General features: G+C 40.8%; 213 protein-coding genes, 3 tRNA genes and 1 riboswitch (1 of these 217 cut by a window edge). Of the genes, 74 read left to right on the forward strand and 142 right to left on the reverse strand.

Annotated features, from left to right (window positions below):
- Positions 1-330, forward strand: the end of a protein-coding gene (locus tag VR862_RS00775; RefSeq protein ID WP_324719026.1) for a YihY/virulence factor BrkB family protein. 699 nt of this gene lie to the left of the window's left edge; only the last 330 of its 1,029 coding nucleotides appear in the window; its start codon lies off the left edge, out of view; its stop codon occupies positions 328-330.
- 105 nt (positions 331-435) lie between these two features.
- The gene (locus tag VR862_RS00780) at positions 436-984 is read left to right on the forward strand and encodes a type 1 glutamine amidotransferase domain-containing protein (protein WP_324719027.1); all 549 of its coding nucleotides are present in this window, start codon (positions 436-438) and stop codon (positions 982-984) included.
- 72 nt (positions 985-1,056) lie between these two features.
- On the opposite strand, the gene VR862_RS00785 is transcribed toward VR862_RS00780, so the two are convergent.
- Positions 1,057-1,395, reverse strand: a complete 339-nt coding sequence (locus tag VR862_RS00785) for a hypothetical protein (RefSeq protein WP_324719028.1) — start codon at positions 1,393-1,395, stop codon at positions 1,057-1,059.
- An 89-nt stretch (positions 1,396-1,484) separates the two neighbouring features.
- Positions 1,485-2,573 carry a 3-dehydroquinate synthase gene (gene aroB, locus VR862_RS00790; RefSeq protein ID WP_324719029.1) on the reverse strand — a complete coding sequence of 363 codons (1,089 nt, stop codon included), beginning with the start codon at positions 2,571-2,573 and terminating at the stop codon, positions 1,485-1,487.
- Positions 2,574-2,674: 101 nt separating this feature from the next.
- Here aroB and VR862_RS00795 point away from each other — a divergent pair, with 101 nt between their 5' ends.
- Both VR862_RS00795 and VR862_RS00800 read left to right on the forward strand, forming a co-directional pair.
- Complete coding sequence (locus VR862_RS00795) at positions 2,675-3,886, forward strand: proline dehydrogenase family protein (protein ID WP_324719030.1); 1,212 nt, start codon at positions 2,675-2,677, stop codon at positions 3,884-3,886.
- The gene (locus tag VR862_RS00800; RefSeq protein WP_324719031.1) at positions 3,870-4,409 is read left to right on the forward strand and encodes a 1-acyl-sn-glycerol-3-phosphate acyltransferase; all 540 of its coding nucleotides are present in this window, start codon (positions 3,870-3,872) and stop codon (positions 4,407-4,409) included. The genes VR862_RS00795 and VR862_RS00800 overlap by 17 nt, the downstream gene beginning before the upstream one ends.
- Before the next feature lie 46 nt (positions 4,410-4,455).
- On the opposite strand, the gene VR862_RS00805 is transcribed toward VR862_RS00800, so the two are convergent.
- The 3 genes from VR862_RS00805 to VR862_RS00815 all read right to left on the reverse strand — a co-directional run bounded on the left by VR862_RS00805 (position 4,456) and on the right by VR862_RS00815 (position 7,676).
- Positions 4,456-5,610: a baeRF3 domain-containing protein gene (locus VR862_RS00805; RefSeq protein ID WP_324719032.1), complete on the reverse strand. Its 1,155-nt coding sequence runs from the start codon at positions 5,608-5,610 to the stop codon at positions 4,456-4,458.
- 164 nt (positions 5,611-5,774) lie between these two features.
- Positions 5,775-6,599 carry a DUF1853 family protein gene (locus tag VR862_RS00810; RefSeq protein WP_324719033.1) on the reverse strand — a complete coding sequence of 275 codons (825 nt, stop codon included), beginning with the start codon at positions 6,597-6,599 and terminating at the stop codon, positions 5,775-5,777.
- Complete coding sequence (locus tag VR862_RS00815; protein WP_324719034.1) at positions 6,600-7,676, reverse strand: AI-2E family transporter; 1,077 nt, start codon at positions 7,674-7,676, stop codon at positions 6,600-6,602.
- Between the two features lie 115 nt (positions 7,677-7,791).
- On the opposite strand from VR862_RS00815, the gene VR862_RS00820 reads away from it, so the two are divergent.
- Both VR862_RS00820 and VR862_RS00825 read left to right on the forward strand, forming a co-directional pair.
- Positions 7,792-8,574 (forward strand): tRNA pseudouridine synthase A, encoded by a 783-nt coding sequence (locus tag VR862_RS00820; RefSeq protein ID WP_324719035.1) that lies wholly within the window; start codon positions 7,792-7,794, stop codon positions 8,572-8,574.
- The gene (locus VR862_RS00825; protein WP_324719037.1) at positions 8,575-8,799 is read left to right on the forward strand and encodes a hypothetical protein; all 225 of its coding nucleotides are present in this window, start codon (positions 8,575-8,577) and stop codon (positions 8,797-8,799) included.
- Positions 8,800-8,937: 138 nt separating this feature from the next.
- On the opposite strand, the gene recQ is transcribed toward VR862_RS00825, so the two are convergent.
- Positions 8,938-11,040 carry a DNA helicase RecQ gene (recQ, locus tag VR862_RS00830; protein WP_324719038.1) on the reverse strand — a complete coding sequence of 701 codons (2,103 nt, stop codon included), beginning with the start codon at positions 11,038-11,040 and terminating at the stop codon, positions 8,938-8,940.
- 115 nt (positions 11,041-11,155) lie between these two features.
- On the opposite strand from recQ, the gene corA reads away from it, so the two are divergent.
- Complete coding sequence (corA, locus tag VR862_RS00835) at positions 11,156-12,238, forward strand: magnesium/cobalt transporter CorA (RefSeq protein ID WP_324719039.1); 1,083 nt, start codon at positions 11,156-11,158, stop codon at positions 12,236-12,238.
- On the opposite strand, the gene VR862_RS00840 is transcribed toward corA, so the two are convergent.
- Positions 12,235-12,702: a hemerythrin domain-containing protein gene (locus tag VR862_RS00840; RefSeq protein ID WP_324719040.1), complete on the reverse strand. Its 468-nt coding sequence runs from the start codon at positions 12,700-12,702 to the stop codon at positions 12,235-12,237. The two genes, corA and VR862_RS00840, sit on opposite strands and share 4 nt — an antisense overlap.
- Positions 12,703-12,891: 189 nt before the next feature.
- On the opposite strand from VR862_RS00840, the gene VR862_RS00845 reads away from it, so the two are divergent.
- The 9 genes from VR862_RS00845 to VR862_RS00885 all read left to right on the forward strand — a co-directional run bounded on the left by VR862_RS00845 (position 12,892) and on the right by VR862_RS00885 (position 21,546).
- On the forward strand, positions 12,892-13,857 hold the full coding sequence (locus VR862_RS00845) for a TIGR03885 family FMN-dependent LLM class oxidoreductase (RefSeq protein ID WP_324719041.1): 966 nt from the start codon (positions 12,892-12,894) through the stop codon (positions 13,855-13,857).
- A gap of 9 nt (positions 13,858-13,866) precedes the next feature.
- A complete protein-coding gene (locus tag VR862_RS00850; protein ID WP_324719042.1) occupies positions 13,867-15,507 on the forward strand; it encodes an alpha-amylase family protein in 1,641 nt (546 codons plus the stop codon).
- A complete protein-coding gene (locus tag VR862_RS00855; RefSeq protein ID WP_324719043.1) occupies positions 15,504-17,099 on the forward strand; it encodes an alpha-amylase family glycosyl hydrolase in 1,596 nt (531 codons plus the stop codon). The genes VR862_RS00850 and VR862_RS00855 overlap by 4 nt, the downstream gene beginning before the upstream one ends.
- 1 nt (position 17,100) lies before the next feature.
- Positions 17,101-17,472 (forward strand): sensory rhodopsin transducer, encoded by a 372-nt coding sequence (locus tag VR862_RS00860; protein WP_324719044.1) that lies wholly within the window; start codon positions 17,101-17,103, stop codon positions 17,470-17,472.
- Positions 17,473-18,654, forward strand: coding sequence for a D-arabinono-1,4-lactone oxidase (locus VR862_RS00865; RefSeq protein WP_324719045.1), 1,182 nt, complete (start codon positions 17,473-17,475; stop codon positions 18,652-18,654). It begins immediately after the preceding gene.
- Positions 18,655-18,656: 2 nt separating this feature from the next.
- Positions 18,657-19,031: a sensory rhodopsin transducer gene (locus VR862_RS00870; RefSeq protein ID WP_324719046.1), complete on the forward strand. Its 375-nt coding sequence runs from the start codon at positions 18,657-18,659 to the stop codon at positions 19,029-19,031.
- Between the two features lie 12 nt (positions 19,032-19,043).
- Positions 19,044-19,910 carry an EamA family transporter gene (locus tag VR862_RS00875; protein WP_324719048.1) on the forward strand — a complete coding sequence of 289 codons (867 nt, stop codon included), beginning with the start codon at positions 19,044-19,046 and terminating at the stop codon, positions 19,908-19,910.
- A gap of 157 nt (positions 19,911-20,067) precedes the next feature.
- Entirely contained in the window at positions 20,068-21,114 is a 1,047-nt protein-coding gene (locus tag VR862_RS00880; protein ID WP_324719049.1) for a lactonase family protein, read from the forward strand.
- Between the two features lie 93 nt (positions 21,115-21,207).
- Positions 21,208-21,546 carry a hypothetical protein gene (locus tag VR862_RS00885; protein ID WP_324719050.1) on the forward strand — a complete coding sequence of 113 codons (339 nt, stop codon included), beginning with the start codon at positions 21,208-21,210 and terminating at the stop codon, positions 21,544-21,546.
- 23 nt (positions 21,547-21,569) lie between these two features.
- Here VR862_RS00885 and VR862_RS00890 read toward each other — a convergent pair whose 3' ends face one another.
- The 4 genes from VR862_RS00890 to VR862_RS00905 are packed head-to-tail and all read right to left on the reverse strand — an operon-like array spanning position 21,570 to position 26,523.
- On the reverse strand, positions 21,570-22,469 hold the full coding sequence (locus VR862_RS00890; protein WP_324719051.1) for a succinylglutamate desuccinylase/aspartoacylase domain-containing protein: 900 nt from the start codon (positions 22,467-22,469) through the stop codon (positions 21,570-21,572).
- 14 nt (positions 22,470-22,483) lie between these two features.
- Complete coding sequence (locus VR862_RS00895) at positions 22,484-23,533, reverse strand: glutathione synthetase (RefSeq protein ID WP_324719052.1); 1,050 nt, start codon at positions 23,531-23,533, stop codon at positions 22,484-22,486.
- A 57-nt stretch (positions 23,534-23,590) separates the two neighbouring features.
- On the reverse strand, positions 23,591-24,640 hold the full coding sequence (locus VR862_RS00900) for a glutathione synthetase (RefSeq protein WP_324719053.1): 1,050 nt from the start codon (positions 24,638-24,640) through the stop codon (positions 23,591-23,593).
- Complete coding sequence (locus tag VR862_RS00905) at positions 24,637-26,523, reverse strand: peptidase MATCAP family protein (RefSeq protein WP_324719054.1); 1,887 nt, start codon at positions 26,521-26,523, stop codon at positions 24,637-24,639. The genes VR862_RS00900 and VR862_RS00905 overlap by 4 nt, the downstream gene beginning before the upstream one ends.
- 347 nt (positions 26,524-26,870) lie before the next feature.
- On the opposite strand from VR862_RS00905, the gene VR862_RS00910 reads away from it, so the two are divergent.
- Positions 26,871-26,944 (forward strand) — tRNA-Arg (locus tag VR862_RS00910).
- A 493-nt stretch (positions 26,945-27,437) separates the two neighbouring features.
- Here the strand turns inward: VR862_RS00910 and VR862_RS00915 are convergent.
- Together VR862_RS00915 and VR862_RS00920 are read right to left on the reverse strand one after the other, a co-directional pair.
- The gene (locus VR862_RS00915) at positions 27,438-28,382 is read right to left on the reverse strand and encodes a P63C domain-containing protein (protein WP_324719055.1); all 945 of its coding nucleotides are present in this window, start codon (positions 28,380-28,382) and stop codon (positions 27,438-27,440) included.
- Between the two features lie 100 nt (positions 28,383-28,482).
- Entirely contained in the window at positions 28,483-28,905 is a 423-nt protein-coding gene (locus VR862_RS00920) for a hypothetical protein (RefSeq protein WP_324719056.1), read from the reverse strand.
- 709 nt (positions 28,906-29,614) lie between these two features.
- Here VR862_RS00920 and VR862_RS00925 point away from each other — a divergent pair.
- Entirely contained in the window at positions 29,615-30,220 is a 606-nt protein-coding gene (locus tag VR862_RS00925; RefSeq protein ID WP_324719057.1) for a hypothetical protein, read from the forward strand.
- Positions 30,221-30,275: 55 nt separating this feature from the next.
- On the opposite strand, the gene VR862_RS00930 is transcribed toward VR862_RS00925, so the two are convergent.
- From VR862_RS00930 to VR862_RS00950, 5 genes are all read right to left on the reverse strand, one after another.
- Positions 30,276-31,049: a DsbA family protein gene (locus tag VR862_RS00930; RefSeq protein WP_324719058.1), complete on the reverse strand. Its 774-nt coding sequence runs from the start codon at positions 31,047-31,049 to the stop codon at positions 30,276-30,278.
- Entirely contained in the window at positions 31,034-31,966 is a 933-nt protein-coding gene (locus VR862_RS00935; protein ID WP_324719059.1) for a manganese catalase family protein, read from the reverse strand. The genes VR862_RS00930 and VR862_RS00935 overlap by 16 nt, the downstream gene beginning before the upstream one ends.
- A 234-nt stretch (positions 31,967-32,200) precedes the next feature.
- Positions 32,201-33,016: a universal stress protein gene (locus VR862_RS00940; protein WP_324719060.1), complete on the reverse strand. Its 816-nt coding sequence runs from the start codon at positions 33,014-33,016 to the stop codon at positions 32,201-32,203.
- Positions 33,017-33,142: 126 nt separating this feature from the next.
- Complete coding sequence (locus VR862_RS00945; RefSeq protein ID WP_324719061.1) at positions 33,143-34,162, reverse strand: LLM class flavin-dependent oxidoreductase; 1,020 nt, start codon at positions 34,160-34,162, stop codon at positions 33,143-33,145.
- Positions 34,159-35,148, reverse strand: a complete 990-nt coding sequence (locus VR862_RS00950; protein ID WP_324719062.1) for an ATP-grasp domain-containing protein — start codon at positions 35,146-35,148, stop codon at positions 34,159-34,161. Before VR862_RS00950 ends, VR862_RS00945 begins: the two co-directional genes overlap by 4 nt.
- 398 nt (positions 35,149-35,546) lie before the next feature.
- A riboswitch (SAM riboswitch) is annotated at positions 35,547-35,645 on the reverse strand.
- A gap of 247 nt (positions 35,646-35,892) precedes the next feature.
- On the opposite strand from VR862_RS00950, the gene VR862_RS00955 reads away from it, so the two are divergent.
- On the forward strand, positions 35,893-36,711 hold the full coding sequence (locus VR862_RS00955; RefSeq protein ID WP_324719063.1) for an HAD family hydrolase: 819 nt from the start codon (positions 35,893-35,895) through the stop codon (positions 36,709-36,711).
- A gap of 59 nt (positions 36,712-36,770) precedes the next feature.
- Here VR862_RS00955 and VR862_RS00960 read toward each other — a convergent pair whose 3' ends face one another.
- Both VR862_RS00960 and VR862_RS00965 read right to left on the reverse strand, forming a co-directional pair.
- The gene (locus VR862_RS00960; protein ID WP_324719064.1) at positions 36,771-38,267 is read right to left on the reverse strand and encodes a S10 family peptidase; all 1,497 of its coding nucleotides are present in this window, start codon (positions 38,265-38,267) and stop codon (positions 36,771-36,773) included.
- Positions 38,268-38,326: 59 nt separating this feature from the next.
- Complete coding sequence (locus VR862_RS00965) at positions 38,327-39,169, reverse strand: phosphatase PAP2 family protein (RefSeq protein ID WP_324719065.1); 843 nt, start codon at positions 39,167-39,169, stop codon at positions 38,327-38,329.
- Positions 39,170-39,368: 199 nt separating this feature from the next.
- Between VR862_RS00965 and VR862_RS00970 the strand changes: the two genes are divergently transcribed.
- The gene (locus tag VR862_RS00970) at positions 39,369-39,845 is read left to right on the forward strand and encodes an SRPBCC family protein (protein WP_324719066.1); all 477 of its coding nucleotides are present in this window, start codon (positions 39,369-39,371) and stop codon (positions 39,843-39,845) included.
- A 66-nt stretch (positions 39,846-39,911) separates the two neighbouring features.
- On the opposite strand, the gene VR862_RS00975 is transcribed toward VR862_RS00970, so the two are convergent.
- Positions 39,912-41,366: a TonB-dependent receptor gene (locus tag VR862_RS00975; protein ID WP_324719067.1), complete on the reverse strand. Its 1,455-nt coding sequence runs from the start codon at positions 41,364-41,366 to the stop codon at positions 39,912-39,914.
- Between the two features lie 122 nt (positions 41,367-41,488).
- Here VR862_RS00975 and VR862_RS00980 point away from each other — a divergent pair, with 122 nt between their 5' ends.
- Entirely contained in the window at positions 41,489-42,250 is a 762-nt protein-coding gene (locus VR862_RS00980; RefSeq protein ID WP_324719068.1) for an MBL fold metallo-hydrolase, read from the forward strand.
- On the forward strand, positions 42,250-42,747 hold the full coding sequence (locus VR862_RS00985; RefSeq protein WP_324719069.1) for a hypothetical protein: 498 nt from the start codon (positions 42,250-42,252) through the stop codon (positions 42,745-42,747). Before VR862_RS00980 ends, VR862_RS00985 begins: the two co-directional genes overlap by 1 nt.
- Here the strand turns inward: VR862_RS00985 and VR862_RS00990 are convergent.
- From VR862_RS00990 to VR862_RS01025, 8 genes are all read right to left on the reverse strand, one after another.
- A complete protein-coding gene (locus tag VR862_RS00990; protein ID WP_324719070.1) occupies positions 42,744-43,406 on the reverse strand; it encodes an alpha/beta hydrolase in 663 nt (220 codons plus the stop codon). The two genes, VR862_RS00985 and VR862_RS00990, sit on opposite strands and share 4 nt — an antisense overlap.
- Positions 43,406-43,732: a DUF4870 domain-containing protein gene (locus VR862_RS00995; RefSeq protein ID WP_324719071.1), complete on the reverse strand. Its 327-nt coding sequence runs from the start codon at positions 43,730-43,732 to the stop codon at positions 43,406-43,408. The genes VR862_RS00990 and VR862_RS00995 overlap by 1 nt, the downstream gene beginning before the upstream one ends.
- Positions 43,733-43,767: 35 nt before the next feature.
- Entirely contained in the window at positions 43,768-45,039 is a 1,272-nt protein-coding gene (locus tag VR862_RS01000) for a dihydroorotase (RefSeq protein WP_324719072.1), read from the reverse strand.
- On the reverse strand, positions 45,036-46,961 hold the full coding sequence (locus VR862_RS01005) for a BatA domain-containing protein (protein WP_324719073.1): 1,926 nt from the start codon (positions 46,959-46,961) through the stop codon (positions 45,036-45,038). The genes VR862_RS01000 and VR862_RS01005 overlap by 4 nt, the downstream gene beginning before the upstream one ends.
- Before the next feature lie 36 nt (positions 46,962-46,997).
- Positions 46,998-48,176, reverse strand: coding sequence for a sensor histidine kinase (locus VR862_RS01010; RefSeq protein WP_324719074.1), 1,179 nt, complete (start codon positions 48,174-48,176; stop codon positions 46,998-47,000).
- Positions 48,177-48,268: 92 nt separating this feature from the next.
- Positions 48,269-49,033, reverse strand: coding sequence for a TIGR02757 family protein (locus tag VR862_RS01015; RefSeq protein WP_324719075.1), 765 nt, complete (start codon positions 49,031-49,033; stop codon positions 48,269-48,271).
- A 35-nt stretch (positions 49,034-49,068) separates the two neighbouring features.
- Complete coding sequence (locus VR862_RS01020) at positions 49,069-49,728, reverse strand: ABC transporter ATP-binding protein (RefSeq protein ID WP_324719076.1); 660 nt, start codon at positions 49,726-49,728, stop codon at positions 49,069-49,071.
- Positions 49,729-49,743: 15 nt separating this feature from the next.
- On the reverse strand, positions 49,744-52,179 hold the full coding sequence (locus tag VR862_RS01025) for a DUF5916 domain-containing protein (protein WP_324719077.1): 2,436 nt from the start codon (positions 52,177-52,179) through the stop codon (positions 49,744-49,746).
- 110 nt (positions 52,180-52,289) lie between these two features.
- On the opposite strand from VR862_RS01025, the gene msrA reads away from it, so the two are divergent.
- Positions 52,290-52,841, forward strand: coding sequence for a peptide-methionine (S)-S-oxide reductase MsrA (msrA, locus tag VR862_RS01030; RefSeq protein WP_324719078.1), 552 nt, complete (start codon positions 52,290-52,292; stop codon positions 52,839-52,841).
- Between the two features lie 46 nt (positions 52,842-52,887).
- The gene (locus VR862_RS01035) at positions 52,888-53,196 is read left to right on the forward strand and encodes a hypothetical protein (RefSeq protein WP_324719079.1); all 309 of its coding nucleotides are present in this window, start codon (positions 52,888-52,890) and stop codon (positions 53,194-53,196) included.
- A gap of 66 nt (positions 53,197-53,262) precedes the next feature.
- Here the strand turns inward: VR862_RS01035 and VR862_RS01040 are convergent, their stop codons facing one another.
- The 8 genes from VR862_RS01040 to VR862_RS01075 form a co-directional block, all read right to left on the reverse strand.
- Positions 53,263-55,536: a TonB-dependent receptor gene (locus VR862_RS01040; protein WP_324719080.1), complete on the reverse strand. Its 2,274-nt coding sequence runs from the start codon at positions 55,534-55,536 to the stop codon at positions 53,263-53,265.
- Positions 55,537-55,583: 47 nt separating this feature from the next.
- Entirely contained in the window at positions 55,584-55,901 is a 318-nt protein-coding gene (locus tag VR862_RS01045) for a hypothetical protein (RefSeq protein WP_324719081.1), read from the reverse strand.
- A gap of 2 nt (positions 55,902-55,903) precedes the next feature.
- Positions 55,904-56,221: a DUF6787 family protein gene (locus tag VR862_RS01050; RefSeq protein ID WP_324719082.1), complete on the reverse strand. Its 318-nt coding sequence runs from the start codon at positions 56,219-56,221 to the stop codon at positions 55,904-55,906.
- A gap of 64 nt (positions 56,222-56,285) precedes the next feature.
- Positions 56,286-56,711 (reverse strand): DUF6146 family protein, encoded by a 426-nt coding sequence (locus VR862_RS01055; RefSeq protein WP_324719084.1) that lies wholly within the window; start codon positions 56,709-56,711, stop codon positions 56,286-56,288.
- A gap of 4 nt (positions 56,712-56,715) precedes the next feature.
- A complete protein-coding gene (locus VR862_RS01060; protein WP_324719085.1) occupies positions 56,716-57,333 on the reverse strand; it encodes a DUF937 domain-containing protein in 618 nt (205 codons plus the stop codon).
- A gap of 119 nt (positions 57,334-57,452) precedes the next feature.
- Positions 57,453-58,403 (reverse strand): D-2-hydroxyacid dehydrogenase, encoded by a 951-nt coding sequence (locus tag VR862_RS01065; protein ID WP_324719086.1) that lies wholly within the window; start codon positions 58,401-58,403, stop codon positions 57,453-57,455.
- Positions 58,404-58,418: 15 nt separating this feature from the next.
- The gene (gene serC, locus VR862_RS01070) at positions 58,419-59,483 is read right to left on the reverse strand and encodes a 3-phosphoserine/phosphohydroxythreonine transaminase (protein WP_324719087.1); all 1,065 of its coding nucleotides are present in this window, start codon (positions 59,481-59,483) and stop codon (positions 58,419-58,421) included.
- 98 nt (positions 59,484-59,581) lie between these two features.
- Positions 59,582-60,661 carry an acyl-CoA reductase gene (locus VR862_RS01075; RefSeq protein WP_324719088.1) on the reverse strand — a complete coding sequence of 360 codons (1,080 nt, stop codon included), beginning with the start codon at positions 60,659-60,661 and terminating at the stop codon, positions 59,582-59,584.
- A 63-nt stretch (positions 60,662-60,724) separates the two neighbouring features.
- Here VR862_RS01075 and VR862_RS01080 point away from each other — a divergent pair, with 63 nt between their 5' ends.
- Positions 60,725-61,075, forward strand: coding sequence for a 4Fe-4S dicluster domain-containing protein (locus VR862_RS01080; RefSeq protein WP_324719089.1), 351 nt, complete (start codon positions 60,725-60,727; stop codon positions 61,073-61,075).
- A 90-nt stretch (positions 61,076-61,165) separates the two neighbouring features.
- On the opposite strand, the gene VR862_RS01085 is transcribed toward VR862_RS01080, so the two are convergent.
- Complete coding sequence (locus tag VR862_RS01085; RefSeq protein ID WP_324719090.1) at positions 61,166-61,594, reverse strand: FKBP-type peptidyl-prolyl cis-trans isomerase; 429 nt, start codon at positions 61,592-61,594, stop codon at positions 61,166-61,168.
- A 286-nt stretch (positions 61,595-61,880) separates the two neighbouring features.
- Between VR862_RS01085 and VR862_RS01090 the strand changes: the two genes are divergently transcribed.
- The 3 genes from VR862_RS01090 (at position 61,881) to VR862_RS01100 (ending at position 63,811) form a co-directional block, all read left to right on the forward strand.
- The gene (locus VR862_RS01090; RefSeq protein WP_324719091.1) at positions 61,881-62,330 is read left to right on the forward strand and encodes a 3D domain-containing protein; all 450 of its coding nucleotides are present in this window, start codon (positions 61,881-61,883) and stop codon (positions 62,328-62,330) included.
- Positions 62,331-62,340: 10 nt separating this feature from the next.
- Positions 62,341-63,108, forward strand: coding sequence for a phosphatase PAP2 family protein (locus tag VR862_RS01095; RefSeq protein ID WP_324719092.1), 768 nt, complete (start codon positions 62,341-62,343; stop codon positions 63,106-63,108).
- A gap of 70 nt (positions 63,109-63,178) precedes the next feature.
- Complete coding sequence (locus VR862_RS01100; protein ID WP_324719093.1) at positions 63,179-63,811, forward strand: CPBP family glutamic-type intramembrane protease; 633 nt, start codon at positions 63,179-63,181, stop codon at positions 63,809-63,811.
- A 7-nt stretch (positions 63,812-63,818) separates the two neighbouring features.
- Here VR862_RS01100 and VR862_RS01105 read toward each other — a convergent pair whose 3' ends face one another.
- Positions 63,819-63,953 (reverse strand): hypothetical protein, encoded by a 135-nt coding sequence (locus VR862_RS01105; RefSeq protein WP_324719094.1) that lies wholly within the window; start codon positions 63,951-63,953, stop codon positions 63,819-63,821.
- Positions 63,954-64,077: 124 nt separating this feature from the next.
- On the opposite strand from VR862_RS01105, the gene VR862_RS01110 reads away from it, so the two are divergent.
- Positions 64,078-64,908, forward strand: a complete 831-nt coding sequence (locus tag VR862_RS01110; protein WP_324719095.1) for an SMP-30/gluconolactonase/LRE family protein — start codon at positions 64,078-64,080, stop codon at positions 64,906-64,908.
- Here the strand turns inward: VR862_RS01110 and VR862_RS01115 are convergent, their stop codons facing one another.
- Positions 64,909-65,556, reverse strand: a complete 648-nt coding sequence (locus tag VR862_RS01115; RefSeq protein ID WP_324719096.1) for a hypothetical protein — start codon at positions 65,554-65,556, stop codon at positions 64,909-64,911.
- A 98-nt stretch (positions 65,557-65,654) separates the two neighbouring features.
- On the opposite strand from VR862_RS01115, the gene VR862_RS01120 reads away from it, so the two are divergent.
- Complete coding sequence (locus VR862_RS01120) at positions 65,655-66,983, forward strand: aspartate kinase (RefSeq protein WP_324719097.1); 1,329 nt, start codon at positions 65,655-65,657, stop codon at positions 66,981-66,983.
- A 51-nt stretch (positions 66,984-67,034) separates the two neighbouring features.
- Here VR862_RS01120 and VR862_RS01125 read toward each other — a convergent pair whose 3' ends face one another.
- Positions 67,035-68,270: a glycosyltransferase family 4 protein gene (locus VR862_RS01125; protein WP_324719098.1), complete on the reverse strand. Its 1,236-nt coding sequence runs from the start codon at positions 68,268-68,270 to the stop codon at positions 67,035-67,037.
- 75 nt (positions 68,271-68,345) lie between these two features.
- On the opposite strand from VR862_RS01125, the gene VR862_RS01130 reads away from it, so the two are divergent.
- The gene (locus VR862_RS01130; RefSeq protein WP_324719099.1) at positions 68,346-68,858 is read left to right on the forward strand and encodes a GreA/GreB family elongation factor; all 513 of its coding nucleotides are present in this window, start codon (positions 68,346-68,348) and stop codon (positions 68,856-68,858) included.
- Here the strand turns inward: VR862_RS01130 and VR862_RS01135 are convergent.
- From VR862_RS01135 to VR862_RS01165, 7 genes are all read right to left on the reverse strand, one after another.
- Positions 68,849-71,434 (reverse strand): fimbria/pilus outer membrane usher protein, encoded by a 2,586-nt coding sequence (locus VR862_RS01135; RefSeq protein WP_324719100.1) that lies wholly within the window; start codon positions 71,432-71,434, stop codon positions 68,849-68,851. The two genes, VR862_RS01130 and VR862_RS01135, sit on opposite strands and share 10 nt — an antisense overlap.
- A gap of 11 nt (positions 71,435-71,445) precedes the next feature.
- Complete coding sequence (locus tag VR862_RS01140; RefSeq protein ID WP_324719101.1) at positions 71,446-71,928, reverse strand: DUF4402 domain-containing protein; 483 nt, start codon at positions 71,926-71,928, stop codon at positions 71,446-71,448.
- A 20-nt stretch (positions 71,929-71,948) separates the two neighbouring features.
- Positions 71,949-74,630 (reverse strand): T9SS type A sorting domain-containing protein, encoded by a 2,682-nt coding sequence (locus VR862_RS01145; protein WP_324719102.1) that lies wholly within the window; start codon positions 74,628-74,630, stop codon positions 71,949-71,951.
- Positions 74,631-74,708: 78 nt separating this feature from the next.
- A complete protein-coding gene (locus VR862_RS01150; RefSeq protein WP_324719103.1) occupies positions 74,709-75,521 on the reverse strand; it encodes a fimbrial biogenesis chaperone in 813 nt (270 codons plus the stop codon).
- A gap of 68 nt (positions 75,522-75,589) precedes the next feature.
- Positions 75,590-76,084: a DUF4402 domain-containing protein gene (locus tag VR862_RS01155; RefSeq protein WP_324719104.1), complete on the reverse strand. Its 495-nt coding sequence runs from the start codon at positions 76,082-76,084 to the stop codon at positions 75,590-75,592.
- An 83-nt stretch (positions 76,085-76,167) separates the two neighbouring features.
- A complete protein-coding gene (locus tag VR862_RS01160) occupies positions 76,168-76,662 on the reverse strand; it encodes a DUF4402 domain-containing protein (RefSeq protein WP_324719105.1) in 495 nt (164 codons plus the stop codon).
- A gap of 158 nt (positions 76,663-76,820) precedes the next feature.
- Positions 76,821-77,309, reverse strand: coding sequence for a DUF4402 domain-containing protein (locus tag VR862_RS01165; RefSeq protein WP_324719106.1), 489 nt, complete (start codon positions 77,307-77,309; stop codon positions 76,821-76,823).
- A 141-nt stretch (positions 77,310-77,450) separates the two neighbouring features.
- Here VR862_RS01165 and VR862_RS01170 point away from each other — a divergent pair, with 141 nt between their 5' ends.
- Positions 77,451-77,867, forward strand: coding sequence for a DoxX family protein (locus tag VR862_RS01170; RefSeq protein ID WP_324719107.1), 417 nt, complete (start codon positions 77,451-77,453; stop codon positions 77,865-77,867).
- Between the two features lie 54 nt (positions 77,868-77,921).
- Here VR862_RS01170 and VR862_RS01175 read toward each other — a convergent pair whose 3' ends face one another.
- Positions 77,922-78,782, reverse strand: a complete 861-nt coding sequence (locus tag VR862_RS01175) for an OmpA family protein (protein WP_324719108.1) — start codon at positions 78,780-78,782, stop codon at positions 77,922-77,924.
- 325 nt (positions 78,783-79,107) lie between these two features.
- Here VR862_RS01175 and VR862_RS01180 point away from each other — a divergent pair, with 325 nt between their 5' ends.
- Entirely contained in the window at positions 79,108-84,120 is a 5,013-nt protein-coding gene (locus VR862_RS01180; protein ID WP_324719109.1) for a translocation/assembly module TamB domain-containing protein, read from the forward strand.
- A 2-nt stretch (positions 84,121-84,122) separates the two neighbouring features.
- On the forward strand, positions 84,123-86,435 hold the full coding sequence (gene tamL / locus VR862_RS01185; protein ID WP_324719110.1) for a translocation and assembly module lipoprotein TamL: 2,313 nt from the start codon (positions 84,123-84,125) through the stop codon (positions 86,433-86,435).
- On the opposite strand, the gene upp is transcribed toward tamL, so the two are convergent.
- Positions 86,432-87,091, reverse strand: a complete 660-nt coding sequence (upp, locus tag VR862_RS01190) for a uracil phosphoribosyltransferase (protein ID WP_324719111.1) — start codon at positions 87,089-87,091, stop codon at positions 86,432-86,434. The genes tamL and upp overlap by 4 nt on opposite strands.
- A gap of 181 nt (positions 87,092-87,272) precedes the next feature.
- Here upp and VR862_RS01195 point away from each other — a divergent pair, with 181 nt between their 5' ends.
- A complete protein-coding gene (locus VR862_RS01195; RefSeq protein WP_324719112.1) occupies positions 87,273-87,683 on the forward strand; it encodes a nuclear transport factor 2 family protein in 411 nt (136 codons plus the stop codon).
- Between the two features lie 33 nt (positions 87,684-87,716).
- Here VR862_RS01195 and VR862_RS01200 read toward each other — a convergent pair whose 3' ends face one another.
- On the reverse strand, positions 87,717-88,103 hold the full coding sequence (locus VR862_RS01200) for a hypothetical protein (protein ID WP_324719113.1): 387 nt from the start codon (positions 88,101-88,103) through the stop codon (positions 87,717-87,719).
- 160 nt (positions 88,104-88,263) lie between these two features.
- On the opposite strand from VR862_RS01200, the gene VR862_RS01205 reads away from it, so the two are divergent.
- Complete coding sequence (locus VR862_RS01205) at positions 88,264-88,929, forward strand: hypothetical protein (RefSeq protein WP_324719114.1); 666 nt, start codon at positions 88,264-88,266, stop codon at positions 88,927-88,929.
- Positions 88,930-88,936: 7 nt separating this feature from the next.
- Here the strand turns inward: VR862_RS01205 and VR862_RS01210 are convergent, their stop codons facing one another.
- Together VR862_RS01210 and VR862_RS01215 are read right to left on the reverse strand one after the other, a co-directional pair.
- A complete protein-coding gene (locus tag VR862_RS01210; RefSeq protein WP_324719115.1) occupies positions 88,937-90,178 on the reverse strand; it encodes an APC family permease in 1,242 nt (413 codons plus the stop codon).
- A 159-nt stretch (positions 90,179-90,337) separates the two neighbouring features.
- Entirely contained in the window at positions 90,338-90,811 is a 474-nt protein-coding gene (locus VR862_RS01215) for a ferritin-like domain-containing protein (RefSeq protein WP_324719116.1), read from the reverse strand.
- Between the two features lie 163 nt (positions 90,812-90,974).
- Between VR862_RS01215 and VR862_RS01220 the strand changes: the two genes are divergently transcribed.
- The 3 genes from VR862_RS01220 (at position 90,975) to VR862_RS01230 (ending at position 92,682) form a co-directional block, all read left to right on the forward strand.
- A complete protein-coding gene (locus VR862_RS01220) occupies positions 90,975-91,433 on the forward strand; it encodes a universal stress protein (protein WP_324719117.1) in 459 nt (152 codons plus the stop codon).
- A 129-nt stretch (positions 91,434-91,562) separates the two neighbouring features.
- Positions 91,563-92,030 (forward strand): cupin domain-containing protein, encoded by a 468-nt coding sequence (locus tag VR862_RS01225; protein ID WP_324719118.1) that lies wholly within the window; start codon positions 91,563-91,565, stop codon positions 92,028-92,030.
- Positions 92,031-92,238: 208 nt separating this feature from the next.
- The gene (locus VR862_RS01230; protein WP_324719119.1) at positions 92,239-92,682 is read left to right on the forward strand and encodes a cold-shock protein; all 444 of its coding nucleotides are present in this window, start codon (positions 92,239-92,241) and stop codon (positions 92,680-92,682) included.
- Between the two features lie 72 nt (positions 92,683-92,754).
- Here VR862_RS01230 and VR862_RS01235 read toward each other — a convergent pair whose 3' ends face one another.
- Positions 92,755-94,623, reverse strand: a complete 1,869-nt coding sequence (locus tag VR862_RS01235; protein ID WP_324719120.1) for a M61 family metallopeptidase — start codon at positions 94,621-94,623, stop codon at positions 92,755-92,757.
- 293 nt (positions 94,624-94,916) lie between these two features.
- Here VR862_RS01235 and VR862_RS01240 point away from each other — a divergent pair, with 293 nt between their 5' ends.
- The 3 genes from VR862_RS01240 to VR862_RS01250 all read left to right on the forward strand — a co-directional run bounded on the left by VR862_RS01240 (position 94,917) and on the right by VR862_RS01250 (position 98,006).
- Positions 94,917-97,034 carry an elongation factor G gene (locus VR862_RS01240; RefSeq protein ID WP_324719121.1) on the forward strand — a complete coding sequence of 706 codons (2,118 nt, stop codon included), beginning with the start codon at positions 94,917-94,919 and terminating at the stop codon, positions 97,032-97,034.
- A 10-nt stretch (positions 97,035-97,044) separates the two neighbouring features.
- Entirely contained in the window at positions 97,045-97,446 is a 402-nt protein-coding gene (locus VR862_RS01245) for a hypothetical protein (protein WP_324719122.1), read from the forward strand.
- Between the two features lie 92 nt (positions 97,447-97,538).
- Positions 97,539-98,006 carry a DUF1569 domain-containing protein gene (locus VR862_RS01250; protein WP_324719123.1) on the forward strand — a complete coding sequence of 156 codons (468 nt, stop codon included), beginning with the start codon at positions 97,539-97,541 and terminating at the stop codon, positions 98,004-98,006.
- Between the two features lie 95 nt (positions 98,007-98,101).
- On the opposite strand, the gene VR862_RS01255 is transcribed toward VR862_RS01250, so the two are convergent.
- From VR862_RS01255 to VR862_RS01335, 17 genes are all read right to left on the reverse strand, one after another.
- Positions 98,102-100,417, reverse strand: a complete 2,316-nt coding sequence (locus VR862_RS01255) for a S9 family peptidase (protein WP_324719124.1) — start codon at positions 100,415-100,417, stop codon at positions 98,102-98,104.
- A gap of 356 nt (positions 100,418-100,773) precedes the next feature.
- A complete protein-coding gene (locus VR862_RS01260; protein WP_324719125.1) occupies positions 100,774-101,190 on the reverse strand; it encodes a DUF1801 domain-containing protein in 417 nt (138 codons plus the stop codon).
- A gap of 3 nt (positions 101,191-101,193) precedes the next feature.
- Positions 101,194-101,706: a DUF4251 domain-containing protein gene (locus tag VR862_RS01265; protein ID WP_324719126.1), complete on the reverse strand. Its 513-nt coding sequence runs from the start codon at positions 101,704-101,706 to the stop codon at positions 101,194-101,196.
- 228 nt (positions 101,707-101,934) lie between these two features.
- A complete protein-coding gene (locus VR862_RS01270) occupies positions 101,935-103,965 on the reverse strand; it encodes an aconitate hydratase (RefSeq protein ID WP_324719127.1) in 2,031 nt (676 codons plus the stop codon).
- Positions 103,966-104,238: 273 nt separating this feature from the next.
- Positions 104,239-104,970 (reverse strand): hypothetical protein, encoded by a 732-nt coding sequence (locus tag VR862_RS01275; protein ID WP_324719128.1) that lies wholly within the window; start codon positions 104,968-104,970, stop codon positions 104,239-104,241.
- A 58-nt stretch (positions 104,971-105,028) separates the two neighbouring features.
- Entirely contained in the window at positions 105,029-105,631 is a 603-nt protein-coding gene (locus tag VR862_RS01280) for a 4'-phosphopantetheinyl transferase family protein (RefSeq protein ID WP_324719129.1), read from the reverse strand.
- A complete protein-coding gene (locus VR862_RS01285; protein WP_324719130.1) occupies positions 105,628-105,882 on the reverse strand; it encodes an acyl carrier protein in 255 nt (84 codons plus the stop codon). The genes VR862_RS01280 and VR862_RS01285 overlap by 4 nt, the downstream gene beginning before the upstream one ends.
- A gap of 52 nt (positions 105,883-105,934) precedes the next feature.
- Entirely contained in the window at positions 105,935-107,209 is a 1,275-nt protein-coding gene (locus VR862_RS01290) for a beta-ketoacyl-[acyl-carrier-protein] synthase family protein (protein WP_324719131.1), read from the reverse strand.
- Complete coding sequence (locus VR862_RS01295) at positions 107,202-107,669, reverse strand: 3-hydroxyacyl-ACP dehydratase FabZ family protein (RefSeq protein WP_324719132.1); 468 nt, start codon at positions 107,667-107,669, stop codon at positions 107,202-107,204. The genes VR862_RS01290 and VR862_RS01295 overlap by 8 nt, the downstream gene beginning before the upstream one ends.
- Positions 107,670-107,691: 22 nt before the next feature.
- A complete protein-coding gene (locus VR862_RS01300; protein WP_324719133.1) occupies positions 107,692-108,486 on the reverse strand; it encodes an enoyl-ACP reductase FabI in 795 nt (264 codons plus the stop codon).
- Positions 108,480-109,532 (reverse strand): type III polyketide synthase, encoded by a 1,053-nt coding sequence (locus VR862_RS01305; RefSeq protein WP_324719134.1) that lies wholly within the window; start codon positions 109,530-109,532, stop codon positions 108,480-108,482. Before VR862_RS01305 ends, VR862_RS01300 begins: the two co-directional genes overlap by 7 nt.
- Before the next feature lie 11 nt (positions 109,533-109,543).
- A complete protein-coding gene (locus VR862_RS01310; protein ID WP_324719135.1) occupies positions 109,544-110,251 on the reverse strand; it encodes a methyltransferase domain-containing protein in 708 nt (235 codons plus the stop codon).
- Entirely contained in the window at positions 110,251-111,369 is a 1,119-nt protein-coding gene (locus VR862_RS01315; RefSeq protein WP_324719136.1) for an NAD(P)/FAD-dependent oxidoreductase, read from the reverse strand. Before VR862_RS01315 ends, VR862_RS01310 begins: the two co-directional genes overlap by 1 nt.
- Positions 111,370-111,430: 61 nt before the next feature.
- Entirely contained in the window at positions 111,431-112,123 is a 693-nt protein-coding gene (locus VR862_RS01320) for a YiaD family glycine zipper/OmpA-like lipoprotein (protein WP_324719137.1), read from the reverse strand.
- Positions 112,124-112,133: 10 nt separating this feature from the next.
- Positions 112,134-112,604, reverse strand: coding sequence for a lipocalin family protein (locus VR862_RS01325; RefSeq protein ID WP_324719138.1), 471 nt, complete (start codon positions 112,602-112,604; stop codon positions 112,134-112,136).
- An 82-nt stretch (positions 112,605-112,686) separates the two neighbouring features.
- Complete coding sequence (locus VR862_RS01330) at positions 112,687-112,848, reverse strand: DUF1328 family protein (RefSeq protein WP_029033028.1); 162 nt, start codon at positions 112,846-112,848, stop codon at positions 112,687-112,689.
- A gap of 129 nt (positions 112,849-112,977) precedes the next feature.
- A complete protein-coding gene (locus VR862_RS01335; protein ID WP_324719139.1) occupies positions 112,978-114,987 on the reverse strand; it encodes an alpha-ketoacid dehydrogenase subunit alpha/beta in 2,010 nt (669 codons plus the stop codon).
- A gap of 127 nt (positions 114,988-115,114) precedes the next feature.
- On the opposite strand from VR862_RS01335, the gene VR862_RS01340 reads away from it, so the two are divergent.
- The 7 genes from VR862_RS01340 (at position 115,115) to VR862_RS01370 (ending at position 121,877) form a co-directional block, all read left to right on the forward strand.
- On the forward strand, positions 115,115-116,062 hold the full coding sequence (locus VR862_RS01340; RefSeq protein WP_324719631.1) for an isopenicillin N synthase family dioxygenase: 948 nt from the start codon (positions 115,115-115,117) through the stop codon (positions 116,060-116,062).
- A gap of 5 nt (positions 116,063-116,067) precedes the next feature.
- On the forward strand, positions 116,068-116,424 hold the full coding sequence (locus VR862_RS01345; RefSeq protein WP_324719140.1) for a translation initiation factor: 357 nt from the start codon (positions 116,068-116,070) through the stop codon (positions 116,422-116,424).
- 15 nt (positions 116,425-116,439) lie between these two features.
- Positions 116,440-117,375, forward strand: coding sequence for a DUF1835 domain-containing protein (locus VR862_RS01350; protein ID WP_324719141.1), 936 nt, complete (start codon positions 116,440-116,442; stop codon positions 117,373-117,375).
- A gap of 1 nt (position 117,376) precedes the next feature.
- Positions 117,377-118,252, forward strand: a complete 876-nt coding sequence (locus VR862_RS01355) for a nucleoside phosphorylase (RefSeq protein ID WP_324719142.1) — start codon at positions 117,377-117,379, stop codon at positions 118,250-118,252.
- Positions 118,253-118,319: 67 nt separating this feature from the next.
- On the forward strand, positions 118,320-120,371 hold the full coding sequence (ppk1, locus tag VR862_RS01360; RefSeq protein ID WP_324719143.1) for a polyphosphate kinase 1: 2,052 nt from the start codon (positions 118,320-118,322) through the stop codon (positions 120,369-120,371).
- Complete coding sequence (locus VR862_RS01365; RefSeq protein WP_324719144.1) at positions 120,368-121,216, forward strand: substrate-binding domain-containing protein; 849 nt, start codon at positions 120,368-120,370, stop codon at positions 121,214-121,216. Before ppk1 ends, VR862_RS01365 begins: the two co-directional genes overlap by 4 nt.
- Positions 121,217-121,223: 7 nt before the next feature.
- Positions 121,224-121,877 (forward strand): hypothetical protein, encoded by a 654-nt coding sequence (locus VR862_RS01370; RefSeq protein ID WP_324719145.1) that lies wholly within the window; start codon positions 121,224-121,226, stop codon positions 121,875-121,877.
- Here VR862_RS01370 and ung read toward each other — a convergent pair whose 3' ends face one another.
- Positions 121,878-122,543: a uracil-DNA glycosylase gene (gene ung / locus VR862_RS01375; RefSeq protein WP_324719146.1), complete on the reverse strand. Its 666-nt coding sequence runs from the start codon at positions 122,541-122,543 to the stop codon at positions 121,878-121,880.
- A gap of 44 nt (positions 122,544-122,587) precedes the next feature.
- Here ung and VR862_RS01380 point away from each other — a divergent pair, with 44 nt between their 5' ends.
- Both VR862_RS01380 and VR862_RS01385 read left to right on the forward strand, forming a co-directional pair.
- Complete coding sequence (locus tag VR862_RS01380; protein ID WP_324719147.1) at positions 122,588-124,759, forward strand: endonuclease MutS2; 2,172 nt, start codon at positions 122,588-122,590, stop codon at positions 124,757-124,759.
- 14 nt (positions 124,760-124,773) lie between these two features.
- Complete coding sequence (locus VR862_RS01385) at positions 124,774-125,187, forward strand: thiol-disulfide oxidoreductase DCC family protein (protein ID WP_324719148.1); 414 nt, start codon at positions 124,774-124,776, stop codon at positions 125,185-125,187.
- Positions 125,188-125,228: 41 nt separating this feature from the next.
- Here the strand turns inward: VR862_RS01385 and VR862_RS01390 are convergent, their stop codons facing one another.
- Positions 125,229-126,383, reverse strand: a complete 1,155-nt coding sequence (locus VR862_RS01390) for a peptidase MATCAP family protein (protein ID WP_324719149.1) — start codon at positions 126,381-126,383, stop codon at positions 125,229-125,231.
- A gap of 270 nt (positions 126,384-126,653) precedes the next feature.
- Positions 126,654-127,106 (reverse strand): IS200/IS605 family transposase, encoded by a 453-nt coding sequence (gene tnpA / locus VR862_RS01395; RefSeq protein ID WP_324719150.1) that lies wholly within the window; start codon positions 127,104-127,106, stop codon positions 126,654-126,656.
- 88 nt (positions 127,107-127,194) lie between these two features.
- Between tnpA (VR862_RS01395) and tnpA (VR862_RS01400) the strand changes: the two genes are divergently transcribed.
- Positions 127,195-127,590, forward strand: coding sequence for an IS200/IS605 family transposase (gene tnpA / locus VR862_RS01400; protein ID WP_324719151.1), 396 nt, complete (start codon positions 127,195-127,197; stop codon positions 127,588-127,590).
- Positions 127,591-128,151: 561 nt separating this feature from the next.
- Here the strand turns inward: tnpA (VR862_RS01400) and VR862_RS01405 are convergent.
- The 3 genes from VR862_RS01405 to VR862_RS01415 are packed head-to-tail and all read right to left on the reverse strand — an operon-like array spanning position 128,152 to position 133,515.
- Positions 128,152-129,474 (reverse strand): dicarboxylate/amino acid:cation symporter, encoded by a 1,323-nt coding sequence (locus VR862_RS01405; RefSeq protein ID WP_324719152.1) that lies wholly within the window; start codon positions 129,472-129,474, stop codon positions 128,152-128,154.
- A gap of 16 nt (positions 129,475-129,490) precedes the next feature.
- Positions 129,491-130,555 (reverse strand): chorismate synthase, encoded by a 1,065-nt coding sequence (gene aroC / locus VR862_RS01410; RefSeq protein WP_324719153.1) that lies wholly within the window; start codon positions 130,553-130,555, stop codon positions 129,491-129,493.
- Between the two features lie 50 nt (positions 130,556-130,605).
- Positions 130,606-133,515, reverse strand: a complete 2,910-nt coding sequence (locus VR862_RS01415) for an FAD-binding and (Fe-S)-binding domain-containing protein (protein WP_324719154.1) — start codon at positions 133,513-133,515, stop codon at positions 130,606-130,608.
- 134 nt (positions 133,516-133,649) lie between these two features.
- Here VR862_RS01415 and VR862_RS01420 point away from each other — a divergent pair, with 134 nt between their 5' ends.
- Positions 133,650-134,141 (forward strand): hypothetical protein, encoded by a 492-nt coding sequence (locus VR862_RS01420; RefSeq protein WP_324719155.1) that lies wholly within the window; start codon positions 133,650-133,652, stop codon positions 134,139-134,141.
- An 86-nt stretch (positions 134,142-134,227) separates the two neighbouring features.
- Here the strand turns inward: VR862_RS01420 and bshA are convergent, their stop codons facing one another.
- The 3 genes from bshA to VR862_RS01435 are packed head-to-tail and all read right to left on the reverse strand — an operon-like array spanning position 134,228 to position 138,795.
- Positions 134,228-135,379, reverse strand: coding sequence for an N-acetyl-alpha-D-glucosaminyl L-malate synthase BshA (gene bshA / locus VR862_RS01425; protein ID WP_324719156.1), 1,152 nt, complete (start codon positions 135,377-135,379; stop codon positions 134,228-134,230).
- Positions 135,380-135,382: 3 nt separating this feature from the next.
- The gene (locus tag VR862_RS01430; RefSeq protein ID WP_324719157.1) at positions 135,383-138,310 is read right to left on the reverse strand and encodes a serine hydrolase domain-containing protein; all 2,928 of its coding nucleotides are present in this window, start codon (positions 138,308-138,310) and stop codon (positions 135,383-135,385) included.
- Complete coding sequence (locus tag VR862_RS01435; RefSeq protein ID WP_324719159.1) at positions 138,310-138,795, reverse strand: ABC transporter ATPase; 486 nt, start codon at positions 138,793-138,795, stop codon at positions 138,310-138,312. Before VR862_RS01435 ends, VR862_RS01430 begins: the two co-directional genes overlap by 1 nt.
- A 179-nt stretch (positions 138,796-138,974) precedes the next feature.
- Here VR862_RS01435 and VR862_RS01440 point away from each other — a divergent pair, with 179 nt between their 5' ends.
- Positions 138,975-139,508, forward strand: coding sequence for a hypothetical protein (locus VR862_RS01440; RefSeq protein WP_324719160.1), 534 nt, complete (start codon positions 138,975-138,977; stop codon positions 139,506-139,508).
- A 57-nt stretch (positions 139,509-139,565) separates the two neighbouring features.
- Here the strand turns inward: VR862_RS01440 and VR862_RS01445 are convergent, their stop codons facing one another.
- Genes VR862_RS01445 through VR862_RS01460 form a run of 4 tightly spaced genes read right to left on the reverse strand, consistent with a single transcriptional unit; the run spans position 139,566 to position 143,882 of the window.
- Positions 139,566-140,357: a (Fe-S)-binding protein gene (locus VR862_RS01445; protein ID WP_324719161.1), complete on the reverse strand. Its 792-nt coding sequence runs from the start codon at positions 140,355-140,357 to the stop codon at positions 139,566-139,568.
- A 40-nt stretch (positions 140,358-140,397) separates the two neighbouring features.
- Positions 140,398-141,747 carry a 4Fe-4S dicluster domain-containing protein gene (locus VR862_RS01450; RefSeq protein ID WP_324719162.1) on the reverse strand — a complete coding sequence of 450 codons (1,350 nt, stop codon included), beginning with the start codon at positions 141,745-141,747 and terminating at the stop codon, positions 140,398-140,400.
- 10 nt (positions 141,748-141,757) lie between these two features.
- A complete protein-coding gene (locus VR862_RS01455) occupies positions 141,758-142,708 on the reverse strand; it encodes an MlaD family protein (protein ID WP_324719163.1) in 951 nt (316 codons plus the stop codon).
- A gap of 55 nt (positions 142,709-142,763) precedes the next feature.
- A complete protein-coding gene (locus tag VR862_RS01460) occupies positions 142,764-143,882 on the reverse strand; it encodes an N-acetylmuramoyl-L-alanine amidase family protein (RefSeq protein WP_324719164.1) in 1,119 nt (372 codons plus the stop codon).
- Positions 143,883-144,049: 167 nt separating this feature from the next.
- Here VR862_RS01460 and VR862_RS01465 point away from each other — a divergent pair, with 167 nt between their 5' ends.
- Both VR862_RS01465 and VR862_RS01470 read left to right on the forward strand, forming a co-directional pair.
- Complete coding sequence (locus VR862_RS01465; protein ID WP_324719165.1) at positions 144,050-146,707, forward strand: putative LPS assembly protein LptD; 2,658 nt, start codon at positions 144,050-144,052, stop codon at positions 146,705-146,707.
- Positions 146,708-146,723: 16 nt separating this feature from the next.
- On the forward strand, positions 146,724-147,104 hold the full coding sequence (locus tag VR862_RS01470) for a Rid family detoxifying hydrolase (RefSeq protein WP_324719632.1): 381 nt from the start codon (positions 146,724-146,726) through the stop codon (positions 147,102-147,104).
- A gap of 45 nt (positions 147,105-147,149) precedes the next feature.
- Here the strand turns inward: VR862_RS01470 and VR862_RS01475 are convergent, their stop codons facing one another.
- Positions 147,150-151,532, reverse strand: a complete 4,383-nt coding sequence (locus VR862_RS01475; protein WP_324719166.1) for a translocation/assembly module TamB domain-containing protein — start codon at positions 151,530-151,532, stop codon at positions 147,150-147,152.
- A 126-nt stretch (positions 151,533-151,658) separates the two neighbouring features.
- Between VR862_RS01475 and tsaD the strand changes: the two genes are divergently transcribed.
- From tsaD to VR862_RS01505, 6 genes are all read left to right on the forward strand, one after another.
- Positions 151,659-152,681: a tRNA (adenosine(37)-N6)-threonylcarbamoyltransferase complex transferase subunit TsaD gene (tsaD, locus tag VR862_RS01480; protein ID WP_324719167.1), complete on the forward strand. Its 1,023-nt coding sequence runs from the start codon at positions 151,659-151,661 to the stop codon at positions 152,679-152,681.
- Between the two features lie 4 nt (positions 152,682-152,685).
- Positions 152,686-153,396 carry a 16S rRNA (uracil(1498)-N(3))-methyltransferase gene (locus tag VR862_RS01485; RefSeq protein ID WP_324719168.1) on the forward strand — a complete coding sequence of 237 codons (711 nt, stop codon included), beginning with the start codon at positions 152,686-152,688 and terminating at the stop codon, positions 153,394-153,396.
- 28 nt (positions 153,397-153,424) lie between these two features.
- Positions 153,425-154,072: a DUF4159 domain-containing protein gene (locus tag VR862_RS01490; protein ID WP_324719169.1), complete on the forward strand. Its 648-nt coding sequence runs from the start codon at positions 153,425-153,427 to the stop codon at positions 154,070-154,072.
- Positions 154,072-154,584 carry a TrmH family RNA methyltransferase gene (locus tag VR862_RS01495; protein ID WP_324719170.1) on the forward strand — a complete coding sequence of 171 codons (513 nt, stop codon included), beginning with the start codon at positions 154,072-154,074 and terminating at the stop codon, positions 154,582-154,584. The genes VR862_RS01490 and VR862_RS01495 overlap by 1 nt, the downstream gene beginning before the upstream one ends.
- Before the next feature lie 19 nt (positions 154,585-154,603).
- Positions 154,604-155,692, forward strand: coding sequence for an AI-2E family transporter (locus tag VR862_RS01500; protein WP_324719171.1), 1,089 nt, complete (start codon positions 154,604-154,606; stop codon positions 155,690-155,692).
- A gap of 72 nt (positions 155,693-155,764) precedes the next feature.
- Entirely contained in the window at positions 155,765-156,877 is a 1,113-nt protein-coding gene (locus tag VR862_RS01505; protein WP_324719172.1) for a THUMP-like domain-containing protein, read from the forward strand.
- 3 nt (positions 156,878-156,880) lie between these two features.
- On the opposite strand, the gene VR862_RS01510 is transcribed toward VR862_RS01505, so the two are convergent.
- Positions 156,881-157,705, reverse strand: coding sequence for a glycosyltransferase family 2 protein (locus tag VR862_RS01510; RefSeq protein WP_324719173.1), 825 nt, complete (start codon positions 157,703-157,705; stop codon positions 156,881-156,883).
- 100 nt (positions 157,706-157,805) lie between these two features.
- Between VR862_RS01510 and VR862_RS01515 the strand changes: the two genes are divergently transcribed.
- Positions 157,806-158,042, forward strand: a complete 237-nt coding sequence (locus VR862_RS01515; RefSeq protein ID WP_324719174.1) for a hypothetical protein — start codon at positions 157,806-157,808, stop codon at positions 158,040-158,042.
- Positions 158,043-158,161: 119 nt separating this feature from the next.
- On the opposite strand, the gene VR862_RS01520 is transcribed toward VR862_RS01515, so the two are convergent.
- Both VR862_RS01520 and VR862_RS01525 read right to left on the reverse strand, forming a co-directional pair.
- Positions 158,162-158,236: transfer RNA gene (locus VR862_RS01520), tRNA-Pro, on the reverse strand.
- 81 nt (positions 158,237-158,317) lie between these two features.
- Positions 158,318-158,402: transfer RNA gene (locus VR862_RS01525), tRNA-Ser, on the reverse strand.
- A gap of 279 nt (positions 158,403-158,681) precedes the next feature.
- Here VR862_RS01525 and VR862_RS01530 point away from each other — a divergent pair.
- Positions 158,682-160,328, forward strand: a complete 1,647-nt coding sequence (locus VR862_RS01530; protein WP_324719175.1) for an ABC1 kinase family protein — start codon at positions 158,682-158,684, stop codon at positions 160,326-160,328.
- 81 nt (positions 160,329-160,409) lie between these two features.
- On the opposite strand, the gene VR862_RS01535 is transcribed toward VR862_RS01530, so the two are convergent.
- A complete protein-coding gene (locus tag VR862_RS01535) occupies positions 160,410-161,759 on the reverse strand; it encodes a capsule assembly Wzi family protein (RefSeq protein ID WP_324719176.1) in 1,350 nt (449 codons plus the stop codon).
- Positions 161,760-161,852: 93 nt separating this feature from the next.
- Here VR862_RS01535 and VR862_RS01540 point away from each other — a divergent pair, with 93 nt between their 5' ends.
- A complete protein-coding gene (locus tag VR862_RS01540) occupies positions 161,853-162,599 on the forward strand; it encodes a tyrosine-protein phosphatase (RefSeq protein WP_324719177.1) in 747 nt (248 codons plus the stop codon).
- Here VR862_RS01540 and VR862_RS01545 read toward each other — a convergent pair.
- From VR862_RS01545 to VR862_RS01575, 7 genes are all read right to left on the reverse strand, one after another.
- Entirely contained in the window at positions 162,596-164,989 is a 2,394-nt protein-coding gene (locus VR862_RS01545; RefSeq protein ID WP_324719178.1) for a GumC family protein, read from the reverse strand. The two genes, VR862_RS01540 and VR862_RS01545, sit on opposite strands and share 4 nt — an antisense overlap.
- Before the next feature lie 3 nt (positions 164,990-164,992).
- Positions 164,993-165,649: a polysaccharide biosynthesis/export family protein gene (locus VR862_RS01550; protein ID WP_324719179.1), complete on the reverse strand. Its 657-nt coding sequence runs from the start codon at positions 165,647-165,649 to the stop codon at positions 164,993-164,995.
- 147 nt (positions 165,650-165,796) lie between these two features.
- Positions 165,797-167,782 carry an SDR family NAD(P)-dependent oxidoreductase gene (locus VR862_RS01555; protein ID WP_324719180.1) on the reverse strand — a complete coding sequence of 662 codons (1,986 nt, stop codon included), beginning with the start codon at positions 167,780-167,782 and terminating at the stop codon, positions 165,797-165,799.
- Between the two features lie 21 nt (positions 167,783-167,803).
- The gene (locus VR862_RS01560) at positions 167,804-168,937 is read right to left on the reverse strand and encodes a DegT/DnrJ/EryC1/StrS family aminotransferase (RefSeq protein ID WP_324719181.1); all 1,134 of its coding nucleotides are present in this window, start codon (positions 168,935-168,937) and stop codon (positions 167,804-167,806) included.
- Positions 168,930-169,541: an acetyltransferase gene (locus VR862_RS01565; protein ID WP_324719182.1), complete on the reverse strand. Its 612-nt coding sequence runs from the start codon at positions 169,539-169,541 to the stop codon at positions 168,930-168,932. The genes VR862_RS01560 and VR862_RS01565 overlap by 8 nt, the downstream gene beginning before the upstream one ends.
- 1 nt (position 169,542) lies before the next feature.
- Positions 169,543-170,148: a sugar transferase gene (locus VR862_RS01570; protein WP_324719183.1), complete on the reverse strand. Its 606-nt coding sequence runs from the start codon at positions 170,146-170,148 to the stop codon at positions 169,543-169,545.
- Positions 170,149-170,180: 32 nt separating this feature from the next.
- Positions 170,181-171,272: a glycosyltransferase family 4 protein gene (locus VR862_RS01575; protein WP_324719184.1), complete on the reverse strand. Its 1,092-nt coding sequence runs from the start codon at positions 171,270-171,272 to the stop codon at positions 170,181-170,183.
- 289 nt (positions 171,273-171,561) lie between these two features.
- Between VR862_RS01575 and VR862_RS01580 the strand changes: the two genes are divergently transcribed.
- Complete coding sequence (locus tag VR862_RS01580) at positions 171,562-172,440, forward strand: glycosyltransferase family 2 protein (protein ID WP_324719633.1); 879 nt, start codon at positions 171,562-171,564, stop codon at positions 172,438-172,440.
- Here VR862_RS01580 and asnB read toward each other — a convergent pair.
- From asnB to VR862_RS01785, 41 genes are all read right to left on the reverse strand, one after another.
- Positions 172,437-174,341 carry an asparagine synthase (glutamine-hydrolyzing) gene (gene asnB, locus VR862_RS01585; RefSeq protein ID WP_324719185.1) on the reverse strand — a complete coding sequence of 635 codons (1,905 nt, stop codon included), beginning with the start codon at positions 174,339-174,341 and terminating at the stop codon, positions 172,437-172,439. The genes VR862_RS01580 and asnB overlap by 4 nt on opposite strands.
- Positions 174,342-174,434: 93 nt before the next feature.
- Positions 174,435-175,649: a hypothetical protein gene (locus tag VR862_RS01590; protein WP_324719186.1), complete on the reverse strand. Its 1,215-nt coding sequence runs from the start codon at positions 175,647-175,649 to the stop codon at positions 174,435-174,437.
- A 22-nt stretch (positions 175,650-175,671) separates the two neighbouring features.
- Positions 175,672-176,805, reverse strand: coding sequence for a glycosyltransferase (locus VR862_RS01595; protein WP_324719187.1), 1,134 nt, complete (start codon positions 176,803-176,805; stop codon positions 175,672-175,674).
- A 12-nt stretch (positions 176,806-176,817) separates the two neighbouring features.
- A complete protein-coding gene (locus tag VR862_RS01600) occupies positions 176,818-177,939 on the reverse strand; it encodes a glycosyltransferase family 4 protein (protein WP_324719188.1) in 1,122 nt (373 codons plus the stop codon).
- A 1-nt stretch (position 177,940) separates the two neighbouring features.
- Positions 177,941-179,167, reverse strand: a complete 1,227-nt coding sequence (locus tag VR862_RS01605; protein WP_324719189.1) for a glycosyltransferase family 4 protein — start codon at positions 179,165-179,167, stop codon at positions 177,941-177,943.
- Complete coding sequence (locus tag VR862_RS01610) at positions 179,157-179,912, reverse strand: glycosyltransferase family 29 protein (protein ID WP_324719190.1); 756 nt, start codon at positions 179,910-179,912, stop codon at positions 179,157-179,159. Before VR862_RS01610 ends, VR862_RS01605 begins: the two co-directional genes overlap by 11 nt.
- Positions 179,909-180,538 carry an HAD family hydrolase gene (locus tag VR862_RS01615; protein ID WP_324719191.1) on the reverse strand — a complete coding sequence of 210 codons (630 nt, stop codon included), beginning with the start codon at positions 180,536-180,538 and terminating at the stop codon, positions 179,909-179,911. The genes VR862_RS01610 and VR862_RS01615 overlap by 4 nt, the downstream gene beginning before the upstream one ends.
- A gap of 10 nt (positions 180,539-180,548) precedes the next feature.
- A complete protein-coding gene (locus tag VR862_RS01620; protein WP_324719192.1) occupies positions 180,549-181,208 on the reverse strand; it encodes an acylneuraminate cytidylyltransferase family protein in 660 nt (219 codons plus the stop codon).
- Entirely contained in the window at positions 181,208-181,930 is a 723-nt protein-coding gene (locus tag VR862_RS01625) for an HpcH/HpaI aldolase family protein (RefSeq protein ID WP_324719193.1), read from the reverse strand. Before VR862_RS01625 ends, VR862_RS01620 begins: the two co-directional genes overlap by 1 nt.
- Positions 181,927-183,504 carry an aldolase catalytic domain-containing protein gene (locus VR862_RS01630; protein WP_324719194.1) on the reverse strand — a complete coding sequence of 526 codons (1,578 nt, stop codon included), beginning with the start codon at positions 183,502-183,504 and terminating at the stop codon, positions 181,927-181,929. The genes VR862_RS01625 and VR862_RS01630 overlap by 4 nt, the downstream gene beginning before the upstream one ends.
- Positions 183,480-184,565: a glycosyltransferase gene (locus tag VR862_RS01635; RefSeq protein ID WP_324719195.1), complete on the reverse strand. Its 1,086-nt coding sequence runs from the start codon at positions 184,563-184,565 to the stop codon at positions 183,480-183,482. Before VR862_RS01635 ends, VR862_RS01630 begins: the two co-directional genes overlap by 25 nt.
- On the reverse strand, positions 184,565-186,373 hold the full coding sequence (locus VR862_RS01640; protein WP_324719196.1) for an ABC transporter ATP-binding protein: 1,809 nt from the start codon (positions 186,371-186,373) through the stop codon (positions 184,565-184,567). Before VR862_RS01640 ends, VR862_RS01635 begins: the two co-directional genes overlap by 1 nt.
- A gap of 215 nt (positions 186,374-186,588) precedes the next feature.
- Positions 186,589-188,055, reverse strand: a complete 1,467-nt coding sequence (locus VR862_RS01645; protein WP_324719197.1) for a capsular polysaccharide export protein, LipB/KpsS family — start codon at positions 188,053-188,055, stop codon at positions 186,589-186,591.
- Positions 188,056-188,099: 44 nt separating this feature from the next.
- Complete coding sequence (locus VR862_RS01650) at positions 188,100-188,810, reverse strand: acylneuraminate cytidylyltransferase family protein (protein WP_324719198.1); 711 nt, start codon at positions 188,808-188,810, stop codon at positions 188,100-188,102.
- 178 nt (positions 188,811-188,988) lie between these two features.
- On the reverse strand, positions 188,989-189,735 hold the full coding sequence (locus VR862_RS01655; protein WP_324719199.1) for an SDR family oxidoreductase: 747 nt from the start codon (positions 189,733-189,735) through the stop codon (positions 188,989-188,991).
- Positions 189,720-190,634, reverse strand: a complete 915-nt coding sequence (locus tag VR862_RS01660; protein WP_324719200.1) for a Gfo/Idh/MocA family protein — start codon at positions 190,632-190,634, stop codon at positions 189,720-189,722. The genes VR862_RS01655 and VR862_RS01660 overlap by 16 nt, the downstream gene beginning before the upstream one ends.
- On the reverse strand, positions 190,631-191,365 hold the full coding sequence (locus VR862_RS01665; RefSeq protein ID WP_324719201.1) for an acylneuraminate cytidylyltransferase family protein: 735 nt from the start codon (positions 191,363-191,365) through the stop codon (positions 190,631-190,633). The genes VR862_RS01660 and VR862_RS01665 overlap by 4 nt, the downstream gene beginning before the upstream one ends.
- Before the next feature lie 17 nt (positions 191,366-191,382).
- The gene (locus tag VR862_RS01670) at positions 191,383-192,426 is read right to left on the reverse strand and encodes a nucleotidyltransferase family protein (protein WP_416384488.1); all 1,044 of its coding nucleotides are present in this window, start codon (positions 192,424-192,426) and stop codon (positions 191,383-191,385) included.
- 25 nt (positions 192,427-192,451) lie between these two features.
- The gene (neuC, locus tag VR862_RS01675; RefSeq protein WP_324719203.1) at positions 192,452-193,594 is read right to left on the reverse strand and encodes a UDP-N-acetylglucosamine 2-epimerase; all 1,143 of its coding nucleotides are present in this window, start codon (positions 193,592-193,594) and stop codon (positions 192,452-192,454) included.
- A gap of 69 nt (positions 193,595-193,663) precedes the next feature.
- On the reverse strand, positions 193,664-194,338 hold the full coding sequence (locus tag VR862_RS01680) for a PIG-L deacetylase family protein (RefSeq protein WP_324719204.1): 675 nt from the start codon (positions 194,336-194,338) through the stop codon (positions 193,664-193,666).
- The gene (locus tag VR862_RS01685) at positions 194,335-195,222 is read right to left on the reverse strand and encodes a formyltransferase family protein (protein WP_324719205.1); all 888 of its coding nucleotides are present in this window, start codon (positions 195,220-195,222) and stop codon (positions 194,335-194,337) included. Before VR862_RS01685 ends, VR862_RS01680 begins: the two co-directional genes overlap by 4 nt.
- Before the next feature lie 2 nt (positions 195,223-195,224).
- Positions 195,225-196,388, reverse strand: coding sequence for a UDP-N-acetylglucosamine 2-epimerase (gene neuC, locus VR862_RS01690; protein ID WP_324719206.1), 1,164 nt, complete (start codon positions 196,386-196,388; stop codon positions 195,225-195,227).
- Positions 196,385-197,389: an N-acetylneuraminate synthase gene (gene neuB, locus VR862_RS01695; RefSeq protein WP_324719207.1), complete on the reverse strand. Its 1,005-nt coding sequence runs from the start codon at positions 197,387-197,389 to the stop codon at positions 196,385-196,387. The genes neuC (VR862_RS01690) and neuB overlap by 4 nt, the downstream gene beginning before the upstream one ends.
- Positions 197,390-198,472 (reverse strand): GNAT family N-acetyltransferase, encoded by a 1,083-nt coding sequence (locus tag VR862_RS01700; protein WP_324719209.1) that lies wholly within the window; start codon positions 198,470-198,472, stop codon positions 197,390-197,392.
- The gene (locus VR862_RS01705) at positions 198,465-198,980 is read right to left on the reverse strand and encodes a GNAT family N-acetyltransferase (RefSeq protein WP_324719210.1); all 516 of its coding nucleotides are present in this window, start codon (positions 198,978-198,980) and stop codon (positions 198,465-198,467) included. Before VR862_RS01705 ends, VR862_RS01700 begins: the two co-directional genes overlap by 8 nt.
- Before the next feature lie 10 nt (positions 198,981-198,990).
- On the reverse strand, positions 198,991-200,142 hold the full coding sequence (locus VR862_RS01710) for a LegC family aminotransferase (RefSeq protein ID WP_324719211.1): 1,152 nt from the start codon (positions 200,140-200,142) through the stop codon (positions 198,991-198,993).
- Entirely contained in the window at positions 200,142-201,329 is a 1,188-nt protein-coding gene (locus VR862_RS01715; protein WP_324719212.1) for a UDP-N-acetylglucosamine 4,6-dehydratase, read from the reverse strand. Before VR862_RS01715 ends, VR862_RS01710 begins: the two co-directional genes overlap by 1 nt.
- Before the next feature lie 234 nt (positions 201,330-201,563).
- A complete protein-coding gene (gene rffA, locus VR862_RS01720; RefSeq protein WP_324719213.1) occupies positions 201,564-202,706 on the reverse strand; it encodes a dTDP-4-amino-4,6-dideoxygalactose transaminase in 1,143 nt (380 codons plus the stop codon).
- Positions 202,707-202,746: 40 nt separating this feature from the next.
- On the reverse strand, positions 202,747-203,688 hold the full coding sequence (locus tag VR862_RS01725; RefSeq protein ID WP_324719214.1) for an NAD-dependent epimerase/dehydratase family protein: 942 nt from the start codon (positions 203,686-203,688) through the stop codon (positions 202,747-202,749).
- Positions 203,689-203,742: 54 nt separating this feature from the next.
- Positions 203,743-204,627: a glucose-1-phosphate thymidylyltransferase RfbA gene (gene rfbA, locus VR862_RS01730; RefSeq protein ID WP_324719215.1), complete on the reverse strand. Its 885-nt coding sequence runs from the start codon at positions 204,625-204,627 to the stop codon at positions 203,743-203,745.
- 239 nt (positions 204,628-204,866) lie between these two features.
- The gene (locus VR862_RS01735) at positions 204,867-206,126 is read right to left on the reverse strand and encodes a sulfate adenylyltransferase subunit 1 (protein WP_324719216.1); all 1,260 of its coding nucleotides are present in this window, start codon (positions 206,124-206,126) and stop codon (positions 204,867-204,869) included.
- A 1-nt stretch (position 206,127) separates the two neighbouring features.
- Positions 206,128-207,033 (reverse strand): sulfate adenylyltransferase subunit CysD, encoded by a 906-nt coding sequence (gene cysD, locus VR862_RS01740; RefSeq protein ID WP_324719217.1) that lies wholly within the window; start codon positions 207,031-207,033, stop codon positions 206,128-206,130.
- Positions 207,026-207,622, reverse strand: coding sequence for an adenylyl-sulfate kinase (gene cysC, locus VR862_RS01745; protein ID WP_324719218.1), 597 nt, complete (start codon positions 207,620-207,622; stop codon positions 207,026-207,028). Before cysC ends, cysD begins: the two co-directional genes overlap by 8 nt.
- 124 nt (positions 207,623-207,746) lie before the next feature.
- Positions 207,747-208,217 (reverse strand): DUF2061 domain-containing protein, encoded by a 471-nt coding sequence (locus VR862_RS01750; RefSeq protein ID WP_324719219.1) that lies wholly within the window; start codon positions 208,215-208,217, stop codon positions 207,747-207,749.
- Entirely contained in the window at positions 208,207-209,007 is an 801-nt protein-coding gene (gene cysQ / locus VR862_RS01755) for a 3'(2'),5'-bisphosphate nucleotidase CysQ (RefSeq protein WP_324719220.1), read from the reverse strand. The genes VR862_RS01750 and cysQ overlap by 11 nt, the downstream gene beginning before the upstream one ends.
- Positions 209,008-209,146: 139 nt before the next feature.
- Positions 209,147-210,541: a UDP-glucose 6-dehydrogenase gene (locus VR862_RS01760; RefSeq protein WP_324719221.1), complete on the reverse strand. Its 1,395-nt coding sequence runs from the start codon at positions 210,539-210,541 to the stop codon at positions 209,147-209,149.
- 202 nt (positions 210,542-210,743) lie between these two features.
- Positions 210,744-210,974 carry a four helix bundle protein gene (locus VR862_RS01765; RefSeq protein WP_324719222.1) on the reverse strand — a complete coding sequence of 77 codons (231 nt, stop codon included), beginning with the start codon at positions 210,972-210,974 and terminating at the stop codon, positions 210,744-210,746.
- A 147-nt stretch (positions 210,975-211,121) separates the two neighbouring features.
- Positions 211,122-212,408: a nucleotide sugar dehydrogenase gene (locus VR862_RS01770; RefSeq protein ID WP_324719223.1), complete on the reverse strand. Its 1,287-nt coding sequence runs from the start codon at positions 212,406-212,408 to the stop codon at positions 211,122-211,124.
- Between the two features lie 51 nt (positions 212,409-212,459).
- The gene (locus VR862_RS01775) at positions 212,460-213,173 is read right to left on the reverse strand and encodes a GNAT family N-acetyltransferase (protein WP_324719224.1); all 714 of its coding nucleotides are present in this window, start codon (positions 213,171-213,173) and stop codon (positions 212,460-212,462) included.
- A gap of 41 nt (positions 213,174-213,214) precedes the next feature.
- Positions 213,215-214,213, reverse strand: a complete 999-nt coding sequence (locus tag VR862_RS01780) for an SDR family oxidoreductase (RefSeq protein WP_324719225.1) — start codon at positions 214,211-214,213, stop codon at positions 213,215-213,217.
- Positions 214,214-214,298: 85 nt separating this feature from the next.
- Positions 214,299-215,312 (reverse strand): LacI family DNA-binding transcriptional regulator, encoded by a 1,014-nt coding sequence (locus VR862_RS01785; RefSeq protein ID WP_324719226.1) that lies wholly within the window; start codon positions 215,310-215,312, stop codon positions 214,299-214,301.
- A gap of 114 nt (positions 215,313-215,426) precedes the next feature.
- On the opposite strand from VR862_RS01785, the gene VR862_RS01790 reads away from it, so the two are divergent.
- The 4 genes from VR862_RS01790 (at position 215,427) to VR862_RS01805 (ending at position 217,443) form a co-directional block, all read left to right on the forward strand.
- A complete protein-coding gene (locus VR862_RS01790; protein ID WP_324719227.1) occupies positions 215,427-215,576 on the forward strand; it encodes a hypothetical protein in 150 nt (49 codons plus the stop codon).
- A gap of 78 nt (positions 215,577-215,654) precedes the next feature.
- The gene (locus tag VR862_RS01795; protein WP_324719228.1) at positions 215,655-215,978 is read left to right on the forward strand and encodes a phosphoribosylpyrophosphate synthetase; all 324 of its coding nucleotides are present in this window, start codon (positions 215,655-215,657) and stop codon (positions 215,976-215,978) included.
- Between the two features lie 74 nt (positions 215,979-216,052).
- A complete protein-coding gene (locus tag VR862_RS01800) occupies positions 216,053-216,544 on the forward strand; it encodes a Dps family protein (RefSeq protein ID WP_324719229.1) in 492 nt (163 codons plus the stop codon).
- Positions 216,545-216,549: 5 nt separating this feature from the next.
- The gene (locus tag VR862_RS01805) at positions 216,550-217,443 is read left to right on the forward strand and encodes a mechanosensitive ion channel family protein (RefSeq protein WP_324719230.1); all 894 of its coding nucleotides are present in this window, start codon (positions 216,550-216,552) and stop codon (positions 217,441-217,443) included.
- Between the two features lie 77 nt (positions 217,444-217,520).
- On the opposite strand, the gene VR862_RS01810 is transcribed toward VR862_RS01805, so the two are convergent.
- Complete coding sequence (locus VR862_RS01810; protein ID WP_324719231.1) at positions 217,521-221,243, reverse strand: metallophosphoesterase; 3,723 nt, start codon at positions 221,241-221,243, stop codon at positions 217,521-217,523.
- A 56-nt stretch (positions 221,244-221,299) separates the two neighbouring features.
- Here VR862_RS01810 and VR862_RS01815 point away from each other — a divergent pair, with 56 nt between their 5' ends.
- The gene (locus tag VR862_RS01815; protein WP_324719232.1) at positions 221,300-222,490 is read left to right on the forward strand and encodes a Pycsar system effector family protein; all 1,191 of its coding nucleotides are present in this window, start codon (positions 221,300-221,302) and stop codon (positions 222,488-222,490) included.
- On the opposite strand, the gene VR862_RS01820 is transcribed toward VR862_RS01815, so the two are convergent.
- On the reverse strand, positions 222,410-224,857 hold the full coding sequence (locus VR862_RS01820) for a GAF domain-containing protein (RefSeq protein ID WP_324719233.1): 2,448 nt from the start codon (positions 224,855-224,857) through the stop codon (positions 222,410-222,412). The genes VR862_RS01815 and VR862_RS01820 overlap by 81 nt on opposite strands.
- 120 nt (positions 224,858-224,977) lie before the next feature.
- On the opposite strand from VR862_RS01820, the gene VR862_RS01825 reads away from it, so the two are divergent.
- Positions 224,978-226,117, forward strand: a complete 1,140-nt coding sequence (locus VR862_RS01825) for a redoxin domain-containing protein (RefSeq protein WP_324719234.1) — start codon at positions 224,978-224,980, stop codon at positions 226,115-226,117.
- A gap of 64 nt (positions 226,118-226,181) precedes the next feature.
- Here the strand turns inward: VR862_RS01825 and VR862_RS01830 are convergent, their stop codons facing one another.
- Positions 226,182-226,856, reverse strand: a complete 675-nt coding sequence (locus tag VR862_RS01830; protein WP_324719235.1) for an SIMPL domain-containing protein — start codon at positions 226,854-226,856, stop codon at positions 226,182-226,184.
- A gap of 44 nt (positions 226,857-226,900) precedes the next feature.
- Entirely contained in the window at positions 226,901-227,551 is a 651-nt protein-coding gene (locus tag VR862_RS01835; protein ID WP_324719236.1) for a rhomboid family intramembrane serine protease, read from the reverse strand.
- 55 nt (positions 227,552-227,606) lie between these two features.
- Between VR862_RS01835 and VR862_RS01840 the strand changes: the two genes are divergently transcribed.
- Complete coding sequence (locus VR862_RS01840; protein WP_324719237.1) at positions 227,607-228,515, forward strand: lysophospholipid acyltransferase family protein; 909 nt, start codon at positions 227,607-227,609, stop codon at positions 228,513-228,515.
- On the opposite strand, the gene glmM is transcribed toward VR862_RS01840, so the two are convergent.
- Positions 228,505-229,893 (reverse strand): phosphoglucosamine mutase, encoded by a 1,389-nt coding sequence (glmM, locus tag VR862_RS01845; protein WP_324719238.1) that lies wholly within the window; start codon positions 229,891-229,893, stop codon positions 228,505-228,507. The two genes, VR862_RS01840 and glmM, sit on opposite strands and share 11 nt — an antisense overlap.
- A gap of 161 nt (positions 229,894-230,054) precedes the next feature.
- Here glmM and VR862_RS01850 point away from each other — a divergent pair, with 161 nt between their 5' ends.
- The gene (locus tag VR862_RS01850) at positions 230,055-230,645 is read left to right on the forward strand and encodes an acyl carrier protein phosphodiesterase (protein WP_324719239.1); all 591 of its coding nucleotides are present in this window, start codon (positions 230,055-230,057) and stop codon (positions 230,643-230,645) included.
- Positions 230,646-230,686 lie beyond the last annotated feature (41 nt).

Genomic DNA, 230,686 nt, shown 5'->3' on the forward strand with positions numbered 1-230,686 from the left:
CTCATCGGGTTTTACTTTGGGCAGAGCAATCCGGGTTCCATTTATGGAGGAGCTTCTTCGGTGGTGCTTATTCTGCTATGGGTTTACTATACCTGTCTTATTGTATTCTTTGGGGCAGAATTCACGGTGCAGTATGCTCTTCACAAAAAGGAAAAAGTAGAACCTAACGAATATGCCGAACCTGCTATTTACCAGGAACTGGAGCGCCTGGAAGAGAAAAGAGGACAGTTAATTGATGAAAAGAGGATCCTGGATACCCTGCAATCCCACAAGGATGAGGAGCAAGAGGCGCGCAGGAAAAAGGAAAAATCTGAAAAGAATTCTTCTTAATAAAGTTTAACCTTCCCCACGCTATTTTTATAGGCTTCTTAATAGAGAAAGAGCTATGTGGTGGTTATCTTCAACTGAACTATTGTCGAACAAAAAATTGATGAAATGAGTAAGAAGGTAGCCATTTTGGCAACAAATGGATTTGAAGAAATAGAACTAACCTCTCCCAAAGAGGCAATGGAAGACGAGGGATTTGAAGTCCATATCATAAGTCCGGAGAAAGATAAAATAAAGGCCTGGGACAAAACCGACTGGTCCAAAGAGTACAAGGTGGACAAAACGGTGAGTGAGGTAAGTGCAGGTGAATATGACGCGCTAATGCTACCAGGAGGAGTAATGAATCCAGATCATCTTAGAACCAGCGAGGAAGCCCTTAAGTTTGTGCGGGATTTCTTTGAGCAAAAGAAACCTGTGGCGGCAATTTGCCATGCACCCTGGACGCTGATTAGTGCAGGGGTTGTAAAAGGCAGAACCATGACCTCCTATAATTCCATGAAAGATGATGTGAAAAATGCAGGAGCAAACTGGGTGGACGAAGAAGTAGTGGTAGATGAAGGGTTTGTCACCAGTAGGAATCCCGATGACCTCCCTGCTTTTAACGCCAAATTGATCGAGGAGATCAAAGAAGGAAAGCACCGGGAACAACATGCATAATGTGCAGGTATAAGTTCAAAGAAAAAGCCGCTTAATCGATTTTAAGCGGCTTTTTCATATTTAAGTCTTTACTTAATCTTCGTCTTCTTCTATCTCGTCTGAAGTTTCTGCTTCATCTATGTCTTCTTCTACCTCCTCGTTCTTTTCCGGAAGATCTACAATAGGTTCGTTAAAATCTGCATCATCATAATCCTCTTCATCGTAGTTGGCCATGGAATTTTCAAGTCTTGTACTCACTTTGACCAGGTAGATACTGTCTTCTGTTCTTACCTCAACAGCCTCAACAGTCTCATTTTTTGCATTTTTGAAAGAAATGATCTGATCATCATCATAACCGTCGGGATATTTCTCAACCAATAGCCCCAGGATCTCGGGCGTAAGCTTTTTGTAATCAACAATAACTCTTTTCATAAGTAATTTTTTGGTCCTCCATCTAAGCGAAAATAACGATTCATTCTTCCGCCGCCGTTAAAATAAATAAAAAATTTAATCTCAATTAGTTAGTTCAAATTTTCGCTCTCCGGTTGATCAAGATAATATTCGAATGCATCCAGGATGAGCCTGTTCGATACCTCCCGATCAATGACCGGTTCTCCAATTTTCCGCAAAAGAACAAAATTTATCTTTCCTCCCTCATTTTTTTTATCAAATTTCAACAGGTCGATTATTTTTTCCTGATCTTCCCTGGAAAACCCTGTGTTGCCATACATGGAATGTATAGTTTCCTTTATTTCATCGCTCTTTTCCTTTGGAAATCCTTCCAGTTCAGAAGACAGATATGCTGCCAGTACCATCCCCACAGCTACTGCTTCTCCATGTAGCAGCTTTTTACTGCCTTTGGTTTCCAGAAAATAAGATTCTATGGCATGTCCAAGGGTGTGGCCAAAATTGAGGCTTTTACGCAGCCCTTTTTCATATGGATCCTGCTCAACAATATTTTCTTTAATATTCATAGATTCCTTTATCAAACCTTCGAGATCCGTCAGGTTCAGGTCCTTTAAGGAGTTGAGTCGCCTCCAGTAATCTTCATCAGCGATAAGGCCGTGTTTAAGCATTTCGGCGAGCCCGCTGCGCATTTCGGCGGCAGGCAGGGTGTTGAGAAAGCCAAGGTCGGCCACCACCATTTCGGGTTTTTTTATGACTCCAATCTGGTTTTTAAGAGCTCCAAGGTTAACTCCGTTCTTGCCCCCAAGTGCGGCATCGACCATAGCCAGAAGGGTAGTAGGGAAGTGAACGCAGCTAATTCCTCTTTTAAAAGCTGCTGCGACAAAACCTCCCAGGTCTGTAACCACACCACCTCCAAGATTGACAAGAAGGCTTCTTCTATCTCCTCCCATTTCAGACAAAACCTCCCACAGGGAATTGCAGGTTTCCAGGGTTTTATATTCTTCTCCTGCGTCTATTTCAAGTACCTCAATTTCGGTTGTTGTTTCCAGCTTTGGAAGAAAAGACGAAAGGCAGTGAAGATGGGTATTGCTGTCTACCAGCACGAAAATTTTAGTGAACCTTTCCCGGTTCAAAAACTGGTTGAATTCTTGATATCCCGGATCGTTGAAATAAACAGGGGATTCAGTAGAAGCTTTGCTCATGAGATGATGAAAAAAAGTGCATGTTAAGTGCCCGAAAATAAGGAGAAAATTCCTAACAATCCCCGCCCATTAATTATCTTTGTGTACCCTAATTTTTTGAAATGATTACAGAAAAAATTTTCAATGATACTGAAACAGCTTTTAGGCTAAAATCTGATTCAGAGTTAAACCGGGCCATCTTTCTTTTCGAGATGATAGACCGTCCGCTTCTGGTCAAGGCGGGAACAACTATGACCAATCTTGCCCTCAAGGTAAATCTCCCTGTAGAGGGACTCATCAAAAAGACCATATTTAACCAGTTCTGTGGTGGAGTGACCGAAAAAGATTGTCTTCCTACTATAGAAAAGATGTATTCCAAGAACCTGCACAGCATTCTTGATTATTCTGTTGAGGGAAAAGAGAAGGAGAGCGAATTTGAAAAGGCTATTGAGCGTAAAACAAATATTGTAAAGTTCATTTCAAAAAGAAAGGAATTGCCGTTTGCCGTTTTCAAACCTACGGGAATAGGGCGCTTTGAGCTTTGGCAAAAGGTTTCTGCCAACGCCAGCCTTTCCCTTGAAGAAGAAGAAGAGTGGCAAAGGGTGAAGAACAGGGTCAACAGGATCTGCGAGGAGGCGTATAAGCAGGGGGTCAGGTTGCTGGCCGATGCCGAAGAAAGCTGGATGCAGGATGCCGCCGATATTCTTATGGAAGAAATGATGTTCAAATACAACCGGGAACGGGCGGTGATCTTTAATACCTTACAATGTTACCGGTGGGACAGGATGCAGTATTTAAAAGACCTCCACAGCCGGGCTAAGGATCAGGGATTCATAGTGGGAGCAAAGATTGTGCGTGGAGCCTACCTGGAGAAGGAAAATGAAAGAGCTGCAAAAATGGGTTATTTATCTCCCATCTGTGAGAACAAAGAAGCTACAGACGTTAATTACAACGGAGTGCTTACGTACTGTCTTGCTCATATAGAGGATATTTCCGTTTTCGTGGGAACTCATAATGAAATGAGTAATTACCTGGCTTTACAGGTGATGGAAGATAAGGGAATTGCTATAGATGATGACAGGGTGTGGTTTTCCCAGCTTTTTGGAATGAGTGAGCATATTAGCTATAATCTTGCTGAAGCAGGTTATAATGTGGCTAAGCTTGTTCCATTTGGACCTGTAAAGGAAGTAGTTCCTTACCTCATTAGAAGGGCAGAAGAAAATACTTCAGTAAAAGGACAAACCGGAAGAGAATTGGCTTTGCTATATGAAGAGCGAAAGAGACGTGCAGGAGAAATAACCAAGAGCAACCGGGAGAGTGAACTGGTTAGCTAGATTCATTTATTTCAGGATAATGGGCTGGAAGTTCTACGGGAGCTGGCCCGCCGGATTGAAAAAAGCAATGGTGATCGTTGTGCCTCATACCAGCTGGCACGACTTTTATCTCGGGCTCCTGGTGAGGAGGATCCTGGGAGTAGACATAAAATTTGTTGCCAAAAAAGAACTTTTTAAGCCTCCTTTTGGCTGGTACTTCAAGTGGATGGGAGGAACGGCCTTAGATCGAACTCCGGGTCAAAATAAGGTAGAGGCGATAGCTTCTATTTTTGATCAAAAAGATGAATTCCGGTTAGCCATTGCACCCGAAGGTACAAGAAAGAAAGTATCCGAATGGAAAACCGGCTTCTATTACATAGCAAGATCGGCTAATGTTCCTATAGTCATGATCGCATTCGATTTTGGAAGAAAGCGGGTTAAGATCTCTAAGCCTCTCTGGACGACAGACGACAAGGAGCAGGATTTTCTTAAGATCAGGGAATTCTATAAAGAGGTAACAGGAAAGGTTGCCCATTACACATAAAAAAAGCTGCCTTTACCGGCAGCTTTTTTACTTTTTAATAAAAAGATCAATATCTATATACAGCATTTACCATGGTCTCCTTGTTAGGCATAAATTCCTTCTCTACCAGGTAAACCTTTCCATTTTGTTCGATCACCTTTATTGCTGCCAAATTCATTAAGGAGACACTTCCATTTCTTCTTTCCTCATGAACATCTACAGAAGCCATGTTCTCATTGTAATCTCCCCAAATATCCTCCCGGTTCTGAAGGAATAAGGTGTCGACTTTTCCCTCGTGTATGGCCGGAATTATTTCTGAAATACTTGAAGAGGTACGGGAAGGATTTAGATCATTGAATTGCTGCATTTTCTCTTCCTTTTCCTTCTTAAAATACGGCTCCAGGGTTTTTAGGGCCGAGTCATGCAGGCTGAACATATCTTCATATGCTTCGGGATTGCCGGGAACAGATTGCGAATAAAGGTTCTTATATCGGCTGGCCTCCTGGTAAATTGGGAAGAAAGAATCTTCACAGGCCACAATTAACGGCACTTTCTCATTGTGAAGTACTTCATATACCGCTTTATCCACAGCCCTGAAATAGCGTAAGATCTCATTGTTCCTGTCTCTGGTGGCAGGTTCATATCCGTGTACTGTAGAAGTACCGGTAGTAGTGTTTTGCGTCTTTGCTTTTCGACCTCTTTCTTCATAATCGTAACCTACACGATCTTCTATCTGGGAAGGAGCGATATCATCTATTTTTACCTCTCCAATTGAAAACTGAGTGGCTTCAAACAGTTTTACCTTGTCCAGCTGAAGGGATAGTAAAAAGAATCTGCCATCACCATTGAACATGGGCACCAGTGGCTTTAGATAAAAATGGTCGGCTACATAGGTAAAAGCTTCGAAGTACACGGGAAGGGTGTACTGCCTGTAAAATCCGTCAGCAAGAAAAAGGGCAAGGCCGTCACTTTGATGTCGCCAAAAATCCCGGTCATCCAGGAGATCACTTACCGGTTTTCCTATTTTCTCTATTTTTTCCTGGGGAAATCCTAATTTCTTGAGCTCTTCACCGGCTTTCTTCCATTGACTCTTGAGATTGATCTTATCTTTTTCCTCAAGAACGTCCTTTCCGGCCCTTTGGGTAGGGATAAAGATTGAAACGCAGGGATTACTGTCAAATTTTGCTAAGTCCTGAAATTGTTCTTTTGTCAAAATTGGCATGATCTGTCTGTTTTAATGGAAAGAACTTCTCTGACTAGAAAAGTTTTTTTTCCTGATTTATACTTCCTAGTTAAGATACTAAGATGACAAAAAAGCCACAGGGCTGCCGGTCATAATTTTTCCTTAATTACTGCGGAAAATGCCGTTAATATTCTGCTAAGAAATCACCACCATACGACAAAGAAGCGCTCGTGGTTTCCTGCCGGAGTCTTCATCCAGATGAGCGGAGCAAACCTTTTCTTTAAAAGGAGCTGAAGTTCTTCTTCAATGATCTGAAAAGGTTTCCAGACTTCATTCACCCGGGGATCTACAGGCCAGTAGAACTTGCCGGGAATGAAAAACAGGTTTTCACCATAAGCTTCAGGAGTAATTTCCTGTGCTTTGATCCAGTAACCGGTAAGAGTTTCGGGATTGATCTGTTTTGGCACATGTTCCTTCATGAACAGAGGAGGAAAAACCGCGGCTTTGAAACAGATTTTTTGAACTACATCTTCAGCATGGAGCTCCAGCGAATTCAAGAGTTCCTTTGTGGCGGGATGAAATAACAACGGAAATTGCCTTTTTTGAAGCCGCTCCAGTTTTCGGTTTAAGCTATCCCTTTTATTAGGACCAATAAAATGATCTAGTTCTGAAGTGCCTGATTCGGGATCAAAAAGATAGAATTTGAAGATCATTTCTACATGGGAAACGATTTCTGAAGCAGGATCCCGGAGCAGAAAATCAATTTCCCCCACGGTATTTTTACCCTCGATGATCTGCTCGTTCCGGACCAGGATCTCATCCGGCGTAAAGTTGATGACATACTGGGCAAAGAAATCCTCCATTCTTTTTCCCAGGACTTTAGCAGGAGGATCTATAGGTTCAAAGTCAAAAGCCTTTGAGCAGTATTCAAATGTGTTAAATGAAGGGTATCCAAAAATGCCATCTTGAGCAAAGATTTGTGACGTACTTAAAAATCCTTTGAACTGATCTTTTACTGAAATTGTCATTTACTTGTCATCCTCTTTGCTGATAAGGAAAGCAAAGGGCTTTAAAGGAGCAACATGAGCAAAGACTATTTTAAACATTGCCAGGATAGGAATAGCAAGGATCATTCCCATGATCCCCCAAATCGTACTGCCAAGGATCACGACCAGGATCACGAAAAATGGATGCAGGTCTACCTGGTCTCCCACCACATAGGGTTCCAGGACATAGCTTTCCACAAACTGGGCAACAGTGAAGGTAAGGACAATACCCACCAGGACTGTTGCATCCCCTGTGGTGAGGTAGCCAAAGATCATGGCCAGTCCAAAGCCAATGATATTTCCTATGTACGGAACCAAACTTAAAACCGCTGAAATTATACTCACTAGGATAAAATTGTCAACCCCCGAAATTCCGAGGCCAATTGCGTAAAGAATAGCCAGAAGTCCTATCAGGATGAGTTTTCCTATCAGGTATTTTTGAGTGACTTTAGCCGAATCGACAATGACCTCCTTTACCTCATTTCGCTTTGAATCGGGGAATAGCCGGAGAATGAATTCTTTAAATCTGTTCCTATAGTTGAGGATAAAGAAGATATAGATAAAGGTGAGGAGATAATCTCCAAAAAAGCCAAAAGCACGGTTAAGGAAAGTAGCTGCCTTCTGGCCGGGATTGGAACTTGAACCCATAAAAGGAATAGAAGAACCTTGATTGGACTGTTCAAGATCTGCAGGATCCAAGGGAGTGTGTTCAAGTAAAAACACCTTTACGTTCTCTATCTTTGGCTGCATGGTTTTTTTAATATCCTGCCAATCGTCCACAACCCGCTTCACCTGCATAGACACCAGCGCTAAAAATCCAATGGAAACCAGGAGGATGATGATGGTGTTGATAAGCGATGATGCAGTGCGATTGAGAAATGATTTTTCCATTATTCGGGCCAGGGGCATCATGAGCAAAGCCAGAATAAAAGCAGTAACCAGGGGGATTAGAAATCCACTGGCGTGTAGCAATCCATCAAATAAAAAGTACACAGCGAGTATACTTAGGGTGCTAAAAATGAGAATTTGCTTTCCTTTGGTGGTAAGAGATCTTTCCATATTAGTGAAGATACAAAAGTGGAAGCCAAAATTTTCTAAGTAAAAGTTAAAGAGCAGGAGGTGTATGTGCTTGCCTACTCCTAATAATCAAGTAAATTTGATATAAAATATTCCTGTGCGCCAAAGATTTTATTATCTCATCAAGATACAGTACCTGGGTTATCGTCTTCACGGCTGGCAAAGACAACCGGGGCTTAAGACTGTTGAAGGCCTGGTAAAGAAGACCTTGAGATTTGTTCTTCCCGAGGTCAAATTCAAAATTCTGGGAGCAAGCAGGACCGATGCAATGGTCTCGGCTCATGAAGCTGCTTTCGAACTTTTTATCGATCATCAACCTCTGGAAAATATGGCCGATTTCCTGGTGTTATTCAATAGGAACCTTCCGCCGGATATCAGAGCGCTCAGCATTAAAGAAACAGATGCCTCCTTTAATATTATTCAGCATCCAAAACTCAAGGAATATCTGTACCTCTTTGCCTTCGGAAAGAAAACTCATCCTTTTGCCGCTCCCTTAATGGCTACTTTTCATGAAAAGCTGGACATAGATCTAATGAAAGAGGGAGCAAAGCTGTTTGAAGGAAAGCACTCTTTTCACAACTACTGCACCAAGCCTACAGAACACACTGTCCTGGATAGAGAGATAGAGAAATGCGAGATTATCCTGAATAAAGAGATCACCGCGAGCTTCTTTCCCGAAAGATCTTATATCCTCCGGGTCGTGGGAGCTGGTTTTTTAAGGAACCAGATAAGATTAATGATGGGCAGCCTTGTGCTTTTAGGAAATGGAGAGAAAACTTTGGAAGAGTTGAAGGCGAGTCTTGACAAAAAGGTTACTTCCCCTGCTACCTTCATCGCTCCCGGCAGCGGATTGATCCTGAACAAAGTGGATTTTAAATAAATGAAAAGAACATTAGGTGGGAAATTTGAAGCACCAAATTTTAAATTCCAAATTCCAGATTTTAAGTACCAAGCACCAAGCACCAAAATCTACAAACCAAATTCCAAGCGCCAAATTCCAAGTAATAAGCACCAAGCACCAAAAACCAAAAACCAAAAACCAAGCACCAAATTCCAATTCCAAATCTTAGGCAACAAATTTCAAGCTCCAAATTGCAGGCTTTAGATAAAATTTAATTCTAACTATGGAATTCTCTGTCCACTGACCACCGACCACCAACCACTGACCACCAACCACTGACCACTGACCACTGACCACTGACCACTGATCACTGATCACTGATCACTGCTCACTACCGACACCTTATCCTTCTTTTTCGAGAATCGTCAATCCTACACGAATGGTAGGGTAATCCATGGCTTCCTGGAAATGTTCAAAATAAGGTTTTAAAGTATCGGGGTAGTCCAGTACCTTCCTGGCTTTTTTGAGTGCAGCCAAATCCTCTGGAGTTATGAATTTTTTCAAGTCGACATCTTCACCCGAATCATAAAGCTTTGCCAGGTGTGAAAAGATAGTAGTAGCAGCGAGTTGTCTTTCTGTGGCTATTTCCTCAATGCTCATACCTTCTTTATACAACCTGAAAGTTTCTTTATAGGTGTTTCCTTTTTTTCTGGATTTCTTCTCCCGTTTTTCCTTACTGTGTGCAATGATTTCCTTTATAAAACGGTAACCGTATTTTTGCATTTTTTGACGCCCCACACCATTGACCATCATAAACTCCTCATCGGTCATGGGACGTTCTTTTTCCATTTCCTTTAGGGTGGCATCATTAAAAATGAGGTATGCAGGTATGTCTTCGTCCCTCGAAAGCTCAAGCCTTAGTTTTCTTAACCTCTCAAAAAGGGTGTTTTCTGAAGCTTTTTCAGAAGCGCCGGTTTCCTTTTTAAGATCGCTCTGGGTAACATGGGCCAGTGAGACCTTTTCTTTTTCAAAAAGCACATTTTTGGCAAGGCTGGTAAGCAACAGCTTGTTTTGATCGTGAAAGGCAATCTCAATGTATCCCTGATTGATCAACTGGATCAAATACTGCTGCCAGTCCCTCCAGGATACATCCTGAGCAATTCCATAGGTAGACAGCCTTTGATATCCTTTTTCCAGTACCTGTGCGTTTTGGGCTCCTCTCAACACATCAATGACCATGGAAATTGGCTCTTGCTCTTTGAGACGGTAAATTGTAGAAAGAGCTTTTTGTGCCAGGATAGTGCCGTCAAAGAACTCAGGTGGATTTTTGCATACATCGCAATTTCCGCAGTCCTGCAGGACCAGTTCCCCAAAGTAGCTTAGCAGGATCCTTCGGCGGCAACTAAGGGCTTCAGCATATTGTTTCATGCGTTCCAGCTTCGCCAATTGCACATCGGCATTTCCGGAGCCTTCAGCAAACTTCTGGAGCTGCACTACATCGGCATAACTGTGAAACAAAAGGGTGGAAGAGGGAAGCCCGTCACGACCCGCCCGTCCTATCTCCTGATAGTATCCTTCCAGGTTCTTGGGCATATTGTAATGGATGACCCAGCGCACGTTGGATTTATCGATCCCCATTCCAAATGCAATGGTGGCACAGATGATCTCGTTGCGATCATTGATGAACTGTTCCTGGATCTCAATGCGATCGCTATGGGAGAGTCCGGCGTGATAGGCTTCAGCATTAAATCCCTTTGCTTTAAGCTTGGCAGCCAGTTCCTCGGTATTTTTACGGCTAAGGCAGTAGATAATTCCGCTTTCACCTTTTCTTCCTTTTAAAAATGCCAGAATCTGCTCAAATTTTTTATTTCCTGGGCGCACATCCAGGCTCAGATTCTTGCGGTCAAAAGAGGAGATATGCCTTTGCGCAGCGGGAATATTGAGCTGGTCACAGATGTCCTTCTGGGTCGCCTTATCGGCAGTGGCGGTAAGTGCGATCATCGGAGTTTCCGGATGCCGGTTCTTAAGGTAGCCCAGCTGCGTATAGGCAGGCCTGAAGTCATGGCCCCAACTGGAAATACAGTGAGCTTCATCAATAGCAATGAGACTGATATTGCCTGCGAAAAAAACAGCATCTATATACTGAAGGCTTTCGGGAGCAACATACAGCAATTTGATCTCATTGTTTTTGATCTTTCCGAAGATCTCCTGCTGTTCCTTTTCCTGCTGACTACTATTCAGGAAAGCGGCCGAAATACCATTGGCCCTTAAACCATCGACCTGGTCTTTCATCAAGGCGATAAGCGGAGAGATCACGATGGTGATACCCGGAAGCAGGAGGGCAGGCAGCTGAAAACACAATGATTTCCCACCGCCCGTGGGCATGATCACCAGATTGTCATTCCCTTCAAAAACAGAGGAAATGATCTGCCTTTGCAGCGGTCTAAAGCTGTCATACCCAAAATATTCTTTTAACGTCCCCAGTAATTGCTCCTCCTGTACCATGTTACAAAGAAAACTAATCGTACCCAAAGCTCAATAAGAATAACCTGTTAAAAACCCATTTTAGAGAGGCGACTTCAGCTAAAGGAAAATTCTTACTTTTAGAAAAACTTTTTCCATGGTCAAGAGAACCCGTTACCTTTTAAAAAGGCCAAAATCGACAAAGGCATTACACCAGGCCCCCGGGACTGTGACCTATGTGGGACGCAAGGAACAAGTGGAAACTGTCCTTGAAGTTATTGATTATAACGCCGAAGCTTTTGAAAGGTTCGTCTCCAAGACTCCTGAAGACGCTTTTAAATTCGAGGAAGAAGATCGCACCACCTGGATCAATATTGACGGGTTGAGCAATACAGCCGAGATTGAGAAGATTGGAAAATATTACGATCTGCACCCGCTTATCATTGAAGATATAGTAAACACAAATCAGCGACCCAAGATCGATGAATACAGCGATTACTTTTTTATAGTAGCAAAAATGCTTTATTACCGGGAGGATGGCAGGCTTGAAAATGAGCATATAAGTATGGTGCTGGGAAAGAATTACGTAATAACATTCCAGGAAGCGGGGGGTGATGTCTTTGACGGCGTAAGGGAGCGGCTTTCCAAAGCAAAGGGTCGTATAAGAAGCAGGGGAGCAGACTACCTTGTTTTTGCCCTTTTGGACGCCATAGTAGACAATTATTTCGTGGTGGTTGAGGAGATGAGCGACAAGATAGAAGCCATGGAAGAACGGGTTTTTGACCCTCAACCCAATGATGATATCACCCTGGAGATCCAGGAGCTGAAGCGAACAATGTTAAGAATTAGAAGAGCGGTGAATCCTTTGCGGGAAGTAGTGAGCAGGCTTGAAAAGATGGACCACGAGCTCATACAGGAGCAAACCATCAATTACCTGAAAGACCTGTACGATCACATGCTTCAGGTTTCAGAAAATATCGAGATCTACAGGGAGATGACCTGGGGGCTCATGGATATGTACATGACCAGTATTAGCAATAAGATGAATGAGGTCATGAAAGTACTAACCATTATGGCTTCCATTTTTATTCCGCTGACTTTCCTTGCCGGGATCTACGGGATGAACTTCGAGTACATGCCCGAGCTTCATTTTAAATTCAGCTATCCTATACTTCTGGTAATTATGTCGGTCCTTATTGTTGGAATGCTGATCTACTTTAGGCGAAAGCGCTGGCTTTAATTCCTGAGCCAGAATTTATCATCCCAATCATCGGGGTTAGGGGTGATGACTTCTTCTTCCTTGTGGGAGATCTGTTGAAGCTTTTCTTCTGAAGTTGTCTCCTGAAGTTCAGAAAACAGTTCTCTTTCCTCAAATCTTATATGGCGGTTAAGCTCTTTTTCGATTGAGCTGAAATTTTCTTCACTAGCTTCCCCTTGAAAAAGAGATTCCAGTCGGTGATGCTCTTTTAATGCTCTTAAGGTTAACGGATGCTCATTTCCTAAAAGCGGAAATATTTCTTTCTCCTCAAAATTGAAGTGGGGCCTTAGCTGGGAAGAAAAAAAGAAATCGGTATAAGATTTTATCCTTTCGTGTTCAACGCCTTTTTTAAGCCCCTCCCTTATCTTCCAGCAAAGAAGAAGGCCTTGGTGATGCTCCCTGCTTAAAGGTTGAAGTGCTTTATGTCTTTTTAGAGGTTTTGTCATGATCTTTGGCTTGGCGGCAAAGCTAAAAATACCTTTCGGTTAAACCTATGATACCGGTCATGTTTCTTTAGATGATGTTAATGTAAATCAACAATTTATCTTTTTTTTAATAACAAATATCCTGATTATCCTGCGAAGCTTTATAATTTTAGAAGAAAGCATTAATTCTTCAAATTTAAATCGGCATCTATGAAAATAGGCTTTCACGCTTCCCATGAACAATTTACTCCGCGACACCTTTTAGAGCTGGTACAAAGAGCTGAAGATGCAGGATTTGAGGCCGTCTTATCGTCAGATCATTTTCATCCCTGGAGTGATAAACAGGGAGAGAGCGGCTTTGCCTGGAGCTGGCTTGGTGCTGCTATGCAGGCCACGAGCCTGGAATACGGGATTGTCAACGCTCCCGGTCAAAGATATCATCCGGCTATCATCGCGCAGGCTGTAGCTACCCTGGATCAAATGTTCCCAAAAAGATTTTTTCTGTGTTCGGGTAGTGGACAGTTGTTGAATGAGAACATTACCGGTGAAAAATGGCCCGCAAAAAGGGACAGGAATACCAGGCTGCAGGAATCTGTAGAAGTGATGCGGCGACTATGGCAGGAAGAAGATTATCTCAACCACAAAGGCACGTTCACCGTAGAACGGGCTAAATTGTTTACCAAGCCCACTCATATTCCCACTGTCTTTGGTGCTGCCATTACTCCAAAAACTGCGGCCTGGCTGTCTTCCTGGGCCGATGGAATGATCACTATCTCAAAGCCTTTAGATGACCTTAAAAAAATGGTGGAAGCCTTTAGAGGAGCAGATGGGGCAAACAAACCTATGGCCCTTAAGGTTCAGGTATCCTATGCCAGAACCCCCGAAGCAGCTTTGGAACAAGCCTGGGAACAATGGAAGAACAACATATTCCCAAGTAAGTTGATCGCCGACATAGACAGTCCCGAAAAGTTTGATGCCCTGGGAATGAATACAAGAAAAGAAGACCTTCAAAAACATGTGATCATTGGAAGTGACGCAGATACCTTTATCAAAAAGATCAGGGAATTTGAAGCCCTGGGATTTGAAAAGATCATCATACATAACGTGAACAAGCAACAGGAAAGTTTTATAGACTTTTTTGGAAAAGAAGTACTTCCAAATCTTAAGCAGAGCTAATTAACACTTATGAACAAGTACTGGTATAAAAACGCGATCATCTATTCTCTCGACGTGGAGACTTTCAGGGATTCGAACGGGGACGGCACAGGTGATTTTAAAGGATTGAAGAATGCACTTCCATATCTTTCAAGTTTGGGCGTAACCTGCCTCTGGCTCCTGCCTATTTTCGAAACCCCCAACCGGGACAATGGTTATGACGTCAAAGATTACTACAAGATCGACCCTCGACTGGGAGACCTTGGTCATTTTGCACAATTGATAGATGCTGCTCAGGAAGAGGGAATCCGGGTAATTATTGACCTGGCCGTGAACCATACTTCCACAGAACATTTCTGGTTTCAGGAATCAAGAAAAAGTAAGGACTCTAAATACAGGGATTACTACATCTGGGTAGATGAAAAACCTAAAGATGCCGAAAAGAATATGATGGCAGAGGATGGAGAAGACAGCTCCAGCTGGAAATATGATCGTACTGCCAAAGCTTACTATTTCCATTCTTTTTACGCGCATCAACCCGATCTCAATATTTCTAATCCTCAGGTGCAGGAAGAAATTTTCAGGATCATGCATTTCTGGTTAAAACTGGGGGTTTCAGGATTCAGAATTGATGCGGCGCCCCATATGTTCAAGGAAAGAGGGAGAATGGATTTTGATGGCGATCCTCACCAGATCTTCCGGAACTTCAGGGAATTTGTAGAGACACAAAAACCGGATGCCATTCTTCTTGCTGAAGTTGATCTCGATCCCAATCAATACAACAAGTTCCTTGGAAATGAAGACCAGATGCATATGCTCTTCAATTTCTATGTCAATAATTTCATGTACCTGGCTTTTGCGAGAGAGGAGGCGACTCCTTTAGCCCGGGCACTCCAAAGAATGCCCGAAGAAATTACCGAAAAGGAACAACTGGCTACTTTTCTCCGCAATCACGACGAGCTCAACCTGGACAAATTGAGCAGAAATGAAAGGGAAGAGGTATTCAAAGCTTTTGCGCCTGAAGAGAACATGCGCATTTTTGGCCGCGGAATTAGAAGGAGGCTTGCTTCCATTCTAGGGAACGATCGCAGAAAAATGGAACTGGCCCACAGCCTTCTGTTTACTTTGCCGGGGACTCCCGTGCTAAGATACGGAGAAGAAATAGGCATGGGAGAAGACCTTAGCATGGAAGGCCGCTCTAGCGTTCGCACCGTAATGCAATGGGCGAACGACAAGAATGGCGGATTTTCAACTGCGCCGCAGGATAAGCTTATCAGAAATGTAATTTCCGGAGGGGATTATGGTTACGAAAAAGTCAACGTAAGCGATCAACTTAGAGATCCCGATTCATTTCTTACCTGGATCTCTAAAGCTATAGACTATCGCAAGGAATTCCCTGAATATGGTTGGGGCCGAAATCAGATCATTGACACCGGAAATCCTCATGTGCTGGGTCACTTCACAAAATCTGCAAAAGGAATGGGCGTGGCTTTTCACAACTTTTCCGGCAAGGAGATCACCGTCGAACTTGAAATGAAAGAAGAAGATCTAAAAGACCTCGTAGACGTATTCGGAAATATTAGGTACGAAAAATTTGATCCTGAAAAGCCTAAAGTAAGGTTAACTCCTTACGGGTATAGATGGATGCACAAAAAACATAATTTCCTATGATGTACAAAGATTACCTGTGGTGGCACAAAGGAGTAGTATACCAGATCTATCCACGGTCTTACAAGGATAGCGATGGAGACGGCATAGGGGATCTTCGTGGGGTAATTGAAAAACTGGATTATATAAAAGACCTGGGCATAGATGCGGTGTGGATCTCACCGATCTATCCTTCCCCCATGGCCGACTTTGGTTATGATGTTAGTGATTATACCGGCATTCACCCAATGTTTGGAGATATGAAGGACTTTGATGAGTTGCTTAAAGAAGTTCATCAAAGGGGAATGAAACTTATTCTTGATCTGGTGCCTAATCACTCTTCAGATCAACATCCCTGGTTCCTGGAATCCAAAAGCTCAAAAGACAATCCGAAAAGGGACTGGTACATATGGAAAGATCCGGGTCCCAATGGTGCCCCACCAAATAACTGGCTGAGTGTTTTTGGAGGTTCGGGTTGGGAGTTCGATGAGAAAACCGGACAGTATTATTATCACGCCTTCTTAAAAGAACAGCCGGATCTCAACTGGAGAAATCCGGAGGTACAGGATGCAATGTTTGAGGTGATGAGGTTCTGGCTTGAAAAAGGAGTAGATGGGTTTAGAGTTGATGTGATGTGGCACATGATCAAAGATGAACAGCTAAGGAACGATCCGCCAAACCCCGATTATCATGAAGAAATGAACTCCTACAGTAAATTGATCCCGGCTTATTCCACAGATCAGGATGAGGTACATGATATCGTACAAAAGATGCGCAGGGTCATTGATGATTATGATGAGAGATTGCTTATAGGAGAGATCTACCTGCCTATAAGTAAGCTCGTTCGTTATTACGGCGAAGATAACAGAGGGGCTCATTTACCTTTTAATTTTCAGCTGTTACAATTGCCTTGGAATGCGCCGAGAATAAAAGCGGCTATAAGTGAATATGAAGGTGCTTTACCCGAGTTTGGATGGCCAAACTGGGTGCTTGGTAACCACGACAATTCCCGCATTGCCAGCAGGGTAGGAAAGGAGCAGGCAAGGAATGCAGCCATGCTGCTTTTGACCCTACGTGGTACTCCTACTGTTTATTACGGAGATGAGCTGGGAATGGAAGATGTAGATATTCCGCCAGATAAAATAAAGGATCCACAGGCTCTCAATGAGCCGGGAGTGGGCCGTAGCCGTGATCCCGAACGTACTCCTATGCAGTGGAATGCCAACAAAAATGCGGGTTTCACTGAAGGAGAGCCCTGGCTTCCACTCATGGATAACTATAGAGATCTCAATGTAGAGCAGCAATGGAATGAAAAAGGATCAATGCTCGACCTTCACCGAAGATTATTGTCTATACGAGCTAAAGAACCGGCTTTACATGTCGGCAACTACACCCCGGTATCGTCGGAAGGAGATCTCCTGGCATACCTCAGAACATTTGAGGAAACCAGCTTCCTTATCGTGCTAAATCTGGGCAATTCCGAAGAATACTTTGATCCGGAAATGGAGTGGGAAGGAACTGTTGAGCTATCCAGTAATGGGACAATGGATGGGCAGGAGCTAAAGAACAAAAGGACAGTAGCCGCAAATCAAGGGTTATTGATAAAACTGAAATAACATGAGAACATTAGGAAAGAAGACCTGGGTAATTGCCGAAGGTTACATTCCCGAGTACGGTACGGGAAAAGAACCCGAATTTACAAGCCACGAAACGGCATGCATCCTTAATACCTCAAATCAAAATGCAGAGGTGGAGCTAACTATCTTTTTTTCAGATAAAGATCCGGTTGGTCCATATAAAGTAACAGTAGAGGCTCAGCGCACCAAACACTTAAGGTTCAATGACCTTAAGGATCCCGAGCCCGTTCCTTTGGGAACAGATTATGCCTGTGTCATTGAATCTTCTGTACCTGTAGTAGTACAGCATACAAGACTGGATTCAAGGCAGGCCGAAAATGCTATTTTAACCACCATAGCTTATTCGGAATAAATGGAGATCTTCAGCAACTGGAGCGGGAGCATGACCTTTACTCCCGGAAAAATTTGCACCCCCGAGAGTGAGGAGCAGGTCTGTGAGCTGGTCAAAAAAGCAACTTTTGAAGGTAAAAAACTAAGAGTAGTGGGTGCGGGTCATTCCTCTTCTCCCTTAATAAGAACAGATGATTACCTACTTTCGATGAAGCACTTTCGCGGAGTTGAGGCTCCCGACCTTCAACATCATCGTGCCATTGTGCCTACAGGCATGACGGTAAAAGAGGCCGGAAAAGACCTTTTTCGCTATGGCCTTGCCATGCACAACACCGGAGATGTTGATGTGCAAACTCTCGCCGGAGCCATTGGCACGGGGACCCACGGAACAGGGGTGGAGCTGCCCAATCTTTCGGCTATGTTATATGGAGTGAGGATGGTGACAGGTACAGGTGAGATCGTGGAATTCGATCGCAGTACAGATGAAGACACTATGCAGGCCCTGCAGGTTTCTATGGGTAGCTGCGGAATTTTTCTCAAAATGAAGCTTCAGCTGGAACCGGTTTACCAGTTGTTTAGAAGGGAGTATTGTGTCTCTTTTAAAAACTGCATGGATCACCTGGAGGATCTAGAAAAGAACCGGAATTTCGATTTCTACTGGTATCCCCGTACCGACCTGTGCAAGATTAGGATCATGAACAAAGAAAAGGAAAAGATGCCCGAAATTGGCTATGGCTCCCTTGAACTGGAAAGGGAAGGGCCAAGTCATGAGATCCTTCCGCGGTCGCGGCATATCAAATTTGACGAAATGGAATATGTGTTGCCTCAGGAAAAAGCTATAGATTGCTTTCTTGAAGTGCGGCAGCAGGTAAAGGAAAATTTCAGGAGGGACGTGGCGTGGAGATTATTGATTCGTACGATCAGGAAAGATGATGCTTTAATAAGTCCTATGAGTGAAAGGGAATCGGTGACGATTTCCCTGCATCACAACGCCGGGCTCAGGTTCTGGAATTATTTCAAGGCGATCGAGCCCATTTTTCTGAAGTATGAAGGCAGGCCGCACTGGGGAAAGAAGCATACGCTAAAGGCGGCGCAACTAAAGGAGATGTATACGCATTGGAATAAATTTCAGCAGACCCGCCAAAAATTTGATCCCGAAGAGACATTTTTGACGTCCTACATGCACGAACTTTTTATAGCCTAATCATGAGAAAGATAGGAAAACTCGACTGGGCTTTTTCCGGCGGAAGGATTCCTTTTGAATCTACCGGCGAGGAGCCTAAATTTAACAGTCACGACAAAATTGCTGTCTTAAACACTTCCGGAGAGACCGCAGAAATTGAGATCTTTATTTTCTATGAAGGTCGAGAGCCTGTGGGCACTTTCGAAGTGGAGATCAAGGCTCAAAGACTCCGGAAGATAAGGATCAATGATCTTATCGATCCTGAAGCTGTTAGGCTGGACAGGAATTACGGCTGTTATATTCGCTCAAATGTGCCGGTAGTGATCCAGTTCAGCAGGATGCACACCGGGCAGAATGCCAACGCGATAATGGGAACAATGGCGTTTCCTGCGGACTAAATAGGGAAATAAATGTTAGGATTTTTACTGGCTTTTGGAACCGCAGTTTCTGAAGCTTTAAAAGACATTACCAGTAAACATAATCTTCACCATGTTGATGAATACACGGCTGCATTTGCGATGCACCTGGTGCAGAGTCTTTTGTTGATCCCCGTCGTTTACTTCACCGGTATGGAGGTGCTAAGCACTCGTTTTCTCTGGACTTTGCTTGCGAGTTCACTATTGCAGTTAACGGTTATCCTCCTCTATTTCAAAGCAATCAAGCGATCGGAGATCTCTGTCACTTTGCCGCTTATTACCTTAACGCCGCTGTTTATGCTCATCACATCTCCAATAATGGTGGGAGAATTTCCTAATGCGCTGGGGTTAACAGGAATTGTTCTCATTGTTATAGGTACTTATATTTCCAATATCAGTGAGGACCCAAAAAAGATATTTGAACCCTTTGTTTCCCTGGGTAAGAATCAGGGAGCACGGTATATGTTTGGAGTAGCATTTATTTGGAGTATAACGGCTAACCTGGACAAGATAGGAGTAGAGGAGACCTCCCCGGTCTTCTGGGCTTTTACAAAAGACTTCACTATTCTCCTTTATTTAATTCCAATTTTGATCTGGAAATCCAAAAAGCCTTTGCTACAGATAAGGAACCGCAAAGGGCCGCTATTTATGGTGGGATTTTTTAGAACTACCAGTGTACTGGCACATATGTTTGCCCTTCAACTTATCCTCGTGCCTTATGTAATCACCATAAAAAGGTCGAGTGCCGTTTTTATCATTCTGTATGCCTTTTTCTTCCTGAATGAAAAGAAGAATTTCCGGAACAGGATGATTGGCATAAGCATTAACCTTATTGGTCTATTTATTATTGCTATTTCCTGATATTTCCAAGGAAAGTTCCTAGTTTTATGAAAAACTACCAATGCGTCATTTGTCTTTTATAGTTATTGCTGTGTTTTGTGTGCTTAGTGCACAATCCTGTAGAAATTCAGAGATAACAGAAGATAAGAAATCAACAGCCCTTTCAAAAAGTGAGGAAATGAAGACGATGATCGTAGGTACTTATACTAAGAAAGAAGGCCATGTAGATGGCCAGGCCGATGGTATAATTGCCCTGAAGGTAGATCCTCAAACTGGTAAAATTCCTTCTCAGCACACCGTTGCACAGGTTGTTAATCCCTCTTTCGTGAAGGTTTCTAAAAATGGCAAATTTCTGTTTGCCGTGAGTGAATTAGGTAGTGGCGATGCACCAAGCGGATATTTCTATTCCTTTGAGATCCTGAAAAATGATTCATTAAAGAAGATCTCCCGTCTTAGTACCGAAGGTTTTGCGCCTGCCCATATAGCACTGGATCAAACCGGGAAATATGCCTTTGTCTCAAATTATATGGGTGGGGTGGTGATGGTTTATGCTATAAATGAAAATGGTTCTTTAAAGAAACAGCAACGGGTCGATCTTGAAGATCCTGAAAAATCCCATGCGCATTCGGTGACAATTTCCCCCGACAATTCGCAAGCGTATATAGCTGATCTTGGCAATGACAAAATCTGGATCTACAACTTTGATGCTGAAAAAGGAATTTTGTCACCCCATGATCAAGTCTTTGAAGCTCTCGAAAGTGGCTCCGGACCCAGACATTTTACTATTGCCGGAAATGGAAAAACAGCATATTCGGTCAATGAGCTCAACAGTACTGTCAGCGTTTTTGAAATCCTGGAAAATGGTGGATTAAAAGTTCAGCAGTATATTTCAACCCTTCCTGAAGTATTTTCAGGAAAGAATTCCACAGCAGATATACATCTGCATCCTTCCGGAGATTTCTTATATGTTTCCAACAGAGGTCACAATTCCATAACAGCTTTTAAAGTAGATAAAAACGGAATGCTGTCGGTGTTAGGGCATTTTTCGACGCAGGGAGAAACTCCGAGGAATTTTGTTCTCTCGCCATCGGGAGATTGGTTGTACGTTGCCAATCAGGATTCGAATAGTATTGTGCTTTTCAAGGTTGATGAGGCCACAGGAAATCTGGATCAAAAGGCTCCTCCTTACGAGGTCAAAACTCCGGTGTGCCTGGAGTTTCAATAACTTATCTTTTGCTAATAATTTTTTCGTACAACAGGAAATTTTAGATCCAGGTGTCGAAAAAAAGATTAATTTAATCTAACTAAACCCCTGGTAATGAGAAGTAAAATCATCTCTGCAATCGGAGCCGGAGCGCTTTTTTTGGTTTTAGGTTGTGGCACTACCTCTGGCACACGCACCATGACCTCCATTGAACGGGAAGCCGTAGATGTGCCTGCACGTTTTGAAGCTCCTGCAGGAGTGGATAGTAGCGGTAAGGCATGTAAAAGTCCCTTGACCGATCCCCGAAACGGAACAAAGATCATCCTGAAAACTTCTTTTTCGGAAGGGATGGGGGATTATGTTGTTCCTGCCGGGATGTATGGAGTAGGAGACAGGGAGTTGTTGAGAATTAATTGTGCTACAGGAGAGGTGGTAGGAGTCGTTAGAAGATAACTACCACCCCTGTAGCAGAATATCTATTGTTCTTCTATAATAAAGAAACCGTCATTTCCCTGGGATTGGTAGAGAGGCATAAAGATATATGCATCCCATTCACTCCTAATTTCCCGGCCATTACTTGTCGCAAGTAACTGGCCTTTTTTGATCTTCTGGAAATTTTTAAATCCAGGTTCCATCTTAAAATTATCACCTTTTTTGATCTCATGTCTGTAGATGATCTCAAAGGTTTTTTGTGAAGGGGCGTTCTTTTCTGTGAAATGCTCCACACACTCGGGATAGCAGGAAACCTGCTCTACATCCAGTCCATTGGCCTGCTTAAGGGCCAGCCAGATCATGCCTTCATGATTTTCTACAGAAGCGTGGCTGGTGTGCTGCCCGGCTTCAAAAACAAATCCGGTGAGGCCTGTGCGGCTCATGTAATGATCAATGGCTCCATAGACTATGTCGCTAAATCCCCTTACGATATAGGTTGGAAATTTGTGAGCCCAGCTGTCATTGTCGTTTACATCCTGTACCGAAATGTATGGAAGACTGTCTGACGAGGTTGTGTGACAGTCAAGAAAATAGCGTTTGGTATAATCTTCCTTAGAATACTTTTCCAGGATCTCGATGATCTCATGCATTTCCCTTTGTTCCTGGGTTTCGGGATCATTGTTATTTACATTATCCTCTGTCCAGGTACGGTTGAGATCTTCGTCAATATACCTTTTGCCTTTGTCAAGTGCGGCCTTATTTCCCATCAACCCAACGATCCTTCCATTGATCACGGGCTTTGTCTTTTCCAATTCTGCAAAGACCTTTTTTAGAGCTTTTACTCCGCTCGGTTCATTTCCATGAACTCCCGCAGTTACAAAGAGTAAGGGTCCTTTTTTTTCACTGGAGTAGTCTCCTATAATTCTTGAATTCTCTTTCATCATAATAATTTCTGAAGTTAGGCCATGGTGGCCAGTACCTGGTTTGAGATCTGGCCTTTGTACATCTTCTTGTATTCCACTTTCTTTTCTATTGCATCAATCACAACATCCGAAAAATCGGGCAGTCCTATTTCTCCGAAGTGATCCAGACCTCCCGGGCTGAGTACATTGATCTCGATGAGCTTATCCTTCACGATATCAAGACCAACAAAGAATAATCCGTCTCTTATCAGCTTTGGAGCCGTGATCTCGATGATCTTTTTCATTTCATCTGTAAGCGGACTCTTATCCCCGGTTCCTCCCTGATTGAAGTTACTGCGGAATTCCCCTTCCCCTGTAACTCTTTTTATGATCCCGTAGTTACCATCCTTTTCCATTACCCGCCCATTCATGAGCAGTACCCTTACATCGCCTTCCTTGGCTGCAGGCAAGTATTCCTGGGCAATAATATATCCCTGGGCAGTAAGGTTTTCAATGATCTGGTTAAGGTTCTTTTCATTCTTGTCGATGAGATAGACATCTCTTCCTCCCGAACCTTCCAGGGGTTTAAGGACCATTTTTTTCTTGTGGTTCTCAAAGAATTCAAGCACATCCTCTTTTTTGCGGGTGATAATAGAATAAGGCTTGATATTAGGTGGAAGTTCTTCGAAATATAACTTGTCAATAAATGCATTGGACAGAGCATAGGCATCATTCAAGACTAAAACCCCTTCCTGTTGTACCATACGACCAAAAGCTACCCCGGCTTGTTCTGCCCATTGCCGGGAGGATCCTTCTTCTGTAGGATTGTTCCGGATAAACAGTACATCAAGGTCTGTGGCAACGATCCTCTCTTTCCTGGCTTTATCACTTTGCAGCAGCTCAAGATATTCCGCAGGAGTTTTTGCCTCAAGCTTCTTAGGAACATAGGTGGAGTCTATACAAAGCTCCTTGTCCTGTTCAAAGAAAAAATCACCTACGCCCATGGCATAGACGTCGTGCTTTCGTTTTCTTGCTTCCTGCATGAGGAAAACCGTAGTACCACAAGTTTCGGTTTCTACATTATTGACTACAAAACATATTTTCATTCATTTCTACTTTAAGGGATCTCTCCCGAATTAATACTATTTTTTCAAATGATTGTGCTATTCCATGGTAGCAAGCTCCCGGTTGGAAATTCCAGAACCGTAAAGCTTTTTGTATTCTATTTTTCTTTCTATGGCATCGATAATCACATCAGAAAAGTTATCTACGCCAATTTTATCCAGACCGTCGAGTCCTCCGGGACTAAGAACATTGATCTCAATTAGTTTATCCTTTACAACATCAAGTCCTACAAAGAAATGTCCGTCTCTTTTAAGCTTTGGACCCACGATTTTGACGATCTTCCGGATACCTTCGGTAAGTTCACTGGTCTCCGGAGTTGCTCCCTGAGATATATTACTCCGGAATTCGCCTTCCCCGCTTACTCTTTTAATGATACCGTACTTTTCACCTTTTTGAAGGATCTTTCCGTTGAGAAGTAGGACACGCACATCACCTTCCTTGGCGGCAGGTAAAAATTGCTGAGCTATGATATAACCCTGGGAAGAAAGATTTTCAATGATCTGGTTGAGATTCTTTTCATTCTTATCAATAAGATAAACCCCTCTGCCACCCGAGCCTTCTAAAGGTTTAAGGATCATTTTCTTTTTATGAGCTTCAAAAAAATCAAGGATTTCCTGCTTATCTCTGGTGATAAGAGAAGCCGGCTTTACGCTGGCCGGTAGTTCTTCAAAATATAACTTATCAATAAAGGCATTTGAAAGGGCAAAAGCATCGTTAAGTACAAGTACCCCTTCCTTTTGGACCATTCGGCCAAAAGCGACTCCGGCCTGTTCTGCCCAGTGCCGGCCGGTGCTTTCTTCGGTAGGATTGTTCCTAATGAACAGCACATCCAGATCCTTTGCTACTATTTTTAATTTTTTGGCCTTTTCCCCCTGAAGGATCTCAAGGTACTCTTCGGGAGTTTCAGGTTTTGAATTCGCCGGCAGGGAAGTACTTATGATGCTTAACGCCTCATTTTGTGTAAAACTGAAGTCTCCAACTCCCATAAGAAAAACTTCGTGCTTTCTCTTCCAGGCTTCGTACATCATGTAAACTGTAGTACCTGCGCCTTCAGATGCTACACTGTTAACAACAAAACATATTTTCATGTAGTGATCAATTGTGAAAGAGGAATTCCCTCCCTGATTTTATTTAGTTTGTTCTTTGTCTCTTCTGTATTCAAATATCTTGGGCTGAGCTTAACAGGGGAGAGCACCCGTCGCTCCTGTAATTCATTAATTATTGGCATGTGCTCAAGGGAGAACTTTCCGGTAAGCAGGGGAGCCAATTCTCCTCCTTCCTGTAAGTGTTCCTTGAGTTGTACCAGTCCTTTTAAGTACGAGATGTCCTTTGTAAAGCCTCCACCCTGCATTATTCGTGAGGTAATATTAAACGCCCTCTGCGGGGTAAAGCCATAATCCTTGTAAAGAAGCCGGAATATTTCCTGGAAATTTGCTCCGTGCATCCTGGCAGAAGCTGCAACAACCCTTCCTGCAAGCGTGCGCATACGGTTTGCTGTAAGTCCGCCTACGAGGTATTCCGATAGTACAGCAAGACCTTCCTGCAGTGTATCATAATCTGTTAAACCTATAGACAGTAATCGCAGAGGCTGTTGTCTTCCGTTGTAATAGGTAAGGATATGGGTTCCAATCTCATGCTGTATCAATGCCCTTGTTTCGCTGGCATTAAGTTTATAGTCGCTGGGCAAATAGAGTTCCCCGCGGGAAACCATAAGGATATTCACATCATCGCGCACATGGACCTTGCTGGAGAAATTCCTGTCCTGTTCTCTGAAATAATCAAACTCCCGATTGGCCAGGGCTTTAAAATCCTCTGCTTTCATGATACTTTCGAAGTCCTGATCTTCTTTTTCCTTCACCTCCCGAAGGACCGTTTCTGCCTCTCTTTGCAGGTCATTGCTTATTTTTCCGAACAGCATCATGCTGTTATAGAAAAAACTGTCTGAACCTCTGTCTGTCAGCATACTTATCTGCAGGTCCAGTTCCTCCCGCTTTTGCCTGAAAATATAGGAGAGGGCAGGATCATCAACATCCTCGAGTGGCAGGTTGTAGAGCTTTCTCTTTAATACATCTGGATCAAAAGGGAGAAGCCTGTAATGATAGTTGAGCACCTTTTCAAAATTACTCTCAAAAAAGGCATCTTTGATGTGTCTTATGTTGGCCGGCGAAACCAGCCACAGGAATTGATAAGAGGTCTCGATCTCAGAAAGCTGCCGGTCGATCTCTATGACCTTTTCCTGCAGGTTCTTTTGACCGAGGGCCCGGTAGCTTTTTACTCCGCTTGAAGTCTGAATTCTAATGAACTGGAAAATGGTCTTGTGAAGTGCTACAACAAAATCATCTTTAAAGCTTCTGAAGAAGACCGGGTAGTCCTCACCCTCTTCGCTGCGATAAACGGGAGGTACTTCAACGCCTATAAGCAAACATCCCGCATCCTTCAACTGGGCTAATTCCAGAAGTGGCGGCTCACTTTCGGGTTGGCGCTTCACAGTATCTTCAACCTCTGTAGGTTCGAGATGCAGGGCGTGATAGCCTGAATTTAAATTATCCAGTTCCTTTTGAAATTCCTTTATTGTAGTAGATAATTTCTCTGCCGGACCTTTGATCTTAAAACTCCGGCTCTTTTGATCTCCTGCAAATACTTCGATAATCAAAAAAGATTTGAACTTGGAAGACATAGCTTCACTCAAAGAGAACATTAGTCGCTGGTAACCTTCAAAGTCCCTGTTACCTATAATAAGGAAAGATGCCTCACTTAGAATCAGGCGTACTGTGGCCCTGTCAATCGCATCTTCATCATCACCATCAAGATTCCTGTAGACCACCAGGTAAGGAAGTTCATCGCTCATATGCAGATAACCACCTCCGGGTAGATGTTTCTCAATTTCGCATTCTTCCTGAAGCTCTTCTATGATCTTTTCAATGGAGGTTTCACCAAGGGGTTGTGATTCTTTGGATGTGCTTACTTCCATAAAATTTTTATGCTTTTTTAGAATTCCTCAAACCCGCAAAAAAGGCTTGAAAGTCCTGTAAAAAGGCTCTTTAGTAAATTTAACCGATTCAAGAGTTTTTGAAGAATTCTACCCCTGCAATTAGCTGAAGTTTAGGAAAGATTTAATAGTACTTTTGGATATGAGGTAAGGACAATCTCTGTCTTCAAAGGCTTTATTCAATGGTCAAAAAAGGTGAGGATTCAATTCTCAAAAAAAGCTTTTTTCGCTAACCTTCTGAAGTTGTAAAACTTAGCAGAAACTATCCAATAAATTATTTTTTTTGCTTGTCCTTTTTAAAAACCTCATTATATTTGCACCGCTTTAATGGTCGCGTAGCTCAGTTGGATAGAGCATCTGCCTTCTAAGCAGACGGTCAGAGGTTCGAATCCTCTCGCGATCACATCAAGTACAAAACCACGTCCCGAAGGGCGTGGTTTTTTTGTTTCACGAAAACCTGAAGTGAAGCTTCAAAGGTTGAAGTGGAACAAAAATAACCGCGGCGCGAGCCGGGGTTTTGGATTTGCAGGAGTGCATCGTATATGGAATTCAAATCCTCTCGCGATCACCTTTTTAAAGGTAATTAATGATAATCAGAAAGTTACCTTTTTTGTGATACAACATTTGACACAGTATTTTTTTTGATACAACCGCACCTTTTTCTGGTTTATTATTAAAAAGTAAGTTCTTCTTCAGTTTAAATATAAATTTTATAGAAAAAAAATAAAATTGTGCGAATATCTAAATATAAGTTCGAATCCGGACGTGATCGAAGCCATTTGTGGACTGTGAAGAAAAATTACTTTTTCAAGTACGAAATTTATAAGTGGTAACCCTTAAAAAAAAAGCCGTTCAAAGGAACCGCTTTTTTAAAAGGATTTAGTCGCGTTTTTATCTCAATCTCTTGGGTTATATTCTAGACCTCTTTTTAGTTTTTGATTAAAACCCGAAAGGGGCTCATCGTCATCCTCTGGAAAGTCAAACGAAGTTTGACCGTACAACTGATTAAATTTATCCATAAAATCATCCCAGTTCCTTGATATCTTCATTAAAGTGATTACCGATACTAGTTGATTTTGTAAATGATGATTACCAATTTCAGGAGTTAAAGATTGGAAAAAACGAGCTGTGTAATTACCACTCTCGCTTTTTGGTGTTTTTGTTTTCAATTCTTCCAAGACCCCAGGGGGTAACTGTTTATAAATTAAACTGTTTGTCCAGTGCCCCACAACTCCTGGTCTTTTGTTAATAGTTTTAGCAGTATAATCCCACCCCTTCAGTCTAAAAATTTGCTTATAAAATTCATCCGGGAAGGTTTTGGACCACGGCAATAATTCTGCGGAAATATAATTTTTGAGTATCTTTTGGAGTTCATCTCTTTCTCTCTCATACTGATAACCTGTCGCCTCATCGACAAGTGCTGTAATACCGACTTTAGATAAGGAAATAAGTAAAATTTCACTAGCTCTGGCTAATGGTAATTGCTGCCTTACCAATGAACCGCTTTGCCTTGCATCTAAATAAACCTTGCATAATCGGGGCAAAATTTCAGCGTTAAAACCTTCAGTTAAGTTCCCACTTTTAGACTTGTACTCTATCATTTCGAGCACTTCTTCTAAACCTTCATCAATAAATGGCTGGAGGTTTTTGGCATCCACAAAAGCTGGTCTATTGAGCACCCTTACATCATCCTTCGCTCTACCTCTTTTTGTTCTTCCAAATGCTTTAAATACAGCAGATTGAGTAATTACTCTTGTCCCGTCTTCTAAAACAGCGACATTTAACTCGGCGTCACCTATTTTTAGCTTCCCTTCGTGAGTAGCTTTTAACTTTCTAGCCATTTATTAATTGTTTTATAGGTTAATCTTCTTTAATTATAACAAGAGTAAGGTTCAATCTTCCGCTTTTAGAACCGTTTCTGATATCCAAATATGAACTCAACTATATAAAAGTGTTGTCCAATTCAAGTCCATTACCGGATTGCTTCTCATCATTTAAACTAAAACAGTTTCTAATTCTCTGAAGCATGAACCAAGCTGACTTCTGAGTAATGTCTAAATCTCTACCTAACTGAAGTGAAGAAAAATCTTTTTTATGAGAAGTAACAATCCAGATAGCTAAGAACCATTTTTGAAGTGGCATTTTAGTGTTGTCAAAAATGGTGTTTGTTTTAACATTGAAGTACTTTCCAGTATTTTTACACTTATAGCGGTTTCCTTTGCAATTATACACCCTAGAATCAGCATCAAAAGGACTTTTTACCTTGCCCTTCCAACGAAGATTTTCAAGGTGATCTATACAAGACTGTTCGTCTGGAAAAGCTTTGATCAGATTTGAAATTGATTTTACTTCGTTGTTAAACATGGTATGTGCTATACTTAATTATCAAATATAAGAAGTTTTTTACACTAAAACTAAGTTCAGTGTAAAAAACCACTAAAAATATTGTTCAGAGTAGGGAGGCATTCAAATTTTATGACGTACTTTCACACGAGAAGGTTATGACCTTCATTGAAATGAGCGAGTAAATTTGATACAACATTAGATACAACCAAACCTTTCTCCGATTCTGTCTGGTTACCTGAAAAAAAGTAAAAATACTAGTGTAATATCATCGGAATACACATTTCTGTCTATTTAGGTGCTGTTTCAAGTAAACTCGAAACCTCTCGCGATCACATCAAGTACAAAACCACGTCCCAAAGGGCGTGGTTTTTTTTGTTTCACGTAAACCTGAAGCGAAGCTTCAAAGGTTGAAATGGAACACAAATAACCGCGGCGTTAGTCGAGGTTTTGTATTTGCAGGAGTGCATCGAATATGAAAGCAAATCCTCTCGCGATCACGAAAAACCCCTCTAATAGAGGGGTTTTTTGTTTCCGTAAATTTGTAAAATGGAATTGGATCAAGAACAAAAGTTGTGGATCAGAAACCTACCAGACGGCATCTTAATTACTTCAAAAAAAGACACCCGGTTTTCACGCCCAATGTTATAAAATCTTAATTGTCGGCTTTCGCTCACGCTCTTATAATTAGAAGTCTTATCTTAAGTAATAACATTAAAAACAGATAGTTATGAAAAAGAGATTTATGAGTACTCTAATGATTTTATTCCTTGGTACGAGCCTTTCCGTAAGCGCCCAGTTTACCAAAGCCAATGTAGAACACTGGCCCGAATCTGCTAAAAAAGCGGCTAAGGCAATGACCGACAAATATGGAGAGCCGCATCAACAAACAGAAGATATGCTCATCTGGAAGGATACAGAGCCCTTTACCCATACCATAGTTTACAAGGAGGAAATTCAGCATAACTTCCCTATGCCCCATAAGGATGTTTTGGAGCAGGTGATCAACTATGATGTACCGGTAGAAAAATTCTCTGATCTGGCTACCTATGATGGCAGTGTCATTGTTGAAAGAACTAAAGGTACCATGGCAGCACGTTGTGATAAAGAAGCAGCCAATCTTCTTGCTCTAAATCTTGCACACGATATCATCCAGGGAACCAGAACTGTCGATGAGGCCCGGGAAATGTATGCCGGAGTAATAATGCAAATGCTACAGGGAAAAGAACATGGTTACCTGCAGAAATTGACTTTTGGATTGCCGGAAGAAGATCTAACCAGTCCCGATGAAACGATAATGGACATGTCTGAAGTTAAACGATTGAAAAACAAATAATCCAAATGTGACATTTAATTAAAACTGCCGAAGGATCTCGCCTCCGGCAGTTTTTTTATGGGCACAGTTCTTTGGAGTTTTCAGTGACTTCAGTGACTTCTCTGTCAGTAAGATTTACCCAGCTTTTGATATATACCTCTTTATTTATGATTTGATCAAGTTCAAGCTCCGGATCCAATAAAAGAAAAGTTTTTTTCAGCTCATGAAAAGGTCTGTAACCCGTGATTTGATATGTCTTGTCATGATATGTGATCAAAAGACTGGGGAAGCGGGTAATCCCGGAAGCTTTCGTTCTATCAAGATCTTTTCTGAAGAGCTGACTCACTTCATCTGAAAGCAGATCATCTTTGAATTTGCCTTTTTTGAGAACTCCATCTTTTTCCAATTCCAAAGCTATTTCGAGAACAACTGCTACTTCTCCTATATTCTTCTTGTGGATCATTACTGCTTCCCTGAGTTTGCGGAGCACGGCTTCCTCAGCAACTTTAGATTGCAAAGCAGCGGCTTTAACTGCCATGCAGGCCAGATAAGACGTATCTACAGGATTTGAGATCCAGATGTTCTCCTCAATTGGCTGGCCCGACATGTTCTTTGCCTGCATCCATAGAGGCCCCACCTGTGCCGGTCGGGCGATATCATTCATTTGATCGTTAAAAGATTTCCAGTCTCTTAAAAGACCGCCCATCACATAGGTGATCTCAAGACGGTCTTTTAAAAGAAAGCGCAGCTTTCGCAGTTGTGGCTCAAAGGCCCAGCTCCAGCAACAAAGTGGATCTGTAAAATATTCAATTCTTATTTTCTCCATGGAAATGGCTAGTATTTGCTCCATTGAGCCTCACCTTTAGGCATGGCTTTCTTTATTTCTTCGAATTTCTTTTTACTCAGTTCCTTGTTCTTCTTTTCCACCTCCTGAGGATCCCGGGAAAGTTTCTTGTCTTCATCTCCTTCCGTCATTCCTTTGGTCTTTCTCACGTGCTCAATTGGATCGGAAATGTACTCCCAGGTTTCGCCCAGCTCCGGACTCTTACCTTCATTCCATGGTCCTTTCACATCTTCCCCATTAGATAAATTGAAGTATTTGTTACTGTATTTCGGATCGCTTTGAAGTACTCCCGGTGGGAAATTAGGCTCTATGGTTTCCAGTGCTGCCTGGAACATCTGGAAGTGAGCTACCTCCCTGGTCATTAGAAATCGCAGTGTGTCCTTTACATGAGGATCATCTGTATGCTGCATCAGGTATTCATAAACGATCTTAGCCCTGGATTCAGCAGCGATATTAGACCTTAGATCCACAGTGAGATCTCCATTGGCGGTCACATAGGCCGAGGTCCATGGATTCCCATTACTATCTGACAGGGCAGGTCCACCTCCCGAAAGATTGAAGAATTGAGGATTCACCATAGCGTTATGAATAAAATCCTCCTTTGAAGCTTTTCCCTTGAGGAGGGCCATAATTTCAGATTCTTCGGCGGCATTTTTCAGATCTCCGTGAATGCCCTTCAGCAGCATTTGAATGGTGGCTCCCACTATTTCGAGGTGACTGAATTCTTCAGTTGCGATATCCATGAGGAGATCATACTTGTCTGGATGTACCTGTTTGGCAGCAAAGGCCTGGGTAAAATACTGAAGAGCGGCTTTTAATTCTCCATTGGCGCCGCCAAATTGTTCAAGAAGTAAGGTGGCAAAAGCAGGATCTGGTTTAGATACCCGCGCATTGAATTGTAATTCTTTTACGTGGTAAAACATAATGTTTAGATTAGTGGTTAATAAATCTTTTTCCACTATTAAGTTAGGAGGTTTAACTTCCACGAGGGGTTAAACTTTATCTAAACTTCTGTTATTGTTTGACTTATAGTTATGATTAGTATAAATAGAAAACCGCTTCTTTTCTAATGAAACGGTTTTCTACTTGTAATCCTTAAGAGTAAGTCGGCTAAAACTTAGCATCCAAAAATGCCATTTTTGAGAAGTCTTTTTGGCTTATGGCATTGCAGGGAAGCTGAGGAGAGGAGAAGGACTACAATATTGCATTTTTTTAATCATGTCTCTGGTGAGGCCTCTCTTCAGGAAGTTGCTGTTCTTCCTGTCGGGCATCAAGACGATATCGGGTCGCTCTTTTTCGATTGCTTCCTTAAGAGTCTCAAAAACTTCGGAAGAATAAAGCGTTCTATAGTTGATATCTTCAAAAGCGACTTGTTCATGAACTTTCTCCTTAAACTTATCGAGATTTTCCAGTGCTTCAATTTCCTGTTTGTGACTTATATGAAAGATCTCAATTTCTGCCTGAAGCATTTTTGCCAGAGGGATTAATTCCTTCAGAAAAGTTACGTCCTGATCATCATAGGTGCTTGAAAAAAGGATTTTTTGAGGCTGTTTATACTCAAATCCAGGAGGAACTGCCAACACCGGGATGGAGGATCTTCCTATCATTTCACCCGTGGTGGTCCCAAGGATGCGATCTTTAAGTTTACTTGCACCACAGGATCCCATGATCACCATCCTCACATTGAGATCTTTGGAAAATTTCAGGATTTCCTCGGCTACCCCGGTGCCCGAAATTGCTGCAGGTGAGATCAATTGAGGATCATATTCTGCTCCCAGATGTTTTTTACAAAAATCCAGCAGTTCTCTTTGATGGTACTTCAGGATATCAGCATTTTTAAGTCCGTTTGTGCCGGTAGTGTATACGTGAAGCGCTAAAAGATCATCTCCAAGTGTTCTTGCAAGACCTGCAGCAGATTTAAGTGCTGCAACCGAATTTTCTGAAAAATCTGTGGCGTATATAATCTTTTTCATGACATCATCATTTAGAGGTATAAAGGTAATTTGCCTTACTCTTAAAAAGGATGATATTGGTCAGCTTGAGCCAAAAAAAAGGCTGCCCGGGTGGGACAGCCTTCATGTATAAAGCAAAGGAAACTTTTAATTTGTTGCAGAAATAATTGAATCTGAAAATCTTTCCATCTCCTCCAGTTGCGGGCTCGCCTGTAGTAATAGGAAATCAACTCCCACATCCTCAAATTCTCCAATCCTGTCCTGAACCTGAGTAGGAGTTCCCGCCAGTCCTGCTCTTAATCCGCGGTTGGAGACCGAATAATCCTGAAGGGACAATTTACTTTCAAGCTGAGTGTTCTCTACCCATTGCTGGTAATTCTTATAACTGGCCGAGGAGGCCTCCACAGTCGTGATTCTCCCGATTTCTTTCTTCACATCCTTTTCGGAGTCTCGAACCACTGCATAGGCAGCGACCCCAAATTTCATGGGAGGAAGACCAAGAGCTTCTCTGCGCCGCTTCATGTCTTCAATTCTCTTTCCAATTTCTGCAGGGGAATCGCCGTGCATAACATAGCCGTCGCACTGCCGGCTTATCATGGTTTTAGCGGCTTCAGATTCTCCCCCGGCATAAAGGAATGGCTTTTTTGCAGGTTTTGGCTGCAATACATTATCCTGGACCTGGTAGTAATTTCCGTTAAAAGTCACGTGATCTTCCTTCCAGAGTTTGCTAACCACTTCTATCCACTCTCCCGTGCGGGCATATCTGTCATCGTGCTGGTCGAAATCTATCCCATACTTTTCTGCTTCTGCTTTCCACCAGGAGGCAACGACATTTAACGAGATCCTGTCGTTACTTATGTGTTCCAGATTCGCGACAGCCTTTGCAAGCAGGGCCGGATTATGATAAGTGGGTCTCACCGCCACCATGATCTCCAGCTCCCTTGTTACCGCAGCAAGTGCAGCTGCAGTAGACCACGCATCCAAAGATGGGGCCTCTTCCCCTTTGATATCATTCAAATACAATTCGGCAATAAGAGAGAGGCTATATCCCCAGTCTTCACTTTTTTGCGCCAGGTTCTTTATGTATTCCCAGGAAATAGACATGTTCTCATTAGGAACATTTCTCAACCATCCTCCAAATACCGGTAACCAATATCCGTATTTCATAGTACTTCTTCTTTTTTAAGGTTAGCGACTTTTTCTATATAGTCAACCAGTTTTTCATGGGGATCAAATCCTATGACGTTGGTTGCATCTGCCACGAAATTGGATAGCGCATTCACATCATAATAATAAAGTTGCCCATCTCTGTCGTCTATGATGTATTCTATACCACCCACTTCTATGCCCGTGGCCTGGATGATTTGCTCAATTTGCTCAATGATCTCTTGGGACGGAGTAAAGGCTTCTACCTTTAATCCATTTTTTGGCGCATCAAGAGCACACGCATTCCTTGTTAATTCTTGCCCTGTCGTAGTTTGGCAGATATCTGCCGGGCAAAGGTTGAAGCTTTCGCCCGAGGTGTATACTTTTATTCCATAGAGGTATTTGCCTCCAAGAGTTTCAACCCGGTGAATGGATCCACCCCGCGCCGGAATAAATTCCTGAACCAGGGCCGTAGCGTCAAGTCCCAGATCAATGTTATTTTCTGCTACTGCCTGCTGCAGTTCTTCCCGGCTATTGAATTTAACGATTCCCGCTCCACTACCACCTATGTTGGCTTTGACCACAATTGGAAACCGAAGACCTTCACTTGCAGAAACCGCCTGGGAAGGATGATTGATCACCACTGCCTTTGGGTAGGGGAGACCAAGAGATTCCAGCAGATTCAATTGAAGGGCTTTCGAAATTTCATACTTCCATGCTTTTGATCCATTGATCACCTTTATGCCTTTCTTTTCAAGTGATTCCAGTAGGCTGGAGGTATAAAAGATTGCCTGTGCATTATTGCGCAGGTAAGCCGATGGACTCATTCGGTTAAATAGAACATCGTAGGAGAAATCCTTTTCAGCAATTCTGAAAAGATGTTCTGCAGCATTCTGTTTCTCCACCCGGATTTCGCGTTTTTCCAGTTCATTGAATAAAGGACGAAACCAGTCCGGGTGCTCGTAATAGACTGCTATGGGGTTAGGATTATTGTTATTAAGACTCATGATATAATTATTATTACAGTTTTTTTGAATTTTTAAGGGAGTGAAATCCATCTACAGCAATGGACAAACATCCAGCTTTTGCCACTGGATAATTTCTCTCTCCAACTGGTTTCCTGCTTGAGAGAAAACCTGAAAGTTGCTGTTAGGCAATAATTTGCAAATGCCTTTCCGAGAAACGGGAACAGGATTGGGTACATAATCAATAGATACAAGGAAAAAAGGCTTCAACGAGGCCAAATAAATTACAGGGATTCAGTCCGAAAACTGAAAGAGCAAAGTCGGTTTAAAAAGCTCCTAGCAACAACAGCAACAAAAAGATCTTGAAGTCGCCGAACAGTATAAGGAAGTGTTGAAATGCAGAATAGCGTCTGCCGGTATGGAATTTTTCATCATCGTTTAATTTATATTCTCCAAAATTGGATCAGGAGTTAGCACCTTGACTCGGTCAGGTTGCTAGCGTATCATTGAGCCTGTCTCTCCACGCTTCTTTATAAATCAATTCACTATTGATTTGAAGAAGCAAAAATAGAATGCAACTTCGAGATCACCAAAAAAGATTTTCCAAAAGAAAAAATTTTTTCTTAAAGCATTGATAAACAGTTGCTAGCCCTCACTTCCTTCAGGAGTTTAAGATCTTCAGCGGCATTTGTTGAGTATTTAAAAGTGATCTTCCCAAAAAATTAACGTGTGTAATTAATTCTTCCGAAGTCTTAATTTTAAATTTGGAGCCCTAGAAATATGATAATGGATTATTCAAAGATAAAGCTCATCGTGAGTGATATGGATGGCACTTTGCTCAACAGCCGGCATGAAGTGAGTCCGCAATTCCTAAAGATATTCAAGGAGCTACAGGAGCAGGAAATAAAATTTGCTGTTGCCAGTGGCCGGCAGTACTACAGTCTCATGGAACGAATGGATGCTGTCAAGGATGAGCTTATTTACCTGGCCGAGAATGGCGCCATTGTAATGTACAAGGGCAGGCAACTTCACATTGTGCCCATGGAAAGGAAAGTGGTTCATGAAGTAATAAAAGCAGTGAGAAAACTCGATAACAAGTATTTGATCCTCTGCGGAAGGAAACAGGCTTATATTGAGAAGACAGATCCTGAATTTATGGAACCCTTTCTTAACCATTACGAGAAGTACAAGGTTGTTGAAGACCTTTTACAGGTCGAAGATGATGTGATCCTGAAGCTCACCGTCTGTGACCTTGCCGGCGCCGAAGAAAATTCCCTGCCACACCTTCAGCATTTCGGAAAACGGTTACAGGTAAAACTTTCCGGAAAGATCTGGATCGATTTCAATGACAAAGAGGCCCAGAAAGGAAATGCTTTAAAAGCTCTTCAGCAGCAAATGAATATAAAGGAGGAGGAAACTCTGGCCTTTGGAGATTACCTGAATGATATCGAATTATTTCAACATTCGGGCTACAGCTATGCTATGAAAAATGCACATGATGAGGTGAAAGCAGTAGCAACTCATCATGCTGGCAGTAATGATGAATTTGGTGTTGAAAAGGTACTGGAGGAGCTTCTTGAATCTGTTAAGGCCACTAAATCCTGATGGTTGTCCAAAAAAAAGCCATTCCTGATGGGAATGGCTTTTCATTTTGCTCTTTTTTACTAGTAAGTTGCAGGTGCTCCCGGTTTGGGCAAGGAGTTAAGGATAAACTCTCGTAGGTCTTCATTGGCCTTTTTAAGGTCTTCATTCCTCAGGTACATCATATGTCCACTTCTATAACCTTTAAAGCTTAATCTGTCACGCATTTTTCCACTAGGGTCGAGTTGCCACATGGTATATTTTGCGTCAAAATAGGTCGTGGCACCATCAAAATATCCACTTTGGATCAAAACGTCCAGGTTTGGATTTTGTGCCATCGCCTGTCTTAGGTTTTCCCCTGTGTTGTCTCTACTGCGATCCCAAGGGTGTACAGGTCCAAACATGTAATATGTAAGATCTGTCTTGAACTTCAGATCATTTCTTAAATAGTGGTTGATCGCAGGAGTAAAAGAATGCAGCCATGAAGTAAGTTCAGAATTGTAGTCGGGAGAATCTCCTGCTTCTTTGCGGTCCAAACCAACATACCGGGAATCAAGCCTCCCTACTGTTAAGCCTTTTTTATCTCTAAGCAGATCCTTCCAGAAATACCTGTAAGGTACCTCCAAATTGTGTTGCAGGATCTCTTCTTTTGAGATGCCTGAATATCTGGCCATGGTAGCGGCTATATCCTCTTTTCTTTCCTGCTCAAGAAAGCCTCCCTGTGCGAGTGCCGGTAGTAGTTCATTGATAGCGTATTGCTCTACTTCGGGAAGCAATTCTTCCAGATCTCTTTGCTGAAGTTCCTGCGGAAGCAGGTCATGATACCAGGCAGCAGCGGTGAAGTAGGGGAGTCGGTTTGCGATTTCCACAGGGCCTTCACGATCTATACCAATATCTGTTGGGGAAACGAGGATGACTCCATTAAGGTACATCCATTGGGAATTCTGAAGTTCCAGCGCAAGGCCTGAAACTCTTGTGGTGCCATAACTCTCTCCAATAAGATATTTTGGTGATAGCCACCGGTCATAACGGGTAACGAAGGTGTTGATCCATTTGGCCAAGTAACTCACGTCTGCATTTACACCAAAGAACTGGTCTCTATCTCTTTTCTTGTCACCTTTAGGTTCAATGATCCTTGAGAATCCTGTATTTACGGGATTAACAAAGACAATATCTGCTACATCCAGGATCGAATAAGGATTTTCCTTTACGCCATACGGCTGGATAGGAAAACCTTCAGGATCGATTTCCAGCACTTTGGGTCCGGTGTATGCTATATGCATCCATACCGAAGCCGATCCCGGTCCGCCGTTAAAGGAGATCACCAGGGGACGGTTCTTCAGGTCCACATTGCCTTGCCGTTTATAGTAGGTGTAGAAGAGACTGGCTATAGCTTCTCCTTCATCGTTCCAAACGGGTTGCATCCCGGTAGTTGCAGTGTAATCTACTCTCTGGCCATTGATGTTGACCCTGTGGGCAGTAACTACAGTGGTGTCTACGGGAATTGGAATTTTTTTCTGGGCTGTAACTTCAGGGGTTAGAAAGGCGAATAAAATCGCCACAAAGAAGATATTTCTCATGTTTAGGATTTGATTAAAACCTAAAAATAGAAAAATTCAGCAGAAAAGAAGTGTTTCAATTAAAAGCTGTACTGAAAGGACAGGCCCTGATATTCATATCCGCGGATGTCTACTCCCATGGTTGGTGACATTCTAAAATCGGAATCTTCGATTTTATGGAACTCCGGGATCAGTATTCCACTTGCTGCACCAACAGCATATCCTACTATATTATCTGTCAAAAAGTGCTTTCCGGCTTTGGATCTCAGGTAAGCTACCCATGCAGGTACTGCAGCGGCTGCTGTCCACACGTACGGCTTCAACGCAGAATCGGGATAAAAATCATTATAGATCTTCGCAGCAAAGAAGGTAGCCGATGCAGTTGCAGCAGTATGTCCTGCGAAAAAGGACCTTTGAGCCCCACCTTCTCTTCGCAGATCTTCGGGTACAGAGGTGTTGTAAACCAAAGGTCTTGGTCTGTCAACAAGGCCGGCAGTAATAGTAAAGAGAGCACCTGTGGTAGCCATACTTTCCACGAATAAAACGGAGATTTGCCCGGCATGAGTCCTGAGCTTTGAATCTGTGAGCATCATGACCACAGGAACAGCGAAAGAGCCGTAAAACGGATAATAACTAATATCGTCGGCGTTTTCACTGTAGTTCCCGGCAATGAACCTGTCTATGCGCGGAACATCCTCTTCAGAAAGATCATTCATCTTCTCCAGGCTTAGTGCTTCCTTGTCTTGTACCAGCTTAAATCCGAGAACATTCAAACCAAGGCTCACTCCCAGGTAAGTACCATCGACTGCCCAGCTGGTTTTATAGGGAGAAGGATCTATGTCTTGATCCTGACTGAAATTTTGAGATTGGGTGGTGATAGAAATACAGAAGATAAAGATCAGGGGAAATATGAATCTGTTCATGTGTTTTTTGCTTTTTCCCAAAACTCGCATATTTCTAAACCAGTACCGTAGAGATTAACGCAATTATAAGAGTGTTTATAAGGGTTTTGACAAAATTTTCAGAATTTAAAGCCAATGCAAGAGACGCTTAAAAATAAATAATGTTTAAATTATTTATTGGTAACTTAAACAAATATTATCTTTGAAGAAAATATTCAACATGAAAATTTACTCCTTACGAACGGTTCAGAAATTACCCATTTCTATTGAAGAAGCCTGGAACTTCTTTTCAGACCCAAAGAATCTAAAGATCATCACTCCCGAATACATGGGATTTGATATCACCGGTGGCGGAGACCGGCCAATGTATGCAGGACAGATCATCCAGTATATCGTAAAGCCTGTCGCGGGAATTAAAACCAAATGGGTCACGGAGATCACTCATGTCAACGAACCTTTTCATTTTGTGGACGAACAGCGGTTTGGCCCATATAGCCTGTGGCACCATAAACACTTCTTCAGGGAAATTGAAGGTGGCGTAGAGATGGAGGATATTCTGGATTACAAACTTCCTTTTGGAGTGATTGGGCGGGCAGTTCATAAACCCGTGGTAAGGAAAAAGCTGGAGGAGATCTTTGCCTTCAGAAAAAAGAAACTTTTGGAGATCTTTGGGGAGTATAAAGAAAGATCCGCCTAAAATGTCATTTTTGGCACCCATTGCTGAGTGGTGACATTCGAGACGGATCAATTTTCAACCTAAGAATTATAATCTTTGTGCTGCTTTCTGTTTTTGATGGCTAAACAGGTTGTGTTCTTTGATCATAGCTGTTGTCCTTTCAGGCAGCATTTCTTCCCACCCCCCTTTTCCTTCGGCGATCATTTGGAGTACTTCCCTGGAGTAGATATCCAGAATTTCGGGGTCATAATCTGTAATATCCACAACTTTTCCGTTGTACTTAAAGAACTTGTAAAGCTCCTTCATCCTTGGATGTACCTTGAGGTTATCGCTGGTCGTGATCTCTTCGGTCTCCCGGTCCTTAAGAGGATACAGGTAAACCTTAAGGTCTTTAAAGAATAACTTACCAAAAGCTTCCAGGATCCCTCCACTAAGGTGGCGGTAATATTTTTCGTCAAAGATGTCGACCAGGTTATTAACTCCCATAGCCAGTCCCATACGTTCCTTGGTGTACCTTGAGAAGTATTCAACCACTCTGTAATATTCCTGGAAGTTAGAGATCATAACGGTTTGACCCAGGGAGCAGAGGAGCTCGGCCCGGTCCATAAAATCTCTCTCATCGATTTCCCCTTCTGCCCGCAGGTTGGAAAGAGTGATCTCAAATATGACTTCCGTATTTTCTTCAGAAACACGATTTTCTTTCAGGAACAGTTCCAGGGAACGCTTGTACATATCCATATTCACCTTGGTAACCGGCCTAAAGCTTCCACGAAGAGCAAGAATGTTCTTCTTGTAAAGGATCTTTGCAGGAAGTACGTTGTTCCCATCTGGTGCGAACATCACGGCTTCGGTCATTCCATTCTTTACAAGCTGTAGGCTCATCAAGCGATTGTCCACCTTTTCAAACCTCGGCCCCGAAAAGTTGGTCGTGTCGATCTCTATCTGGTCCTTATCGATATGGTCATAAAGGTATCTTAGAAGTTTCTTGGGATTATCATATTTATAATAGGCTCCGTAAATAAGGTTTACCCCCAGGATTCCCAGTGTATTTTGCTGAAGACGGGCATCGTTCTCGTGAAAACGCACATGAAGGATGATCTCGTTATAATCTTCCTCGGGATGCACCTGGTAACGAATACCTACCCACCCGTGACCTTTGTATTTTTTAGCAAAGTCAATGGTGGCAACTGTGTTCGCATAGGTAAAGAATAATTTATTGGGATGTTTTTCACGCGAGATCCTTTGCTCAATGAGACTGGTCTCATGCATGAGCATCTTTTTAAGTCGCTCTTCCGTTACATATCTACGGTCGTCTTCAATTCCATATATCGCGTCACTAAAGTCCTTATCATAGGCGCTCATGGCTTTTGCAATGGTACCCGAGGCACCACCGGCTCTAAAAAAGTTACGAACAGTTTCCTGTCCCGCACCTATTTCAGAAAAAGTTCCATAGATATTTTCATTAAGATTAATACGTAAAGCCTTACTCTTAATTGACGGGACGTTTTCAAACTCCCGGTCACCCATTATGGTTATTGGCATAGCAGATTTTTTTATCGACAATTGGTTCCTCGTTTCAGAACCCTTCATATTGTCATCAAAGGTACTAAAATAGAGGGCTAAACAAAAAAATAATACTTAGTTTTGTGGTAAATTTTAGAGCATTGAAAGTAACATTTTTAGGTACAGGAACATCACAGGGCATTCCGGTTATTGGTAGTAAACATCCGGTCTGCAAAAGTGAGGATCCTAAAGATAAAAGGTTACGGGTTTCGGTCCTGGTACAGGTTGATGATCTCAATATCGTCATAGATTGCGGGCCCGACTTTCGGCAGCAAATGCTGAGCAATCCCATCGACCGCCTCGATGCTATTCTAATAACCCATGAACACAGTGATCATACAGTAGGGCTGGATGATATTCGCCCCTTTTTTTTCAAGCAGGGCGACATTCCTGTTTATGCACATGAGAGGGTGATGAAATCCCTTCAAAAGCGATTTGATTATATCTTCTCTGCAGAAAACAAATATCCCGGCGCGCCAAGTGTACATGAGAATATCATTACCAATAAAGCTTTTAAAGTAAAAGGTGTGCAGGTAGTACCTGTGGAGGTGATGCACAACCGGGTGCAGGTATTTGGTTTCAGGATTCGAGATTTCGCCTATGTGACCGATGCCAAGACGGTGGAGGAGGAAGAGGTTGCAAAGCTTAAAGGGGTGGATGTACTGGTCGTCAATGCCCTTCGTAAGGAGCCGCATCATTCTCATTTTAATCTGGAAGAGGCACTGGAGTTCATTCAAAAGATCAATCCAAAAAGAGCATATTTAACCCATATAAGTCATTTGCTGGGATTCCATGAGGAAGTGGAGGCCGAGTTGCCATCCAATGTTTTCCTGGCTTATGATAACCTTCAAATCGAGATCTAATGCGCAAGAGCATATTACTGTACCTATTTGTTTTTACAGCCTTATTAGCTGTTTTTTTCTACGTGAATGGCAACAAAAAGATCCAGTCACAAGAACAGGAACTGGAAACTTTAAAGGAGAAAGTAAATGATCTGGAGGTTGATGCCGAAGCTGCTGCTGCAAGAAATACTCCGGAAGAAACCTTTACTCTTATATCAAATGAAGAAGCTCTCACTTACCTTGAGAACAGAGGTTTTGATCCCATACAAGTGGCGGCAAGAGTAGAGGAGGAGCTAATAAGCCGGAATAAAGCCGATGTTGATAATGACCTTGTACCTTACGAAGGGATGAACGGTCCTTTCCGGGTCAATAAGGTTAAATTACTTAACCACAAATGGGCCATTGCCAGTTTTACAGACGGTACTTACTGGGGGGAACTTTTAATAAGCTTTGAACTGGACGAAGCCGGAAGCCCGGAAATCACCACCGAAAAAGCGGTGCTTTATCCGCGCAACTAAAGATGTTCTATCAACCACTGGTTCAATTCCCGGAAGTTCTGCGGAGCCACTCCGTGACCTACAGGAAATTCTGAATACTGGTTTTCTATATTTAAGGAATCCAGGAAAGGCTTGGTCATTCGTGCCCAGGCCACCGGGATCACCTGGTCGGCCGTCCCGTGAGAGCTATAAACAGAGAGGTTTGAAAAATCCCTTTTTTGGAAACCTTCTTTGATGATGTTTTTATTGATGTATCCACTCAGGCCAATGACATTCTTTATTTTTTCGGGGTAGGAGAGGGCAACTGCAAAACTAAGGATGCAGCCCTGGCTAAAGCCTACGAGGGTAACATTATTGGGATCCACAGGATACTTTTCCTCAACCTCCTCCAAAAACTGAACGATCTTTTCTCTCGAGATCACCGCCTGATTGTCATCACTAAACTTGCCATCGCTACTGCCCTGCCAGTGAATGGCATACCACGCATTGCCATAAGGTTGCATAGGATATGGCGCCCTAACAGAAATGATGAATAATTCATCGGGCAGCTCTTCAGCAAAAGAAAAAAGATCTTCTTCATTACTGCCATAACCGTGCAGCATGATAAGCAAAGGTGCTTTCTCTACAGGTTTTTTGGGTTTTCTAACAAGGTGGTGAAGAGTGAAGGTATCTGTGTCCATTAATTTATTGTGCTAAACCAGTTTTGAAATTGTCTTCCCAAAATCGGGACTTCGTTTCTTTCACCCTGTATTGCAGCAATTATACCATAACCCCAAAGAACGATAATAAATAAGTAGAAGGGTGCCGAAACGAGCCAGGTGTCAAACCAGGAAACGATGATCCCTAAAAGGTAAAATGTGATATGAACTCCCAGTGCCTGTCTAATATGAAAGGATGCAAAAGGATTTTTGGTGTCGTTATTAATAAAATAAGCAATAATGGTCCCAATGATGGTTAAATATGCCACAATTGCTGCTGTTTTTCCCTGGTTGGCTACGCTTTCCATGATGCAAGGTTTGTGTGTATAAAATTACAAAAAAATCATTGCTTAGCTTCCGATTCTGGACTAAGGAATTCCTCACCTACAAGGATCCCGTAGACTTTTCCTTTAAGCTGTTTTCCCAGAAATAAGCTGTTTTGAGACGAGCTGTAAATATGCCTTTTTTCGAAAGTGTATTCCACATCGGGATCGAAAAAACTGAAGTTTGCGGGAGAACCTTCATCAATTGGATTCTCACTTAGATTGAACCTAACTTTTCCTGACGTAAGTACCTTAACCGCAGTCTTTACTGTGAACAGCTGAAGTAAGGCTCCCAATGCCGACTCCAAGCCTAAGCTGCCAAAAAAAGCATTATCGAACTCCACTTTTTTATGCTCAATATCCATTGGAATATGATCTGAAGTAACCATATCAATAGTCCCGTCTTTTATCCCTGAGATCAGGGCTTTAACGTCCGACTTTGTCCGCAGCGGAGGAAGTACTTTTGCATTGGTGTCAAATTCACTGAGCACTTCATCGGTAAAGAACAAATTATGTATTGCCACACTACAGGTCACATCCAGGCCCCGTTCTTTTGCATCTCTAATGATCTCTACAGATTTTGCAGTAGAAATGGTTGGGATATGTAATTTTCCGCCGGTATATTCCAGCAGGTAGAGGTCGCGGGTGATCTGAAGTTCTTCAGCAAGAGCGGGAAGTCCTTTAAGCCCCAGTAGCGTACTGTTTTCATGCTCATTCACCTGCCCGTTAAGGGCGATCCGGTCTTCCTGTGGAAATGACATGACCAGTCCGTCAAAATTCTGGGAATATTGAAGTGCCAGCTTCAGCAGGTTTGGATTAGAAATAGAATGTTTAAAATCTCCAAAAGCCACAGCCCCGGCCTGTTGCATGTCATAAAGTTCGGCCATATCCCTGCCTTCACTCTTGCTGGTAAGCGCACCAATTGGCAACAGGGTGACAGGTTGCCCTTCAGATTTCTTTAAAAGATAACTTACCACCCCTTTATTGTCGGTTACAGGATTGTTACCGGGATTGAGAGCAATGGCTGTAAAACCGCTGTAGCCAGCTGTTTTGAGTCCGTTTTCCAAGGTTTCCCGTTCTTCATACCCCGGTTCCCCAAAACTCACACTACTATCGAACCAGCCCTGGGAAACATGAAGGTTTTCGAAATTGATCTCAAGATCTGGTTTCCGGGTCTTTATAGTGGGAGCAATTTCTTTAATGATCCCGTTCTCCACGAGAATGTCCATGACCTTGTTGTTATACGGACTTTCATTATCAATGATCTTGGCCGACTTAACCAGTATTTTCATTTGAGGAATTTTAGAATAAGCATTTCAGTGAGTAAGAAAAACAGAGTAAAAATAACAAACCATTTCCAAAGGCTCTCAACTTCATTGGCCGATTTGATCTCAGAAAAGACCTGCGGAATAGAGGAGTGGACGGTAACGCCTTCCCGTTCCTCTAATTGATCCTTTATGGGGTCATTTTCAGTTCGGGAAATATTAAAGCTTAGGGTTCTTAAACTGGTGGATTCCTGCAGAACATCATAATGTCCCGGTGCCGCGGGCAGATCCTCCAGTACAAGTTCAACTTTATTCTGAAAGCTTTGCTGCTGCGGAATAAAAGGGGTTTCACCAGAAGAGAGCTTCAGGATCTCATCTTTCTGAAGATTCGCCTGAATACTAATCCTTTGAGTTCTTCCCAGGAGATGATACAATTGGGGCATTGAAACAGCCATATTTCCAATGTTGTAAAAAGTGGGAACAATAAGAGGTGCATTCCTGAAATTTGAATTTTCTCTGTTAAGGCTTGAAGTGAATACGAAAACATTGTCTTGCTCATAAAGGAACGGTAGGCCATTTTGATATTTTAGAATACTACTGTTCACAGCATTTACGGGAAACGATCGTTGAACCCTGGGATATTCAAAATTCCTGATGGTTTCACTAAAGACATCCCGGTATAACGGGTGCTCGAATATGATATCTGTGACCAACATTTCCTCCTCATTTGCGGCTCCAAACAATGGAAGTCCCAAACTCCTGAAAAGCAGGTTATACTTCTGAGTATCTGCTTCGGTTGAAGGAATTATCACCAGAAAGACCTGTTCCTCCTGTAGCTGCTCCAGAGTATTTACAAGTGCAACAGGGAGGTTTTTAAGTTGATTCAATACAACGAGATTTGCCTGTGATAACAGGTTATAATCCAGGTTGTTTTCAGAAAAGATATTGAGTTCAAAGTCAGGCGCACTGTAGATCCGCTCGAGGTAATCTGCTTCAGAATCTCCCAAGAACACTACTTTGACAGGTGAGTTCTCATTGATGCTGAAGTAAAGCCGGTTGTCAAACTGCAGCCCGTTGTCTTCAACCTCAATTCTTCCGTAAGGGATCGCGCTGGGTTTTAAGCTGAAAGTGGTAACTTCTTTAAGATCCTCTTCCAGCGCAACTGTCTTCCTGGCCAGCATTTTTTGGCCTTCATATAATCCTACAGAAATTTCCTCCCTCAATTCCCCGGTGCCCGAAAGTGCCACACTCAGCACCACTTCATCAATACTCTTATTAGAAACCCAGGCCGAGTCAACTGAAATGTTATTTTGATTCTCCGGCAGGAGGTGTACGAGATGGGTCTCAACCTCACCTGTTAAATTGTCAAGTGAGTCGTTAAAGTGTTGAAAATCGGAAATAGCAATGAAATTCTTTTGAGTATTTGGGGATCCTTTGAATAAGTTTTGTGCTTTAAGCTCCACTGCTCTCCGGGACAATTCTTTGGAAGAAAAATTCTTGTCCTGCAATTTTTCCCGAAGATCTTCAATCTTTACCTCCCGGTATTCTTCATTATTGGTAAACAAACTGACAGTTTCCTCTTGTGGAATATTTACCAGAAGATCCTGAATGCTTCTTCTTAATAGAATTCCATTTTTTCCTCTCGCCTGCATGCTGTAGGAATCATCCAGGTAGATCACGGTTTCCATTTCCTTAATCTCGCCGGAAGTAGGAGGGAAATAGGGTTGAGCAAAAGCAAGAACAATGCAGGCGAGCATAAGAAGTCTCGTACAAAGGATGAGAAACTTTTTTAGGCGGGAACTCTTTCTGGTTTGAGAAACTGCTTTTTGAAGAAACTTTACATTGGTGAATTCTGTGGTCCTGAACTTTCGAAGCTGGAAAAGATGTACCAGGATTGGTATCAGCAGTAAAAATAAAGCATAAAGGAGTTCAGGATGTTTAAAGTACATGCTCGGGCATTCTTTTGTCAAATATAAAAAAAGGCCTTAGCAAGACCTTTTTATTTGAAACTTAAAATTGCTGCCTATGCCCGGTTCAGACTCTATTTGAATATTGCCTCCCATGTGAGTCAGCAGTTTTTTAACCGTTGCCAAACCTATTCCGCTTCCGGGATTTCCATCACGGTCATTTAGATCAAGGGTGGTGAAGAGGTCAAAGATCTTATCAAATCTTTCCTCCGGAATTCCATCCCCGTTATCCCGAACTTCAAATTCATAGAATTCATTTGAAGCGCTAAAAGTTATCTCTACCGTCCTTTTTTGTTTGTGATTGTATTTGAGAGCGTTGCTTATCAAGTTCATAAAGATCTGAGTAAGAGCAGCTTTATTTACCTTTTTAAGCACCCCGTTTTCAGGATAAATTATTTCAACATCGGGGTTAACTGTGTAAAGGTTGGTTATAGTTTTAAAAAAGTCGTGTAGATTGACATCTTCCTCTCCATTTTCCAGAATTCGTTCACTGCGATAAAATACGAGCAATCCATCGACATAACTTCTAAGGCTGTGGGATGCCTGGGATAGAAATTCAATGTACTGCCGGGCTTCTTCATCGAATTTCCCCTCATTCTCCTCCTTAAGTAAATCAACAAGAGAAATAATATTGGCCAGGGGCGATTTTATATCGTGGGAAACCACACTGGCAAATTTCTCGAGTTCTCTGTAGCGCTGTTCCAAATCCTGTTGAACCCGCTGGAACTGATTGTTTTGCTTCTTGAAAGCTATTAAGGTGAGGATTTGGTTCACCAGGAGTTTTAAAGAGCGTTTCTGGTTCGAATCCAGATCCTGATCTTCGGGGTCAAAAAGGGCAATTACTCCCAGTTTTTCTCCTGTTTCGGTAATTACAGGAACGGCGATGAGGCTCTCGTGTTCCATGCCCGAAGTAAGAAGATCCTCTGGACCAAAAATGTAGATCTCATCATTTTCAAGCACCTGTTCCCATAGGGTTGCATCTGTATTAAATTCTTCAGGAGGGGAGCCGTAAGTGCTATTGATCCAGGTTTTTCCATTCTCCAAAACTACCAGTGCAGAAACTTTAGCCCTTACGATTTGGCAACAAAGAAAAAGCAGGTTGGAAAAATCTTTATCTGCCGAAGTCCTGAGAATATGAAACTCTTCGGGAGCTGGGTGCTGCCGGCTTTCACTATTCCGAATTTGGGAGTCGGGCATAAAATTAACCTTAGATGTAGTTAAAGATATTAATTGCTCCTAATAAAATTGAAAATTCCCTGAAATTTTTTGAGAAAGTTCCTACAAGCTGACTAATATTTCTCAAAAACTCCAAGTCCAAAAAGGGCAAAATCGTACTTCACGGGATCTATAGGATCCAGCTTCCGCAGATAAGTATCCAGCTCTGCCAAAGCTTTGGCATTGTTCTGTTTACGCTTTAGAAGTCCCAGCTTGCGCGCCACATTTCCGGAATGCACGTCAAGAGGGCAGCTCAATTGGGCAGGAGAGATCTTGTTCCATATTCCAAAATCCACTCCGGTATTGTCATTTCTCACCATCCAGCGCAGGAACATATTGATCCTTTTCGCAGCCGAGTTTTTCATGGGATCACTAATGTGTTTCTGGGTCCTTTGTTCATGTGGCAGCTCGAAGAAAATTTTTTTAAATTCATGGATTGCAGGCTGTAAACTCTTCTCAGTTGAATTGTTGCTGAAAATAGTTTCCAGACCATCATAGTCCCTGTAGATATGCTGAAGTGCCTTTATAAAATAGATTAAGTCTCTTCCATTGAAAGTGCGGTGCACAAATGATTCAAGCCGTTCGAGATCACTATCGGAATGCTGCATCACAAAACTGTAGGGAGCCCGGTCCAGAAGATCCATCAGGGAATTAGCATTTTTGAGAATGCTTTTACGGTTTCCCCAGGAGATAATAGCGGTCAAGAAACCCGAAATTTCTATATCTTCCTTCCGGCTGAAAAGGTGCGGGATCTGAATAGGATCCGACTCTATGAATTGCGGAGTGTTATACTGTTTAACTTTAAAATCCAGAAATTCCTTGAGCTCTTTTCGAGTCATATCAAAGTGCAATTTTGAAATTTAACCCCGGTCTCCTAAAGGATTTTCCCGTCCACCATGGTCAGTTTTCTGTCGGCCATGTTTGCCAGTTCTTCATTGTGGGTCACGATCACGAAGGTTTGGCCAAATTCCTCCCTAAGATCGAAGAACAGCTTGTGCAGGTTCTCTGCAGATTCACTGTCGAGATTACCGGATGGTTCATCGGCAAAAATTACCCCCGGGTTATTGATGAGGGAGCGGGCCACCGCAACACGCTGCTGCTCACCACCACTCATTTGGGCAGGTTTATGATCGGCGCGTTTGGAAAGGCCTAGAAATCCCAAGAGTTCTTTAGCTCTTTTTTCGGCTTCAGATTTGGAACGATCGCCAATGAAAGCAGGGATACAAATATTTTCCAGCGCAGTAAATTCCGGAAGCAGCTGGTGAAACTGAAAAATAAAGCCGATATTACTATTTCTGAATCTTGCCAGTTCTCTGGAATTTAAAGCGTAAACATCCACATCGTTCACCCGCAGAACGCTTTCTTTATTCCGATCGGGTCTCTCCAGGGTTCCGAGGATCTGGAGCAGGGTAGTCTTTCCGGCACCCGAAGCCCCAACTATGGAAACAATTTCACTCTTTGGAATATGCAGGTCCACTCCCTTTAAAACATGCAGGTCATTATAGCTTTTGTGAATGTTTTTCGCTTCTACCATAAATGCAATATTAACCTAAATAGTATTTTTTATAGTGTTATAATCCAAATAATATACAAGCCGCAGGGAAAGATTATGTCTTGCAGGTTCATTAAACAGGTTTTCAAGACTTTCCAGGTATACCAGTTCACTTTGATTATCGAGTTTGAAGATCGAATTCCGGTAAAGCAGGATCATTTCACTTCCCGGAGCAAACCTCCACTGGTAGCTTAGGTCAAGGTTCCAGATGTTGAAGTTCGCATCGGGATCATTCTCCTTATCGACCTCATAATTATATGGTTGTAGCTCTCCATTGTCCTGTAAAGCTGTGAAACTTTCGTTTTCAAAAGTTGCCGAAGACCAAAAATTCCGGAAACTAAGGCGCAAGGCTTCGCGGGTATTAAAATTGTAGCTGCCCTGCAGCGAATTTTCAATACTCTGCCTGTGACGGGTGCCAAAAATGACATTTTTGGGAAGTAAAGCTACAAAGCTTTCCCGGGCATTTTCCTCCATAAAATCAAAGGAGTAAATAAGCATAAGCTTGTTGTTTACCCTAAAGCGGGGACTGAAGTTAAATCTCAGCTGGTTATGTGCTGTGCCCAAATACTTATTGTAGTTAAGGCGGGAGTCAACTGCAATCCTTTTTCGGTAATCTGAAGAGATCCACGCTCCGCCCGAAGCATTCTCGGGGTATTGGACAAAGGAATTATCTTTTCGGGGCTCAAAAAAGTCTTTAAAAGGAGTACTGTAATTCACAGAACCTCCAAAAGCAAATCGGGTAGTGGTAACCCCAAAGAAACTTGAGCCAATGTTGGTAGTAACGGCTATATCGGGATCATATCGCCGGTGATGATTTCCCTGAAGCCGAATATTATACCGGTTAAAAATTCCTTTAGGTTCAAAGATCCTGTAGGAAGTATCCCAGTAAAAATTGTTGTAGTTGTTGAAGAAGTTTACTCCCAGGTCATTGATGTCATAAGTCTCATTAGCGAATTCGTGAGAAATACCATACCTGAATTTCCCCTTGGTCCTCGACACTCCAAATTCTGAAGCAAAGCCCGTCTTATTACTTTCAGAATAATTGACCCGACTCATCTTTGCTTCCCCCGAAAAGTTGAAGGAACTGTTTTTGTTGAAAACGTCAAAAAGAAATCCGGTAACATTGCCGTCCCTAAAATGACCTTCTCGGGTAACATTTGTATTGATAATGGAAACAGAGGATTTTTGATCGAATTGTTGATCGAGCACAAAAATGTTATAGTTAGCAAAAGGTGCTGTCACCAATTCCCTTTCTTCATCTGTTACCCTGTTATAAAACCTGGCCTTCTGCCTTTCGGTAATGGCATTAAAGAACCCGATTCCAAGACCACCGGTAGTTCTTCCTGAGATCTTTAGGGCATTCAGCAGATTTGTGGTTTCAGGATTTTCCACGATGTCTTCATTCTCCAGCCGTGCATCCTGGACTTCATTGAATCCAATAGGAGTATCCCCAATTCGGCGGGAATAAAAGAGATCACCTTTTGTAAAAAGTTCTGTGCCTTCAGTAAAAAAAGCCCTGTTCTCTCCAAATACCTGTTCAAAAGGCCCCAGGTTTAGTTCTACTTCGTCATATGCCGTCTGGCCAAAATCGGGAATAAGAGTAGCATCAAGAGTAAAGGCGTCATTAATACCATATTTGATATCCATTCCGGCATTAAAAGCAGTAGAAGTTTCACTGTCAAAGTGATTGACCTCACCCGAAACATAAGGATAAAAACTCAGGCGGACTGGAGCGTCTATGTCTCTTATGCCCTTAAGCAGACCATTATAGTGAGTAAATTCTCCTATAGATTTATCCACATAATTCCATACGTAGATCTCATTGAGGTGTGTGATATTACGGCCCATTTGGATGCTCCAAAGTTGTTCCTCCTCATCTGGAAATCTTAAGGCTGAGTAAGGAATCTCCATTTCAACATACCAGCCTTTGGAATCCAATGAAACTTTTGCATCCCATACCGCATTGAAGGCGTAATCTTCATCTTCCCTTTTCATTTTAGCATCGGCAATGGTGCCAGCAGAAGTTACATAGAACCTTGTTTGGTTTTCCCCGTCATTGTAGGTGTTGATGTCGATAAAAAAGTGGTCTGCAGTGGGAATGTTATCCCGCTGGGCAAAGTCCCGTCTTATTTTCGAAGGAGTGGAATCGTACAGGTAAGCAGCCACATAAATTGCCTGATCACTATAAACAATTTTCACTTCTGTGCGGTGGGTATTTCGGGAAGGCTCCCCGTCGCCGGGCTCTATCATCACAAAATCTGTGGCAACAGGAACATCCTGCCAAACATCTTCATTGAGAACTCCATCTATTACCGGCTTTTCTTCAAATCTTGTCGCTGAATAGATTTTTTTCTGCTGAAGTTCTTTTTGCTGAGAAAACAGGGATCCTGTAATTATGAAGAACAGAAAAACCAGCAGATGTTTTGGGAGCATGAGATGTGATAAAAAAAGCGGCTTATTACTTGAATTGCAATGTTACGAAATCCTGAAATTTTATAATTGGAAGGTTCGTTGTTTTTCCCTATTTTTTGAAAAAAGAAAACATGGAAGAACAACAATTGGAAAAGGCGACTCTGGCCGGAGGATGTTTTTGGTGTACCGAAGCAGTATTTCAGCGGGTAGAAGGGGTGAAAAAGGTAACTTCAGGCTTCACGGGCGGTAACATAAAGAATCCGCCGTACCGGGAAGTAGTTACAGGCAGAACGGGGCATGCCGAAGCAATCGAAATAGAATTTGATCCAAATATTGTCACTTTTGAGGAACTACTGTACATATTTTTTGCTACCCATGATCCTACCACTTTAAACAGGCAACAAAATGATGTAGGTACACATTACCGCAGTGCGATCTTTTATTATACTGAACAGCAAAAAGAAACAGCCGAAAAAGTGATCAAAGAACTGGAAGAGCAGAAGACTTTTAAAGATCCTATAGTGACCGAGGTTTCCCCTGCCGGGCAGTTCTATGTAGCCGAACAGGAACATCATGATTATTACAATCAAAACCGCAATCAGCCGTACTGTAGAGTGATCATTGATCCCAAGGTTCAGAAATTAAAACATACCTTCTCCAAAAAGGTCAAAAGCGAAGCCTGATAAAAATGGCACTTTTCTTGTATTAGAAAAGGAAAAAGCAAAGCAAATGAATTCAGATAAAAAGAAATTATTGATCAAAGGACTTGTTTATGATGCCATTGGTATGGCTAGTGGAGCAGTTCCCCTGGTTGGCGGATTCCTCGATTTATTATGGGCTCCTTATGCCGCTAAAAAAATGAGCGCCATGTATCCCGGTAAAAAAGGAAAATTGGCCTCTGTTTTAGTATTTTTGGAAGAGATACTTCCTTTTAGTGATGTTATTCCAACCTTTACTTTAATGTGGCTTTACACCTTTGTATGGCAAAAAGGGGAAGATTTTGGGCAACTGCGTCCAATTCCCGTAAGAGCAAAATAATAGAATTTCGATATAAAAAAAGCCGGTTGATTTTTCAACCGGCTTTTTTATGCTGTAGAAAGTTCTCTAGAACTTCACTCCAACTCCCAGGGAAATATTTCTTCCCATGTTTGGGATACCTTCAGGTTTTAATCTCGAAAGATGTGAAATGTAAGTTTTATCAAGAAGATTTGTTCCGGTAAGCCTAAAGTTGAGCTCCATTGAATTTAGTGCCAGAGAAGTTCCCACCCCGGCATTGAGTAGAGAATAACCAGAAGTTTCTGTCTCAAAGAGGCCTGTTCTTTCCTGATCAAATACAGATTTTAAGCTTAGACTTGCATAACCGTTTCTAAAATTCTTACCCTCAGGTAATTCGACCCAGATAGTGTTCAGGACAGACTGGGCTGGAATAAGCGGGAGGTGATTTCCGTTATCCTGTTCCCCGATCACAAGTTCATAATTGCTTTCAATGTGCAACCAGTCCAGGGGATGAGGGTGAATGTGTAGTCCAATTTCTCCTCCATAAAGCTTAGCATCATTTTGCAGATATTCAAAAACAGGATTTTCATCCATAGTTCCTCCGGTTGGATTCAGAAAAATATAGTTGTTGATGGAATTATAAAAAGCATTTGTTGAGACTTCAAAATGCTGGTTTCGGTATTCGAGGGCAAGATCCAGCTGGTAATTCTGTTCATTGTCCAGGTCCCGGTTTCCTATTTCAAACCTGTTGGTGCCGTGATGGCTTCCGTAAGAGGTCAACTCGGCCAGATTGGGAGCTCTAAAGCCGGTGGCAAGGTTCAATCTGGAAGTGAAGTGGGAGGTAAGATCCACCTTTACTCCAAAAGCCCCGTTATAGCTGTTGAATTCCCGCTCAAGAGCCGGAACCTCAGTTTCTAATTCGTGGTTTTCATAACCATTTGCCGAGATACGCCTGAAGTCGTAACGAAGCCCTGCCTGGAAATCTATTTTTTCGAGATGATAATGTGTGGTAGCCAATATACCGGCATCTGTTGTGGTAGCATCGGGAATAAGGATCTCTTCGGCCAGATTGGTATTGGTCTGAAACATTCCCTGTACCCCGATAATGGTTTCAAACTTACCATGGGCCGGGAAATTATATTTTAGATCATAATTGAAGGTCTCAAGATGCATTTCGAGTGCGGGTTCTCCTTCGGAGTGCCCAGGCTCTTCTTCATGTTCCTCCTCATGTTCTTCTTCCTCATGCTCTTCGTCTTCATGGTGTTCTTCAAATTCCTTGCGGTTATTAAAGAGATAACCAATTTTAAAGTCAAGGCTGGAGTCATTAAAATAGAACGAATTCTCGAGGCTAAGGATGTGATTGTCTACCTGTTGATAAGGTTCCATTTTGCTTTTGGAAGTGGTCTGTGCTTCTATTCCTTCAGGAATTCCAACAAAACTGCTGTTCAAATTATATCTCAGGTCTCCTTTATAAGAGTCATTGCGGAATCCCACCCCGCCTTTAAGATCATACTCCGTAAAACGGGTGTTCGTAACCCGCTCACCCGCTCCGGTCTCATAGTCACTAAAGGAGCCAAAGTTTCCTCTTAAAAGGTAGCTGAAATTTTCACCTGAAGATTTGATTCCGGCGTTAGCCTCAAAGCCTTCAGTATTCGAATAGTAGGTAGTTTCTGCATCGACAATGGTAGAATCTGCCGGGGCATATCGCTCGGGATTTAAGTAGAGCACCCCACCCAGAGCATCACTACCATACAAAAGGGATGCAGGACCTTTTATTACTTCAATACTTTCAATTCCTGAGCTACTTAATCCCAGCCCGTGTTCATCCCCAAATTGCTGATTCTCATATCTTACTCCCTGAGCATATACCAGCACCCTGTTGGAACTAAGACCGCGAATGACAGGCTTTCCTATTCCGGCACCTGTGGTAATGGTCTCCACACCTGCTATTTGGCTTAAGCCATCAGTAAGTCTGTTTCCTCCTGTCCGCTCAAGGTTTTCCATAGTTACACGTTCCACCTTCATTACGTTCTCACTTTGAAGTTGATGAAAAGGCGTGGATACGATCACTTCTTCCATTTCAATTGCAGTAGGGGAGAGTTCAATCCGGATCTCTCCGTCTTCGGGAATGTTTGCTTTGACTGTTTTTGTTCCGTAGCCAAGGGATGAAATTATCAGGGTGTAAGAACCTTCAGAAAGATTTTGAAAAAGGAATTCTCCCGAAAGGTCGGTAATTGCAGCACGTTCCGGCTTTTGAAGCTGTACCGTTGCTCCTATAACAGGTTGGTTGGAGTCTGAATCTATTATTTTACCATTCAGCGAATATTGGCTAAAGGCATTAGAGACCACCAATAGTAGTAGTCCAAAAATGATATTTTTCATGGATATTTTTTAATACGTATTAAACTGAAAAGATGTTTTTCGAATGATCACACCGAAGCAGGGGGTGCCCTAAGCGAAAAATGCAGTTTTTGAAACGTATTTAAAAAATCATATGTTCCCTGTACGGGAAGAACCTCTACTTCTGGTTCAAATAAAGACCAGGATTGTAAAGGTGGAAATGAGAAAAGGTTTTGCTGAATGTGGAGAATATCACAGTCTACCGTTTTCTGGTGAAAGTGAGATTCCGCATAATGATTACAGGTGTAGTGCTGGTGTCCGGAAAAAACGTGCGCAAGATCTACTGCCGAAGGGAAGAGGATCAATCCTGAGAACAGGACCAGGAACATTTTCTGCCAGAGCTTCATGGTTACTTCAAAATTTTGGCAAAACCAAGGCGTGAAAGCATGTTCTTTTCAAATTGCCAGAAAAACCTGAACTGTCCAAAGACCCAGCCATAGCCCACGAGTAATACCTGGTAGACCGGAAATACCATAAGAAGACGTAAAGCATGATAGCTTACTCCACCCCAAATGTCTGAAGAAAAACTCGTGCGGGTAAGCCCAATAAATTCCAACACCGGTTTTGCTACAAATAGAGACGATGAACCGGTAAGTCCAAATACTATGAAAATAATTAAAATTTGCCAGTTGGATGAAATTCCCCAGCGTTGCTTCAATTTGTTCATGGCGCAAATATAAAAAAGAAAATCAACAAAATCCTGAGATTAAGGGGCATTCTATTTTGCTGAATTACAATCGCGTAGGAACCGAGAAGCGTTGGTTGTACTTTCGGGAGAGGTAAACAAAATAGTTATAGAGCTTGTAGTTGACCTCATATCCATAATCTATGTTGGGATCATAGTTTATTTCCATTTCATAGATGTTGGGATTGTAAACCTGGGGCTGCTGTACCCTGTAATTGTAATCATTAACTAAAAATCTGTTCTTGTTTTCAAGGTAGTTAAGCGAATAATATCCTTCAGGGCGGGCAATAGAATTGATAAAATAAGAAAAGCCGGGATCTATTATGATGATCTCATATTCAAGACTATCATTGGCTATTCGCACCGTATCATTTTGTACCATGTCCTCACTAACCTTCATGTCCCGGCTGCGGGTGGAGGAACAGCTGTAGATGAACAGCCCCAGTATCACTATAATCAGTAAATTTCTCATTTATCTATCCCTTAAAGAAATCGCCTAAACCTTTAGACTTGTCTTTACCTTTATCACCAAAGATCTTGCCAGCAACATCATTTGCAATTTTTCCTCCTTTGTCAGAATCCATGAATGTTTCCAGCATGGACTGGTCGTGGGAAGAATTGGTTCCCAGTACAGATCCTACCAGCTCAGAGATTCCCCCGCTGCTGTCAATATTTTCTTTCCGCTTCTGTTTTCCCAGTAGTCCCATGATCACGGGAGCAGCCATTTGAAGGAGTTTATTCACTTTTGAGGCATCCATTCCTATAGCTGATCCTACTGCGGAAGCAATTTTTGACTGGCTACCACCCAACACATGACCAAGAATTCCTGAGCCTTCACCCATAAGATCTGAAAGGCCTCCAATCCCGATCTTGTCCAGCACCGAGCCGTCGTGTTTTTCTTTACCCAATTCCTTATTGAGATTTTCTGCGCCTTCAGGATTATCGGCGTTCTTCTTCATTGCGCTCATGATCATTGGCAAAGCCATCCCCAACGCAGATTTTACCTTTTCGGGAGATTCATTTACCTCTTCACTTGATTTCTGAATGAATTCTTTTCCTTTTGCGGTATCTAAAAAGTCTAATATTGAAGCCATTTTTTTTCTTTTTAATTTACAAAAAATGCAGCGTTGTGCTAAACCGTCTTCAGGTTTTAACCAAAAAAAATGCTTCCTTTAACAGAAGCATTTCCAAAATTGTCATTTTTGAGTGGTTTTTATTTCAGGACCTTGATGATCTCATGAGCAAGTTCATAACCAATCCTTTCCTGTGCTTCGTTTGTAGCAGCTCCAATATGCGGACTAAGAGAAACTTTACCATTCATAAGCACTTTAATTGCCGGAGAAGGTTCATGTTCAAAAGTGTCCAGGCCGGCAAAGGCGACTTTTCCGCTGTCGAGAGCTTCCACAAGGGCAACCTCGTCAATGACACCACCGCGCGCCGCATTGATGATCCCAACGCCATCTTTCATTTGACCAAATTCTTCCCTGCCAAGAACAGGTTCCTTTTGTGATGGCACATGAAGGGTTATAAAATCTGAATGTTTAATGAGCTCTTCAACTGGTTCGGTCTTGATAGGAATCTTTATTTCCTGATGGTTGTAGAACTCGAGGGTGATGAGAGCTTCCCCTTCAGTTCTGTCACTGGCAATGACTTTCATGCCGATACCCAAGGCAATTTTTGCCACTTCGCGACCAATACGTCCAAAACCAATAATTCCCAGAGTCTTGCCCCGCAATTCCCTACCGCCTGCATAATTTTTCTTCAGCTCTTTAAACCGGGAATCTCCTTCAAGAGGCATGAGACGGTTAGCATCGTGCAGATATCTTACCCCTCCATAAAGATGTGCAAAAACAAGTTCGGCTACTGAAGCCGAAGAGGCCGCCGGGGTATTAAAAACATGTATCCCTTTGCTACGTGCGTATTCCACATCAATATTATCCATGCCAACTCCCGCACGACCAATGATCTTAAGATCGGGGCATTCATTGATAATATCCTTTCGAACTTTAGTGGCACTGCGCACTATGAGTCCGCTAATTTTATTTTCCTTTAAATAATTGGATAATTGTTCCTGAGCTACTTTAGTAGTAATAACTTCAAATCCGGCTTCCTCGAGTTGCTTTTTGCCGCCCGGAGCAATGCCGTCGTTTGCTAATATTTTCATTCTAAGAATTATTGTTTAGGCTTTTCTTTCCAATTCGCTCATTACATCGACCAGCACTTGTACACTTTCCAGAGGAAGAGCATTGTACATGGATGCACGGTAACCCCCAACGCTGCGGTGGCCATTTAAGCCATTAATGCCGGCTTCTTTCCACATGGTATCAAACGTTTCCTTTAAATCGTCATTGACTAGATTAAAGGTAGCATTCATGTTGGACCTGTCTGCCTGATCTGCATAACCTTCAAAAAGAGGATTGATATCGATCTCTGAATATAAAAGATTGGCCTTCTTTTCATTTTGTTCCTCTACGCCTGCGATTCCGCCGTTCTTTTTAAGCCATCTTAAAGTAAGCATGGAGACATAAACGGCATACACTGCCGGAGTATTGAACATACTGGCCTTGTTGAGATGTACACGATAATCCATCATGGATGGAACCGAACGATCTACTTTCCCAAGGATATCTTCCTTAATTACGACCAGTGTCGTACCTGCAGGTCCCATGTTCTTTTGTGCGCCGGCATAGATAAGGTCAAATCTTGAAAAATCCATTTGGCGTGAAAAGATATCACTACTCATATCACAAACCACAGGTTTGGGAGTATTGGGAAACTCTTTTATCTGGGTTCCATAGATGGTATTGTTACTCGTGCAGTGAAAATAATCAACATCTGAAGGAATGAAGTACCCTTTTGGGATATACTTAAAATCCCTGTCGGCCGAGGAAGCTACTTCAGCAACCTCTCCAAAGAATTTTGCTTCCTTGATCGCCTTGGTGCTCCAGGTACCCGTATTGAGGTAAGCAGCTTTGGTCTTTAAAAGATTGTATGGTGCCATGAGGAATTGCAAACTGGCTCCTCCCTGGAGGAATAGTGCCTTATAGCCTTTTCCTTCCAATCCCAGAAGCTCCAGCGCCAGGCTGCGGGCCTCTTCCATTACATCTACAAAATCTTTGCTGCGGTGGGAAATTTCCAGGATGGATAATCCTGAGTTATTGAAATCTAATATTGCCTGTGATGCCTCCTCAAAGACTTCCTGCGGAAGAATACAAGGTCCGGCACTGTAATTATGTTTTTTCATACTTGTTTTTTAACAGTTACAAATATGGGAAAATCATAGGCAAATACTTGTTACTAAAATGATAATTTAGCCGATTTTTCAGGTGAAAATTAGAATTTTCAAATTTTTTGGGTTAAAAAAGCGAGTGTGTCAACATTATCTGCATAATCCCACAAACCGGGGTGCTGCGTCTGACCAAAACCAACTTCATTTTCATAAACTCCATTTCCCACAATGCACTGGATCTCATCTTTTCTGGTATTCAAATCCTTTTTCAAAGCATCCAGATTCTCATACCTTTCATAGAATAGAGTTGCAATGGGAGAGCTAAGGGATTCGTCTTCCTTGAGGATCAAAAACCCATTCTCGAGCAGTTTAAACTGACTCATTAGATAGACCGCCTTGTTGTAGTCGTAGTTGTTGGCATACTTTGCCTGGTTTATAATAGGATTCCAGCTGTATATAGCCTCAAAAAAGGCGTTAAAATCATAATCTTCAGGAACATAAAGCTTGGAAACATTTCGACAACCCAAGCCATAATATCTAAAGATGTCTTCGGCCAGGGCAGAGAGTTCTTCAGGAGTTTCTTCTCCCGTGAGAACAGCTACAGAATTCCGGTTCTTCCTGATTATAGAAGGCTTTCCGGCGAAATAATATTCAAAGTATCTCGCAGTATTATTACTTCCGGTAGCAATAACAGCATCAAAATTTGTCATTTTTGAAGCCCCGTCTTTGGAGTCGGGGAGAAGTTCTATTTTTTCTTTCCATTCCGGGGCAATGGCTTTAAGATAATCGGCAATTACAGGAAATAAGAGCTTGTCGTTTGACGATTGTTTAACCAGAACCTTATGACCACTGACCAAAACGGAAATAAAATCATGAAAACCTACTAGTGGTATGTTTCCGGCCATGATTATTCCCACCGTCTTTGGTTCCACCTCCTGAAAGTTGTATTTGGAAAGCCATTTTTGGAGGTTGTCTCTTGTAAGGGCTTTACTCCATTGCTCAAGGGAAAAAACTACATTTTCGAGAGTAAACCAACCATTATGGTGTACAGCCTGCTCAATTCTGTCTTTTAAAAGATCAAAATAAGGATCATTTTGCGGCAGGTTATCATCCTTTTCAAATCCCGATCTTTTGAACTGATTTAAAAACCGGCCAAGGCTTTCCAACTTTTCTCTGCGCTGCTCGATTGTCATCTCCTTATTTGTTTAAGAACTGTTTTGGCTTTAAATTTGTGCAAATTTAGAATAAAAAAAGCTATGGCAATTATAATAACCGACGAATGCATCAACTGTGGCGCGTGTGAACCCGAATGCCCTAATACAGCTATTTATGAGGGGGCAGACGACTGGAGATATGCAGACGGTACAGATCTAAGTGGAGATGTGGTTCTTCCCAATGGAAAAGCAGCAAATGCAACCGAACCTCATGAACCGCTTAGCGATGAGATCTATTATATAGTACCCGATAAATGTACAGAGTGTGTTGGATTCCACGAGGAACCACAATGTGCTGCGGTTTGTCCTGTTGATTGTTGTGTTCCCGATCCTGCCAATGAAGAAACCCAGGACCAACTAATGGCGAAACAAAAGTTCATGCACCACGAATAAAGGGATCCAGATTCAGAAATCAAGATTCTTCACAAATAAAAAAGGCCTGCAAATTTTGCAGGCCTTTCATTTTATGGAAGAAAAGATCGATTACTTGATCTCTACCACTTCAAGGTCGAAGATAAGATCTTTTCCTGCCAAAGGATGATTTCCATCAACAACAATAGTATCTTCTTTTACTTCTTTTACCACAAGATTCATCTCGCGACCGTCGGGGCTTTTTGAAACAAGTCCCATTCCCGGTTCCGGCTTGATCTCGTCAGGTAACTGGCTTTTGTCTACTTCCTGGACCAATTCTTCTCTTGGAGCTCCATAAGCTTCTTCGGAAGGAATTTCAATGGTTTTTTTCTCATTCACTTTCATGTCGAGTAAACCTTTCTCAAATCCTGGGATAAGTTGTCCCTGGCCCATAGTAAACTCAATTGGTTCTCTTTCCAAAGAACTGTCAAAGATTTGTCCATCGGTTAGTTTACCGGTGTAGTGTACTCTTACAGTGTCATTTTGTTTAACCTGACTCATAATAAATGTTTGTTTATCAATTAAAATATTCTGGAAATGGAAATCAAACAGAAAATAAAAAGGAAGGACCTTAACAGCGCTGAGAAATATCTCATTTCGAAGGCGCAAAGGTACCATTAATAAGATGGACAGCCAAAGAATGAGCCGTTTAGTGTGAAAAAGATAAAAAATTGTGCAGCAGCTGAAAATAATCAGCAAAAATTTGAGTTTACTTGCATAGCTTTATTTTCTCTTAAAGGAGGGTTAAGAAAGCGTCCTTTTATTGTTTAATGCTCAATTTTTTACTATGTTGGTTATCATGTTCTCTGCAAAAGCAATTTTAAAGTTATTGGTGTTTCCGTTGATCTTCGTTGGTGCTTTTGAAAGTTGTAAGGAAATGGAGATGGAAAAGTACAACTTTGAGGATTGGCAAAAGATCACAGTAACTGCTTCTGCATATAATTCGCTCAAGCGCCAGGGAGAAGGAAACCCGGTAATTACAGCATGGGGGGATACCCTGCAGCCGGGAGTGCAATCCATTGCTGTCTCCAGGGACCTTCTAAAAAGAGGACTTGAATATAAAACTCCTGTAAAGATCGAAGGATTTGAAGGGGTTTTTATTGTAAATGATAAAATGCACCCAAGATGGAGAAACAAAAGTGACATCTACATGGGTGAGGATAAACAAAAAGCCCTCAAATGGGGGAGAAGAAAAGTAGAAATTGCCTTCCCTGCAGAGGAGGAGCCGGGAGGATAAAATCACATACATGGTACAGATCACGAAGAAGTACATCAATAATTTTGTTGAATTTTTCAAGCGACACGTATCCAGGAGCCATCCCGACTTTCCTTTCTACCTGTTAATTTTCTTTGCCCTCGTGGTATTCGTTATTGGAACCAACCTGTTTGTAGAACTTACAGAAGAGGTACAGGGAGAAACCATCGATGCCTTTGATACCCGGGTGACCGACTATGTCACTTCCTTTAGAACCCCGGCACTCAATAACTTCTTCCAGTTTGTCACAGATCTCGGGGATGTCTATGCCTACATAGTAGCTACGACTTTGGCCGCCATATTTTTCTTCTTTAAGCTAAAAAATAAAAAATTCATCCTGCAATTACTTGGGGTGCTTATTCTATCGGCCTTAGCCAATATGGCTCTTAAGGAAGCATTTGACAGGGCACGTCCTACCATTGAGCATATGGTGGTGGTCAAAACTCTTAGTTATCCCAGTGGACATGCCATGAGTGCAATGGCCTTCTACGGCTTTCTCATTTACCTGGTATTCCACATTAAAATGAGCAAATGGCTTCGCATTTTCCTAACGCTGCTTTTTTCTGCCCTCATTTTCTTTATTGGTTTAAGCCGAATTTACCTGGGAGTACACTTTCCTTCAGATGTAGTTGGCGGGTTTACGGCCGGGCTTATCTGGATCGCTTTCTGTGTGGTGCTCTTCAATATTATTGACCTGTTACGCCAAAGAAAAATGCGGTACAATAAAATGGAAGAGGAGGAGAACCTCGAAACCGACTAGCAATTCTTATTTTTTTGTTAGAACCAATCAGCTTCTGGAAGGGAATTAATATCTTTCTGTAAATCGCAAAATGAGCCCTAAGATCGTCTATAATTCTACAGCTTACATGGTTGTGGAGTTCATATTATTTTACGTCTTCTTTCCGTTTATAGCCAATAGATTTCTCGATGGATGGTATAAGATCATTCCCCTGGCGCTCATTGCAATCTTCTTTCTGTTCCTGCTACTGCGGGATCCAAGCTTTGACAGGCGGGTACTTACCCGTTTCGACAAGGATTACCTGGGGAAAAGCATAGGCAGAATGATCGTAATTACACTTTTACTGGTCTGGTTCACCTGGTGGATTTTTCCCGAGTTGTTCTTTCTTTACCCCGTGGAAAACTTTAAGAGCTATGTCATCACATTTTTTCTTTACCCTGTGGCTTCAGTTTTTCCGCAGGAGATCATCTACCGGGTATACTATTTCCATAGGTATCACCGGGTAATTCCTGAAAAATATCTTTTGATGCTTAGCAATGCCTTTATCTTTGGATTGACGCATTTTATTTATGCCAACTGGGTAGCCCCGATCGCGACCTTCTTTGCAGGATGGATCTTCCTGTACAACTATTACAAAACGCGGAGTCTGCTCAATGTAAGTCTTGAGCATTATCTTTATGGCCTGATAATGTTTACTATAGGCTTCGGATATTTTTTTCAGTAAAAGATCATCAGATCCCCAGGTTTGAGAGAATCCACCAAAGGATAAGAAATATGATGATAGTGCCTATACATCCACAACCAGTTTTACCTCCGAGTTTTTTAGCTCCCCAACCGGCCAGCAGGGCTCTGATGATCTTTCTCATAGCAATTTTTATTTGTATAAATGTAGGTGGAACCTGCTTCAGGTGTTCTTAGTTTAGGATATGTTTAAACATATTTTAAAACCTTTATTAAAATGACATTTTTGAGTAACTTGAAAAAAAAAAGATGAAACCAGTACTCTTACTTTTATTTTTATGTGGAATCACAGTCTTTGGGCAGGAAAAAGCTACAGGTCCAGAAATTAAACTTACCGGCTTTAGGCACCCCGAATCTGTCATTTACGACGATGCCAGTGAATATTTCTATGTCTCCAATATGGCAGACAGGACAGAAGGCGATGGTTTTATCTCCAGGATCTCCCGGAAATTGAAAAAGCAGGAGCATCATTGGGTAAAAGGTTTAAATGATCCAAAAGGATTAGTTGTCAAGGATGGTCGTCTTTATGTTACAGATGTCAATGTGCTGGTCGAGATCGATCTAAAGAGCGGGGAAATTATTCGTCGTATTCCGGTTGAGGGCGCTAAGTCACTCAATGATCCGGCTATTGATGAAAAAGGAGAGATCTATTTTTCAGATCTTGCAGGGAACAGTATTTTCAAACTGAATGAGGAGGGAGAAGTGGTAAGCTGGCTGAACAGACCAGAACTTGAAAAACCTAATGGTCTATTTGTAACTCCCGAGCATATCCTTGTCGCCGCATGGGGTGAGGAGCAGAATGGAAACATTCTTAAGGTGAATCGCTCAACAAAAGAGATTAGTCGAATTTCCAAAGAAGGAATTGGCAATATGGACGGGATCCAGCCAAAAGCTAATGGGGAATATTATGTCTCTGATTGGGCTACAGGGAACATCTATGCCATAAACATGAGCGGGAACCTAACAAAAGTCCTTTCTTCTGAAAAAAGTTCGGGAGATATTCTATATCTCAGGGAAGAGAACAAGCTTTACCTTCCAATGAACCACCAGAATGAACTGTGGATCTACGATTTGAAATAATTAGGTGGATTTGATCTCGTTCATTAACTGAAAAGCCTGGTTCACGTATTCCTTTTCCAGAAAAATGGTGAAATAATTGGAAGTGGAAATGATCTCATAGACCGGAATACCTTCGTAAGCCAGCAATTTAAAGATGTAAAAATAGAGACCCACCGTTTTGGTATTTTTTTCGGGCAGGGCTATTGTGATGGATGACAGCTCTTCAGAAATGCTTACCAGTTGTTCTTCTTTGAAAATCTTTTCTATTGTTGGTTGAAGGCTGGTAGAAACAAGAAAATTGCTTTCCTGGAAATTACTGGAATAATTTAAAAAGATGCCGGTTTGATCTTTAATGGCATTAAGCAATTCTGCTTTACGGGCAATAATGTTCTGGCTGTTGAGATAGGTATATTCAGTAATACCCGAACGCACGATCATATCCCCCAGTTCCCTGAAATTCTTTGCAGTAAACTTACTCCTCTTGGGATGATACCTTCTAAGCGCCATAATGATCGATCCCTGCTTTACCGGTTTTCTCATCTCCTTTTCCACCTGCGGCTGCAAGTCGGCTGCCAGGGAACTAAAGTTAATAATGTTGCGGGCCAGGGCATCGTCCAGGAAAGGTTGATGCTTAATGATATCGTGAACACAGGTACTTATCGTCTTCATTGTTAAATAATGTACAATTTGTACAAAGGTATGAAAAAGAAGTTATTTTTTTTATTCCCTGATTTTCAGCTTGTAATTATGCAACCTGATTCTATTGTATGAAAGTTTTAAAATTCGGAGGTACTTCAGTTGGTTCTGCGGAAAGCATTCGCAATGTAAGGAAGATCATTCTTGAGCAGAAAGGCAGAAAGATAGTGGTGGTTTCGGCCATGTCGGGTGTTACGAACAAGCTCGTGGAAGTCTTTGAAGCTCTAAAAGCGGGAAGAGCAGAGGTCGTTTCCGGACATATGCTTGAGTTAAAACTGAAGCACCTGCAGCTTATTGAAGAACTGATCGAAGCTGAAAATAATAAGAGAGCAACTGAAAATCTTTTTTTGGAGCTATATGAACAACTGGAAGAGATCATCCAGGCTAAACCAGTTTCTGAAGCTGCTGTAGTCACTTTTGGGGAAAGTTTCTTAAGCCTCATCTTCTCTCAGTTCCTGGAAGAACAAGGGGTTTCCAACACACTTTTGGATGCAAAAGATTTTATGCACGTTTCCAATGTTGAGAATCCGGAAATTCAAACTGTTCAAAAGCTGTTAAAGGCAACTTTACAGCGGGAAGTAGCTTCTGAAGTTTATGTTACTCAGGGGTTCATAAGGATTGACCGCAATAAGAACATTTGTACCCTTAAGCGTGGAGGCAGTGATTATACGGCGACAATCGTAGGAGCTGCTGTGAATGCTACCGAGGTACAAATATGGACAGATATCGATGGGTTTCATAATAATGATCCAAGGTTCGTTGAGCATACTTCAGCATTGACTCATCTAACTTTTGAAGAAGCAGCCGAGCTTGCGTATTTCGGGGCTAAGATCCTGCATCCGCAAACTGTTTCGCCGGTTAAGGACAGGAATATTCCAATTTATCTCAAGAATACCTTCACACCAAATGCACCGGGAACCTGTATCTCAAATTCGCATCACAGTATAGGCTTAAAAGCTATTTCGGCTAAAGACGGGATCACCGCCATCAAGATCAAATCAAACCGAATGCTTATGGCGCACGGTTTCCTGAAAAAGATCTTTGAAGTGTTCGATAAACACGAGACTTCCATTGATATGATCACCACCAGTGAGATCGCCATTTCCCTTACTATTGATGACGCCCGGAATCTTGACAAGATCCTTTCCGAATTGGATGAATACGGCGAGATCACTGTTGATACAGATCATAGCATCATTTGTGTAGTTGGAGAAGGAGTGATCAATGATAGGGAAACCTTCAGGTTATTTGAACTGCTTAACGACCTGCCGGTGAGGATGATCTCCTATGGTGGAAGCAGCAATAATATTTCCCTGCTAGTCGACACCAAGAATAAAGTGCAGGCTTTGCAATTACTGCATCATAAGCTTTTTGAAGAAAAAATATTGAACGAAACCTAGTTGCTCAGCTTTGAGTTGTTAGTTTATTTGTTTGGATTGAAATCGCCTGTTTTACGGGCGATTTCTGTTTTTAGCCTCTATGTATTTGGAGAGAAATCTGGTGCTTTGCAGACTGTGGTGCTGCAGCATTAAACCTGTGAAATTCTTATGTCTGTGCTGCTGAAGGTCGCCGTTCAGATTCTGAATGATTTTCCGGAACCTCAACCTGTTTCCTGATTCAGAAAATTCCTGTTCGAGGATCCTGAAGCCATTTTCTACCGAGGCCTGCCAAAGTTCTTTATTCTTGTATAATTCTACTGCAGCATCGGCAAATTCCTGCGGGACATCTTTGATCAAGCCGTTCCACGGCAAATCCCCGGGCATTCCCTCGGCACCTACATTTGTAGTTACAGTGGGTGTGCCGGCTTGCATGGAATCTGTAAATTTTCCTTTTAGTCCGGCCCCGAAGCTAAGCGGAGCAAGAAGAACTTTTACTTTGCCAATTTCTCCTTTTGCAGATTCCGCTCGGCCGTGAACAAGAAAACCTTCTTTTTCGTTGTGCATCTGAAGTACTTCCTGCGGCACATAGGCTCCAAAAATGTGCATTTTGACTTCCGGTAATATCTTTTTTATAAGTGGCCAGATCTCCTTCTTTAGCCGGATCACAGCATTTTTGTTGGGAGCATGAAGAAAATTACCAATGCTAACAAAATCCTTTCTCTCTTCAAAAGTCAAATGCTTTTTTTCCTCTTTTTGCTGGATCATGAAAGGCAGATAAAACAATATTTCCTTAGGAACCCCAAAAGTATCCTCCAGCAGTTCCATTTCAATTCTTGAGATGATAAGACTTAAATCACAGCGGTAAATACTGGCTATTTCTCTCTTTGCCGTGTCGGAATACAGCAGGTTAGGAGTGATGTCGATCTTTTGTTTATATGCTTCCTGCCTTGCTTTGCGCAGAAAGTGAAGGTCTTCGGTGTCGAGGATCCTCAAAGCTTTAGGGCAGACTTCAGCCACCCTCCAGCCAAATTGCTCTTCCATCATAAACCTGTCAAAAATGACTATTTCCGGATCGATTCTTTTCAGGAAATCATCAAAGCTTTTATTGTTGAGCTCGATCTTTTCCGTAGCAATTCCGCGGGAAGGGAGATCGGCCATGAACTCGGTTTTGGCTGCAGTGGTGGCAAATGTGATGGAAAAACCTTCAGCCAGAAAGAATTCCAGCAGCTGCATCATTCGTGCGCCGGCAGCCGAAGAATTAGGTTCGGGCCACACGTAACCAATGACCAGAAGTTTCTTTTGTGACATGTTCCAAAAATAGGAGTATTTACTGCAATTTTTGAAAAGTGTAGCAAAAATGGGATCTTTAGTAAAAATAAATTTATGAGCCGCGGATTTGTCAAGGAAGAAGATCAGGAAGAAGCACCATTCATTCCGCCACGGGCTTCACTACCGGCCGGAGTCACGAATTATGTAACGCCTGTAGGTCACAAGCAGCTTCTGGAAGAGCGGGAAGAGCTGGAGAAGGAGCGGCGGGAGCTCAATATTGACAACGATAAAGAGCGGAGACACGCAACTGCCGTTATAGATGGAAAACTGAATTTGCTCAACGAAAGAATTGCTTCAGCACGGGTTTTACAGCCCGGAGAGCAACCAAAAGATGAAGTGAGATTTGGTGCAAAAGTCGGCTTTAAGTTCCTGGCAGGAACACAGGCGGGGAAGGAACAAACCTTTCAGATCGTGGGAGTAGACGAAGCTGATATAAAGGCTCGAAAAATAGCATTTCTGGCACCTCTTGCACGAGCTCTTACCGGGAAAAAGTTGGGTGAAACAGCTACAGTTCCAATGGGAGGGAAGCTTCAGGAATTGAAAATTACCGAAATCTCCTACTCGTGATCCTTCGGCTTTAAAGTGAATTCAAGTGTGTCCACAATATCTCCGTATTGATCAACCTCAATTTCAAATTCTGTCGCACCGGGAATAGCTACATAATTTAGATTCTCGAGTTGTTGAGGATCGATTTCAGCAGTGTACTTTCCGGGAGCTAAGCCAAGATAGCTGAAATATCCATCGGCCTCACTTAAGATTTCAGCTGCCTTTTCGCCTTTTTGATCGATAATGTTGATCAGGATCCTGCCTTGTCCGCGACTCGAATTTCCGTCGTTAAAATATACCATTCCGCCGACTTCTCCCATAACTTCAACCGGAACAAGAACTTCCTTAAAATGGTTGGGCTGGGTTTTCACCAGAATCTTAGGATTGGTAATTTTCCATGCGATATTGTCCAGACTTACAGGATCCAATTCGAGCAGAAGATCGATATACGGCTGTAGTTCTGTGATCCTTAGGATGGTTTCGTCCTCATTATAAGTGACATTACCACTTCTGTTCTTGAGCTTTAGACCTCGAACGGATGGCTCCATAAGATCTTTGATTCCGTTTCGATTGAGGTCCAGGAATGGAATGACCGTGAGGGCAGCACGGGACATGGCCGTACGGTTACTGGCCATGACATAACCTGTGTTGTCATCGAACATCAAACTTCCCCTTGCCGATTGAACAAAGGAGGAGTTTCTGTTCCCAATCCTCGAAGTTGCCGAAGTCTGTGCAAAATTGAATGCGTACCTGAGCCCTACCTCAAAAATGTGTGCATCTCTCAGGAAGTTGTTTTCGTAAGAAAGGTTCGCGAATCCTTGTTTAAATACAGGTCTTTCAAGTTCCAGGATCAAATTGTTAAACCTGTTCCTGCTAAAATCATACTGTACCTGGGGAGAGAAAAGAAATTTTTCTGGGAGCCTGTAGGTTTGTGAAAAGGAACTGTACACTGTGGGTTCATCCATACGGTCATTGTACAACCCATAGGTAGTAAAGTTAGTACTGATACCAAAAACAGCACCGGACAATAAGAGTTGTGCCGTGGTAAATTCTGTTGTCGGCATGATGATCTGGCTGACACTTACACGACTGAAAATTGAAAAATTATTGTTCCTTATGGGAGTAGACAAGCTTATCTTACGTTCTTCGAGGTAATTGAGGTTAATAGTAGTCTGCTCTTCGTCGTATTTGATATAATTAAGATCCACCTGTAATTGTTGCGGAGAACGATAGCTCAATAGCGCCTCGGCCTTTACGCCAAACATATACTCTCCCGAAAAGAGAAGATTGGAAGCAAGTCTCATTGAGGAGTGAAGGAAAGGCATGACTTCCCCGCTCTGAACATCCGACAAATATTCTACCCCTCCTCCAAGTGTGATAGCGTTGTTGAGGCCGTAATTCAAATTAAGCCTGCTAAAGCGGTTCCATTCGTCATTTTCAACTACACCTGCACTAAGAGTATATTCAAATTCATTTTTTGGAACGAAATTATAAGGTATATTTATAACTCTATCCTCGACCCGCTCCTCACCCCAGGGGCCGTAAAAGCGAAGACTCACTGCAGTATTTCCATACATAAGAGGAACTTCAAAGCTGTAAAACCCAGATGCATCTGCCTGTGTAAATGCTACCAGTACGTTGTTTACGTAAAGTTCAACTGTCCATCGGGGTTCGGTGTAATCGTTAAGTAGATAACTTCCAAAGGACCTGCGGTTTTGAAGCGGACTGTTGGTAATTTGTACCCCACTAACCGGGGCAAACAGGGACGAGGTGGCCCTGGTAAAAATTCTACCTGCTGTCACCTGCTTTAGAAAGGTATTATCATTATTAACATATCTCCATTGATAGAACTGGTTACGGGAGGTGAAGGGAACACGGCTGGAATAATTGAGCAACAGGTTTGTTTCTCCTCCCAGGAACGTGGTTCCCAGGCCAAGCATAAGACGATTGTCGTTCTCGAAATCGGTTTGCTGGGTAGTTACCACGCCCCAATCCAAAGTTCCCGGTTTAAAAAACGGACGCCGCACAGGAAGGACAGTATCCGGAACAACAACCCCTTTTACCCGGTCGAGATTCTCCCGCATTTTTTGAAGGCGCATTTCTTTCATCACCGGCAATTCCTTGTCTGTTTCCAGTTTTAGGCTGAGACTTCTGAATGAGAAATCGGTATCAAGTCCAAAGATCCTTCCGAAGTAATTCGATCTTAAGTACCTGCCGGAGGGGGTGCTTAAAATGTCATTTTTGGACAGGTTGTAAATTTGGTCTTTAAACTCAATTGCAGGAGTTTTCCAATCTATAGTATAGGTGGAATCGGGATGAATAATAAAACCCTGCAGGAGATCACCTTCAGCTTCGTGTTTGATCTTCAGCAGGTCAAAGATGGAGGTTACCGAAAGAAAGGCATCCTCACCTTTAATGGCTACAGGAACTTCAAACGTTCCCAGTCGCGGTATGCTCAGTTCTACATTAAGTTCATCATATTCGGGAAAATTCTCCTGTGCAAATCCAACCGTACACAGAAGTAGTAAAATACACAGGAGAGATATTTTTTGAAACTTCTGAAGTAAATGGAGAGATAAAGAGAATTTTTGGGGCATTAATCTTACTGTTACTGATGGATGAAAGTGAGATTAAATGTTGCATTGTAATTTCCCGGCTGTACTGCATCTCCTGAAGGAACATGCAGAGTTCCGCCCACAAAAACCTCAAAGGGGGAGCCGGTTGTAATAAAAGTCTGCCCCGGATAAATGTCCACAGAAGGCTTAATTTCCAGCCGCACCTCCCCGGTTGTCGGTCCCGTTAAGAAAATATCTGAGTATGACTGCACCTGTATCAGCGTACCCGGATTGGAATACACATCAAAAATTGCATAGGAAAAGTCATTTCCAAGGAGGTAAATATCACTTGTTGAAGTTCGATTTCCCTGTGGAGAAATAACCACGGTACCACCGCCGGGTCCTACCGTAAATTTGCCAAAGTTGAGGAACTGTGCATTTCGTACTTCTACCTCAATAGGAATAGGAGGGTTCTCCTGAGCAGTAACCTGAACAAGAGTTAATAGCAAAAAAGCTGACAGGGATAGGAATTTCATGATGTCCTTTTTTCTAACCATTACTGCTGAATTAAAATTTTTCTTGTTTCTTCCCCGTCCTTTGATCTTAAAGTAACAAGGTAGATCCCTGTCTGTAGACCCTCAAACCTGATTTCTTTTTTTCCCGAAGTTTTCTTCTGCTGAAGCACCTGTCCTGAGTAAGATATGAGCTGAAGGTCACCTTCAACTCCGTCATCCAACCTGGTTTGTATAATGATATCTCCGGAAGAAGTAGAGAGTTCAAAGGTTTTAAAAGCTGAATCCAGGTCTTTAGTATTCAGTTTAACCGGAGATAACACCAGAGAAAATCTCTCGTTATATTCCCCTTTTTGAGTAGTAAAGGAATATGCGCCTTTGGAAAGATCCCAAAAGATCTTTTCTTTTTCATCTTTTAAATAAAGATGAGAGGCGAAAAGAGTGGCGGGTACTTCTTTTAAATCCAGACTAATTTCCCCACTTTTTAAAGCATTTAAACCCAATGGAATTTCCTTTAAGGCTTCTGAAGTAAAGCCTGCTATCGCATTAATAGAAAGTTTTTCTCCGGCAGGGGTCGTGGTATAGAAACTGGGAACTTCAACCGAAGTATTTAGTAATTTCTGAGCGTCAAATTCCTTTTCAAAATTATTTGTTGCACCGGGAAAGCGGTAGAGGACCAGAGCGTCCTGGATTTCTTCATCTTTAAATCCTGCCGTCAAAATCAGTTGAGAATTCAGATCTTTTTTGTTTGACTGGTAGAAGATGGAAGAGCTACTATATCCTACCCGGGCAGCATCTGTAAAATCCAATCTTCCGGGTGTGCCGGGATCACTTACCCTCACAAAAAAGCCCTGCATTGAGGCGATTACATTAGTCGAACGACCGTCATTAGAAACCCCATTGATGTAAGAAGTATAGGTTCCCGTGTATCGATCTTCAGTACCTGCGGTAAAAAAGTAGACGGCATCATCAATTCCGGTCTTGTTAACAAGGTTCCAGTCAATAGGAGAAGGATAAGGATTTCCAACTAAATTAAAACCTTTTGTATAGGTTCCATTATTGTTTTCCAGGTTTAGAGAGATGTTACCTTTGTTTACCTCTCCGGTAATTTCGACAGTCACGGGATCATAAGTATCGCTGATATTTGCAGCATAACCTGTTCCCGGGAAAAGTGGCGCTGTAGCATCTGTATAAGCTTTCCAACCCGATATATCTTCACCAGCTCCATCTTCCCTGTTCTCGTTATAAGAGAAAAAATGTGGAAAACCGTTAGTAGGATGAACCAGATCCATATAAGGTGAAAAATCTCCCACTACAGAGGTGCTGAAAGGACTGCTGAAATATTTATAACCAAATCCACTGGGCAGATAGCGCTGCATTTTTACGGTACCGGTGATTGATCCATTACTGCTGCCGTCGATATAGGCAGTTCCGGAATTATTGGAGAGAAGAGTGAGAGCATTTCCGGTGTCAAAGGAGCCAGTGATAACTCTAAGGGAGTTGGAAATAAAAAGGGTGGCCTGAGAATTTACGCCGGCGGGGTTGTCGATTTCTATATCTCTTACCAGGTCATTAGCGAAAACACCTTCAGGAATTATTTGAGGAGTAGTTCCCTCAAAAGAAACACCTCCCGATTCGGCATTTAATGTTCCTGAACCTATCAATTCACCGGACGCTCTTAGCCAATTATCAATAACTGTAATTTGGGCATTAGTTTCTATGGTGATGTTCTTTGCCAGGGCGTTTGCTCCGGAAGTCACAACCGGATAATTTGCCGGTCCGGCCGGAATTAAAACATCATCACTCAAAGTGGGTAAAGAATTACAGCTCCAGTTGGCAGGATTGTTCCAGTCAGAACCGGCCGTCCCGGTCCATATTGTGCCTTCTGATCTGGCGATCGTAACATTTCTGGAGATAGAAATCCTGCAGGTAGATTCTCCAACCGGTCGCACAACCACCCGGTATTCCTTAGTGAAATCCTCAATACCTGAAACTGTAACAGAGGATGTACTTCCAATTACTGACCAGGATTCTCCATTTTTTACCTGCCATTCAAAAGTGACATTATTTAATTCTGAATTGTCCAATAAAAGGGTAGAAGTACCGCCAGGACAGGCAGGAGTTGCCGAAATTGAACTTAAGTCGTAGCAATTGATGAGATCTACAAGATCATCCGGGAAATCCTCCTGGTTATCTTCAAAATCCTGTTCATTTCCGTAATCACAATTTTCTGACTCAGTAGGAGTATTTCCCGAATAATCACCGGAAGTACAACCGAAATCATCAGGCCATCCATTTCCGTCAACATTTCCTAAAACATAAATATTCCCATTCTTGATAGTTACATCTCCCTGATTACTGGAACCATCCTTAGTTAAGTCTCCATAAATAACCAGAAAGCTGGAGAGGGAGATAACAACTTGATTTTTTATTTCAAAGTTTCCATAAACTATAACAGCAGCCGAAGATCCCATGGAATATCCAACAGATTTATTTTCCATGAGGATATTTTGATGTACTACGAGATTGCCATTAACCACTAATTTTCCGCCTCCACCTATAGTCAGGTTATTAATCTGGATGGTTACTCCTTGCGGAATAACAACGGAATCATTTGTGATTTCAACATCCTTTAGAACGGCATCATTAATTCCCGGGACAACACCTCCGGTCCATGTGTCGGTCTCAGTCCAGCTTCCAGGATTGGAAGATTGAATTTGTCCCACTACTGGTTCTGAAATAGAAAAAGAAAATAACAGTAATAAAATAAAGGCAGGCTTCGAAACGTATTTTTGAAAGTACATTTACTGCAACTGTATTTCTGCTGTGGATAATGGCTTTCCTTTCTCTTCAGAATAGGTTATCTCTAATCGGCCTGAGCTGAGATCTACTTCTGAAGTTTTCCTGAGTTCAAAGGAGAAATTTCTGTTAGGGTTTGGAGTATATACCGAGACGCCCTTTACAGCGCCTATTTCTGTCTTAACTCCCTGAGGCGATATGTGTATAACCTTTAAATCTCCATAGACCGACATATTTCCGCTGCGGCCAATGCTGAGCGATAGTTTAGGATGTTCTCCGGTTCTATCCAGTTGAATATTATTTAGCTGTACCCGGGTAGTAGATTCTCCATGACGAATGATCACGGGGATACTTATTCCAAAAACGGTTTTGATATTGATGGAAATACCTTCAGTTTCACCGGCCTCCTCAGCACCCAGTGCTGACTGTTCTTCTACAGCCCGAAAATACATATGGGAGCGATATTCTCCCTGTTCCAGATTTCCTGTTCTGGTCAACTGCACCCTAATGGTCTGTGCTTCATTTGGAGCCAGAGTCACTCTCCGGGGAAAATACCGCAGAAAATCGGTTGCAAATCTTTGGTCTGTTTCGGGTTCTTCAATTTGTTCAAAATTACCCTCTTCAGTCATTTTATAATTAATAAAGGAGATTGCATAGACTGCAGTATCTCTTCCGGTATTGGCAAGATTGATCTCATGGGAACGTCGAGAACCATCAAACACTAATCTTTTTGGCAAGATCATTAGATCACCCTGAGCAAGTAGTGGGGAAGAAATACTAAAAAGAATAAGTAGAGGGAGAAGTAATTTTGTAGTCATATCCTGGGGGCTGGAATTTTCTGAACAAATTTAGCTATTAAGCAGCAAATTGTTAAACAAATGTGAAATTAATTATAGGATACTGTCACATTAAATCCTTCTGAGTTAGAGTAATAACCTGCTGGCTGATTGGCCTCAAGATTAAGAGTGGCACCAATTCGTAAAACGTCGATTTCATCTCCGACAATGGGTTCCACTGTAAAGTTATCTATGACCAATACCTGGTTAGGGTTCTCCTGATGATAGAGACTGAAGGCCTGAGGAAGAGTGATACTGTAATTATTGTTTCCATGGGTCACCACTGCTTCTGCCGGAGCAACATTTCCGGGAATGGAATTGGACAGTAATACTCCGTAAGCCACCCGGCTGCCATCGGGAGAGAGGATAACCGTACCGGGAGTATATGCCGAGATGACATTGCCAAAATCCAGGTCCACGCTTTTATCGATCTTAATAGGATCTATGATCGTGGCCCGGCTTTCTACTGTCGCCGATGCCGAAGCCTGGGCAAACACTGCTCCTGAAATGAACAGAAAAAAAAGAAAGCCTGTGAATTTTGTCATTTTTGAAAAGTCAGCTGTTAAAAGTTACCAAAAAATATCACGCCGCCACATTGGGCGGCGCAATTCTAAAAAATCTTCGAAACTTATTCGTAAGCTACAGTTACTTCTACCTCTCCAGTATAAGATCCGGCTGTTTGATTATCATTTACCGTTAATGTTCCTCCTACGTATAATGGTTGCTGACTACCAGACCCGGTTTTACCTGTTGTGGAATTCCTATTATGAACAAAGGAAACATTCATAGGACTACCATCACCTGTCAAAGTAATATCTGGGATAGAAATAGAATATAAATATTCGTTTGCAGCTGTAATTTTAAAGGTAGCAGCAGAAGGAGTGACCGCAGAAGTAACTTTCATTGCAGTGTTCGTAAATGTTCTATTGCCATTAATGTCCACTGAAACATCACCACCTGTAGCTGTTCCGTTAATAGTGCCAAAATCTAGTGCTGTTCCATCAGATACAATAGTTATAGGACTCACTATTTCCGCGTTAACATTTGCGGTAGCGTTCGCTTCTTCCTGTCCAAAAGCAGTCCCGGTGAAAAGAGCGATTAAAACAAAAGTAATTTTTTTCATGGTTAGTGTATTTGTAGGGTTTGGGTTTTATTATTCAAACAGGCCGAAAATATTCCCTTTACAATCTCCATAAAAATTTACTCGTTGAAGTACCGGTATATTCGATAAGAAACCGATTCTTATCAGCAATTTAACAAGTAGATATTAACTCCAACGTTTTAGTTGTAGTTGACGGTAACCAAAAGGGGAGTCGGGGTGGAATAAAAGCCTGGAGCCTGTTGTGGATTTATCTCTAAAGTGGCTCCCACTTTTACAGAGGTTTTTCCTGTACTGAGATCTCCGGAACCTGTACTGCTGGTAAAATCTTTAAGAACCATTTTTTCGCTGCCGTTTATTAATTGAGACCTCGAGTCGGGAAGACTAACAGAAAAAGTGGTACCGGGTTGACCAATGACTTCAAAAGATGCGGCGGTAACTACAGATCCGTCGGAGAGTTCCACATCACCCAGAACCAGCCGCTCTCCCTGAGGTGTAAGGATAACATCTCCTCCCTCTTTTGCATCAATACTGGCAAAATTGAGATTTGAGATCGTAGAAATACTAATTGGCTGAATGATAGTAGCAGACGCTGTGAAGTTAGCTGTAGCCTGCGCTGAAGCAATAGTACAGAAGAAAAGAAATGATAATATTGTAAGAAAAATCTTCATCAGGGTGTAATTCAAGAGGGAAGATATTAATATTTTCTTAAAAAACCAGACGAATAGCATATTTTATCGATAAAATGCGCATTTCGATCCTTCTAATTATTTTGGCCCTCTTTTGTTCATTGGAAACTGTAAATTGGTAGGATGAAAAATACTTATAGTACCAACCTTAGTTTACCTCAGGTTGACCTGGGACTTGCCTTTTTGCGAATTGGAGCAGGAGCGCTCATGCTCACCCACGGAACTCCAAAGCTCCTTAAACTTTTTAGTAGTGAAGAAATAACTTTTGCCGATCCCTTTGGTTTGGGAATGGGAATCACCCTGGCGCTGGTGGTATTTGCTGAATTCATCTGTTCCATCCTTGTGATCATAGGACTCGGAACCAGGGTGGCAGTAATTCCTCTTTTGATCACGATGTCTACTGCAGCATTTTATATTCATGCTTCCGATCCTTTTCAGCGAAAGGAATTGGCACTTATTCATCTTTTGATATTCGCAGTACTCCTTATCACAGGAGCTGGAAAATATTCGCTTGATTTCTACTGGCTAAAGAGGAAATAAACAGAGGCTGCAAAAGCAGCCTCTATCCTTTAATCTCCTTCTTTTAATCTGGGATTAATTGTTGGTAGCATTGACGGGCTGAGCGGCAGATTGCTCAGAATCCAACAAGGCGAGGAATTTATCCAGGTTTGGAAGAATAACTATTCTCGTTCTCCTGTTCAAGGCCCGGTTTTCACGGGTGTCATTTTCAGCAACAGGTTTATAACTGCTTCTTCCCGCTGCAATTAATTTTTCAGGCTCTACATTGTACCTGTCCTGTAGTAGTCTCACAATTGCAGTGGCTCTTCTAACACTCAGTTCCCAGTTATCCTGTATATAGGAATTTTCTACCATGGTCTGTGAATCTGTATGACCTTCCACCATAACTTCCATAGCAGGTTCAGATTTAATTACTTCAGCAAGCTTTTCAAGCAGGGGATAAGCATCCCGGCTAACGCGATGGCTTCCGCTTCTAAAAAGTAATTTATCAGACACATTTATCATTACTACTGTTTTATCTACAGTAATATCTACATCATCTGAAGATCCTGAACTAATCTGGCTTTCCAGGTTATAAGCTACGGCCAGATTGATTGAATCTTCAAGACTTTCTGCTTCGGCTAGTTTGGCAGGATCCACTTTTTCCAGGGTCTGCCTCATTTTTTGCTTATTGGCCTTAGACATGGCTGTAAGGTCATTCATTTCAAGCATGCGGTCATTGTCCTCAGTAAGGGAGTTGATGCGGGCGTTATAATCTGCCACCCGTTGTTCAATGGCATTTAATCTTTCCTCAAGTCGCTCTTTTTCTACCTGAGTTTGCTGTAGATTACTGCGAGTATTGTTGTAATCTTCCTCAAGGGCCACATATTTCTTTTTTGAAACACAAGAGGTCAATACTGTTGCGGCCAAAATGGTAACGCTAAGAATTCTTTTCATAATTTTTGTTTTAGGTTTTAATGTTCAAGCTTATTGGGTGCTTTCGCACATCAAAACGCATTGGTTAGGTCGAAATTATACAACCTAAAGTCTTTGTATATTTATTTTAACGTAAGATTATTAGTTGTTGCTGCATCCTGCTAAATTATTGCTAATAAAATGGCCGCTTCAGCCGATTTTTTTACCTTTTTAAAACAATTGTGGGGCAGAGATTAATTTTATCAAGAACCTCATGTTCTTAGTCTCTGTTTAACAGGGAATTACCAAAACTTAATTTCCCGATCTGCCCCAAAAAAGATAAATTAGAGAAAGTAGAGAAACATCTTTGGAAGCAGAAAAACCTAAAAAGGAAAAAAAGAAAAAAAAGAGCTCGGGCCTTAGGTTATTTTTTAAGATCCTACTCGGGATCTTTATCTTTATTTTCCTGCTCCTCCTCTTCATCCGCAGTCCCTGGGGCCAGGATATTATTGTCAACAAAGTGGTGAACTATATCACCAGCAAAACAAACACTACCATAGAAGTAGACCGGCTTTTTATCACTTTTGGAGGGGATATAAGTTTGCAGGGCCTTTACATGGAAGATGAAAGTGGCGATACGCTTGTTTATTCCCGCAGTCTGGAAGCCGACATTCCACTCTGGCCAATAATCCAGGGAGAAGGTATAGCGATCAACAGCCTGGAATGGGATGGAGGAAGGGTTAATATAGATCGGCAGGATACGATTAGTGGTTTTAACTTTGATTTCCTTGCCGAAGCATTTGCCCCGGCCGATACTACGGCGGCTGCTACCCCTGCAGACACAACCGCTTCTGGTATGAAAATAACTTTGGGAGATATAAAAATTACAGATCTCAGGTTCAATTATGACGATAAGTATTTAGGTATAGATACCAGGGTCGACCTCGGAAGATTACAGCTGGAAATGCAGGAGTTCATGCTTGATAGTATGAGGTTTGTGGCTGGTGATGCCGTCATTGAAAATACCCGTTTCTACTACGCCCAAACCAAACCTGCTCCCGATTCTCCCGAAGAAGACCCTGTTCCCATGCCATTTTTGGCAGTGGAGAACCTGGAACTAAATAACGTCGCGGGATCGTATACCTCTGTACCCGATGGAATTGTGACAGACATTAATGTACAGGACCTGCTTTTGAAACTTCCTGCAGCCGATCTACAGAACAATATCATTGAAATAGACCAGTTCCAATTGAATAACTCAAAAGTCTATTTTCAGTCGAAAGTCGCCGCTTCTTCAGAAAATAGAGCAGATACCACTGCAACTGCTGCACCTTTTCAGTGGCCTGAATGGCAGGTGCGTGCAGCCAATGTTAACCTGCAAGACATAAACTTCAGGTATTGGGTGAATAACAACAGTCCAACCGAAGGCATCTTTAATCCCGAAGCCGTAGGACTAAGGAACCTCAATCTTCAAATCCCATATTTGGTTCTGCAAGATCAATCTCTGGAGACTGAAGTTGATGCTTTGAATTTTCTAGAAGCTTCCGGTTTAAACTTAAATACCACCCGTTTTGCACTTCAAGTGAATGAGGAGAGGATGCGACTTCAGGATCTACTCATAAGAATTAATGGAAATATGGTGAAAGGAAATTTGGCAGTGGATTATCCATCTCTTGATCAATTCCTTGAAAACCCTGAGAGTGCCACAGTCGATCTTAATCTTCCGCAGTTCCAAATCGATCTGCAGGATATCTACCGGTTTCAGCCGGCCCTGCGCCAGGATCCCTACTTTGCTGCACTTGCTAAAAAAGGACTTTCGGGTAGTCTCGCTGCAAAAGGAGAGATGTCTGCTATCGATATCGAGAGAGCAAATATTAATTGGGGAGGAAATACCGCCCTTTCTGCTACAGGTACCATTTTTAATGCCGCCGATCCGGAAAACCTGAGATTTGACATTCCGCAGCTGAGATTGCAATCTTCAGGAGCCGACCTAAATGCATTTGTAGTAGAACAGGATCTGGGAATACAACTTCCTGAAAATGTCAATTTAGCAGGAAGTTTTAGTGGAAGCCCCGAAGACATTTCTGTTGATGCTATTCTAAACTCTTCCGCAGGTAAAATCAATGTGCAAGGTAGATTTGTAACGGCCCCCAACATAGCTTTTAATGCCGATCTGGAAGTTACGGAACTGGAGATTGGACAGCTACTTCAAAATCCTGCTCTGGGCCCTGTAAGCCTGGATGTTCAGGCATCGGGAAGTGGAGAAGATGTCAATTCCCTCAATGCAGTAGTTGATGGGAACATTGGCAGGTTTAAATACAATAACTATGTTTTCAATGGAATTGGTCTTTATGCAGAATTAGAGGATGGAGAAGGTTTTGCTAATTTGGATTACAAAGATGAAAACCTCAACATGGAACTGGAGAGTTTCGTTCAGCTCGGTTCTGTAGCACCAGAAGTCAATCTAAAGCTTAATATTATAGGTGCAGATCTGCAGGCACTTGGTCTTGCTGTAAATCCGGTAAATGCGGCAATGGAGGTGAAAGGGACCTTTGAAGGTAACGCAGATAGTTTTGATGCGACTGCGACCATTACAGATGGTGTTTTTGTTTATGATAATGAATCCTATCTTTTAGGGGATCTCGACCTTCTCGCCCATGTAAGACCCGATACTACTTCCCTTGCAGTTGAGAACCGAATGCTCGACCTGAAACTTTATTCCAATGCCGGTCCCGTTGATTTCTTCAACGCCCTTAACCGCCATTACCAAAGCTATTACACCACAACCAACATGACAGATACTGTTGTAAATCCTGTCAATATTGATCTTACTGCCCAAATAAGTCCATCGCCTATCCTGGAAGAAGTCTTTTTGCCACAGCTCGAAGCCTTTGACACTATTAGTGTTAATGTCGATTTTAGTGAAAGGGAGAGAACACTCGTGGGGAGGGTAGAAATTCCTTATCTCAATTACTTCGGAAGTGAGATAAATAGCCTTTCATTATTCGTAGATTCCAATCCTGAAGAGCTATTCTTCAACTTCGGTTTAGAGAGCCTGGATGCCGGGCCTTTAGCAATTAAGGAAACCAACATTGAAGGATTATTGGTAGAGGAAGAGTTGAATCTTCAATTCCTTTCCATTTATGAGGGTGATCCTCTCATGAAATTGCGGTCTACCATTATAAAAAATGATGATGTATTAAGGGTGGCTTTTGCATCTGATAGCCTCATCCTTAATTCCAATCAATGGCAGATCGATCCTCAAAATGAGATCCTTATAGGAGATGATTTCTATACCTTCAATAACTTTAGGTTGTCTAGGAATAATCAGGAATTGAGGGTTACCAATGATTTGGCCGGGGTCCAAAAAGAGCATATTGGGATCGAATTCCGTAATTTCAATTTGGCTGCTTTATTTTCTTACCTCAACCCCGAGGCCGTACTGGCTTCAGGAAGTATGAATGGAAACCTGGTCATTGAGGAACCTTTTGCGCAAACCGGTTTGGTAGCCGATCTCACTATAGATCAATTTGGAGTAATGGATGTTCCTCTCGGAACCCTTTCTCTGGACGCAGAAGCAGCCGGTTTTAACACATATTCCTTTGACCTTGCAGTAGAAGGTAACGCCAACCTGGAACTTACCGGCTCCTATCTGGCCGAAACTAACGGGGGGCAGCTTGACATGTTCCTGGATCTTCAAAACATTTCCATGGAAGTTCTTGAAGGATTTTCTTTTGGAGAACTTAAGAACACCAGCGGTAGTTTGTCAGGTGAATTTAATATTTCAGGAGAGCCGATGCAGCCTCAATATGAAGGATTTTTAAATTTCAATCAGGCTCAGTTTACAGTTTCAATTCTCAATGCACCTTTTACCTTAAGAGATGAAACTTTGCGCATTAATAATGAAGGTGTTTACATGGACAATTTTGAAATTCGTGATGTAAATAGCAATGCTTTAGTTCTTAACGGTGCTGTTCTTACTGAATCTTTACTTAACCCCGAATTCGATCTAAGCTTTAGCACCAACAATTTCACTGCTTTGAATTCTACTGAAGAGGATTTTGATCTTTTCTACGGAAAATTTGTCTTTGATGCCACAGGTTCGGTTACCGGAAATCTGGAGCTTCCGCAGATAGAACTCGACCTTGTGGTACTTGAAGAGACAGATCTCACTTACGTGATCCCTGAAGCTAATCTGGAGATCGAAGAAAGAGAAGGGGTTGTGATCTTTGTGAATAGGGAAGACCCGGACAGGATCCTTACCCGCAGGTCTGAAGACGAGGAAATTGTTGCCTTCTCTGGCTTTGCACTTAATTCTTATATCAACCTTCAGGAAGGATCGACATTTACCATAGTACTCGATGAAAGTACGGGAGATCACTTCCAGGCCACCGGCGATGGAGATATTCTTTATGATATCTATCCTAATGGCAGAACCACGATGACCGGACGGGTGGAGTTGAGTGACGGGTACTACGAGATGAGCCTCTATAACCTGGTCACAAGGAGGTTTGATATTATGGACGGCAGTTCTGTAGTCTGGGCCGGAGACCCTCTTGATGCCGATCTCAATATTACTGCAGTCTACCGGGTAGAAGCTGCAGCGGCTGGCCTCATGGCTTCGCAACTGCAGGGTGCAGATCTTTCAGATCAGGATAGATTCCGCCGGGAGCTCGATTTCCTTGTATATCTCAAGATAGGAGGTGAGATTTCGGCTCCAAAATTATCTTTTGGCCTGGATATGCCGGAGGATGAACAAGGGGCTCTTAGCGGTCAGGTCTACGGCCGTGTTCAGCAAATCAACCAACAGGAGAATGAATTGAATAAGCAGGTTTTCTCCCTCCTTGTTCTAAACCGGTTTTTCCCTACTTCGGGAAGTGATGGATCCAGTGGAGGAACCCTATCCTTTGCAAGAGATAATTTAAATGAAGCGCTGTCTGACCAACTCAATATTTTCTCCGATCGCTTGCTTGGGGAAACTGGTGTAGATCTCAATTTTGGTCTTGATACCTTCACAGATTATCAGGGGGACAGTCCGCAGGAAAGGACGCAGCTGGATATCACCGCTCAAAAAAGCTTTATGGACGACAGGTTAATTGTAAGTGTGGGGAGTGAAGTAGATGTACAGGGAAGCAGCCCGGTGGAGGAAAGCACTCCGCTAATTGGTAATGTAAGCCTGGAATATCTTCTCACCCCTAATGGTAGATTCAGGCTTATGGCTTTCAGGAGAAGTAGCTATGAAAATGTCATAGATGGCCAGTTGATCATAAGTGGTCTTGCACTGATCTTTACCCAGGAATTCAATAAATTCCATGAGCTATGGGATCAGGTAGTGAAAGGAGAAAGTGCACAAGAGGAAGAAAATCAAACTGAGGAATAAAAATGAAGCACAGGGTAAATTTAATGGTCTTAAGTATTGCTATCCTCTTATTCCTGGAGGCCTGTAGTGTGACAAAATTTATTCCCGAAGATGAATTATTGTATACCGGAGCAGACATAGAAATGGAATCTGATGATCCTATTGAAAACAAAAAGGATCTTAAAAATCAACTTCAGTCTTTAATTACTCCCGATCCTAACAGCAAGATCCTTGGGTCGAGAATCGGGCTTTACTTCCATTACAAGGCACAACGGGAAAATCCAGGGTTTATAAATAAATTTCTCAATAAACAGCTGGGGGAAGAACCTGTTTATCTCTCTGATGTCGACCCTTTCCAGACGGAGAAGTTACTTAAGAACAGGCTGGAAAACAGGGGTTATTTCTACAGTAGAGTAAATCATTCTGTCGAGGAGAATGAGGAAAAGAAATTAGCTCATCTTCAATATACGGCCATCTTACCCGAAAATCCATATATCCTTGAAACCTATAAAATGGATAATGATAGCCTGGAGATCTATAGGGAAATTCAGGAGACTTTGGACGAATCCTTGTTGGAGTCAGGTGAAAAATTTAACCTGGCCATGCTCAAGGCGGAACGGGAACGGATAGATGCAGCGCTTAAACGGCAGGGTTACTACAACTTTAGTTCAAATTTTCTCATTTTTGAAGCTGATACCAATCAGTACGATCGCAAGAAATTTGACCTGTTCTTAAGATTAAAAGAAGAAGTTCCGGAAGCGGGTATTAAGCCATACGTTATTAGGGATGTGAATATTTACCCCAACTACGTAATTGGCACAGATTCCCTGGCACGGGACACGGTTAGGTTCAATGAGAGAAATTATATTCAGCAAGAGATCTTTTTTAAGCCAAAGAAATTAGACCCTTTTATTCTTTTGGAGGAAGGAGAACTTTATTCGCCAGAGCTGTCTGGAAAGACGAGTAGAAGGCTTACCTCGCTGGGAACATACAAGTTTGTGAATATAAGGTATGACGAGATAGATTCCCTGTCAACTGATAGTCTTGGGTATTTAACTGCGAACATCTTTCTTTCTCCCATGAACAAAAGAGCGATAAGGGCAGAACTACAGGCGGTGACCAAATCAAATAATTTTGCAGGTCCTCATCTTGCCCTTACCTATACCAACAGGAATTTATTTCATGGAGGCGAAATCCTTAATATCACCGGTAAGGTTGGGTATGAATGGCAGTTGTCCAGTGAAAGCGATGTGGGTAACAGTAGTACTGTCCTCGGTTTAGAAACTGCGATCATAAGTCCGAGAATGATATTCCCTTTTGTAAATATCAGGAGTAACTGGTTCGAATATTCAATTCCAAAGACGAAAGTAAGCTTAGGTTTTGAATATCTCAACAGGAGTCAGCTTTTCAGCCTGTTCACAGTAACCGGCAACTTTGGATACATTTGGAAAGCCAACCGGTTCATAACCCATGAATTGAACCCGCTTTCGGTCGATTATTCCCGGCTTAGCAACACCACCCAGACCTTTAGAGATATTCTGGATGAAAATCCATTTTTAAGGAGCAGTTTTGAACAGCAGTTTATCGCGGGACTCACTTATGGTTTTACTTATAACGGAATGATAGATGAACTGGAAACCCACCAGTTCTACCTCAATTCAAACCTTGAACTTGCAGGAAATCTCATCGACCTGCTTAGTAGTGGACCTACTCCAAGGACTTTCCTGGGTATGGAGTTTGCACAATTTGCCCGCATAGATGCCGATTTTAGATATCACTATAATTTAACTCCGGAACAAACCATTGCCACCCGCCTGTATGGAGGGATAGGAGTTCCTTACGGTAATTCGGAAGTAATGCCTTTCAGCAGGCAGTTCTATTCGGGAGGGCCATACAGTGTTCGTGCTTTCCAAATCAGGTCTCTGGGTCCCGGAACTTATTCCCCCGACGGAATGGGAGTTCCCTATTACGACAGAATGGGGAACCTAAGGCTGGAGGCGAATGTGGAATATCGTTTCCCGCTATACCAGTTTCTCAAAGGAGCGGTTTTTATGGACGCAGGAAACGTTTGGAACACCGAAAGCAACTATGCCGAGTTTGAAGAGGCTCCCACAGAACAACAGGAATTACTTCTCGAAAAAGGCGTTTTTGAACAGGATTTTTTATCAGAACTGGGAATAGGAGCGGGGGTAGGTCTAAGGATCGATATTCAAAATTTCGTGATCCGTTTTGATCTCGCCGCACCATTGCACACCCCGTGGTATGAGGAAGGGGAACGCTGGGACTTCAGGATAAGTGACCCGGTATTCAATTTTGCAATAGGATACCCTTTCTAGTGCTGCATTTTGGAGCCAAAGCATAGATCTCCGGCATCACCCAGGCCGGGTACTATGTAGCCTCTTTCGTCAAGTTTTTCATCTATAGTAGCTACCCATAAATGTGAATTTTCAGGAAAGTTCTCCTGCAGGTGTTCAATTCCCTCTCGTGCAGCAATTACAGATACAAGGTGAATTTCCTTTGGTCTACCCATAGTTTCCAGCGCCTGTAGAACGTTGACAAAAGAGCGCCCGGTCGCCAGCATAGGATCGGCAAGGATAAGGGTTTTACCTTCCAGGGAAGGGGAAGCGAGATATTCTACCAGGATCTCAAACTCCTCATTATCGTTGGGATGATGACGGTAGGCAGAAATAAAAGAATTGTCGGCAGCATCAAAGTAATTCAGTAATCCGTTGTGAAGGGGAAGCCCTGCTCTTAAAATGGAACAGATCACCAGTTCCTCCTTATGTAAAGGCAAATTTGCGGTACCTAAAGGGGTTTGGACCTCTGCCTCTCCAAAACTGAAATTTTTACTCAATTCATAACCCAGGATCTCTCCCAACCTTTCTATATTTTTTCTGAATCTTAGCCGGTCATTCTGGACCTTTACATCCCTAAGCTGCGCGATGAAGGTATTGGCAATCGAATTTTCCTGAAGTAGATGATGAACGTGCATAGTGAGCTGTTTCTTATGAGGAAGCCAAAGTTATTAATTTTTGCGCCAATTACTCCATGAGCAGAGGATTTGAAAAAGCTGTTTTTAGCAATAAGTTTCTGTTCTCAAGGCTGTTTCCCTCTCTAAAATTGTGAATTTTATCGTATATTTAAAACAGTTAGGATTTGAAAAACAGGTGATTATGAGTTCTTCAACAGATACAACGATGACTGAAAAGGAAAAGTTTTTAAGGGACGTCAATAAAGCGTATGCAGAAGGGGATGAAAAATTCTTTATGGACCACATTACCGACGACATTTGCTGGACGGTTGTGGGGGAAAAGGATATTGCAGGAAAGGCTGAATTTAAGGAGGTCCTGGATCAAATGAAAGAGATGCCCGAGGTTGAGATCCAGGTGGAAAATGTTTTTGTAGCCAACAATAATGGAATAGTGGAAGGGGTGATCATTAGCAGGAACAGGCTCGGTCAAAAGAAGCATTTTGGATTCTGTGACATCTACAAGTTTACCGAAGGGAAGGAGTTCAAGATCTTTGCAATAACTTCTTATGTGATAGATATCAGTCGGCACATGCAATATCGGGAACGCTGCTAAAAAAAATTAGCCACCTCGCGGGTGGCTAAAAGATTATTTTTTGTTGTCATTATTTCTGGTTTTTTCTGAAGGATCCCGGTACTTTTCAGCTTTTTCACCTTTATATACCGTATTTGTTTGCGACTCTATATTATCGTTTGAATTAGCCGATTCTTTTGGTCTTCTTTCTTTTTCAACATCCTGAGGCTTGTTAGTGGTAGGATTAAACTTGCGGTCGTCCTGCCCGGGAATATCCAGGTCGGCACCGGCATAATCTATATCTTCTTCCCGATCCTTAAAGTAGTCTCCCTTTTTTTCGTCCTGACTCTGATTGTTTAATGTGGATTTGTCTTCGGGAGTGATTTCCGGATTATACTTCTGGTTCTCCTCCCGTTTCATGTCTGTACGATTATTTTTTGGTTGTTCTTCTTTTTTTGTCATGGCTTTGTTTTTATTTTAAATTACAGATAATCTTATATTTACCCCATGATCTGCGGTTAAAATGCAGTTAAATTTTTTAGCTACTAAGGTCAAATTTCCGGCTGGAAAGACAAGATTGGTTAAATTTTTGATATCTTTTTGCTGAAGTATATTGTGGTATATGAAATATCTCTTTTCCTTAATTTTCGCTTTAATCTTTTGTGTAGGGCATGCACAGGTTGATAATCCAACTGCTCCTGTTAAAGCCCCGGGCGAACTCATGGCCCCGAAGAAGGGTAGTGAATCTTCCTCCTTTATCAAATCTAAAGGTAATCACAGTCTTAGTTCAAAGAAAGGAATCTTCAGCACCGAGAGTGAACCTCTAAAGCTGGGAGAGAAGGAGCCAAAATCCTTCAGCATGAGAACAGATGAGAATGGGCTCATGACCTTCAAAGGAAAAGATTTTACTCCAAAAGCATTTACCAAAGACAAGGAAGCAAGAGAAGAATTCCGAAGGGATCAATACCTGGGGGATTTTAAAACTACAGGCGTATTTGTAGAACTATATTGTCGTGACCATGAATACATTGATGGTGACAAGGTAAAGATCACAGTTAATGGCGTGGTGATCAATAGGAATATGTCTCTTGGAGCTACATATACTCCAATTATGGTAAGGCTGGACAGCGGACTCAACAACATCGAATTTGAAGCCTTGAATCAGGGTACTTCAGGACCTAATACTGCAGAATTAAGGGTTTATGATGATCAGGGCAGGGAGGTAATCCGTAAAGAGTGGAACCTTCTTACAGGGGCCCGTGCAAACCTTGTTGTGGTTAAGCAGTAGTGGCCTGTTAAAGATTTCCTTCAAACAGGTTATAGATATTGAACCCAAAGAGGATCAATATTGTTATAAATGCAATAATGGTGGGAATTGGAATATTATTGACGTTTAACCTGATATAGAACGGCGGTTTTTCATCTTTCTCATTTCTTTTTTTGTGTCTTAAGTTAAGCAAGGCCATGTTGACCATTCCAAAAACGATAAAAATAAAGATGTTACTAAGGCTGGCGACGATCTTTAGATTTCCGATGAGTCCAAATCCTATAGCGACTAAACTTATTGCAACTATAGCATAGTTTGGGGCATTGCCTATTCCCGAAATAGTAGTAAATCTTTTTAGCCAGGATTTCTCACTGTCCCTTGCGACATCATAAAGCAGCCTGGAGGTTCCAAGTATATTGCTCAGAATAGTTTTACTTGTAGCGAAAAGGGCGATGATCACCAGGGAAGTGGCACCCCATGCTCCCAATTTTGCTTCTATAACCGCTGCCAAAGGTCCGTTAGAATTTGAAAGTTCCTTCCAGTCCAGCACACTCACGGAACTTATTGCAATCAAAACATACACCACCAGGACAATAACCCCGCTCAAGATCACAGCTTTTGGCATGTTCTTTTTTGGCTCTTTTGTCTCCTCGGCCATCTTAACGAGATCTTCAAACCCAATATAGCTAAAGAAGATCAATGCTCCTCCTGCAAAAAGACCGGTCCAACCCCGGTCGTTAGTTTGGAGGAGGGGAGTGGTGCCAAATTCGGGTATGCTCACCACCACTACTGCAGCAAGACCTATAAGCGTTACTACTGTGGCGAAAGAATTAAAATAAGAGCTGTACTTCGCCCCAATAATATTGAAGAAGGCCATTAAAGAGATAATGCAGATCACGATGATCCAGGAAGGAAAATTTACCAGGCGACTCAGATAATCTGCAAAACTTATTGATATCGCAGCTGCAGCGACTATCCCTGTGAAGGCCATAAAAATGGACATGATAAATGCAGTCCTTCTACCCAGGCCTTGCTTGATATACTCAAAACTTCCTCCGGAATCGGGGAACCTGCTTACAAATTCGGCATAGGAGAGGCCGGTGAGCAGAGCTACTGTCGCAGCTATCACAAAGCTTAGCCATAACATGTTGCCGCTAAGACCTGCGGCCTGTCCAATAATTGCATAGATCCCGGCACCTACAATGCCGCCAACTCCAAACATTAATACATCCCAAAATCCCAAACTTCTTTTGAGTTCGTTTTTTCCCATAGAGGCAAGTCAGTTTTTATGATGCCGCTTAATATAAATTTTTGGATATGTTTTATTTACAAGTTTAACAGGAACTAAAGAAAAACCTAACAAAACTTAAGAAGCAAACATAGAAAAGCCCCTGCTTTTGCGGGGCTTTTACAACTTTTAGAACTGTAATTAGTGTAATTGCTTCATCGATTTCATTTCAGAAATACTTTCCCTGATTTCAGCTAAATGACGGCGTAGTACGTCCTCAATCTTAGCAGGAAAGTTGCTCTTTCTCAGTTTGGTTTCATATTCTTCCACACTGTTCTTTTCACCCCGAAGGCATTCCTCCAAAAGTGCCTTATCTGTATCTTTTTCCAGAGATGTTTTAAGGTTGATCCAGGTCCTGTTCAATTCCCCTAAGATTGAACCGGAATCTCCGGGATGTTCATTAAGAGAGTGTAGTTGATGATCAATTTCTGTTGCGAAATGATTCTTCCTTGCCGCCTGCTTTTTAAAGAATTCCTTTAAAGTCGCATTTTTAGTGCGTTCCCGGGCTGTTTTGTAATCTTTTTCGGCCTCATAGTTTTTTTCCAGCAGTTCCTGCAGGCCGTGCGTTACCTTTCTGTGACTTTCTTGCCGGGCAGATTCTCTTGTTGTTTTCATGAGCCTCTAGTTTTTGATCCTCTTAAATATACGAAGAAGGAAAAACATTATACATGAAAAACGTCATTTTTGAATACTAAAAAATTGATTGCGATTTCCTTACGACTTTGACTAAGAAGTCATCATTTTCACGAATTTTCGTATTTTTAAGGAAAAGCCAGTTATGAAAAAAATACTCATTGCCGTAGATTATAATCCTGTTTCTGAAAAAGTTGCTGAACAGGGTTACGAACTCGCCAAAAATCTCAATGCTGAAGTTTGTCTTATCCATGTATTGGATGATGTGGGATTTTATGGAGCTCAATATCCTACTTTCATGGGGTATGATGGCTATTCAGGAATGGGGCCAGACCTCGATGTGGCAATGGAAATGAAAAATATCGCTGAAGAATTCCTTGAAAAAGCCAAATCTCATCTTAATGATCCGCAAGTGAAAACCCATCTTGCTGAAGGTGATACAGCAAAAACTATAATGGCGTATGGGGAAGAGTGGGGGGCTAATATTCTGGTTATGGGCACTCATAGCCATTCTGTCCTTGAAAAGCTTTTAATGGGCACCGTGGCCGAAAAGATCCTGGAAAAGACAAAAATTCCGGTATACCTGGTGCCGGTAAAGAAATAATAAAATGACTGCGAGTCGAATTAATGATTATCTTTAGATAAACCTTTCCGGTTTCAAAACAAATGATCATTATAACACGGACTTCCGTAGTTATTGTTCCCCTGACTTTTTAATTCTAATACTTTTCTTATGAAAAACAGGGAACAGATTAAGATCCTCGTGTTTATCGGCTTATTACTTTTTTATTGTGTAGAAGTTTTGGCACAGGATAACAAGCTTAGTGAGACCACCTCTGTGGTACATGATGCTAATGACAAAGACCTGCAGTGGGGACCGTGTCCCGATTTTATGCCGCAGGGATGTGAAATAGCTGTATTACATGGAGATCCAGCTAAAAAAAATGTAGATATTCTTTTTAAAGTTCCTGCCGGCGCAGATATTCCCAATCATGCTCATACCTCGGCCGAACGAATGGTATTAATCTCGGGAGAGCTTGAGGTAACCTATGAAGGAGAACCTTCTCAAACATTAATTACGGGATCCTATGCCTATGGACCTGCAAAGAAAGCACACACAGCCAAATGTGGAGATTCTGGCCCTTGTGTGCTCTTCATAGCCTTTGAAGAACCTTTGGATGCCTATATAATTGAAAAATGAGATTTTTCAGAAGGATTTTTGTAAATTATAATAAATTGAACCTCAAGGTCAAATAGATTCCTTAAAAGACAAAAAGAAGTTATAACTTTGTACCACATCCAAGGCTAGAACAATTTTAGGTAAATCTTCTCCAAGATATTTTTCCAATCTTCTTTTAGTACTTCAGATTATTTTATTTATATTCAACTGAAATCCAATTAAATCGCTAATGGCAAAGTCACAACAGACGTACAACAAAATTGAAAAAGAAAAAAAACGCTTAAAGAAGCGTGAAGAAAAGAAGAAGAAAAAGGAAGAAAGAAAAGCAAGTGGTGAATCTGTTTCAGAATTTGCTTATGTAGATGAGTTTGGAAACCTCACCGATACTCCTCCAGATCCATCTCAAAAAATAGAGGTAGATGCTGAAAGTATTGAGATTGGTATCCCTAAGAAAGAGGATTCAGATGAAGAAACTGATTTTAGCAAAGAAGGAAAAGTTTCCTTTTTTGACTCTTCCAAAGGATTCGGATTTATCCTGGACTCCACAACTCAGGAAAAATATTTTGTGCACGTTACAGGCCTTATTGATGAAATTAGTGAAGGTGACAAAGTGAGCTTTGAGCTTGAAAAAGGTCTTAAGGGCATGAATGCCGTAAGAGTAAAGAAGATCTAAAAATACTTTTTTGAGATAAAAAAAGAGCGGCAGTTTTTATTGCCGCTCTTTTCATTTTAAAAAGTACCGGAATTATGATTTTAACCAGCTATGTCTTAACTCCATTTGCTCATCATTGGGATTCATGATCTCGACAAGTCTTAAGCCCGTGGCCATAGGTTCCACTACCTTCCCTTTCACTTCCATTTCCTTACCATCTCTAATAATTGTGAAGCTGATGGGATCTCCTACACTCCAGTTTGCTGAATCTCCAATAAGATCATAAACATTCTGTACATTATAGGCTTTGCCGTTAATGCTTTTGATAACATCTCCTCCTTTAAGTCCAAGTTCTTCAAAGAAGGTACTTAGGGGTAGATCATTTTTAAGTACTATTTCTCCTGAAGCATTTACAGTTATATAGGGAGTTGCAGGATCCTGAAGAAAATAACCCACAGGAATTTCTCCCTCCCTCATTTCAAGACCAACTTTTTTAAAGAAATCGTCATATGGAATTGGGGTAGTGCCACTAACATATTTTTCGAAAAATTCTCCTATTTCAGGATAGGTTAATTCTTCGATCACAGAAAACAATTCTTCATCTTCAAATGGCGTGTTTTTACCATATAAGCTTGTTAGCTGTTTCATTAGGTCAAGAAGACCCATTTCTCCGTTACTCAGCTCCCTTAACCTAATGTCCAGGGCCATTCCTATGAGGGCTCCCTTTTGATACACATTGTAATAACTGTTCTTATATTCGTCTTCCAGGATATTGCGGCTCATTTCAGTAAAGGACATGGTATCATCAAAATTCTTAGAAACACCTATCTTTTCCTGGATCCTGTCGTAAAAATCCTGCCTTGAAATAAGATCCTGATTCACCTGGAAAAGGTTGGCAAAATATTCGGTTACCCCTTCGTATAACCAAAGATGTTGTGACATTAAAGGATCATTATAATCAAAGTAATGCACCTCATTTGAATGGATTCCTAGAGGTGTAAGAATGTGAAAGAACTCGTGTGAAACTATATCTGTGAGAGATTCATTTAGTGCTTTCAGGTCCATTTGCTCGGGCATTACCACAACAGTAGAAGTGTGATGTTCCAAAGCTCCAAAGTTGGCCGCATCACCTTCTCCGGGAGTAGCCGACAGGTAGAGAAGGATCGCATATTTATCTGTATCATCTACTTCCCCCAAAAAGGCTTTTTGGGCAGTGATCATTTTCTCCATTGCAGGCTTGAAATCCTGAGAGCTGAATTTCCCGGAAGGAGAATAAACATGCAGCAATACATTCATATTATCTACCTTAAAGGAAGCCGTATCCGGAGCTGCGTACATAATAGGATTATCGGTCACCTCAAAATACCTGTTAACGCTGAAGATATCCTTTTGTGTGTTTGGATCTACTTCCTGTGTTGCAAAGAGGTCCAGGGCACTTCCGGCATAAAGATCCTTTGGCCTAATGATCTCCAGGCGGTAAGGTTCTTCTGTTAACCCATTAAAATAACCCACAAAACCGTGAAGATTCAGAAGAAAATTATTATCCTTATTGATGTTCGTGCCGGCCATAGAATAAATACCGCCTTCTCCCGGAACATCAAAAGTATCGTTCATCCAATAGGTAACCTTATCCAGCCTGGTCGCACCGGTAATCCTCCAGCTGTTCTCATCCTTTGCAGTGACGCTAAGCTCATTTCCCTTGTAATCGTAAGCTTTTAAATCTTCAGCATATTTTCCATAGTTGGCGGTAGAATAGGTGCCGGGAACGATCTTTGGAATATAAAAAGTAATAGTATCAGTCTTTATCTGTCCGGGATCAACAGTGACCATGATCTTATCATCCTGTACATTGGCCAGATCCATGGTAGTAACGATGGGCTGGTCTTCAGAAACGTTGGTTTGAGGGGCTTTACATCCCCAGATAGTGGCAGTGAATGCCAAAGCATAGATTACTTTCTTCATGAAAAATTTGTTTATAGTAAGACTCTTCCAGGCTTTAAAAGTTACAGCAGAGGAAAATTTGTTTCCAAATTATCACTTCCCGGTTTAAAACTAATTTCTTTTATGATATTAATCATGAAAGCGCCAAAAAATTTATTGATTCAAAAAGTATATGGCTTCAAAATAATAAATTTAAGGGTGATTATATAAGTCGATAAAACCGGAAAAAATGGTCTGTCCTTTTTACTTCTCAACTTCAAGAACCGGGCTTTTCGAATGCATTTCTCTTCTCATTCCACTAAAAACTTTTAAAGATGAAAATTTACGATGACAAACACATTAAGAATGTAGTCTTTGTTGGCGCTCATAACGCGGGCAAAACCACCCTGGCAGAAACTATGTTGTTTGAAGCCGGATTGATCAACAGGCGAGGTACAGTAGAGGCCAGGAACACAGTTTCAGATTATCATGAAATTGAACATGAAAAAGGGAATTCTGTCTTTGCAACTCCTTTACATACCGAGTGGCGGAATTACAAGATCAACATTATAGATACTCCGGGTCTGGATGATTATATAGGCGAGATAATTTCTTCAATAAGAGTGGCCGATACTATAGTAACCGTCCTCAACGGGCAGTACGGCGTGGAAGTCGGCACAGAGATCATTTGGAACTACATTAGGGTTTACCAAAAGCCCACCGTTTTTGTCATCAATCAAATAGATCACCCCGGACTCAATTTTGAAACTGCCTTCAATTCCATCAAGAACCTGGTGGGGAACAAAGCAGTTAAAATGCAATATCCATTGATGATAGATGGCAGGCAATGTATCATTGATGTACTCAAAATGAAGATGTACAAATTCCCGGCGGAAGGAGGGAAGCCCGAAAAACTTGCTATACCCGATGATCAAAAAAATTTAGCTGTTGCTTTACATAACGAACTGGTGGAAAAGGCAGCGGAAAATGATGAAGAATTAATGGAATTGTTCTTTGAGAAAGGATCCCTCAATGAAGATGAAATGCGGAAAGGAATAAAAGCCGGAATGCTCAATTATGACCTGTTCCCGGTTTTCTGCACATCTGCCCTTAATGATATGGGTAGCGGTAGGTTGATGGGCTTTATAGATAATGTAGCTCCCGCGGCCGTTGACTTAAAAGCTGAAAAAAGCAAGAAAGGCAAGGAGATAGCTCCAAAACCCAAAGAATCTCCTGTGCTGTTCGTTTTTAAGACCATTCATCAACCCAATTTAGGTCAGGTTACTTTCTTCAAGGTCAAAAGGGGAGAGGTGAAAGTAAATGATAAGTTGGTGAATTCCAGAAGTGGTGAAACAGAGGTCTTCAACCAGCTTTTCATAATGGATGGAAAAGAGAGAAACCCTATTTCAAAACTTGTAGTAGGGGATATTGGGGCTACTTTAAAACTGAAACATACAGAAACAAATGACACATTAACTGCTGCCGGGGAAGAAATTACTATTGAACCTATTGAGTATCCACAGCCAAGAATAAGAAGAGCTGTTTCTGCAGTAAATACAAAGGACGAGGAGAAACTAAGTGATGCCCTTAAAAAGATCCATAGCCAGGATCCAACGGTGGAAATTACCTTTTCAAATGAGTCCAGGCAGTTGATCCTGGCTTGCCAGGGAGAACTTCATTTGGCAACAATAGATTGGCTGCTGAAAAATATTCATGGAGTGGAGGCCGAATTTAAAAATCCGAAGATCGCCTTTAGAGAGACCATTCAGCGATCTTCAGGGTCCAGTTACCGGCACAAGAAACAGTCGGGAGGATCCGGTCAGTTTGCAGAGGTACATTTGAAGATCGAGCCCTGGGAGGAAAATATGCCGGAGCCGGAAGGATTTAATATCAGGGGGAAAGAAGAAGTTGATTTGCCCTGGGGTGGTAAATTAGTCTTTTATAACTGTATAGTTGGAGGGGTAATCGATCAACGTTATCTGCCTTCGGTAATGAAAGGAATCATAGAAGTAATGGAAAATGGTCCCTTGACCGGTTCATATATTAGGGATGTGAGAGCAATGGTCTATGACGGGAAAATGCATTCTGTGGATTCCAATGACATCTCCTTTAAAATTGCCGGGGCTCATGCCTTTAAAAAGGCATTTTTGGATGCCGATCCAAAACTTCTCGAACCCGCTCTTGACCTAACAGTGAGGGTTCCTGAAGATATGGTTGGAAATGTAATGACCGAGCTTCAAAGTCGGCGTTCGATCATCCAGGGAATTGAAAGTGCAGAGAACTATCAGATCCTGAAGTGTATTGCTCCGGAATCTGCCTTGTTCGGATTCTCTACCGAACTTCGTTCCCTTACAAAAGGAAGGGCGACCTTTAGCACCAGTTTTAACGGCTATCAACCTGTTCCATCCAATATTCAGGATGAATTGACAAATAAGAAGGAATTGGCCAGCTAAAGGATCTAAAATGGAATTTTTTAGGAGTGTTGAAATAGAGATTTCCGAAGCAGAACTATGTTCACGGCTTGCCCTCAAAGAACTAAATTCTTTTAACAGCAGCCTCCTCTTAATAGATGAGCCTAATGACCATCATGTTCGCACAGGCGGGATTTGGGGTGAATTTACCCTAACCCGGGATCCCATTGCCGGCGGTGTACGTTTCGCTTTGAAGGAATGCCCGAACGCTTTGAGCTGGACCGTTACTACAGGTTTTCCTCCCGAACCCGAAAAGGTCGTAATTCATCTTACGATCAACAGGAAAGAAAAGGACCCGGCCTTTATTGAAGAGCTGGAAGAATTTCTCGAAGATTTTGCTGAAGGAATAACAACCTTTCTCACCACAAAAAACCCGGTTTTGACTCAAGATTGATTCACATACCAGAACTTTTTTAGAGCACCCGTCACGGCCAAAGTCGACGGGTGCTTATTTTTCAATACTTTTAGAAAAAGAAGATAAAAAGAATGAAATCAAAAAAACTTCAGGCACAGTTAGAGGAGATGGAGCAGTATATCCAAAAGAAAGAACAGCTCGACCCTGAGATCTCCAAAGCTCCCGTAGGATGGCACCTGGCTCACAACCTGAAGGTCATTCATTCTATCCTTGATGCTATAACGACTTCCGATCCCGGTAGATACCAAAAGAAATTCAGCTGGATCAAAGAGTTCGTGTACCTTACCGGCCGCATTCCAAGAGGAAAAGCAAGGGCTCCAAAAAAGGTAGTTCCCGAGGAGAATGTTTCCGAAGAAGTATTAAAGGCACAGATAGACATGGCAAAAGAAAAAATTCCCGGAATCTTAGAGCTACCTGAAAATGCCTTTTTTGAGCATCCTTATTTTGGACACATTAAAAGAGATGAAACAACTAAATTCCTGGTGATCCATACCGGTCATCACCTAAAGATCATAAGAGATATTCTCAAATGGAAATAGTATATGGAGATCTGTGCCAAACCTGTTCTGAAAAAATAACCTCCCAAAAAATGTATTTTTGGGAGGTTAGAAGGATTACTGAGTTCTATCCAATTTTAATCTCTAAATTCTGGTTGAAGTTCCTGATCTTTCAAATGCTTTGCATAAAAGCCTAACATTGCTTTATAAAGATAAATGCGGTTTTCTTCTTTACCAAAGCCGTGGCCTTCATCATATTTGACCATATAAGGAACATCAACACCTTTTGCACGCAGTGCCCTTACAATTTGATCGGACTCATCTATGTTGACCCGGGGATCATTGGCACCCTGAACCACAAGTAATGGTTTTTTGATCTTATCAATGTGGAAGACCGGAGAAACTTCCTCTATGATGGCGCGCTCTTCGGGAATGTTCTCGTCATACCATATCTCTCTCAGGATTTTTTCATAAGGTTTCCAGTAAGGCGGAATGGTTTCCATAAACGTAAAGATGTTGGAAACACCCACATAATCCACACCTGCAGCATAGAGATCTGGCGTTTTGGTGAGACCTCTTAGCACCGCGTATCCACCGTGGCTACCACCATAGATCGCTGCTTTATCAGGATCAACCCAACCCTGGTCGATCACGTATTGTAAACCATCTTCCACATCGTCCATAGCTTTTCTTCCTATCTGCTTAAACCCGGATTCCATGAATTCCCGGCCATAACCTCCCGAAATTCTGAAGTTTACCTGTAAGGTTGCATAGCCGCGGCTGGCAAATAGCTGCGCTTCGGGATTAAAGCCCCATGTATCCCGTATTCCCTGCGGTCCCCCATGCGGATTAACAATAACAGGCACTTTTTTCCCTTCTAAGGCAGCTTTAGGTAAGGTGATATAGCCATGAATAGTCTTTCCATCCCTGCTTTTAAAAGTGATTGGTCTCATTTCGGCCATGTCTTCTGCCTTGAGTTGAGGCATTAGATTATACAACAGCTCAAACTTATCGGCTGCTACGTCATACGACCAATATTCTCCGTACAGTTTATCACTTTGGAGGAAAATAAGATATTTGCTTTCATCGTCGGTTTTATCTGCAATGGAATACTGCTTATCAGGGAATTTCTGGGTGATTCTTTTATGTAATTTTTTATAGTAATCGCTTACCGGTACAATTTCCCGTTTTTCGCCCTGGAATGTGTAATAATCCAGTTCATAATTGCGGTTTCTTGAAAGGGAAACTCCCGAAATATCATAATTATCATTTGAAAATAGCTTTTTGATCACTTTATCTTCCTTCAGATCATAGAGGTAAACCGTATTCTTGTCTGTTTCCAGGTTTGAAACTACATATGCATCATGAGGATATTCAGTTGCATAATTCAGGGAAGGATTAAAAGTATCTTTCCAGTTGATTTGCTTTACAACTTCAAATTCATCACTTTCAGAATTTTTTTTGTAGTAAAGATCCATGTTAACACCTTCCCGCAAGCGCACGAATCCCCGCAAAGCCCCGTCCTTGTCAAAGAGGTAGTTCATAATGGGATTTGCGATGTCCTCATTGGAGTATAACCTGGTAATCTCCCCGGTTTCAATATTGACCTTATAGGGTTCAAAGACCTGTGCATTTTCCTTGTTCATGGAAACGATGACGTGGTTTTTATCGTCCTTTAGAAGATCAAGGATCTGAGTCTGTACTCCTTCAAAGGGCGTCAAATCCATGGTATTGGAACCGTCAACATCTGCTGCGTATAAATGATAATTTTCATTCCCTCCTTTGTCCATTACATAAAGAAGTCTATCCTCATTAGCCCAGCCATAACCCCGTACTAGTTCCTCTTTTTCTTCAATCGCACGGGTTATTTCGTTAGTCTTCAGATTTTTTACATATACATGATTCTTTGCATTCTCATCCTTTTCCCGGTAAGACATGTATTTACCATCTGGTGAGAACTGGAAGGAACTCGCCTTTGGTTTTGCAAAGTAATCTTCGACTTCGTATTTATATTTCCCCTGATCATAAGCGGCCAATTGCTCTAATTCTTTTTCGGAGGAGGGCAGAGCAGGATCTCCCGGAACAGTTTTTTCCACTTTCTTAAGGATGAGGGGGAATTCCTGGCCAGATTGCCTAAAAGTTCCTGTGATAGTCTCTCCACTTAAAGAACCTGTATAAGTAGCACCGATCTGGGAGTAGGAGAGGGTCACCTGATCATCTTCAAGTTCGACCTTGTCAAGCAGTAATCCAAAAGCTCCCTGTAGCGGACTATCCATAGTTCCTGAAAAAGAGTCATTTTCCCTGGAAATGTCGAATTTAAGAGGCAATTCTGTGCCCTGTACACTCAATTTCCCTTCCCAGGATCCTTCAAGTTCCTGCGCCCGAATTCCGCTAACACCTGAAAACACGGAAATTAGCAGGACAGAAGACAACTTTAAAAATTTGTTTTTCATTTTCTGGTTTTTAGTTAGGATGCATAAGGTACTTAATTTTCCGAAAGTTTACTTCAGATAGTTTGGGAGCTGAGTTTGCGATCATAGTTGGAGAAATGCTTTCAAATTTCATTTTACAAACATTCTGATTCTAATTTTTCTTCCAGGATCCTTGGGAATGCATCAGAAGGAAATATATTTTCCGCAGAATTCTCAAATAAGAAACCGGATTTTTCTGGTAGGATTTACAGGTGGGCCAATGGTATCTTTACAAGTGGATTAAATCTGAAGTACAGTAATCCTTGTATAAATACTTAAATTATATATTTGCACTATAATTTATATTATGTAAAATAGAAAACAAGGAGAACAGGTTGCTATTTGTATTTCTTCCTCATGTCCTCCACAGAATGGCTGATTAACTTTTTTAGAACTCCCCTGTCCACATCATCCAACTTTTTCAGGTATAAACATGAGGAGGAAGTTTTATATTTCCCCAGGTCCTTTAATAGTTCTTCATAGTCCTGAAAACCGGTCATAATATAAATTGTAAGATTTTGCTTCCTGGGAGAAAATCCTGTTAAGAACCATTCTCCTTCGTGACCCGATTTATATTTATAATGGTATTGTCCAAAACCAATCATATTTTCTCCCCACATTTTTGCAGATTCCCCGGTAACTTCAGAAAATATCTGCAAAAGCTCACAACAGTCGGCTTTCCGCTGTTCATTTTCTACCTGCTCGAGAAAATCTTCTACACTGGCTTCTGTAGGCTTTGTTTTTAATGTTGCCATGGACTACCGGTTTATCAATTTTCCGTCATAAATGATCGTTTCCCTTTGAGTAGAAGTTACTGAAGTACGAGCTACCCCGTTAGGAAAGATAGTGATAAGGAAATCCAGATTTTCGGTACTCCTGTTGCCTTCAAAAAAGATATTTACAGTTCCTTTTCCGGGATTTTCACGGAGTTCCAGGTTCTTTGGAACTCCTTTAAATTGTATGGCTCCGTCATCCGGATCATAGCCGCCACCGGCATATCTTTCTCCAAAGAATGGCAGATATACTTCTACAGAGTCATTTTCGAATTTTATACGGTTAGGATTCCCCAATAGGTTTACTCTGTTATATTGAGTGGGATTCGCCCAATCGTTCTCTATTTCAAATTCCAGATCGCTCACCTCTTCTACCATTTTCCGATACTCCGGATCATCTGCCATATTGCGGTTTGCACTACCACAGGCAGCTAGTAAAGAACCCAGGATCACAAGTACTCCCACAAACCTTCCGGTAAAACTAAAATACTTTTTCATGATCTTTAATTTGAACTAAAATATTAAATACCAGACAACTGCTGTAGATCGCTGAATCGTATTATTCATTAGAATTTTACAAGAAGCCAGAATGTCTTCCTGGTTCATTTCAGCATCTACACTTAAAAGAATCATAAAAATCCAGGTCAAAAACTCTGAGTCTAAGACAGTTTAGGACAAGCTGACTTTATCGTCCTTCAATCCGCCCTATTTCTGACCCCTCTTTTTTTATTTTACCTGTTTTCTCTCATTATCGGTCACAGTATTCTCTTTCACAGCATTAATATCTTTATTCTTAAGTTGTTCCTTGAATTCGTTAATGATTCCTCCTTTAAGCAGCACCTGGATCTGCCGGTCACTCATACTGTGTTTGGTTTCGATTTCAACAGTCTCACCACTACTCTTTTCAATGACAACTTTAATGTTGTTTCTGTTCTTCACATCCTCCCTTAAATTCAGGAGACTTACCTGATCGCCCTGCTCAATTTTGTCATAATCGGCAATATCAATGAATTCAAGTGGCAGGATTCCGAAATTCACCAGATTCTGCCAGGCAATACGGGCATAAGAATTGGCAATCACGGCGATCTGTCCCAGGTATTTTGGTGCCAAGGCAGCGTGCTCCCTGCTCGACCCTTGTGCATAGTTATCCTTTGCCACTACTACGTGCCCGCCATAATGATCTTTAGCTTCCTGCGCCCTGTCATAGAAGGTATCATCAATGACCGAATATGAGAATTTACTTATTTCGGGTAAATTACTCCGGAAAGGCAGCACCTCTGCTCCTGCCCGCAGAATTTCATCTGTTGAGATATTATCTCCCATTTTGAGCAAGACAGGCACATCACAGCTCTCTCTTAAAGGCTCAATGTATGGAAGTGATTTGATGTTGGGTCCCTTTTTTAGTTCCACATGAGAACCATCTTCCGGTGGTTTTACCAGCATCATGGTGTTGATCAATTCTTTTTCAGGATACTCATATTTCGGATATTTCATGTCATAAAGCTGCTCCAGGTCACGCGGATCTGTGATCTTTCCTGTTAAAGCTGAAGCTGCTGCAGTCTCGGGGCTGCATAGATACACCTGGTCATCTTCTGTTCCCGACCTGCTTGGGAAATTCCTTGGCATAGTTCTTAAACTGATGGTATCTGAAGCCGGTGCCTGGCCCATTCCAATACATCCCATACAACCGGATTGATGGAACCTTGCTCCTGCAGCGATTAGTTTCTCAAATCCCTTATTTGCGATCAAATTCTGGATCACCTGCCTTGAAGTTGGATTGATATCAAAAGACACTTCTTCCCGGGTGGCTTTGCCATCCACAATCGCTCCTGCAACCCAGAAGTCCCTAACCCCCGGGTTAGCTGATGATCCAATCACCACCTGCCCTATTTCCTTTCCTTCAACTTCTCTAACCGGCACCACATTTCCAGGGCTGGTAGGTTTGGCAATTAGAGGGACCAGCTCATCCAGAACGATCTCATCTTCCAGGTCGTAGGTGCAGCCTTCATCGGCGACCAATTCTATCCAGTCCTCTTCCCTATCCTGGCTTTTCAAAAATTTCCTGGTTATATCATCACTGGGAAAAACCGTAGTAGTCGCACCGAGTTCGGCACCCATATTTGCGATCACATGCCTGTCCATGGCACTCAATTCTTTTAAGCCGGGGCCGTAATATTCTATCACTTTCCCTACTCCACCTTTTACGTCATACCTCCTCAGCATTTCAAGTATCACATCTTTTGCACTCACCCAATCTGGCAACTTCCCGGTGAGCTTCACACCCATCACCTGTGGCATTTTCACAAAGTATGGCTGGCCGGCTATTGCGGCCGCCACGTCAAGGCCTCCTGTACCAATGGCAAGCATTCCCAAAGATCCTGCTGCAGGAGTGTGGGAGTCAGAACCTACCATCGTCTTTCCGGGTTTTCCAAAGCGCTCCATGTGTACCGGGTGACTCACGCCGTTTCCGGGCCTGCTGTACCAAATTCCAAACCGCTGTGAAGCGGAAAGCAAAAAAGCGTGATCATCGGCATTTTTAAAATCTGTTTGCAACAGGTTATGATCAACATACTGCACTGCAACCTCTGTCTTGGCTCTGTCCAGTCCCATTGCTTCCAGTTCCAGCTGCACAAGGGTTCCTGTAGCATCCTGTAGTAAAGCCTGGTCGATTTTTATACCTATCTCCTTTCCCGGAGTCATTTCTCCTTTCAAAAGGTGTTCTTTGATCAATTTCTGTGTGACGTTGAGTTGTGACATTTCGTGAAGATTTAATTCCTTTTAAATTATCAAAATTAGGTTGGAACTGCAGGTGGTTTAACAATATCTTATATTTAGGTTCACCCTTAGCAGAAAATAAAAAGGACTACCCGAAAAGCACCTTCCATATACCTCCACCGGAATTCTCCATTTTACAAACCCGAGAATTGAAGTGAAGGCGAAAGTACTCTAGGGAATAGCCCTCTCCTATAAAAAACCGCCACAGAATTCTAAGAATTCGCAGCGGTTGATCAGTCTATGAAATTTTGCAGATTAGAGATTAGGATTATTTCCACCTTCTCCGGTACTGCCCAGTTTCAAGATAAGATCTTTTTGCTGTCCTTCTGTAAGATTGAATTTAGGTTTCCCCTTGTACGGAAAGAAATAGCGAAATTCCCTTACATAAGTCCGCCAGTTCTCTGCAATACCACGGTTTTTGTTTTCACTTCCCGTATCTGCCCTCTTCAACTCGTCGCCTTCCTCATCGTAGGAAGTGGCTTCAACAGTATCTCCGGCAAAGATCATCCCGTTGTTTATTTCTGAATAGATGACCGCTGTTTCCCCGCTTTTCGAAGGAAAATCTGTGAGTTCTATAGAAAAGTGTTTAAAAATGTCATTTTTGCCGTTGATATCCCGTACGTTAAAATCGAGGTTAGTGTTATTCACCGGATGGCTAAAAATTGGTGCTCCGCCGGCATCTTCAGAGATCTCTTTTAAAGGAGCATATGTCTTTTGCAGCGCATCCTTATGCGTCACCAGGATCCCTTTGATCTTGTAGCCCTCCTCGACGAGGTGTTTTATACCTTCTTTTGCTCCAGATGCTGTTGTATCGATAAGGAGCATATCCTGCCTGTTCAAATGTCTTATGGCATAACCCTGTTTCCCGTCATCCATCTTTATAATGAAGGTATCGGGGATCATTTTGTGGAATTTTCCGGGTTCAGCTTGTTGAATAAATTCAGCCGACTGGCTGCTAATAACTTCTTTCTTATCTACAGACTTCATTTAGTTCGTTTTTGGATTCAATTAAAGATACAATTGCACCAAAAATCGTCCAAAGTCCTTAAGAGTGTTTAACTGATGTTTCACAGTTAATTAACGAGAGGCTGTAAGCGTAGAATTTACCGTGGCCGCTAAGGGAAAACCGGTCGAAATGGAAGCTTTCGTTATTGCTTAAAAAAGGGATTCCTAAGGCGTCTTTTTTAAGCTGAAGTTCTTTTTTGTCAATCTGATAATGATCTGAAACCTCTTCAATGATCCTGTGTTTTACTTCGGAAGGAAGGGCCTCAGAAATGACATTTTTGACACCCAAGGCAGGATCTTTCTTTGCGGAAGTATGAATATATTCTGAAGTAAATTTTGAAGTAGTAAAATAAGTTTCTCCTGAAATATTTACCGTACCTGAAGCCTTGTCTTTAGTAATGTCTAAAATCCTGCATTCCTGTGCCAGCCAGTTGAGCCGGCGGGCCAAATTGAATTCCCGTTGATGTGCCTTATATGCAGCTTCTTTCATGCTCCATAAAAGCCAAACCATCAGGTTTTCGTCTGGTGATGTTGTGATGACCGACTGTTCAGCTTCTGAAAAAACTTTTTTCAGGAAGCCTTTACGGCTCCAGTCGCTTTGTTGGCCGGCGAGCTCAAGGTCAATGATATCATTCCCTATCACTGTTCTCTTTGCTTTGTCTTTATGATCTCCACGGCATCATTTACCGTGAGCATGTTATCCATGGAATCATTATCGATCGCAATGTTGAATTCGTCTTCCACGTCAAGAACGATATCCACCAGGTTAGCCGAATTTATCTCCAGGTCCTGGATAAAATCTGTTTCTTCCCCAAAGTCTTGAAAAGCCAGATCATTCTGTACATAAGGCTTCACGATTTTTTTGAGGCAATAGATTATCTCATTTGTTTCCATCTTCTATAGGTTCGAGGTTCTAGGTTCAAGGTTGGTGCTTGAAAAGCAAATTTTAATTCCTGAATTTACTAAAAATCACAACTGCATTCACATCTCCAAATCCGAAACTTGCTTTGGCCACTTTATTTACTTCTCTAAAAAGGCTTTTTTGGGGTACTTTTTCCCTGGTCGCCAATTTTGAAATTTCGGGATGTAGATCTTCAGAATTGATATTTCCAAAGATGAAATCCTCAGATATCTGAAGGACGCTTGCCACACTTTCCACACTTCCGGCGGCACTTAGGCAATGACCGGTAAGGCTTTTTAAGCTGTTGATGTAAGGGAACTCTTTTCCCGAAGCTTCCAATGCTTCGCTCCAGTTCTTAATTTCTGTAGCATCCATGGCAGTTGCAGTCAAATGTCCATTGACACTGTCAATTTCATCACCCCGAACTCCCGCGTCAAAAATGGCATTTTTGATACATCTTTTTACACCTTCAGAATTTGGAGCTGTCATACTGCCTTTATTTCTTTGTCCGCCGCTGTTGATGTGGCCTCCAAGGACTTCAGCATAGATCCTGGCGCCTCTTTCCAAAGCCGATTCCAGGTCTTCCAGCACCAGTGCCCCTGCTCCACTCCCCGGAACAAACCCTGCCGCCGATTCGCTCATTGGCCGCGATCCCTCGTCAGGATTATCGTTGTACTTGCCAGGGAGAATGCGCATGGCATCAAAACCTCCCCAAATATAGGGACCGCTGTCGCTGCAGCTCCCGGCGAGAATTCTCTTGGCTTTACCGGACCTTATTCTTTCGGCAGCCATTAAAATAGCCTCTGTTCCCGTAGTACAGGCCGAGGAATTGGTGGTCACCTGGTTTCCGCAGGCGAGTTTACTGTTAAGATAGGCACTTATCCCGCTGGCCATGGTTTGGATGACGCTCGTGCTACCAAGCCTGCGCGTATTTTTTTCATCGATCAAATGAATGGCCTCCCGGAATTTATCCACTCCAAGGATTCCGGTTCCAAAGATGATCCCGCTTTCCCAATCAGTTTCCGTTTCAGGTCCAACAGGAAGTCCGGCATCTTTCCAGGCATCAACCCCAGAAATAACACCATACACAATCCCACTGCTGTTAAGCCCACGCAGTTCCAGGTCCGTGAAATAACCTTTCAACATTTCCTCCGGAATTTCGGGCTGACCGGCAATCTGGCACCTGAACCTGAGCCGCTCAAGTTCGGGATGAAATGAAATTCCGCTTTTGCCATTTTTGAGGCTTTCAGAAAATGCGTCAAGTCCTACTCCATTTGGAGCGGCAACACCCATTCCAGTTATAACTACTCTCCTATTCATTGGCTTTGATCATTCCTGAAATTTCTCCTTTACACACCAGCTTTTCTTCAGCGTTAAACATCTTTACGTTGCACTTCAATTTATTGAACCTGAAATAAACTTTTTCTGAAACTACCTTCACTTTCTCTCCCGGTAAAACAGGTAAGTAATAATCAATAGTTGAATTCGACAGAGCTACACTACAATTCTCGGGTTCGGTATCTTTCAGCAGAAAAATTCCGAGGCAAACGACTCCAATCTGTGCCATACATTCGGTAAGAATGACCCCCGGCGTCACCGGATTATCCTTAAAGTGTCCTTTATAAAAAAACTCATCCTGTTGAAAAGTATAGGTCCCGGAAATGCCATTTTCGGATACCTTTTCCAGCTCATCTACAAACAGAAATGGTTCAGAATAAGGTAAAAGATCAATAATATCTTTATTCTCTAATGTCTCCCCTTTAAACTGTTTATTCTTCAAACTCTCAACTATTAACTCTTAACTACTTCAGGTGTTCCCCTCCATTTACAGGGATCACAGTACCCGTTATCCAGCTGGCTTCGTCCTTGCTTAGCAGGTAAACAGCATTGGCAACATCGGCCGGAGTCGTAAGTCGCTTAAACGGATTCCTCTTCAAAGCATGTTGTCTTAATGTTTCATAACCGGGAATCAATTCGAGAGAACGCGTTACCGTCACTCCCGCCTGAATGCAGTTCGCCCGAATCCCTTCAGGAGCAAACTCCAGAGCGATACTGCGGGTAATGGCCTCCAGAGCCACCTTGGCTGCCGAAACTGCCGCGTAATCTTTCCAGGCTTTTGTATTGCCTTCACTGGTAAAGGATAGAATGCGCGCATCTTTCGCAAACAAGCCTGCATCATAAATTAATTTGGTCCAGTCGTAAAGACTAATGGCCATCGCATCTATGGTTTGCTGAAAGTCATCGTTGCGAAGGGTCGACTCCCCTCCTAACATCGATTTAAGGTTTCCCTTGGAAATGCTGTGCAACATGGTTCTTATTTTTCCCGAATCACCCAATATCTCCTGCATTTCCTGTCTAATCTCCTCTCGCCGGTCTTTCCTGGTGGCGTCCCGGTTAAAGGAATGAAGCTTTACTCCAAGCTTCCTGATCTCATCAAAAGCCGACTTGATTTCGGGTAGGTCATCTTTCCGGTCACGATGAACCACAAGGATGTTCATGCCATGTTCGGCCAGTTTTTTGGCCGAAGCAAAACCAAGGCCGCTACTTCCGCCAAGCACCAGGGCCCAGTAATCTTTTCCTTCAAAGTCCTTTACCATTCCAGCAATATTTTTTGGGCCGAAAATCCGGGGCCAAAACTCAGCATAAGTCCTTGCTCCCCTTCCTGTATGGGCCGGTTAAGAAATCTTTCCAGTACATAGAGCACTGTAGCACTGCTCATATTTCCGTAAAGCCGCAGCACCTCTTTCGTATCATCTATATTCTTACCTAATTTACCAAAAAGATCTTCAACTGTTTGCACAATCTTTTTTCCGCCGGGATGAAAGATCAGGTGCTCAACTTTTTCAATGGATGATTCATGTTTCTCAAGGAATGGATGAATGATTTGTGGGAAATGATCGGCAATGGTTTGAGGAACATCGGGATCGAGCACCATCTTTAATCCAAGATCCGTCAGATCAAAGCCCATGAGATGTGTGGCGTCAAAAAAGTGGTACATATCATCGCCAATGATTTTTGGGCCTTTTGCATGATCTTCAGAAGACATAAGAACGCATGCAGCACCATCTCCAAAAATGGCAGCACTCACCATATTTGCCATAGAAAAATCTTCAAGCTGGAAGGTTGCAGTGGGACTTTCTACTGCTATAACCGCAGCCCGCTTCCCCGGATTTGCCTTTAAAAAATTGTTGGCATAGATCATACCCGAAATTCCGGCAGCGCAACCCATTTCTGTCACAGGTAATCGAAGTACATCCTGCCTCATCTGCAACTCGTTGATAAGGTAAGCATCCAGGGATGGGATCATGATCCCTGTGCAGCTAACGGTGATGAGATAATCAACAGAGTCTGCTTCCCATCCCGACTGCTCCAATGCCTTTTTCAACACGCCCGATCCAAGCTTCTTTACCTCCCTTGCGTAAATGCGGTTCTTATCTTCAAAGGAAGTGGCAGTAAAAACTTCTGAAGGTTCCATGATGGAGTACCTTTTGTCTACGGCAGCCCCTTCGAAGATCTTGATCACTTTCCTTTTAAACCGCTCCTCCTGCCCATCTAGCCAGGTTTCCACGAAGGGAATTACCTCTGCGGTCTCCCGGGAATATTGTGGAAGTTGTTTTGCTACAGTAGTTATTTTTACACTCATTCCTGGTTTTTCTATTTGTATAATATCCATTGATATCTAAAGGCCCACTTTTGATTGATCTCCTGGCGACCCACCTGCAGACCTTTTCCAAAAGCTTCAAGTTCCTTCTTTTTAAAGCTTCTTAGAATGGAAGTAAGGCCATCTTTCCTGTTGATCTCCCTAATCCCGAAAGCTCTGCAAAACGCCTGAAACAGGTAATAAGCCGTTTTACTTCTTTGAAGATCGTTGATCACCACTCCCAGCCCCGCTTTGCTGGTAAATATTTTCATGAGCCGTACGATCTGCTCATCGTTAAAATGGTGCAGTGTCAAGGTACATAAAATAATATCTGCTTCAAGAGCTTCAAATTCTTCAGAAAAGACATCCATCGCCTTGAAGGAAACTTCGGGATAAGCTTTGAGATTTTCTTCGGCTATTTCCATCGCATTTTCATTGGCATCTATTCCCAACAGCTCAAATTTATCACCCGTTCTTCGGCCGCATTTGGCCACTTCCTTTAAAATGCTGCCGTTCCCACAACCTACATCAATGATCTTTATCGGCCTTTTATAACAGCCACTTTTCAGAATTTTTTGAACCCCCTCAACAGTAATGCTATTTCCTCCCAGGAGCCGGTTCACCTTGTCCAGGTCCCGCAGGGTTTTTGCCAGCTCCTCTCCCTGCATCTCAAGATCATCCATGATCTCTTTTTTACCCGATCTCTTCTCTGTACTAATCATTAAATAATTGGTTCTCCATGAGTTTGTTTAATGATCTTTGGAAGTAGAAAAGGTACACTGGAAATCAAGGTTTGTGAAATTTCCGCAAGATTTTCCCTAAGCAGGATCTTTTGAAGCCAGGCAGCAGTACTAAACCTTTTGCTGAATAGCTGCTCCCATTTTTCCCTGTATGCCGCTTCCATTTCTTCACGGGGGTTTTTTAATCTTAGATGGTGCAGGATCTCTTCGGAAGCTGTTTTGGCGCTGTGAATGGCTATGGCCATCCCGTTACCGCAAAGCGGGTGAATGAGCCCCGCGGCATCTCCCAGCATAAGGACGTGATCTTCAACAGCTTCTTTTTTACTGAAAGAGATCTGTGCAATAGTAAGCGGCTGCTCAAGAACAGGAGAAGCCTTGGCTAAGACATCATCCAAAAACGGGTTTTTCCGAAGCACTTTTTGATTGAATTTTTCCGGGTCCCTGAACTCTTTAAAGCTGTTATATGTGGCCAGATAGCAAATATTTACATTACCTGTTTCTGTTCTGGAAATTCCGCAGTAGCCTCCTTTAAAATTGTGAAGTGCCACCAGGTCATCGGGAAAATCCTTCAGCCGGTAGTGGTTCTTAACTGCTACCCAGGGAGCGGGTTCTTTAAAGAATTTCCTGTCGAGATTTTTGTCCAAAAGAGATCTTTTTCCGAAGCTACCAAGAACAATGTCGGCCGCATATTTAGCTTCCGATGTAGTCACATTAAAATTGTTATTCAAAAATTGAATTTTCAGAGCCTTTTCCTGCCGCACCTCTACTCCGTTGGTCTTTGCAACCTCAAAGAAGAGATTATCAAGAGCGTACCTGCTCACCCCATAAGCTCCCAAAGGCAATTTTACTTCTATGCTCTTTCCTGAAGGGGTGCTATAAAGTAATCTATCAATATTTTTCGGCTGCAGTTCATCAAGCGGAATCCCCAGTTCTTCCAGGTAAGGCGCCACCTCGCGGGAGAGATATTCCCCGCAGACCTTATGGTGCGGAAAAGCATCCTTCTCAAAAAGAGTGACTTTTTGCCCTTTTTGGGACAGGTGTATTGCAGCTGTTAAACCGGCAAGGCCACCGCCAACAATGATGATGTTCTTTTGCTCCATCTGGATTTCTTCGGAATAAAAAAACCCGGCATAAACCGGGTTCTTTAGCGTGGACCGGGATCTAGTTGCCGGCCTGTTGTTCTGCTTCTCTCTTAAGTTCTTCGTTAGCCACAATAGCTAATTCCACCCTTCTGTTCTTGGATCTTCCTTCAACAGTAGAGTTGTCATACTTTGGCTGAGATTCCCCGTACCATTTGGTAGTTATCCTTCCCGAGGAGATTCCCTGGCTGGTAAGGAAATTGGTCACGGCTTGCGCCCTGTTCTTTGAAAGGGTAAGGTTATAAGCATCGCTCCCTGTACTATCTGTATGTCCTTCCACCAGAATATTCGTATTTGGATATTCCTTGAATATGTTTGCAAGAGACATTAAAGCTTCACGGGATTGCCCTTCAATGGCATATTTGTCTGTAGCGAAATATACCCCACTGGTTTCATCGAAGGTTACGTTGATACCTTCTCCTACTCTTTCAACTTCTGCACCGGGGATCTCTTCTTCGATCCTTTGGGCCTGTTTATCCATGCGGTCTCCAATGTAAGCTCCGGCAGCACCACCTACGACACCACCAATAATGGCACCGAGAGCAGTATTTCCTTCACCTACGTTGTTACCTACAACTCCACCAATAACGGCACCACCGGTGGCACCAATTACGGTTCCTTTTTGTTTATTACTTGCATTCCTGGTCGCGTCACAACCAATTAGCATGACTGCGGCAAATAAAATGGCAAAAAATCTGTTTTGTCTTATTTTCATAGTAGTTCAATTATTTATTAAAATTCATTCTGATCGTAAAAGGTTTTCCTTCAAAATTGACGATTTGTTCCCAGGTCATTTGACTTCCGGAGAGCTGAGTAAGATTGATCCTGTAACCTTTATTCCCCATTTCAGATTTATGATCGGAGTTGGTGGGTTTGAACATGAGATCATAGCTACTCATCCCGGCCTCTTCAATTGACCAGATAAAGAACCTGGTATCGGAACCACAGTTCATTCCCGAAGGAATATACGAACCGGTATTATTGTTCGAAATAAAATTCCAGGTACTGCCTTCGAGACAACTCGCCGGCACATTGTCCAGTAGGGAAACCTGTACATTTTGATTATTTCCCGGATAGGTGATACTGGTCAATTGCCAGTCACCTCTCATGGTTTCTCTCGCTTCATTTACCACACGGCTGGAACCGCAGGACAAGAGAAAGACCATACTTAAAATTAATACTGCAATCTTTTTCATTTTTCTTTTTTTGGATTAATAAAAAATCCAATGTCACGGTCGCAAAACCATAATTATGACATTGGATTAATTCTTTCTACAATTACCTTCTAAAAAGTCTACTTATCAAAGCTATAACCAGTAGAACTAGGAAGATGTAAAAGATGATCTGCGCAATATCGGCAGCACCTTCTGCAATTCCCCCAAAGCCAAATATGGCAGCAATAATTGCAATGATTAAAAAGATAACGATTAATCGTATCATAATTTAAGGTTTTAGTGATTAGTTACTCTAAATTACGTTTCGACCTCCCGTCAGACAAAAGATTATTACTTATTTAACAATTTTTTTGTAAAGAAATCCTAACAAGCTGCAGATCCCGCCAATTCTTTCTTAATACTTCAATAATTCCTGAATTTTAGCTTCAAATCTCTTTTTTGGAAGATAGCCTTCTTCCAGGTTTTTTGAGAACGGAACAGGAGTTTCCAAACTCCCTACCCTCATCACGGGAGCATCGAGATATTCAAAACCTTTTTCTGCAAGAATAGCGGCAATATCTGAGCCTACCGCTCCAAAAAGGCTGTCTTCCTGAAGAATAATTACCTTTCCTGTCTTTTTCACCGAAGCAAGAATAGCATCCAGGTCCAAAGGTTGAAGGCTTCGTAGATCCAGAAGATCGGCACTTATTTTGGGATGTTGGTCCAGGATTTCAATAGCCCAGTGTACCGCTGCTCCAAAGCTTATTACCGTTACATCTTCCCCTTCCCTAAGCAAAGCTGCTTTTCCAAAAGGCAGGGTGTAATAATCTACGGGAACTTCCTGCCGAATACTTCTGTACAAGGCTTTATGTTCAAAGAAAAGCACCGGATTAGGGTCGTTGAAAGCAGTGTTCAGCAAACCTTTGGCATCATAAGGGAAAGCAGGGTAAACAACTTTTAAGCCGGGTGTCTTGGTAAACCAGGCTTCGTTGGTTTGACTGTGAAAAGGACCTGCTCCTACCCCCGCACCGCAAGGCATTCTTATGACCACATCGGCATTTTGGTCCCAGCGGTAATGTACTTTGGCCAGGTAATTCACTATAGGGTTAAAGCCTGAACTCACAAAATCGGCAAATTGCATTTCCACCATCGCCTTCATTCCTTTAATGGAAAGTCCCATTGCAGTTTCAACAATACCCGATTCACAAATAGGGGTGTTTCTCACTCTCTCCTTACCAAAATCTTCAATAAAACCTTCGGTGATTTTAAAGACTCCGCCATACTCGGCAATGTCCTGCCCCATAAGAATTAAATTCTCATGTCGCTGCATTGACTGCCTTAGCCCTTGAGAAACCGCGTCAATGAAACGCAGCTCTTTAGTTTCTTCTGAAGGACTAACTTCCTGATATACAAAATCTTCATACACATCATCTAACTCCTTAGTTTCATCAAATTCAATAACTGGTTCAGAATTTGCAATTCTGAGAGCTTCGTCTATTTCCTTCCTGATCTCCTCTCTATACTGAGTATCAAGTGCTTCATTGAGAATTTTTTCTGAAAGGAGGAATTCCCGGTAATTTTCTACCGGATCTTTCTTTGCCCATTCATTCATCAATTCATCTGGCACATATTTGGTCCCGCTAGCCTCTTCGTGACCTCTCATCCTGAAAGTCTTGAACTCAACCAGAACAGGGCGTGGTTTTTCCCGCATACTCGTGGCAAGCCTGGAAATTTTAGAATAGACTTCTAATATGTTGTTACCATCTATGATATGGCTTTCCATTCCGTATCCTACAGCACGATGCGCAATATGCTCACAATTATACTGCTCCTTTGTTGGGGTGGAAAGTCCGTACCCATTGTTTTCTATACAGAAGAGGACCGGTAATTGCCAAACTGAAGCTATATTCAGGGCTTCATGGAAATCTCCTTCACTGGTTCCCCCTTCGCCCGTAAAAACAGCGGTGATCTTTTGCTCTTTTTGTAGCCTGTGTGCAAGCGCGATCCCGTCGGCTACACCCAATTGTGGACCAAGATGAGAGATCATCCCCACAATCTTATATTCCTGTGTTCCAAAATGAAAACTGCGATCCCGGCCTTGAGTAAAGCCGGAAGCTTTGCCCTGCCACTGAGAAAAAAGCCTGTAAAGAGGGATCTCTCTTGAGGTAAAAACTCCGAGGTTGCGGTGCATGGGAAGGATATATTCATCCTTTTCAAGAGAATGTGTAACACCAATAGAGATGGCTTCCTGTCCTATCCCGCTAAACCACTTAGATATTTTTCCCTGTCTTAGGAGCACCAGCATTTTTTCCTCAATAAGCCTTGGCTTTAGAAGAGCCCTGTAAAGATCGAGCAGCTTGTTGTCTTCAAGGTTTGATCTATCGTACCTTATATTCAACTGAAACGGAGTTTCCTTAATTTCCATACTAAAAGATTGCTTTACCAAATGTACTCAAATTTGGTTTCCTTGTTATTAAGAATAAACTAAAGCCCGCTTCACTCTTGGGATTTTATTTAACTTTGTGAAGTAAACTAAACAAGATCTTATGGAAATGAACAACATTCCCAGTGTTGACCTAGCAGACTTCCTGTCTGATGACCCGAAGCGAAAGCAAAAATTTGTTGATGAGATAGGTAAAGCCTATGAAGAAATAGGTTTTGTAGCTCTTAAAAATCATTTTTTGAGTGATAATCTGGTTGATGAGCTTTATAAAGAAGTGAAGAACTTCTTCGCTCTTCCTTTGGAGACCAAACAGAAATATGAAATTGAAGGTCTTGCGGGCCAGCGGGGGTATATTTCCTTCGGAAAAGAACATGCTAAGGGAAAAAAAGAAGGAGATCTTAAAGAGTTCTGGCATTTTGGCCAGGAACCTTCCGACGATGCCAATCTTACCGAAGAATATCCTGAAAATGTACAGGTCAAGGAACTTCCGGATTTCAACCATACCGGGATGGAAGCATACCGCATGTTGGAGAAGACCGGGATCTACGTACTTCGTGCTCTTGCACTTTATATTGGTTTGGATGAATTCTATTTTGACCATTGGGCAAGTAACGGAAACAGTATCCTTCGACCTATTCACTACCCTCCTATTACAGAAGAACCAAAAGGAGCCGTTCGTGCAGGGGCACATGGGGATATTAATTTGATCACTCTTTTGATGGGAGCTTCTACAGGAGGTTTACAGGTGCTTAGAAAGGACGGAGAATGGATAGATGCCATTCCAGAGGAAGATGAACTGGTGATCAACGTGGGAGATATGCTGGAAAGACATACCAATAACAAATTGCGAAGTACCATTCACCGTGTGATCAATCCTCCTAAGGAACAATGGAGCACCCCGAGATATTCTATACCTTTCTTTATGCATCCTCGAAGTGAAATGCCCCTTAACTGCCTGGAAGAGTGCATTGATGATGAGCATCCTAAAGCCTATCCCGATATCACTGCAGGAGAGTTCCTTCACCAGCGACTGGTAGAGATCGGTCTCAAAAAATAGATCCTATGGCTAAGAAAAAGATGGGACTTGAAGATCTTGGAGGTTTCTTTTTTTCAACCGATAAAGATTTTGACCCGGAACATTCTAAAGATGAAGAGCAGGACGAAGTGCTTGCTCCTAAAGATCAACTTCTTGAAGCCCACTATAGTTCAAAAGGACGTGCAGGAAAGAAGGTGACGGTTGTAAAAGGCTTTGTTGGCCCCGAAGAAGATCTCAACGCACTGGGAAGAGATCTTAAAAAGAAGTGCGGCGTTGGAGGCTCCGTAAAGGATGGAGAAATTATTATTCAGGGAGATGTGCGGGATAAAGTAATGTCTTATCTTCGGGAACTTGGCTACAAAGTAAAGCGCATAGGAGGCTAAGCTAAATTCATCTTTATGGAAGGAAAGAAGATCTTGCATATCACAAATGGGGATGATCTGTCATCACAGATCCCCGAACTTGATATTCCGGGTGATGTGATCACCTGGAGGGAGATGTTGTGTGAAGGCCCCGCCTCAATGGATGTAGGAGATGAGAATTTTGTTCTTCTTAGAAAGATCTTTCTGCTGGAAAAATACAAGGTTTCTGAAGAAGATTATCAGAAGGAATTTCTTCAGGAGCTGGTTAAGCTCGCAGCTATAAACAAATATGATGAAATTGTTCTGTGGTTCGAGTTTGACCTCTTTTCCCATATGAATATGCTTGCCCTGATCAGTTTTCTTCTTCAGAATAAAAAAACAGGACCTTTTTCCCTGGTCTGCAGTCGTAAACTTAAGGGAGAGGAAGAAATGACGCCACTTTCACAACTTTCCCCAAAGAACCAAATAGAGCATTACAAGCAGCGTATCCCTCTCACAGATGAGGATATTCAAACTGCGCAGCTCATTTGGGAACTTTATTGTAGCAACAAACCTAAGCGTCTTGCTTCAGAAATAAAAAAGACCACCAATTTCGAATATCTCTCTAGTTGTATAAGAGCCCATATTGAGCGCTTTCCAAGTGTAAAAACAGGCTTAAATACTCTTGAAGTCAATGTGCTTAGGCTAATTGACGAACATGAGATCAAATCCATGAACCATTTATTGGGATATGCTTTGCAGTACCAGGGATATTATGGCTACGTAGATATTCAAATGCAACGGGTACTGGAAAAGCTCAGCCCATTTTATGAAGCTTCAGAAGATGGAATAAAACTGAATGATGACGGACTCAAGGCTTTGAGCGGCACCAAAAACTATTACCAGAATTTAAAGGATGACGAATTTTATGGTGGGGTCAGAAAATATGACTTCTTATATGACCCCGAAAACCATGACCTACTAAAATTATAAAATGAATCACTTAGCAGCTTCAGAACTTATTCTGAACCCTGACGGCAGTATTTACCACCTCAATTTACGACCAGAACATATCGCCGATACCATTTTACTTGTCGGCGACCAAAACCGTGTAGAAAAGATCACCCAATATTTTGACGAGGTGGAGGTGATCATCAAAAAACGCGAATTTCATACCCAAACAGGAACCTACAAAGGCAAAAGAATTTCGGTGATTTCTACGGGAATAGGTACCGACAATATTGATATTGTGCTCAATGAACTTGATGCACTTGTCAATATCGATTTCCAAACCCGCCGGATTAAAGAAGAAAAGACCAGCCTAAACATTATCAGGATAGGAACTTCTGGTTCGATTCAGAAAGAAATTCCTGTAGACTCGATTGTTGTAAGTGAACTGGCTGTGGGATTCGATAGTCTGTTGCATTTTTATCAAAGCGACGATGTTCAGCTGCAGGATTTCAATGAAGCCCTGGAAAATCACTTACAGACCTACGTGAGGAACAGTAAACCTTACGTGGTTCCTGCCGATCCTTCTTTAGTGCAGAAATTCCTGACACCCGATGTTTATCCCGGATTTACAGGGTCTAACGTGGGATTTTATGCGCCACAGGGTCGTGTTCTCCGCTTACCTCTGCGCGATGATAATATGAAGGATAAGTTGGCAAATTTCAGTTTTAAGAGAAAGAAGATCACTAACCTGGAGATGGAAACTTCAGCTATTTTCGGCCTTTCTAAAATGCTGGGCCATAAAGCACTTTCCTTAAATGCCATTATTGCGAACAGAGCAACTGGAAACTTCACAAAAGATGGAGCTTTGGCCATCGACAATACTATTAGATTCACCCTTGAAAGACTTACTTCGGCCTAGATTTCATTTAACACAATATTAAAAGCACACGTAGCTCATATTCGTATTTTTGGGTAAACCCCTCTTTATGTTAAAGCCTGAAGAAAAAATTACAAGGCACCGCGATTTAAATTGGTTAAGTTTCAACGAAAGAGTTCTTCAGGAAGCACAAGAAAGCTCCACTCCTTTATATGAGAGGCTAAAATTTCTTGCCATATTCTCTATGAACCTTGATGAATACTTCAGGGTTAGGGTATCCCAACTACGGCAAATGAAGCGGGTCGAGAAGAGCATCCGAAAGAAACTCGCTCTAAAACCCAATAAGACGGTAAAAGAGATCCTGAAGGAAGTAAGGGAACAGCAGGACAGGTTTGGAAGGATATATAGAGAGCAAATAATTCCGGAACTGGAAACAGCAGGGATCCACCTTGTCCACAGGGAAGATTATAACGAAGATCAGGAAGAATTTGCACGACGCTACTTCAAGAAGATCAGGAAGTGCATAAATTCCAAGACAGTTGACTTTCCAGAGGGAAGCGATCTTTTTCTGGAAAACAATTCCCTTTACTATATGGTCTCTTTTAGGGACAAATCTCAGTTCGGAATCGTGAATATTCCCACAGATGAATGTGGCAGGTTCATCACATTTACTTCAGAAACAAAGGAGCAAAAAATTACATTTCTGGATGACATTGTAAAAGTGAATATTCCGAAGTTATTTCCTGAAAAGGATATTGAAGGCATCTACCAGATCAAGCTCTCCCGCGACGCCGAACTGTACATAGACGACGAGATCGATGGCCTACTGGCCGAGAAGATCTATGACTCCTTAAAACAACGTACAGATGGGCAGCCTACCCGACTCTTATACGATGCTGAAATGCCTGTTGAAGATCAAACCATTCTCAGGAAAACCCTGAAGCTTGGGAAAATAGATATGATGCCCGGAGGGAAGTATCACAATTTTAGTGACTACTTTTCTTTCCCGGATCCTACAGATAATCCTGAACTACACTACGAAGAACTGCCTCCAATAAAACATGCTGTCCTGGAATATTCAGATAATTATTTTGAGGACATTGCTAAAAAAGATCAGTCGGTTCATTTTCCATACATGTCTTTTGATTATGTGGAAAGGTTTCTGCAACAAGCTGCCAATGATGATCTTGTGAGAGAAATCAAGATCTCTATTTACAGGATCGCAGATGAATCTGTAGTGACTTCTGCCCTTCTAAAAGCTCTCAAAAATGGCAAAAAAGTTACTGTCTTCATAGAAGCCAAAGCGAGATTTGATGAAAAGAACAATATCGACTGGGGGCGTAAATTTGAAGAGGAAGGTGCAAAAGTGATCTATAGCTACCCTAAGATCAAGGTACATTCGAAGATTTTACTGGTAAGCCGGGAAGAAAATGGAGAAATGAAAGACTACGCCTACATAGGCACAGGCAACTTTAACAGTAAAACTTCTAAGATCTATTGTGATCACGCCATATTTACTGCTCATGAAAAGATAACCAGCGAACTTTCACGTGTTTTTCTGGTACTTGAGGGTGAATTGATAATTCCGCGGGCAAAGCGGCTCTTAATTTCTCCTTTTTCAACCCGCAAGGTTTTTACCGATATGATACACCGGGAAATTAAGAATGCCAAGCTTGGTAAAAAAGTGCAGATTCAGGCCAAAATGAACAGCCTGGAAGACAAGGAGATCATTGATCTGCTTTACGACGCCAGTGAGGCCGGGGTGAAGATAAGACTGTTGGTAAGAGGATTTACCTGCCTGGTCCCCGGAGTAGAAAACCTGAGCAGCAATATATATATGACCAGCATCGTGGATAGGTTCCTGGAGCATGGGCGGATGTATATCTTCGAAAATGACGGGAATGAAGAGCTTTACTTTGGAAGTGCAGACTGGATGACCCGGAATCTGGATCGCAGGATAGAAGTAATAGCCCCGGTATATGATGAAGATATTGCCAGGGAGTTCAAGGATATCCTCGATATTCAGTTCAGGGATAACGTAAAGGCAAGAATTCAGGATCCTACCGAAACAAATAACTTTGTAGAAGCTAAACCCGGAGAACAGAGAATAAGATCCCAATACGAGATCTACAATTACCTAAAGGAAAAGCACGAATCATGAAAACGATCAAAGTTGGTGGAGTACCGGAACATTTCAACCTGCCCTGGCATCTGTGCATAGACGATGGCACCTTCAGGAAAAATGGCTTGGATCTAAGCTGGAGAGATTTTCCCGATGGTACCGGTGCCATGTGCAAAGCCTTGCGCAATAAAGAAATCGACGCAGCTGTTATTTTAACTGAAGGTATAGTCAAGGATATTCTCCATGGGAACGAGGCTGTTATAGTGCAGGAATACATTGCCTCTCCCCTTATTTGGGGAATTCACGTGGATGCCGATTCAGATTTCAGAAGTTTTGAAGACCTCAAAGATCAGAAGGTGGCCATAAGCCGTTATGGCTCAGGGTCACATTTGATGGCCTACGTCAATGCCCGCAACCTGGGTTGGGATACCTCGAGGCTGGAATTTGAGGTTGTAGGCGATATTGATGGAGCTGTAACAGCTTTAAAAGAAGGAAAAGCCGGATATTTTATGTGGGAACATTTTACAACCAAACCACTGGTGGATAAGGGAGTTTTTAGAAGAATCGCCGATTGCCCCACACCCTGGTCCTGCTTTGTTATAGCTGTACGAAAAGAGGTCATGGACAAAGAAGCTGCCGGAATTCTGACTATGCTTAAGGTCCTTAACAAGCTTACTCATAAATTTAAAGCTATACCCAAGATCGAAGTGGCTTTAGCCAATAAATATGATCAAAAGGTGGAAGATATTGAGCAGTGGTTAAAGATCACGACCTGGAGTCAAAAACAGATCTCTGTCAAAGAAATTCAAAAGGTACAGGAACAGCTAAAAGAGCTCGATCTTATACCCCAAATTAAAGATAACGCTTACTTTTTACCCCAGTAAAACTACTATGAAAGAACTTAAAATATTGGCATTTTTGACACTCCTTCTTTTTTCTGCGCCTATGCTGGCACAGGAACGAGGGGTTGAAGAAAAAACAGACGAAGTTGAAGAAATCACAATAGATCCCGTATTTCAGGAAGAAAGGGTTTTTAGGCGGGATACCACTCTTAGTGAGGTACATCTCAACGTACTTAACTTACTGGTTTTCGGAGCACTCGATGTTGGTTATGAGCGCCTTATCAACGACCATGCTTCGGCCGGAGTAGAGATCTTCTCCAAGGTTTTCAATAAGAACGAAGGAGAAGATGTGGACCTTTCCAAAGTTTACGCTAAAGATTTTTCGATCACGGGAAAATTCAAATATTTCTTACAGGAAGAAAATACGGCAAGGGGTTACTATGCTGAAGCTTTTGGGATGTTCTCGAACGGAAACAATGAAAAGGAAGTTGAAATAATTGATTCAACCACAGGAGAACCAAAAACGATTGAAGCCGATCTTGAATATACCGACATTGCGGTAGGAATTGGTGTAGGAGGAAAATTCGTTGCTAAGCAGGGTTTCCTGATTGACGTTTCTTTCGGAATTGGAAGAAACTTGTTTGATAAGAACTCTCCCGACATTGTTCTGCTCCCTTCCGTAAATTTGGGATATCGTTTCTAGCTACCACTCAATCGGTTTTTTTCCAATCGATTTTAAATAATTATTGGCCTTGCTGAAGTGTTTATTTCCAAACCAATAGCCGCGGTTAGCAGCCAGGGGGGATGGATGTCCGCTTGTTAGCACGAGGTGCTTATTGGAATCTATTTTCCGTCCTTTTTTTTGAGCGGGACCACCCCATAGCATAAAGACCAGGTTTTCCCTTTCATTAGAAAGAGTGGAAACTACCGCATCTGTAAATTTCTCCCAACCTTTTCCCTGGTGAGAACCCGCCTCTTTTGCTCTTACCGTGAGAGTGGCATTGAGCATTAGTACTCCCTGCTCTGCCCAGTGTTTCAAATTGCCGTGATCTGGCACCGGTTTTCCCAGATCATCTTTGATCTCCCTGAAAATGTTAACCAGCGAAGGTGGAACTTTTACATTGGGTTGTACAGAGAAACATAAGCCATGCGCCTGCCCGTAACCATGATATGGATCCTGCCCCAGGATCACGACCTTGGTCTCTTCAAAAGGAGAAAATTCAAAGGCCTTAAAAATATTATCGGGATGGGGAAAGCATTCTTTACTTTTGTATTCTTCAGTTACAAATTCAAGAAGTTCCTTAAAATACGGCTTCTCAAGCTCATGATTTAACTTTTTTTTCCAACTGGGGCTTATGTCAAAGGTCATAATATTAAGTAAATTGCGGTTTCCCAAAAATAGGGAAATTTTATATGATCAAAATTACAGCTAAGACTCTTCAAGACCTGGAATTCCCTACAGTTTGCCAGCAGGTTAGCCGGTTCACCGTAACAGGTCCCGGTAAGGATAAAGCTTTAGAAATTAAACCCTACCCCAGCTACGACAAAACAGTATTTGCTCTTCGGCAAACCAATGAGTATGTCTCTTCCTACCAGCAGGAAAGCCGGATTCCCAATCATGGCTTTGACGCCATAGATCAGGAAATAAAGTTTCTGGGAATTGAAGGGACACATCTTGAAGCTACCGGTTTTAGGAAAATTGGTGCGCTTTCAGAAACTGCAAATATCCTTATCAGGTTCTTTGAAAAGTTTGAAGAGGTCTACCCGTGTCTTAACAAAACGGCTTCAGAAGTAGAATATACTCCTGTAATTCTTGACAGGATCAATAGTGTAATTGATCGTTTTGGGGAGGTGAAAGATGACGCCTCTCCCCTGCTTCAGGAAACAAGAAGAAAAATAGGACGTGTAAAAGGGCAAATTAATACCAGCTTTGGAAGTGCTCTAACCCATTACAACAACCTGGGTTACCTGGATGAGATACGGGAGACGGTGGTAGACAATATCAGGGTTCTGGCTGTCTCGGCCATGCATCGTCGCAAGGTCAAGGGCGGAATTTTAGGGAATTCTAAAACCGGAAGTATAGTCTATATTCAGCCGGAGGCGACTTATAATTTTACCAGGGAACTCAATAATCTGGAGTACGAGGAAAAAGAAGAGATCAAAAAGATCCTGAAAGAGCTCACCAACTTCATTCGTCCCTATCGCCCGCTATTAATAGATTATCAGGATTTCCTCAGCGATATTGATGTGATAGCGGCAAAGGCAAAATATGGGATGGAAATGAATGCCGTCATGCCGAGGATCTCAAAAGACAGGGAGATGGAACTTATCGATGCCTACCATCCTTTACTTTTGTTGACCAACAGGAAACAGAACAAGAAGACATTTCCGCAGACCATCGAGCTGAATAGGGAGCGGCGCATCATTGTCATATCGGGACCTAATGCCGGCGGAAAAAGTATTACCCTTAAAACAGTAGGGCTTTTACAGATCATGGTCCAGAGCGGCTTACTTATTCCGGTCCACGAGTACAGCCGGATGTGTCTTTTTACAAGAATACTTACAGATATTGGGGACAATCAAAGCATCGAGAACCACCTGAGTACCTATAGCTACCGATTAAAAAACATGAATTACTTTCTGAAAAAAGTGAATGACAAAACACTTTTTTTGATAGATGAGTTTGGTACGGGAAGTGACCCTGAATTAGGTGGTGCCCTGGCTGAAACTTTCCTGGAAGTTTTTTATGAAAAGGAAGCTTTCGGAATTCTCACCACACATTACGCAAACCTAAAAATGCTGGCTAATGAACTGCCGCATATCATCAACGCCAATATGCTGTTCGATTCCCGCACCCTTGAGCCTCTTTATAAGTTGCACATGGGAGAAGCCGGGAGTTCCTTCACCTTTGAGGTAGCTCAAAAGAATGGGATTCCATATAGCTTGATCAATCGTTCAAAAAAGAAAGTAGAGCGAGGAAAAATAAGGTTTGACAAGAGTATTGCCGATCTTCAAAAGGAACGTTCCAAGCTTCAGAAGACTACCACTGCCCTGAAGACCAAGGAGCAGAAAACAGAATCTGAAAAGAAAAAACTGGAAGAGACCAACGCCAGGATTCAGCAGAAACTGGAGAACTTTCAGGAGTTGTACGACAGTAATCAGCGGCTAATTTATCTGGGGAATAAGATCAATGATATAAGCGAGAAATATTTTCAGAACAAAAAGAAGAAAGAGCTTGTAGGGGAATTTCTCAAGATCGTGGAAATGGAAAATTCCAAGCGTAAAAAAGTCACGGCCAAAGAGAAAAAGGTAGAGAAGGCAAAAGAAAAGAAGGTGATGCAGGAAGCCGAAAAGAAGGTTGAGGAGATCAGGAAGAAGAAAAAAGAAAAACAGGAAAAAGAAAAAAAAGAAGAAGTTGCAAAGCCAAAGCCCGTATTAAAAGTGGGTGACCGCGTAAGGATGCAGGATGGCAAAGCCGTTGGAAGCATTGACAGCATTGAGAAAGGAAATGCCAAAGTGAATTATGGCATTTTTACCACCTCCGTCTCTGTAGATCAACTGGAACTGGTGCAGCGAAAAAAATAAAAAAAGAAAAAGCTATGGTTAATTTTCCCGAGAATAAAAAGATCATTCTCTTTGATGGCGTTTGTAATCTTTGCAACGATGCCATACAGAAGATCATTAAAAATGACAAAAAAGATCTGTTTCGTTTTGCACACCTTCAAAGTGATCTTGCCCGGCAAATCATCAACGAAAGAGGTATTGACACTGCGAACCTGGAGTCGGTGATCCTTATAGAACCGGGGGTTGCTTATTACCACAAGTCTTCTGCAGTGATAGAGATCGCAAAAGATCTTAAAAGTTATTCCTGGCTTAGAATTTTTAAACCCCTTCCTGAAGGTTTTCGGGACAGTATTTATGAGTTCATTGCCCGTAATCGATACAAGTGGTTTGGCAAAAAAGAAAGCTGCATGATCCCCACTCCCGAACTACAAGCACTTTTCCTGAAATAGGTCCCAAAGATGTCATTTTTGAGGCTGCTGATTTGAACCTCTTATTTTAGATTACTCAACAGGAACTCAAGTTTGTCATTTGTATTTCTGTTCTCGTTGAAGGCATGGGTGAAATAAGTATTCTCTTTTGCGAGCCCTTTTTGCTGAAGGCTTTTGATCAATTCTACATCTTCCAGGGCCACTTTTCCCGTAAGTAAGATTCCCATGTCTTTTCCTGAAGAAAAGTAGTCATAGATCTTTTTAAGCCCCGGCAGGTACTGGTGATCTTTGGTAAAACCTCCACCTCTGTGGGCTCGTAGAGTGATCAACCAGGAAGTTTCCCGGTCCAGTTTATACTGGCTAAATAACAGATCAAAAGTATCGCTGAAGCTGTAACCTTTAATAAGACTATCGGCAGCCAATACGCGGTAGGCAAGTTCCTTCACTCTTTTAAGGCTAAGGCTGTCACTCATGTATTCGCTAAAGATGCCCAGTCCAACCTGGGTAGAATAATTGTTGGCAAAACCGTTCGAGAAGATCCTGAGTGGTTGATCCAGTCCATTGAAGGTGGTAAGCATGTTTACCCCTATCTCATGGTTCGATAAGATCTTGAGATCATTGTCACTGAACTTGCGATTCTTCTTCACTACCAGCTCCCGGGAATTCAAAGCCATCGCAGCCCCTGTAATGCTATTACTTTGCCTCACCTTGAACCTGAACGGATATTGCTCCCCAAACGCCTGAAAATATGCCTGTGCCTGATCTGCGTTATATCTTGGCACCATTTCTTCGGCATCTTCCTCTTTGTGAAAATGCAGGATGAATTTCGCATTTTTGACATCCTTTTCTGTAGGAGTTCCAAAGACGCGAAGGGAGTTGTAGAAAAATTTCTTGTCTTTTCCCACTGTAGCCACACATTGCACCAATCCCGAATATTCGTAGATGGTATCGTGGTAGAGCTTGTAAATATCTTCATCGGGAATATCCTCCAACCGCTGACTGAAGAATTGCCTCTGTAAGGTGTAAGGATCAAATTTCAATTTCCTGTACTTGAAGACCGGATCTTCAGAAAATTTGGATGCAAAGAACCGCTTCTTCTCCTGCTCGATATTGAGAGGATTCAGATAATTCAGCACGTCAATCTCCCTCACCAGGCGGTCGAGGTTTTGATCGATCTGCAATAAAGTCTTGTAGTAGTCGCGGGTTTTATCGGTCATTGCTGAAGAGTTTAAACGGTCCAGAATTTATCGCGCGCAAATACAAGGATTTCTTCCAAGCTTTGCAAGCTTTAGAGGGTAAAAATGAAAAGAAATTGGTTTGAGCCTTACAGGCTTTACCACAAGAAATACTTTTTCAAAGTGTAGTACTACGTGAAGATAAAAAAAGCTGTGAGCATTGAACTATATCCCCGAGCAACGCTCCGGGATATTAGGTTAATTCCAGCCTGTAAGGCTGGAATAGATTAAAATACTATTCCAGGCGGTCTTTTACTGTTTCCAAAAGTATTCTTCACTAAAATTTTCCATCTCATACTTTACCATAAATTCTTTCACTTCTTCTTTAAAGGTTTTTACTTTATGATGTTCTTTTTGGTTATGAATATATTTCTTGACAGCGTCAATGCCGGACTGACTAACAGAAAAAGCAGCATAGCCAGGTTGCCATGAAAATGATCGGCACCCCTCCTGCTTCATCATTTTTGATGAACTCTTTTTTACTTCTTCAACAACATCTGCCAAAGCATAATTTTTGGAAAGCTGAAATAGAATATGAAGGTGATCGGGCATGGAATTTATTGCAAGAGCGGGAGATTGGAGATTTGAAAGGATGCCGCTAATATATTTTTGCAATGTTTCTTCAAATTTCGCAACAATAAATGGGTGACGATCTTTTGTAGAAAAAATTAGATGTACGTACAGTTTAGATAAGGATTGTCCCATAGTTCTGGATTGAGAGGGGGACAGAAGAAAGATAGGTAATTAAATATTTTTTGCCAAGTTTTTTGAGCCTTACAGGCTCCTATTATTGGTGGATTTTGCATCCCGGGGCGGTGCCCCGGGTTGTAAAATTGAAGCCTTACAGGCTTTACCACAAGAAAATTCTTTTTCGAAGTGTACTACAATGCGAAGCATAGGTTCTGATAAAGATCATGTTCATTTCCTTTTGCAAAGTGTTCCAACCTACAGCCCTACGAAAATTGCTCGAACAGTAAAAAGTATAACAGCAAGGGAAATCTTTGCTCAGGCACCTGGAGTCAAGCGAGCATTATGGGGAGGTGCATTTTGGGGCATTGGTTTTTACATCAATACCGCGGGAAGACATAGCAATGAAAAAGTAATCGCCGCATACGTCAAAAACCAAGGAAATGAGAAGGATTACGAAATCCTACACAAAAAAGATGATTTACAATTGAACATATTCTAGCAAATGCCTCGGGGCTTGCCCCGAGGATTATTTACTATTTCCAAAAATATTCTTCACAGTAAAAATTTCCATCTCACTCCATTGGCTCGTGGGATCTCATCTAAATTTATTATCCCGGAACGTCGTCTGAGTTGTAAGATCAAAGCCTTACAGGCTTTACCGAAAGAAAATACTTTTACAAGGTGTACTACGTGAAGCCAAAAAAGGCTGTAAGCCTTTAACAATAAAGCCTGGAGCAACGCTCCGGGATATTAGATTATTGCCATTACCAGCCTGTAAGGCTGGAACAGATTCTATTCCAGTCCATTTTTTTAGTAATCCAAAATTGTACTTCGCAAAAAATCTTCATCTCATTATTTTGGCTCCTGGATCTTATCTGGAATCTTCTATCGCGGAAGGTTGTAGGGATTGTAATTTTTAAGCCTTACAGGCTTTCCTAAAGAAATACTTCTTTTAAACTACAACGCAAAAAGAAAAGGCTGTACGCCTTGGACAAAAAAGCCCGGAGCAAAGTTCCGGGCTTAAGGGAGAATATCTTATCAGTCTTTAAGTCTGAAAAATCTAGTGTACATTCTCTGTTTCTTTTTTCGGAAGGTTCTCATCCCATTTTCTCTCATGTGGTTCCCCAAGCTTGTCCACAGACTTTGCTACCATCATAGAAACGGCTGCATCTCCTGTTACATTCACCATGGTACGGCACATATCCAGGGGACGGTCAACTGCAAATATCAGGGCGAGACCGGCTTCAGGAATACCCGCCTGTGCAAGTACGATCACGAGCATCACCATTCCGGCACCCGGTACTGCCGCTGAACCTATCGAGGCTAAGGTGGCGGTGGCAATTATTCCCAATTGTGCTCCAATGGAAAGATCCATACCAAAGGCCTGCGCAATAAATACTGCAGCCACTGCCTGATACAAACTTGTTCCATCCATATTTATAGTAGCACCAATTGGAAGTACAAAACTTGTGACCTCTTCATGTACGCCAAGATGTTCCTCGGTTCTTTCCATGGTAACAGGAAGTGTAGCCGCACTGGAACTGGTCGAAAAAGCCAGAAGCTGTGCAGGTGCTATACCGTTTTCAAAAAACGCCGGAGTCCTGCCTGTAACCATCCATACGATGATCATATAAACCCCGATCATCAGGGCAAGACCTATAAGCACGGTCAATGCATAATAAGCCAGAGCCGCAAAGAGATCGGCGCTGGGGGATTCAACGACCAGAGCTGCAAGTAAGGCGAAAACACCATAAGGTGCTGCCAGCATTATCAGGTCGATCAGTTTTAGAATGACTTCATTAAACCCGTCAAAAAAGGCTTTTACAGGTTTGGCTGTTTCTTCAGGAATGAGGATAAGACCTATTCCGAAGAAGATGGCGAAGAAGATCACCTGTAGCATGTTTCCGTTATCGCTGGCTGCAGCAAAAATATTTCCCGGCACCAAATCTTCAAGAGCCTGTAGTGGTCCTGCTTCCTTTTGTCGCTGGGCATCGGCAATACGAACATTAGCATCTCCTTCATAACTTGTAATGAGGTCATTACGGGTGCTTTCGCTAATCGCATCACCCGGCTGAATGAGGTTTACCATCACAAGCCCGATGGTTACTGCAATGACGGTGGTACCAATGTAAATTAATATAGTACGGGTTCCCATTTTAGACAACTTCGAAATGTCCTTAAGATCTGAGATCCCTTTAATAAGAGAAGCCAGAATAAGGGGCACTGCAATTAACTTGAGGGCATTGATGAAAATATTTCCGAATGGTTTTATCCAGTCGCTAATAAATTCGGCTCCCCAGGAAAAATTGGTCATGAGAAGGGCAAAAATTACCCCGGCAACCATTCCAAGTAATATCTGCCAGTGCAGTGCTAATTTTTTCATATTGAAGTCTCTGTTGTTATAGTTTCGAGGTTTTATTCTGTAAGTAATAATCTGCTAAAACAAGGGCGGCCATAGCTTCCACGATAGGAATTGCCCGTGGCACCACGCAAGGGTCATGTCTCCCCTTGCCCTGCATCTCTACTTTTCGCCCTTCGGCATCAATGGTCTCCTGTTTTTGCATGAGCGTGGCAACAGGCTTAAATGCTACCCTGAAGGTAATATCCATTCCGTTCGAAATTCCTCCCTGGATGCCACCGCTAAAGTTCGTCTTAGTCTTTCCATCTGCCTCAAAAAGGTCATTATGCTCACTGCCTTTCATTGCTGCCCCTGCAAATCCGCTGCCGTACTCAAAACCTTTTACCGCATTAATGGACAGCATGGCCGAACCGAGGGCAGCGTGAAGTTTGTCAAAAACAGGTTCTCCAAGTCCCACGGGAACATTGGAAATTACGCACTCCACTACACCTCCCACAGTATCTCCCTGTGAACGTATTTCTTTAATGAAGGCTTCCATTTTTGATGCAGTCTCAGGATCAGGACAACGCACCGGATTTTTTTCTATTTCTGAAAGATCCAGCTCTTCAAATTTCTTCTCAAGCTTTAAATCTCCGACTGACGACGTGTAAGCCGTAATCTTAATTCCAGATAATAATTGTTTGGCAATTGCACCGGCAGCTACCCTGCAGGCTGTTTCTCTTGCCGAAGATCTTCCTCCTCCCCTGTAATCGCGGTTCCCGTATTTTTGATCATAGGTATAATCGGCATGAGAAGGACGGTAAACATCCTTGATATGAGAATAATCTTTGGACTTCTGGTTTGCATTTTCAATAATGAAACCAATAGGTGTTCCCGTTGTTTTCCCTTCAAAAATGCCAGAAAGGAACTTCACTGTATCGGGTTCCTTGCGCTGGGTCACAATAGCAGATTGCCCCGGTTTTCTACGGTTCATTTCCTGCTGAATTAGCTCAAGGTCTAGCTCGAGTCCGGCAGGACAACCATCAATGACTCCTCCAATAGCTTCGCCATGAGATTCGCCAAATGTGGTAAGTCTAAAAAGTTTTCCGAAGGAATTTCCGGCCATTGAAGGTGATTTTGAGCAAATGTAATTTTTTAAGATAACATTAAAAAATGTTATTTAAGCGCTCCTGCCATGATAACAGCAGGGTGCAGGGCCTTTTTCCCCGTTCCGTCATAGATCTGGTGACGACAGCTGGTTCCGGGAGCAGCGATGATGGTCTCTTCTGAAGCTTTTCTCACAGCCGGAAAGAGCGTTTGTTCCCCTATCTGCATGCTTACCTCGTAATGCTCTTTTTCATAGCCAAATGAACCCGCCATTCCGCAGCAACCGGAAGGAATTACGGTGACCTCAAAATTCTGCGGAAGGTTGAGCATGATAAAAGTGCTTTCCACTCCCGAAAGCGCCTTCTGGTGGCAATGGCCATGCAGCTTTATCCTCTTTTTTTCTGAAGTAAAGGAGTCGGCAGTAATATTTCCGGCAAGTACTTCTTTCTTGAAGAATTCCTCCAATAAAAAGGCATTTTTGGATATCTTCTCTGCAGCAGCTTTATCATCTGCCAGCCTCAGGTACTCATCTCTAAAGCTCAAAATAGCCGAAGGTTCCAATCCAATGAGCGGATTTTCTTCAGAAACTATATCCTTAAAAATGCTAATATTCCTATTGGCAACTTCTTTTGCTTCCTTTAGAAATCCCTTTGAAATAAAACCACGACCACTTTCGGGATGTTCTATGATCTTTACATCATAATTAAGTTTCCAAAGCAGGTTCAAGGTTGCCACTCCCACTTCGGCATCCAAGTAGTTGGTGAATTCATCATTAAAGAGGTAGACAGTTTTTATCGGAATACTAATTCTCTGTTGATTCTTCCTGAAATATTTCGACAAGCTCGTCTTCGAGAGCTGCGGAAGCTTACGCTGCGCCGCTATTCCCATAGTTCTTTTGATCAAACCGGAGGTTAAAGAACCGGAAAAAATGAGGTTCGAAAAAGGGGAGATTTTCGATGCCTTTTTGTTCATCATGGTGTTAAAAGCAAAAGCTTTTGAGCGGAGAGAGCTTCCATTGGCCCTGTTGTATTGGTATTGAAATTCAGCTTTATACGCAGCCATGTCCACATTTGATGGACACTCACTTTTACAGCCTTTACAGCTTATACAAAGATCCAGTACTTCTTTCAGTTCTTCGTGATCAAACCGGTTTGCTTTATCAGAATTTGTCAAAAACTCCCTGAGTGCATTCGCCCGGGCGCGGGTGGTGTCCTTTTCGTTACGGGTAGCGCGGTAACTGGGGCACATAGTTCCTCCAGCCTCGGCCGGTTTACGGCAATCGCCACTACCATTACAATTTTCGGCACCTCTAAGGATTCCAAGAGAATCAGAAAAATCCATAATGGTATTCATCTCCGGCTCCTCTCGGCCCGGCTCATAACGCAAACTCTCATCCATTGGTGGTGCATCGATGATCTTGCCGGGATTAAAAATGTCCTTTGGATCGAAGATCTTTTTTACCCTTTTTAGAAGGTCATAATTCTTTTCCCCTATCATGAATTTTATAAACTCTGCTCTCACCCTTCCATCCCCGTGCTCGCCACTCATGGAACCACCGTATTTTTTGACCAGGGCAGCTACGTCTTCTGTGATCTTTCTAAAAAGGACAACATCAGAATCTTTTTTCAGATTTAGTATAGGTCGCAGATGCAGTTCCCCGGCACCTGCATGGGCATAGTAAACCGCATCCTGACCATAACTCTTCATGAGTGCAGAAAATTCTGAAATATATGCAGCAAGATCTTCAACCGCCACAGCCGTATCTTCAATACAGGCCACAGCCTTACGATCCCCAACAATGTTTCCCAGCAATCCAAGCCCGGCTTTTCGCAATTCTAAAGCTAGTTCTATAGTGTCATTCCGAAGAACTGGAAGTGCATAGGCCAATTCTGAATCGGTAAGGGTTTTAAGTAGTTCGGCAGTGCGATCGGTCAACTCTTCTTCAGAAGAAGATCTTAGTTCCAGCATCAAAATTGCCGCCGGATCTCCTTCAATAAAGAACCTGTTTTCCCTGTATTTAAGGCTATTCTTCGTACAGTCGAGAATTACCTTATCCATCATTTCACAAGTAAATAATGAATGCTGCATAGCGGGAACTACCGCCTGCAAACATTTTTCAACCGAATCAAAATGAGCCGCGATCATTACCGCATTTTCAGCAGGTAAGTCGTCCAGCTGTAAAGTAATTTCGGTAGTAAAGGCAAGGGTGCCTTCACTTCCACACAACAAGTTACAGATATTGATCTTCTCTTCAGTACCACCTAAAACTTCAGCTTTTATAAGCTCATCTACAGCATAGCCTGTGTTGCGCCTGTGAATTTCAGGTTTTGGAAAACCGTTAATGATCTCCTCCCGGACAGCTTCAGATTTAAGCTCTTCATAAAGCTTCCGGTAGATCTCCCCTTCCATGGAATTCAATTCCATTTTGCTGCGGAATTCTTCCGAAGTTATTTCAGAAAATATAGCTTCAGACCCATCGCTGAGGAGAACTTTCATCCCCACCACCTTGTCACGGGTAACGCCGTATTTGATCGAGGTGGTGCCGCTGGAGTTGTTACCTGCCATCCCGCCAATCATGCAGCGATTTGAAGTTGAAGTATTGGGTCCAAAAAAGAGGTTGTGAGGTTTAAGGTACCTGTTGAGATCATCCCTTATCACGCCGGGTTGAACTTTCACTCTCTTTTTTGTTGTATCAAGTTCAAGAATCCCGGTAAAATATTTGGAAACATCAACAACGATCCCCTCTCCTACACACTGTCCTGCAAGGGAAGTACCGGCAGTTCGGGGAATAAGGGAAGTTTCATTTTTGGCAGCAAACAAGATGAGGGATTGAAGATCCTCCACAGTTTTGGGATACGCAACTGCAAGCGGAAGCGTGCGATAAACAGAGGCATCTGTAGCAAAGATCCTGCGCCACAGGTCATCATAGAAAAGTTCTCCCGTCAAGGCATCTGCCAGGGTTCTTAGTTGCTGCGTCATAGTTGTATAATAATGAGTGTTTTAAGGCTTATGCTGGCAGATTTGAATCAAAATTAACATTATATTAGCGAAAGCCAAGGGTTCTCGCACATTCAGAACCTCTAATTTTACAACAACAAATAAAAAGAAAAGATATGAAAAAATTGATCTTATTAGCCTTTTGTGTTCTTGGTCTAACCTTGAGTTCACAAGCCCAATCCATAGCCGATAATGCTTTGGGTCTCCGTCTTGGCGGAAGTGATGGCGTGGGAACAGAGATCTCCTATCAAAGAGGCCTTTCCGACAATAACCGGCTGGAATTAGATCTTGGCTGGAGAAACGGAAAATATTACGACGCATTTAAGCTTTCAGGTCTTTACCATTGGGTTTGGAACATCGACGGAGGCTTTAACTGGTATGCCGGTTTTGGAGCCGGAGTAGGTTCTGTTGATGGGCACAATGATGATCGTTGGGACAACGACGACGACGGAATTTTCGTTAATGCAGCCGGAAACATTGGTATCGAGTATGATTTCGATTTTCCGCTATTGCTATCTCTGGATTTTCGTCCGGAAATAGGAGTGATCAATTATTACGGAGACGATCTTGACTTTGACCTGGCACTTGGTATTCGTTACCAGTTTTAGAACCAGAATATAAATATCGAAAGAGGATGCCGATGGGCATCCTCTTTTTTATTTGCAGAATTACCTTTTACCTGGGTGTCAAAAAACTAATTTTGGGCAGTCTTTAATTTTTGCACTGAGTCAAGTGCATCCTGGTAAAGGTCCTCATATAAAGGAACTACTGAATAGATATCGAAAATAAAGGATTGTTTGCGGGCGTTTTCCTTAAACTGTTTGAGGGTTTCATCGTTTTCCAGAATTGTCAGCGCATTTGCCGCCATTTCCTCTACTTCTCCCACATCGCTTAAAAATCCGGAAAATCCATCTTTATTGACTTCCGGAAGACCTCCGGTATTCGTCGAGATCACCGGCACACCATTCACCATCGCCTCCAGTGCAGCAAGACCAAAGCTCTCTTTTTCTGAAGGTAACAGGAACAGGTCTGAATAACTGAGCACTTTGTCAATTTCATGGGATTCGCCTAAAAACAATACCTTTTCTTCAAGTCCCAGATCATGGACCAGTTCTTCGGCCATTTCCCTTTCGGGCCCCTGCCCTACCATAATAAGTTTGGATTTCAGCTTTTTCTGAACTTCATAGAAGATCATGACTACATCTCTCACCCGTTTTACCTTCCGCAAATTACTCACGTGAGTAATGATCCTCTCATCGTTTGCAGCCAGCATATTTCTTTGACAGTTGCTAACAGATTGGGTGTATTTTGTAGTGTCTATAAAATTAGGAACCACATTGATCTCGCGCTTCACATCAAAGAGCCGCAGGGTATCGGCTTTTAAACTTTGAGAAACCGAAGTAACCACGTCGCTATTGTTGATGCTAAAGGTCACTGCAGGTTTGTAGAAAGGATGATTTCCAACAAGGGTAATGTCTGTTCCATGAAGGGTAGTTACCATTGGCAGGTAGATCCCTTCTTCCTCCAGCATTTTCTTCGCCATATAACCCGCGTAAGCGTGAGGAATGGCATAATGTACATGAAGAACTTCGATTTTATGAAGCTTCACCATATCTACCAGTTTACTGCTTAAGGCCAGTTCATATGGTTGATAGTGAAAAAGTGGATATTCGGGTACGTTTACTTCATGAAAATGTATGTTGTGAGAAAGTTGCTCCAGCCTTACCGGCTGTTTATAGGTAATAAAATGTATCTCATGGCCTCTCCTGGAGAGGGCCATTCCCAATTCTGTAGCAACCACGCCACTTCCACCAAAGGTGGGGTAACAAACAATGGCAATTTTCATTTTCTAGCGATCTATAGCTTCGTAAATAAGTTCCTGAATATTTGACCGGATGCTCTCCCTCGTAAGCTCATTGTTCGCTGCCGATGGATGTATACGGTTTGCTAAAAATACGTAAACTATTTCTTCATCGGGGTCTGCCCAGGTAAAAGTTCCTGTAAAACCGCTATGCCCAAAGCTGGTCATGGAAACACAGCCACAGGTAGGCCCCACATTTAAAAGCTGTGGTTTATCAAAGCCCACTCCCCTTCTTACATCCTGTTCGCAATAGTAACAGGTGTTGAACTTATCTACCGTCTTTTGATCCAAATATCGTTTCCCGCCATATTTCCCGCCATTCAAATACATCTGCATGATCTTGGCTACATCATTGGCGTTGGAAAAAAGACCTGCCTGGCCGCCAATCCCTCCCAGCAATGCTGCTCCTTCATCATGTACATAACCGTGGAGCAGTTGACCTCTCCAGTTGCGGTCATTTTCGGTTGGAACGACCCTTTCCTCAGGAAGTTTCTTTAGTGGTAAATAAGTGGTGCTGTGAGCTCCTAAAGATTTATAGAAATGATCCTGGGCGAGATATTCAAGAGAAGTGCCGTAAATATCTTCCAGGTAGAACTTGAGCAGGTAGTATGGGAGATCACTATACTTGTACGTCTTTCTCTTTTCAAGTTCGCTGTCCCTAATCACCTTAAGGATTGTATCTCTAATATCATTGCGTGCATAGAAATTTTCGGCAATTTGTACATTATAGCCTCGATCTTCCCGGGAACGAATATATTTTACATCCGGCTTTTTTGTTTTTGGGTCAATGGTCATCCGGTGAAAGGGGATCCAGCTTTTGAGTCGGGCGTAATGCGAGAGCATATCCAGTACGGTAAGATTTTCCTTATTGCTTCCGCGGAAGTAAGGTAACATTTCACCCAATGTAGTGTCCAGATCCAGTTCATCCTTATCCACCAGTTCCATCAATAGCGGAAGGGTGCCCAGTATTTTGGTTAGGGAAGCGAGATCATAAACATCTGAAGCCTGTACAGGTCTTTCTTTTTCATAGGTGTGGTAGCCGGCATTTCTTTCATAGATCACTTTTCCTTTTCTTGCGATCAATACCTGAAGCCCCGGAGTCATTTTCTCATTAATAGCTTTGTCTATAAGCTCATCAATTCTTTGAAGTTTGTAGGAATTCATCCCTACTTGTTCGGGAAGACCGTATGACAGTCTTTCGAGGTTTCTGGTTCTGAAGCCGGTGCCAACAGGAAAATTATTTCCGGCGCTTACAGGAAGTTTTCCTTTGGCCTCCAATGCCCCAAAAATGACCTGCGCTGCTTTTTGCTGCGCCAGTTCAGTATTTTGATAAGCCACTTGTATTGCCTCAAAATTCCCTGTGCTCTCGAGATCAAGTAAAGCATAAGGGCTGGTAAAGACATTAAGTATGACTCTATTCTTCCTGGCAATCTCATACAGCCAGGTTTGCTGTCTCTCATTCAGCCTAAAGCCACTCCAGGGTGAAGCAGAAGATTGATGGTAACCAATGATCACCTGGTTATAGGAATCTAATTTATCCAGCAGCTCATTCAGGTTTTCTGCAGAAATTGAATCCACCTGTGCGTACTTGTTTAGCTGGTCAAAAAAAGCATCTCCGGAATCCTCACCAAAATGCACATAGGCGATCTTGCTGGTTTCAAGATCCTTTATTGGAATTGCAGACCGGTCATTCTTGATCACCGTCATTGCATTCTCATAGAGCTTATGGGCTAGAACATCATTTTGAAGGCTATTTAGATCTTCAATAAGATAAGCGGGATCTACAGGTTCAAAGTTGTTAAGCCCTGCTTTATATTTTGCATACAAGATCTTTCTTACCGAATGCTTCAGGCGTTCTTCGGTAATTAATCCTTTATTATAAGCTTCTATGATCATTTCTGAAGCTACAGGAACATTTTGTGAATAGAGCAAAATGTCGTTTCCTGCAAGAAAGGCCGCCAGTTCTATTTCCCCCGGTTCATCAAAATCTGAAACTCCCTTCATATTAAGGGCATCTGTAATAATGAGACCATTAAAATCCATCTCCTCCTTCAAAACCCCGGTGACAATTTGGTGTGAAAGTGTAGAAGGGAAATTCTGCCGATCTTCAAGACTGGGTACATTTAAATGCGCTACCATTACGCTGCCCAGTCCTTCCTCAATAAGTTTCCTATATGGATACAGCTCTTCTCTAAAGATCCTGTCTCTTGAAAAATCAATAGTAGGAAGCGTTTTGTGCGAATCCCTTTCGGTATCCCCGTGTCCCGGAAAGTGTTTAGCGCTGCTCAAAACCCCTTCCCGCTGCATACCTTTAATGAAGGCAGTTGCTTTACGGGAAACATTGTTCTTATTTTCACCATAGGAACGGTTTCCAATGATCGGATTTTTGGGATTGGTGTTTATATCTACTACAGGAGCAAAATTGATATGCACTCCGAGCCTTTTTGACTGCCGGGCGATATTTACACCCACTTCTGTGATCAAGTTTTCATCCTGAATAGCGCCAAGGGTCATGTTCCATGGAAAGGCATAAGTAGAATCCAGTCTCATCGCAAGTCCCCATTCGGCATCCATTCCAATCATTAGCGGAATTTTTGCAAGTTCTTGTAGCTCATTATTAATTTTGGCCTGCCGTATTGGCCCGCCCTTGGAGAAAATAAGTCCGCCAACATATTCCTGCCTCACCAGCTCCCTTACCCTCTCAATTTTTCCGGGAGGATCTGAGGAAACTACATCGATCATAAATAACTGCCCCACCTTTTCTTTAAGGGTCAGCGAATTGTATATGCTGTCTACCCATCGCCGTTGTCCCTGAACATCTTCAGCAATTAAAGGACTGCTTTGGGAATAAGAAAACGGGGAAATAGAAAATAAGGCCAATATGAGGCCTAAAAATATCTTGTTCTTAATTGTCATTAATTCAGGAAACGCTTGTGCCAGCTTTCGGATGCAGGAACTTCCCAATCTGAAAGGTATTCGGCTTTATTGTTCACGAGGTTGTTAAACACTATGGTTTTAGGAGAAACGGCTTTGTCTTTAGCCATTTTTCTAAAGTCGGTTAGGGTCTTATAGGCTACAAAATCTCCCTGTTTATAGGAGACATTCATCTTATCAAGCAGATCAACGTTATAGTCTTTTTCGAGCTGTTGTATAAACCTTACCGATTCGTCTATTGAGCAACCGGTAGCCGCATTGACCTTTTGGTCCAGTGCAAGAATTATAAAACGTTTATATCGCAATTCAAAAGACGCTTTGAGGTTTGCACCGTGGGCAGTCCATTGTTCAATAAATGATTGAAGTTTTTCTTTAATTTCCTTGAGCTCTTCCTCTGTAAAAGAGCGATTTGACTGATAGATCCAAACGCGGGAACTTTCAGGTAAAGTTTCAAATGGGACAAACATTACTTGGGATAAATTTAGTGCTACAAAAATAAAAGAAATGCAGCCGGGAATCCAATTTCAGAAGGTTAAAGTTGTACAAGTTTTACAGATAAAGCCGTTGTTCCACAATTAGTAAAAACGAAAAAGATAAGCTGACTTAAATCATAATTCTTAGGAAGATCCTCACTTAAATTTGTTCTATGGAAAAGAAAGAAAAAGAACTCATAAAGCTTGCAAAGGATTTGGGCTACCATTCCCGAGGTAAAAATCTATATGATCTTGTAGACTGGTTGCGGGAAGAAAAGCAGATACATGTGGAGGTGGGTAGCATTTGGGATGAGTTAACCAATTCGGTTGAATCCTACTGTTTTACCATAACTGCACCTGTTAATGTCTATTTCTTTGAACCTGTTTACGTTTCCGGAGGAAAAACTCATGAAGAAATGCTTAATCAGGGGCTTTTTAAGGCGCTTGAGATCCTCCGCACCTACGATAAACAGAAGAATATTAGAGTGTCTGATGATGAGGTAGTAATTGCTTATTTAAAAGGCTACGGTGATAAACATAAGACTACGGCACCACCTCAATACCACACCTATATTGAAAAGTACGCTTACCTGTTAGGCAGGCAGGGAGATTATATTGAAGAAGGTTTAACGGAAGATGATATCCTCATCCTGGTGAAAAATATTTCTCCGGAAGAAGAAGCTCTAAAGCTGGAAAACAGATCCTAAAGACAAAGGGGCTGAAAAATGTCATTTTACAGCCCCTTTGTTTTTGCTATAGGAATACTACAGATCCTCGGCAGTTGCGATCATTTCTGCAATATCCATCACTGCAATATTGTCTTCCCGATTTTTAGCTTTAACTCCATCGGTCATCATGGTGTTGCAGAAGGGACATCCGGCTGCGATAACTTCAGGTTTTACATCGATAGCCTGTTCGGTACGTGCAACATTCACATCTTCCTTTCCGGGTTCAGGTTCCTTGAACATTTGGGCACCGCCGGCACCACAACACATGGCATCTTTTTTACACCTTTTCATCTCCACCAGCTCTACTTCCAGTTTTCTCAAGAGATCTCGCGGGGCTTCGTAAATCCCGTTACCACGCCCCAAGTAGCAAGGGTCATGAAAGGTGATCCTCTTACCTTTAAATTTACCACCTTCTACTGTTAGTCTTCCTTCTTCAAGCAAGGACTTTAGAAAGGTGGTATGGTGCATTACCTCATAATTACCGCCTAAGCCGGGATACTCGTTCTTAATGATGTTGAAGCAGTGCGGACAGGTAGTAACGATCTTCTTTATTTCATATCCATTTAGAACTTCGATATTACCGGCAGCCTGCATTTGATAAAGAAATTCATTTCCGGCTCTTTTTGCAGGATCTCCGGTACAACTTTCTTCGGTTCCTAAAACGGCAAAATCAACATTTGCTTTATTCAGAAGCCTCACAAAAGCTTTTGTTATTTTTTTTGCTCTATCGTCAAAGCTTCCGGAACAACCTACCCAAAAAAGAACTTCAGGTTGTTTACCTTCTGCCATGTATTCTGCCATTGTAGGCACTTTTAAACTTTCTGCCATTATGATCTATGTTGCAGCCTCAAAAAGGCCATTTTTGATATTAATTTTCGTTTGCCCAATTAAGGCGGTCCATCTGGTTGTAAGGCCAGGGAGCACCGTTATTCTCAATATTACCCATGGCGTTATTGAGATCGGCCGGGCCTGCACTTTGTTCCATCATAAGATATCTTCTCATTTCTACGATAATGGATAGAGGATCAATTCCTACAGGGCAAGCTTCTATGCACATTTGGCACGTAGTACATGCCCATATCTCTTCTCTATTGATATAATCATCCAGGAGCTGCTTGCCGTCATCCACAAACTTGCCATTCTTATTGATGTTTTCTCCCACCTCTTCAAGCCTATCGCGGGTATCCATCATGATCTTCCTTGGAGAAAGCAGTTTTCCGGTGTTATTTGCAGGACATTGATCTGTACAACGCCCGCACTCTGTACAGGTGTAGGCATTAAGCAGCTGAACCCGATCCAGGTCAAAGACATCTGATGCCCCAAACTTTTCAGGTTCCCCTTCTTCTTCACCTTCAGGCTCTGCCGGCGCAGCAAAAGGATCGGCATCGGGATCCATCATCAACTGCACCTCTTTTGTCACGGCATCAATATTGTCGAATTCGGCCTTAGGTTTGATCTTGGAATAATAGACATTCGGAAAAGCCAAGAGTATATGCAGGTGTTTTGAATAGTATAGATAGTTAAGGAAAAACAGAATTCCGAGGATATGCAACCACCAGGCAGTTCTTTCTATGATTATGAGCGTTGGATTTGATAAACCATCCAGTAGCGGAAGTAAAAAGCTGCTTACAGGAAAAGCACCTGCGATTTCACCACTTGCCATTGCGTAATGCGGAGCAAGGTTTAATTGCAATTGATAATCGGCCGCGTTCATAATGAGGAACAGCGACATAAGCACCATCTCGAAGTACAGAATGTAATTAGCGTCGTTCTTCGGCCACTTCGTTAATTCCCTGGCTCTAAACCTGTAGATGTAAATTATATTACGTCTTATCCAGAAGATGATCACTCCCACAAGGACAAGAAGGGCCAGGATCTCAAATGCACCAATAAGGAAGCTGTATGGAGCGCCGGCAAAAGCAAAGATCCTGTGGGTGCCAAAGATACCATCAATAATGATCTCCAGCACCTCAATGTTGATGATGATGAAACCAAGGTAAACTATAATGTGAACGATTCCGGAAACCGGTCGGCGCACCATTTTGTATTGACCAAGAGCGATCTTGGCCATTTTCCCCCAGCGTTTCCCGGGGTTGTCACTTCGGTCGGCTTCCCGCCCAAGTTTGATATTTCTGATCATTCGCCGGATATTGCGAATAAAAATACCTATCCCCACTGCCAGAGCGAGGATAAAGGCGATTTGTGCAAGAATCTGCATGATTGGTTGGTTATTTTAATGAATCTCTCGGGGGCGAATAAGGTCCCGGGTTTTTCCCAAAGATAGAAAAATGTACGTAACGTTTTGGATTGAGTTTGACGTCTTGTATTAGAGCGTCTAACTGATTTGTTGCCCTTTCAAGATTATTATATACAGAAGGATCATTGATTAGTTTACCTGCAGTTCCTTCTCCCGAATTCAGTTTGCTGGTAACAGTCTCAAAATTAGACACTGCCCTTTCCAGATCTTCCGTCACCTTTCTAAGCTCAAAGTCGGCCAGGGTATCAGAAAAATTGTTCAGGTTCGTGGACATCTCGTCCAGGTTTGTAAAGGTGCGGTTGAGCTTACTACTATTCTCATTGAGAATACCTTCAACCGAATTTGCCGAATTATTTAGAGAAGCAACTGTCGCATTAAGATTCGCAATGCTGTTCTTGAGATTAGCACGGGTTTCGGCATTCATTACATCATTAAAGGAATTGATCAGGGAGTCTGTACTCACTATCACTTTCTCGATCTTCTCCTGTAATGGAGTTAATCTTTCATTCACCAGTTCCAGCAATCCTTCTTCTATCGCGCTTTGAAGGGTATCGCCAGATTCTGCCATATTCCCTTTTTCATATTCGGGAATAATAGCAATGGATTTCCCTCCTATAAGTCCGCCTCCATAGATCTGTGCCACACTACTTTTTGCAAAAGGAAAATCATTATCAACAGTGAAGGAAACTACTAATTTACCGGAAGTATCTAAAAATCCGATCTTATTGACATTTCCAACCTTGAGGCCATTTATGGTTACAGCAGAAGAAGGTGTGAGTCCTTCTACATCATTATAGACTGCATAAAAGGTCCTGCTGGAATCGAACCAGTTTTTACCTTTTAAGAAACTATAACCAAAAATAAAAAGAAGAATGGCAACAATAGCCAGAAGAGCGGTTTTTACCTCTTTAGTATATTTCACAAAGACTGTCCTATTTGATGAAGGACAAATATAAAATTTATATAGTAAAGAAGGTCTATTTCATTTTTGTTTTTAACGCGTCATTAACGCTGATCTTTTCATTTCCGCGGAATGCCACGATATAGGAATCGCGATATCCCTTTCGTTTTGCCTCTTCATGAAGATCCTGTACCTGCCCATAACTGGAAGTGGCTCCGTAGTAATATTTAAAGAGCTTGCCTTCCTTGTTTCTGGAGACCTGAGTAAGACCTTTAAAATTTCGGGCGCTGGGATCAAGTTTTTTTCCTGTGGCTGCCAATTGTACTTTAAAAGTGATCCCGTCATAGACATCCAGAGTTGGTTTAGGAGCTTCATCGACGAGATCCACAGCAGGATTGGCTTCGATATTCTGAAGGATCTCAAGGTTCATCGAATTCTTGTAATCTTTTACAGCACGAACAATGGACTCAGATATTGCAGTTTGGCCCGCGGCACTGTTGAGATAAGCTCCTTCAGATTTGTTACTCAAAAAGCCGGCCTCCACAAGGACACTGGGCATATATGTTTCCCTCAATACAAGAAAACCTGCCTGCTTCACTCCCCGGTTCACTCTTTTGTTGATGTTGGTAAAGTTCTTCTGAATAAGATCTGCCAGTAAAATGCTCTGTTCGAGATATTCCTCCTGCATTAAAGTTAAGCCGATATAGGATTCAGGAGAATTGGGATCGAACCCGTCATAGGTCATTTCATAATCCTCCTCTAAAAAAATCACCTCGTTCTCCCTCATGGCCACCTCCAGGTTGTCCTCGTTTCGGTGAAGTCCCAGCACAAAGGTTTCAGTACCCTGAGCCTGGGATTTATGGCCATTCATGTGAATGGAAACGAAAAGATCGGCTTTGGCCTTATTGGCGATCTGGGCCCTGCCGGCGAGCGTAACAAATACGTCACTTTTGCGGGTGTAGATCACTTTTACATCCGGAAGTTTCTCAAGTTCAGCACCCACTTTAAGGGCAATGTTAAGGGCAATATTTTTCTCGGAATAACCATTCCAGGAATTCCCCGGATCCTGTCCTCCGTGACCGGCATCAATCACGACTACAAACTTTTCAAGATAGGGATCTTCTGCAGCAGAAGCTGTAGCTAAGGAAATTGTAAGACTGAAAAATATAAATAGGGCAAAAAATTTCGTTCTCATATGCAAATAACGGTTCATTGGGGCGGTTATTATTTTTCCTTAAGTCAAAAGGTTCCTTAAAAAATATATGTAATTTTGAAACTTCAAAAAACAGGCCACACTGTACAAAAATAGTATAACTAGCATTGCGAACAAAGATACTTTACATACTTTCCTGCTGTATTTTTTTGCTTTCTTTAGCCTCAAAATCAACAGCTCAGGAAATAAGAACAAATGAAGGTATCCGCATCCCTGCAGAACGAGAACCTGTTCAACCAATACGCGATTCTTTACGAATTGAAGCCCCTGTTCCGGTCATTTCTTTAACTCCGACTACCCGGGACACAGTGCGTCCCAAAAATGAGCCTTTGACCGATAGGGTAGTTTACACCGCACAGGACTATATGCGTCTCAGTCCCCGTGAGAACAGGTTGTATCTCTATGACAATGCCGAGATCACCTATGGCGACATAAATATTACTGCCGGAAAAATTATCTTAGACAACGAAAGGAATGAAGTCTACGCCTATGGTATTGTAGATTCGGCAGGAGTTTATACGCAAAAGCCTGTGTTTACACAAGCTGAAAGCGTGGTTCGCCCCGATTCCATCCGGTTTAATTTTGATACCGAAAGAGCTTTGGTCTTCAATTCCCGAACAGATCAGGGAGAGTTCAAAGTGTTGGGGCAGATCACTAAAAGAGAGAATGATTCGGTCTACTACATGAAAAATGTAAGGTTTACCACCTCTCCAAACGAAGAGAATCCTGACTATTATTTCTATGCCCGGCGAATCAAATTTGTTCCCGATAAGAAGATAGTTTCGGGCCTCGTCAATATGTATATCGCCGATGTTCCTACTCCGTTGGGACTGCCTTTTGGCTATTTCCCAATGACAGATGAACAAACTTCGGGCTTCATTATTCCCTCTTTTGGAGATGATAACAACAGAGGTTTCTTTCTTCAGAATGGAGGTTATTATTTCGCAATAAGTGATTATGTGGACCTCACGGTCTTAGGTGATTATTATACCAATGGAAGTTATGCAATGAGAATGGAGTCCTCTTACGCATTGCGATACAGGTTTAGAGGAAACCTTAGCTTCCGGTTTGAAAAACTCATCAATAGTGAACCCGGTTTTCCGGATTTCTCTGAATCGACCATATATAACCTGCGTTGGAATCACTCACAGGATTCAAAAGCAAATCCTACCTCGAGATTTTCAGCGGCAGTGAACCTTGGTAGTAGTGACTATTACCAGGCTTCAACCAATCAAATGAACACCGGGAACCGATTGACAAATACCTTAAGTTCCTCTGTTTCCTATTCAAAGACCTTTAATATTCAGCCTCAAATAAATCTGAGTATTGCTGCTACTCATAGTCAGAATACAAATACAGAGCAGATCAACATGACCCTGCCCACAGTCCAGGCGAGTATGGCCAGGGTTTATCCTTTTGAGCCTAAAGTAGGTGCCAAAAAAGGCATTATTGAGAACATAAATTTTCAGTACAATTTTAGGGGAGAGAATAGATTTCAAACGACCGACTCCCTGTTCTTTAAACCGGAGATGTTCAAAAATGCCATTTTAGGGGCACAACATTCCATTCCGCTTACCACCAACTTTAAGCTTTTTAATTATTTGAGCGTAAGTGCAGGGACAAATTATACCGAGAACTGGGTTTTTAGGACATTTGAACGATCTTATGACGAAGAAGCACGCGTAGAGGTCATAGATACTGTGAGCGGCTTTGATTCTTTTCGCACCTACAACTTCAATACAAGTATTGGAACCACAATCTACGGAACCAAGAACTTTAGCGGGGATGGAAAATATCAGGCAATCAGGCATGTTCTGCGCCCTTCCATAAGCTATAATATCAATCCCGGCTTTGGATATTACTACGATAATTATATTATTCCGGAAACAGATGGCCGGGAAGAGCGCGTAGTAGAATACTCCCGATTTCAGGGAACTTTATATGGTCCTCCCGGCAAGGTGTTTTCCAGCTCTATTGGCCTCTCTTTAAGCAACACCTTTGAAGCAAAAGTTAAAGACTCGGTAGATGCCGAACCGCGTAAGGTCAAGCTCCTGAACAATTTTAACGTTAGCACCTCGTACAATCTTGCGGGGGATTCTTTAAGGCTTTCCCCTATTAGTGTCCGCGGAAATATTCCAATTATTCAGAATAAGCTGGACATCAACTTTGGAACTAACCTAGACATTTATGCTCTCAACAACGAGAACCGTCGGATTGACAAACTCAATATCGAGAATGGCGGAAGTCTCTTCAGGCTTACGAATGCCAACATGAGTTTTGGATATTCCTTCTCCAGCGACCAATTTTCAGGAGGAAAGGAAAATGTGAACAGGCTGGAAAATCAAACCTTCAGAAATGGAGGTCGCCCGGATGATCTATTCGGAAAGGACATGGATATTGACGGGACTTTCTATGATGAGAAAGAAACAAATCCTGCTGAGGAAGAGGAAAGCGAAAACAGCTGGTACAATTTTGACATTCCCTGGGACCTTCGCCTGGCGTATACCCTCAATTATGCCAATAATGCACGGCAAAGTCAGATAACATCGCATTCGTTGATGTTTTCGGGCGATGTTGAACTTTCCCCAAAGTGGACTGTTGGTGCATCTTCGGGTTATGATTTTGTAAACACAGGATTTACCCATACCCAGCTGCGTTTCGCCAGAGACCTTGAAAGCTGGCGAATGACCTTTAGCTGGACTCCTTTTGGAGTGTATAAACAGTGGAACTTCTTTATTGGTATCAAATCTTCATTGTTGAGAGATATCAAATATGAAAAGAGAAGAGAAAGAGACAGACGACTTTAATTTAAATACTTCAGCTATGAAAAAGATCATCCAGACTAATGATGCCCCGGCACCAATAGGTGCATACAATCAGGCGGTTTTAAGCGGAAACACCCTGTACATTTCCGGACAGATCGCTATCAACCCGGTTAATGGGGAATTGGAACAAGAAACTATCGAGGAAGAAACCGAGCAGGTAATGCGTAATCTTAAAGCTATTCTCACTGCAGCTGAAATGAGCTTTGAAAACGTAGTGAAAAGCTCGATCTTCATTAGCGATATGAATAATTTCTCCAGGATCAATGCTGTTTATTCCAAATACTTTAACGAAGCAACAGCACCGGCACGAGAAACTGTGGAAGTGGCCAATTTGCCCAAGTTTGTAAATGTGGAGATCAGCATGATCGCTGCAAAGTAGAAAAATAAGAGGTTCCAAGAATGTCATTTTTGGAACCTCTTATCTTTAGAAGTCATCGGCTCCCGGAAACTTAATATAATCTGGCGCCAAACTTTTCTTTTGCTCCCCCTGCCCCTCTTCTTCGTCTTTTCGAATGGCGGCAGCTACAACTTCCTTATCGACGATCTTGCGCAGTAGCTCTTTAAAGGTGTCAAAATCTACCTGGTAGGACAATCCAACTCCCTGAGTAAAGCCCAGTTCCTCTCCCAGGTACTGAATATTATTTTCCCTGTTAAAGATCTTTGCACGCAGATTACCTTCCTCATTAAGCAAAAATTCGATCTCGAGGTTTCCTACAATAACAGTCTCAGTGACACCCCCAACCGGCACCCCAACCTGACCATTGATCAAAACCCGTTCACTTATTTGCGTGGACAGAGTAACCCCAAATCTGTCGGCCATAGACTGTTCAGGAGTTCTTGAACCTTGTTCGTAGTTTAAACCGACTTCAAACACTCCTCCATCATCTCCAACTAAACTGCTAAAAAGTCCTGAAGATGCACTTTGGAATACTCCCCCAATTATAGCGCTACTGGCATTACCACCAAAAACATCGGGAGTATAGAACTGCCCCAGTGCAAGGAGTGAGAATGCCTGAGCTTCACTGTTTCCGCTTGTTTCGATTTTGTATTCCAGCTCAGACCTTACCGCCGAAGCCACATTGGGATATTCGAGATCAAAAGAAATATCGGGCTGTACAAGTTCTCCTTCCAGGTTGATCACCACATCTACAGGTATTCTTCGGCTAATCCCCGGATTATCCAGGATAACAGCAGGATTGGCATGTGCTTCATAAATAGCACTCATATTTAGATCGGCAAGGGCCGGGTTACCATTCCAGTTAATAGTTCCTCCGGGCCGCACTTCAAATCGTTTTTGAAGAGCTCCGTAGTTAAAGATGTATTCCCCTGTATTGGCAATAAAATCTCCCCACATATTGAATTTTCCAAGGGTATTGATCTCGATCAACAGAGTTCCTGCTCCTCTTCCCCTTAAAATACTGCCGTCAATATCCAATTCTACGAGGGCATCATTGGTTACATCAAGATCGAAATTAAGCTCCAGTCCTTTTACTTCCTCAAACTGTAGTTCCTCCCCGGCCAGTCTTGCAGCTTTTTCTTCAGGGCTTAAAAAGTGAATAAAAGAGTTATCTCCTATACTTTCTGAATCACTTATAGGAATTTTAAAAACTGTTCCCCTGCGGGTAGTTCCAATTACATCAATGACTAATTCTGAGGTGGGACCATAAATTGAAGCATTGCCGCCAATGAATCCCGTACCGTAATAAAGAGCTTCGTCATCGTATCCGGTATCGAGCACCAATAGCCTGTCTGTGGAAATATTCAATCCCAGCACCCAATTGCTGAAGTTGGTATGGGAAATTGTTCCATCCAGTACTCCTGTGGTATTGTATTTCGTGTCGGTAATATTGATTTCGTCAAAATTGAATTGCTGTCGGGTGAGGTTCACAACGGCCCCTTCCTCAAAAGCAAAATCAACATTTAAATAAGGAATTGATAAACCTGCCCGATTCAAGAATAGACGCCCATCTATATCGGGATTCCGGTAGTCCCCGGTGACATCTGCCTCCCCGGATACCAACCCCCGTATGTTATTGAGAACATCCTTGCCCAGCGGACTAAACGCTGACATATTAAAGTTCTTGAGTTCAACCTCCAAATCGATCTCGGGAGATTCTCCGTCTACCACAATTTCTCCAATAGCCGACAAGGACTCGAGTCCGGCATTACGAAGAGAGGTATTTACGTTATAAAGACTAAGGTCGCGGTTACCCATAACATCCAGATTGAGTACTCCAAGCAACTGTTCATTTATAGTCAAATCCCGTACCGTAAGAGAAGTGTTGGGATAATAGGCACCGTCCTCCTGCAATAGATTAAGGGAGCCATTCACCACTCCCCCCATTTCGAGACTATTGATTTCAGGAGTGATCTTATAAAGATCTACACTATCAAACTCCATTTGAAAATCTTTATAGGTCGAATCCCGCATCTGGCCTGCAAGGCGTATCTCTTCATTTTCATGGCTTAACACGAGAGAATCCACCCTTATATTGTTCATTCCATTCGAAAAAATAACTCTGTTGGACCTGTTCCCTTCTTCATTGAGATGCCATACACTTTCCTTAAACTTTATGTCTGAACGCTGTAAACCCACCACGGAGTTATTGTTTTCATTTATGGTGTGGTACATGTTAAGATTGAAAACATCATTGCTCTTAGGTCCACCCTTGAATTCAGATCGAATAAAGAGTGTATCATTAAGTGTAACATTAATAAGATTAAAATCCTTGATATTATAGAAACTGGTAGCTACGCTGTCTATCTCTATGTAGGTATTAAAAAGCGGATTGGAGTTATCTACCTGAATATTAACCTTTTCAAAGAGGTTATTGAAAGCATTGATTTCAGGTGAGCGAAAAGCAAGCCGAAACTCAGATTCATCAGATTCTACACTTCCGCGGATAAACGTATTGGGTGCCAGAGTAATTTCCGGATAAAAGACTTCTACGATCTTATTATAAATATCAAAGTCAAAATTCAGATATTGATTGGTGGTGATCTTGTTGGGACGATAATTGGTATAGAGACTACCAACAGCATTTTCCACGAGAGCGGGCACTTCTGTAATATCAAAAATTCCTTCTATAGTACCACTTATAACATCCGGCGAATTTACCTGAATTGTCCTCACGGGTCCATCAAAGGAGGAGGTGATCTCCAGGTCTTTGAACATATAAGAGTCATTCTCATTTTTATATGAGGTATTCAGCAGGTATATTTCTCCTTCAAAGTTATTGAGATTCGTACCCTCCATATTCATAATGATGTCTCCCTGGAAAATGGCCAGACTATCCCTTTTTACTAGGTTCATGGCAGCCAGATTTGCGTGAGCAACAGAAGCTTCAAAGTCATAGACATTAGTGCCTGCCGAAAAATCGGCAAGACCATTAAATTCCATCTGGAGGTTGGGGTCAAGAGAAATAACATTTCCATTGAACAAAGGAGCTTTCAGGGTCCCCCGCACCTTCAGGTTATTGTAGGCGTAACCGCGGTAAACAAGCCTTGAAATCACCCCCTGCACCTGGGTATTAAGAGTTTCAGTAGAGAAACCTCGTCCGTCAAAAGTTATATTAAAGGAGGTAGTCCCCAGATCCTGTACGTTTGCGAGTCGGCCAATATTAAAGCTTTTCACTTGTAGCCGCCCTTTGTAAGAAGTAAGATCTGTTTCGCCAAAACCTTTTAGGTTAAGATCTACATTTGCAGTTCCCAATTGAGAGTACAAAAGGGCTTTAGTGGAAAGAGCGTTTTCAGAAACATAAATATTCCCTTCCATTTGTACATTTCCAAACTCCCTGAGCTCTGTAGGTAATTTTTCCCGCAGCAGCCCCGGTAGAAGATTGATCAGATCATAATAATTAGTGGAAAGCTCACTAAGACTACCCTCAAGAGTGAATTCCTCTTCTTCTGTCGATAAGGAATTTTTAATTTGTAATTCTCCTACCAAACGAGTGCGGTCAAGGCCACTCATTTCCAGGTTGGAAAGGTGAAAATCGTTTAAAATTCCATCAAGGCTGGTTGAAAAATTGATCTCCTGGTTATTTCCAAATTTATTATAGAAAGGCTGCAGGTCGTTTGTGGATACGGTTGAAGGCCTGAAAACAGCCTTTACAGGAACTTTATTGATAAATCCGGCAAAACCATTGGTAATATCGAAAAGCACATCTGCATCTATACTGGAATACGGCGTCTCCACCTGAAGATCTTTCAAAGCCATTTCTTCAGAAGTATAACTGAAGGCAGTACTCAAATGATCTACCTGAATTCCCCTTTTCTCAAAACCGGATAATCTGTCCACATCGACAAACACATCAGAGCCGTCAACAACAAGATCACTGGCCAGGATATTGAGATCATCAAGCGAAACAACCTCGGGGTAGTTAACATTATGATTTGTATAACCATATCTCCCGTTGACAACCTCTAACCTTGAAATAGTGAGGAGAAATGGGGTAGACTCCTTTTTGGATTGGCTCTTTAGTTTGTTAAGAAAGATATTCAGGTTGTCCCGCTCTTCTCCTTCGTACACCTTCATATCCATGTAAAGCTGTTTTGCTGTTGTAGGGCCAAGAGTAGGATTGTTGTTGTAGATGCTTTTAAGACTGGTGGCGGAAGTACGTACATTTTGTGAAAAAATGAGCGTATCCTTGTGGTGGTCCAGGATAAGAACATCCTGCAAATTCAATTTACCACTATAGGTGAGACCCACGCGCCCAATATTGATATCTACATCTTTAGTTTCCTTGAGGTTATCGGTAATTATTTTGGCAACAAAAGTTTGGACTGAGGGAATAGAAAATACGATCAACAAAATGATGAAAAGCAGCAGCAGGGCGAGCAGCGTTTTACCCAGTATTTTCCAGAATTTTCTGATAGATTTTTTAGTTATAACTTTGCGAACAATATTAACAATTTTCGGGCCTAAAAACTAAGGATGGCAGTACAAAATATTTACATACTAGGCATTGAATCCTCCTGTGATGACACGGCCGCAGCCGTACTACATAATGGAAAAATCCTCTCCAATGTAATCGCTACCCAGGAGGTGCACAAAAAATATGGCGGAGTAGTTCCAGAACTTGCTTCCAGGGCCCATCAACAGAATATAGTGCCGGTGATCCATGAGGCGCTTTCCAGAGCCGGTATAAAAAAAGAAGACCTCTCGGCCATTGCCTTCACCAGAGGGCCCGGATTAATGGGGTCATTGCTTGTAGGAACCTCCTTCGCAAAATCCCTTTCCTTAGGTTTGAAAATTCCCTTACTGGAAGTAAATCATATGCAGGCTCACATCCTGGCTCATTTTATTGAGGAAGAGGAATATAATAAACCTGAATTTCCTTTCCTGGCGCTAACCATTAGCGGTGGACATACCCAGATTGTTAAGGTCAATGACTACTTTAAAATGGAAGTCATTGGAGAAACGTTGGATGATGCTGTTGGAGAAGCTTTTGACAAGAGTGCAAAGATTCTCGGCCTCCCCTATCCCGGCGGACCATTAGTTGATAAATACGCGCAAACAGGAAATCCAAAAGCATTTCCTTTTCCCAAACCTAAAGTAGACGGACTTAACTTCAGCTTTAGCGGACTCAAGACTTCCATTCTTTATTTTGTTCAGAAGCAATTGAAGGAAAATCCCAAATTCATTGAAGAGAATATTGAAGATATCTGCGCCTCCATCCAGCATACCATTATTGGAATCTTAATGGATAAGCTGAAAAAAGCCGTAAAACAAACCGGAATCAGACAAATTGCTATTGGCGGCGGAGTTTCTGCTAACAGCGGCATTAGACGTACGCTCAAAGAAGCTGAAGCAAAACACCAATGGAAGACCTTCATTCCAAAATTTGAATACACTACAGATAATGCTGCAATGATCGCTATTGCAGGTCATTACAAATATCTTTCAGAAGATTTCGCCAATATGGGAATCACCGCCAGAGCGCGATATAAATTTTAGATTTATGCAGTTATTCTTTCATCCTTCGGTTTCTGAAAATGACCAGGAAGTACGCTTTTCCAGGGACGAGAGCAGACATATTGTAAAGGTGCTGCGAAAGCGGGAAGGCGATGTACTTCAGCTTACCAATGGGAAGGGCTGGATGTTTGAAACGGAGATCATCCTGGCCGAGCCAAATAATTGCAGCGCCCGAATTTTATCATCTGAAAAAGAACCTCCTGCCCCCTATCACTTGCACCTTGCGGTAGCGCCTACTAAAATGAACGATCGCTATGAATGGTTTCTTGAAAAAGCAACAGAGATCGGCATTCAGGAGATCACACCGGTAATTTGTGACCATAGCGAGAGAAAAGTGGTGAAAAATGAGCGGTTTCAACGGGTGATCCAAAGCGCATTAAAGCAATCTTTGCATACGCGCGTGCCAATACTCCATGAGCCGGTAAATTTTTCTGAATTCCTGAAGCAAGAACATCCTGAAACAAAATTTATAGCTCATTGTGAAGAGTCAAAGCCAAGAAAACTTCTGTCTAAGGTTCTCAAAAAGGGCATTTCGGCCACTATATTAATTGGACCCGAAGGGGATTTTTCAACCCAGGAGATAGAGCAGGCAATTGCAGCCGGTTGGGATCCTGTAAGTCTCGGAAACAGTAGGTTAAGAACAGAAACAGCGGCTGTGGTAGCCTGTCACACGGCAGCTTTAGTTAATGAAGAATAATCAGCTTTCTTTTTGCTATTTTAGAGAGATGAAAAAATACCTCATTATACTTTTTCTGGTTATTTCTACTTCCGGAATGCTAAAGGCACAGGAAGTGGCTATTTTGAAGTACGGCGGTGGAGGGGATTGGTACAGCAACCCTACTGCCCTACCCAACCTCATTAAATTCTGTAACCAAAATATTCATACGTCATTAGAACCAAGTCCGGCAACGGTCGAACCGGGCAGCACAGACATTTTTCAGTATCCTTTTCTACATATGACAGGGCACGGAAATGTCTTCTTCAGCGAAGAAGAGGCTGCAAACCTTAGGAAATATTTGTTGGCAGGAGGCTTTCTTCATATAGACGATAATTACGGTATGAATGAATTCGTTCGCCGGGAATTGAAAAAAGTTTTTCCCGATAAGGAACTGGAGGAACTTCCTTCCTCGCATCCTCTATTCTCGGCAGCCTATAATTTTCCAAATGGTTTGCCTAAGATCCATGAACATGACGGACTAAGGCCCCAGGCTTTTGGCATTTTTGAGAACGATCGCCTCTTGTGCCTTTTTACCTATGAGAGTGATTTGGGCGATGGCTGGGAAGATCCGCAGGTGCACAATGATCCTGAAGATGTGCGGCAAAAGGCTCTACAGATGGGAGCTAACATATTAAAATATGCTTTTTCCAACTAATGCAGAAGACACATTCTAACACTGGATTTGAAAAGAAAAAGTTCCCCCTGGTGCTGGTTCTGGACGGAGTTTCGGGACCTGCAAACATTGGCAGCCTCTTTCGGCTGGCCGATGCCTTCAATATTGAGAAGATCATTTTCTGTGGTACTTCCGTTGACATTCAAAGTAACAGGTTGAGAAGAACTGCAAGAGCAACAGTCAAAAATGTCATTTTTGAGGAGCAGGAAAATTCCGAAGTAATTTGCAGAGCTTTAAAAGCTTCAGGATATAGAATATTTGCTTTAGAAATTACTTCTGATAGTGAACAACTCCAGGATTTTGATTTTTCAGAAGTAGAAAAGCTGGCCCTGGTGCTGGGTAATGAAAGATCAGGTATTGAGGCCAGGGTTTTAAAGCTGGCAGATAAGGCATTACACATCAACATGTTTGGGGAAAATAGTAGCATGAATGTCACTCATGCTGCAGCTATTGCCCTTTTTGAAATTACAAAAAGGCTGCAGCCAGTTCCATGAGAAATAATATATTTACTTCGTGAACGAAAAAGAGCTTTCCTACGGAATCCTTCGGGCTATAGCCATTATACTCGGAGTGGCATTTCTTCTTTATTTCCTGTACCTCATACAGTCGGTACTCATTTACATTGCCATTGCCGGGGTGATTTCACTGGTGGGCAGACCTGTTGTGATATTTCTGAAAAATCATCTAAGGGTTCCCAATAAAGTAGCGGTAGTCATTGTGCTACTGCTCGTGGTGTGCAGTTTTATTGGCCTTATCACCATTTTTATACCTATTGTTGTTGAACAGAGTAAGAACCTGGGCCAGATCGACATGGACGCTTTTACCCGCGACCTCAATGAACTTAATAACCAGATCAACAATTACCTGGGAGTTGAAGAAATCGATATTATTGAAGGAATTAAGCAGACTGAGTTTGTGCGGAATTTCGATCTCACCACCATTCCCCGATACCTGAACAATTTCTTCGGAATACTGGGAGCCGGGATCATTGCCGTTTTTTCTGTGATCTTTATCGCCTTTTTTTTCCTGAAGGACAGCAAATTGATGTTGAACAGTATTCTTGTTTTTGCGAACAAGGGACATGAAGATAAATTCCAGAGGGTTTTCAATAAGATCAAAGTGCTTCTTTCGAGATATTTTGTGGGGCTAACGATGCAGATCACCGTGCTGTTCATTTTGTACAGCATACTTTTATCTCTGTTTGAGATCGATAATCCTATAGCGATTGCATTTATTTGTGCATTTCTAAACATCGTGCCCTATCTTGGACCTATCATTGCGGGAATTTTGGTCTCTCTTTTTGTTATCTCCAGCAACCTGGGAGCCGATTTTCAGACGATCATTCTTCCGCAGCTCATTTACGTAATGTCCGGCTATTTGATTTGTCAGTTGATCGACAATTTCATAAATCAGCCACTTATTTTCGGAGCCAGCGTGCGCTCTCATCCCCTGGAGATCTTCCTTGTGATTCTTATTGCAGGACTTACATCAGGAATTATGGGGATGGTAGTTGCTGTACCTTTTTACACGGCTGTAAAAGTAATTGCCAAGGAATCTTTGAGTGAGTACAAGATCGTAAAACGACTTACCCGGGATCTCTAGATGAACAGGCGACTTCTAAATAAGGAGGTTCAAGATTTTGTTGAGAAGCATTACAAAGAAGAGGTGTCAAAAATGGCATTTCAGGGGAGTCCTTTTGAAGGAGTTTCTACTCAGGAATTATTGGTGCAACTCTCAGGAAAAAAACGGGCTGAAAAGAAACTTCCCACCTGGTTCAAAACCCACGGAGTTATTTATCCTCCTAACCTCAATCTGGAACAGACTTCTTCGGAAATTACAGCCGAATACAAAGCCTCTTTAACTTTTGGAGCGAACATGGTCGATCTTACCGGCGGTTTCGGAATTGATTCCTTTTACTTTGCTCAAAAAGTGCAAAATCTTAAGCATTTTGAACTGAATGAAGAATTGCAGGAAATCGCCCGGCACAACTTTGAGATCTTAGGTGCCAAAAATGTCATTTCTGAAGCCGGAGATGGAATGGAATTCCTTCGGAATACTTCTGAAGAGTTCGACTGTATCTACCTTGATCCTTCCCGCAGAGATGATTTGGGCGGAAGGGTATTTTTTCTTTCAGATTGCCTACCGAATGTTCCTGAAAATATGGAACTACTCCAGAGAAAGTCGAAGAAAATTTTAATCAAAACCTCTCCTCTTTTAGATCTACAGGCAGGATTAAAAGAGCTGAAAAATGTTGAGGAGATCCATATAGTTGCTGTGGATAATGATGTTAAGGAATTACTTTGGATCATTCAAAGAGAACCTTCAGAAGAGCAGGTTCTGGTCAAAACAGTGAATTTTCAGAAGAATGAAAAGCAGGTTTTTGAAAGTCTGCTTGGAAATGGATCAACTGAAGAGTACAGCGAACCACTCACTTATCTGTACGAGCCTAATGCTGCAATCATGAAAAGCGGATTATTTGCTGATTTAGGAAGAAAATTGGATCTAAAAAAGCTACATCCAAACACGCAGCTCTTTACTTCGGAAACTCTGAAAAACTTCCCCGGCAGGCATTTCAGGATCCTGAAAATTCTGCCGTATAAAAGAAAACAGCTTAAAAAAGAGCTTGATCTAAAAAAAGCAAACATTACCACCAGGAACTTTTCCGAGTCGGTTGAAAGTCTTCGAAAAATGCTGAAGTTCAAGGATGGTGGAAAAGATTATCTGTTTTTCACCACTTTGTTTTCAGGGGATAAAGCAGTGCTGGTTTGCGAAAAATGTGTTGATTGAGATTTATTCCATCGGAATATTACTACCCGAAAAGATCTTTTTTGACACCTCTTTTTTTTTACCTTTTAATTTCCGAAGAAGGTTGCGTGGAGCAATATAAAAGGCTGCAACAAAAACAAAGCAAATATTTAAAACTGTGATCCTGGCTACGTCCTGCCAGGGCTTGAAGTGAGTTACCCGCTCATTTGGATCATATAATACCTTTACCGGAAGATTTATCACTTTTGCGCCCGCCCAGGAAGCTTTGACGATCACCTCTATTTCAAGTTCGAACCTGGAAGTATAAAGATTCAACGAATTAATGGCCTCCAGAGGGTAAAGCCTGTAACCACACTGGGTGTCATCGAGATCCACACCCGTTTCTACCCAAAACCAGAAACTGGAGAAACGGTTGCCGATACTGCTCTTTTCGGGGACAGTAGGATCATCCATTTTTCGGGATCCTATCACCAGGAGATCAGGTTTTGTTGGTAGGTGAGATTCAAGAGCATCTAAAAATATATGCAGATCATCGGGAAAATGCTGTCCATCTGAATCCATCGAAATGGCATACTTGTATCCCATTTTATAAGCCTCTCTGAAACCTGTTTTTAAAGCATTTCCTTTGCCTTTGTTTACGGAAATATGTATCACCCGGAGCGCGGAGTAATTTTTGAGGATCTGTGAGGTATTATCGGTAGAGCCATCATTCACCACAATTATATTAACAGTGAATTCAATCACCTGATCTACTACCCTTTTCAGCGTTACTTCGTTATTATAAGTAGGAATAAGGACGCAGCACTGCAGCTCGTCAAATCTTGATTGATATAATGGTGGATGGTTCAATAAAAAGTTTTGATATAAATTTAGGGAAAACTGCAGCAATGCAATTTAAATAGAGAATCAAAAATAGGTAAACTTCTATGATCCTGTTGTATTGAAATTAATGGGAAATTTTGTTATTGGTGTTGTGGTCGTGAGCAATGATAAAAAAATGAGCAACTCTACCTTTGTATTTCTAATTTCGTACTTCTACTCTCGTACTTCTGCCCTCGTACTTCTACCTTCGTACTTCTACCTTCGTACTTCTACCTTCGTACTTCTACCTTCGTACTTCTACCTTCGTACTTCTAATTTCAGGATTACCTCCCTGCGGTCGGTGATCCTGTGTGGGGGTAACTAAAACAAAGCCAGCAGGCTAGCGCCTGCACGGTCTTTTTTGTTTTATCCTTCGACCTCGAACTAGTTCGGGTCTTGGCTAAAACAAAAAAGCCCTGCACTTCCGTGCAAGGCTTTGTTTTGTCGGGGTGGCAGGATTCGAACCTGCGGCCTCCTGCTCCCAAAGCAGGCGCGATAACCGGGCTACGCTACACCCCGAAATAATTCAAAATTCAATATTTAAAATTCTGAATTCCAAGTAAACTTGAAATAGAAATTCTGAATTTTGAATTAACTCAGCGGAGAGTGTGAGATTCGAACTCACGCGACAATTGCTCGTCGACAGTTTAGCAAACTGCTCCATTAACCACTCTGGCAACTCTCCTAATTCTGTATATGAACTTGCAAATATTTTGCGGTTGCAAATGTATGTTATCAGATAGTATTCTGCAAACCTTTTTAGGCTTTTTTGCCGCTTAAAAATGCGGATATTCTTAATTGATTTTCTTTCAGGGGTTTGAGTAAAACATTATCGTGTAGCAAATGGTTTAGGATCAATTCCCGTCTTTAATCGTTCAGGAGCTTCAACTACAGTTAAAATATTTTAAAACCCTCCTTAAGCGGCTGATAATATCCTATTTTTAATAGAAAGTTAAAAACCGATATGTCAATCCTCCCCGAAAATCTAGAAAGATATCAGAAGTTTCTGAGTTTTATGCTTAAATACTGGAACAGCGACCTCCTCAATGAGACTGCATCCAATGCTTTAGAAGAAGAAACTGCCCGCACTTTTAACGATTATGAACAATCCCCGGAAGAGCTAGTGGAAGATCTTAAGCAAATGGGTCCTACTTATGTTAAACTGGGGCAGTTACTATCTACCCGCCCCGATCTTCTTCCCGACCGTTACCTGGAGGCCCTGGCTTCTCTTCAGGATGATCTACCTACTATTTCATATGAAGAAGTTCGGGAAATTGTTGAAGGAGAGATTGGAAGCAAAATCTCGAAAGCCTTCAACTATTTTGAAGAAAAGCCTTTAGCAAGTGCTTCTATAGGTCAGGTGCACCTTGCAGAGTTGAGATCAGGTAAAACTGTTGCTGTAAAGGTCCAAAGGCCGGGAATTAGAAAGAAGTTTATGGAGGACCTCGATACACTGGAAGAAATGGCGGGTCTGGCCGTAAAACATACGGAGGTCGGGAAGAAATATGCATTTAGTGATGTACTGGCAGAGCTAAGGCGGATAATGCTGCATGAGCTGGATTACCTGAGGGAGGCAAATAACCTTGTGACCCTGGGATTAAACCTGAAGGAGTATAGGAGGTTAATTGTGCCACAGCCCTTTCCGGACTATACGACCTCCAGGGTCCTTACCATGGAATATGTAAAAGGGAAAAAAGTCACCAGCATCTCCCCTCTTAAGAAAACAGAAAACGACTATACAGCTCTTGTTGATGAATTCATCGAGGCTTACCTCAAACAGATAGTTTCAGATGGATTTGTCCATGCCGATCCTCATCCGGGAAATGTACATCTTCTGGAAAATGAAAAAATTGCACTTATTGATCTTGGAATGGTAGCCCAGTTCTCCAGGAAAATGAAAGATTTTCTTCTTAGACTTCTTTTAGCTTTAAGTAAAAATAACGGTGAGGAAATCGCTGATATTCTTCTTAGAATGAGCAATAAAAGAGAAGAAAATTCTGAAGAACAATTCAGACGCCAGATAAACATCATGGTCCAGGAGGGACAAAACAGTACTGCAAAAGACATGCAGACGGGAAAATTATTGATCCAAATGAACCGCAGCGCTGCAATGAACGGAATTCATCTTCCTGTGGAAGTAAATATTCTTGGAAAGATCCTCTTAAATATGGATCAAATAATTGCATTTTTGGCACCTGAGTACGATTTACGTGAAGCGGTTAGAAATTACATGAACAAGCTGCTTCAGAATAAAATGCTCAATGAGCTGAAGCCGGAGGAGGTTCTGTCAATATTATTGGACTCTAAAAAGTTAGTTGAAAATCTGCCTGACAGGATAGACAAAATAACCGAGAATCTGGCGAGAAATGAATTCCGGTTTGCCATTGACGCCATAGACGAAAAAAGACTGACAGATGGTTTTCAAAAAGTGGCAAATCGGATCACATTAGGATTGATCATAGCTTCGATGATCATAGGGGCTGCAATGCTGATGAGTGTACCTTCGGCATTTACGATTTTTGGGTATCCGGGACTGGCAATAATATTTTTCTTGTTAGCCGCTGTTGCAGCAATTTATTTGAGCTACACTATATTGTTTAAAGATGAGTGAAAAAGTGGCAGTAGACAGTAAATAGTAGGCAGTAAAATAAATATTTTAGGCTTAGCCCCAATTTTGTGGAAATTCAAGGCTTTAAAAAAAGCTTTTTTGAATCCTAAGGCCGAGGCCAACATTAGAGGAATTCTCTTCAAAATATATGTCTGCTCCAAATTGGAGGTTCACATTTATAAAATCCTGCCAAACATTCACATCAAGATAAGTTGATATGATTTGTTCAACAGGTTTGGAGGTACCGCCCTTGGCTCCGTAATTTGCCCTGTAGCTTGCCAGGAACTTGTATGGATATGTATAATATGCCAAGCCGGTTAAACCGATGTGGTGAGCAACAATGTTGTTATGAGCTACTCTAAATCTGTCCTCGTCAAGCATCATAAAAGGTAAACCGATAATCCTATTCTCATAGGTCCAGCCGGATCTATATAAGTGATTATTGAAGTAGTTATCTTTTCCGTCTGTAGTAGGGTAGGTTTTACTTTGATGCCTTGTATAATAATATTCGTACATAAAAGCCTGCACCCACTTTTCAGGCTGTTGGTCCTTAATGTAGATCCCATAGCGACCATCGGGAGTATTTCTTAGCTTAATACCGGAATAATCTTCAAAAATTGTGTTATAGATAAGGGATACATCAAAATGCGAAATGGAAGTATTTAGCTGCACTTCATAACCTCCAAGGTGATTTCCTAGTCCGTTCACCTCCTGTTCCCCAACGAATCCATCACCTCCTATTATACTACCTCCTGTGATCACCCTGAGGTAATCTTCAAAACTGGCCGGTAATTCTCCATATTCTTCAGATTTCCCTCCCCATTGGACATAATGATGCCCTCCTGCCACGAGTTCTATATTTCGGATTCCATTAAAAATAAAGTGAAAACTTTTGTGATGAATTCTGATGTTCTGAATGTACCTGTCCTGCTCGTCAGAAAAGAACTCATCCCAGGAGGCTTTAAATCCTATTCCTGCACGTTCAAATATTGTTAGGGGCTTGAGATCAATGCCAATACCCGGAATAGGTCTGGAGTTATTTGACCAAAGAACATTTTCATTTGTAGCACTTACTCCACTAAAAGACTCGGGGTTTTGTTTCCGACCGGCAAAGACATCAATTCTACTGTTTTCAAAGCTCACAAAATATTCATCCAATTGTGCTTCACTGGAATAACCATCGTGATAAAGAACTCCCAAACCTGCCTGTAATATCCCCCCGTATCTGAATTCATACCTCCCGGTACCAGTGATCCAGGAACTGACATTCGTTATTTCATCTATTCTGCCGCGTCTGTTCGAATGTATCCAAAAGGGACTCTCTTCTCCCGAGTATAAAATCCCTTCACCGGTAGCTGAAACATTATATTCTACTTCCTGTGCTTGAGTTGCTGAAAAGATTAAGAAAAGTAAAAGAGGGAGTTTTCTGAACACACTTTCATTTTGAGCAGTAAAAGTAGTATTCTTCCGATAAAGCTCAATACACTTAGAACTAAAATCAGTAATTTTATCTTGTAAATGTAACGCATGTTCAACCTTTTTCAAAAGAAATATTTTCTAAGGGATCACCTTGACAATTTTATTGATATTCATAATCATATCTTACCGGGGATTGATGATGGTGCTACAGATGTAGAGACTTCCATTGAACTGGTTAAAGGCTTTCAGAAATTGGGGATCAGTCAGTTTATAGCTACCCCACATGTAATGAATGACTATTATCCCAATACACGAGAAAGAATAATAGAGGCCCGAGAAGCTCTTATTACGGAATTAGAGTTGAGAGGTATGAAAGAAACCAAAATCAAAGCGGCTGCCGAGTACATGATGGACCAGGCTTTTCTCGAACTGGTACAGGAAGAGGAACTTCTTACCCTTATGGAAAATATGGTTTTGGTAGAAATGTCCTATTTCCAGCCTCCCATTAATTTGAATGAAATTCTGTTCAAGCTTCAGACAGCTCAATATAAGCCCGTTTTGGCACACCCGGAGCGGTATGCGTTCTTCCATTCCAAATCTTTGAATAAGTACGCAGAATTAAAGGACAGAGGCTGCTTATTCCAGCTCAATGCGCTTAGCCTTGTTGGCCACTATGGAAAGAACATGCAGGAAATTGCTTTCCGCCTTCTGGAGGAGGGGATGATAGACTTTTTGGGTACTGACACTCATCAATTGAGGCATCTGGACAAATTGTCGACAGCTCAATTGTTTAAAAAGCAGATTGAGCTTGTGACACCAATAATCAAAAGAACTAAAGAGACTTTTGTTTTCTAGTTTTTACTGAACGGTTTTTTCAAGAAATTAAATAATCCTTTTTTCTCCTTGTCAGCTTCATAGCCGTAACCATACCCATATGCATACCCATATTTGGCACCATAAGAGAATTTTGAATAATCTACATCATTAAGCACTACTGCAAGACCTTTCAATTTTCCTTGCTGCCTAAGATCCTTTGGAAAATCAAGCAATTTCTTTTCAGTATATCCTGCTCTTGTAACATAAATTGTAGTATCCGCCAGCTGGCTGATGAGGAGAGTATCAGTAACAATCATTGTAGGTGCAGTATCTACAATAATAAAGTCATAATTTGGTTTTTGGCTATTAATAAATTCTTCCATCCTGTCATTCATTAAGAGCTCAGCAGGATTGGGCGGAATTGCTCCTGAGAACACCATATCAATTGGAATGTTATCCTTTGTAACAGATCGAATAACATTTTCCGTTTGGAGGTCGTGATCATATAAAAAATCCGAAAGACCTTTTGTTTCCAATGCACTTCCGGCGAATTTATGCAGTTTTGGATTCCTTATATCTGCACCTATTAGAAGGATCTTTTTTCCGGTACTAGCCAGAGTTCGCGCCAAATTGTATGAGACAAAGGTTTTTCCTTCCCCTTTAATTGTTGACGTGACAAACAGAACCTCTGCTTTATCTTTGTTTCTGGACTGAACCAGGTAAGCGAGATTTGTTCGCAGTATCCTAAAAGATTCCGCTAGAGGTGAGCGATCATTTATCTGAATTACCTCCTCCTGATCTTTACTTACTTTAGGTACTTCTCCCAAAAATGGGATATTTTTTATTAACGGATGGAGATCACCTTTATGATGAACCTTAGTGTCAAGAAAATTAATTACAAATATTATAAGAAGTGGAATCAATAAACCAATAACTCCTCCTCCAGTATAAATAAGCCATGGTTTTGGATCTACCGGTTCAAAATATGTAAAAGCCGGATCAATAACCTTGGCTACGGGGGAAGTTGCCGCAAAGGAAATGGCAGATTCCTCTCTCCGTTGTAAAAGGAATAAATAAAGTTGCTCTTTTATTTCCTGCTGTCGTTCAATGCTGCGGATTCCTTTCTCAAGGCCCGGAAACGTACTGAATTGACCTTCTGCCCTCTGATCAAGTTGATTTAGTTCCTTCAGTTGAATACGAATGGAATTTCGTATCTGTTCAATATTATTTAAAATATTTTCCCTTAGTGCATCCAGTTGTTCAGTTAAAGTTTCCACTACTGGATTTTTTGCCGTCCCTGTTTTGAGGTAGGCATTTCGTTGAAGTACGAGTTCATTGTACTGTGAAATCGAGCTTCCCATTCCTCCCTGTTCCAAACCCAACCCTTCAGGAAGAAGTTGGTAGGGGCTAGCTGAAGATAAGGTGTTCTCTATTCCCGCTAGAACCATTAGCTGTGTCTCTAATTCAAAAATTTTTTCTTCTGCTCTAGTAGATTTGGACATGTATTCACTTGCACTACTGGTAACATCCATGAACTTGTTTTCACTTTTAAAATCAGCTATTCCACCTTCTACAGAATCAAGCTCCTGACTGATTAACTCAAGTCTTTCTTGAATAAATTCGGCTGTGTTTTGCGCTACCTGTCTTTTATCGGCAACTCCGTCTGCATTGAAATGGATCATGAGGGTGTTAAGAAAATCCCTCGATTTCTCAGGAACTTCCCCGACAATTGAAAGCAAAATAATGTCCTTGGCTTTACCTTGCGGTTCAACGGTCATATACCACAGATATTCATTAGCCACTGTGCGTAATGGTTTTACTAGAATATTGACTGTTGGATTGTATTCAGGCCTAAAAGTTGGACCTGGAGAAATAATAAATTTCAGGTTTTCTAAGGTTATAGGTTCTCCAAACTGGTAAACTTCAGAAAATCCTTCTCCGTTTTCTAATTGAAATTCAGTAGAGGATTTTGGTGTAATCCAAAGATTTAATTCCGAATCATGGACAATGGCTTCTTCAGTCAAGAATTCAATGGTCACCGGACTGTTATTGTAAGCCTCTACTGCTATAACCTTTCCTTCAAGAAAGTATGTAATGTTCAGGTTGAGCTCATCTATCACTCCCTCCACCATTCTTTTGGATTTTAAGGTCACTATTTGATTTTCGAGGGAATTGTCATTAATAGCTAATATAGAAGCTCCTCCTGAAGGTAAAGCTCCTACGACATTGTTCTGCTCCTCATTCAGCATCATCATAGATGCCTGAGTAGCGTAAGCAGGCAAAGTATAACGGTCATATAAATAAGCTATAAATAAGCCGAGAAGACAGCCAAACAATAGCCATTTCCAATATTTCAGGTATTTATATATCTCTGCTTTGAAATCAAAATTAGACTCTTCTTTTTCTGAAAACTCTTCGAGTTCCTCCATAATTTATCTACTAAAAAGTATAAAAAGACTTAATGCTGTTGTAACTATGGAAACAAGTCCCTGCCAACTGGTTATGAATCCGGCCGATTTGACTTTTCTATAGGTGGGTTCTACATAAACAATATCATTCTGCTTTAAATAATAATATGGGTCATGGAAAATATCTACTGTTCTAAGATCTAAAACACCGTACTGCATTTGCCCATCCTCCTGTCGGATCACAAGGATATTATTTCTTTTTCCATCATATGAAATATCCCCTGACATAGCCAGAGCCTGAGGAACAGATATTCGCTCATCCAAAACTTGAATTACCTGACTATTTGTTTCTCCCATAACAGTAATTTTGAAATTAACGATGCGAACCCTTACAACTGCGTCTTTCAAAAATTCCTTTAAAGATCTTGTTAGTTCCTCCTCAAGCTCACCTCGGGTCATTCCTTCAACCTTCACTTCCCCCAATACAGGAAAATTAATGTAACCGTTGGTATCTACCAGATACCCGGTCAGGGTGGCATTATTTCCACCTCCTCCCGCGGATCCCTGAGCATTGAAATCCAGGCGAAAAGGTGCCGCTAATTCTTCATTAAGAGAAGAAACATCAATTCGCAAAACATCATTTACTTCAATTTCGGGTTCAAAATCTTCGGGAGCTTTCATATTTGATAACCGCTCAAAGTCCTGGAAATAAAGAATATCTTTTTTTGTAGAACAGGAGAAAATCGTTCCTAATCCTATAAGAAACAAGACGATTTTAAAAAAATGGAAACGTGTGGAGAAAATCTTTAGGGGATTAAAAATATTCATTTAGCTTATCTTCTTCTGGTTTGGATGAATAACTGGATCTTTATCTAATTTCTCAAAAGTAGAATTATTGCTTTTAAATTCAGGCACCAGAATTTTTAATTTAGCTACGACCTTATTACTTTTTAGTTTATTGGCCGATTTAATTATTTTTTCAATTGCTTCACTAATCTCCGGGTAATTGCCAGGTTGATCAATGGCTATCATGATTTTTTTATGGTGAGTAGGCAAGGTTCTACTTTTTTCGCTTAACAATTCTTCATAAAGTTTTTCTCCGGGACGTAAACCTGTAATTTTTATTCCAATTTGCTTATTCGGAATAAATCCTGCTAATTTAATCATTTTTACTGCCAGGTCCATTATTTTCACCGGTTCTCCCATGTCAAAGATAAAAATTTCCCCTCCCTTGCCCATGGCTCCGGCTTCTAACACTAATTGACAAGCTTCTGGAATGGTCATAAAATACCTGATTATATCGGGATGAGTAATGGTCACCGGACCACCTTTTTCTATTTGTTTTCTAAATAAGGGCACAACGGAACCATTGGAACCCAGTACATTTCCAAAACGGGTAGTAATAAATCTCGTACAGTCTGTCTCCCCTGCACAAACCGAATGATAAAGTGACTGCACATACATTTCTGCAGCCCTTTTTGAAGCTCCCATCACGTTAGTGGGATTAACAGCCTTATCTGTGGAGACCATTACAAAATGGCCAACTTTATATTCCACCGCAAGATCTGCGAGATTTTTAGTTCCCTGGATGTTAACAAAAACCGCTTCATGAGGATTTGCCTCCATTAAAGGAACATGCTTGTAGGCCGCGGCATGATAAATCACATCCACCTGATTTCTCTTGATGAGCAATTCCAATCGTTTTCGATTGCTCACATCACAAATAATGCATTTGTAATTGAGGTCTGGAAATTTTGCAGCTATCTCAAGCTGCAGGTTATGTAGCGGAGTCTCCGCCTGGTCAAGTATTAAAAGAAGTCGAGGATTATATTCGGCAACCTGCCTTACAATCTCACTACCTATAGATCCCGCACCTCCGGTCACTAAAATCACTTTTCCGGTGAGCTGTTGTTTTTTATTCTCCTTGTTGAGCAGGATAGGTTCCCTGTCAAGCAGGTCTTCTATTTGAAGGGATTTCACTTTATGGGAAACCGATTGCTCATCCTCATAATTGGAAACGATGGGAGCATTAAAAACTTTTATGTCATTTTCCAGACAATCTTCAACTACAGCAAATTTCTCTTCGGCAGTTAACGTGTTTTCGGAAAGGATCAGAGCAGTGGCCCCCAAAGCTTTAGCTTCTTCACTTATTTTTAGCCCATTATAAACCACTGGTTTGCCCAAAATCCGAATATTTCTCCTTGTATTGTCGCTAGTAATAAAGCCCCGGATATCAAATCGTTTGGGATGTTCGATCTCAAGTGCTCCTGCAATGGAAATCGCATTTTCATCTGCGCCAAAAACGATGGCCTTTTGAAGAATCTGGTTTTTTTGAGTTCTTTTAAAGTACTCATAGACCTGCTTCACTGAAAGTCGGAAGAGGAACAATAGGGAAAAAGAAACAAGGAAGTAAAAAATTAGTCCAGCAACAAGATAGATTTTTTGACCTACAAAAATATAAGTGGCATAATTGACAAAGAGAAGGGTGACAAAAGTGCTGAAACATGCCAGCATGATCTTTAGAGCATCCACATATGAAGAATGCCTTATTAATCCAGCATAGGTCCTAAAGACAAAAAAGTAAAAAATATTTACCCCCAGCACTAGAAACATTCGCTCAGAAATAGAGAAAAAGTCATAGAAATGAGAGGTGAGATCATTTAATGCCAACAACGTAAGGAAATTGGCAGCGACAATGATAGAAATATCAATACCTAAGATAGCCCATCGGGGCAAGTATTTGATATTTCTTATATCGAGACCATTCTCGGAAGATAGTATTTGCTGAAGGGCTTTATTTAATTTCTTACCCATAATGTTCCATTAAGGACTCTTTTACTGCAAATAGGCCTTTATTGCAGTACTAATCCTGTTTTTTTCTTCTTCCCCCAAATTTGAACCGGAAGGAAGACATAATCCTTTCTTAAAAGCTGCTGCAGCAACTCCATTTCCATAAAAAGGAGCATCCTCAAAGACCGGCTGCAAGTGCATTGGTTTCCAAAGAGGTCTGCTCTCAATATTATTTTTTTCGAGATGCAGTCTCAAATCATCAGTTTTAAAGGCTCCATTTTCTTCTGCTTTTATCACCGTGAGCCAGTGATTACAAAAGTAGGTATTTTCAGGCTCATTTAGTACTATTGCTTCATTAACTGTGCTGAACAGCTCCCGGTAAAATGCATTCATTTCCCTTCTTTTAGCAATATGAGCATCCAGAACCTCCATTTGCCCTCTGCCAATTCCGGCAGCTATATTACTAAGCCTGTAGTTGTAGCCTATTTCGCTGTGCTGATAATGGGGAGCATTGTCTCTCGCCTGAGTGGCAAGAAAAACAGCCTTTTCCTTTAACTGAGCAGTTTTTGCAACCAACGCGCCTCCTCCGGAGGTAGTTATGATCTTGTTTCCGTTGAAGGAAAGAATGGCAAAATCTCCAAAAGTTCCACATTTCTGTCCTTTGTAGGAGCTGCCAAGAGCTTCTGCACTGTCCTCTATAACTGGAATTCCATACCTTTCAGCAACTTTGTGAACCTCTTCCACTTTGTAAGGCATTCCGTACAAATGCACAGCAATTAAGGCTTTAGGTTTTTTTCCTTTTCCTATTCTGTCTTTGATCGCTTCTTCAAGATAACCCGGAGAAATGTTCAGGGTTTCTTCTTCACTATCTACGAAAACAGGAGTAGCTCCAAGATAAACAATAGGATTTGCCGAGGCTGCAAAGGTGAGACTCTGGCAAAGGACCTCATCTCCCCGCTCCACCCCGGCGAGTATTAATGCCAAATGAAGGGCAGCAGTACCCGAACTTAGTGCAGCGACATGTACATCCTCCTTAAGGTATTTCTTCAGGTCTTCTTCAAAACCATTTACATTCGGTCCTAAAGGCGCAATCCAGTTTTGTTCAAAGGCTTGATGGATATATTTTAATTCATTCCCTCCCATGTGCGGGGAAGACAGATATATTTTTTCTCTATTCATTACCGTTTTCTGCTATTTTTATAACTTTTCCCGGATTGCCCACTACAGTGGCATAATCTGGAACATCTTCAATGATTACTGCTCCTGCACCTATGGTGCACCACTTTCCTATTTTTTTTCCGGGAATTACCAGGGCCCCGATACCTATGTGGGTACCTTCACCAATTTTAACTCCTCCTGCCAGTACAGCTCCCGGCGAAATATGTGTAAAATTATCAAGTACGCAATCATGCTCCACGATGCAACCTGTATTGAGGATGCAATGAGCACCAATTATTGTATCTGCATTTATAGCTGCATTGGCCATTACAACAGTTCCCGGCCCCAGCTCGACTGTGCGATCAACAACTGCAGTAGCATGGCTTAGCCCCTTATAAAATCCCCCTGAGAAATTATCCGCGACTTTTTTCCGAATTTTGTTATCCCCAATTGCTATAATGGTTTTACGTCTCAGCACCTCGGGAGTGAAATTGTGAACCACAGGATAATTGTAAATGCCGGTAATAACAGGGTTATCATCCAAGACATTGTGAATCTCCTCCATGCGGGAATGCACAAGATCAATAATTACTTTTCCGTGTCCGCTGGCGCCATAAATATTCATATTAATTACTTCCGTTAAAAGGTTCTGTGGTCGCCATGTTAGCAGTATTTACTCCTTCAGATTTTATAACCTTTAAAAAAGTTAACAAAATTATTTTCAAATCCAACCTGAAAGAAAAATGCTCCACATACCATACATCCAACTCCAGCTTCTTGTTCCAGGAGATAGCATTCCTCCCGTTCACCTGGGCCCATCCTGTAATCCCCGGCCTCACATTGTGCCGCTTTTGCTGCCTGGGTGTATAAAGCTTCAGATATTCGGGAAGGAGTGGTCTCGGCCCAATAATACTCATGTCTCCTTTTATCACGTTGATTAATTGCGGAATCTCATCAACAGAAGTCTTCCTCACAAATTTGCCAGCTGCCGTCAATCTTTCTGAATCTGGAAGAAAATTACCCTGCTCGTCCCTGGCATCTGTCATTGTTTTAAATTTAATAATCCTAAAAATTTTTCCTCCTTTTCCAGGACGGCGTTGAAGGAAAAAAGGATTCCCTCTGTTAGCTACGAAAAGCAGTAAACTGAAAAACAATAGAAAAGGACTTAAAAGTATAAGAGCAAATAAGGCTATCAAAAAATCCAGAATGGTCTTAAAAAATTTTCTGTACATACACAGGTAGGAAATTTTTCCCCGTTGCTAAATTAACCTTTTGTAATTTCCTGCTCCAGCGTTTTGTATTCCTTTAACAAAATTTCCCAAAATTTTTTCCGCTCATAGTTTTGGCTAATTATTTCGCGGCTCACCCCAGAAATTTTTTTCCTTAGCTCAACGTCTTTAATAAATCTTTCAATAGCTAAAAAAAGCTTTTTTTCATCTTTGACCGGTATAATTATTCCATTAATTCCCTCGCAGATAATTTCATTACATCCATTGATATTGCTCGTTATCGTAGGAAGCCGCATAGAACCGGCCTGCAGAACCACATTGGGAAATCCCTCTCTATAACTTGGAAAAACAAGCAAATCTGAAATTGCAAAAAAACATCGAACATCTTCCTGATAGCCGGTAGCAATTATCTTTGAATGTTCCTTAATGAGTTGGAGGTTTTCCTCTTTAATAGGATTAAGTTCCTGCTCAAATGGTCCCACCAGTAATAAAGTAATATGGGGATACATGGTAACTAGTTTTTTGAAAGCCTGTAATAATTCATTAATTCCTTTATCTCTCACTAACCGACCTACAAAAATTAATACGAGATCATCGGCCGCAATACCCCATAATTTTTTAATTCTCAATTTGTCCGCTGTTTGATAAAGGTCGGGATTAAAATAGGAAGTATCTATACCATTAGAACTTCCTTTTCCTAAGATCTGGAGCTTTTCTGCAGATGAAAATTTTTTGTCCAGAATTATTTCCTGCAGTCCGTAAGAATTGGGGTAAATCTTTGTAGCCAGTCTGTAAGTTAAGCCCTCAACCTGCTCCAGAATATATCTTTTTATTCCTGAACTTTCCATTAAAGGAAGACCCGCTACGGTATGCAATCTTATAGGAACTCCTGCCATTTTTGCGGCCATCATTCCTACTATTCCAGCCTTAGGAGTATGTGTATGAACGATTAAAGGTTTTTCCTTTTTTAAAAAATTATAAAGTTTAAATACTGCTTTTATGTCTTTGGGAGGAGTGATAGATCTAGTCATTTCGACTGTGAAAGTGCGTACCCCATTTGCTTTACCAAATTTTTCCAACCTTTCCCTTTCTGAGGAAACAGCAATAACCTCAAAATGGTTATTCATGAAAGTTAGTTGTCCCTCTAATAATTTTTCAAGAGAGAGGGGAATTGTGGTAATTCGTACCAATTTGTGCATTGAAGAAAATTTTCGCTAAAAATAAAATTAAATAAACAGTTGAACCAAGAATGACTAAGTTTAAATGGCATTTACTGGTCAAACTAGAACTATAATATGCTTTAAAAAGTATATTTGTTACTAAAATTTAATAGGGATAATGAATTTTATAGAGTTTAGGAAGAAATTTGAACAAATTCCTGTACATGAATTTCCAAATGAAGTTGCCGACAACCCGATGGTCTCAGTATGCGTTCAAACATTTAATCAGGCAGCCTACATCGCTCAGTGTCTCGATAGTGTTCTGGAGCAGAAAACTACTTTTCATTATGAAATTCTTTTAGGAGATGATTCTTCAACAGATGGTACCGCAGAAATATGCAAAAATTATGCACGAAAATTTCCCGACAAGATCAGGCTGTTTCAGCATCAGAAACAAAATAACATATTGGTCAATGGAGAATTTACAGGTCTTTTCAACTCCATTTATAATTTTTATTCGGCCAAAGGAAAATATCTGGCTTACTGCGATGGGGATGATTATTGGACCGACAGTTCTAAGCTTCAAAAACAGGTAGATTTTTTAGAAAGACATAAAGATTACGTTCTTGCATATCATGCTGCTATGTTTGTAGATGAACATGGATTTCCATTACCCGATGAAGATTTTGTTGCAAAAACATGCAGAGATTTTTCTTCTGAAGAACTTCAAAAAGCGATTGTTCAACCAATTATTTCTACCTGGTGTTTTAAAAATATCGTTGAAAACATACCTGAGGAACTGACGAAGACATTAAATGCTGATAATTTTTGGCTTAGTCTTTTAGGAAGACACGGCCAAGGGAAATTTCTTCCAAACATTCTTCCCTCACATTATAGAATCCACAAAAAAGGTATATGGAGTCTTCTGGAAAAAGAAAAACAGGTAAATTCCAAAAGAACCACTTATAAAAATTTATCTCAATATTATTTTAGAAATTTAAATCCGGAACTTGGAAAGTACTTTGAATACAGATCAAAAAATTATACCAAGATGTTAATCATGTACAATTTAAAAGATTTAAACTTCATTAAGGTTCTGAAGAATTCCTTTATCCTTCTAAAAAGTGGTTATTAATGATTGACTGAAGAATAGGTCGTTTTATACCATTTCTGAAAGCAGAAATATGTCCAAACTTTGAAGGTATTATCTTCTTTCCCTTCAATATGCTTTTTCACCATTGCTATTATAGGTTCGGGCTGGAAAATTTCCTGATCTTTAAGGAAATCATGATCAATATAGGACAACAGTTCATCGGAAAGATAACCTCTTAACCAATCGCCTACCGGGACTCCAAAGCCTTTCTTGGATTTATCTAAAAATCTTTTAGGAAAATAATCTTTAAAAGCTTCTTTCAGTATATATTTTTTGTTCCACCCATTCAGTAGATAATTCTCAGGTAATTGATTGGTGAAATTCCAAAGCTCTTTATTCAGAAAAGGGGCTCTGCTTTCGAGGGAAGTTAACATACTTGTTCTGTCTACCTTCACCAGCATATCACCCTCCAGACTAATGATTTTATCAATTAACCTGAAATTCGTCAGGCTTCCATCATTTTCCACCTGATCCTTATAATAAGAAAGGGCATTCCTGTTATTAGAACTTTCTTTGAGAATCTCCCTAAGCTCATTTTCATTAAAGCCTAAAGAAATGATATTATAATAAAACTGTTGATTATAATTGATTGCATTCAGCAATTTTCTAATTTTAAATCGTTTCCCCCTGTTATCATCCTGTGTGGAAAGGATTGGGTCAAGAATTTTTCTTGCGTTGTGGTGCAATGGTGCAGGTATAACACTCGTATATTTCCTGTTCAGTTGCCCTACATAATATTTGTTGTAACCACCAAATAATTCATCACCACCATCTCCTGTGAGAGCTACTTTTACTTGTTCTCTTGTTTTGTTAGCCACAATGTAGGTAGGTAAAGAAGAAGAATCTGCAAAGGGTTCATCGAAATTTAGAAGAATATCTTCAATATTGACCTTAAGATCATCTACACTCACATTAAATTCGTGATGTTTACTACCTATCAGTTTTGCTACCGTACGTGATTTGTCTGATTCATCAAAGGATTTCTTTTCAAATCCTATGGAAAAAGTATCAATAGGAGTGTCACTTCCATGGGCCAGGGATAATGAAACTATTGATGAATCTACTCCACCCGAAAGAAATGTGCCTAAAGGAACATCTGATATGGAACGCGAAAGGACGCTTTCCTTTACCTTATCATGAGTTAAATTTTTTGCTTCCTCAAAAGAAATTGAAGGATCTATATATTTTTCAAACTCCTGTTTTACTTCACCTATTTCAAAATCTCCAGTGTTTAAATCTAAACTTATGAATTTATTGGCCTCAAGTTTATATATATTCTTGTAAATGGTAAAAGGAGCAGGGATATATGTGAGCTGAAAGAATAAATTAAGACCCTTAAGGGACAAATGAGGCTTTTTCTCCAGTACACGAACAATTGATTTAAGTTCGGATGCCCAGTAAAAACCATTTTCATTGCTACTATAATACAAAGGTTTTTCTCCAAAAAAATCTCTTGCTATAAATACTTTATCCAGTTCACTATCATAAATACTGAAGGCAAACATTCCATCCAGCATTGAAAAAGAGGCTGTTCCGAAAGCAATGTAAAGATTTAGAATAACCTCAGTGTCTGAAGAAGTATGAAAAACCATCCCCTTATCCAAAAGAATCTTTTTCAGTTTTTGATAATTATAGATTTCTCCATTGAATACAATTGCTTTACTATCGTCTTCAGAGAAAATAGGTTGTTTTCCAGTTGAGAGATCTATTATGGATAATCTTCTCATAGCCATACCCAGAGAATAGGCTTCTCTTTCCTCTATCAAATATCCATCCTGATCTGGCCCTCTGTGAATAATTTCATTATTCATTCGGGAAAGTATTTGGGAAATGTCGTTTTTGGATCCCCCTGTTTTTAGAAGGAGGCCGTTAATTCCGCACATGTAGGTTTATTTTTTGCTTTACAAAGATAGGAAAAGCATCAGGCCATAATTGAATTTAAGGCTTTTTTAGGACACTTCAAGGATAGGGTTTTGTCAGGTTGGCGAAATCTGTCCTCTTACCGCAGCTTCCTTTTTTTGCCTTAATTTATATGCTTTATATTTTAGATATCGTCTGTATTTCTTTTGAGCCAGATAATAATAAATCACAAAAAAGATAAAATACATTACCATAGATTTTTGCCTCATTATGATTCCAAGATTAGACATTACAAATGTTAAGGCAAAAGAGGATAAAATGAAAATCACGAAACTCATTTTAATAAGGGACGGAGATCTTCTAAGGAACTTTATAAAGTCTTTTTTTAGAATTTTAAAAAACAATAAAAGGTAAATCAGGTTTTCAAAAGAAGTAATGATACCTAATATATTGGGCGCATCTATAAAAAGTGGTCGAAACCAGAACGTGAAAAATTTGAACGGCAATGGATAGTTCGACATATCTACCCCAGAACCTGAAGTGCTTAGACTTTTTGATCTTTCTCCTGATTCACTTTGAAAATCTTCTACAATATTTTCAGATTCACCCAAACCCATTACGTTCAGTACGTCGTCCATAACCAGGGTTAATACCAGAACCATACCAAGTGAAATTGTAGCTTTTTTCCAGAATGGAATTTTTTCCTTTCCACTCAAATAACCAATTACAACCCCAACTGCAACAAACATGAAGACGTGAGGTCTTATATAAAAGACAACAAGAGATGAAAGGATCAAAAGAAAAATGCGGGATTTTGGATTGATAATAGCATATGTGAACATCATTAATCCCATAAAAATTAGAGAATCCTTACCCAAAGCTGAAGTCCAAAAATGCATATTGGGGAAGAACAGAATAAGGGTGAGCAAATCCAATCTTTTAAAAACCTTCACTTTTACGGGAATTTTTTCACTCATAAACACATAGGCATACACAAAGCCCAAATATCCAAACCAGGCGAAGGTGAGCATAAGCATGCTATAAGAAAAGCCCAGTCGATAAAAAGGATATGAGACGAAGTTTATAAACAGGGTATCTGTCCCCAGCAATTCAAGCCAAGTACCTTCAAAATATTCCATATCCTCATAATACCTCTTCGAATCGGCGGGATTATTAAAAGAATACCAGAGAAATATACCAAAGAATAGGAGATGATAGAGATAAAGAAGATCCATTTTTTTTCTCTCAAAAAAGGAGTGCTTCTTTTTATAGAAGTTAAATATAAACTGGTTAAGAATGTAAAAGAGAATTAGTAGAAAGATTACTCCCATATCTTATTTTTTTCAGTATAGCTTAGAGGTAGAAAGCTTTCTCAAGACTTTTTTTTGAAATAACTTCCTCATAAAGAATTTCTAATCTTGATACCATAATATCAAGGCTGAAAAAATCCTCTACTCTTTTTCTTGCTGAACACTGCAAACTCTTCCGTAATTCCTCATCGTCTATTAGTTCAACTGATTTCCTGGCAAGACACCGAAAATCTCCCACCTCGCATAGAAGCCCTTCCTTTTTATCTCTAATAGCTTCAACCACTCCTCCGGCTCTTGTAGAAACAACAGCACATTCCATACTCATTGCTTCTAGAAGCGCAATAGGTAACCCTTCAAATTCCGAGCTTAAAAGAAAGATATCCATAGCAGAAAAATAGGGTAAAGTATCTTCTTTTACACCCGGAAGTTTTATTTTGTTTTCCAGTTTGAGCTCTCTAATGATATTTTTCACTTCTTCTTCCTGAGGTCCCGCTCCCACTAACAAACCATATACATCGGTTTTTTGTTTACTGACTTCAGCAAACGCCCTTATCCAGTCTGGTAATGCCTTTTGCTCCCGGAAGACGGCAATATTACCAAGAACTATAGCTTCTTGAGGAATATCTAATTCTGCCTTAACTCGAGCTCCCATTTGCAGATTCTTTGTGTAAAATTGGGTGTTGACCCCATTAAGGAGGGTTCTTACAGGAATCCTGGGATTAATATTTTTCTTGATAGAAGTGCTCACATCTTCAGAAACTCCTAATGCAATAGTTTGCTTATTGTAAGTAAACTTATTCACCAATTTTGTAGCAAAATGATATTTTTCCTGAATATTATGCTCTGTATAAATAACCGGAATAGCAGTCCTGCTATAGACATATCTCGCAACAAAGCCGGCCAGTGGGAGATGACTGTGAATAATATCGATTTTATTCTTTTTACAGAAATTAATTACTTTTTCTCCCTGCAGCAACATATTTATGTTACCGTCAGATTTAAAATGAATTACCTTACCTCCCTCCTTTTCTATGACACCTTCCATGTCATCAAAGGGTAAAAAATAGCCATAGAAAAACTCAAATCTATTTTGGTCGTGCAGCTTTAGGGTTTCAGGAAGTAAAACTTCTGCTCCTCCTCTTCCTAATGCTTTAATAAGATGTAAAATTTTTATCATTTTAAACCGGATCTAAGGTAATATGGACGCCTCGTTTGCTTTGAGTTCCAGGGTATACAAATAGCTCTCGTAAAACCTTTTCGCTATCTTCTCGTTTAGAAATTTGCTATGGATCATAGTTTTAGCGTTCTTAACTTCAGGAAGATCCTTTTTGTCTTTTTGAAGTGTCTCTTTTACAGCAAGAACAAATTCTTCTTCTTTACCTTTTTCAATTAACCACCCCGTCTTCCCGCTTTTAACCACTTCACCAATGCCTCCAACGTTATTGGCAACAACAGGAGTTCCGCAAAACATAGCCTCAAGAATTACGCCGGGGAGACCTTCAATTAGACTTGGCATGACATATACCCGGGAGTGATGAAGGATTTCCAGTACATCTTTTCTGTATCCTAAAAAATGTACATTTTTTTCTATTCCTCTTATTTTGACTTCCCTTTGAATAACCTGTTTTAGATGGCCTTTACCTATTAATATCAATTGGGCATCAGGAATATCTCTAAGAATTGCAGTAAAAATATTGACCAGGCCGATATGATTTTTTTCCGGTACGAAACCTGCTATGTTGGTTAATACAGGGCCTTTTTGAAATATCTCTTGAAGATCCTCAGGCACATCACCAATATTCTTATCCTCGATGCCTATTTCTACTGTGTTTCCCATAGCGGTGGGATATTGAAAGGTTTTAATAAAATCCTTTTCACATTCCTCGCTAACCGAAATTGTAAAATCCAATTGATCTATATAAAACTTGTTCACTTTCCATTTCAACCGTGAATCAATAAAATCTCCTGATTTATTGGCATTCCTATATACCAGGGGTGTTTCCCAGGAAAAAAAATATTTTGAACTTGTAGTAAATTTTAAGGTATCTGAGGCATTGGCCTGAATGATATCCGGTTTAAACTCCTGAATTATTTTATAAAATTTTTTCCAGCCTTTTAGATCAATTAATCTTAAGGAAAGCGGTCTATCGAGATTTATTATTTCTCCATTGAAGGGGATATCTGCATCGCCCTTAAAAACGGTTACCATTAACACTTTATGCCCCTGCGCCTTAAGATGATTAGACAACTGGCAGGCAAAGATCTCTGCTCCTCTTAATTGGGGTTGTTGTATTACCTGAATTATCCTCATACTAATTTATTCTTAGCATTACTTTTTTAAGTTCTACGTCCCATGTCCCGTTCTCCAGAATAAATTGCCTCCCCGCTTCCCCCAATTCTTCACGCAACTGGGGTTGCAGTAAAAGATCTATCTGTAATTTTGCCGTACCTTCTATGTCTTCAAGCTCGTACAACTTCAAATGAACATTATCTGTGAAAATTTGAGGCACTTCTCCCGCATTAGGTGCGAGAGTGGCCTTACCGGCCTTTAAATATTCCCGAAGTTTTAATGGCGAATAATGAAAATCACTGGCACTGCGCGCACTCAGTATGGCCACGTCAAAAACATGGACAAATTCTGTCATTCTTTTAAAAGACACTCTACCAGGAAAACTTACGGCATCCTCAATATCATACTCCTTTACCAATTTCTTGATCTTGTTCATTTCTTCTCCATCTCCTACCAAAAATAAATGAGCATTAGCCAATTCCTGTTTCACTATTCTAAACGTTTCAACCAGGCGTTCAACACCGTGAAAGCTTCTAAACGATCCCGTCCAGCCTATCACAAGTTTGTTCTTCAAATTGTACTCTTTTACAATATCACTGGTATCAAGATCGCGGTACAAAAAAGGATCCACAGCCATTGGAGAAATTATAATTTTTTTCTTCTCAACACCCATAGACTCCAATTTTTCTGCCACTTGTGAAGACACGCAGGCAACCGCATCTGCACGTTTTAGATTGCGACTTTCCATCTTTTCAAGTATTTTCCCCCAAAAAGGCCTTTTAACGCCCCATTTATGAGATTCCCATACCTGTGGAGCGTGAACATAAATTACAAAAGGAGCCTTGAATTTCTTAGCAAGTTTATATCCATTCCCCGGAAAAAAATCATGTTGTTCCCATACCATTGCTACCGGCTTCTCTAACCCTGGAAAAGCATACCGGTAATTATCTGTTTTTTTTGAGGTTCGCCAAAGAAGAAAGTCATTTACGAAGGTAATTATTTCCAGCGGGAAAAATCTGGCCATTTTTTTTAAAGGAGACGTATTTGTTACTCCGTTTTTTCCAAGAGGGTACTTAACTACCTCAGAAGGTTTTTCTGCTCTGTCTGTAGTCAGCACATAAGATTCTCCAAATATTCTTTCCCCTGCAGCTGCCCATCCTGCTGTTGTGATCCACAACCCTTCTGCTCCTTTCCAGTCAGTGCTGGACCTGGGCATTACAAAATAGGCTACGCTATCCTTACCTTCCATTCCTTATCATTTTTTGACGATTCACAATACTGAGCAAAGCATCATCCATTATCACTTTTGTCCAAGTTTTTTCCTGTCTTTCCAGCTGATTTAAAAATTCATTCAGTTCAAGATCGGGATTATGAAAGCCCTGTTTTTTCATAAACTGATTATTCTTTTCTACATCCTTCACTTCATCACGATAATCGTCGGCGTATGGTGTTTTAAAAAAAGTAAAGCCGGTAATGTAGAGTTCCTTACAACCAGAATTAATGGCAGCATAGAGGGCGCTGAATCCTACGGTAGGAACCCAATTCCCGAATTTTTCTTTTATTTTTTTGTAAGTGCTGTGGGGAAGTACATACGTCTTTCTGGGATTTAAATGCCTTTTATAGAAATTTAAATGGGCTCTTAGTCCTTTGAGATCGTTATTAGGATTTATAACAAACTTGATCCCCTGTTTAGAATAAAGTTGCCAGTCAATTACACCTCCTCCCCCTTCGGTAAGTTCGAAAAAAGAATGAAACAAAATATCTGTTCTACTACCTACAAATCTACGCTTTTCAGGAGTCAAAGAATGTGGAGCCTTGTTTACCCTTACAATATAATCGAAGCTATTGATATAATCTCCATTAGCCTCTTCAAATGCAGAGTCTGCTGCTCCAATTATTGCTATTCTTTTATTTTTAAAATGTTTTCGGGGCTCAAAAATCCTGGTGTTCTGTACCATCATTAATATTCCCCGAAGTGTATTCACTATTCTCATACACTAAAGCTTTCTATATAATTTTTCCCATCCTCTTTAAGCTTTATGTTGTTATAACCAAAAAAGGTAATTCCATTCTCTACTGCAGCTTCATAATCATTTATTGAATCTCCTATTAAAATAGTTTCAGAATTTTTGTAGTTATTATTCTTCAAGACCTCTTTTACTAACAGTTTCTTGGGAGTAGGAGAGCCATAAATTGAATGGAAGAATGTTGAAATATTTACTTTTTTACATATATGTCTCAATTCTTCTTGATCTGAACCAGATACTACATGCATGTTATACAATTGATGTTTTCTTTGAATAAAATTTAAAGCATCATCTATCAGAAGCACGGGATTCACAAGATTCTCAAGCATTATTTCAGAGAATTTAGAAGCAAAAATCCTAATTTCCTCATCACTTATTTGCTCCTTTTTAATCTCATTAAAAAAATATCGAAATTTCATATATCTGGAAAGACCTCCATTGGCCCTATGGAAGGCCATCAATTTTTCAATTTCTTCTTTGGAATGTTCTTTTAACACAATTTCAAATCCTCTATCCCTGACAGCCATGGAATCCATAATAACCCCGTCAAAATCCCAAAGGATATTTTTAATATTAACGTTTGGTTTAAACAATTTTTTTCTTTTATAATGTGTTTTCAAACTTCTTTTGAAACATAAATTCTGCAAATTCAAAATCAAGTTCAGTATCAATATCTATTGCTTCGACCTGCGTTACTTTATAGAAGTGAGGGTTTTTACCGATATAACTTCGAGTTTTCAACATTGAAGCCCGTTCAACTATGACCAATCCAAAGGTGGGAACTAAATATTCAGGAAGGTCTTGGGAGTTAGGAGTATTTTCTATAGAATAATTTAGAGGTTTATTGTTATACCATATAAACTCCTTCAGTACTTTTACTGACATGAGACTGTCACAATTGACCTTATAAAAAGTATTAATCGCTCTATTATAACTCTCTTGCATAATAAGCGGTGCTGTTACTTGAGCTATCAGTAGATTTTCAGCTTCCGTTACTTTAGCAAGATAATGGTGAAATTCACTATTACTGCATTTTGAGCTTGCAAAATACGGTTCTCTTCTATGGAAGGAGATGCCCTCCCTTTGGGCAATTCGTATAGCCTCTTCACTATCTGTATTGATTACAATATCATCAACTGGTAACTGTTTAATAATTTCCAGCTTATGCTCAAGGAGAGATTTACCTGCAAAAGGTCGGATATTTTTACTCTTGACCCGCTGAGAACCTTCTCTCACCGGTATGACGGCTACTAATTTTTTCATTATTTTTTTTTGATTAAACTTTTTCGAATTTTAATTGCTGCCTCAAGAAAAATATTTATATCAACGGAATAAGCTAAATATTCAAATTCCAGGCTTAACAAATATTTTGCCGACTCAACAGAATCTGCAAAGGTTCCAAGCTTTTTTCCTTTCTTTTTCACCTGATTAGCTACTTTCTGCATAAGGTCTTTCATGTCGGGATGATCTATTTGTCCTGGAATACCTAATGATTGGGAAAGATCATAGGGGCCAATAAAGAGGATGTCATACCCTTCTACCTTTAGTATTTCATCAAGGTTTGCTATACCTTCCTTTCCTTCTACTTGAAGAATTACCATCTTGTTGTTTGCATTATGAAAATAATCTGACTTAGGTGTTGATCCAAAGTTTGCAGCCTTTACAAACCTGCAGACTCCCCTGTTTCCTTTAGGATAAAATCGTGCCGCATTGACCGCCATTAAGGCTTGTTCCGCTGTTTCAACATTAGGAACCTGTACCCCATCAGCTCCGGAATCCAGAGCAGCGCCTATAGCGTTGGCATCTACTCCTTTCACTCTTACTATAGCCTTCATATCACTTACTCTTGCTGCCCTTACATGGTTGTGTAAAGTTTCATTATGAATGGGCCCGTGCTCCTGATCAAGTATAATAAAATCCATTCCGGCTAGACCGAGTGCCTCAACAAAATTGCTGTCTGTAGTTTTTGAAAATACCCCTATCATACTTCCTCTATTTTGCTGTAAACTGAATCCTCTCGAAGTCCTTCATATAAAGTAGCAGTAATACTTATTAAGGGGACGTCATATTTTTTCCTGAACCGTTCAAATAAAAATTCATTTTCAAGAAAAAGTTCCTGCTCCTTTTTTCCAATAATATCACCGGAATAACCATCATAACCGGTCATCAGAATTTCTTTTGCCCCCAGTTCCAAAGCTGTTTGTAGAGCTATAGCAGTATGTGAATCTGAAAATTTATCAGTAAAATCCACACTCCCCAATTCATAAGAGCAGTCATTTAAGGCATTAGGAATGTATGTTCCCATTTTACGGGGGTAAGGAGGCAGAATACATTTGCCTGAAATTTTTGATTTAAAATCAAAAACTTCCTCCAGACGATGACCTTCGTTACCAACGAGACAAAAAAATTGCTCATTTGGAATTTCTTCAAAACTACGGGCATTTTTAGAACTGGCATGAACTACAGCAATCTCCGGATGATGCAATAAAAATTCTTTAATTGCTCTTGAATGACAAACAGCATTTGGTCCTCCCCCTATAAGCATTACTGAATCATGTTTCTTGACATTTTCAAAATCCAATTTTTTCAGTTCTTTATTGTCCTTTAGTCCTTTGGATTGATTGGAGAGGGCTCTTATAATACTGTTTAGCGAATAATACCGCTTGGTCACCCACTCCATTACCTCCTTTTGAGGCAGTGAATGTGCCCCGGATACCATATAAGGAAGATTTGAGCCCCAACCATAATCCATTTGTAATTTAGAAAAAGGATCTACAACTTTACTAAGTGCATTGAAATCGAGGTCATCCTTAAGTCTGTTCTTAGCATTTAAGGCAGTAAGAAGTAACTCAGTACGCAAATTACCAGCTCCCCGTCCCATTCCGGTAACAGTGGCATCAACTATAGAAACTCCACAATCCATAGCCGTCAAGGTGTTTATAAGTCCCAATTGTAAGTTATTGTGGCCGTGGAAACCTATTTTTACATCGGTTTGGTCTCTTACGATGTCAAAGGTCTTCTTTACATCCTGCGGATATACACCCCCAAAAGAATCAACCATATAAAAGTAATCCGCTATTCCATTTACTTCCTTTATTTGGCCAAGAAATTCTTTTTGATTTTCCCAAGTTGACATGTACATCACATTAAACCCTACCTCAAAGCCGATCTTCTTAACAGCTTCTGCGAGACCAAGAGCTCTTTTAAAGTTCTGCGGGTCAATTGCAAGTCTAACCATGTCTATATAACCGATACAAGGTTTAAGTAAGGCCTCAGCATCATTTGAGCGTACATCTTTTTCATTCAGGATAATCACCAGTTTTTTGTTACTGCTTTTTTTGCACCTTTGGAGGACGTGAGGCGGACAATAGAAATATTCCCCCAAATAAGATTTCATGGGGTTGGAGCGATATCCTATTTCCAAATATTCTACAGGAAGTCTATTAAAAGATTCAAAATAGGTTTGGACTAAATTGAAATTAAAATCCCAATTCGTATAATAACCACCGTCTCGTAAAGTGCAATCAAGAATCTTTACTTCAATACCTTTTCTATCCATTCGTTTGTGATTTTTTTGGCGTTAAAACGCTCGATTTTATAAGAAGTGTTTTCCTTTAAGTATGACTTAAGTGAATGTGAATTCACAAAATCCTCCAATACTGATTCAAGATCTCCCTCCTTTTTTTTGTCGTATAAGAGGCCATTAGTGCCATGTCTTATTATTTCTCTGGGACCATAGTCACAATCGTTGCTTATTACAGGCACTCCCAAAGATAAAGCCTCTACTAAAACATTCCCGAAACTTTCAAAGTTTGAATTAAGAATTAATGCTTCTGCATTCTTGATGATGAGCTGAGGATATTTTACAAAGCCTAAGAGTCTAACACAATCCTCAACCTCCAGATCTTTTATCAAATTTTTCAAATCCTCTTCCATCGGACCGGAACCTAGTATATAAAGCCGATAGTTACTCCGAAAATCGGCTGCAGCAAAAGATCTTATTAATTGTTCAAAGCCTTTATTTATATCCAATCTGCCAACACTCACAAGGTATGGTTTTTTCATTTCTACCGGGAGTACCTGGTCTTTTTTGTGGCGAAAACTCACAGGGTTGTGAATGGTGACTAATTTTCGAAAACTGGCTTCTGGGACATAATCCTTAAACCTTAACCTGAGCTCATGGGAAGGAATTATTACTTTTTTTACATTCGGGAGATAACCTATGTACTTTATAATCTTACGCCTGTATAACTTCCTTTTAACCCAAAATAAATTAGTGTCAATTGTGAAGACCTGGTTTGGCAATAAAGTTGTTAAGAGTAAAACATTCAATTCTGACGAAAAAGAGATTATTCTGTGTGGCTTATATTTGAAATAAAACTTCCACAACCTATAGTAAGAGACTAAGATTTTCTTTACTCTGTTTTTATACCTTTCTGAATTTAAGTAAAGAATGTGATCTCTTAAATGTTTGACAGGGAAATCTATTGTATCCCTTAATAGGACTAACTTAACATCGAATCCTGCTTTTATTAATTCGTCACTCATTACAGAGGCCACTTTTTCAGTCCCACCAACTTTCAAGGAACCAACAAAAAAAAATACAGTTCTTTTTTCCATTAAATTTGTGAAGTTTCTAACCCCTGCAGCCGTATCATCTTTTGAAAAGTTTCAGATTTTTCCAGTAACCCCTGAAAAGTTCCCTCAGCCTGAACCCTACCTTTACTCATCAAAATAATCCGGTCTGCATTTTTAACCGTAGACAGTTTATGTGCTATTAAAATAATGGTGTAAACTCCTTTCAATTCGTCTATGTTATTCTGTATTGCTAATTCCGTTTCCGCATCCAAAGCAGAGGTAGCTTCGTCCATAAACAAAAAATCAACATCTTTAAATAATTCTCGCGCAATGGATAATCTCTGTTTTTGTCCGCCACTGATGTTTATTCCATTGTTGCCCAATTTTTCATCTTCCCTATTAGGCAACTCCATTACAAAATCATATATAGATGCTTTCTTTAAAGCATTAATAAATTTAGCATAATTTTGGTCGTTCTTTTCTGCCCAAAAGGTGATGTTATTATATACACTATCACTAAAGATCGGAGCCTCCTGCGCGATATAACCTATCCTGTCTTTAAAAGTATATAAATCCAGATGAGCTAAAGAATTTCCGTCAACTATGACTTCTCCTTTTGTTGGAGGAAGAAGACCTGAAAGTATATTTATTAAGGTTGATTTTCCAGAGCCACTCTCTCCTATAATTGCAACAGTTTCATATTTGCGGATCTCCAGATTCAGGGAATTTAATACCCGTGTTTCCCCATAATAAAAACTGACATCTTGAAGTTCAATTTTTTCTTCAAATCCTTTAAACTGTATTTTACCATTGGACTCAATACCCCCTTTTAATTCTGTTATAAAATTGGTCATGTTCTCCAGAGATCCGGAGACCGCTAGGAACCTATTCCACTGCTCTTGTAAAGCCATTAAAAATATTAGGGCTCGGTAAAGAAAAAGTAAGCTGAGGATAACAGTTCCCAATTGTGCATTCAATAGTTGAACTTGAATCAAAATCACTACCACTACAACCAAAATGGTCAACGGCTCCCTCAGGCCATTTAACAGAGAACCTAAAATACCTATTCTGCGTTGTATGTATTCGATATCCGTAATGTTCTTAATTAACTTTCTTCCAAATAAAAGATTAAGCCCGGTTGCTTTTAAATATTTAAAGAAAGCAACATATTGAATTAATAAACCCTGAAAGTAATGAGCCTCCACAGTAATTTCTCTGGAATGAACTTTGGTTTTGCTGTACAGATATTTAAAAACAAAATTTGTTGCAGCCCCACCTATAGTTACCATTACTGCAAAACTCATATTAGAAGCAAAGGCAAGGAGCATGTAGACCGTAATAAGAGAAGCATATTGCAGTACAGCTAAATAGGTCTTGAAGGCCATGTTGATTTTCTCTACTTCTCCGCTGAATGTGTTCTGAATTCTTCCTGAATCTGCTTTTACAAATTCCGAAAATTTGAAGACATTTAATAGCTTTATGTTGGTAACCCTTATCTCCCGCATAAAGAACTGTTGATAGATAACCGCCACATAACCCTGGACAAATTGGGCTACTCCTTTAAGGGTAAAAAAGATCAAAATAAAAATTAATACACTCGTAATGTTAAAACCAACACCTAAGGATTCCATGAATTGTGGAATAAAATCAAGTTTACCAAGATCTTCTCCGCCAGCATTATTACCCGCGTCCAGCATTTGTAATAAGGGTATGAACATAGCCAGTCCAAATCCATCAAGGAGACCTACAAAAAGACTTAAAGCAAATGCAATAAAAATCCTGTATCTTAGATAACTATAGAAATAGAAAAAATAAGAAAAATTATTTTTTAACTTCTGTTTGATTTCCATTTAAAATTCTAATAATAGTTTTCCAAAGCTATGACTTAAAAGGGGAGTCGCAATATTTCATCAACTCTTTGTGCTGCTTTTAACTATAATAAAAGCACTATCCTCACTCTCTTTTTCCCCTCAACAGTAGCTGCTTTAATCTTTAGTTCTCCTTCTTCTTTATAACTTCTTCTATGCCTATAACCAGCCGATATATGCTGTGAAAATAATATTTTCTATTTAACAAATAGTCTTACTTTAAAACGCCGGTGTGCCTGCTGAATAAACTTAGCCTTCAGGCGGTCTGTCAATGACAATTTGTATAACGGCACACCTTTATATGATGCACCACTTTCGACATCATTATAGAAGTATTTTGCCTCTTCTCCACCTCTTAAGAAATAAAATCCAAATTTTATAGCATCCTCGGTAGGCTTAGGGTCTAAATTCTGTTCTAAAAGTTCTTTTAATTCTTCCTTTTGTTTGGGCACATATGCCACGTCTTGATAGTACCAAAAGCATTTTCCCAAAAGAATAACAGGTTTCCTCCAGAAATTGGCCTCCAAGCCGATTGTAGAACCAAAGACAATAACCTTATTTGCGATATTTAGGAGTGCATAACTGTCAACAGAACTCTCGGGAGCAATGACATGAATATTGGGGCCAATTTTCTCCATGTTCCTCAATTCTTTGACGTAGTCGTGATCCAGGCCTGTAAGATTCGGATGCATTCTAATCATTAAGTTGCATTGGGGAAATTCCTGTGCCACTAGTCTTGCGACATATGCTATGCCTTCGTTTTGATCTTTAAAATAAGGATTTATAAAGTCCTTACCTACAGCTGCAAATTCATCATCGGAACTGGTAAAAATAACAAAGGTCCGACGACTGTAATCCACATTTTCAGGTACTTTATTACTCTCCTGATTTTTAGTATATATTTTATCATTGGTGTAAATTCCCTTTACTTTATTTTCAAAGAAACTCCTGCCAATCTTTTCTTTTTCATCTGTGGTAATGTCCTTTTTTTCCCAGGCCCGGTTAATTAAATTAACTTTTGTCTCGATGTGATGAGGTAATTCATTCCTGAAGGTTTCTACTATTCCACCAGTGCGTGCTATTTCTTTATTTATACATTCAACTCCGTATTTTTTAGAAATATTCAGTACAGCTCTCTGGTAAGAATTCCTTCCGTTAAAATTGTATACCTGAGAAAATTTAATTTCATCAAAGAACCGGTCGAGAGCATTGTATAGAGCAACATCATTCTCCACCAGATCATAAGCGAAACTATCATGGATGCCATTGAGGTTCTTGTCCCTCGTCTTGGAAATATAAGATGACACGGCAGCTTCTCCTACTTCATAATCCTTAAACCACACTTCTTTATTAATTACCGGATTTTCCTCTATGAATTTTTGAGCCAGCTCTTTATCTTCCGGAAGTAATATATCCTCAATTTCCAGGTGGATATAATCTCCTTTTATAAGATCCATTCCTTTTTTTACCCCTTTTTTGCAAACATAACAGACCTCCGGTTCCTTCTCTGTGTTAATGTAACACACGTTGTAGGTATTGGAGCAAGTTAAATAATATATTTTGGCATCAGGATTTTCATCAATTAAATCCTGAAGTGTTTCTAACATTACACCCCTTGCAAATGTTCCCAGGGCGTGAATTTGAGCAACTAAGATATTTTTCATTAATTGATTTTATGGGACTTAAAAAACCTAATGATTGATTTGATTTACACAGCTGTAGAATTCGCAGCCGAAGTTGATTTAATGTAATACTCAGCTAATTTCCAATCTGCTTCTTCGTCCAGGTCCACTGAGGAAAAATCATCCATTACATATTTTTTTATCTTTTTGAATTTTCCTATGTGCTGGTTTTTCAACCTCTCAACATTGATAATATAGATGGCGCCATTGAGCTCCCATACTTTAGGACAATCCTGTCTTCTAACAAATTTTCCGGTTTTAGATGGCACTAAAAAACCTTCTGCATTTTCTTCCTTTAAAACATAGTAGGGATTAGACTTGGTCTCTTTTACGGAGGTGACCATGTCAAAAGACGGGTCATACAAATTTAACGCTTCTCTTAAATGTTTTGAGTTCCGAAAAGGAGAAGTAGGTTGTAATAAGACCAGTATATCTGTTTTTTTACCCATTCCTTCCATGAATTCAACAGCATGAATCATTACCTCATGCATTCCGCTATTATCTGTAGCTAAGTGTTCGGGCCGAAGAAAAGGTACTTCTAAACCTGTTGCCTCTACAACGCTTTTAATTGTAGGATCATCGGTTGAAACGAGAATCTGATCATCATTGAAGATTTCTCTGGCTGTTTCTACAGTGTAATAGATTAAAGGCTTACCCTCCAGCAGCTTGACATTCTTTCCGGGTACACCTCTAGATCCTCCACGGGCAGGAATTAAAACCAGAACATTTTTATACATTTATTTTCATCCTTTTTCCGCTTCCCATTAGAAGTTTGTTTGGCGTAAAAATAATGACTTTTGTGGTCGTTTCGGATTTTAGCTCTTTTATTTAAACGAAGTTTAACAAACCTAATCTTACAAAAATTCCATGATTCCTTTGTAACCCTAATATTTTTTTTCCATTATGGAAAAAAAATTAAATAGCCGTCCAACCTCCGTCAACCATTAGATTATGACCGGTAATATAAGAAGATTCAGAGGAAAGCAGAAAAGCTATTGGAGTGGCGATCTCTTCGGGTCTTGCTAATCTTTTTAAAGGGGATTTACTACTATAACGTTCTATAAAAGAAGGGTGTTGTTTTTCGGGTTCCAGGACTCCACCGGGAGACACACAATTTATCCTTACATTGAACTTGCCATAATAAGAGGCCAAATATCTCGAAAGGTTAATAATCCCACCTTTTATTGCTGCATATGCAGCAGGAGAAGTTCCGCCATATTCCTCATAAAGAGAAAAATCGTTTCCCACTACACCATATATAGATCCAATATTTACTATTGATCCCGATTTTTGTTCTTTCATTACATCAAGAACCTTTTGGCATAGATAAAATACACTGTTCATTTGCATGTCAACATTTCTCTGCCAGGATTCCAGCTTAATGTCTTCAAAAAAAGCTCCCCAATCTTTTGTTTTTGGATAAGCCAGATTAACTAAACCATCAATTCGGGAATACTTTTTCAAAGTATATTCCATAGCTTTATCAAGATCATTTTTGTCTGTAATATCACAAGACAAATAATCTGCTTTTTCGTTTGCTTTATTCAAATCAAGTGCTACAATCCGGGCCTTTTTTTCCAGAAGATATTTCACCACTTCTCGTCCTATTAAGCCACTGGCCCCGGTTACTACAATTACTTTTTCTTCTAATTCTCCAAACATAATTTTAGAATTTTATATGCTTCATTGATTGAGTTAAAGTCATTTATTTTTTTATTCTGGATTTGATCAAGGAAAAAATCCATTTGATCAAATAAAGTGTCCGGGATTCGCTGATCTGAAGAATATATTTCTTCCCCATTCTTATATACCTTGTTAAGAAGTAAATCAGTTTCAAAAGTGGCATCAGAAGTAAGCACTTCTATTTTTCGCTTACTTTCCACCCTATAATAATTTAATGTAATGCTTGCATTAAAATCCCTGTACTCCCAAAGATAATTTGCATAATCGACAGAATTTATTTTCAAGGAGGACTTACTGGAAAAATGCGATCGCGTTCGCTCAGGTTCACCAAAAATCCAGAACAAATAATCTAATTCATGTATAAGATCGATGTGTACCCCACCTCCCATTTCTTTATTAGCACTATAGGTGTTTCTAAAATTTGTATGGGGTCTCCAATCCGGCAAAAAAGAGCCGCTATAAATGGTTACTTCATTGATCCTCTTATTCGTAACATGCTTCTTTAATTCCTGCAGGCAGTCCAAAAACCTTAAACTACATCCTATATAGGTCGGGATTTGCAACTCATTTATTTTGGCTACTAAGCTATTATTCTCTTCATTTATTTCGTTGAATACCGGCTTTTCGATAAACAATGGCTTTTTAAAGGGTAACAACTTTTTTATTGCCTCCGCATGTTTAAAAGTAATATTTGAAATCAGGAAAAAATCAAAGTTTTGCTCTTTTATTTCACTAAAAGAATAAAGATTTATAACTCCTTCATAGTTTTCTGACCCTCGGGAAGATCTCAATGCAAATATTTCATTCACACTCGCCCTACGCAAGGCTTTGATATGTTTTTTTGCAATTGAACCTAAACCGATTATAAGTACTTTCATGGGAGAAAATTAAATCCGAGTTTATTATTCTTTAGCAGAAAAGACATGAAATCAAAGTCAATAGGATGATCCAAATCAAAACATATATGAGGTACTACATATATAAGAGTTTTATTTGTTATGTTATTAGAATAGGAGAAATTAAAGAATTCTCTTTTAAAAATATAGAAAGAGGCATTCATATCATAAACTTTAGGAGCTGACTGGCGGGTGAGAAAATTCCCCTCTTTAACAAGCTTCACGTAAGCTTCACCTTCCCGGTATTCGACCATATTAAAATAAGGATTTCGATTTGCGGGACTTACAGAAAAAATATTCAATGCACCTGAATCTCCCTGCAATTGATTATAAGCCTGTTCCAAATCTTGAACAGTTCGAAGAGGAGATGTGATATCCATATCTATTACGAAATCATAAACAACTCCTCTTTCGTTCTCGGCAAAGTCTAAAACATCCTTAATGACTGCCAGTTTCCCTGCTGAATCTGTGGCTAATTTTGCTGGACGGATATAGCTCGTATTTACGGAAGCAAAATTCAAATCTTGTACAACAGCCCGAATCTCTTCAGAATCTGTAGAAAGATATATATGCACATTTTCTCTTTCAGAAGCAAAAGTCACTGCAGTCATAAGGGTGTAATAAATGAGTGGGTGTCCATTTAGCTCTTTTATATTCTTACCGGGAATTCCTTTTGAGCCACCTCTGGCACAAATTGTAATGAGGGTTTTCATTTAATTTCCTTTAGTGGCTAGCCTTTAATGTGTTTTACAAACTCCTGTGCCTGTTTATAATCCACAGGCTTACCTATATCTATCCAATAGCCCCTAATTGGGCTAAAATTCAATTTACCGCCCTCCTTTACAAGATTCTCCATCAAGTCGGTGATGTCGTAAAATTTGTTTTTGGGAATACCTTTAATTAGCTTTTTGTTTAATATATAAATGCCGGCGTTTGACTGGTATATATATGAAGGTTTCTCCTGAAAATTAACGACCTTTTCTCCATCAGTTTCAAAAACAGCATAAGGAACATCTACTTTATATTCTGTAGAAGCCACAACCATATCTGAATTATTTTTGACCATATCTAGGTATAAATCTTCAAAATCCACGTTGGTGAACAGATCACTGTTCATCAATAGAACATTTTCTGTTTCAAAATCGGTAACCAAAGCAAGGGCACCCGCAGTACCCAAAGGTTCATCTTCCCAAACGTACTCTATGCGGATACCTTTTTTACTTCCGTCTCCAAAATAATCCTGGAGCTGTTCTCCCAGATATTTGACAGAAATGTAAATTTTTTCTATACCAAAGGATATTAGGCGATCAATATTGTGTTCTATTATGGGTTTGTCTCCCAGAGGCAACATTGGTTTAGGAATTTTATCTGTAAGAGGGCTAAGTCGCTTCCCTCTACCTCCTGCCATAATCATGCATTCTAACGGGAGTAAAGACCTGGTCTTTTCGAGGTCTACCAGTCTCACCATCCTTTTGTCTCTGCCCAAAATAGGAAGGATCTTAATATTTTTTTTCCTATAAGAATGCAGATTTAAGAATCCCGGGGTATCATATTCGAAAAAAAAATTTTTATTACAAATGTCCCTTACCTTCAATTGAAGATCAACATTTTTGGTAAGGGAACGTCTGATATCTCCGTCAGTTAAAGAACCTATTACAGTCTGCTTTTCATCTATAACAAAAAGTATTAATCTGCTTACGTCCCTTACTGTATTTAGTCTTTGTAAAGCTTCAAGAATAGTTTTTTCTTGACTTATAAGTATATTCTCTTTCAACATATCAATCTTTTAGATTCTGGAATTACTCCAGGAGGTTATTGACGATTCTTTTATCTATTTCAGATTTTAATGTTGTCACTATTTTCTCCACTCCTCCTTTACGTCGGTAGATATTTTCACCTTTATAGAACGGATATTTCAAGATTTCCTCTGCTATTTTTACAATTTCAGTAGCATCAAATCGTGCATGAAATGTATTAGGACCTGTTTCCCTTCCCTTTTGTCGATCACCAACATTTATAGCGTACCTGTTAAAAGAAGCCGCTTCAGATATTCCGCTTGAGGAATTCCCGATGAGCAAATGGGAATATTTCATGCAAGAAAAATAAGAGGTTCGCCCGAAATGCTCTATGAGAAAAATCTTTTCAGGAGCCAATTTTTTGAGCTTCTCAAAACTTTCTCTGTAAACAAAGCCTTCAGTATCGGCATTGGGCATGGTTATTACAATTTGATGGGTCTTTGAAAGGACAAGAAAAGCGTCTACAAGTTCCTGAGAGTGCCGATGATTTTTTTCTGGAGAAATGGTTTCAGGATGAATAGTGGCAAGAATAGTAGGAAGAGACAGGTCTATTTGCCATTTTTCCTCGAATTCTTCTAGTGAAGGAAGTTGAACTTCTTCAATATCGTCAAGGCTGAGTAACCCTACGACCTCTACCGGTTCTTTCCCGAATTTTAGCTGTTTAACTCTTTCAGCGCAGGAATTTGTGGAGGTAAAATGAAGAGAGGAGAAGTGAGTAAGGGAGTCACGGTACATATTATCGATTACTCCAAGGCTGCGATCACCTCCGTATAAATGAGCGAATCGTATTCCAAAAGGCACTCCTGCTGAAACTGCAGCAAACATTTCATATCTGTCACCTAAACACAATACCACATCAAATTCATCTTTATGACTAGCCCAAAAAGAAGAGAACTTCATAGAACAAAGAGCTGCCGAAGTTGAAATCCCTTCTTCAGTCTCACTTGCCAGAAGAGTAGGAAGCATATATTCCACCTTAAGATCATTCTCCAAAATCTCATTTACTGTATAGCCATGAAATTTAGAAAGATGCGTGCCAAAGGAAATAATAGTATATGTTATCCCCTTCTCTGCTTTCAATCTTCGAATTAAAGGTAAATAAATTCCAAAATCGGCCCTTGAACTTGTTAGTACACCTATATTCATTCTTTTATATTATCTTAAGACTTCCGATCAAATGAAAGAAGATTTGTTTTTCTATACAGAGTGAGAAATTTACTCTTTATCAATAAATTTTATCAACTGAAAAGCTTCTGCATATTCCACCCCTGCTATAGCTCCTCTATAGGTAGCCAAAGCCTTGATGTTTCGCTCAGATCGTGGAAAGGGATGCTCTCCTAATTCAGAAGCATATATATTCATCGCCTCTAGTTTTTTTTCTATGAAATTACTAATATCAACATAATAATTTGGGAGAAAAACCTTTTCGGGTAAAGCTGGTGCAAATTCTGTTTCTGATATGCATTCATAAAGAAGAACCTGCTTCAAATAAGAATATCGAAAAGATTTAGTACAAGACATAACAGCATCAAAAGTATACCTGTGGTCTGAATGGGCATCAGATCTGTTCAGACAATAAATTATTTCCGGTTCCACTTCCTTAAAAATTTCGGATATTCTTGGAACCATCTCATTGACAATTCGCGAATCCAATTTCATTGTGGGGTAATTCAACAAATATGTTTTCTGAATTCCCAGTATCTTCTCCACTTCTTTGATCTCTTCCTGGCGTTCTGACACCATTTCTACAGTGAAACCATCTGGTTCAGTGATGTTTGTTGTTATTAACCAAAATACTTGATCCCCCTGGGCCGAATGTTTCAAAATTGTTCCCCCGGCCCCTAAAACCTCGTCATCCGGATGAGCTGAGATAACTATTACTTTTTTCACAAATATTCTCCTTTTTTAGGTAATTCAACAAATTCATGTTCAATAATTCGCACAGCATTGTCGTAAGTCTTCACTAATATTTCAGAGCTTTTTGATTCAAGAATTTTCCCCGGCTCAATATTTTGATGATCATATTTTTCCTCTTTAACCTTCCATATTTTGATCTCTTTATTTTTATAAAAAAGATGTGCTCCAACATAGGGTCTGGTTAAGGCACGAACCAGGTTATAGATGGCATAAGAGCTCATCCTAAAATCAATCTCACCGTCTTTCATCCCCCGCTTTCTCCACACATTCCCGCAAGAGTGATCCTGTCGAACTACTTTAAAAAACCTTTTCTGTAATTTCGGAAGAAATTCAGCTATTTGAACAAGTGCATTGCTTTCTATTTTAAGATAAACCGAATTAGCATCATCTTCGTAATTGATTCTATAGGGTTTTTGAGAAAGTATATCTCCATCATCTGCTCCTTCTTTCATAAAGAAAAAAGTAGAGGCTCCCTGCTCTAAGCCCAGAACTAGAGACCAGATCAAAGGATGCCTTCCCCTGTTCTCCGGAAGTGCCGTGGCATGAAACCCCACTACCCCCAGCTCCGTCAACTCTAGAAGCTCTTTTTTTATTAAAGTGGACCATCCAAAACAAAAAATTATATCGGGTTGTAGAGATTTGATCCATTCAACAATATGGGGCGCATTAATGTCCTTTACATATTTCCAGGGAATGTCATGTTCTTCAGCTAAATTGGATAAATCAACATGATCTGAGTTAAAAACTGAAGAAGATTTCGTCGCTATTCCTACAATTTCCGCATCCAGAGATAATAGCTTCTGTAATGCTTTCTGCGAAAGGGATACAGTACCAATAAAGAATATCTTTAGGCCCATGCTTATCTATTGAGGTCGTAAAATTTCTTTTTGAGAATATCTGAATAGTCAAAGGACTTCAAAATATCTACTATTTTTTGTGATGCTCCTCCTTCCCCGTAAGGATTCTTCACCTTTTTAAGCTTCTTCTGAAAAGGTTCTGAAAGTGCAACGGACAAAGCTTCAGAAATGGATTTTTTGTTCGGTTCACAGCTAATAACACTTTTAGCCTTAATTCTGCCTTTCTGCCTGTCTCCAATATCTACCGTAGCCACCTGAAAACTTGGTGCCTCTGCAATTCCGCTTGAAGAGTTACCAAGTACAACATCTACAAATTTCAGAGCAGATAAATATCGTAATTGTCCTAACGAAACAAACGCGCATGCTCTTTCGGAATTTTTGGCCACGAAATCGTCAATTAGGTTTATGATCACTCTTCCGTTTGTATCAGAATTCGGTTTGGTGAAAATAAAATTGGTATCCTCCAATTCTGAGATCGCCCCCAGTAGTTCTTTAAATTGTACTTCAGCTGTATTGTTTTCCAGCGTAACAGGATGAAAGGTAATCATGATGTTCCTCCTGTTAAGGGTAAAATCAATGGATTCTTCAAATTTCCTCCGATCCAGCAGCTCCAGTCGAAAGACATTATCCAAAGTAGGAGTTCCTACGTTGAAGACCCTATCAGGACTTTCGCCCATTTGTATGACTCTACTTCTGTAAGCCTCGGTAGCTGTAAAATGTAAGTGCGACATCTTAGTGATAGAATGTCTTATTGGCTCGTCTATTAAACCTTCAGTTGCTTCTCCCCCATGTAAATGTGCCACCGGAATTTTGGAAATCATCGCTGCTGCAACTGCTGAAAAAATTTCATATCTGTCACCCAACACGACGATGATATCCGGCCTCAACTCCTCAAGTGCTTCTGCGAAACTTATTTGCGCGAGCCCCATGGATTTTGAAATCCCAATTGAAGAGTCAGAGGAAAGCAACATCTCGATCTTCTTATTGATGGTAAAGCCGGCTTTTTCTATTTCCCGGTATGTCAATCCAAATTCCGGCGAAAGATGCATTCCTGTAACAATCAACTGCAGCTCTACTTCATCATCATCTTTTAAAAATTTCAGAAGCCAATACAAAGGACCATATTCCGCACGTGTACCTGTGATGACACATATCTTTTTTTTCATATCTGGTCATCAGTATTATAATCTCTTTCGGCCCGCTTTCCCACAACTTCATCCCATTTCATAGGGCTTATTCCTCCTCCCGGTCGTTTAATTGTTATATTTTTCTCTGTCAGTATTTCGCCTTTCTTAATTTCCTTAGCTGCGACTATGCTTTTTCTCACAATAGCTCTATTTTTCTTTTCGGAAGGAGAGGGTTCTTTGTAGCCCGAACCCGAAACAGCTTTTTCAATATTCCTAATGGCCGATACCATAGCTTTTAATTCTGCAGGTTCAAGCGATGCGCGGTGATCCGGTCCCGGTAAATTCCGGTCCAGAGTAAAATGTTTTTCAATAACGGTTGCTCCAAGAGCAACTGCAGCAATGGGGACTTCTATTCCCAAAGTATGATCTGAATATCCTACTTTTACTCCAAGTTCCTCTCCAATGGCATTCATTGCCTTCAAGTTAACATCTTCCATAGGAGTTGGATATTCTGTGTTACAATGAAGAATGGTGATATTATTATGCTCTGTTCCATTTTCCATTAGAACATTATACGCCGCTTTTACTTCCTCCATATTTCCCATTCCCGTAGATAAAATGATTTGTGGAAAATTTTTGGCTACCATTCTCAGGTAAGGCAAATTCACTAATTCTCCTGATGGAACTTTGGCTACTTCAAGGCCCAAAGATTTTAAAAAAAGTAAACTATCTGCATCAAAACCTGTGGAAAAAAATTTTATACCCTTCTGCTCACAATATCTTATGAGTTCGAGATGAGTCTCTTCTGAAAGTTCCAGCTTTTTTAGCATATCGAACTGGCTCTCTGCTTTATCTCTGGAATTTTCAATTTGATAATTAGCTTTTTTGGCGGACTTGGAAACGCTCAATTCTGTTTTGAAGGTCTGGAACTTCACATAATCTGCACCGGCTTCCTTTGCAGCATCAATTAGCTGTTTGGCTTTTTCCATGTCTCCATTATGATTGACACCCGCCTCTGCTATTATTATTACTTTTTCCATTTAAACGTTTTCTACTCTGTATTTTAAAAGAAAATTGCGATATTCCTCTTCTAAGTGCGGATTTTCGCTATTCCACTGTTTTTCAATTGAATTATAGACTTCCGGATAATAAATTTTTTTCCCAAGGGTGAATATCGAAGAGGTGTTTGAAAAACCTTTTTTGAATCTTAGAAGAGAATCTTTAGGGTTTCCGGTTCTTCCTCCTCCAAAATGATAAAATTTTGCACCTAAGTCCTTGGCCAGATTAATAGATTCACTGTAGAGAAAATTACTGGCCCAACTTATAGCATCCCTGGTTCTCCCTGAGAGATGGTAATGAAAATAATCCCCGTATTTGAACAAAATTGTTGAGCTTATGATCTCCCCTTGTTCATTCTTTATATTCATAAGATAGGAATGACCGGGAAGATATTTGAAAGTGTTTTCAAAATATTCAGAATTAAAGTAAAAATATTCATCTGCATTCACCATTTCCATATTTCCCCTGTAAATCTCAATAAAGGTCTGGATATCTTCACCTTCCGGATTTTTCAGCACTTCAGAAGAATAGCCTCTTTTATGTGCTTTTCTAATTTTATTCCTAACCTGTGACGAAAATTGATCCTTCCAGAGATCATCTATTTCCTGGCCTAGTGCTAGGTAAACGGTTTCACGATCGTCTATTATTTTCATCCTATTTTTAGAAAATTCCCTGTTCTTAAGGAGAGGATGAAATCGGGTAAATTCGGCAAGAATTTTTTTTTCGAGACAATATTGATTAAAAGCCTCATCAAACGCAGCTATCACCTCATCATTCAGGGAAGTATAAATCGTTCCGTTGTAACCGTAAGCCCCCTGGATATCATAGTAATCTTCCTCCAAATTATATTTTTTCTTATCTACGGCATTCATCAGGTATGGATAAAGGGCTGTCTCTTTGCCGTTTGTAACTATAAAACATTTAGCTATTCCGTCGCCAAGCTTTTCATATAATCGATAATAATCGGGTGAAAAGTAGATATCCCTTTGCGGTTCGGGAATCCTTTCCAAATATTCCTGCCATTTATCAGAGTCATTTAAATCCAGTTCAAAACTCTTATACATATTCGTCTTTTAAAATTGAATAAATAAAGACATCCCGGTATTTACCTTTTCTAAAGTGATGTTTCCTTAGGACTCCTTCTTTTTTAAAACCAAGATCTTCATAAATAGAAATTGCGCGATTATGATCAACATCTACCGTGAGATAAATTCTCTCCAGATTGCGCTCCCTAAAACCAAAGTTCAACATTTGAGCTGTGGCTTGTTTGCCATATCCCTTTCCCCATTCAGATTTATCCCCTAAAAGAATTGAAAATTCAGCGTTTCGGTCAATCCATTGAATATTGATAAGATTCACCATTCCAATCAACTTATCATTTTCCTTTAATGCTACCCCAAGACGAATATTGACTTTATCATTCATTATCACCTCCTCTATCCATTTTTTTTCTCTATCTGGTGATGTATGAAAAACATTACCAGCCAAAAGATCTGTCACCTCAGGATCGTTACGCCAGGTGGAGGTAAGGCTGAAATCCTTAATTTCTAAAGCTCTTAAATAAATTTCCATCAAGTTATATTTAGATGTTGCCTATAACACTGCTTGGTATGTTCACGATCCTGTCTTCAAGAAACTCGGCATTTTTTTGTCTATCTCGTAAACAATTCTCGTACATTGGTAATTTATACATTAATTTCCAGATAGGCCGGGTCATGACTCCGGATTCATTAGTCAAACTCAAAAACATGTCTCGTTCTTTCCTATTTTCTAACTCAAGACACATGAGCCAATAATTAGCTTTTGTTCCGCTATCTTCTGTTCGAAATTTGATGTTCATTGAACTGAAGAATTCTTTGTAAATGTTTGCCAATTCTCTTTTTTTATTCAGAAACTGGTCCAGATTCTCGAGCTGAGCACACGCCAATGCGGCATTAAGATTTGGCATTCTAAAATTATAGCCCAGTTCATTGTGTACAAATTCATATGTATGCGGCTCCTTTGCCGTGGTTGTCAGAAATTTTGCTTTTTCTCCAAGCTTTACATTACCGGTCACCAGGGCTCCACCTCCACCACTGGTGACAATTTTATTTCCATTAAAGGAAAAAACCCCTATTTCCCCAAAGCTTCCGGTAGGCTTAGTTCCTACCAGACTACCTAAAGATTCGGCAGCATCTTCAATTAGGGGGATATTCCATTGGGAGCAGATTTCCACAAGTTCTGTTATTCTAACCGGAAAGCCAAAGGTGTGCATTGGCATACATGCAGCTATCCTATTACCTGTTCTTTTATTGTAGCACCCATTCTCACGGATCTCAGCATTCTCATTTAAAAAAGCCGTTACTGCTTTTGGAGATAATCCCATCGTATCCAAATCAACGTCTAAAAATACAGGATGTGCTTTATTGTAGGATATAGCATTGGCTGTAGCAACAAAAGTAAGGGCCTGGGTAAGAACTTCATCTCCAGGCTCCACTCCCACCAATTGTAGTGCAACCTGCAGACCTGAAGTTCCATTTACAACCGCCACGCTTTTTTTAGTACCTGTAATGCTTTGCATCATTTCCTCGAACCTGTCCACAAAAGCACCTACAGAGGAAACAAGAGTAGAATCTATTGTTTCTGTTACATAACGTTTCTCATTTCCGGAGAATTTTGGTTCATGAAGAGGAATGAAAGCTTGACTGCCATACAAATCCCTAATGAAGGAAATACTTTTTTCAGCTGCTTTCATTACATCTTTGAATCTAAGTACTTCCCGGTTTCCTTATGTCCAAAGTTAGGGATCATTTCGAAGAACAGTTCTACTATATCCTCCTTTTTCCATGCTCCGGCAGACTTCATTTGTTCAATAGTGCTCGTAAAATGATCTATCTTTTCGTCCTCCACATTAAGTTCATTCTTAATTACTCCCAGATTATGGAACCTGTCCAAATCAAGAGTTTCTTTTTGCGTGAAGAATTCCTCAAAATCCTTCTCTCCCGTAGTATCGCTTTTGGTGAAGTAGCAAGGCCACTTTTTCTCATCCGGAAGAAATTTCACCAGTTCCCGTGCTTCATCCTCAGAATGACAGATATGAGGTTCAAATCCAATTTGTTTCAGGTATCTTTCAGCAATATCTGAAAAAGAGATTAAATGAAGCTCCTCACTGAGTTTAGGAAAAAATATATCTCTATTTCCTCCGAGCAGACAAGACATTAGACAAAGTTCACCTGACTCCTTGGGAGTTACAAAATAACGCTTAACATCTGTAGGAGCCACAATGGGTTGTTTCTTTTGTATACGTTGATTAAAACTGTGTAGCAAAGAACCATCAGAGAAAGCAACATTTGCAAAACGAGCGGTAGAAATAGAAATATCTCTGCTTCTTCTCATTAAATACATTTCCATTATCCTTTTAGAAGCACCCATCATGTTGACAGGATTTGCTGCTTTATCTGTGGATACACAAAAATATTTTTTGGTGCCTTTTGATATTGCCTGTTCAATTGTTTTATCGGTATTGAAAATATTTACATCGATCATGCGCATTAGTGTAAAAGGATCCTTTTCACTACGAACATGTTTTAAAGCAGATAAATTAAGAACAAAATCATAATCCCCATTCTGCTGAATTAAAGCGTTGTATCCTATTGAACCTATGTCAAGGGTATATGTTTTAAACTCACCCTCAATGTACCCAAAGGAACTACGAATATCCCTCACGAGTTCTACAAGGTTATTCTCACTAATATCTACAACATGTAATTTTCGAGGATCTCTTTTGAAAATTTCTTTAGTGACTGCCTGTCCTATAGACCCGGCGCCACCTAATACCAAAAAAGTTGAACGGCTAACTAATTGGTTTAATTCCTTTTCGTGTTTGGAGATGTCATCGGTAAAAAGCTCCTGCTTTCTACCAATAAGTTGAAGTATATTCATCAAAGTAGGTTAATTCAAAATGTCAAGAAAAAAATAATTCCCTTATTCTAGTGGTAATTTTTGAAAGGGTGTCTCTGATCTTATTGCTCAGAAAAGCCTTATAATTCAAAGAGAACTTCGTCTACAAAGGTAACACTGCTAAAAAACTTAGGTATTAAAGAAAGGTTAAAGCTAGCAAAAATGGCCACAGCTGAATTTTTAGAATAAAAAATATCTTTCCCGAAAGGAGGGATTTTAGGAAGCTGAAGAATTTTGAATAGTTCGGGTCACGGTGCTAATCTCCTCCTCATTAAGATCGTAGTAAAGAGGAAGTCTCAAAAGACCGCGTTCGTATCGTTCACACTGAAATAAGGCGCGCCCTGTGTACTTATCCTTGTAGTATAGGCTTTTATGTAGACTGGTATAATGGAAAATAGCGTGGATCTTTTTTGTTTTCAGCCACTTTACAACCTGAATCCTCTCTTCCATATTTGGAAAAACAAGATAAAATATATGGGCATTATTAGTTGCGTACGACGGAATGACAGGAAGTTGCACAGAATCTTTCTCAGCCCATTCCAGTAGCTTTTTATAGTAGGAGTTCCAGATTTTTTTTCTTTGATTCTGTATGTCTTCTAATTTTTCTAACTGAGCCCATAAAAAGGCAGCAATTATTTCTGATGGCAGGAAGGAACTCCCAACATCCACCCAACAATATTTATCGATTTCTCCTTTAAAAAAGGCAGATCGATTTGTTCCTTTTTCCCATAATACCTCAGCTCTTTTCTCAAACTCCGGCTCATTTATTACCAGCATACCTCCTTCCCCTGAAATGATATTTTTGGTTTCGTGAAAGGAAAATACTGCCAGATGTCCTATGGATCCCAGAGCCTTTTTTTGTCCATCTCTCCCAGTATAATAGCTATCAATGGCCTGAGCGGCATCTTCAACCACGTATAGACCGTATCGCGATGAGAGATCCATTATCTTGTCCATATCGCAGGCTACCCCGGCATAATGCACCGGCACTATTGCCTTAGTTTTAGGGGTAATGAGCTCTTCTATTTTATCTTCATCAATTCCGGGATGGTCTTTCCTGCTATCAGCAAATACAATTTTAGCTCCTCTTAAAGCAAAGGCGTTAGCTGTGCTTACGAATGTATAAGAAGGCATAATAATCTCATCGCCAGATTGAATATCCAAAAGAAGAGCTGCCATTTCTAGAGCGTCTGTGCAGGAGGTTGTCAAAAAACAACGGCCGAAATTAAATTTTTCCTGAAAAAACCTTTGGCACCTTTGAGTAAATTCTCCGTTTCCGGAAAGTTTTCCATTTTGGAATGTGTCCTGGATGTAATCTAACTCTTTACCCGATATGTGAGGTTTATTAAAGTATATCATAAATTTTAACTCCTGTGAATAATTCCGGGAAAGCCGCTAATTATTGAGCTTCTATATTTTCTATGTTTGATTCTATATGCCGGTCGATCCAATCTTTTTGCAGAAGAAGGCCCTGCTCCATTTTCACCTGAGGTTCCCATGAAAAATTTTCTTTGGCGGCCGAAATATCTAAAACGACCTCCTGAACTATAGACTTATCTGTCGGAGAATATTTTAGAGGAGGAAGTTTAGGAACTATAGGAGCAAGCAATTCCACTATTTCATTTATACTTTTTCCTAAACCACTACCAATATTATAGGTCCCTGATATATTACTCAAACCTGCCACCTTTAGAAAATCTACAAGATCCTTAATATAAATATAATCTCTTACTGCAGTTCCATCTCCCCATATTACCATCTCCTCCTGAGTATGACTTTTGAAAAGCAGCTTTGCTATTAAACCTTGATTTCCCCTAAAATTCTGTCCTGGACCATAGGGATTTGAAGGCCGTACAATTAAATAGGAAAAACTAAACCTTGATGCATACATACGGACGTAATTTTCTATACAATTTTTTACTATCCCATAGGATCCAATAGGTTGACAGGGATGTTTCTCATCAATTGGTAAATAATTGGGATTGCCGTACACGGTTCCTCCAGATGATGTATAGATAAACCTTTGAATATCATATTTATCCAGATCTTCTAATAGATGTAGAGTCGTCAAAAGGTTCGATTGAACGTCATTAATAGGATCAAGGTTTGCAGTATAAGGTACAGTGGTACTTATTAAATGAAATACTATATCCTGGTCTTTCAAGATATGACTGTGCTTTTTCCACTCATTATAATCTCCATATACATAGTGTACCTCAGGATGTTCCTTTTTAAACCTGTTTGGTGATCTGTCAAAAACAGTTATCGAATGTTGGGTCTTAAGGCTTTCCACAAGATGCCCACCTATAAAACCATTACCTCCTATTATCAGAATATTCAAAATTTCTTTCTTTTATATTCATAAAAACCTCTTCCCGATCCCATTATGGACAAATTAATTCAGTTTGCTTTTTGCTCGTTTCATTAAATATTGTCCGTATTCGTTTTTTAAAAGGGGCTCGGCCAATTCGATAAGCTGGTCCCGGGTAATGTAGCCTTTGTCATATGCTATTTCCTCAAGGCAGGCGACTTTGAGACCCTGTCGTTTTTCGATGGTATGAATAAAATTAGAAGCTTCTAACATGGATTCATGCGTACCAGTATCCAGCCATGCAAATCCGCGATGCATTAGCTCAACTTTCAGTTTTTCTTCTTTTAGATAAGCCTGATTAACTGATGTTATTTCCAGTTCACCCCGATCGCTTGGTTTGACTTTTTTTGCAACTTCTATAACCGAATTGGGATAGAAATAAAGTCCAACTACAGCAAAATTGCTTCGTGGTTGTGAAGGTTTTTCTTCCAGACTTGTGACATTACCAGTTTGATCAAACTCCACTACTCCATACCTTTCAGGATCATTTACATAATACCCAAAAACGGTCGCTTTTCCATTCTCTTTTACGTTTTGTACCGACTGTTGGAGTAATCCTTTCAACCCGTGCCCATAAAAAATATTATCCCCTAGAACCAGGCAGACATCATCATCACCAATAAATTCTTCTCCTAAGATGAATGCTTGTGCCAAACCGTCGGGACAAGGTTGCTCCTTATATTGAAATTGCATTCCCAATTCGGACCCATCCCCTAGAAGCTTTTCAAAATTGGGGAGATCTGAGGGAGTAGAGATTACCAGCACCTCCTTAATACCGGCAAGCATCAGAACAGACAATGGATAATATATCATGGGTTTGTCATAAACATTTAGCAATTGTTTAGAGACACCCCGGGTAATGGGATACAATCTCGTTCCTGAACCACCTGCTAATATAATTCCTTTCATTATTAACTATTTTATGTTATTTGACCTCTTCTATTTCTAAATTTTGTTCTGCAATGCACCTCAAGTTAATTAATTGGGACTAAACTCCTCCAAAGATGCAAAATTAGTGATAGGAAAAGCTGAAATAAAATAATCGCACAAAACGGCCATATATCAAATCTAAACGGCTACTATTCCTCTTTTCCTCTTTATTAGCTGAAAAAGTTTGCATCTTAAAAAAATCTTTCAGCTCCTCATAGCTATGAAATCACCATTCCTGCCGCAACTGTTTCCCTGCTCACTTCATCGATAAGAATGAAGCTTCCTGTACTTCTATTTTCGCGATAAGCATCCAGCATAAGCGGACGTGTACATCTTATTTTCACCCTTGCTATATCATTCATATTTAATGTGATGTCCGTCTCCACCCTGTCATAGGTATTAATATCGATTTTATAGATCACTTCCTTGATCATGGCGCGTTGTTCGTTGGAAGTATGCAGCACGATATATTTCATTTTAGGTTTAGCGCAATCGTTATGCAGCCAGCAAAGCATAACGTCAAATTCCTGCTTCAACTCCGGCTGATTATTTATTTTAACTATCATGTCGCCTCTTCCTACATCAATATCATCTTCCAAAGTCAGAGCTATAGACATTGGAGCATAGGCCTCCTGCAGTTCTTTTTCCCCAGCATTAATGCTTTGGATTTTTGAAGTAAACCCCGAAGGTAACACAGCGATTTCATCTCCTCTCCTATAGATGCCACTGACTATTCTTCCGGCATATCCTCTATAGTCGGAACTTCCTTTATCTTGTAGTCTGATAACGGTCTGCACAGGAAATCTCGCATCTATTTTGTTTATATCACTGCTTATATGTAGTGTTTCTAAAATGTTAAGTAAAGTTCCACCCTGGTACCAGTCCATATTCTCAGATCTATTTACAACATTGTCCCCATCTAAAGCACTAATAGGGATAAAACGTACATCCTTGATAAGAAGCTTAGAAGAAAATTCTTCGAATTGTGATACGATCTTTGAAAACTGTGCTTCAGAATAGTTCACCAGATCCATTTTATTGATACAAACCATCAAGTGAGGAATATTGAGCAAAGAAGCAATAAAGGCATGTCTTTTTGTCTGTTCAATCACTCCGTGTCGGGCATCAATTAAAATAACGGCAGCATTAGCGGTTGAAGCACCGGTCACCATGTTTCTGGTATACTGAATATGTCCCGGTGTGTCTGCGATAATGAATTTTCTTTTTGGAGTAGTGAAATATCTGTAAGCCACATCAATAGTGATCCCCTGCTCCCTTTCATCCCGGAGTCCATCTGTAAAAAGTGCAAGATCCACTCCCTTATGTCCCTTTTTTGCACTTGTAGCACTCACGGATTCCAGCTGATCCTCAAAAATGGATTTGGAGTCGTACAATAGACGTCCGATTAATGTGCTTTTTCCGTCATCAACAGATCCTGCTGTTGTAAATCGAAGAAGTTGATTATTATTTATTTCCATTCTAAAAATATCCTTGTTTTTTCCTATCCTCCATCGCTGTCTCTGATCGTTTGTCATCTGACCTATCACCTCTTTCCGTTTTTCTCATGGCAGAAACTTCCTGTACAATCTTTTCTAAAGTGTCGGCATCAGATTCTATTCCGCCCGTGATGGTGATGTCTCCTAACGTTCTAAAGCGGATCTTTTTCTTTTGGGTTTTCTCGCCGTCTTCCAGTCTCAAAAATTCTGAAACCGGGATCCAGGAATTACTTCTCCAGACCACTTCCCGTTCGTGAGCAATGTAAAGCGACGGAATTTGAATGTTTTCCCTCCTGATATAATTCCAAACATCCATCTCGGTCCAGTTGCTGATTGGGAAAGCGCGAAAATGTTCCCCTTCAAAATGTTTTCCGTTTAATAGATTCCATAATTCCGGGCGCTGATTCTTAGGATCCCATTCCCCAAAGTCGTTACGGTGAGAAAAGAAACGCTCTTTTGCTCTTGCTTTTTCCTCATCCCTTCTTCCTCCACCTATAGCACAATCGATTTTATGCTCTTCAATATTATCCAAAAGTGTAGTGATCTGTAAAGCATTTCTGGTGGCATTCTTTCCCCTTTCTTCAGCTACTCTGCCCTTATTGATGGATTCCTGAACAGAGCCAACTATTAATTTCACTCCAAGTTCCTTTACCAGATCGTCCCTGAATTGAATGGTCTCGGGAAAATTATGTCCTGTATCAATATGTAGTAAAGCAAATGGAATCTTAGCGGGATAAAAAGCTTTTTTTGCTAAATGAGTTACCAGAATAGAATCCTTACCTCCGGAAAAAAGTATTACCGGATTTTCAAATTGCGCCCAAACTTCCCTCAGGATAAAGATGGCTTCAGATTCCAGTTCATCCAGGTAGTTCAAATAGTATTTACTCATTATAAGTATATTTTTCTTTCAAATAAGAGAAAAGCCGTCCTACGGCATCTTCTACAGATTCTTCTTCAGTTTTAATTTCAAAGTCAGGATTCTTGGGAGCTTCATAAGGAGCACTAATGCCGGTAAAATTTTTTATTTCTCCTGCCCTGGCTTTCTTATAAAAGCCTTTCACATCTCTTTCTTCACAAACTTCAAGGGGAGTATTCACAAAGACTTCAATAAAATTATCATCTCCAATAATTGCTCTAGCCTGTTCCCGGTCTTCTTTTAAAGGGGAAATAAAAGCTGTAATTGTTATCATCCCTGCATCAACAAAGAGTTTGGCAACTTCGGCTATTCTTCGGTTATTCTCCGATCGATCTTCCCTTGTAAACTTCAACCCCTTATTAAGTCCACTCCGAATATTGTCCCCATCTAAAGCATAGGTCTGAATACCGGCTTCAAAAAGACGTTGCTCCAATTTGTCTGCAATTGTCGATTTCCCCGATCCTGATAACCCTGTAAACCATATTACCAATGAGCCGTGTTTGTTCTGCCTGTTGCGGTCTTGACGAGTAATGTGGTAATCGTGTTTTACTATGTTGGACATTTTGGGTTTAGTTAATTCGTTAATTGGAGAATCGGGAATCGCTAATTTGTTGATTGGTAATTGGTTAATTGACTAACAAACATTTTAGTCCGTAATTTGACTTTGTTTTTCAAACTTCATAAATCTAACTTCTTTTTACTTGTTCCTTTATTTCCACAACCGGCTCATCCCTTCTCCTCCTTCCTTCGAGTCCGAAGTCGATTTTATACCATGTTCTTTCATGCAAATAATACAGAAGCATTTTTGTAATCACTTCTGCCAATCCAATCTTTACTCCAGTTAAAGGGCTTCCGGTGATAATCCAAGCCAGCAGCATGGTATCGACGGTGCCTACTACTCTCCAGGAAATCGTCTTGGCAATATGCCTTTTTCGGCTGGACCATTTTCCTGCAGGAATTTTTAATTCTCCTTTAAACCATAATCTCTCATGTAAATAGTACAAGATCATTTTGGTAATAACCTCCGCAAATCCTATTTTCAATCCCGTTGTCGGACTACCGGAAATCAGCCAGGACAATAGAATGGTATCCAGAGTCCCTAGGATCCTCCATGTAACTGTTTTGGCAATATGTCTTTTATAGGATCTATCCTTCATAAGAAACTACAAAGTTATCGTTTCTTAAATTTTTCCGGTTGTAATGGATGCTCTTACCGGAATGACTGAACTTACAGGAAAAACCTACGGCTTCACAAATAGCCTGACCCGCTGCTGTATCCCACTCCATAGTGGGACCGAACCTGGGATAGTAGTGTGCCTCACCTTCTGCCAGTAAGCAGAACTTAAGGGAGCTGCCTTTGGAAACCACCTGCACCTCCTTCTCTGAAGACCTCAACTCCTCTATAAAGTTCAGAGTTTCCTGATTCATATGAGAGCGGCTCCCAACCACTTTTATAGCATTTGATATTACTTCTCGCTGAATTTCTTTCGCAGACATCATAATTTCATTTGCATCTACTGCTTCTGAAGTTCTATTATATTTAAAAGCTTTTTTCTCTGAAACGAGACTAAAGTAAAGTAGGTTGAGGGCCGGAGCATAAATTACCCCTAGTTCAGGTCTTCCTTCTAAAACCAAAGCTATATTAACTGTGAATTCCCCGTTGCGCTTTATGAACTCTTTGGTACCATCAAGAGGGTCAACTATCCAGCACTGCTTCCAGTTCTTCCTCTCTTCAAAAGGTAATTCTGTATTTTCTTCACTAATGACGGGAATACCTGTAGGTTTCAAAAATTCATTAATGATGTCATTAGACCTTTTATCAGCTATGGTCAAAGGAGATTTATCAGACTTTATTTCCATCTGAAAATTCTCTCCCTCATAGACATTCATAATCTCTCTCCCGGCTTCAATTGCAGCCTCTATCGCTGTTGCTAAATGCTTTTTCATCAGTTGCCAAATATACACAGAGAATTAGGAGGTTGAAAATTTACCTCAAAAAAAAAAGAGGCTTCCATCCTTTTTTCGTTTCAAAGACCGGTAAGCGTCTTAACCTTAAAATCTGAAAATTTTCCTGTTTAAAGAAGAATTAGTTTCCAATAGCATAGAATTCAAATCCGATTTCTTTTTTGGTCTTCGGCTCGAGTAATCTTCTGCCGTCAAACAAAAAGGCCGGTTTTAGCATTTTATCGTATACTTTTTGCCAGTCAAGCTGCTTAAACTCATCCCATTCAGTAAGAACAGCAACGCCATGAGCATCCTCACAGGCTTCCATTGCAGAGTCCACAACTGTAACTGCCTGCCGGTTAGCATCTCCACTACGGCTTCCCAAGTAATCAAGATCTGAATAGATCTGCTCTTCGGTTACCTTTGGATCGTAAACTACAATTTCCGCCTGTTCATTCAACAGGTAGTCGGCCACGTATATTGCAGCAGATTCCCTGGTATCATTCGTATCTTTTTTAAATGCCCATCCTAAAATGGCAATTTTCTTACCTGCTACTGTGTTGTACATAGTTTTAACCATATTCGCAGCAAACCTCTTTTTCTGATGATCGTTCATGATGATCACCTGCTCCCAGTAGTCAGCAACTTCCTGAAGGTTAAAACTTCTGGCAATATACACCAGGTTCAAAATGTCTTTTTGAAAACAAGAACCTCCAAAACCCACCGAAGCCTTTAAAAACTTGGGTCCTACTCTGCTATCCATACCTACAGCTTTTGCCACCTCATTTACATCTGCACCTGTTTTTTCACAGAGTTCAGAAATAGCATTTATCGAAGAAACTCTCTGAGCCAGGAAAGCATTGGCTGTTAATTTGGACAATTCAGAGGACCAAACATTGGTAGTAAGTATTTTCTCTCTTGGCACCCATGAAGCATAAATGTTCACCAAAGCTTCCATAGCCTCTCTTCCTTCTTCCGTCTCAACATCTCCTCCAATAAGAACCCTGTCGGGATTCCTTAGATCCTCTACGGCCGTACCTTCTGCGAGAAATTCAGGGTTAGAAAGAATTTGGTATTTCACTCCGTTCCCAACACTATCTAAAATATCCCTAAGAGCTGCCGCAGTCCGGACAGGCAATGTAGATTTTTCAATTACAATTTTGTCATTTTTGGATACCTCTGCTATTTGTCTCGCACACAGTTCAATCCACTTCAGGTCGGCCGCCATGCCTTTACCTATTCCATAGGTTTTTGTTGGAGTGTTGACAGAAATGAAGATCATATCTGCCTCATCAATTGCCTTATCAACATCTGTCGAAAAGAACAGGTTTCTACCTCTGGCCTCTTTGACTATTTCTGAAAGTCCGGGTTCATAAATGGGAATTTTTTCTACATCCGGATCATTCCATTGTTTAATTCTTTTTTCGTTAATATCTACAACGGTTACCTGTACTTTAGGACATTTTTGAGCTATTACTGCCATGGTAGGTCCGCCTACGTAACCGGCGCCAATGCAGCAGATGTTTTTTATTTTCATGATTCGCTTATTCGTTAAATCACTAAATCGGGAATCGTCAAATTGATTTTTCTACCCAATTTTACTTTTCATTTTCTTTTCTTAAATATCTGATGTATCCATTTATAATCTGAATACACCTGGTGGTTCTAATTCGAGTCTGTTTTAAAGTTTCCTCATTGATATGGTCCTACGATCTTGCTTTTAGGGAATGATCCAAAATTTATGCAACGGAACCGCGGGCATTCAACAATAATTTTATGTTCTCTTTATAATGATATCTTCCCCAACCTTCGGCTATGTTAGCTGTCGCAGATCTGGATGCTCTTAGGATTTGACTGTAAAGCTGAAATTTTTCAGATGCGGGCAATTTCAGAAGAATATTTTCTTTGACAAAAAATTTCAATTCATGGCACCTCTGCCAACACTCCAGATCCTCAAAATTAGTTGTCATTATTATTCGTTAATTCGTGAATCGTTAAATCGTTAAATTGTTAGTTCAGTATTTCGTTATTCGTTACTTCCGATTTCGTCGATTCTCGATTCTCAATTCGCGTTTACCACTTCCCGTTTCCCGTTTTTCGATTCCCGTTTCCCGAATTTATAACTTTTTATCACACCTATCCCCCAATACTCCCTTCACATCATAAACAACCGTCTGTCCATTCTTCAACTGATCCAGGTCCAGATCCAAAAATTCTCTATGAGCCACAGTTAATACCACAGCCTCAAATTTTTCTTCAGGTAACTCTCTTGTTGTTGTTAAGCCGTATTCATGCTGTACTTCTTCCGGGTCGGCTAAAGGATCATATATGGTCACATTTGTACCATACTCTTTAAGATTCTTAATAACATCAACTACTTTGGTGTTCCTTACATCAGGACAATTTTCCTTAAATGTAATTCCGAGTACAAGAATATTAGCACCCTTGACTTTCTGGTCATTCTGGAGCATCAATTTCACAACTTCAGAAGCTACATATTGTCCCATAGAATCATTCATTCTTCTTCCTGCAAGAATGATCTCCGGATGGTAACCTATTTCCTGGGCTTTTTGCGCTAAATAATAGGGATCTACTCCTATGCAGTGGCCACCTACCAGGCCGGGTTTGAAAGGAAGGAAATTCCATTTTGTTCCGGCAGCCTCAAGCACATCCTGTGTGTCAATATTCATCATATTGAAGATCTTGGCCAGTTCATTTACAAAAGCAATATTGATATCCCGTTGAGAATTTTCAATAACTTTAGCCGCTTCGGCTACTTTAATAGTGGGAGCTAAATGTGTTCCGGCTTCAATAACCGAGGCGTAAAGCTCATCCACTTTTTTACCAACTTCAGGAGTGGAACCTGCTGTAACTTTCAGAATCTTTTCTACAGTATGTTCTTTGTCTCCCGGATTTATTCTTTCAGGAGAATAGCCCACGAAGAAATCTTTGTTGAATTTGAGTCCACTGGTCTTTTCCAGTACCGGCACGCACTCATCCTCTGTAGCTCCCGGGAAAACTGTAGATTCATATATCACTATATCCCCTCTTTTGAGCACCTTTCCCACCGATTCGCTACTCTTATACAAAGGAGTAAGATCAGGTCGGTTATTTTTATCTACAGGAGTTGGCACTGTGATGATATAGTAATTACTCTCTCTAACGTCTTTCAAATTAGCAGTACAATATAAGCCCCTGTCGTTTGAGGGAGCATTTAAAAGAACCTTCTTTAAATCCTCGTTTTTGACCTCTAATGTGGTGTCTTTTCCTTGGCTGACTTCCGCAACACGTTTCTTATTAATATCAAATCCAACAGTTGAATATTTAGTTGCAAATAGTCTTGCCAGCGGCAATCCTACATACCCTAAACCTATGACAGCAATTTTAATTCTCTTTGGTTCCATTTAATTTCGTACTTAGTACATGCATGTTAAAAATATCTGAAAATACAGTATCTACTTTTGTTTCCAGATGTGGTAGACAAATCTTATGGGATGTAATTCAAATCCATGTCTTTTAAAGACCGTTAGAGCCGACCTATTTTCGGCTTGTGTTGCGCTTTTATAAAAGGAGCAGCCGCGTTCAAAAAATATTGAATCTGCGGCACGCATAAGCGCAAAAGAAACCCCTCTACCTTCGGCTTCTTTACTGACCGCAAACAGTGGAGTTTGGCAATCTCCCTCGTTGATAACCAAAGTAACAAATCCCAGAATTTGATTATTTTCCTCAAATACAATTATATCTGTAGCCATTTTTTTTTCCACAGATTTTTCTAACCAAACTCTATACAATTCCTCTACCTGTTCCGAAGAAAAATGAGGATCGTGATGATATCTTGAAAAAGCACCGGCACGATGAGCCAGTTCCTCCAATTCCTTTCTTGTTTCTTTCTCAGTATAAAATCTTACTGAGGGATGATGAGGAAAACTCTGGTCAAGTTTCTTTTTAATGGGTACCTTTTTATTTACAAGGATAAAATTGAGATGAGGAAAATTCACTTGTTCTAAAGCAACATCGGTGGTATAATATACCATTTCAAGATCACTTTCTCGAAATTTTTCAAGAACTTCCTCTCTCTTTTCTCCAGACAAAACATTATCTTCTAACTCCCCAATGTTTCTGTTGAAAAATTTGGAGTCCCACTCCAGCGTTACCAGCGATTTGTTCATTTATGTTATACTTTTCTTAAAACCGATAGGTAGGTTCAGCACTACCTTAGATTCTCCCAATACCACTCAACAGCCTCTTTTAGACCTTCTTCAATTTTGTGGGTCGGCTGATAATTAAGTAGCTCTTTCGCTTTATCTATTGAAGCTAATGAATGAGGAATATCACCAGGACGATTTGGTCCATGCTGCACCTCTACATTCGCAATTTCAGGATCAAATTCTGAAAGATATTTTTTAAGAAGCTGTGTAAGCTCCTTAAGATTGGTCCTATCTCCAACTGCGGTGTTATAAACCTGGTTTAAAGCTTCATTATTAGCTGTGGTCAATGCCAACAAGTTCATCTGGATTACATTGTCTATGTAGGTAAAATCCCTGGAGTAGGTTCCGTCACCATTTATAACCGGACTCTCATGCTTCATAAACTGAATTACAAACTTCGGGATCACTGCAGCATAGGCACCATGAGGGTCCTGCTTTCTTCCGAAGACATTAAAATATCTCAATCCTATGGTGTCAATTTCATAAGTCTTATGAAAGATATCAGCATAGAGTTCATTTACATATTTAGTAATAGCGTAGGGTGAAAGAGGCTTTCCAATATTATCTTCTACTTTTGGCAGTGCTTCAGAATCTCCATAAGTTGAAGAACTTGCAGCATAGACAAAACGTTTTACTCCTTCGTCTTTTGCCGCAACGAGCATATTTACGAATCCTGAAATATTTACATCATTACTGGTAATAGGATCGTTAATAGATCGTGGCACAGAGCCAAGGGCTGCCTGATGCAGAACATAATCCACTCCTTTTATAGCTTTTTGGCAATCTTCGAGATTTCGGATATCTCCTTCATGTAAAGTAAAATTAGGATTTTCTTCAAATGCGGAAAGATTCTCTCTTTTTCCTGTAGCGAAGTTGTCAAGACAAATAACTCTTGCATTTAGGTCTAGAAGAGTTTCACATAAATTGGAGCCAATGAATCCGGCACCACCGGTAACTAATACTTTGGAAGAACTAAGCAATTCAAATTGTTTGCTGTTCATTAAATAAAATTTGGGTTAATTATAGAATGCCGGCCAAAGGTAAAATATTCAAAGAAGGTAATTATTAATTTCCTCTTAAAGAAGCTCATTTTTCCGGGAATTGGGTGGATTCAAGATGTACCACCTTTGTATCTATGATAGATTTTTCTTTGGGGCCTGTAATTTTTTTATTTATTCTTCCAATCAAAATTTCCATGGCCCTCTCTCCTATTTTATGGGGAGTTTGATCCACATAGCTTACAGAAGGGGTAAGGTATTTTGCCAGTCCGCCGCGAATAAATCCTATAATCTTTACATCTTCAGGTATTCTTAACCCATTCTCATACGCAAGCCTGTAGGTCAACATTGTGCTATCGAAATCACTGCACAATACCGCTTCTATCTTATCTTCCAATAACATTTTTAACGTTTTTTGGGTCAGGCTTTCCATTTTTGCAGAATTGGCTATGTAAAACTTGTAATCGGTGCCCAGTGCTTCCTTATAGCCATTAATCCTGGCCTTTCCCACTCCCATATGGTGAATGGAAGTTGCAATTCCTATCCTTTTCACCCCTTTTGCCTGAAGATCCTTCGTAGCGTCGTAAAATACTTTATGATCATTTATTCCTACTTTATCTACAGGCATATCAAAATCTATTCGATCATACAGCACTACCGGAATATCATACTGAATTATACTTTGGATGTGATCAAAATCTTTTTTTCTCTGCGACTCCTCTGCAATGGCTATTAACACTCCATCTACAAAACCTGAAGTTAACATTTCTGCAATATGCTTTTCCCTTTCGTGAGACTCATTCGAGATATAGGTTATTACCTGTAAACCCTCCTGTTGTGCCCTTGCCTCCATACCGGAAAGAACTTTTGCAAAAAAAGAATTTGCAATATTGGGAATAAGAACCCCTATCGTTCCGCTTTTACTACTCTTTAAATTAACAGCCGTTGGATTGGGACGGTACTTATGTAAAGCTGCAAGTTCCTTTACTCTTTCAATGGTTTTAGGACTAATTTCGGGACTGTCATTTAATGCTTTGGAAACTGTAGAAACGGAAACATTTAGTAATTTAGCCAGTTCCTTTAAGGTAATTCTGGATTTCATTTATACTAGAATCTAAGGATTAGACACAAATGTACTAAAGAGTGGGTAATCTACTGACGTCAGACTTTAAACTTCTTTAATAAATCATTAATTTTTGAAAAAAAGCAGAAAAAAATGAAATTTCTAGGCAGCTCCTGGTTTTATATTATTGCGGCAATCATAACAATAATAGGTTTGGTTACGGGATGGTACTTCTTTTTTCTGCTCGTTATCCCTTTCGGCTTATTCGACTTTGGAAAAAAGGACAAGGAAGATCGAAGTTAAATAATTATTAAAGAACGGCGGTTACCTTGTATAGACGCTTTGACAAGCGTAATTTATACCAAATCAAAACTAACAACAATGAAACAGAAAGGAACTTTATCGCAAACCCTGAATATGCTTCGAACTGAAGAAGGTTACACTGAGGATTTTAACCTTCTGGACGACGAACTGAAATCTCCCGAAGACAGAAAAAAATTCCTCTCCCAGGATTTCGTAGTTGATGAAGTTTATAGATTTGAGGGCCCTTCAAACCCGGGTGATGAAGCCACCCTCTATGCAATTACCACATCTTCAGGCAGGAAAGGGGTTCTGGTCGACGGTTTCAACTATACCTCAGGGCAAATTTCGGAAGAACTCATGAATAAGCTCGATCTCAAAGGCAACCGCCCTATTTCAGATTAGGGAACTTCTGCTTGGAATTACAAGCTTCATATTGTATCTTTGAATACAAATCAACAAAACCATAACTAAAAACTATGAGCTATTTAGGATTAGACGCCAAAGAGACGTCAAATACAGTTCAGGAGCTAAATATTCTTTTAGCCGATTATCATTTGTACTATCAAAAACTCCGCAACTATCACTGGAACGTAATTGGTAAAAATTTCTTCGACCTTCATGAAAAGTTTGAAGAACTTTATGATGACGCAAAGGTGAAGATCGATGAAATTGCAGAGCGTATTCTTACTCTCCGCTACCAACCGACCAGCAATCTTAGCGATTATTTAAAAAAATCAAATCTGAAGGAATCGAAATCTGATCTTACAGATTCTGAAATGATCGCAAATTTATTGGATGACCATGGAACAATTTTAAAGCAGATGCGCAAGGTAGTTGAAGTGGCAGACAAAGGAGGTGATGAAGGTACAATAGATCTTATTGGTGCTTACATAAGAGAACTGGAAAAGACCAGTTGGATGCTTGATGCCTGGAAAATGAAAACAGCAGAACAGCATAAGCCGGTGTAAATTAGATGTCGGAACAATTTGATATAAAAGATTCCTTCAAAGGGATCTCAGCGAAATTAGGCGAATGGCTGGATCACATCATCCTGGGTTTGCCTAATTTCATTTTGGCGGTAATTGTATTTGTACTTTTTGTCTTTGCTGCTAAATACCTGGGAAAACTACTAGACAGGCTCCTAAGGTTCAAGGTGAGGCAAGCTTCCATCCGCGAAATTACCATCAAGATCATGAAGGTAGTTGTTATTGCGGTTGGATTTTTTGTTGCACTGGGATTATTAAAACTCAACACAGTACTAACCTCTGTACTTGCAGGTGCCGGGGTCGTAGGATTAGCTGTTGGTCTCGCATTGCAAGGAACTTTAAATAACACATTTTCGGGGATATTATTAAGTTTTCTTCCGGAGATCCAGATTGGAGATTGGATAGAAAACAACGGTTACGCCGGAAGGGTGGTTGAAATAAACCTTAGAAGTATTGTTATAAAGGAAGCAGATAATAACTACGTAATTATCCCAAACTCTCAGGTCATAGATGCTCCCTTTAAAAATTTCTCACGCACCTCCAGATCACGTATTATGGTGAATTGCGGGGTAGCCTATAATTCTGATTTGGAGTTGGTAAAAACCATCACCATTAATACTCTTTCTGAACTTTATCCCCAGAAAAAAGGAGAGGAAGTAGAATTTATGTATAATGAGTTCGGAGACAGCTCCATCAATTTTGTAGTTCGTTTCTGGGCAAATGTGACTTCAAACAGAGATATTTTAATGGCAAAGAGTGCTGCTATTATAGCTATTAAGAAAGTGTATGATGAGCATGACGTCAATATTCCATTCCCAATCCGTACTTTGGAATTCAATAACAAATTAAATATTCAGAAACCTTTTTCTGAAGGGGAATAAAAAATAGGTTTCCAAAAATGGCAAAAAAATAACCCCTTTCGGTTTTTCCGAAAGGGGTTATTTTTTGAAATACAACTCTAAAAATTCATACCCAGACTAAAACTGAAGCGAGGTTTTTCTCCGCCAGTAAAGAGATTTACCTTTGCTGAAATAGCTTCGGCACCTGTGATCCAGAAGCCTCCGCCGTAACTGTCGTGCCATACATTACTGTCTTCCCCATCCAACCAAACACGACCAACATCATACCCTCCAAAAATGCCAATTTGAACCGGGAAAAATCGGGTCTTAAAGCTGTCAAAGCTATACCTTAGATCATTGCCCCATACAAAGGAACTTTCTCCGGCAAATCTTTCTTCCCTGAAACCTCTCAAATTTTCAGCTCCACCCGCAGTCGCGGCCTGGTAGAATTCAAACGAATCCCCAAAGTTCACCTTAGCATCTATTCTGGTATTTAAGACAAGTTTCCTGCTGCGAATTACCGATCTGTAAAAACCGAGATATGGATTAACGTAACCATAGAAGTTCTCTGTTTCTCCTGTATTGATTTTTCCTCCACCAATGACCTGAAATCTCATTCCATTGGTAGGATTAAGTACATTGTCGTAGCTTTCATACCTAAAGGTTCCTTCCAGGCCGGCAAAATAAAGCCGCTCATAGAAGGCAGCATCTTCAGGATAATTCTCAGAAAGGAATCTATCCTCGGTTTCTTCTATTTGTACTCCCTCAAAAGAAGCGGCAAGTTTATAAAAGCGTCCAAAAGGTGATTCTTTGACCACACCGGCCTCTCCTCCTATCCTGCTTATGCGAACCCGGTTATAATCTTTCCCAAATTCCTCTTCAAAACTTGGGGTTTCATTTCCTAATCCGAAGAAATTATGCGTGTAGCTGGGATTTGTAAAATGGGCTCCGACAAGAAAATTCCACTCCCGGAAAGCATTTGCAAATTCCCCCTGGTATCGAAGGTCAAAACTTTGAGTGGCAAAATAATAGCCACCTCTAAAGCGGTGCTGTGCGGTAAAAGGATTTCTTCGGAAGCCATATTTTGTAAAAGAAGTGCTTAGCCCCACCTGAAATCCATCATCAGGATTGTATCCTACGGCCGGAAGTACTGCTGTGGTGGAATATATCTTCCGGTCCTTATCAAACACGTTCACCTCGTAATTATCTGTGAAGGTGATATCTGCACCATCATTTATTTCCACGGTGTTGGGTAGGGATTTGTAGTCATAGACCTTAATGTTTTTCCCATTTTTGATCCTGTATATATCATTATTCTGTCCGCCAATGATCCTCACCAGGATCTTACTCTTATGATCCCCAAACACCTCAAATTCATCATCATCATCTAAACCATAAACCCACAGCTCCCTTGTGAATTTTGGATCATAGGTCCTTTCACTTACCACATCGGCTTTTTCTCCATCTTTGATCCTGTAAATACCCACACGGGTCTCTCCTTGAGGCAGTCTTTCTATTTCCACAAGATCATCTTTATCTGTGGCTGAAATAATACCGACCTTGGCAAAATATTTATAGTACCGTTCGGTAAGATCTACCAGATTATTCCTTCTTGCCTTTAAATTTTTGATGATCCTTTCTGTAGATTCACCCACTGTTTCTGGAGGAAGATGGCTAAAAGCTTCCTGCACGACTTCATCGGTAATATTCTCCTGTAAGTACCTTGCCTGCTCCAGCCATTGTTCTCTGGTAATATTCTGAATTAGGCTTCTGTCCAGGCCGACAGCAGCAGAGTTGAACCACTCAATATCTTTGATGTCTTCATCATATACAGCAAATTGATTTGCGAATCCCGTTAGACCCCTAAGAGTATTGAAGAAAGCACCATCAAAGTTTGAGAAAACCTGATCCCGATCCCTTGGAATGGGACGAAATAGTCTATTCCCGTCGCTGTCTTCAAATTCTGCCCATCTCCATTGATCTTCATGCCTGTCCCAGTCTCCTATGAGCATATCAAAAATCCTTGCACGAACATATGCCTCCTCGTCCAAACTGTATTTTTCATCTCTTCTCAATCTCTCATAAACTCCCGAAGTGCTTTCAATGTCATGATTAGGATTTCCAAAAGTATCGAGCGTCTTCCAATCTCCTTCAGGTCGTTCTACGATCATATAAAGTTCGTCACCATATTCCCTGTTGTATGGGCCCAAAGCTTTTTGCTTCGGAACATAGAATAATTTTGGGTTGGTATGGTAAATTCCTGCTGCTTTAGATAATGTAGGTATAGCCAGGAAAGCATAAGGATGTGCCGAAGTATAGAAATCCTGTATTACATCCTCGGCAAGTGTATTCTCAAATTTAGTTTCTATAGGTGTGTCCTTGTAAGCCACTGTCTGTAAAAACTGAACGGCACTTTTCTTAAGAGCGCGCATATTATAATCCCTCCCTAAGCTATCTTTAAGCCTAAGGGAACGGGTTTGGTGACCTCCGCCTGCTCTTACGACCTTTAGCCCTCCAAAAAGGGTATCCAGAATGGCTGTTTTTGCCTCCACAGGAGTCCCGTACAACTCCCTGTACCTGTCCCCCCATACGCTTTCGTATACTTCTCCAACATCTGTTTCATCAGGTTCATAAACTGTAGCCTTTACTGTTCGGGGAAAAGTTGTTGGCAGAGTGTCTGTAAGGAATTCAGGTTGAGCAGCAATAACTTCCTTCTGGTAGAGCAGCTTTGGTTTTTTGTTCTCACTGCCATAGTAGCTCGCCCAGGTAGAGCCATCTTCAAAAATGTCTAAAGTCACAAACCCCTGACCCGAATAAGCAAACAATCCGTCATTTCTCAAGCCTACGTAAGATGCTTTAGAAGCAGACCCCGAGACGATCTGTTTTATTTGATCATGTTCAATATACTGAAGGGAATGATCATGGCCCGAAACAAAGATCACATTCCCCCTCCTACTGGCTATAGTCTCAATCCTTTTTCGCATTCCCTTGTATCTTTCATTCTGAAGATCTGTACTGGTTACCCCTCCTGTAGTTCTAATAAGATTAGCCAGAGAGCCTAAAATAGGAAGTGGAAGTTTTCTTTGAGTTGGAAAGATGTGGTCGTTCAAGTGGAATTTACCTCCGTGAAGACCATTAGTGTAAAGTGGATGGTGAATTGCAAAGACAACTGTCTTCGTCTGATTCTTTTTTAGTTCATTATCTATTTCAAGAAACCAGGCTTCCCGGGTTTTTATTTCGGGACAGTCATCATTTATAGTTGGATGCTCATCCCAATCCTCAAGGAACCATTGAGATTCGGCGATGATCAACTGTATGTTTTCCGATACCTCTATTGAAGTTAATCCGCATCCGGGTTTCGGCAAATAGACATTCTCCTGCTCCAGCTTTTCCTTCAGGTATTCTTCCTGCCGTTTAAGCCCGGTTATCCCCTGATTATACCAATCATGGTTACCAGGCATAAAAATGAGTTCTCCGTCGTAATTTTCAACGGCATCAATTTGAGCATCAAGCCGGTACTCGCCTATTTCCCTTTCAGGATGGTCTTTTGCTACCAGCCCTTCAGGATAAATGTTATCTCCTAAGAAAAGGGTGTAGTTCCCTATCTGTTTTACGGAATCAATATAGGTCTTAAATGCCAAAAGAGCTTCCGAAGAACCACCGGGTGGTGAATAACCTGCATCTCCTAATAAGTAGAAGGATTTCTCTATAGGTTTATCATGAGGATAGCCAAAATTTTTAGTGGGTTCATCTTTGGCGTAATAAAGTTGATTTAGATGAGGGGAACAGCCCGAAATTACCAGAAACAGTACCAGTGTTAGAAATATGTTATTTTTTTCCATACAAAATTATTGGGGGGATTTTTTTGTAATTTGGTTTAAAACCTAACCGAACCTGAATGACAACTCATATTGAGAAAGCTGAAAACTTTGTAAAGGATTTATTCAGTAAAAAACTGCCCAATACTTTAATTTATCATAACCTAAAGCACACTCAGAGGGTAGTTAAAAGTAGTAAAGAATTAATTGAAAAATCTCAAATTCATGTTAAACAGGAGGAGCCGATATTACTGGCTGCCTGGCTTCATGACACAGGTTATACTCAAGCGTATTCGGGTCATGAGGAAAAAAGTGCCGAAATAGCCGAAAAGTGGTTAAAGGAACAAAATGCAGACAAGGAGCTTATCAAGGAGGTGAGTCGGCTTATAATGGCCACGAGAATGAATGCCGAACCACAGGATCTTTCAGAGAAGATCCTCAAGGATGCAGATACTTCTCACCTGGCTAAAGACTATTTTGATGAAACGAGTGAATTCTTAAGACAGGAACTTAAGCTGCATAAAATCAAGAATTACAGTCACCAGGAATGGATTCAGCAGAATATTGAACTCTTCACTGAAAAACACGAATATTACACTCCCTATGCCCGCCAAAACTGGCGTGAACAGAAGGAAAAAAATCTTTACGATCTACTTAATAAAGAGAGAAAGGCTAAAAAGAAGTTGGCCAAAGAAGAAGCCAAGGCCAGACTAAAGGTAAAATATAAAGATAAAAGTCCTGACAGGGGAATCCAGACTTTATTTCGGGTCACCATGCGAAACCACCTGAAGTTAAGTGATATTGCAGATGCTAAGGCAAACATTCTCCTTTCTGTCAATGCTATTATTATTTCCCTTGCTATTGCAAATTTTATCCCGGACCTTTCCAATCCTGAAAGTACCAGTACTACGATCATGATACCAACCTTTGTGCTGATGATCTTTAGTGTTGCATCTATTGTGGGGGCTATTATGTCAACAAGACCGAATGTGACTTCAGGAGAATTTACCCGGGAACAGATCAAGAACGGCGAAGTGAACGTGCTTTTCTTCGGAAATTTTCATCGCATGCCTTACGAACAGTTCGAGTGGGCAATGCATGAGATCCTTGAGAATCAAACCGAAGTTTATGAATCTTTAATGAAGGACCTTTATATGCTTGGAGTAGTGCTTAACCGCAAATATTACCTGTTAAGGATTACCTACACCATCTTCATGATAGGAATTATCCTCTCGGTCCTGAGTTTTATTGCTACCTACTACCTTGTTTAAAACCTTTTCAAGGTCTTCATAGGTGAAGATTTGCTCCTCGTGCTTTTCATTCTCAAGGTGATAAAGCACTTCAATTCTTATTGCTTTTAGACCTATAACTCCCTGCACGTCTTCCAGCTCGAGCATTTCGACTTTGGCACCCAAATATCGTTTTGACTGCAGGTATTTTATGTAACGCAGGTATTCCCTTTCATCACTCCTGTTGGAATAAACAATGGCAATTTTTCCCTTTTTTGTGACCCTTTCTTCTGTACCCTTTATAAATGCCTTATCTATTCTTTTCTTTATAATTTCATACCTGGCATTGTAAGTTCCATCAACATCGAACTGCTTTTCGTCCATTCTATATCTTATGGAAAGAGTAGTATTATAAACTAGGATTAGAGAAGCGGCTTCGAGCTTAAGAGGCATGTTCTCCTGGATTTGATAAAACCGGTTTTCCATCTCACACATGGTGGTCAACTGCCATAAGCGAAGATTGTAAAGATAAACCTTGTCAAATGCTTTATTCCTGTTATCTACCAGAGAAGCTCCTATGTAAATATTGTGTTCAACCCCATCGGTCTTGTACCTTTCGAAATAATGAGGATAGATCCTTTGAGCATCTACCTGTTTGCGGTCAATGTATCTTGCCATTGTTCGGTTGATCTGCTGTACTGCCTCATCATAATTCTTCCGGTGATTGTAAATTATTCCCCTTTCAGAATTTATATTTTTCTGGTAGTCTTCCACCTTCTCTTTTAATTCTGATGTCTGCTTCTGAATATGTTCCATTACAGGGTCAATTTCCCGTTGTAGCAAATTGAAGACTTTCTGCTCACTGGAGGTACTTAAACTTTCGGAAAGATCTTCTTCAAACTCTTTGATCCTGAATTTCACCTGCTCATAGATGTCTAGCTTTTCCACCTCTTCAGCCTCACAAACAATCTTCTCGATTAGCTTTAATTGATCCAGAAGATCTCTTTGAATAGCTTCGTTTCTGGCTTCAGAAGATGCGACGATATCAATTTCTCCATACAACGGATAAACATCTTCAAAGGTGATATCTTTAAAAGATGCAAGACCATCCTCATCCAGGTCCCGGATAAATTTTCTTGCCTCTTTTTCGAAGATCCAGAGGACGCTTGGGTGAATGGAAGTACACTCACTCTGAATCACAGCTTTTACCCGGTTCTCAAATTCTGCCTTGCTTCTTTCAACGGCCGTAACAATGTATGGCAGGATATCTTCAAGCTTGGTGGCATTGATACTGTTTAACTCATTCTTTTTAAACGACACCAATTCGAGTATTCCTAACAGCACATTATTTTTTGCAATAGGCGCTAAAATGGCACTTTTGACTCCTTCTTTTTGCAATGACTTCGCCAGGAGATTTTCTGAAGATTTTTTAATGAAATTATCTACGTTTGGGATGCTGAAATATTGGTGATCATTCACCAGTTTTTGAAAAGCTTCTTCACTTAAAGCTCCATGACAGTTGGTTCCCTTTTTATTCGTGAGCAGAAAACTTGGCGACCGATTTCCCATCATGCGTTCAAAGGAGGATTCCTGCTCATTATACATTGTAAAGCCTACCCGAAGATTGGATATCCTGTAGATTGACTTGAAGATCTCTTCAAATTTTTCAATTTCTTCCTTACCCGAAGTGTTGCGCTGAAGCAAAGTTGTTTTAAGATCAGAGATTGCATCATCTACAGTGACATCGGTAAGGGTAATTATGGTAAAACCTTTAAAGATCCAGCTTTGGGGTGGGAATTTCTTCTTCCAAAGCTCAATATCCTCAATATTCTGAATCAACTCATCTACATCCTCATTTGTTATTTCTTTGGCATTTTCACCAGGCTCTAATTCCATAAAATCTGAATTGAGATCTATTCTATAGTGCCTCAAAATATTGTTCTCATCAGGAATGTCGTAGTATAATGGTCTGGAAAAATCGATATCATATCCGTAGTGTTTGTTCAGTATAAGAATACACGCATAAATATAATCAAGGTCGGCATTGAGATTTCTCATACTTAGAGAAAAATCCTTACCTGCTCCTTCCAGAATGCTGCGGAATTTTTGAGTAGAATTAAATATAATATTATGAAAAGGAATTGAGATCGCCTTTATCTGAATATTGGAAAGGATCTCAGGAAAAAGGTCCTTCATAAGGATCCTTATTGGATCCTTGAGCTTTTTAAGATCATCAAAATTCTCAATCCCCTTCTCCAATACCGGAAAGGTGGAAATATATTCCAGCATTTTTTCCAGATATTCACTGGAGATCTCACTGGTTTCTTTTTCCAACTGTTGGCGGTATTGTTCAATGATCTTATGGAAACTTATCTTAATTTCTAATGGGAACTCCTTTTGATTCTTCATATTTTAAAATTAAAAGAATTTGATGCCGCTGGTTGAGAGCTTCCTTCATATTAACAATTATTTATCTAATTGAACTTCTTCTCTCCCCTATCTTCCTTATTTTTGTCCAAAATATAAACTATGATGCGTAAAATTTTATTAGCCGGGGTTGTTGCTCTTCTGGCTGCCTGTGAAGGCGAAAATGAAGGATATAGAATAAGTGGAACAGTTCAAAATGCTCCAGATGGGCAGAAAATAATTGTTTCTGAATTAAATGAAAGTAACACTCAGGCAATACATATAGATACCGCAACTGTACAGGATGGAAAATTCGAACTTGATCTTCCTGAAAAGGATAAACCAACCATCAGTTTTCTTACCGTAGAAGGAACCCGCGGAAATGTGGTTTATATAGCTGATAATACTCCTATTAATTTCACTGTTTATCCCGATAGCATCTATACTTCAGAAATCTCCGGCGGTGAGGATAACAAGGTGCTAACTGCATACCTTCAGAATGTGAGGAAGGTGAGTAAGAAAATGAATGAGAATAGAAGCTCGATGAGAGAGGCTATGTTGAACAGGGACTCTGCTAATCTGGAAGATCTTCAGGCTTTTCAGCAACAGGTTTTCGATGAAGACAAGCAGGTTAAAGTGGAATTAATTGAATCCAATCCCAACTCCATTGTTTCTGTTATGATCCTACAGGATATGCTGAATTCTTCAGCTTATTCTTCTTCAGAATTATTGGCTTTATATGAGCAGCTTGGAGAAAAAATAAAAGAATCTTCCCTGGCAAAAATGGTAAAAACCAGCCTTGATAAACTGAGCAAGACAGATATTGGCAGTATTGCACCACAGTTTAGTGCCCCAACGCCAGAAGGGAATGAGCTTGCCTTAAATGAAGTCTTAGGAAAAGTGACTCTGGTAGATTTTTGGGCCTCCTGGTGCAAACCTTGTAGAGTGGAGAACCCAAACATCGTGAACGTATACAACAAGTACCACGATAAAGGCTTTAATATCATCCAGGTGTCGCTGGATCGACCTGGCCAGAAAGAAAGATGGTTGCAGGCTATTGAAGATGACAACCTGGGCCAATGGAACCACGTTTCCAACCTTATGTTCTGGCAGGATCCCGTTGCGGTCGAATATGGCGTTCGTGCTATCCCGGCAGCTTTCCTGCTTGATGAAGATGGAAGGATCATTGGAAAAGATCTAAGAGGTGATGCTCTTGGAGAAAAGGTTGCAGAAGTTTTGGACGGAAACTCTGCACAAGACTAAAATCGAAACATCAGGAATAGAAAAGGGTGCCGTTCGCACCCTTTTTTGTTGTAAAGACAATCTGCTAATTCAGCAGAAATTCTACATTCACCTTTACAGTTATTTCCATTTCTCCGGGAGCTATAGTTTGCTCCTCAGCACTATCCGATTTCATTTCCATTACGCGATACACCGGCTGATAATGGTCTGTCTGTACTTCCGAAATCCGAATGGCTTTCCCTGCACTCTGTCCCAGGGCCCGGGCATATTCTTCAGCTTTCATTTTTGCATTCAAAACTGCCTTTTTTCGAGCCTCAGACTGTAAAGCTTCTTTCTTGGAAGTCTGAAACTGAACCCCGTCAATCCTGTTCAATCCCGAACTTAAAAGGCCAGACATAATCTTTTCGTAATCTTTAAGATTGGTAAGTTGAATAGATATTGCCTGATTTGCAGAATACATGGTGTCCTGTGTATTATAATTGACTTCTTTGTTGAGACGGATGTATTCAGTCTGAATATTTTTAGCTGCTACTCCTTCACTTCGAAGGTATTTGATGATCCTGTTGACCACTTCATCATTCTTCCGCTTAACTTCTGCAGGTGTTTTACCAGTATGTTCAACCCTTGAATTGATGAGCACCTTATCTGGTACTACACTCATTGTTCCGGTTCCCATGACAGAAATTGAGGGTTCAGGCTTTTCCTGAGCAAAGCTCATGATACCTGTCAAAAATGCGATTAATAAGAGAAATTTTTTCATACTTGAAATTGGTTTTACTGGGATGTTCAATTTCAATGCCATTGTCAGATTTTCCCGGTTTTTTGTAGGAAAAACAGTAAAACTATGGGAACAGCAAGCAGTATCACCATAAATAAACTAGTGGCAAATAACTGAGGAACAAGGATCAAGGTAAAGATATAACCTCCCACTGCTCCTCCAAAATGTGCATCGTGACCTATATTACCAATTCTGTTTTTCATTCCGTATATGGAGTACAGCATATAACCAATTCCAAACACATAAGCAGGGATAGGAATAGGAATAAAGAACATATAAAGGCTCATATCCGGATAAAGTAGAATGGCGGCATAAATAACTCCGGAAACAGCTCCACTTGCTCCTACGGCATTATAATGATATTCGTCCTTGTGAAAGTAATACGAAAGCAAATTTCCCAGTAAAAGACTGATCAAATAGATCAACAAAAAACTGATGCTCCCGAGAGAGGCGATGACAACATCGGCGAAAAAGTACAATGTAAGCATGTTTAAAAAGAGATGTGCCGTGTCTACATGCAAGAACCCTGAAGAAATGATTCTAAGTTTCTCTCCTCTTTTAACCGCTGCCGAATTGAATTTATACTTTTCAAAGAAGGCACGGTCATTAAATCCTTTAAAAGAAATAACTACGTTGACTCCAATAATGATCAATGTGACGACATCCAGATCTCCCATAAATGCTAAAATTAAAGTGCCAAATATACCATATATTTGCCTAAATCACTTTTCAATGCAGCGACTGGTTTTCTGGCTGGCCTACCCGTTTTTATGGCTTATTTCAATTCTTCCCTTTAGTCTGTTTTATCTGTTTTCGGACCTCGTATTTTTTATAGTTTTTTACGTGGCCAGGTATAGAAGATCCACCGTCTTAGAAAACTTGGAACTGGTATTTCCTGAAAAGTCTGTAAAAGAGCTTAAAAAGATTCGCAGAAAGTTTTACCGGCACATGGTCGACATGTTTCTGGAAATGATCAAAAGTATTTCCATTTCAAATGAAGAATTAAAAAAACGTTTTGCTTTTACCAATGTGGAAGAGATTCAGAAGATAAGGGAGATGGACAAAAGCATTCTCCTTGCCTGTGGTCATTATGCCAGCTATGAGTGGATGAATGCGCTTCAATTGTACGGCCTGGATTACAGAGGATTTGGGGTTTATAAAAAGGTGAAAAACCGGTATTTTGATCAAATGGCGAAGGATATTAGGGGACGGTATGACGGAGAGCTAATTCCTACGACCAAAGCCACCAAGACCATTACTTTTAACGAGACGCAGGGGATTCGGGGTGTTTATGCTATGATAGCTGATCAGTCGCCAAAACTGTCTCGCTCAAAAGCCTGGACCAGGTTTATGGGAATTGAAGTTCCGGTTTTTATGGGACTGGAACAACTTTCCCGCTCCCTGGACATGGTTGTTGTATACCTGCATGTCAAAAAAGTAAAAAGAGGCTACTATGTAGCCTCTTTTAAAACTATTTCATACGAACCCGCACAAGAACGGGAATACTTTATCACCCGTAAGTACTTTGAATATCTAGAGAACCAGATAAGAGAAGAACCAGAGTATTACCTGTGGACCCACAAAAGATGGAAACACAGAAATGCTCCTATTCCCGAACAAGCTGTCCTCATCAAAGATTAGCAATCGCTCTTATCTCCTCCATCATTTTCCCCGCAATCTCATCTGCCTTCTCCTGACTTTTCGCTTCGGTATAGATCCTGATTATAGGTTCTGTGTTCGACTTGCGCAGGTGAACCCAATGTTCTGCAAAATCGATCTTAACCCCATCAATGGTACTTACTTCCTCTCCCGAATATTTCTGTTGTATCTCCAGTAAGATCCCATCTACATCAAGATCTGGCGTCAGTTCAATTTTATTTTTACTCATGAAATAAGCCGGATAGGATTTCCGCAGCTCTGAAACCTTGACTTTCTTTTCTGCCAAAAAGGTTAAAAAGAGGGCAATTCCAACAAGGCTGTCCCGCCCGTAATGAAGTTCGGGATAAATAATTCCACCGTTTCCTTCACCTCCAATAACTGCATTGTTCTTTTTCATTAATTCCACCACGTTCACTTCTCCAACAGCACTGGCTTCATAATTGCCTCCGTACTTCTCGGTCACATCTCTCAGAGCCCGGGAAGAAGAAAGATTACTAACAGTATTTCCCGGCGTTTTGCTCAGCACATAATCAGCACAGGCTACAAGGGTATATTCTTCTCCAAACATCTCTCCATCTTCACTAATGAATGCCAGTCTGTCGACATCAGGATCCACAACAATTCCAAGATTTGCTTTTTCCTTTTTTACTAGATCACAGATCTCGGTAAGGTGCTCCTTAAGAGGTTCCGGGTTGTGAGGAAAATGTCCTGTAGGTTCACAATACAATTCTTTCACCTTTACTCCTAATCTTTTAAGCAATTTCGGAACTGCTATTCCTCCTGTCGAATTCACACCGTCGACAGCTACTATAAAGCCGGCTTCCGCAATTTTTTTCGCATCCACTAAAGGCAGCAAAACCACTTCTTCAATATGAGTGTCAATGTAATGATCTACAACGGTAATTTTTCCAAGCTCATCAACAGCTGCAAACGAAAAGTCTGCTTTTTCAGCCATCTTAAGGATCTCCGCCCCCTCATCACCGCTAAGGAATTCTCCTTTATGATTAAGAAGTTTCAGGGCATTCCATTGTTTGGGATTGTGACTTGCAGTGAGGATGATGCCGCCATCAGCCTTTTCCATTGGTACTGCCACTTCTACAGTTGGAGTTGTAGAAAGATCGAGATCGATTACATCAATTCCAAGACCAACCAGGGTATTCATGACGAGCTGTTGGATCATGGGTCCGGAGATACGGGCATCGCGGCCAACCACCACTTTAGTTTTCTTGCCCGGCTGACTATTTTTAAGCCAACTTCCATAGGCTGCTGCAAATTTTACTGCATCAATCGGGGTAAGATTATCTGAGGGCTGTCCCCCAATGGTTCCGCGAATTCCTGATATACTTTTTATTAGTGTCATAAGATTAATTTCTAATACTTGTCAAAAATGTCATTTTAAGGACCTGTCTTCTGCGGAAGTTAATCTGCAGAAATTACAGGGCCGCACAAAGATACGGTCCTTCTGCAGCAGACCCAAACCTTAACAAAATTTAAACACCCGGATTTTTTACCTTAGCCTTAATGAATTTTCTTGCCCATATATACCTCTCCGGAAATAATGAAGATATCATCCTCGGCAATTTTATAGCCGATTCTATTAAAGGAAGAAAATATCTGAAATACCCTCCTTCAGTTCAAAAAGGAATCATACTGCACCGCGCTATTGACACTTACACAGATTCCCACCCGATTGTTAGGACCAGTGCTTCTAAATTGTACAAGAACTATAGCCATTACAGCGGAGTAATAGTAGACATTTACTATGATCATTTCCTTGCTTCTAACTGGCAAGATTATTCTGAAGTCCCTCTGGAAAATTTTGTAGCTGAATTTTATAAACTACTCCAAAGAAAATTTGACTTACTACCGGCGCCCATTCAAGGCTTTTTGCCTTACATGGTATCCGAAAACTGGCTGCTTAGGTACGCAAGTATTGAGGGAATAAGTCGAATTCTTTATCAAATGAATTTGCGTACAAAGAATATTGTACAAATGGACAAGGCGGTTAACGACCTGCAAGAGCATTATAAAGAATTTGAAGAGGAGTTCAGATCATTTTTTCCAGAACTGCATAAATATTCAGATGAGAAGCTAAGAATCCTCCTGGACTAGATTTTTTCTTTTTTCCCTGAGTTGAACGGGCCAATCTTTCT

The sequence above is a fragment of the Salinimicrobium aquimaris genome (assembly GCF_035607535.1).
GTDB lineage: Bacteria > Bacteroidota > Bacteroidia > Flavobacteriales > Flavobacteriaceae > Salinimicrobium.

Coding starts and splice junctions, on each gene's coding strand:
- VR862_RS01315 (WP_324719136.1), bottom strand. CDS start 111,369: ATGGAGCAAAAGAACATCATCATTGTTGGCGGTGGCCTTGCCGGTTTA.
- tamL (WP_324719110.1), top strand. CDS start 84,123: ATGAAGCACAGGGTAAATTTAATGGTCTTAAGTATTGCTATCCTCTTA.
- VR862_RS01025 (WP_324719077.1), bottom strand. CDS start 52,179: ATGCTCCCAAAACATCTGCTGGTTTTTCTGTTCTTCATAATTACAGGA.
- VR862_RS01320 (WP_324719137.1), bottom strand. CDS start 112,123: ATGAAAATAAGACAAAACAGATTTTTTGCCATTTTATTTGCCGCAGTC.
- VR862_RS01175 (WP_324719108.1), bottom strand. CDS start 78,782: ATGAAAAGAATTCTTAGCGTTACCATTTTGGCCGCAACAGTATTGACC.
- VR862_RS01340 (WP_324719631.1), top strand. CDS start 115,115: ATGAACAACATTCCCAGTGTTGACCTAGCAGACTTCCTGTCTGATGAC.
- VR862_RS01685 (WP_324719205.1), bottom strand. CDS start 195,222: ATGGGCCTAAAGATATTCTTTATTGGTACTGTATCCCTTTCGCAGAAA.
- VR862_RS01075 (WP_324719088.1), bottom strand. CDS start 60,661: ATGACAATCGAGCAGCGCAGAGAAAAGTTGGAAAGCCTTGGCCGGTTT.
- VR862_RS01020 (WP_324719076.1), bottom strand. CDS start 49,728: ATGGTAGAAGCGAAAAACATTCACAAAAGCTATAATGACCTGCATGTT.
- upp (WP_324719111.1), bottom strand. CDS start 87,091: ATGCACGTTCATCATCTACTTCAGGAAAATTCGATTGCCAATACCTTC.
- VR862_RS01015 (WP_324719075.1), bottom strand. CDS start 49,033: ATGACTCGAAAAGAGCTCAAGGAATTTCTGGATTTTAAAGTTAAACAG.
- VR862_RS00795 (WP_324719030.1), top strand. CDS start 2,675: ATGATTACAGAAAAAATTTTCAATGATACTGAAACAGCTTTTAGGCTA.
- VR862_RS00915 (WP_324719055.1), bottom strand. CDS start 28,382: ATGGCTAGAAAGTTAAAAGCTACTCACGAAGGGAAGCTAAAAATAGGT.
- VR862_RS01365 (WP_324719144.1), top strand. CDS start 120,368: ATGAAAACGATCAAAGTTGGTGGAGTACCGGAACATTTCAACCTGCCC.
- VR862_RS01420 (WP_324719155.1), top strand. CDS start 133,650: ATGAAAAAATTGATCTTATTAGCCTTTTGTGTTCTTGGTCTAACCTTG.
- VR862_RS01250 (WP_324719123.1), top strand. CDS start 97,539: ATGAAATCAAAAAAACTTCAGGCACAGTTAGAGGAGATGGAGCAGTAT.
- VR862_RS01335 (WP_324719139.1), bottom strand. CDS start 114,987: ATGGAAATTAAGGAAACTCCGTTTCAGTTGAATATAAGGTACGATAGA.
- VR862_RS01560 (WP_324719181.1), bottom strand. CDS start 168,937: ATGAATAGAGAAAAAATATATCTGTCTTCCCCGCACATGGGAGGGAAT.
- VR862_RS01595 (WP_324719187.1), bottom strand. CDS start 176,805: ATGATAAAAATTTTACATCTTATTAAAGCATTAGGAAGAGGAGGAGCA.
- VR862_RS00920 (WP_324719056.1), bottom strand. CDS start 28,905: ATGTTTAACAACGAAGTAAAATCAATTTCAAATCTGATCAAAGCTTTT.
- VR862_RS01200 (WP_324719113.1), bottom strand. CDS start 88,103: ATGACAAAAAAAGAAGAACAACCAAAAAATAATCGTACAGACATGAAA.
- aroB (WP_324719029.1), bottom strand. CDS start 2,573: ATGAGCAAAGCTTCTACTGAATCCCCTGTTTATTTCAACGATCCGGGA.
- VR862_RS01170 (WP_324719107.1), top strand. CDS start 77,451: ATGAAAAATACTTATAGTACCAACCTTAGTTTACCTCAGGTTGACCTG.
- VR862_RS01620 (WP_324719192.1), bottom strand. CDS start 181,208: ATGAAAAAATTAGTAGCCGTCATACCGGTGAGAGAAGGTTCTCAGCGG.
- VR862_RS01765 (WP_324719222.1), bottom strand. CDS start 210,974: ATGACAACTAATTTTGAGGATCTGGAGTGTTGGCAGAGGTGCCATGAA.
- VR862_RS01805 (WP_324719230.1), top strand. CDS start 216,550: ATGTCGGAACAATTTGATATAAAAGATTCCTTCAAAGGGATCTCAGCG.
- VR862_RS01160 (WP_324719105.1), bottom strand. CDS start 76,662: ATGAAAAAAATTACTTTTGTTTTAATCGCTCTTTTCACCGGGACTGCT.
- VR862_RS01760 (WP_324719221.1), bottom strand. CDS start 210,541: ATGAAAATAAAAAACATCTGCTGCATTGGCGCCGGTTACGTAGGCGGA.
- VR862_RS00960 (WP_324719064.1), bottom strand. CDS start 38,267: ATGAGAAATATCTTCTTTGTGGCGATTTTATTCGCCTTTCTAACCCCT.
- VR862_RS00900 (WP_324719053.1), bottom strand. CDS start 24,640: ATGAAAATATGTTTTGTTGTTAACAGTGTAGCATCTGAAGGCGCAGGT.
- VR862_RS01120 (WP_324719097.1), top strand. CDS start 65,655: ATGAAAGTTTTAAAATTCGGAGGTACTTCAGTTGGTTCTGCGGAAAGC.
- VR862_RS01355 (WP_324719142.1), top strand. CDS start 117,377: ATGAATCACTTAGCAGCTTCAGAACTTATTCTGAACCCTGACGGCAGT.
- VR862_RS00805 (WP_324719032.1), bottom strand. CDS start 5,610: ATGCCAATTTTGACAAAAGAACAATTTCAGGACTTAGCAAAATTTGAC.
- VR862_RS01405 (WP_324719152.1), bottom strand. CDS start 129,474: ATGAAAAAATTAGCACTGCACTGGCAGATATTACTTGGAATGGTTGCC.
- ppk1 (WP_324719143.1), top strand. CDS start 118,320: ATGTTAAAGCCTGAAGAAAAAATTACAAGGCACCGCGATTTAAATTGG.
- VR862_RS00950 (WP_324719062.1), bottom strand. CDS start 35,148: ATGAGTCTTAATAACAATAATCCTAACCCCATAGCAGTCTATTACGAG.
- VR862_RS01345 (WP_324719140.1), top strand. CDS start 116,068: ATGGCTAAGAAAAAGATGGGACTTGAAGATCTTGGAGGTTTCTTTTTT.
- VR862_RS01580 (WP_324719633.1), top strand. CDS start 171,562: ATGGTCTCAGTATGCGTTCAAACATTTAATCAGGCAGCCTACATCGCT.
- VR862_RS01650 (WP_324719198.1), bottom strand. CDS start 188,810: ATGTATAAAAATGTTCTGGTTTTAATTCCTGCCCGTGGAGGATCTAGA.
- VR862_RS01505 (WP_324719172.1), top strand. CDS start 155,765: ATGGCATTTCAGGGGAGTCCTTTTGAAGGAGTTTCTACTCAGGAATTA.
- VR862_RS01125 (WP_324719098.1), bottom strand. CDS start 68,270: ATGTCACAAAAGAAACTTCTGGTCATTGGTTACGTGTGGCCCGAACCT.
- VR862_RS00940 (WP_324719060.1), bottom strand. CDS start 33,016: ATGAAAAAGATTATATACGCCACAGATTTTTCAGAAAATTCGGTTGCA.
- VR862_RS01285 (WP_324719130.1), bottom strand. CDS start 105,882: ATGGAAACAAATGAGATAATCTATTGCCTCAAAAAAATCGTGAAGCCT.
- VR862_RS01635 (WP_324719195.1), bottom strand. CDS start 184,565: ATGGAAAAAAGAACTGTATTTTTTTTTGTTGGTTCCTTGAAAGTTGGT.
- VR862_RS00855 (WP_324719043.1), top strand. CDS start 15,504: ATGATGTACAAAGATTACCTGTGGTGGCACAAAGGAGTAGTATACCAG.
- VR862_RS00860 (WP_324719044.1), top strand. CDS start 17,101: ATGAGAACATTAGGAAAGAAGACCTGGGTAATTGCCGAAGGTTACATT.
- VR862_RS00845 (WP_324719041.1), top strand. CDS start 12,892: ATGAAAATAGGCTTTCACGCTTCCCATGAACAATTTACTCCGCGACAC.
- VR862_RS01530 (WP_324719175.1), top strand. CDS start 158,682: ATGTCAATCCTCCCCGAAAATCTAGAAAGATATCAGAAGTTTCTGAGT.
- VR862_RS01220 (WP_324719117.1), top strand. CDS start 90,975: ATGAAAAAAATACTCATTGCCGTAGATTATAATCCTGTTTCTGAAAAA.
- VR862_RS00975 (WP_324719067.1), bottom strand. CDS start 41,366: ATGCCAATAACCATAATGGGTGACCGGGAGTTTGAAAACGTCCCGTCA.
- neuB (WP_324719207.1), bottom strand. CDS start 197,389: ATGGAAAAAGTAATAATAATAGCAGAGGCGGGTGTCAATCATAATGGA.
- VR862_RS00935 (WP_324719059.1), bottom strand. CDS start 31,966: ATGTTTTACCACGTAAAAGAATTACAATTCAATGCGCGGGTATCTAAA.
- VR862_RS01490 (WP_324719169.1), top strand. CDS start 153,425: ATGAAAAAATACCTCATTATACTTTTTCTGGTTATTTCTACTTCCGGA.
- VR862_RS01810 (WP_324719231.1), bottom strand. CDS start 221,243: ATGGAAAAAAATAACATATTTCTAACACTGGTACTGTTTCTGGTAATT.
- VR862_RS01415 (WP_324719154.1), bottom strand. CDS start 133,515: ATGACGCAGCAACTAAGAACCCTGGCAGATGCCTTGACGGGAGAACTT.
- aroC (WP_324719153.1), bottom strand. CDS start 130,555: ATGGCCGGAAATTCCTTCGGAAAACTTTTTAGACTTACCACATTTGGC.
- VR862_RS01240 (WP_324719121.1), top strand. CDS start 94,917: ATGAAAATTTACGATGACAAACACATTAAGAATGTAGTCTTTGTTGGC.
- VR862_RS00970 (WP_324719066.1), top strand. CDS start 39,369: ATGAAAATTTACTCCTTACGAACGGTTCAGAAATTACCCATTTCTATT.
- VR862_RS01085 (WP_324719090.1), bottom strand. CDS start 61,594: ATGAGTCAGGTTAAACAAAATGACACTGTAAGAGTACACTACACCGGT.
- VR862_RS01600 (WP_324719188.1), bottom strand. CDS start 177,939: ATGAGGATAATTCAGGTAATACAACAACCCCAATTAAGAGGAGCAGAG.
- VR862_RS01150 (WP_324719103.1), bottom strand. CDS start 75,521: ATGACTACAAAATTACTTCTCCCTCTACTTATTCTTTTTAGTATTTCT.
- VR862_RS00785 (WP_324719028.1), bottom strand. CDS start 1,395: ATGAAAAGAGTTATTGTTGATTACAAAAAGCTTACGCCCGAGATCCTG.
- VR862_RS01235 (WP_324719120.1), bottom strand. CDS start 94,623: ATGAAGAAAGTAATCTATGCTTTGGCATTCACTGCCACTATCTGGGGA.
- neuC (WP_324719206.1), bottom strand. CDS start 196,388: ATGAAAAAAAAGATATGTGTCATCACAGGTACACGTGCGGAATATGGT.
- corA (WP_324719039.1), top strand. CDS start 11,156: ATGGTCAAGAGAACCCGTTACCTTTTAAAAAGGCCAAAATCGACAAAG.
- VR862_RS01430 (WP_324719157.1), bottom strand. CDS start 138,310: ATGACAATTAAGAACAAGATATTTTTAGGCCTCATATTGGCCTTATTT.
- VR862_RS01775 (WP_324719224.1), bottom strand. CDS start 213,173: ATGAACAAATCGCTGGTAACGCTGGAGTGGGACTCCAAATTTTTCAAC.
- VR862_RS00850 (WP_324719042.1), top strand. CDS start 13,867: ATGAACAAGTACTGGTATAAAAACGCGATCATCTATTCTCTCGACGTG.
- VR862_RS01555 (WP_324719180.1), bottom strand. CDS start 167,782: ATGGGTAAGAAATTAAATAAAGCCCTTCAGCAAATACTATCTTCCGAG.
- VR862_RS01105 (WP_324719094.1), bottom strand. CDS start 63,953: ATGAGAAAGATCATCAGAGCCCTGCTGGCCGGTTGGGGAGCTAAAAAA.
- neuC (WP_324719203.1), bottom strand. CDS start 193,594: ATGAATATAGGTGTACTAACAAGTTCAAGGGCCGATTTTGGAATTTAT.
- VR862_RS01095 (WP_324719092.1), top strand. CDS start 62,341: ATGGTACAGATCACGAAGAAGTACATCAATAATTTTGTTGAATTTTTC.
- VR862_RS01645 (WP_324719197.1), bottom strand. CDS start 188,055: ATGAAAAATATCTTAGTTGCTCAAATTCACGCCCTGGGAACATTTGCA.
- VR862_RS01300 (WP_324719133.1), bottom strand. CDS start 108,486: ATGGTAAAGGACTTTGAAGGAAAAGATTACTGGGCCCTGGTGCTTGGC.
- VR862_RS01545 (WP_324719178.1), bottom strand. CDS start 164,989: ATGGAGGAACTCGAAGAGTTTTCAGAAAAAGAAGAGTCTAATTTTGAT.
- VR862_RS01540 (WP_324719177.1), top strand. CDS start 161,853: ATGTTCAACCTTTTTCAAAAGAAATATTTTCTAAGGGATCACCTTGAC.
- VR862_RS01135 (WP_324719100.1), bottom strand. CDS start 71,434: ATGCCCCAAAAATTCTCTTTATCTCTCCATTTACTTCAGAAGTTTCAA.
- VR862_RS01265 (WP_324719126.1), bottom strand. CDS start 101,706: ATGAAAAAGTATTTTAGTTTTACCGGAAGGTTTGTGGGAGTACTTGTG.
- VR862_RS01000 (WP_324719072.1), bottom strand. CDS start 45,039: ATGAAAATACTGGTTAAGTCGGCCAAGATCATTGATAATGAAAGTCCG.
- VR862_RS01255 (WP_324719124.1), bottom strand. CDS start 100,417: ATGAAAAACAAATTTTTAAAGTTGTCTTCTGTCCTGCTAATTTCCGTG.
- VR862_RS01665 (WP_324719201.1), bottom strand. CDS start 191,365: ATGAAAACCCTCATTACAATTTGTGCCAGAGGTGGCTCAAAAGGAATT.
- VR862_RS00865 (WP_324719045.1), top strand. CDS start 17,473: ATGGAGATCTTCAGCAACTGGAGCGGGAGCATGACCTTTACTCCCGGA.
- VR862_RS01115 (WP_324719096.1), bottom strand. CDS start 65,556: ATGAAGACGATAAGTACCTGTGTTCACGATATCATTAAGCATCAACCT.
- VR862_RS00780 (WP_324719027.1), top strand. CDS start 436: ATGAGTAAGAAGGTAGCCATTTTGGCAACAAATGGATTTGAAGAAATA.
- VR862_RS01715 (WP_324719212.1), bottom strand. CDS start 201,329: ATGAATATACTTCAACTTATTGGTAGAAAGCAGGAGCTTTTTACCGAT.
- VR862_RS01830 (WP_324719235.1), bottom strand. CDS start 226,856: ATGAAAAAATTTCTCTTATTAATCGCATTTTTGACAGGTATCATGAGC.
- VR862_RS00905 (WP_324719054.1), bottom strand. CDS start 26,523: ATGGAAGTAAGCACATCCAAAGAATCACAACCCCTTGGTGAAACCTCC.
- VR862_RS01045 (WP_324719081.1), bottom strand. CDS start 55,901: ATGAAGCTCTGGCAGAAAATGTTCCTGGTCCTGTTCTCAGGATTGATC.
- VR862_RS01640 (WP_324719196.1), bottom strand. CDS start 186,373: ATGGAAATCAAACAGAAGTTAAAAAATAATTTTTCTTATTTTTTCTAT.
- VR862_RS01370 (WP_324719145.1), top strand. CDS start 121,224: ATGAAAGAACTTAAAATATTGGCATTTTTGACACTCCTTCTTTTTTCT.
- VR862_RS01260 (WP_324719125.1), bottom strand. CDS start 101,190: ATGGCAACATTAAAAACAAAGCCTACAGAAGCCAGTGTAGAAGATTTT.
- VR862_RS01055 (WP_324719084.1), bottom strand. CDS start 56,711: ATGAGAAATTTACTGATTATAGTGATACTGGGGCTGTTCATCTACAGC.
- VR862_RS01825 (WP_324719234.1), top strand. CDS start 224,978: ATGATGCGTAAAATTTTATTAGCCGGGGTTGTTGCTCTTCTGGCTGCC.
- VR862_RS01710 (WP_324719211.1), bottom strand. CDS start 200,142: ATGAAAGCAGCTGAAAAAAGTATTTCCTTCATTAGGGATTTGTATGGC.
- VR862_RS00965 (WP_324719065.1), bottom strand. CDS start 39,169: ATGAACAGATTCATATTTCCCCTGATCTTTATCTTCTGTATTTCTATC.
- VR862_RS01245 (WP_324719122.1), top strand. CDS start 97,045: ATGGAATTTTTTAGGAGTGTTGAAATAGAGATTTCCGAAGCAGAACTA.
- VR862_RS01350 (WP_324719141.1), top strand. CDS start 116,440: ATGGAAGGAAAGAAGATCTTGCATATCACAAATGGGGATGATCTGTCA.
- VR862_RS00815 (WP_324719034.1), bottom strand. CDS start 7,676: ATGGAAAGATCTCTTACCACCAAAGGAAAGCAAATTCTCATTTTTAGC.
- VR862_RS00990 (WP_324719070.1), bottom strand. CDS start 43,406: ATGGACACAGATACCTTCACTCTTCACCACCTTGTTAGAAAACCCAAA.
- cysC (WP_324719218.1), bottom strand. CDS start 207,622: ATGTCCAACATAGTAAAACACGATTACCACATTACTCGTCAAGACCGC.
- VR862_RS01130 (WP_324719099.1), top strand. CDS start 68,346: ATGAGCCGCGGATTTGTCAAGGAAGAAGATCAGGAAGAAGCACCATTC.
- VR862_RS01060 (WP_324719085.1), bottom strand. CDS start 57,333: ATGGCTTCAATATTAGACTTTTTAGATACCGCAAAAGGAAAAGAATTC.
- VR862_RS00810 (WP_324719033.1), bottom strand. CDS start 6,599: ATGACAATTTCAGTAAAAGATCAGTTCAAAGGATTTTTAAGTACGTCA.
- VR862_RS01195 (WP_324719112.1), top strand. CDS start 87,273: ATGAGTTCTTCAACAGATACAACGATGACTGAAAAGGAAAAGTTTTTA.
- cysD (WP_324719217.1), bottom strand. CDS start 207,033: ATGAGTAAATACTATTTGAACTACCTGGATGAACTGGAATCTGAAGCC.
- VR862_RS01210 (WP_324719115.1), bottom strand. CDS start 90,178: ATGGGAAAAAACGAACTCAAAAGAAGTTTGGGATTTTGGGATGTATTA.
- VR862_RS01110 (WP_324719095.1), top strand. CDS start 64,078: ATGAAACCAGTACTCTTACTTTTATTTTTATGTGGAATCACAGTCTTT.
- VR862_RS00955 (WP_324719063.1), top strand. CDS start 35,893: ATGGATTATTCAAAGATAAAGCTCATCGTGAGTGATATGGATGGCACT.
- VR862_RS01835 (WP_324719236.1), bottom strand. CDS start 227,551: ATGGGAGATCTGGATGTCGTCACATTGATCATTATTGGAGTCAACGTA.
- VR862_RS01450 (WP_324719162.1), bottom strand. CDS start 141,747: ATGCAGATTCTTGCACAAATCGCCTTTATCCTCGCTCTGGCAGTGGGG.
- VR862_RS01100 (WP_324719093.1), top strand. CDS start 63,179: ATGAGCCCTAAGATCGTCTATAATTCTACAGCTTACATGGTTGTGGAG.
- VR862_RS01225 (WP_324719118.1), top strand. CDS start 91,563: ATGAAAAACAGGGAACAGATTAAGATCCTCGTGTTTATCGGCTTATTA.
- VR862_RS01590 (WP_324719186.1), bottom strand. CDS start 175,649: ATGGGAGTAATCTTTCTACTAATTCTCTTTTACATTCTTAACCAGTTT.
- VR862_RS00995 (WP_324719071.1), bottom strand. CDS start 43,732: ATGGAAAGCGTAGCCAACCAGGGAAAAACAGCAGCAATTGTGGCATAT.
- VR862_RS01850 (WP_324719239.1), top strand. CDS start 230,055: ATGAATTTTCTTGCCCATATATACCTCTCCGGAAATAATGAAGATATC.
- VR862_RS01270 (WP_324719127.1), bottom strand. CDS start 103,965: ATGTCACAACTCAACGTCACACAGAAATTGATCAAAGAACACCTTTTG.
- VR862_RS00870 (WP_324719046.1), top strand. CDS start 18,657: ATGAGAAAGATAGGAAAACTCGACTGGGCTTTTTCCGGCGGAAGGATT.
- VR862_RS00880 (WP_324719049.1), top strand. CDS start 20,068: ATGAAGACGATGATCGTAGGTACTTATACTAAGAAAGAAGGCCATGTA.
- msrA (WP_324719078.1), top strand. CDS start 52,290: ATGGAAGAACAACAATTGGAAAAGGCGACTCTGGCCGGAGGATGTTTT.
- VR862_RS01390 (WP_324719149.1), bottom strand. CDS start 126,383: ATGACCGATAAAACCCGCGACTACTACAAGACTTTATTGCAGATCGAT.
- rfbA (WP_324719215.1), bottom strand. CDS start 204,627: ATGAAAGGAATTATATTAGCAGGTGGTTCAGGAACGAGATTGTATCCC.
- VR862_RS00945 (WP_324719061.1), bottom strand. CDS start 34,162: ATGAAATACGGATATTGGTTACCGGTATTTGGAGGATGGTTGAGAAAT.
- VR862_RS01290 (WP_324719131.1), bottom strand. CDS start 107,209: ATGAATAGGAGAGTAGTTATAACTGGAATGGGTGTTGCCGCTCCAAAT.
- VR862_RS01485 (WP_324719168.1), top strand. CDS start 152,686: ATGCAGTTATTCTTTCATCCTTCGGTTTCTGAAAATGACCAGGAAGTA.
- VR862_RS01230 (WP_324719119.1), top strand. CDS start 92,239: ATGGCAAAGTCACAACAGACGTACAACAAAATTGAAAAAGAAAAAAAA.
- VR862_RS00885 (WP_324719050.1), top strand. CDS start 21,208: ATGAGAAGTAAAATCATCTCTGCAATCGGAGCCGGAGCGCTTTTTTTG.
- VR862_RS01570 (WP_324719183.1), bottom strand. CDS start 170,148: ATGTACAGAAAATTTTTTAAGACCATTCTGGATTTTTTGATAGCCTTA.
- VR862_RS01785 (WP_324719226.1), bottom strand. CDS start 215,312: ATGAAATCCAGAATTACCTTAAAGGAACTGGCTAAATTACTAAATGTT.
- VR862_RS01780 (WP_324719225.1), bottom strand. CDS start 214,213: ATGAACAGCAAACAATTTGAATTGCTTAGTTCTTCCAAAGTATTAGTT.
- VR862_RS01470 (WP_324719632.1), top strand. CDS start 146,724: ATGAAAAAGATCATCCAGACTAATGATGCCCCGGCACCAATAGGTGCA.
- VR862_RS01770 (WP_324719223.1), bottom strand. CDS start 212,408: ATGGAACCAAAGAGAATTAAAATTGCTGTCATAGGTTTAGGGTATGTA.
- VR862_RS01050 (WP_324719082.1), bottom strand. CDS start 56,221: ATGAACAAATTGAAGCAACGCTGGGGAATTTCATCCAACTGGCAAATT.
- VR862_RS00840 (WP_324719040.1), bottom strand. CDS start 12,702: ATGACAAAACCTCTAAAAAGACATAAAGCACTTCAACCTTTAAGCAGG.
- VR862_RS01005 (WP_324719073.1), bottom strand. CDS start 46,961: ATGTACTTTAAACATCCTGAACTCCTTTATGCTTTATTTTTACTGCTG.
- VR862_RS01610 (WP_324719190.1), bottom strand. CDS start 179,912: ATGAGAATAGTGAATACACTTCGGGGAATATTAATGATGGTACAGAAC.
- VR862_RS01140 (WP_324719101.1), bottom strand. CDS start 71,928: ATGAAATTCCTATCCCTGTCAGCTTTTTTGCTATTAACTCTTGTTCAG.
- VR862_RS01325 (WP_324719138.1), bottom strand. CDS start 112,604: ATGAAAAAGATTGCAGTATTAATTTTAAGTATGGTCTTTCTCTTGTCC.
- VR862_RS00925 (WP_324719057.1), top strand. CDS start 29,615: ATGAAAAAGAGATTTATGAGTACTCTAATGATTTTATTCCTTGGTACG.
- VR862_RS00930 (WP_324719058.1), bottom strand. CDS start 31,049: ATGGAGCAAATACTAGCCATTTCCATGGAGAAAATAAGAATTGAATAT.
- tsaD (WP_324719167.1), top strand. CDS start 151,659: ATGGCAGTACAAAATATTTACATACTAGGCATTGAATCCTCCTGTGAT.
- VR862_RS01440 (WP_324719160.1), top strand. CDS start 138,975: ATGGAAAAGAAAGAAAAAGAACTCATAAAGCTTGCAAAGGATTTGGGC.
- asnB (WP_324719185.1), bottom strand. CDS start 174,341: ATGTGCGGAATTAACGGCCTCCTTCTAAAAACAGGGGGATCCAAAAAC.
- VR862_RS01655 (WP_324719199.1), bottom strand. CDS start 189,735: ATGTTTGGAGAATTAGAAGAAAAAGTAATTGTAGTAACCGGGGCCAGT.
- VR862_RS01165 (WP_324719106.1), bottom strand. CDS start 77,309: ATGAAGATTTTTCTTACAATATTATCATTTCTTTTCTTCTGTACTATT.
- cysQ (WP_324719220.1), bottom strand. CDS start 209,007: ATGAAAAAGCATTTAGCAACAGCGATAGAGGCTGCAATTGAAGCCGGG.
- VR862_RS00825 (WP_324719037.1), top strand. CDS start 8,575: ATGAAAAGAACATTAGGTGGGAAATTTGAAGCACCAAATTTTAAATTC.
- serC (WP_324719087.1), bottom strand. CDS start 59,483: ATGAAAAAACATAATTACAGTGCCGGACCTTGTATTCTTCCGCAGGAA.
- VR862_RS01035 (WP_324719079.1), top strand. CDS start 52,888: ATGAATTCAGATAAAAAGAAATTATTGATCAAAGGACTTGTTTATGAT.
- VR862_RS01215 (WP_324719116.1), bottom strand. CDS start 90,811: ATGAAAACAACAAGAGAATCTGCCCGGCAAGAAAGTCACAGAAAGGTA.
- ung (WP_324719146.1), bottom strand. CDS start 122,543: ATGACCTTTGACATAAGCCCCAGTTGGAAAAAAAAGTTAAATCATGAG.
- VR862_RS01565 (WP_324719182.1), bottom strand. CDS start 169,541: ATGAATATTTATGGCGCCAGCGGACACGGAAAAGTAATTATTGATCTT.
- rffA (WP_324719213.1), bottom strand. CDS start 202,706: ATGATATACTTTAATAAACCTCACATATCGGGTAAAGAGTTAGATTAC.
- VR862_RS01330 (WP_029033028.1), bottom strand. CDS start 112,848: ATGATACGATTAATCGTTATCTTTTTAATCATTGCAATTATTGCTGCC.
- VR862_RS01605 (WP_324719189.1), bottom strand. CDS start 179,167: ATGGAAGGTAAGGATAGCGTAGCCTATTTTGTAATGCCCAGGTCCAGC.
- VR862_RS01155 (WP_324719104.1), bottom strand. CDS start 76,084: ATGACAAAATTCACAGGCTTTCTTTTTTTTCTGTTCATTTCAGGAGCA.
- VR862_RS01630 (WP_324719194.1), bottom strand. CDS start 183,504: ATGGATAGAAAAGGTATTGAAGTAAAGATTCTTGATTGCACTTTACGA.
- VR862_RS01380 (WP_324719147.1), top strand. CDS start 122,588: ATGATCAAAATTACAGCTAAGACTCTTCAAGACCTGGAATTCCCTACA.
- VR862_RS01820 (WP_324719233.1), bottom strand. CDS start 224,857: ATGAAGAATCAAAAGGAGTTCCCATTAGAAATTAAGATAAGTTTCCAT.
- VR862_RS01550 (WP_324719179.1), bottom strand. CDS start 165,649: ATGAAAGCTCCCGAAGATTTTGAACCCGAAATTGAAGTAAATGATGTT.
- VR862_RS01010 (WP_324719074.1), bottom strand. CDS start 48,176: ATGCCCGACTCCCAAATTCGGAATAGTGAAAGCCGGCAGCACCCAGCT.
- bshA (WP_324719156.1), bottom strand. CDS start 135,379: ATGAAAATTGCCATTGTTTGTTACCCCACCTTTGGTGGAAGTGGCGTG.
- VR862_RS01795 (WP_324719228.1), top strand. CDS start 215,655: ATGAAACAGAAAGGAACTTTATCGCAAACCCTGAATATGCTTCGAACT.
- VR862_RS01205 (WP_324719114.1), top strand. CDS start 88,264: ATGAAATATCTCTTTTCCTTAATTTTCGCTTTAATCTTTTGTGTAGGG.
- VR862_RS01815 (WP_324719232.1), top strand. CDS start 221,300: ATGACAACTCATATTGAGAAAGCTGAAAACTTTGTAAAGGATTTATTC.
- VR862_RS01065 (WP_324719086.1), bottom strand. CDS start 58,403: ATGAAAATATTAGCAAACGACGGCATTGCTCCGGGCGGCAAAAAGCAA.
- VR862_RS01750 (WP_324719219.1), bottom strand. CDS start 208,217: ATGAAGGATAGATCCTATAAAAGACATATTGCCAAAACAGTTACATGG.
- recQ (WP_324719038.1), bottom strand. CDS start 11,040: ATGGTACAGGAGGAGCAATTACTGGGGACGTTAAAAGAATATTTTGGG.
- glmM (WP_324719238.1), bottom strand. CDS start 229,893: ATGACACTAATAAAAAGTATATCAGGAATTCGCGGAACCATTGGGGGA.
- VR862_RS01840 (WP_324719237.1), top strand. CDS start 227,607: ATGCAGCGACTGGTTTTCTGGCTGGCCTACCCGTTTTTATGGCTTATT.
- VR862_RS00890 (WP_324719051.1), bottom strand. CDS start 22,469: ATGATGAAAGAGAATTCAAGAATTATAGGAGACTACTCCAGTGAAAAA.
- VR862_RS01575 (WP_324719184.1), bottom strand. CDS start 171,272: ATGAATAACCATTTTGAGGTTATTGCTGTTTCCTCAGAAAGGGAAAGG.
- VR862_RS00875 (WP_324719048.1), top strand. CDS start 19,044: ATGTTAGGATTTTTACTGGCTTTTGGAACCGCAGTTTCTGAAGCTTTA.
- VR862_RS01660 (WP_324719200.1), bottom strand. CDS start 190,634: ATGAAAGTACTTATAATCGGTTTAGGTTCAATTGCAAAAAAACATATC.
- VR862_RS01800 (WP_324719229.1), top strand. CDS start 216,053: ATGAGCTATTTAGGATTAGACGCCAAAGAGACGTCAAATACAGTTCAG.
- VR862_RS01310 (WP_324719135.1), bottom strand. CDS start 110,251: ATGATTAGTACAGAGAAGAGATCGGGTAAAAAAGAGATCATGGATGAT.
- VR862_RS00985 (WP_324719069.1), top strand. CDS start 42,250: ATGCGCAAGAGCATATTACTGTACCTATTTGTTTTTACAGCCTTATTA.
- VR862_RS01735 (WP_324719216.1), bottom strand. CDS start 206,126: ATGGAAATAAATAATAATCAACTTCTTCGATTTACAACAGCAGGATCT.
- VR862_RS01460 (WP_324719164.1), bottom strand. CDS start 143,882: ATGAGAACGAAATTTTTTGCCCTATTTATATTTTTCAGTCTTACAATT.
- VR862_RS01495 (WP_324719170.1), top strand. CDS start 154,072: ATGCAGAAGACACATTCTAACACTGGATTTGAAAAGAAAAAGTTCCCC.
- VR862_RS01625 (WP_324719193.1), bottom strand. CDS start 181,930: ATGATAGGGGTATTTTCAAAAACTACAGACAGCAATTTTGTTGAGGCA.
- VR862_RS01090 (WP_324719091.1), top strand. CDS start 61,881: ATGTTGGTTATCATGTTCTCTGCAAAAGCAATTTTAAAGTTATTGGTG.
- VR862_RS01080 (WP_324719089.1), top strand. CDS start 60,725: ATGGCAATTATAATAACCGACGAATGCATCAACTGTGGCGCGTGTGAA.
- VR862_RS01705 (WP_324719210.1), bottom strand. CDS start 198,980: ATGGAAATTTATTTAAGAGCTTTAGAAATTAAGGATTTCAGCCTTACC.
- VR862_RS01515 (WP_324719174.1), top strand. CDS start 157,806: ATGGGAAATTTTGTTATTGGTGTTGTGGTCGTGAGCAATGATAAAAAA.
- VR862_RS01445 (WP_324719161.1), bottom strand. CDS start 140,357: ATGGCAGAAAGTTTAAAAGTGCCTACAATGGCAGAATACATGGCAGAA.
- VR862_RS00895 (WP_324719052.1), bottom strand. CDS start 23,533: ATGAAAATATGTTTTGTAGTCAATAATGTAGAAACCGAAACTTGTGGT.
- VR862_RS01275 (WP_324719128.1), bottom strand. CDS start 104,970: ATGAAGTCTGTAGATAAGAAAGAAGTTATTAGCAGCCAGTCGGCTGAA.
- VR862_RS01385 (WP_324719148.1), top strand. CDS start 124,774: ATGGTTAATTTTCCCGAGAATAAAAAGATCATTCTCTTTGATGGCGTT.
- VR862_RS01435 (WP_324719159.1), bottom strand. CDS start 138,795: ATGTTTGTCCCATTTGAAACTTTACCTGAAAGTTCCCGCGTTTGGATC.
- VR862_RS01790 (WP_324719227.1), top strand. CDS start 215,427: ATGAAATTTCTAGGCAGCTCCTGGTTTTATATTATTGCGGCAATCATA.
- VR862_RS01700 (WP_324719209.1), bottom strand. CDS start 198,472: ATGTATAAGAGTTTTGAACTGGATTTAAATGACTCTGATAAATGGCAG.
- VR862_RS01040 (WP_324719080.1), bottom strand. CDS start 55,536: ATGAAAAATATCATTTTTGGACTACTACTATTGGTGGTCTCTAATGCC.
- VR862_RS01305 (WP_324719134.1), bottom strand. CDS start 109,532: ATGAGTGTAAAAATAACTACTGTAGCAAAACAACTTCCACAATATTCC.
- tnpA (WP_324719150.1), bottom strand. CDS start 127,106: ATGGGACAATCCTTATCTAAACTGTACGTACATCTAATTTTTTCTACA.